This window comes from Promicromonospora sukumoe (assembly GCF_014137995.1).
In the GTDB taxonomy this organism is placed as follows: Bacteria; Actinomycetota; Actinomycetes; order Actinomycetales; family Cellulomonadaceae; genus Promicromonospora; species Promicromonospora sukumoe.
In genome coordinates this window covers 737,372-965,283 of the sequence record NZ_JACGWV010000001.1, presented here as the reverse complement: position 1 = coordinate 965,283, position 227,912 = coordinate 737,372, and the positions used below count along the sequence as shown (strand labels likewise).

Genomic DNA, 227,912 nt, shown 5'->3' with positions numbered 1-227,912 from the left:
ACGAGGTGCTCGACGCCATGGTCGCGCTCGCCCAGGAGGGCATGACGATGATCGTCGTGACCCACGAGATGGGCTTCGCCCGGAAGGCCGCCGACCGCGTGGTCTTCATGGCGGACGGCCAGATCGTCGAGGAGGCTGCCCCCGAGGAGTTCTTCACGGCTCCCAAGAGCGAGCGGGCGCGCGACTTCCTGTCCAAGATCCTGACCCACTGAGCTTCACCGACTGACCCCACCACCTCGGGACCCCGACCGGGTCCCGCACTACCGAAGGGCAAACATGCGCAAGCACACCATGGGCCTCCTGGCGATGGCGGCTGCCTCGACACTCGCGCTTTCCGCGTGTGGCGGCGGCGAGGTCGGCGCGCCGACCGGTGAGGACACCGCTGCCGGCGGCGGCGACACCATCCGCATCGGCATCAAGTACGACCAGCCCGGCCTGGGCCTGCAGGACGGTGACTCGTTCACCGGCTTCGACACCGACGTCGCCCGCTACGTGGCCGGCAAGCTGGGCTACTCGGAGGACCAGATCCAGTTCGTCGAGACCATCTCGGCCAACCGCGAGACGGCGCTGCAGAACGGCGACGTCGACATGATCTTCGCGACCTACTCGATCACGGACGAGCGCAAGGAGCTCATCTCCTTCGCAGGCCCGTACTTCGTGGCCGGCCAGGACCTCCTGGTCGCCTCGGACAACACCGACATCACCGGCCCGGAGGACCTGGAGGGCAAGAACCTCTGCTCGGTCACCGGTTCGACCTCCGCGGAGAACATCAAGACGGAGTACGCCGAGGGCGTGCAGCTCGTCGAGCGCGGCGGCTACGCCGAGTGCGCCACCGCTCTCGGCTCCGGTGCTGTCGACGCCGTGACCACGGACGACATCATCCTCGCCGGCCTGGCCGCGACCGAGGAGAACGCCGGCAAGTTCAAGGTCGTCGGCGCGCCCTTCTCCGAGGAGCGCTACGGCGTCGGCCTCCCGAAGGACTCGGACCAGTGCGAGGACGTCAACGCCGCGATCACCGAGATGATCGAGGACGGCACGTGGGAGCAGCTCGTCGCCGAGAACACCGAGGGCGCCGACTACACCCCGAACGCGGACCTGAACCCGCCGACGCCGGACGCCTGCGCGTGACCCTGCAGTACCTCGCCTGACCACAGTGCCTGACGCCGGACCGACTGCCTCCCCCGGGGCGCGGTCGGCCCGGCGTCAGCCACGTCCGGCGTCGCCGACCGGTGTCGTACGACGCCCCTGACCTATCCCTGAAAGGTGACCGTGGACGACTTCTTCTCCGGGTTCGCCGAGCTCTTCACTCAGTACGACGTCCTGGGCGCGTTCTGGGTCAACATCCAGCTCACGTTCTGGGCGGCGCTGCTGTCCCTGTTCCTCGGTACCGTGCTCGCGCTGATGCGGATCTCACCGATCGCCTCGCTGCAGTGGGCAGGCACCGCCTACGTGACGATCTTCCGGAACACGCCGCTGACGATCATCCTCACGTTCACCTACCTCGTGCTGTTCTCGCAGCTCGGGCTCTCCCTCTCGGAGAACCTCAACACCACGTTCTACTGGTACGCGGTGCTCGGGCTGGCCGTCTACCACGCGGCGTTCGTCTGCGAGGCGATCCGGTCCGGCGTCAACACCGTGCCGGTAGGACAGGCCGAGGCGGCGCGCGCGATCGGGCTCTCGTTCCTGCCGGCGGCACGCATGGTGATCCTCCCGCAGGCCTTCCGCGGCGCCATCGCCCCGCTGGGCAACACGCTCATCGCGCTGCTGAAGAACTCGACCGTCGCCGTGGCGGCCTCGGTCGCGACCGAGACGTCGTCACTGATGAGGACCATGATCGAATTCCGGCCCGACCTCATGGTCGCGATCTTCCTGCTGTTCGCCGTCGGCTTCGTGATCCTGGTGATCCCGATCGGCCTGGGCACCACCTGGCTGTCGCAGCGACTGGCGGTGAAGCGATGAGCTCCTCCGTCCTGTTCGACGCCCAGGGGCCCCGCGCCCGGACCGCCTCCGCCATCGGCAACGTGATCGCGGCCGTCGCGGTGCTCGCCGGTCTCGCCTGGATCACGTCGGTCCTGTACGAGAAGGGCCAGTTCGCGCCCACGCTCTGGCAGAACGCGGTCTCCGCCGAGGCATGGCAGTTCTACTACCTGCCGGGCCTGCAGAACACGCTGCGCTCGGCGCTGTTCGCCACGGTGGGCGCCATCGCGTTCGGTGTCATCTTCGGTATCGGCCGGCTCTCGCACAACCGCGCGGTGCGCTCGGTCTCCGGCGTCGTCGTGGAGTTCTTCCGCGCCGTCCCGGTGCTGCTGATGATGATCTTCTTCTACATGTTCTTCTCGGCGCAGGCGCAGTGGATCAGCGACCGGCCGTTCGCCGCGGTGGTCGTCGCGCTGATCCTGTACAACGGCTCCGTCATCGCGGAGCTCGTCCGGGCAGGCGTGGGCAACCTCCCGAAGGGCCAGGGCGAGGCAGGCCTGGCGATCGGCCTGACCCGGTCGCAGACCCTCCGGTCGATCCAGCTCCCGCAGGCGCTCGTCGCCATGCTGCCGGCGATCGTGTCGCAGCTGGTGGTCGTGCTCAAGGACTCCGCCCTGGGGCAGATCATCCTGTACCCCGAGCTGCTCCGGTCCGCGCAGATCCTGTCCTCCAAGGAACAGAACCCGCTGCAGGCGCTGGTGGTGGTGGCCATCGTGTTCATCATCATCAACTGGCTGCTCACCTTCGCCGCGCACCGCCTGGCGAAGCTGCTGTCCAGCCGCACGGCGGGTGCGACCGTCGAGGGCACCGGCATCGGCAACCCGACCGCGGCCGGCGGGTTCGTCGGCGGTGGCCCGGGTCCGACAGCCACCTAGCCACCACCCTCGTCGACGGACGCTCGACGAACGCCAGAGGGGCGCCCCCAGCACGTGCTGGGGGCGCCCCTTCGTGTGCGACCGGCGTCAGTCCTCGGCGTAGCCGAGGTCGTCCGTCTCCTCGCCCTCCGCGGCCAGTGCGTCCTTGACCAGCTCGAACGCCAGGCCGGGCGCGTAGCCCTTCCGCGCGAGCGAGCCGACGGCGCGGCGCACCCGCACCTGACGCTCCAGGCTGCGCGTGCGGGTGATGAGCTTGGTGGCGAGCCTCGCGCCCGCCGCCCGCTCGTCGTCGGGGTCGAGCTGCTCCAGGGCCTCAACCGCGGTGTCCTCGTCGATGCCCCGGCGGCGCAGCTCCGCCGCGATGCCGCGGCGGGCCAGGCCTCGCTCCGAGTGCCGGGTCCGGACGATCGTCTCCGCGTAGGTCGCGTCGTCCACCAGGCCCACCTCGCCGAACCGGTCGAGCACCTGGACGACGACGTCCTCCGGGTAGCCCTTGCGGGCCAGCGACTGCTCCAGCTCGCGGCGGGACTTCTGCGCCGCCGTCAGCATGCGGAGAATGACCTCGCGGGTCTTCTCGACGGCGTCGTCCCGGCTGATCTCGCCGGCCTCCAGGCGCTCCGCGACGGTGCGCCGGGGCGCCCGCTCGCGGCTGTCGCGGCCACCGCCGCGGCCGTTGCGACGCCCGCGTCCGCCCGTCCGGCGGCCCTCCTCGGACCCGTCCGCGAAAGCCGCCTCGGACCCCTCCGCAAAGGCCGGATGGCCCCGACGCTTCCCCACGCCGGGACCATCCGCTGGATCACCGTACTGCACGTCAGAACGGAGCCTTCTCGGCGGCCGCCTCCGCCTTGGCCGCGGTCTTCGCCGCCGCGGGCTTGGTGGCGGTCTTGGCACGCGTCGTGGTCGACTTCGTGGCCTTGGCCGTGGTGGTCGTCCGCGAGGACGAGCTGGCCGCGGCGACGGTGCCCGTGGGTGCCGCGCCGTCGGTACCGGCGGGGGCCGGAGCGCCCGCGGCCGGGTCCGCCGGGGCGTCGACCTTCGGTCCGACGCCCAGCTTCTCCTTGACGCGCTTCTCGATGTCGTTGGCGAGGTCGGGGTTGTCGCGCAGGAAGGACCGCGCGTTCTCCTTGCCCTGGCCGAGCTGGTCGCCCTCGTAGGTGAACCACGAGCCGGACTTGCGCACGAAGCCGTGCTCCACGCCCATGTCGATGAGCCCACCCTCGCGGGAGATGCCGTGGCCGTACAGGATGTCGAACTCCGCCTGCTTGAACGGCGGCGCCATCTTGTTCTTGACGACCTTCACGCGGGTGCGGTTACCGACGGCGTCCGTACCCTCCTTGAGGGTCTCGATGCGACGGATGTCGAGCCGGACCGACGCGTAGAACTTCAGCGCCTTTCCACCGGTGGTGGTCTCGGGCGAGCCGAAGAACACGCCGATCTTCTCGCGCAGCTGGTTGATGAAGATCGCGGTGGTGCCGGACGCGCTGAGCGCACCCGTGATCTTGCGCAGGGCCTGCGACATGAGGCGGGCCTGCAGACCCACGTGGCTGTCGCCCATCTCGCCCTCGATCTCGGCCTTCGGCGTCAGGGCCGCGACGGAGTCGATGACGATGATGTCGAGGGCGCCGGAACGGATCAGCATGTCCGTGATCTCCAGCGCCTGCTCGCCGGTGTCCGGCTGCGAGACCAGGAGGGCGTCGGTGTCGACACCGAGCTTCTTGGCGTACTCCGGGTCGAGCGCGTGCTCGGCGTCGATGAACGCGGCGATGCCGCCCAGCCGCTGGGCGTTGGCCACGGCGTGCAGCGCGATGGTCGTCTTACCCGAGGACTCGGGGCCGTAGACCTCGACGATGCGGCCGCGCGGGAGGCCACCGATGCCGAGGGCCACGTCGAGGGCGATGGAACCGGTGGGAACCACCTCGATGGGCGCGCGGGTCTCTTCGCCGAGGCGCATGACCGAGCCCTTGCCGAAGTTACGGTCGATCTGTGCGAGGGCGGCCTCGAGGGCCTTTTCGCGGTCTGCTGGTGCGGGCATGTGCAACACCTTCGGTCTCTGGGCGCTGTGTGCGCCGACATGGATGGCTCTGTACGTCGTTGCCGACCGTACGCGGAGCCACTGACACGGACGCCTGCTCCGGCCGCCGCCTGTGGACGACGTTCCGGAATCCGTGCCTGTGGTCAAAGTCTAGCCGAACGCGTGTTCGAGGCAAGGCAGGACACACCGGTGTGTCGCAGGACATCTCGGGGACCGCTCAGCGGCCCGAGCCGGCGGTCAGCGGCGCGGCGGCGGCGTCTGCCGGTACTTGTCGGAGCCCCACCGCTCGGCGTCGGGCACGTCCAGCGCGTCGCAGAGGGCGTGCCACACGTCGCGCGGCTCGTCGCCGTCCTCCAGGGCGTCCGCCGGGGTGCGCCCGTCCAGCGTGGGGAGCACCTGCTCACGCGCGAGCGCCCGCCCGTAGGCGGGACCGAAGACCTCGTCGATCAGCTGCCAGAAATCCCGTTCGCGCACCCGTCAACCCTACGACGCCCGGAGACCTCCCCCGGCCCCGTGTCAGTGGTCGGGGACACAATGGGGACCATGCCCACGCCCGACGACCCGCTCTCCCGGTTCGGACCAGCGACCCGCACCTGGTTCACGGGAGCGTTCGCGCAGCCCACCACCGCCCAGGCCGGCGCGTGGGATGCCGTGGCGCGCGACCAGCACGCGCTCGTCGTCGCGCCGACCGGGTCGGGCAAGACGCTCGCGGCGTTCCTCTGGTCGATCGACCGGATCATGTCGGCACCGCCGCCGGAGGACCGGGCGAGCCGGTGCCGCGTGCTGTACGTGTCGCCCCTGAAGGCGCTGGCCGCCGACGTGCAGCGCAACCTGCGCTCCCCGCTGACGGGCATCCGGCAGGCCGCCGCGCGGGACGGCATCGAGGTGCCCGACGTCACCGTCGGCATGCGCACCGGGGACACGCCCCCGAACGAGCGGCGCGCGTTCGCCACCCGCCCGCCGGACATCCTGGTCACGACGCCGGAGTCCCTGTTCCTCATCCTCACGTCGTCGGCCCGCGCCGGGCTCGCGGGCGTGGAGACCGTGGTGCTCGACGAGATCCACGCCGTCGCGGGCACCAAGCGCGGCGCCCACCTCGCCCTGAGCCTGGAGCGCCTGGACGCGCTGCTCGACAAGCCCGCGCAGCGCATCGGCCTGTCCGCCACGGTGCGGCCGGTCGAGGCCGTCGCCGGGTTCCTCGGCGGGGGCCGCACCGGCACGGGAGCACGTGAGGTCGTCGTCGTGCAGCCGCCGTCGCACAAGGAGTGGGCCATCGACGTCGTCGTGCCCGTGCCGGACCTCGCGGACCTCGGCAGCGCGCCGAGCCGGGGAGTGCCGGACCCCGGCGACTCCCGCGAGACGGGGCCGGGCAGCGGCGACGACGAGATCGACCTCTCGGGCGAGGCGACGCAGCCCCTGCGCAAGGCCTCGGTCTGGCCGCACGTCGAGGAGCGCGTGGTCGACCTCGTGGCCGACCACACCTCCACCATCGTCTTCACCAACAACCGGCGCGGCGCCGAGCGGCTGACCGCCCGCATGAACGAGGTCTGGGCCCAGCGGCAGGGGCTGGAGGTCGCCGACCCGGCCAGCACCTGGGCCTCGCTGGTGCCGGGCCAGTCCGGCACGAGCGCCGGGTTCCCCCGGCCCGTCCCCGGGGAGCGTGGCCTGCCCGAGGCGGTACCGGGCCGGCCCACGGCGCCGGGAGCGGACGGGGACCAGGAGGGACAGACCGAGACCGTGCTCGCGCGCGCCCACCACGGGTCGATGAGCCGCGCGGAGCGCACCCGCACCGAGACGGAGCTCAAGGAGGGCCGGCTGCCCGCCGTGGTCGCGACGTCGTCCCTGGAGCTCGGCATCGACATGGGCGCCGTCGACCTCGTGGTCCAGGTCGGCGCGCCGCCGTCGGTCGCGAGCGGGCTGCAGCGCATCGGCCGCGCGGGGCACCAGGTGGGCGCGGTGTCCAAGGGCGTGGTGTTCCCGATGTTCCGCGGCGACCTGGTGCCGGCGACCGTCATCGCGCAGCGGATGCGCGCGGGCGCCATCGAGCACATGCACGTCCCGGCCAACCCGCTCGACGTGCTCGCGCAGCAGGTCGTCGCGTCGCTCGCCGTGGACGACTGGGACGAGGCCGAGCTGCTCGCGCTGGTCCGCAGGGCCGCCCCGTTCGCGCACCTGGGCGACGCCACCTGGCGGGCCGTGCTCGACATGCTCGCGGGCCGCTACCCGAGCGAGGACTTCGCCGAGCTGCGCGCGCGCATCACCTGGGACCGCGCCACGGGCATGCTCCGCGGCCGCCCGGGCGCGCTGCGCCTGGCCGCGACGAGCGGCGGCACCATCCCCGACAAGGGCGCGTACGGCGTCTTCCTCGCCACGGAGGCGGCCGACGGCGGCACGCTCGCCGACAGCGTCGGCGGTTCGTCCGGCGGCGGCCGGGCCCGCGGCGGCAAGCGCGTGGGCGAGCTCGACGAGGAGATGGTCTACGAGTCCCGCGTGGGTGACACCTTCACGCTGGGGTCGAGCACCTGGCGCATCGAGGAGATCACGACCGACCGCGTGCTGGTCACCCCGGCACCCGGCCTGCCCGGCCGCCTGCCCTTCTGGAAGGGCGACGCCCCCGGCCGTCCGGCCGAGCTCGGGCGCGCCGTGGGCGCGTTCGTCCGCGAGGCCGACGCCGCTCTGGCCGCCGACGTCGACGCCGGCCGCAAGCACCTGCGCGAGGCCGGGCTCGACGACTGGGCGGCGGACAACCTCGCCGCCTACCTCACCGAGCAGCGGCTGGGCACGGGACGCGTGCCCGACGACCGGACCGTGGTGGTCGAGCGGTTCCGCGACGAGCTCGGCGACTGGCGCGTGGTGATCCACTCGCCGCTCGGCGCGCGCGTGCACGCACCGTGGGCGCTCGTGATCAGCGCCCGGCTGCGGGCGCGGTTCGGCCTGGACGTGGCCGCGATGCACTCGGACGACGGGATCGTGCTGCGGCTGCCCGACTCGGGCGGCGGCTGGGACGGCGACCCGTGGGGCGCGGGTGCAGACCTTGCCGGGTCCGGGGGCGACGGCGGCACGGGTTCCACGTACCTGGGCGACGGCGACGGGACCACCTTCCTGGGCGAGGGCGACGGTTTCGGCGCGGGCGCCGGCGACGGGCAGCCCCAGCACGTCCCGGGCCGCGTCACGCTGGAGGACCTGCTGCTGGACCCCGACGAGGTGCTGGGCGCCGTCCGCGACGAGCTGGGCTCCTCCGTCATGTTCGCCGCGCGGTTCCGCGAGGCCGCGGCCCGCGCCCTGCTGCTCCCCCGGCGCCGGCCGGACCGGCGCCAGCCGCTGTGGCAGCAGCGCCAGCGCTCGGCCCAGCTGCTGGAGGTGGCCAGCCAGTTCCCGGACTTCCCGATCGCGCTGGAGGCGGCCCGCGAGTGCCTCCAGGACGACTTCGACGTGGCGGCTCTGGCCGACCTCATGCGCGAGATCGGCTCCGGCGGGGTCCGGGTCGTCGAGGTCACCACCCCGACGCCGTCGCCGTTCGCGCAGTCGCTCCTGTTCGGCTACACCGCCCAGTTCCTGTACGACGGCGACGCGCCGCTGGCCGAGCGCCGTGCGGCGGCCCTCTCCCTCGACCCGGAGCTGCTCGCCGAGCTGCTCGGGGAGCAGGGTTCGGCCGACCTGGCGGACCTGCTCGACCCGGGTGCGGTGGAACGCACCGAGGCCGAGCTCGCCGGGCTCGCCCCCGACCGCCAGGCACGCGACGCCGAGGGGCTGTGGGACGTGCTGCGGCGCACGGGGCCGCACCCGCTGGACGCCCTGGAGGCCCGCACCCGTGAGGACGCGCGGCACGCCGTCGCCCACTGGCTCGAGGAGCTGGAGACCACGCGCCGCGTGATCCGGGTCCGGTTCGCCGGCCTGGAGCAGTGGGCGGTCGCGGAGGACGCCGGGCGGCTGCGCGACGCGCTCGGCGTGGCGCTCCCGGTGGGCATCCCCGAGACGTTCACGGAGCTGGTCCCCGACCCCCTCGGCGACCTGCTGCGCCGGCACGCCCGCACGCACGGACCGTTCGGCGCGCAGGCCCCGGCCCAGCGGTTCGGCCTCGGTGTCGCGGTCGTCGCCCAGGGCCTGGCCCGGCTGGAGGCCGACGGCGCGCTGGCCCGCGGGCGGCTGCGGCCCGGCGCGCTCGGCGGCACCGGCGACGAGTGGTGCGACCCCGGCGTGCTGCGCCTGCTGCGGCGACGGTCGCTCGCGGTGCTGCGGGCCGAGGTGGAGCCCGTGGAGCAGGAGGCCCTGGGCGCCTTCCTGCCCCGGTGGCAGAACGTCTCCACGGGGTTGCTGCGTGGGGCCGACGGGCTGGTCCAGGCGATCGAGCAGCTCGCCGGGGCGGCGGTCCCGGCGTCGGCCCTGGAGACCCTGGTGCTGCCCGCCCGGGTGACCGACTACTCCCCCGCCCTGCTCGACGAGCTGACCGTGGCGGGCGAGGTGCTGTGGGCCGGGCACTCCCGCCTGCCCGGGTCGGGCGGCGGGGACGGCCTGGTCTCGCTGCACCTGGCCGACGGCGCCGGGCTGACGCTGCCACCGCTGGAACCGATCGAGGAGGAGAGCCCGCTCGACTCCGACCTGCACCGCGCGGTGCTGGACCTGCTGACCGGGTCCGGCGGGTTCTTCCTGCCCCGCATCACCGAGCTCACCGCCGCCGAGCCGGACGCCGTGCTCGAGGCGCTCTGGGACCTCGTCTGGGCCGGTCAGGTGACCAACGACGGGCTGGGCGCGCTCCGGGAGCGGGTCAGCGGCGGCGGCGCCCACCGCGCGCCCCGCACCGCCGCCCGGGCGCGGCCGGTGCGCCGGTCCCGGTTCGCGGTGTCCCCCGGTCGTCCCGCCTCCGCGCTGCGGTCCGGCGCCTCGACCGTGGGCGGCAGCGGGCGCTGGGCGGCCCTGCCCCTGCGCGAGGCCGACCCCACGGTGCGCGCCCACGCCCTGACCCAGGTGCTGCTCGAACGGCACGGAGTGCTCACCCGGTCGGCCGCGGCCGCCGAGGGTGTCGGGGCCGGCTACCACGACGTGTACCGCGTGCTGTCCGGCCTGGAGGAGCGCGGCGCGGTGCGCCGCGGGTACTTCGTGGAGCACCTCGGCGGGTCGCAGTTCGCCCTCCCCGGCGCCGTCGACCGGCTGCGCGTGGACGCGACCGACCGCACGCGGGTCGTCGAGGCGGAGCTGGAGGACGCCGAGCGGACGACGGCGACCCCCACGGGCGCGGGCAGCGCGGGCGCCGGCGGCACGCGCGCTGGCACCACGGCCGGCGCCGTCGTGCTCGCCGCAATGGACCCCGCCAACCCCTACGGCGCGGCGCTCGCCTGGCCTTCCGGCCCGGCAGGCCCGGCAGGCCCCGCCGCCCTGACGGGCCCGGCGGTCCAGGCGATCCCAACGGGCCAGGAACCCGAGGCGGACTCCACCCCGTCCGCCGACGGCACACCGGACGACACGCCCACCCGGGCGACGGCGGCCCACCGGCCTGGCCGCAAGGCCGGCGCCGTCGTGGTGCTCACCCACGGCGACCTGACCCTGTTCGTCGAACGGGGCGGCCGCACGGTGCTCTCGTTCACCGAGCACCCCGCCCGGCTCGCGACGGCGGCGGCGGCGCTGGCCAGGACGGTGCGCGAGGGCAGGCTCGGTCGGCTGGTGGTCCAGCGCGTCGACGGCGTGCCCGCCCTGGAGGCCGCGCGGCACCATCCGGCGGCGCGGGCGCTGGTCGAGGCGGGCTTCGCGATCACTCCACGAGGTCTGCGGATCTCGGTCCGCTGAACGCCAGGGCCGGGGTCGCGTCGTCGAGCGGCCCGATCCCGTCGAGCGGCCCGGTCTCGCCCAGCAACGGTTCCGGGCTCTCACGGTCGAGGGTCACGGCCAGCAGGAACAGGTACGCGATCATGATCACGAACCCGACCCGCTCGATGAGGCCGAAGGCCGCGATGCCCGAGTCCGCGAAGAAGACCAGCGACAGGTGGATCACCAGGAACAGCCCGACCGCCACGCCGAGCGCGGCGGCCGCCGACCGCAGGGCGCGCGGGAAGACCGAACGCGGCCGGACGATGGTCCGCTCCAGGCTCAGGCCGACGAGCGGCAGCACGCAGAACGCCGTGGCGGCGCTGACCCGGTGGATGATCGCGGAGAGCGAGGCGTCCGTCCCCGGCGGGTCGGTGGGGAACGCGCCGACCAGCACCATCGAGACGGCGTAGACGATCATGGCGCCCGCGGGCACCAGGCCGGCGGCGAGCCCGGTGCGGTACATCCGTACCGTGAGGATCAGGCCGAGGACGGCCAGGATCACCCCGCCGGCGAGGATCATCTCGCCGCCGCCGGGCACGAAGGCGTACCAGCTGATGGGGTCGAGCACCGGGTCGACGACGGACGCGCCGAGCACGTGCGCGCCGATCATCGGCAGCAGGGCGGTCGCACCGAACCAGCTCACGGTCCGGGTGTTGCGGGGGTCAGGGGAGGCAATCGACTGGTCTGGGTGTCGCCCCAGGTCAGCGGTTACTACGGTCATGGCACAAGGGTGCTGGAGCGGGAGCCGGAAAGCCATCGGGTTTACCCCCGGTCACGCCCTGACCCGCACTGGGGGCCATCCCTGACCGGCCGTGGGCGGCCTGGGGCCTGGGTTCCGGCCCAGACCAGATCACATGGGTGATATGCCGGTTGTGCCGCCTTCCCGGGCCGGGCGCGCACTACGCTGAAGCCCCACGACGAGGGGAGCGCCCGTGCCCGAGGGGGATGTCCTGCGCCTCACCGCCGAGCGCCTCACCGCGGCGCTACGTGGTCTGCCGCTGGTCCGGGCCGAGCTGCGCTGGCCCAGCGCCGGCGCCGCGAACCTGACCGGGGCCACCGCGCTGGAGACCAGCGCGTACGGCAAGCACCTGCTCACCCGGCTCGACGACGGCCGCACCCTGCACACCCACCTGCGGATGGACGGCTACTGGCGGGTGCACCGCACGGGCTCGCGGGAGGCCACGGCCCGGCACCCGGCCGTCCGCGCGGTCCTCGCGACGGACGCCTGGACCGCCATCGGCTGGCACCTCGGGATGCTCGACCTGGTGCGCACGCACGACGAGGGGCGCGTGCTGAACGGCCTGGGCCCCGACGTGCTCGGCGACGACTTCCCCACCACCGGGCTGGCCGACGGCGTCGTCCGGCTCGCCCGCGAGGCCGACCGCCCCCTGTGCGCCGCGCTGCTGGACCAGCGCACCGTCGCGGGCCTCGGCACCATCTGGATGGCCGAGTCGCTGTTCGCGCGGCGGCTCTGGCCGTGGCAGGCGGCCGGCACCCTGCCCGACGGCGAGCGCGCCGTCCTGCTGCGGACGGCCCGCCGGCTCATGGAGCGCAGCGTCGCCGTCGGGCGCGCCCGCGGCCTGGGCGCCGTCGAGCTGCACGTGCACGGCCGCGCGGGCCGGCCGTGCCACAGGTGCGGCACCCCGATCAGCGTGGGCACGGCGAACGAGAAGCCCTACGAGCGCCCCGTCTACTGGTGCCCGACCTGTCAGGCCGGCCCCGCGCAGGGCCGCACGCAGGACCAGGCGCAGCGCTCCGTGTAGGTTCGCGCCCGCCCGGCCCGCTTCGAGAACGGCCGGGCGTGGCAGCACCCGGGCGCGGCGAGGCCCGCCCGGGAACGCACCAGGGCGGGGCACCGAGTGGTGCCCCGCCCTGGTCTGCCTCGCCGCGGCTCTCGCCCCGGCCGGCGTGTCAGCCGACCGGTGCCAGGTCCGAGGGGTCGACCTCGCGCCGCGCTGCGGTCCGGTCGCCTCCCCTGGCCAGCAGCCCGGCGACGAAGTCCGCCGGGATCGTGTCGGGAATCTGGAATCCTTCGGCCACCGCCACGCGGTCGCTCACCTCACGCAGCACCAAGGACAGCGGCACGTCGAGCGCCTCGCAGATGGAACCGAGAAGTTCGGACGACGCCTCCTTCTGACCACGCTCCACCTCACTGAGGTAACCCAGCGACACCCGCGCCGCCGACGACACCTCACGGAGGGTGCGCCCCTGACGCTGCCGCGTGTCTCGCAGCACGTCTCCGATTTCTCGCCGTAGTACGACCATCTCGCGCCCCCTTTCAGTGCCTGTCCCTGAACTCACGCCCTGCCCTGCCTGGACCGGACGCGCCTTGCGTGTGGTGCGGCCCCCGAGTCCGGAGGTCGTTCTACCGTACCCCGCACCCGCGGGGTTCTTGCGCCGGCCCCGAGTGGTCGGCCTGTTCGTGATCACACCGGGACCAACGCTGTTGGTATGAGCCTTGTTCCCGAAGTGTGCCCGCGTCAAGCCCTGTGCAAGATTAGGCCAAGAAGTTTCACTTGTCTGTAACTTCAGGCTGGGGATTCGGGTCAGACTCGCTTTTTTCACCCGGCGCCTCGCTGACGAGCACGGACGCGAGCTCGATCACGCCGCGCGCGGCGTCGCCGATGATCTGCGGCCGCTCGCCGGCGAGGTCCAGGCGGTGCACCTCGGAGACCACAGGAGTACTTACTGCGACGAAGACCACACCCGGCGCATTGCCGTCCTGCGGGTCCGGGCCCGCGACCCCGGTGGTGGCGAGGCCGACGTCGGCACCCGTCGCCCGGCGGACGCCGTCCGCCATCTGGGCCGCGACCGCCTCGTCCACGGCGCCCCGCTCGGCGAGCAGGTCGGCGTCCACGCCGAGCAGCGCGGCCTTCAGGTCGGTGGCGTAAGCGACGACGCCGCCCCGCAGCACCTTGGACGCGCCGGGCACCGACACGAGCGTCGCCGTGACGAGCCCGCCCGTGAGCGACTCGGCGACGCCGATGGTCCAGCCGCGCGCGGCGGCGGCGTCCAGCAGCTCGGCCGCGGTCACGAGCGCGACGCCTGCGCCCGGGCGTCGCGCCGGATCTTCCAGCCCTGGTACACGTACTCGACGCCGGTCACGACCGTCACGACGAACGCCGCCATCAGCACGACCCAGGCGATCACGGTGAGCCAGTCGAGGCCCTCGCGCGGCAGCAGGAACAGCGAGATCGCCACGGTCTGCAGCACGGTCTTGAGCTTGCCGCCACGCGACGCGGGCATCACCTCGTACTTGACCATGCCCAGGCGCATGAACGTGATGCCGAGCTCGCGCACCAGGATCACGACCGGGATCCACCACGGCAGCTCGCCGAGCGGGATCCAGAGCAGGATGAGGGCGGCACCCACGAGCAGCTTGTCCGCGATCGGGTCGAGCAGCTTGCCGAGGTCGGTGATGAGGCCCCTCGACCGGGCGAGATAGCCGTCGACCTTGTCGGACACCGCCGCGACCACGAAGATCGCCGTGGCCACGAGCCGCCACGTCGTGTCGTCCCCGCCTTCGACGAGAAGTGCCCAGGCGAAGAACGGGACCATGGCGATGCGAATCATCGTGACGATGTTCGCAATGTTCCAGGGCGACGGAGCGTCGTTGACCATTGCTCAAGCCTAGCCGCGGTTCACCCGCGTCCCGGACGGGCCGGCGCCACGGCACGTCGGCTGGCTCCCGCACGCGGCCTGCCATAACATCCGGGGGTGGCCACCGTCGGCGTCCTGCGGCACCTCACGTCCGCAGCAGTCACCTGCGCACTCGTCGTCACGGTCGTGGGCTGCACGCCCCTTCCGGGCGCACCCGCCTCCACCGGCTCGGGCGACCCCGGGACGACGTCGTCCCCGCCCGCGCCGTCGCCGTCCCCCGAGCCCGAGCCCCCGCCGAAGGACGTCGAGCTGACGCTGCTCGCCGCGGGCGACGTGCTGACCCACGCGCCGCTGAACGAGTCGGCGACCACGGCGGACGGCATCGACTACTCCCCGCTGCTGGCGGGCGTGGACACCTGGGTGGAGCGCGCCGACCTGGCCCTGTGCCACCTGGAGGTGCCCGTGGCGCCGCCGGGCACGCAGCCCGCGGGCTACCCCGTCTTCCGCGCGCCCAAGGAGATCGTCCGCGACCTGGGCGAGCAGGGCTGGGACGGCTGCTCGACGGCGTCCAACCACGCGGCCGACTCAGGGTACGACGGCGTCGTCGCGACCCTGAAGGCGCTCGACCGCGCCGGGATGGGCCACGTCGGGACGGCGCGCGACAAGCGCGAGTCCCTCGCCCCGCAGGTCTACGAGCTGCGCCGCGAGGGCCGGACGGTCACGGTCGCGCACCTGTCGGCGGCGTACGGGCTCAACGGGCTGGAGCCGCCCCGCGGCGCCTGGTCGGTGGAGCTCATCGACGCCGAGCGGATCGTGCAGCAGGCCCGGGCGGCGCGGAAGGCGGGCGCGGACGTGGTGCTGGTCAGCCTGCACGACGGCACCGAGTACGTGACCGCGCCCACCGACCACCAGAAGGAGACGGTCAAGGCGCTGGCCCGCTCCCGGCAGGTGGACCTCGTGATCGGGCACCACGCACACGTGCCGCAGCCCGTGTCGCACCTGCGCGGCGGGCCGGGCGGCGACGGGATGTGGGTGGCCTACGGCCTCGGCAACATGATCTCCAACCAGGGGTCGGAGTGCTGCGTGGCGGCGTCCGCCGTCGGCCTGCTGCTGGTCGCGGACATCGTGCAGCCGCCCGGCGCGCCCGCCCGGGTCACGGACGCGCGCTGGGCGGCCACCACCGTGGACATCCCCGCCGGGCACCGGCTGCGGGTCACGCGCGAGGCGCTGGCGCACCCGGAGCGCGGGCAGCTCGGCGTCGGCGAGCTGAAGGACCGGCTCCGCCTCGCCCAGGCCGCGGCGGGAGACACCGCGCGCGAGCAGCGGATGCCGCCCAAGCGGCCGGCGGGCGAGCCGCCCGTCGTCGTCCAGCGCTAGCCCGCCCCGCACGTGTCAGACGCTGCTGGACGTGTCAGACGCTCAGGTCCCCCGAGGGACCTGAGCGTCTGACACGTGCGGGGTGGTCTGACGGGTCAGCGCACCGGCTCGGCGTCGTCGTGGTAGTCGCGCGCCACGGGCGGCATGTGCCCGTCCGTGCCGTCGGCGTACTGGTCGCCGCCGGACGACGACGGCCCGGCGGACGCGCCGTCGTCGGACCCGCCGTCGGACTGGTCGAAGACCCCGGCCGGCTCCTCGCCCCGGATGAGGGCGAGCGCGGACGGCAGGTCGTCGGCGGCCACGAGCACGTCGCGCGCCTTGGAGCCCTCGGAGGGCCCCACGATCTCCCGCGACTCCAGGAGGTCCATGAGCCGCCCCGCCTTGGCGAAGCCCACGCGGAGCTTGCGCTGCAGCATCGACGTGGAGCCGAACTGGGTGGTGACCACGAGCTCGGTCGCCTGCAGCAGCAGGTCGAGGTCGTCGCCGATGTCCTCGTCGACCTGCTTCTTGGCCGCGGCGGGCGCGGCGACGTCCTCGCGGTAGATCGGCTTGAGCTGGCTCTTGACGTGCTCGACGACCTGGTGCACCTCGGACTCGGTGACCCACGCGCCCTGGACGCGCATCGGCTTGGCCGCGCCCATGGGCAGGAACAGGGCGTCGCCCTGGCCGATGAGCTTCTCGGCGCCGGGCTGGTCCAGGACCACGCGCGAGTCGGCGAGCGAGGAGGTCGCGAAGGCGAGCCGTGAGGGCACGTTCGCCTTGATGAGGCCGGTCACGACGTCGACGGACGGGCGCTGCGTGGCCAGCACGAGGTGGATGCCCGCGGCGCGCGCGAGCTGCGTGATGCGCTGGATCGAGGCCTCGACGTCGCGCGGGGCGACCATCATGAGGTCCGCGAGCTCGTCGACCACCACGAGCAGGTACGGGTACGGCGCGATCTTGCGCTCCGAGCCCGGGAGCGGCTTGACCTTGCCCGCGCGGACAGCGACGTTGAAGTCGTCGACGTGCTTGTAGCCGAAGGTCGCCAGGTCGTCGTACCGGGCGTCCATCTCGCGCACCACCCAGTCGAGGGCCTCGGCGGCCTTCTTGGGGCTGGTGATGATCGGCGTGATCAGGTGCGGGATGCCCTCGTAGATCGTCAGCTCGACGCGCTTGGGGTCCACGAGGATCAGACGCACCTGCTCGGGGGTGGACCGCATGAGGATCGAGGTGATCATCGAGTTGATGAAGCTCGACTTACCGGCGCCCGTGGCACCGGCCACGAGGATGTGCGGCATCTTCGCGAGGTTCGCAACGACGTAGCCGCCCTCGACGTCCTTGCCCACGCCCATCACCATCGGGTGCTCGGTGCGGCGCGCGGCGCCGGAACGCAGCACGTCACCCAGCACGACCGTCTCGCGGTCGGAGTTCGGGATCTCGATGCCGATCGCGGACTTGCCCGGGATGGGCGACAGGATGCGCACGTCCGCGCTCGCCACGGCGTACGCGATGTTGTTGGACAGCGAGGTGATGCGCTCGACCTTGGTCTTCGGCCCCACCTCGACCTCGTACCGCGTGACCGTCGGTCCGCGGCTGAAGCCGGTGACCTTCGCGTCCACGCCGAACTGCTCGAACACGCCGGTCAGCGACTCGACCACGCGGTCGTTCGCGGCCGAGCGCGCCTTGTGCGGCGGCCCCTGGACCAGCACGTCCTCGTCCGGGAGCAGGTAGACCGTGTCGCCCTCCAGCATGGGCTGCACGCCCCGCGGCATCGGTTCGCCCGCCTCAGGCGGCCGGGGCCCGTCCTTCTTCGCCGACGCCGACGACGTCGGCTCGCCGTCCGGACCGAGCACGCCCGGGCCGATGGCGGGGGCGCCGGTGACCTTGCCGGCGGACTGGCTGGTGGGGATGCGCTGGGTCATGAGCTTGCCGGCCTTCGCGGCCCGCTCCTCGACCTCGGCGGCCTTCTCGAACGCCTCGTCGCCGACGAACCCGGCCAGGCGCTCCTTCTCGGCCGCGATCTCCTGCTTGGTGCGGCGCTTGCGGCGCTTCGCCTCGGGCTTGCCGTCGTGCGCCGAGACGCCGTCGGCCAGGGAGAGCCCGTCGGGGTCCTCGGCGTGCTCCTCGCGGTGGTTGCCGGTGAGCCGGTCGTACATGCCGCGCAGGCGCGCGGGGATGCGGTGCACCGGGGTGGCCGTGACGATCAGGATGCCGAAGAACCCGGCGAGCACGTACAGCGGGATGGCGAACCACTGCGTCAGCCCGGTGACCACCGGCGTGGCGAAGAGGAACCCGATCACGCCGCCGGCGTCCTGCACGGGGACGAAGCCGTCCGCGGGCGAGGGCAGGCCCGCGCTGATGTGCACCAGGGAGCAGGTGGCGACGACCAGGAAGCCGAGCCCGATCGCCACGCGGCCGTTCTGCTGGGTGCGCTCCGGGTGGCGCATCACGCGGAAGGCGAGCCACATGAGCAGCACGGGCAGGGCCACGCCCGCGACGCCGAGCGTGCCCGCGACCACCGCGTGCACGCCGTCGCCGAAGGGGCCGTCGATCCCCCACCACTCCCGGGCCGCGACGATGACCGCCACGGCGAGCAGCGCGAAGCCGACGCCGTCGCGCCGGTGGTCCGGCAGGTCCGGTTCCGTCTGCTGTCCTGTGCTCTTGCTCGTGCTGTTCCTCGCCACGCCGCTCTTTCCCGCGTTCTGTGCGTCCTCGTCCGCTGCGTCCGGCGCCCGTCGCGGCCCCGCGGCGCGGGTGGCGCCGCCGACCGCGTGCGCCATGCCCATCCAGAGGCCGCGGACCGCCCGCACCGGCCACGGCGGGCGGGACGGTGCGGAGGCAGCCTTGGCTGCCGGGCGGGTAGCCCCCCGGCGCTGGGTCGATCGCTTCGACGCTGCGGCGCGGGGCCTGGCGCTCTTCGCGCCCTGCCCGGAACTCTTCCCGGAACCTCGCCGGGCCGACGTGCGGGTCGCCATGATGTCGCCACCGTAACCGGCGACGACGGCCCGGCCCAGGACCCCTCGCGGTGTGTCCCGGACCGGGCCGTCGACCGGTTTGCCCCGCTACGCGCCCGGCCGGCCGCGCGATCCGGGCGGGCCCGGGGCAGGATAAGCGCGGGCCGCTCAGCCCAGCAGCAGGCCGCCCGCGAGCGTCACGACGCCCGCGCCCAGGACCACCGCACCGGCCGGCAGCAGCACGACGGCGCGGTTGGGCGCGGTGCGCCCCGTCCCGATCGCGGAGAGGAAGAAGCCCGCCGGCATGAGGATCGCGGCGACCAGCACCCCGGTGGCGGCGAGCCAGCGCAGGAACCCGGTCAGGCCCGTCGCCTCGGTGAGCAGCAGGCAGAGCAGGCCGAGGATCACCAGCACGCCCGCGTGCGCGTGGCCGGCCCGGAAGAAGCTCTTCTGCAGGTCGGTCGTGGCGAGGCGCCCGCCGAAGACCTTGAGCAGGAAGAAGCCGCCGGACTCGATCCCGACGACGGTCAGCAGCACGATGCCCGCGGTGATGCGGGCGGGGTCCGAGAGCTCGAGCACGACGTCCTCCTGGGGGTTCCGTTGTTTTGTAACAGTGTTATCAAACAACGTTCGCAAACTCGCGTCAAGACTTCTAGACTCTCGGCATGGCCCGACCGCGACTGCACGACGACGCCCTGCGCACCCGGCTCCTGGAGGTCACCTCCCGGATCGTCTCGGCCGACGGCGAGACCGCCGTCACCGTGCGGAAGGTCGCCGCCGACGCCGGGACCAGCGCGTCGGCGGTCTACGCGCTGCTCGGCTCGCGCGAGGCGCTGGTCGAGGCCGTGAGCGAGGAGGGTTTCCGGCGGTTCGCCGAGCACCTGGCCGCCGTCGGGCAGGGCGAGGACCCGGGGGCGGACCTGCGCGACCTCGGCCGCGCCTACCGCAGGTTCGCCCTGGCCGACCCGCACTTCTACCGCGTCATGTTCTACCGCGGCGTGACCCCGGCCGACCGCGACCCGGCGGGCGCCGTCGACAGCCCGACCTTCACCGTGCTGCACGACGCCGTCGCCCGGGCCCTGCCGGGCGCGCCGGCCGGGCACGTGCTGAGCGCGGCCGTCGGGCTGTGGGGGCTGGTGCACGGGCTCGTGTCGCTGGAGCTGGCCGGGCTGCTGCCCGGGGACGAGGCCGCGCGGACGGCCGCGTTCGACGAGGCGGCCGGGACGGTCGGGTCGGCGCTGCTGCGGGGCTGACGACGTCGTCCGCCCGCGGCGGGCGTGGCCGCCGGCGAGGGCTCAGGCGCCGGCGACACGCCAGGCCTCGACGTCCGCCAGGTGTGCCACCACCCGGTCGCGGGGCAGGAACGAACCCTGGAAGGACGCCGCCGCGAGCGCCGCGCGCTGGTCGCGGGTCAGGCCGAGGGCGGCGGTGACGGCGTCGTCGACGTCGTCCACGTAGGCGCCGAAGTAGGGCGGGTCGTCGGAGTTGATGCTGACCAGCAGGCCCGCCTCGATCATGGCGGGCAGGGGGTGCTCGGTCAGGGACGGGACGGCGCGCAGCCGCACGTTGGAGACCGGGCAGACCGTGAACGGGACCTGCTCGGCGGCGACGCGGGTGAGCAGGTCGGGGTCCTGGACGACGGCGATGCCGTGGTCGATCCGCTCGGCGTGCAGCAGGTCGAGGGCGTCGCGGACGTTCGCGGCGGGGCCCTCCTCTCCCGCGTGCGCGGTGCGGCGCAGCCCGGCCTCGCGGGCGCGTGCGTAGAGGTCGGTGAACAGGCCGGGCGGGTAGCCGATCTCGGCGTTGTCCAGGCCGATGCCGACGATCGGCGCGCGCGTCGCGAGGAGCCGGTCGAGCACGTCGAGCGCGTCGACGACGGGCTTGTCGCGGTGGAACGAGGCGATGAGCAGGGTCGAGACGCCGTGGTCGGCGGCGCTGGTCGCCAGGACGGACGCGATGCCGCCGACGACGTCCTCCAGCGGGACGCCGCGCGCCAGGTGGGCCTGCGGGTCGAAGCTGATCTCGGCGTGCCGGACCCCCGCGCGGGCCGCGCGCGTCAGGTAGGCGCGGGTCAGGTCGGCGAAGTCGGCCGCGGTGCGCAGCACGGCCATGTTCGCGGTGTACAGCTCCAGGAAGGAGCCGAGGTCGGCGAAGTCGTAGGCGGCGCGCAGGCTCGCCGGGTCCGGATAGGGCAGGGCGACGCCGTTGCGGGCCGCCAGCTCGAAGGCCAGGCCGGGCTCCAGGGTGCCCTCGACGTGCACGTGCAGCTCTGCCCGCGGCGGGCGGGACGACGGTGCGCTCGTGGTCATGCAGGCAGGTTACGTGGCGGACATTCGTGAGGGGGTGTCAGTGGGCCCCACTAGCATCGCGCCCACCATGACGACGCACGAGACCCCGACGGAATCACCGCACACGTTCCAGGTCGACCTTCGCGGGTTGGTGGACCTGTTGTCCCAGCACCTGTACGCCAGCCCCCGCGTGTACGTCCGCGAGCTGCTGCAGAACGGCGTCGACGCGATCACCGCGCGACGCGCCCTGGACCCCGGCGCCCCCGGCACGGTCCGCATCCACGCCACCGGCACCGCGCTGCGGGTCACGGACTCCGGAATCGGGCTCACCGAGCCGGAGGTGCACCAGCTCCTGGCCACGATCGGGCGCAGCTCCAAGCGGGACGGCCTGCAGGAGGCCCGCAAGGAGTTCCTGGGCCAGTTCGGCATCGGCCTGCTGGCGTGCTTCGTCGTGGCCGAGACCATCCGGGTGGTGAGCCGCTCGGCCCGGACGCCGGACGCGCTGCCCGTGGAGTGGGTCGCGCGCGGGGACGGCTCGTACACGGTCCGCACCCTGGCGGACGACGAGCACCCGGAGCCGGGCACGACCGTGCACCTCACGGCACGCCACGGCAGCGAGCAGTGGTTCGACGCCGGCACGGTGGCCGGGCTGGCCGCCGACTTCGGGGCGCTGCTGCCCTACGACGTGCGCGTGGGCGACGAGCCGGTCACCGGGCAGCGGCCCCCGTGGGAGGTCGAGCACACCAGCCCGACCGCGCGGACGACGGCGCTGTCGGCGTACTGCCAGGACACGTTCGGCTTCGCGCCGCTCGACTCGATCGAGCTCGACCTTCCGCTGGTCGGCATCCGCGGCGTGGCCTACGTGCTGCCCGGCCTCGTCAGCCCCGCGCAGCGCGGCGGGCACCGGGTGCACCTCAAGGGCATGCTGCTCACGGACCGCGCCGAGACGCTGCTGCCGGACTGGGCGTTCTTCGTGCGGTGCGTGCTGGACACGGACGCCCTGCGGCCCACGGCCAGCCGCGAGCAGCTCTACGAGGACGAGACGCTGGCCGCCGTCCGCGAGGCGCTGGGCGACCGGGTCCGCGACTGGCTCGCGCAGCTCGCGGCCACCTCCCCGGAGCGCCTGCGGCGCTTCCTCGCCGTGCACCACCTGGGCGTCAAGGCGCTCGCCCTGCACGACGACGACGTGCTGCGGACCATGCTCCCGTGGCTGCCGTTCGAGACGTCGGAGGGCGAGCTCACGCTCGACGACCTGGCCCGGCGGCACCGGACGGTGCACTTCACGCGCACGGTCGACGAGTTCCGGCAGGTCTCCGCCATCGCCGCGGCGCAGGGCATGGCCGTCGTCAACGGCGGGTACACCTACGACGCCGCCCTGGTCGAGGCCCTGCCCCTGGCCCGGCCCGAGGTCGCCGTCGAGGAGCTGGACGCGTCGGTGGTGACGGCGCACCTCGACCACCTGGACCCGTCGGCCGAGCTAGCACTGGCACCGCTGCTGGCTACGGCCCGGACCCGGCTCGACCCGCTGGACTGCGACGTCGTCGCGCGGGCGTTCCACCCGGCGTCGCTGGCGGCGATCCACCTGGACGACCGCTCCGCCCGGCACGAGCGCGCCCGCGCCGAGGCCGAGAGCCAGGCCGACGACCTGTGGGCCGGCATCCTCGGCTCCCTGCGCGAGGAGGCGCCGCGCGCCAGGCTCGTGCTGAACCACCTCAACCCGCTGGTGCGCCGCATCGCGGGGCTGCCCGACCCCGACCTGGCCGGCGTGGCGGTCGAGGCCCTGTACGGGCAGTCGCTGCTCCAGGCCCGGCGGCCCCTGCGTCCCGTGGACCAGGCGCTCGTGAACCGCGCGTTCGGCGAGCTCCTGGAGTGGGCGGCGCCGGCCCGCCCGCCGGCTCGCGACGACCAGCCCCGTGACCGGGCCGACGACACCCAGGAGAAGGACCGATGACCCAGATCACCGACCTCGCGATGCTCCAGGAGGCGATCTGGGAGAACAACCAGCGTCCCCACGGCACCGGGCAGGCCGCGGCCGCCGAGAACATCGTCGGCCAGGCCGAGGCGCTCGGCCCCGAGGCCGAGATCAAGGCACTGTTCCACCTGATCAGCGCCTACGAGTTCAGCGCGGACCGGCACAAGATGCTGGTCCCGTTCGCGCGCGTCCTGCGGCTGTGGGACCAGGACCCGACCGTCTTCGACCACTCCACCACCCACTCCCTGTTCTGGGACTTCAAGTGGGTCACGACGGGCATGCTCGACCTGCCCCGCGTGCCGCTGGCCGCCATCGAGAACTGGCTGACGGAGATGGACCGCCGCTACCGCCTGGCCGGGCACACCGAGCGGGCCGTGCGGATGTCCGAGTTCTACATCGCCGACCACGTCGGCGACACGGGGCGCGCGCAGCGGGCGTTCGACGGCTGGCTGGCCGCCGAGCGCGGCGAGATGGCGGACTGCCACGCCTGCGAGACCGCCCGGCAGGGCGAGTTCTACGCCGACGGCGGCGACGACGCGAAGGCGGTCCGGCACTGGCAGCCCGTGCTCGACGGGCAGCAGACCTGCGCCGAGGAGCCGCACCGCGCGCTGGCGCGGTCGCTGCTGCCCCTGGTCCGGCTGGGTCGGCTGACGGAGGCCCGGACCAACCACCTGCGCGGCTACCCCATGGTCAAGGGCTCGGAAAGCCTGATGCACTCCGTGGCCAAGCACATCGAGTTCTGCGCGCTCACCGGCAACGAGGCGCGCGGGCTCGAGCTGCTCGCCGACACCCCGGCCTACTTCCAGGCCGACGGCGAGCCCGAGCCCCGCATGGGCTTCTACGCCGTGACCGCGCTGCTCATGGACCGCCTGGTCGCCCTGGGCCGCGGCGACCTGCGGGTGCCCGGCCCGGCCGGGCGCTCCTGGACCGCGGCCGACCTCGCCGAGCACGCCCGGACCGAGGCGCTGACGCTGGCCGGCCGGTTCGACGCCCGCAACGGCACGACGGCGGTGAGCGAGCGGGTGCGGGCCGGCCTGGGAGCCGAGCCGCTGCTGGACCGGCTGCCGCTGGGCCTACGCGCGGTGCTGCCGGTGGTCTCCGGTGGTGCCGTGGCTGCCGGTGGCGCGGGGCCGGCCGGGGACGCCGGCGGTTCCGACGGCGCCACGGGCACCGGCCGGGACGACGACGCCGGCGCGGGTGTCGCCTCCGACGTCGGGCCCGGGGCTGACGACGGGGCCGACGGCGACATGCCCGTCGCCGTCCGCGCGGCGCTCGACCGGTACGAACAGGCCAAGGCGAACGACGACCTGGCGGGCATGGCGGCGGGGATGTCGGAGGCGATCGACCAGGCCGGAGACGCCGCGGCCCCCGGTTGGCGCGCGGGCGCGCACCTGCAGCTCTCCGAGGTGCTGGCTGCCCAGGAGGACCTGCCGGGCGCCGTGCACCACGCGTACGAGGCGGTGGCGTGGGCCGATCTCACCGACCCGCGGTTCGCGGTCGCGGCCCGGACCCGGCTCGGCGGCCTCCTCATGGCGGGCCGTCGGCACGACGAGGCGGCGCCGGTGCTGGAGCAGGCCCTGACCGACCTGGACCCCTCCCCCGAGGTGCACGGGGAGGGCAACCTCGTGCAGGTCCGCTGGTGGCTCGGGGAGTGCGCCGCCCACCGCCACGAGCCCGCGGAGGCGGCCCGGCACTGGCTCGCCGCGGCGCAGGTGGCGCAGCACTGGCCGGAGCAGGACGACCACGCGATGCTCGCCACCCTGGCCGCGGAGGCCCTGGAGCGGGCCGGGGAGGGCCTGTCGGCCGAGCTGGCCTACGAGCGGGCCGCCGACCTGTGGGCCGAGGTGGGCGACGCGCTGCACCAGGTCCGCACCACCCGCGCCTGGGCGTGGGCGGTCCGCAACCGCGACGTCGCCGAGGCGAGCCGGATCATGACCGGCGCGACGCGGGCGTGCGAGGCGGCCCTGGCCGACTCGACCGACCCCGACGAGCTCGCGGAGCTGCGTGTCCAGCTCCCCGAGACCCTGGAGCAGCACGCCCGGGTGATCGCCGACGAGGACCTGGACACGGGCCGCTTCCGCGGCCTGCACGACGGCGCCCTGGAGGAGGCCTACGCGCTGGCGGGCCGTGCCGAGTCCCTCCTGCGGGAGTCGGACGACGTCGCCCGCTGGTGCCGCGCGGCCCTGCTGGCCGCCGAGCTGGGGGTCGAGTCGGGCAGCGTCGCGGCAGGCCTGGAGCTGGTCGCGGCCGTGGAGGCGCGGATCGAGGGCGACGAGGAGCTCGGCGCCTTCGGCGGCCACGCGGGCTGGATCCGGGACCAGGTCACCACCTGACCGGCGGTCCCTGCGGCAGGCGGCTGCCGCAGGGACCGTCGTCAGCGGCGCGCCACCTCCGGGTGCGGCACCGTCCGGTACAGCCGCAGCGAGGCGAGCAGGAGCCAGGCGAACCCGACGACGACGGCGAGCCACAGGCCGGCCATCCCCGAGGGTCCCAGCGCGACGCCCCCGACGAACCCCACGAGGACGACGACGCCCGCCACCCGGGACCACACGGCTGCCCGGCCCTCGCCGCGCCGGGCGAACCAGCCGCCGAGGAGCAGAGCGGCCACGGCCAGGGACACGAACCCGACGCCGCCGAACGCGAGGTGCAGGATGCCGGACGTCCCCGGCGTCGTGGCGCCGTCCTGGCCGGGCGGGAACCCGGGCATGGGGTCGGGCGGGAAGACCGCGCTCGCCATCATGGCGACGCCGTAGATCCCCACGGCGATCCCCGTGCCCCGCGCGTGCGCCCGGGCCATGCCCACCCCCGCGACCAGCACCATCAGCCCGCTCAGCGCCAGGTTGGCGGTCTGCATCCAGCCGAGATCGCCCAGCATGAGCACGCTGAGCGGGTGCCGCGAGAAGTCGAAGCCGTCCCGGGTCAGCGCCAGGACCAGCCCCACCACCAGGTAGAACGGCCCCGCAACCACTCCCCAGCCGAGCATCGACCGCGTCACCGCGGCGGCCGTGTCGAACTCCGTCTCCTGATCCATCTCGTCCCTCCGGACCCGTCGCACCGGCCGGCTGCCGGTGCACTACCAGAGGGACGGCGCCCGCCCGCCGGACTCATCGGTCCCGAGGAGTCGGGTTCAGGCGGACGGGCGGGTGCGAGGGCTCAGCCCAGTGCGGCGATGCGCGCACGCTGCGCGTGCGTGATGTCCCGGACGATCCCGACCCACAGCACGAGCGCGACGATCATCGACACCGTGGCGATGCCCTCCATCCCCACGAGCACATCGGCCGCGTTGGCCGCCGAGCCCTCCGTGGGACTGGATGTCAGGCGCCCCGCGAGGTTGGAGGTCCCGAGGTAGACGAGCCATGCGGCCCACCAACCACCGATCGCCGGCACGGAAGCGCGCGACGTCGACCGCCCCACGTCGCGGACCACCTGGAACGGGAACCACAGCGAGACCACGGGTACCACCCAGCCGAGCCAGACCCAGACGGGCCCGCGCTTGTGGGCGAAGGTCGGGTTGACCGCCGTCGCGATGTTCCGGCTCGCGGTGAGCCAGAAGCAGGTGACCAGGAACGCCGCGACCTGGACCAGCACCGAGAGCAGGCCGGCGGCGTCGTAGGTCGTGAAGTTGCTGTCGCGCGCGCCGAGGCCCGCGAGGTCCGCCCGCCGGAGGGCCTTGACGGCCTCGGGCGCCAGCAGGGACACCAGGACCTGGACAGCGGTCCACACCGAGGCGAGCACGATCACGGCGACGCCCAGCCCCGCCGCGCTGCGTACCGGAGGCCGCGCGGACTGCGGCGTCCAGTACGGCGCCGTCACCGGGCCCGCCGTCGGGCCGGCCGTCGACGAGTCGCCGGGCGCCACCGGACCGGTAGGCACCGGCGGTGCGGCCGGGAACGTCGGGCCCGCGGGCGGGACGAACGGGTCTTGCGTCATGAAGGTGCCTTTCCGCGCTTTCTGGAGAACACCCGAACGCTAGCCGCGCACCACCAGGACGAAGAGCGAAATACCGGGTGAACTCCGCAACCCCGGCGCAGCAGCCGCCCGCGGCGGGCCCGGAGACAAGAAACCGGGCGGGGTGACGCTGAGGTAGCAGTGCTACCTCAGCGTCACCCCGCCCGGGGAGTGCTGCCTACCCGGCCGGCCAGAGGGCCGGCCGGGCCGCGATCACGCCTCGACGACGACCGGGACGATCATCGGCTTGCGGCGCAACCGCGTCGCGACGTAACGCCCGATCGTGCGACGCATGATCTGCTGCAGCTGGTGAGTGTCCGTGGCCCCGCCCGCGATCGCGTTCTCCAGCGCCGCGGTGACCTCCGGCATCACCTTGTCGAACACCGAGGCATCCTCGGCCATACCCCGCGCCAGCACCTGCGGGGGTGCGAGCACCTTACCCGTCGCGGTGTCGATCACGGCGAAGACGGACACGAAGCCCTCCTCGCCGAGGATGACGCGGTCCTTCAGCTCGGCCTCGGTGATCTCACCGACGGACGAGCCGTCGACGTACACGTACCCGCAGGGCACGGCGCCGACGACGGAAGCCTTGCCGTCCACCAGGTCGACGACGACGCCGTCCTCGGCGAGCACGACGCGGTCGGCCGGCACGCCGGTCCGGACCGCGAGCGCCCCGTTGGCGACGAGGTGCCGGACCTCGCCGTGCACCGGCATGACGTTCTTGGGCTTGAGGATGTTGTAGCAGTACATGAGCTCGCCGGCCGAGGCGTGCCCGGAGACGTGCACCTTGGCGTTGCCGCCGTGCACGACGCGCGCGCCGAGGCGGGTGAGCCCGTTGATGATGCGGAAGACGGCGTTCTCGTTGCCCGGGATGAGCGACGACGCGAGGATCACGGTGTCGCCGTACTCGACCTGCACCTTGTGGTCGCCGTTGGCCATGCGCGACAGGGCCGCCATCGGCTCGCCCTGGGAGCCGGTGGACATGTAGACGATCTGGTCGTCCGGCAGCGAGTCGGCCTTCTTCAGGTCGATGAGCACGCCCGGGGGCACGTCGAGGTAGCCGAGGTCGGCGGCGATGCCCATGTTGCGCACCATGGAGCGCCCCACGAGGGCGACGCGGCGGCCGTGGGCGTGCGCGGCGCGCAGCACCTGCTGCACGCGGTGCACGTGGGAGGAGAACGACGCGACGATGATGCGCTTATCCGCGTGGGCGAACACGTTGTCCAGCACGGGGCCGATCTCGGCCTCGGGCGTCACGAAGCCCGGCACCTCGGCGTTGGTGGAGTCGACCATGAACAGGTCGACACCCTTCTCGCCGAGTCGGGCGAAGGCGCGCAGGTCGGTGATGCGGCCGTCGAGCGGCAGCTGGTCCATCTTGAAGTCACCGGTGTGCAGCACGGTGCCGGCGGCGGTGGTGACCGCCACGGCGAGCGCGTCCGGGATGGAGTGGTTGACCGCGACGAACTCGCAGTCGAAGACGCCGAGCTTCTCCTGCTGCCCTTCCTTCACCTCGAGGGTGTAGGGCTTGATGCGGTGCTCCTTGAGCTTCGCCTCGATGAAGGCGAGCGTCAGGCGCGATCCCACCAGCGGGATGTCCTTGCGCAGGCGCAGCAGGTACGGGACGGCACCGATGTGGTCCTCGTGCCCGTGCGTCAGCACGATCGCCTCGATGTCGTCGAGACGGTCCTTGATGTAGTCGAAGTCCGGCAGGATCAGGTCCACGCCGGGCTGGTTGTCCTCGGGGAACAACACGCCGCAGTCGATGATCAGCAGCCGTCCGGCATGCTCCAGGACCGCCATGTTGCGTCCCACCTCGCCCAGGCCGCCGAGGGCGACCACACGCAGTCCGCCGTCGGGCAGTGCGGGGGGCAGGGACAGTTCGGGGTGAGGATGACTCACGTGGCCTCCAAGGCCTCGTTCCAACAGAAAGTATTAGTGCCCGGCGGAGCTCGCCTGAGCGAGCTCGTTCACCTCGGGCTGGTGTGCGTCGCCGTCGCGCAGCAGGCCGGCCTGGGCCAGCACCGCGCGCAGGGCGGCGACCTCGTCGTCCGTCGCGGCGACGTTGGGCAGACGCAGGAAGCGGTTGTCCGTGACGCCGAGCAGCTCGACCGCGGCCTTGGCCATCACGGCCTGCGCGCCCGCGCCGTTCAGCGCGTCGATGACGCCGGTCGTCGTGCGGAAGACCTCGATCGCACCGGCGAGGTCGCCGGCGTCGAACCGGCGGACCGTCTCCGCGAAGTGTGCGCCGACCACGTGGGCCGACACGGACACGATACCCGCACCGCCGACGCTGAGGAACGGGAGCAGCAGCCCGTCGTCGCCGGAGTACCAGGCCAGGCCGGTCTCGCCGATCAGCTTGCTCGCCGCGTAGACGTCGCCGGTGGCGTCCTTGTTCGCGACGATGCGGGGGTGCTGGGCCAGACGCCGGAAGGTGTCCGGGGCGATGCGCACCACGGTGCGGCCGGGCACGTCGTACAGCATCACGGGCAGGTCGGTCGCGTCGGCGACGGCCACGAAGTGCTGGAACAGCCCTTCCTGGCTGGGCCGGGAGTAGTACGGGGAGACGACGAGCAGGCCGTCCGCGCCGGACTCCGCGGCCTGCTCGGCCATGCGGATCGCGTGCACGGTGTCGTTCGAGCCGGCGCCCGCCACGACGGCGGCGCGGTCGCCCACGGCCTCCACGACGGCGGCGACGAGCTCTTCCTTCTCGGGGGTGTGCGTGACCGGCGACTCGCCGGTCGTGCCGGACAGGACGATGCCGTCGTTGCCGTCGTCCACGAGCTTCTTCGCCAGCTTTACCGCTGCCTTCAGGTCCACGGCGCCGTCGGGCGTCATCGGGGTGACCATGGCAGTCAGGACCGCGCCGAACGGGCGCGCGGGATCAGTGGGAAGAACCATGGCCCTACCGTACCGTTTTCCGCCCCGTGACCGGGCTCCCGCCCCGCCGGTTCACCGCTCGACCAGCACGCCGTCCTCGTCCGCGTAGACCGTGGCGCCCGGTCGGAAGATGACGCCACCGATCTCGACCGGTTCGTCCACCACACCGGCGCCCGTCTTGGACGACTTGCGCGGGTTGGTGCCCAGTGCCTTGACCCCGAGCGCCAGCCCGCCGACCGCCACCGAGTCCCGGATCGCGCCGTGGATGATCGCGCCCGCCCAGCCGTTCTCGACCGCCGCGGCCGCGATGAGGTCGCCCATCAGGGCGCTGCGGAGCGAGCCGCCGCCGTCGACCACCAGGACCGCGCCCTCGCCCGGGGTCTGCGTCACGGCCTTGACCAGCCCGTTGTCCTCGTGGCACCGGATGGTGCGCACGGGGCCGGAGAAGGCCCGGACGCCGCCGAAGTCGCGCAGCTGCAGGGGCAGGGAGGCCAGCGCCTCGCCGTGCTCGTCGTACAGGTCGGCCGTCGCGGTCATCGGTGATCCCCCGTCTCGTTGGCGTGCGCCAGACCCTACCCGGTCCGAGACCCGGTCCCATGGCGGGCTTCCGACGCGCTTGCGCCGACGTGGATACTCGGAATATGACGGCGACGACGCTCTCCCCCACCCTCGTGGCGCACCTGCCCACCGGCCTGCTCATCGACGGCCACTGGGGCCCCGCGTCCGGCCGCGCGACGTTCGAGGTCACCGACCCGGCCACCGCCGAGCCCATCTTCGACGTCTCCGACGCCACGCCCGCCGACGCCGTCCGGGCCCTCGACGCCGCCCACGCGGCGGCCCCCGCCTGGCGCGCCGTGCCGCCCCGCGAACGCTCGGAGCTGCTGCGCGCCGTGTTCGTCCGCCTCATCTCCCGCGCCGACGACATCGCCGCCCTCATCACCGCCGAGGCCGGCAAGCCCCTGGCCGAGGCGCGCGCCGAGGTGGTCTACGGCGCCGAGTTCCTGCGCTGGTTCGCCGAGCAGGCCGTGCGCGCCGACGGCCTGGTGCGCACGGCGCCGTCGGGCGGGAACAAGCAGTACGTGAGCCGCCGCCCCGTGGGGCCCTCCCTGCTGATCACGCCCTGGAACTTCCCCATCGCCATGGCGACCCGCAAGATCGCCCCCGCGCTCGCGGCCGGCTGCACCGTGGTGGTCAAGCCCTCCGAGCTCACCCCGATGACCACGCTCCTGGTCGCGGAGATCATCCGCTCCGAGGCCGCGGGCCGGGGCCTGCCCACGGGCATCGTCAACGTGGTCCCGAGCACGCAGGCGGGCCCGGTCACCGAGCCGCTGTTCGACGACCCGCGGCTGCGCAAGGTCTCGTTCACCGGGTCGACCCGCGTGGGCCAGATCCTGCTGACGCAGGCCTCGAAGAACGTGCTGCGCAGCTCGATGGAGCTGGGCGGCAACGCGCCGTTCATCGTGTTCGAGGACGCCGACCTGGACGCCGCCGTGCAGGGCGCCCTGGTCGCGAAGCTGCGCAACTCCGGCCAGTCCTGCGTCGCGGCCAACCGCTTCCTGGTGCACGACGCCGTCGCGCGCCCCTTCGCCGAGAAGTTCTCCGCCGCGGTGGGCGCCATGGTCACCGCCCCGGGCACGCAGCCCGGCGCCCAGGTGGGCCCGCTCATCAACGAGGCCGCCGTCGAGAAGGTCACGGACCTGGTGGACGACGCCGCCGCGCACGGCGCCCAGGTGCTCACCGGCGGCTCGCGCCTCGACGGCCCGGGACACTTCTTCGAGCCGACGGTGCTCACCGGCGTGAGCGCCGACGCGCGCGTCGTCACCGAGGAGATCTTCGGCCCGGTCGCCCCGATCGTGGCCTTCGGGTCCGACGACGAGGCGATCGAGCTCGCCAACGGCACCCCCTTCGGCCTGGCCTCGTACGCGTACACGACGTCGCTCGCGCGGGCCCAGCGCGCGATGGACGAGATCGAGGCCGGGATGATCGGCATCAACCGCGGCCTGGTGTCCGACGCGAGCGCGCCCTTCGGCGGTGTCAAGGCCTCCGGCCTGGGCCGCGAGGGCGCCGAGGCGGGCATGGAGGAGTACCAGGAGACGGTGTACGTGGCGATGTAGCCGGCGTCCGGCCCGCGGGCGCCGGACCGGACAGGTCGGGCGACCACGTAGCCTCACAGCGTGAAGGTCCTCCCCACCGAACCGGCGGCCCGGGCCGCCGTCCGCCAGGGCGTGAGCGTCTCCGTGGCGACCGGTCTGTACGGCATCTCGTTCGGCGCCCTGTCGGTCGCGGCCGGCGTCGGCCTCGGCCCGACCATGGCCCTGAGCCTGCTCATGTTCTCCGGCGGCTCGCAGTTCGCGCTCATCGGCGTCATCGGCGCCGCGGGCACGCCCGTCGCCGCGGTCGCCACCGCCACCCTGCTCGGCCTGCGCAACACCCTGTACGGCGCGGTGGTCTCGCCGCTGCTCCAGGTGCGCGGCTGGCGCCGGGTCGCGGCGGCGCAGGTCACCATCGACGAGTCGACGGCGGTCGCCGTCGCCCAGCCCGACCACGCCACGTCCCGGATCGGGTTCTGGGTCACGGGCATCGGCGTGTACGTGCTCTGGAACGCGTTCGTGCTGCTCGGGGCGCTCGCCGGCGACGCGCTCGGCGACCCGCGCGCCTGGGGCCTCGACGCCGCGGCCGCCGCCGCGTTCCTCGCCCTGGTCTGGCCCCGGCTCGCGCCGCGCCGCGCGCAGGTCGTGGCGGCGCTCGCCGTCGTCGCCACCGCGGTGCTGATCCCGTTCGTGCCGCCGGGCATCCCGGTGCTCGCGGCGGCGGCCGTCGCGATCGTCGTCGGGCTGGTCGCGCCGACGACTCCCGGCGACCCCTTCGCCGAGGACGTGCCGATCGACGAGGCGTCCGCCGACAGTCCTGAGAACGAGTCCGACCGGGAGCCCGCCCGATGACCACCGCCGCCCTCTGGACCACCGTGCTGGTCGCCTCGCTGGCCTGCTTCGCGCTCAAGCTCGGCGGGCACCTCGTCCCGCGCTCGTGGCTCGCGTCCGAGCGCGTCTCCCGCGTCACGACGCTCGTCACGGTGGCGCTGCTCGTCTCGCTCGTCGTGGTCCAGGGCTTCGCCGACGGCCGCGCGCTCGTCGTCGACGCCCGGGTTCCGGCCCTGGCGGTCGCGGCCCTGGCGCTGGCCCTGCGCGCCCCGTTCATCCTGGTCGTCGTCCTGGCGGCGGCCACGGCCGCGGGCCTCCGCGCCCTGGGCTGGGGCTGACGCCCCGGCTCGACCTGGGGATCACGGGCGGACGACGGCGGGACGCCGCGTGGCGCTAGGGTGCTGTGATGGCCCTGTTTCGCGAGACCGCCGACGTGTCCGTCCGCCCCGCCGTCGCCGGCGACGAGGCGGCGGTGACCGACGTGCAGGTCGCGTCCTGGCAGGCGACCGGGGTGCTGGGCGAGGGGGTCATCGAGGCGCTCGACGTGCCCGCGATGCGCGAGCGCTGGGCCTCGGCGATCACGTCTCCGCCCGGTCCCGGATTCGGCGTGCTGGTGGCCCTCGACGGGCCGAAGGTCGTCGGCTTCGCCGCCGTCTCGCCCGGCCAGGTGTTGTCGCTCGAGGTGCTGCCCGGGTCCCAGCGCGGCGGTCACGGCTCGCGCCTGCTCGCCGCCGCCGTCGACCGCCTGCGCTCCGACGGCGCGGAGACCGTGACGACCTGGGCCCTGGTGGACGACACGGCGCGCGCGCAGTTCCTCGCCGCCAGCGGCCTCGGCGAGGACGGCCGCAGCCGCACCCTCGCGACAGGCGTGCGCGAGGTCGTCGAGCACCGCTGGTCCGCGCAGATCTGACGTCGGCCCGGCGCCTCGGCGCCGTCTCGGCAGCCCCGGTGTTCGGCAGGCGAACCCCAGGTTTCACGCCCGTGTGACAGTCCCGTGACACGACCTTGCGACCATCGGCGGCATGGGCATTCGCACGGAGTACTTCGTAGCCGCCACCGACGAGGTGGCCGCTACGGCGCTCCACGCGCCCGGCGGGCCGTCCGAGCCCGACCTGCGCACCGACCAGCCACGGTTCGACTCGGTCGCGGTACCGGCCGTGGACCCGTTCGTGATGCTCGGCGGGCTGGCCGGTGTGCTCTCCGGCCGCCCGTACGCCGAGGTGACGGCGCACCCGCGGCACGGTGCGCTCGTCGGGAGCGGCGGCGACGAGGGGCCCTGGATCGTGACGGTCGCCCAGACCCTCGTGGACGAGCTCGCCTCCGCCGGCCCCACCCGCCTGGCCCAGGCCGCCCGCGAGTGGTCGGGCACGACGACGCCCGCCGTCCCCCCGCAGGCCCTCGTCACGGCGCTGCTGTCGCTCGGTGCGCTCGCCGTCCGGGCGGCGGACGAGCGACACGGGATGTACTGCTGGACGAGTCTCACTGATTGAACGCCGTCGCCGTCCATCGGTTCGAGCCAGACTCCCCCGGCGCCGGCCTGGTCGCCCTGCTGACCGCGTACCACCTGCGGACGGAGGCGGAGAAGGGCGTACCCGTCAGCGACCCGGCGGCCCTGCCCGCCCGCTACAGGGCGGAGATCGAGGACCCCCGAGCCGCGTTCGCCGACGACGTCGTGCTGGTCGCCCGGCATGGTGACGCCGCCGTCGGCTGCCTCGTGGTGACCGCCCCGGCCGACGGGCGCGCCGAGCTCAAGCGGCTCTGGACCGTCCCCGAGCTGCGCGGCCACGGCGTGGCCTCGCGCCTGGTCGGCGCGGCCCTGGAGCACGCGGTCGAAGCCGGTGCCCGCACCGTCGCGCTCTCCGTCTGGGAGTGGCGCACCGGGGCGCTGGCGCTGTACGGGCGGCTGGGCTTCGCCGTCGTCGACCCGTGGGACGAACGCGACGGACTGGTCTGCATGGAACGCGCCGTCTAGCACGAGACCGTGGCACGACCAGGGTCGCGGAGGTGCTTCACTAGCGCCGTGACCCGCACCACCAACCCGCTCTGGCGGACCTTCGTCGAGCTCCGCGGCAACCCTCGCGCATGCGTGTGGACCGAGCCCCTGTGGGGGCTGTCCATGGCCCTCGTGCTGCCCTACGCGTCGGTGTTCATGCTGGCCCTGGGCCTGCACGACGAGCAGATCGGGCTGCTGGCGACGATCGCCATGATCTCCCAGGTCGGCTTCGGGCTGGCCGGCGGCATCATCACCGACCGGCTCGGCCGGCGGGCCACGACGGCGTGGTTCGACGTGATCGCCTGGGTGATCCCGTGCCTGCTGTGGGCGTTCGCGGAGAACTTCTGGTTCTTCCTCGCGGCGTCGCTGGTCAACGGCGCCATGCAGGTGACGCAGAACTCGTGGGACTGCCTCATGGTCGAGGACGCCGAGCGCGGCCAGATCACGCGGATCTACTCCCTGGTCAAGGTCGCGGCCGACTGCTCGGCGCTGTTCGCGCCGCTTGCCGCCCTGCTGGTCGCGCAGCTCGGGCTGGAGCCCGCGGTCCGCATCCTCTACATCAACGCCGCCGTCGTGATGGTCGCGAAGATCATCTGGCTCTACCTGTGGTCGCGGGAGACGCGCCAGGGCCACGTCCGGATGGCCGCCACCCGCGGGCAGAGCGTGTGGCGGCTCCTGGCCGGGTACCGCGGGGTGCTCGGGCTGCTGCTGCGCTCGCGCGGGTCGCTCCTGGCGCTTGCGGTGGCCGCGCTGACGGCGGCGGTCACACTCGTCAACGGCACGTTCTGGCAGGTTGTCATCAGCCAGCACCTGAACGTGCCGGACGCGCTGCTGCCCTTCTTCCCGATGATCCGGTCGGTGCTCTCGGCGATCTTCTTCTTCACGCTGATCCCGCTGCTGACCACCGCCGTCGACCTGCGGCGACCCACCCTGTGGGGCTTCGGGGTCTACCTCGCCGGGCAGGTCACCCTGGTCGCGATCCCCGCGCCCGACGGCGCCGCGACGTGGTCGACGTACGCGTTCCTCGGCGTGTGCCTGCTGCTGGACAGCTTCGGCGCCGGGATGCTGTTCATGCTGGCGGAATCCCTGGTGGCGCTGCACGTGGACCAGGCGGAGCGCTCGCGCGTGATGGCGATCCAGCGCACCTGCATCATGCTCGCTGCGGCGCCGTTCGGCTGGATCTCCGGCTGGCTGTCCGGGATGGACCGCACCTACCCGTTCATGCTCACGTCGGTGCTGCTCGTGATCGGGTTCGTGCTGGTCACGGTGCGGTGGGTGCCGACGCACCCGGACGCGGAGACCGTCGGGGCGGCCGAGCCGGCCTGAGGTCGGGCGCGCCCGTTCCTGAGGCCGGGCGCGCCCCTCAGCAGGGGCGCGTGCTCAGGAGGACCGGGTGAGCCGCGCCGGGCGGAAGAACTTGGCAGCGCGTCGCAGCGCCTCCCGGGCGCGGCGCCGGTCGCCCGACGCGTCGTAGGCGAAGGCTAGGTGGTACCAGGCCCGCCAGTCCTCGGGCGCGGCCTCGACGGCGGCCCGGTGCGGCTCGAACGCCTCGTCGGCGGCCGCGCGGTCGATGCGCCCGCCGGGCGAGCGCGGCAGGTCGTCCACGGGGAGGTTGCCCTCGGCGAACAGCGTGTCCGCCATGCGCTGCACGGTGGCCGCCAGCCAGTACTCGCGGGCGATCAGGCCGATGACCAGCAGCGGGATGATCAGCACGCCCAGGCCGATGGCGATCAGGACCGGCTCGCCGGTGCCGATCATCGAGGCACCGCGTCCCGCGATCTGCACCACGTACAGCACCAGCAGCACGGTCACCGCGACGGCCCCGGCCAGTCCCCGGGGGAACTTACGACGCGGCGGCGCCGGGGTGGACGACGGGCTCGGCGTCGGCTCGCCCGAGCGCTCCGGCCCGGACTCCTGCTCCGTACCGGACCCGCTCACGACAGGTCCAGCACGTTCTCGAGGCCCACGGTCAGCCCGGGGCGCGAGACCACGGAGCGGATCGCGAGCAGCACGCCCGGCATGAACGAGGCCCGGTCGAACGAGTCCTGCCGGATGACGAGCTGCTCCCCCTCGTTGCCGAAGAGGATCTCCTCGTGCGCCACGAGCCCCCGCAGCCGCACGGCGTGCACTCGCACGCCGTCGACGTCGGCGCCGCGGGCCTCCCAGCCCGTCTCGGTGGCGTCGGGCGACGGCCCGCGGCCGGCCTCGGCGCGCGCCCGCGCGATGGCGGCGGCGGTGTGCCGGGCGGTGCCCGACGGCGCGTCCACCTTGTTCGGGTGGTGCAGCTCGACGACCTCGGCGGACTCGAAGTAGCGCGCCGCCTTCGCGGCGAACGTCATGGCGAGCACGGCCGAGAGGCCGAAGTTCGGCGCGATGAGCACGCCGAGCGCGCTCGTGCTCAGGCCCCCGGGCGACAGCTCGGCGAGGTGCGCCGAGACCCGCGCGCGGGAGGCGTCGTCCCAGCCGGTGGTGCCGACCACGGCGTGGGCCCCGGCGTCGAGCACCGCGTGCACGTTGGCCTCGGTGACGGCCGGGACGGTGAAGTCCACGACGACGTCGGCCCCCGCGAGGGTGTCGGCGGAGACGGTGTCGCCGCGCCCGAGACGGGCGACCAGTGTCAGGCCCTCGGCCGCCTCGACCGCCGCGCAGGCCTGTGTGCCCATGCGCCCGGTCGCCCCGAGCACGGCCACCTTGATGTCACTCACGATCTACACCCTAGTTCCTCGTTGAGTGCGGGATATTCGCCCTTCCGGGGCCTCCGGAAGGACGAATATCCCGCACTCAGCGCTGCGGTTCAGTTGTCGAACGGGCCCACGCGGACCACCGAGCGCGGACGCGCCGCCAGGTCCTGCGCCAGCTCCTGCACGTCGGCGGCCGTGACCGCCTGGATACGCTCCAGCGACTCGGCCAGCGACAGCAGGTCGCCGTACACGAGCTCGGCCCTGCCGAGGCGGCTCATTCGCGAGCCGGAGTCCTCCAGCCCGAGCACGGTGCCGCCGGAGAGCTGCCCCACGGACCGCTTCAGCTCGGCCTCCGTGATGCCGTCGTGCGCGAGCTTCTCGAGCTCCTCGACGAGCAGCTCGGTCACCTGGTCCGCCTTGGCGGAGGCACAGCCCGCGTACAGCCCGAACGTGCCGAGGCCGCCGTGGGCGGACGCGAACGAGTACGTCGAGTACGCCAGGCCCCGCTTCTCGCGGATCTCCTGGAACAGGCGCGACGACATGCCGCCGCCGAGCACGGCGTTCAGCACGGACAGCGCGAAGCGCCGGTCGTCCGTGGCCGAGATGCCCGTGGAGCCCACGATGATGTTGGCCTGCTCGACGGGCCGCTTCACGGTCAGTTCGGCCCCGGCCTCCGGCACGCCGGCCCGGTCCTCGGTGGAGGGCCGGCGGTCCCGCGGCGCGGTCGCGGCGTCGAGGTCCCAGCCGCCGTCGGTCAGCGCCTGGGTCACCTGCTGCACGAGCTTGTCGTGGTCGATGCCGCCGGCCGCGGTCACGACCAGAGTCTCCGGCCGGTAGTTCCAGCGGTAGTGGTCCCAGACGGCGTCGCGCGGGACGGCGTTGATGGTCTCCGGCGTGCCGCCGATGGGGCGGCCCAGCGCGTGGTCGCCCAGGACGACGGCGGAGAACTGCTCGTGCACGACGTCGGTCGGGTCGTCGTCGTTCATCGCGAGCTCTTCGAGGATGACGCCGCGCTCGGTCTCGAGCTCGTCGGCGTCCAGCCGCGCGGACGTGACCATGTCGGCGATGACGTCGACCGCCATGGGCAGGTCGGTGTCGAGCACGCGCGCGTAGTAGCAGGTGTGCTCCTTGCCGGTGGCCGCGTTGGCCTCACCGCCGACGGCGTCGAACGCCTCGGCGATGTCCATCGCGGAGCGCCGTGCGGTGCCCTTGAAGAGCAGGTGCTCCAGGAAGTGCGTCGAGCCGAAGTGGCCGTCGGTCTCGTCCCGCGAGCCGACGCCGATCCATGCGCCCACCGTGGCCGAGAGCTGGCCCGGCATGTTCTCGGTGAGCACACGGACACCGCCGGGCAGGACGGAGCGACGGATCGTCGCACCGTCCTGCCCGGCGGTCAGCTCGGCACCGGGCTCGCCCGAGGGGACGAGCGGCAGGTGCCACGTCATGTCAGGCGTCCGCGGATGCGGGGGCCTCGGCGGCCGGCTCGGCGGCGTCGGACGTGGCCGACTCCTCCTCGTCGGTGACGGCGACCAGCGAGAGCTTGCCGCGCGGGTCGATCTCGCCGATCTCGACCTGGACCTTCTGGCCGATCGACAGCACGTCGTCGACGTTCTCGACGCGCTTGCCGCCCACGAGCTTGCGGATCTGGCTGATGTGCAGCAGACCGTCCTTGCCCGGGGAGAGCGAGATGAAGGCGCCGAACGACGTCGTCTTGACGACGGTTCCGACGAACCGCTCGCCCACCTCGGGGACGTGCGGGTTGGCGATCGCGTTGATCGCCGCGCGGGCGGCCTCGGCCGAGGGGCCGTCGGTGGCACCGATGTAGACGGTGCCGTCGTCCTCGATGGAGATGTCCGCGCCCGTCTCCTCCTGGATCTGGTTGATCATCTTGCCCTTCGGGCCGATGACCTCGCCGATCTTGTCGACGGGGACCTTCACCGTGATGACGCGCGGGGCGTTCGGGGACATCTCGTCGGGCGTGTCGATCGCCTCGTCGAGCACCTCGAGGATGGTCAGGCGGGCGTCGCGGGCCTGGCCCAGCGCCGCACCGAGCACCGAGGCGGGGATGCCGTCGAGCTTGGTGTCGAGCTGGATGGCCGTGACGAACTCCTTGGTACCGGCGACCTTGAAGTCCATGTCGCCGAACGCGTCCTCGGCGCCCAGGATGTCCGTCATCGCGGCGTAGCGGGTCTCGCCGTCCACGGTGTCGGACACGAGGCCCATCGCGATGCCGGCGACCGGCGCGCGCAGCGGCACACCGGCGTTCAGCAGGGACAGCGTGCTCGCGCACACGGAGCCCATGGAGGTCGAGCCGTTGGAGCCGAGAGCCTCGGACACCTGGCGGATCGCGTAGGGGAACTCCTCGCGGCTCGGCAGGACCGGGACCAGGGCACGCTCGGCGAGCGCACCGTGACCGATCTCGCGGCGCTTCGGGCTGCCCACGCGGCCCGTCTCACCGGTCGAGTACGGCGGGAAGTTGTAGTTGTGCATGTAGCGCTTGCGCGTCTCCGGACCGAGCGAGTCGATCTGCTGCTCCATGCGGAGCATGTTCAGTGTGGTGACACCCAGGATCTGGGTCTCGCCGCGCTCGAAGATCGCGGAACCGTGCACGCGGGGCAGCACCTCGACCTCGGCCGAGAGGGTGCGGATGTCCGCGAGGCCACGGCCGTCGATGCGGACGCCCTCGGTGAGCACGCGCTGGCGCACGAGGTGCTTCTGCAGCGAGCGGAACGCCGCCGACAGCTCCTTCTCGCGACCCTCGAACTGGGCGTCGAGCTGCTCGTGCACGCCGGCCTTGATGTCGTCCAGCGTGTTCTCGCGCTGCTGCTTGTCGGCGATGGTCAGCGCGTCGCGGGTCGAGCCCGAGACGGCGGCCTCGACGGCGGCGTAGGCGTCGTCCTGGTAGTCCGGGAAGAGCTTGAACTCCTGCGTCTCCTTGGCGGACTGCGCGGCGAGCTGGGCCTGCGCGTCGCACAGGGCCTTGATGAACGGCTTGGCCGCCTCGATGCCCTCGGCGACGACCGTCTCGTTCGGAGCGGCGACGCCCTCGTTCTTGATGAGGGTCCACGCGTTGTCGGTGGCCTCGGCCTCGATCATGGCGATCGCGACGTCGTCACCCACGACACGGCCGGCGACGACCATGTCGAAGACGGCGCGCTCCTTGTCGGAGTACTTGGGGAACGCGACCCACTGGCCGTCGACCAGCGCGATGCGGACGGCGCCGACCGGGCCGTCGAACGGCAGGCCGGAGATCTGCGTCGACGCCGAGGCGGCGTTGATCGCCAGCGTGTCGTACGCGTCGTCGGGGTGCAGCGCCATGACCGTCAGGACGATCTGGACCTCGTTGCGCAGGCCCTTGACGAACAGGGGGCGCAGCGGGCGGTCCGTCAGGCGGCAGGTCAGGATCGCGTCGGTCGACGGGCGACCCTCGCGACGGAAGAACGAGCCGGGGATGCGCCCTGCGGCGTACATCCGCTCCTCGACGTCCACCGTCAGCGGGAAGAAGTCGAACTGGTCCTTGGGGTGCTTGCCGGCCGCGGTGGTCGACAGCAGCATGGTCTCGCCGTCGAGGTACGCGGCGACTGCGCCGGCGGCCTGCTTGGCGAGGCGTCCGGTCTCGAACCGGACGGTACGGGTGCCGAAGCGACCGTTGTCGATCACGGCCTCGGCGAACTGGATCTCGGGACCCTCCACGGGTGCCCTCCTTCTCTTCGGTGTTCTCTCTGGAACGCCCCCGTGCCCGACGGTCATCGATCGAGGCCCACCGAGCCGCCGCTCGCGTGGAGCGGAAGAGACTCGGGAAGCCACTACCGAGGACCGGACGAGGTCACGGGCGGCGCTGTTCACTTGTCGTACTACAGCATCTCACCAGACCAGCCCGGCCCCCGCGACGGGGGCCGGGCTGGTGGGAAGCATGATCAGCGACGCAGGCCGAGCTTGTCGACCAGGGCGCGGTAGCGCTCGATGTCGATCCCCTTGAGGTAACCCTGGAGACGACGGCGCTGACCCACGAGGAGCAGCAGACCACGACGGCTGTGGTGGTCGTGCTTGTGCTCCTTCAGGTGCTCGGTGAGGTCCTTGATGCGCTGCGTGAGGAGCGCGATCTGCACCTCCGGCGAACCCGAGTCGCCCGGCTTGGTTCCGTACTCGGAAATGATCTGCTGCTTGGTGGCAGTGTCGAGCGGCATGGCTCTCCTTCGGTGTTGTTGCGCGGTGCTCCGGGACTCATTCACCGGGGCGCTCTGGATCCGCGGCCGTTCTGACGGCGGTACCACATTACCAGTGCTTGACGCCCCTGCCCGACTGGGACCCGGAGACCTCCACCACGTGTCAGACGTACAGGTCACCGGGGTGACCTGTACGTCTGACACGTGCGGTGTCACGCGCCGTCGTGGCCCGCGGCTTCGCGGATCGCCCGGATGCGGGCCTCGTACTCCGGCTCTGTGAGCCACGGCTCCGTGGCGAGGCGGACGATCCGGCCCGACTCACCGTCGACGTGGTCGATCTCTGGCGGTCTGATCATGAAGTTGGGTGCGTAGAGGGATGTCGTGTAACCGGCAGCGCGTTCGGCCTCGCGTCGTTCTCCCATGGAGCCGACGACCAGGCGCCCTCCGACGATCCAGACCCCTGCCGCGAGCCACGCCGGGAACCCGACGATCCCAGCGACCCACCAGACCCACGGGCCGTACGTGACGCCGTCGAGCTGCGAGAGAGCCATACCGCCGCAGCACAGGCCGATGCACACCAGCAGCCCGGGGACTCCGATGCGATCCAGCTTCCGGAGAGTGCCGTACCGGTCGTGGACGGAACGGCCGGGCAAGAGCTCGCGGGTCATCTTCGGATGCCACTCGGTCATGTCCCGCCGTCGTCTCCCTGGCTGCCTGGAAATGTGAGTGGTCGGTAGTTTGTCAGGTGGTCGGCACCCCGGGGTGCCGACCACCTGACAAACTACCGACCACTCAAACGGAGCCGTCAGCGCGGCAGCACGGTCACGCGCCGTCGTGGCCCGCGTAGGCGTCGCCGTTGCGGCGGAAGAGCGGCTGGCCCGCCTCGTCCTGGCCGATCGGGAACACTCCCCCGAACGCCAGCAGGTCCGAGATCGTGGTGATCAGCCGGCCGTCGTCGAACCGGACCCCGTACGCCGGCGTCCAGTCGCCGCCGGGCCGCCGCATGAAGGACTCGGGGTCGAGCCGCAGCAGGTAGACGAACGTCTCCGCGAGGATGCGGCTGCCCACCTCGCCCAGGAAGTTGCCGTTGCCCTGGACCTCGGCCTCCTTGAGCACGTAGTACCAGAGCGGCGTGCCGTCGAGGGCGTCGAGCGCCGCCACGACCTCGGGCGACGCGTTCTGCCGGAGCTGGGCGGGCGTGAGCGGGTGGGCCCGCAGGTCGGCGGCCACCGCCTCGCCCGTGGGAAGCGCCAGCATGTACCCGCGCAGCAGGTTGCGCTGCGCGAGCTGCTTGAGCAGCGCCCTGATCGGGTCGGTGGCCGAGTTGCCCTCGTTCAGCAGGTGCCCCAGGCCGTCGGCCAGGAACGGGTCGATCTTGCGGGCCATGCGGAACGCCAGCGGGTCGCCCTTGTCGGTCAGCCGGGGCCACTCGACCGGCCAGTTCGACGGGAGCACCGGCGAGGGGTTCGCCGGGTTGGGCGACAGCCCGCCATTGCCCGTGAACCGGAACAGCAGGTCGAGCGACGCGACGCCGCCCGGGCCGTTCCCGGTGAAGTTGACGTTGAAGTCGTAGGCGCCGCGCACCATCGAGTGCCCGAACCGGAACGCCGCCACCGCGAACTCCAGCGGCATCGACACCCGGCGCGCGGGCCGGAACAGCGTGGGTCCGGTGGCCAGCACCGAGTCCAGCACCCCGGCCTTGGTCAGGGTGCGCAGGTAGTCGTTGACGACCAGCCACTGGTAGTGGAACCGCACCAGCTCCTGCGCCCGGTCGAACAGCTCGCGCTGCGTCACCGCGAACCACGGCTCGTGCCGCGCCACCCAGTCCACGACGGCGTTGTGGAACCTGATCATCGCCACGTGGAACTGGGCGACGATCAGGTTCTCGTCGTTGCGGCTGTCCGGGATGAGTGGCATGCGCTCGCTGCCCGGCTCGGTGCTGCGCGGCAGGTCGCGCTGCGGGTCGTCGCCGGGCGCCACGAGCGAGAACGGCCCGAACGGCTCGGTGCTGATCCGGCCGAGCCGCAGCTTGGCCGAGTCCGGCACGTACGCCGCCTCGCTGCGGGTGGTCCCGCGGTCCTTCTCGCCCGGGAACCGCGGCCCCGACCCGTACAGGCTGTCCAGGTCGAGCAGCGGGTTGCGCCCGTTGTGCAGGCCGCGCCGCACCACGTCCGGCTCGAACGCCCGGAACGGGTCGTTCACGATGTCGCCGAGCGCCTGGTCGCCGCGGGGCCCGCTGTCGTCGTCCGGGCCGTTGGTGTTGAGCGTGATGTCGTGGTCGATGAACTGGCCCCAGTAGGTGTAGATGCTGGGGATCGTCGAGTCGCGCGGCGGTTCGGGCGGCGTCGCGGGCGCACCGGCGGGCGCCTCGATCATGCCGGCGCCCAGCCGCAGGAGGGCGTCCTTGATCGCCTCCACCTGGTCGCCCACGGGCAGGTGGGCGTCCGGGAACTCGCGGGCAAGGTCGCGCATCAGGTAGTCGAACGACGTCGTCGCGTCGAACCGGTGCTCGCGCAGGTCGCGCCGGACCGCCGCCTCCGTGCGGGGCATGAGCGTGGCCGTGCTGTCCTGCGGGGCCTGCGGCGCGTCCGGGTCGGCGGGGACGAACACGCCCCCGTGCCCGATCCGCCGGACCGTGCGGCCGGCCGGCGTCTGCGCCAGGTCGACGGCCTCGTGCGGGGAGTGGTTCGGGTCGCCCTGCAGGGGCGCCTGGGTGGTCTGGACCATCGGTCTCTCCTTCGCTGGGGGGAAGGTCCTCCACCAGAGACGGAGTGACGCGGTTCACAACCACGTACACGCCACGGGGTGAACCGTCAGCGCGCGGCCCGGTACACCGCCACGACCGCGGCCACCACCTGCGCGACGACGAGCGCCGGCGTCACGCCCGCGACCACCGCCCACGCGAGCGGGACGGTGCCGAGCAGCGCCAGGTCCGGCCCCTTGAGGTGGTGCAGTACGAGCCCCGTGGGAAACGCTCCCGCCGGGGTGGCGATCATGGGCACGTCCCAGCGCACCGGGCCGCGGTAGGCGGCGCGGACGGCGGCGGCCCCGAGCACGACGGCGGCGGGCGCGCCCACCGCGAGCCACGCCCCGCCCCCGCTCACCATGGCGACGAGCAGCAGCACGACGCCCGCGGAGAGCACCGGCCAGGCCGCACGGACGCCGCGGGTGGTCCGCGCGCCCAGCGGCAGCAGGGAGTCCAGGCGCGGGTTCTCCCCCGCCGCCCGCGCCCCGCCCGCCCCGGCGAGCGCGGCCGCGTACCCCACGACGGCGAGGACAGCCCAGAGCCCGATCCCGTCGGCGAGCGCGGGCACCTGCACGGCCACGGCCCCCGCGGACGCCAGCGCGAGCAGGGCCGCCAGCGCGGTCGGCGAGCGCAGCAGCAGGACGGCGTCCGCCGCGAGCAGCGCGCCCACCGGCCCGCGCGCGGCCCGTGGCACCCACTTGAAGGCGCGCGACGCCGTCGGGCCGGTGCCCAGGGCACGGCTCACGCCGCCGCCGTCGAGCGACAGGAGCGCGGCGGAGGCCTGCAGGGCCGCCGACGCGCGGGCGCGCAGGTCGCCGGCCCGGAGCCGGTCCAGGCCGCGTACCCAGGCCACGAGCGCGACGGCGCCGACGATGGCCAGCACGCCGGACACGGCCCACGGCGCCGCCCACGCGCCCCACGCCGGACCCCACAGCGCCAGGCCGAGCCCGGTCACCGGCACGGCAGCGAGGAGTCCGTCGAGCACCCGCCCCGGAGCGCGGCCCGACGCCGCGCCGGAGACCTGCAGCGCACCCGAGACCGCGACGACGGCGAGGCCCAGCGCGCCGCCGAGCGCCGCGTCCGCGGCGATCCCCGCGAGGCCGACGCCGGTCAGGGCAGCGGGCGCCCCGCCGACGACCAGGCCCGCGCCGACCCCGGCGAGCAGCGCACGGACCACCGACGGCGAGGCGAGCCCCGCCCGGTCGGCCGGGGTGGGGACCCACCAGCGCACGCCCGCCGCGGGCAGGCCGGCGGGCCCGAGCCGCAGGGCGACCGACGCGCCCGCGACGACCCCGAGCGCGAGCACCAGGGCCTGGATCAGGCCGGGGCCGAGTCCCGCCGCGGTCGCGTCGGACCCGAGCAGCTCCCGGACGGGCCCGCCGAAGCCCCACAGGTACAGCACGACCAGGGCGAGCGAGATCACGACCTCGGCGACGTCCAGCGCCACCCGGCCGGGCTGGGGCGGCAGGTTGTGCGCCCGCACCCGGGCGGTCAGCCGGCGCAGCTCGGCGCCGGTGAGCCGCTCCTCGTCGACGCCGGCCAGGCGTGGGAGCGGCGCCGTCGTGGGCACCTCGCCCGTCACCGGAAGCCCGCCAGGACGCCCGGTGCCTCGGCCGGCTCCAGCAGGACGGCGTCCTCGTCGGACAGGAGCACCGCGCTCGCGCCGCTCGCGGCCAGGAGCCGGTCGTCGTGCGTGGCGAACAGGACGGCCGTGCCGACGTCCGCCTCGGCGCGCAGCGTCTCCCCGAGGCGGGCGCGCATCGCGGTGTCGAGGCGCTGCTCCGGCTCGTCGAGCACGAGCAGGTCGCGCGGCCGCACCAGGGCGCTCGCCAGCAGGAACCGGCGGCGCTGCCCCGACGACAGGGTGTGCGGCATGGCGCCGCCGTGCCCCGTGATGCCGACGTGGTCGAGCACCCGGTCGGTGACGGCGCCGGCGTCCGGCACGCCGTGGCCGCGCGCGGTGAGCACCAGGTGCTCGCGAACGGTCACGCCGGGGAAGAACGCGTCGTCGTCCAGCACGCCCGCGACGCGGGCGCGGAAGCGCCGCTCCCGCTCGTCCACGGGCCAGCCGAAGGCGCTCGCCCTGCCGGACAGCGGCTCCTGCAGCCCGAGCACGGTGCGCAGCAAGGTGGACTTGCCGGTGCCGTTGGCGCCGATCACGGCGACGATGTCGCCGGCCCCCAGCGTGAGGTTCACGGGTGCGCAGACGGCGTTGCCGCCGTACCCGACCACCAGGTCGGACAGCTCGAGGTGCGTCATGCCCGTCTCAACGCGCGAGTCCCGGAAAGATCTCCCTCCGCCGGACATCATCGCCAGGCCGCGACGATCTCTTCCGGCCCCCAGTGCTCCGCCAGCGGAAGACCGGCGTCGAAACCGCTCCGGGCCACGGCCACCAGGGGCGTGTCCTCGTCGGTACCGGGCACGACACCACGTGCGCGAGCGAGGTCGTCGAGCTCGTGCCGCCCGAACGTGTCGGCCTCGTACCACTTCACGGAGCCGATGAACGCGACGCGTCGGGCTGTCGGGGCACGGTCGGCCCCGACCAGGTCCACCTCTGGGTTGTTCTGCCGGTTCCACCACCCGCCGACCGCCTCGACGTCCGACCACCGGGAACCGAGCAGGACCCGCATCAGCGACTCCCGGACGAGCGGCTCCACCGCCCTGCCACGCCAGGTGCTCCACGACCGCTCGATGCGGTCGAGCGCCACGTCCCCGCGGCCGCGCTCGACGAACGGGATGGCGCGGCGCAAGAAGGCGAGCCAGAACCGCAGGTAGGGGTCCCCGAGGCGGTACCGCTTGTTCTTCGTGTCCGACGACGTCGAGAGCGGGAGGTCCGTCTCGACGATCCGCTTGGCCTCCAACGTCTTGAGGAGGGGGTTCAACGTGCCCGCCGGCAGAGAGCCCGAGTTTCCGGCTGCCGCGGCGATGGCCGAGAACGTCCGCTCGCCGTCGCCCACGGCCTCCAGGATCGCCCTGCTGCGCGAGGACTCCGGGAACTCGCCGAGCAGCGAGAGCTCACCGGCGACGAGAAGCGGCGAGAGCGGGTCGCCCAGCGCACCGCGGAGGAACTCGACCCGCGACTGGCCCGGTGCCCAGGTCTGGACGATCTCGGGGAACCCGCCGGTGATCAGGTGCGCGTCGATCGCGTCTGCGGCGCTCAGACCGGCCATGGCCTGGACGTCCGCCACGTTCAGCGGCGCGATGTCGATCTTGGTCGCGCGCCCGAAGAACGGCCTCCCGTAGGTCTGCAAGGCCTCCATGACCGACAGGTCACTCCCGATGAGGAGCAGCAGCACGGGCTTCTGCGACAGGTACTGGTCCCAGACCGTCTGGAGCGCCCCTTCGAACTCCGGGTCCTGCTCGACCAGCCAGGAAACCTCATCGAGGACGACGACGGTCGGCCGGTCGACCGGCAGGAACTCGGCGAGCGCACGGAGCGTACCCTTCCAGTCCGGCGGGCTCAGGTGCGCGAAGATCTCCGGCGCACGCAGGCTCGACTGGGTGAGCGTGGCGAGAAAATCTCGCCGCTCGGCCATCGCGTTGCGTCCGCGCGTGGCCTGGAACACGAGGTAGTCACGCCCGCTGCGATCGCAGAACTCCTGCGCCAGACGCGACTTACCGACACGCCGTCGGCCGGTCATGATCAGCGCCTTGCCTCGGGTGGTTCCCGTTCCTGCCTCGACACCGTCCAGCAGGCCGGCGAGCCGGCGCAGGTCCGAGTCGCGTCCGCGAAACTCCATGACCGCCTCCGTAAACTAAGATCCAATCTTACTAAGATTGAATCTTAGTTTACGAGCCGTGCGCCCGCCCTACGGCCGCAGGATCTTGCGGGCCCGCGCCACGTCGTCGTTCATCTGGGCGATGAGCGGCTCCATGCCGTCGAAGCGGAGCGTCGGGCGCAGGTGCGCGACGAACTCCAGCGCGACCGTCTGGTCGTACAGGTCCAGGTCGGTGCGGTCGAGCACGTAGGCCTCGACGCGGCGCTCGACGCCGTCGAACGTCGGGTTGGTGCCCACCGAGATCGCGGCGGGCAGGATCTCCTCCTGGCCCAGGCCGGCGCCGGAGGCGGCCAGCCGGTCGCGCTCGGGCCCGGCGAGGTTCGCGCAGGTCGCGGCGGTGCCGCGGCGCAGCCAGCCCGCGTAGACGCCGTCGGCCGGGACCAGGCCGGTGATGTCGCCGAGGTTGGCGGTCGGGAAGCCCATCTCGCGGCCCCGGGCGTCGCCGTGCACCACGGTGCCGCGCACGAGGTGCGGGCGGCCGAGCACGTCGGCGGCCTGGTCGACGTCGCCCTCCGCGAGCAGCGCTCGCACCGCCGTGGAGGACCAGCGCTGGTGCCCGTCGCCCTCGCCCGCCGAGTCGCCGACGTCCTCGATCGCGACGACCTCGAAGCCGTGCTGCCCGCCGAGCTCGACCATCGTGGCGAGCGTGCCGGCGTTCTGCTTGCCGAAGCGCACGTCGTGCCCCACGACCACGGTGCGCGCACGCAGGCCGTCGACGAGGTAGCGCGACACGAACTCCTCGGGCGTCTGCGCCGCGAAGTCGAGCGTGTAGTTGACCAGCAGGGTCGCGTCGAGGCCGGTGCGCTCCATGAGCGCGAGGCGGTCTTCCAGGCCCGTGATCAGCTCGGGCGCCAGCTCAGGCCGGTGCACCGCCGCGGGATGCGGGTGGAACGTCACGGCGACGGCGCTGGCCGAATCGCCCCGGGCAAGCCGGAGGATGCGGTCGAGCACCGCCTGGTGGCCGCGGTGGACGCCGTCGAAGTTGCCGATCGTCACCACTGATGGCCCGAATCCCGGGGGAACCTGTTCCAGGTCCGTCCACAGCTGCACGCGGGTTGCTCCTCATGAATCGGGTGGCGCGGGTGCGGGAGCCGCTCGTGCCGCGCCCCGCACCGGTCGCCAAAAGCCTACGGCGTGTTTCGGCGGTCGTGCGCCCGGCCCGCGACGGCGGCGGCGATCCGCGTTCAGCGCGGGAGGATCCGGCGCGCCGCGTCCAGGTAGGCCCGGGAGTCGAACTCGTCGAACATGGCCGACTGGAAGATGTAGCCCTGACCGATCCCCATGAGGACCGGGAGCAGGCCCTCCGCGGCCGCCTCGGCGCCGTCGGGTGCATGCTCCGGACGGGCCTCGAACCAGCGGGTCAGAGCCGCGCGGAAGGCGTTCCTGAGCTCCTTGAAACCCATGTTCACCACGCCGCGCATCTCGGGGTCCACGGTCGCCTCGCCCCAGAGCTGGAGCAGGAGCGGGAGCTCGAAGCCCTCGGACAGCACACCCCGGAGCACGATCTCCAGCACTTCGGCAGGGGCCGGCGGGTCGCCGTCCGCCGCGGCCTCCTCGAGATCCGCGCTCCGGCGGCTCAGGGTGGTCCTCGCCACAGCCGCGAACAGCTCGCGCTTGCCCTCGAAGTATCCGTAGACGGCCCCCGTCGACAGCCCGGCCTCCGCGATCACCTCGGCCATCGACGTGTGCTGGTAGCCCTTGGCGGCGAACGCGCGCCGGGCCGCCTCCAGGATCTCGGCACGGCGAGCGTCCCGACGCGCGTCACTGATCTTCGGCACCGGCACCTCCGTCGTCGGGACCTGGGGGACGCCCAGGAGATTGACAAGCATACGGTCGCGGAGCATCGTGAGCCATAAAGAACGAGCGTTCGTTTTTTTAGATTCGGAGCATCCCTTGTCCTACGACGCACCAGCGCCCCACACCCCGGCAGGCCGGGTCATCGGCGTCGCGCTGGCACTCACCCTCGTACTCACCGTGTTCGTGCTCGCGTTCTCGTGGCCCTCGGTCACGGCCGAGCCACGCGACCTGCCCGTCGCCGTCGTCGGGTCCGACGACGCCGTCCGCACCGTCCGCGAGAACCTCGACGAGGCCCAGCCCGGAGCGGTCGAGCTGATCGTGGCCGACGACCGGGCCGCCGCCGTCGAGGCCGTCGAGCACCGCGAGGTCTACGGCGGCCTCGTGCTGGGTGACCCGGCGGCGGGCGAAGCACCCGAGGTGCTCACCGCGTCCGCGGCGAGCTCGGCCACGCACCAGCTCATGACGCAGATCGCCGCGCAGCTGCAGCGAGGCATCCAGGAGCAGGCCGATGCCGCGACGGCGGCGGCCCTGGCCTCGGCCCAGGAGCAGGCGGCGCAGGCCGCGGAGGCCGCCGTCCGGCAGGCACTCGAGGCCGCCGCACGCGGCGAGCAGCCGCAGGCGCCGGAGCAGGGCCTGGCAGAGGCCCCCGCACTGCCCGAGGTCCCCCAGGTGACCGTCACGGACGTGGTCCCGCTGTCCGACGACGACCCGCGCGGCTCGGGCCTGACCGCCGCGATGTTCCCGATCCTCCTGGGCGGCATGATCGGCGGCATCGGCATCTCGCTCGCCGTCACCGGGGCCCTGCGGCGGGTGCTCGCCGTGACCGTGTACTCGGTGGTCGGCGGCGCGATCCTCGTGGGCATCCTGCAGTTCTGGTTCGGCACCGTCCAGGGCGGCTGGCTGCTCGACGGCGCCACGCTCGCCCTCTCGATCGCCGCGATCGCCGCGCCCATCACCGGCTTCGTCGCGGTGCTCGGCAGGCCGGGCATCGCGCTCGGCCCGGTGCTCATGATGCTGGTCGGCAACCCGATCTCGGGCGCGGCGATGCCGGCCGAGTTCCTGCCCTGGCACTGGGGCGAGATCGGTCAGTGGCTGCCGCCGGGCGCCAGCGCGACCCTGCTGCGCGACGTCTCGTACTTCCCCGACGCCGACGCGTCGGCGGCCTGGCTGGCGCTCGGGCTCTGGGCGGGGGCCGGGGTGCTGCTGTCCGTCGTGGGCCACGCCCGCACCACCGGCCGCGCCCGGCGCGCACCGGTGCTCACCGCGCCGGCCTGACCCGCGCCCTGACCGGGCCCGCCCGCGCACCTGGCGCAGGCCCGCCCGGTCAGGGCGCGGGCGCGAGCACCAGGACGGGCTTGGCGAGGGCCTCACCGCGGCGCTTCGTGTCCTCCAGCAGCGCCACGAGCGTGCCCGACGGCGAGAGCGCCGCCACGACGTCGGCGCGGCCCGTCGGCTCGACCCACTGGCCGTAGCCGAGCGCGCGCACCTCGGCCTCGTCGAGCTCGCGCACCGGGAACGTGCCGCGGGCCGCGTCGGCCAGCGGGAGCGTGGCGAGGGTGCCGTCGGCGTCCGCCTGCGCCTCCAGCTCCTCCAGCGTGCGGGCGCCGGCCAGCGCGTAGCCGCCCACCCGGGTGCGCCGCAGCGCGGTCAGGTGCCCGCCGGTGCCCAGCGCGGTGCCAAGGTCGCGCGCCAGGGCGCGCACGTAGGTGCCCGACGACACGGTGACGCGCACGTCGACGTCGACGACGGGCACCTCGCGGGTGGGACCGTCGCCCGGGTCCGCGGCGGTCGGGGCGACGCCCGGCCGGGCACGGTCGCCGTCGTGCGGGGCCGCGGCGTCCGCGGCGTCCGCGGCGTCCGCGGCGTCCGCGGCGTCCAGAGCATCGTCCGGGGCCTCGACGTAGGTGTCGCCCAGGTCGCCGTCGGGCACGACCGCCGTCGTCGCCCGGACGTCCAGGACCTCGAACCGGGAGACGGTGACGGGCCGCGCCTTGAGCGCGACCTCCTCGCCCGCCCGGACGCGCGCGTAGGCGCGCTTGCCGTCCACCTTGATCGCGGACACGGACGTGGGGACCTGCAGGATGTCGCCGGTCAGGTCGGCGACCGCGGCGTCCAGCGCCGCCCGCTCCACGTGCCCGACGGCGTCCGGGCCGGCCACGGCCGCGACCGTGCCCTCGGCGTCGTCCGTGGTCGTGGCGACGCCGAGCCGGATCGTGGCGTCGTAGTCCTTGTCGGCGCCCACCACGTAGGTCAGCAGCTTGGTCGCCCGGCCGATGCCGAGCACGAGCACGCCGGTCGCCATCGGGTCGAGTGTGCCGGCGTGACCGACCTTGCGGGTCCCGGCGAGGCGCCGCATCCGGCCGACGACGTCGTGGCTGGTCCAGCCCTGCGGCTTGTCGACCACGACGAACCCGTCGGCGGCCGTGGGACGGCGCGCGGGAGCCTGCGAGGTGGGGGAAGTCATGGGTCCCAGTATCGCCCGGCTCAGGTGTGCCGCGCGGCGTCGGGCATCCGCCGGGACACGCCCCGGACACGACGACGCCGCCCGCAGCCCGGCCGGAAGGTACCGGTCGGGCCGCGGGCGGGCGGCGCTGTCAGGCGTGCGCGCGGGACGCGGAGGTCACTCGGCCTCGGCGTCGTCCTCGCGCGGCTTCTTGTACGGGTCCTCGTCGCCCGCGTACCGGGCCCCGGCGCGCAGCGCCTCGAGCTCGGCGTCCCGCTTGCGCGCCTCGATCAGCGCGGCGTCGAGGTGCGCGGCCGTCTCGGGGACGGAGTCGAGGTGGAACTCGATGGTCGGCGTCAGCCGCACACCGGTCTGCTTGCCCACCTCGGAGCGGATCAGGCCCGTGGCGCTCTTCAGCGCCGCGGCCGTGCCCTCCCGGTCCTCGTCCGAGCCGTAGACCGTGTAGAACACCGAGGCGTTCTGCAGGTCGCCGGTCACGCGGACGTCGGTGACGGTCACGAAACCGAGCCGCGGGTCCTTGATCCGCGAGTCGATCATCTGCGCGACGATCACCTTGATGCGGTCGGCGAGCTTACGAGCCCGCGGGTTGTCGACCATGATCTAGTCCTTTCAGCGTGAGTGCGGGGTATTCGCCCGTCCGGACAAGCCGTCCGGGCGAATACCCCGCACTCAATGAATCACAGGCGTCAGTCGCGCGGCTTCTCGCGCATCTCGAAGGTCTCGATGGTGTCGCCCTCGGTGACGTCGTTGAACGACCCGAGACCGATACCGCACTCGAAGCCCTCGCGGACCTCGGTGACGTCGTCCTTCTCGCGGCGCAGCGACTCGATCGTGAGGTTGTCGCCCACGACGGTGCCGTTGCGGAGCACCCGCGCCTTGGAGTTGCGTCGGATGGTGCCCGAGCGGATGACCGAACCGGCGATGTTGCCGAACTTCGAGGAACGGAAGACCTGACGGATCTCCGCGGTCCCGAGCTGGACCTCCTCGTACTCCGGCTTGAGCATGCCCTTGAGGGCCGCCTCGACGTCCTCGATCGCCTGGTAGATGACCGAGTAGAACTTGACGTCGACGCCCTCGCGCTCCGCCAGCTCCTCGACGCGCTCGCCGTACTTCACGTTGAAGCCGATGATCACGGCGCTGTCGACCGTGGCCAGGTTGACGTCGTTCTGCGTGATCGCACCCACACCACGGTGGATGACGCGCAGCTCGACCTCCTCGCCCACGTCGATCTTGAGCAGCGCGTCCTCCAGTGCCTCGACGGCACCGGACACGTCGCCCTTGAGGATGAGGTTGAGGCTCTCGACCTTGCCCTTCTTGAGCTCGGTGTCGAAGTCCTCGAGGCTGATCCGCTTGCGGCGCTTGGCCAGCGTCGCGGCACGCTCGGCGGCCTCACGCTTCTCGGCGATCTGACGGGCGGTCCGGTCGTCCGGCGCCACGAGGAACGTGTCGCCGGCGCTCGGGACGCTGGTCAGACCCAGCACCTGCACCGGACGGGCCGGCGTCGCGGCGTCGACCGCGTTGCCGTGCTCGTCGAACATCGCACGCACACGGCCGTGGGCCGTACCGGCGACGATCGAGTCACCGACGTGCAGCGTGCCCGACTGGACCAGCACCGTGGCGACCGGGCCGCGGCCCTTGTCGAGGTTGGCCTCGATCGCGACACCGCGCGCGTCCTTGGACGGGTTGGCGCGCAGGTCGAGAGCGGCGTCGGCGGTCAGCAGGACGGCCTCGACGAGGTCGTCGATGCCGATCCCCGGCTTGGCCGCGACGTCGACGAACATCGTGTCGCCGCCGTACTCCTCGGCCACCAGGTTGTACTCGGTGAGCTGCTGACGCACCTTCGCCGGGTTGGCACCCTCGACGTCGATCTTGTTGACCGCGACGACGATCGGCACGCCGGCCGCCTGCGCGTGGTTCACGGCCTCGACCGTCTGCGGCATCACGCCGTCGTCGGCCGCGACCACGAGGATCGCGATGTCCGTGACCTGGGCACCACGGGCACGCATGGCGGTGAACGCCTCGTGACCCGGGGTGTCGATGAACGTGATGGCGCGCTCGACGCCCTCGTGCTCGTGCGTGATCTGGTAGGCACCGATGTGCTGGGTGATGCCACCGTGCTCGCCCGCCACCACGTCCGACTTGCGGATGGCGTCGAGGAGCTTGGTCTTACCGTGGTCGACGTGACCCATGACGGTCACGACCGGCGGACGGGCGACCAGGTCGTCGTCCGACTCGCCCGCCTCCTCGGCCTGCAGGTCGATGTCGAAGGCCCCGAGCAGCTCGCGGTCCTCCTCCTCGGCCGAGACCATCTCGATCTGGTAGCCGAGCTCGGTCGCCAGCGTGCCGAACGTGTCCTCGTCGAGCGACTGCGTGGCCGTGGCCATCTCGCCCAGGTGGAACAGGACGGTCACGAGCGCCGCGGGGTTCGCGTCGATCTTGTCGGCGAAGTCGTTCAGCGACGCACCGTGGCGCAGCCGGACGACCGTGCTGCCGTTGCCGCGGGGGACCTGCACGCCACCGAGCGACGGGGCCTGCATGGCCTCGAACTCCTGGCGCTTCGCCCGACGCGACTTACGACCGCGGACCGGCTTGCCACCGGCGCGACCGAAGGCACCCTGGGTCGCACCGCGACCACCGGCACCACGACGCGGGCCGCCGAAGCCGCCGCCACCACCGGGACGACCCGGAGCACCGGCACCGCCGGCGCCACCCGGACCACCCGGACGGCCACCGCCGCCGCCACCGGGGCGACCACGGCCGCCACCCGGCGCCGGGCGGTCACCCGGACGCGGCATGTTGGTCTTGCCCGGCATCATGCCGGGGTTCGGGCGCGGGCCGCCGCCACCGGTGCCACCGGGACGGGGCGCCGAGGGGCGCGGGCCACCGGGACGGGGACCGCCCGGGCGCTCGCCGGCCGACTCGCTGCGCTCGGGGCGCTGCCCCGGACGCGGCATGCCCTGGCTGGTCGCGAACGGGTTGTTGCCCGGACGCGGGTTACCGCCGCCGGGACGCTCGCCGCCACCGGCCGCGGGACGGCCACCACGGCCGCCACCGGGACGGGGCATGCCCTGGCTGGTGGCAAAGGGGTTGTTGCCCGGACGCGGGTTGCCGCCGCCCGGACGGCCGCCACGGCCGCCGTCGCGACCGCCGTCACGCCCACCCGGACGCGCGCCCGAGGGGGCGGCGGCGGGCTTGGGGGCACCGGGCTTGGGAGCCGCGGCAGCGGGCTTGGGCGCACCCGGCTTGGGCGCGGTGCCGGCCGGCTTGGCGGACGCCGCGGGCGCCGCCTGGGTCTCGGCCGCAGGAGCCGGGGCGGGAGCCGCCGGCGCAGGGGCAGGTGCCGCGGCGGGCGCAGGTGCGGGTGCCGCCTCGGACTTGGGTGCCGGGGCCGGTGCGGGAGCCGGCGCCGGGGCGGGTGCCGCCTCGGCAGGCTTCCGGGCCGCGGGCTTCGCGGCCGGCTTCGGCGCGCTCTTCGCGGCAGGCTTCGCCGCGGCGCCCTTGTCGGACGCGCCAGGGGCGCCACCGACCGGGAACTTGTCGCGCATCGCTCGCTCGACCGGGGCCTCGAGGGTCGAGGAGGCCGAGCGGACGAACTCGCCCGCGGCCTTCAGCTCGCCCATCAGGGTCTTGCTCTCCACTCCGAGCTGCTTCGCAAGCTCGTGAACGCGGATCTTCGCCACATCTCTCCTGTCTCGGTCCGTCCCGGGACAGGGAGGACCACCGTTAGTACTGCGTACTCATCGCTGGGGACTCATCGGGTGCCCATCGGCTTCAAACCCGCTTCCTTGTCGACGAACTTCATGATTCGGCCGGGCGCTCTGTCGCGCTCGGTCGGAACGGTCTTGCGGTCGGCACCCTCACCGGCCGAGGTGTGCTCGTACCTCGCCGAGGTCGAGGGGCCCGTCGGCGCGCAGTGCGCGTGGGACGGCCCTGCGGCGCTCGGCGAGCTCCAGGCACTGCGGCACCGGGTGGACCCAGGCGCCGCGACCCGGCAGACAGGCACGGACGTCGACGACGATGCGCCGTGGCTCTGCCACGTCGACATCATGCATCGGGGTGTCCAGCACCAGACGCAGGAGTGCAGACCGCTGGTCGCGCCCCCGGCATCCGACACACGTACGCACCGGGCCCATGACAGGCGGAGCGGGGTATGTCGAAGGACGAGCACGCGGCCCAGACTCGGACAGTCTACCGCGCCGACCCACCGGGCGTTACCGACCGCTCTGTGCGTCGGCGGCGGCGCCACCAGCGTCGGCGTCCGCGGCCTCGTCCGAGCGGATGTCGATGCGCCACCCCGTCAGCTTCGCGGCGAGCCGGGCGTTCTGGCCTTCCTTGCCGATCGCGAGGGACAGCTGGTAGTCGGGGACGATCGCCCGTGCGGCACGCGCGTCGGCGTCGACCACTGTGACAGACGACACACGGGCCGGGGACAGCGCGCTGGCCACGAAGGACGCGGGGTCGTCGCTGTGATCGACGATGTCGATCTTCTCGCCGTGCAGCTCGGCCATCACGGCGCGCACACGAGCGCCCATCGGGCCGATGCACGCACCCTTGGCGTTGAGCCCGGACACCCGGGACCGCACGGCCATCTTGGTGCGGTGCCCCGCCTCACGGGCGATGGCGGTGATCTCCACCGAGCCGTCCGCGATCTCCGGGACCTCCAGCTCGAAGAGCTTGCGCACCAGGTTCGGGTGCGTACGGCTCAACGTGATCTGGGGGCCCTTCATTCCGCGGCTGACCTCGACCACGTAGGCGCGCAGCCGCTCGCCGTGCACGTACTCCTCGGTGGGCACCTGCTCGTGCGGCGGCAGCACCGCCTCGGTGCCGCCCACGTCCACGAGCACCATGCGCGGGTCGCGGCCCTGCTGGATGACGCCGGCCAGGACCTCGCCCTCCTTGCCGCGGAAGGTGCCGAGCACCTGGTCGTCCTCGGCGTCGCGCAGCCGCTGCACGATGACCTGACGGGCCGTCGCGGTGGCGATGCGGCCGAAGTCCTGGGGCGTGTCGTCGAACTCGGGCCCGAGCTCCACGGCGGGACGCGCGTCCGGGTCCTCCGGGTCCTCGTCCACGGGCAGCTCCTCGCGCGCCCACACCGTCACGTGGCCGGACGCACGGTCCACCTCGACCCGGGCCCGGTTGTAGGCGTCGGGGGTGCGGTGGTAGGCCGAGAGGAGCGCCTGCTCGATAGCCGCCACGAGGACGTCCAGGCTGAGGTCCCTCTCGCGCTCCAGCATCCGGAGCGTGGTCATGTCGATGTCCATGTCAGCCTTCCTCGTTGCGGCCGGGGTGACCCTCGGTCGTGTTGTCCGTAGCGGCACCGTCCGAGTCCTCGTCGGTGTCTTCACCTGCACTCTCGCCCAGTTCCGAATCCTCGGCATCCTGGGCGTCCTCGAGCCGTCGCAGCTCGACCTCGACCTTGCCCCGGGCGACGTCGCCGGCGGGGATCCGCCGGTCGTCGTCGAGCACCAGGACGTCGCCGTCGGTGTCCGTCAGCACGTCGGTGAGCCGGCCCTCGGCCCGGCTGCCGTCCGTGAGCTTGAGCGTGACCATCCGGGACCGGGCACGCTTGAAGTGGCGCAGCTCGGTCAGCGGCCGGGACGTGCCCGGCGTGGAGATCTCGAGCGTGTAGGCACCGGCCACGACGTCGTCCGTGTCCAGCGCCGCGGAGATCGCGCGCGACACGTCGCCCAGGACGTCCGAGTCCAGGCTGCCGACGGCGTCGTCCGGCAGGTCGACCGTGACGCGGACCACGGACTTGCTGCCCGCCCGCGTGGCGCTGACCTCCTCGAGGTAGAGCCCGGCGGCCTCGACCACCGGCCCCACCACCCCGCGGACCGCATCCGCCTGCTGTGTCATCGACTGCCTCCCGTCGGCTCCCCCATGCGCGGGGGCACGGTTCGAGCCGGAACGGTTCGACCGATGTGCTGTTGTTGTCTGCGTCAAGCCTAACGAAGCCTCCGACCTCGGCACTTCGCGAAGAACGTGATGTCCGTGACCCGACCGCAATCGGCCGGGCAACGAACAGGGTTCCGGAACGTGACATCATCGGCCACGATGAACGCCTCGAACCGCACGGCACGTACCCGACGCCGGTCAGGTCTGACCGCGCTGGCCCTGACCTGCGCGATCATTCTCTCAGGTTGCGGGCTGCGGCTCGAGACGCCGCCGCCGACCGAGCCGGTGCCGGACGCCGCGGAGGTCCTGCGGCGCACCGCGGTGGCCGACGCGCTGCTCGTGGCCGACCAGGCCGCGACCGCCGCGACGAGCGACCGGATCAATGCCGACGTCGAGGCCGAGCTCACCACGATCGCCGAGTCCGCGACCGCGCAGGCGGACCAGCTCGGCGGCGAGTACGACTCGGGCCTCGGCGACATCGTGTCCGAGGGCACCGGCGGCGCGTCGCCGTCCGCGACCGTCCAGGAGCACACGCCCCGCGCCGTCGTCGCGTCCCTGCGCGACGCCGCCACGCGCACGCGCGCCGCCTCCGACCAGGTGCAGTCCGGGCCTCTGGGCCGGCTGCTCGCCTCGATCTCGACGTCGCAGACGCAGCACGCCAGGGAGCTCGCCCTGCTCACCGGCGTCAAGGGTCCGGCCCTGCCCTCGACCCAGATCGCCGAGCCCGCCGACCCCGCGCCCGAGCCGAGCGAGGGCGACGAGGGGTCGGCGGCTCCGGCGTCCGCCACGAGCGAGGAGGCGCCGGTGGCCCCCGGCGGGCTGTCGGCCGAGGACCTGAGCGCCCTGATCCTGGCCGAGGACACCGCGGGCTACGCGTACGAGGTCCGGGCGGCGCAGTCCGACGGCGACGTCCGTACCCGGGCGCACGAGCGCGCCGTCGCGCACCGCGCACGCGCCCAGGCCTGGGCGCTGCTGGCCGGCGTCGACGGGACGGACCAGGACCCGCGCCGCGTGGCCTACACGGTGCCCGGTTCGGACACGCCGACCTCACAGCTCGCGATCGACCTCGAGGCCGGGCTGGCGCAGGACTACGCCTCGCTCACCGGGGTCGCCGAGTCCGGCACGCGCGCCGTGCTCGTCGCGCTGCTGACCGACTCCACGCTGGCCGGCGCCCGGTGGGGCGCCCCGGTCGTGGCTTTCCCGGGTCTGCCCGAGCGGGCCTGACGGCCCTCTCCCGGCCCCTCCCCGTGCGGCTCACGCGCCGTCGGACCAGGCTTCCAGCCCGGCCCGACGGCGGTGACCCGCGCGACCCTCAGGCGAGCAGGGCCTCGACCCGCTCGGCCACGGCGTCCACGATGCCGTCGACGGGGAAGTGCTCCGCCTCGCCGGCGCGCGGCCGGACCTCGACGACGCCGTCGGCCAGGCTCTTGCCCACGGTGACCACGAGCGGGGCGCCGAGCAGCTCGGCGTCCTTGAACTTCACGCCAGGTGACGTCTTGCCGGCCCGGTCGTCGTAGAGCACCTCGACGCCACGGGCGGCGAGCTCCTCGGCGATCTTCTCGGCGGCCTCGAAGATCGCGGCGTCCGTGCCTGCCGCGACCAGGTGCACGTGCACGGGGGCGACGTGCGCCGGCCACGCCAGGCCGCGCTCGTCGTGGTTGGCCTCGGCCAGCGCGGCCAGGGCGCGCGTGACGCCGACGCCGTACGAGCCCATGGTCACCACGGCCTGCTTGCCGTTCTCGTCGAGCACGACCAGGCCCAGGGCCTCGGCGTACTTGCGGCCGAGCTGGAAGATGTGGCCCATCTCGATGCCGCGCGCGAGCTCCAGCGGGCCGGAGCCGTCGGGCGCCAGGTCGCCGGCGCGCACCTCGGCGGCCTCGACCGTGCCGTCGGCCGTGAAGTCACGGCCGGCCACCAGGTCGAACACGTGCTTGCCGGGCTCGTTGGCGCCCGTGATCCAACGGGTGCCGGGCACGACGCGGGGGTCGAGCAGGTAGCGGATAGCGGGGACCTTCTCGCCGTCCTCGCCCTCGACCTGCTCGCCCTGGGGGCCGAGCGCCTGCGGCCCGATGTAGCCCTTGACCAGCTGCGGGAACTTCTTGAAGTCCTCCTCGGTGGCGGCCTCGGGCTCGGCGGGCGTCAGCGCGGCCTCGATGCGCTTGAGGTCTACCTCGCGGTCGCCGGGCAGGCCGACGACGACGAGCTCGCGGGTCCCGTCGGGCTGCACCAGCGCGAGCACCACGTTCTTCAGGGTGTCGGCGGCGGTCCAGGCCCGGTCGGGGCGGGGGAACTTCGCGTTGGCGACGTCGACCAGCGTGGCGATCGTCGGGGTGTCGGGGGTGTCCTCGACGTGGGCCGCGGGGGCGTCGTCGTACGGGACCGCCGCGGGGACCGGGGTGACCACGGCCTCCACGTTGGCCGCGTAGCCGCCGGCCGAGCGCACGAACGTGTCCTCGCCGATGGGCGAGGGCGACAGGAACTCCTCGGAGCGCGAGCCACCCATGGCGCCCGACATCGCCGAGACGATCACGTACTCCAGGCCGAGGCGCGTGAAGATCTTCTCGTAGGCCTCGCGGTGCTTCTGGTAGCTGACGTCCAGGCCCTCGTCCTTGACGTCGAAGGAGTACGAGTCCTTCATGATGAACTCGCGCCCGCGGATCAGGCCCGCGCGGGGGCGCGCCTCGTCGCGGTACTTGGTCTGGATCTGGAAGAGCGTGACCGGCAGGTCCTTGTACGACGAGTACAGGTCCTTGACCAGGAGCGCGAACATCTCCTCGTGCGTGGGCGCGAGCAGGTAGTCGGCGTCCTTGCGGTCCTTGAGCCGGAACAGGCCGGCGCCGTACTCCTCCCAGCGACCCGTCGCCTCGTAGGGCTCCCGCGGCAGCAGCGCCGGGAAGTGCACCTCCTGGCCGCCGATCGCGACCATCTCCTCGCGGACGATCGCCTCGATCTTGGCCAGCACCCGCAGGCCGAGCGGCAGCCACGAGTAGATGCCCGGGGCGGCCCGGCGGATGTACCCGGCCCGCACGAGGAGCTTGTGGCTGGCGACCTCGGCCTCGGCCGGGTCCTCGCGCAGGGTACGGACGAAGAGGGACGACATGCGCAGCACGTCGCCCTGAGTGAGGCGTGCGGAAGACATGGGGCACAGCCTATCCGCGCGGGGCCCCGCGGCTCGCCCGGAATTAGTGGTGGGGCCCGGGGCAGGTCTTGCCGTGCTGCGGGAAGTTGCGGAGGATGAGGCCATGCCGGAGCTGCCCGAGGTCGCCGCGCTCGCCGACTTCCTGCGCGCGCGGACCGCGGGACGCACGGTCAGCGCGGTGGAGGTGGGCTCGATCGCCGCGCTCAAGACGTTCGACCCGCCGCCCGCCGCGCTCGCCGGGGGCCAGGTCGTGGACGTGGCCCGGCACGGCAAGTGGCTGGACCTGGCGGTCTCCCCCGCCGGCTCCGGGGCCGGGCCCGACGGCGCCCCGCTGCACCTGGTCTTCCATCTCTCGCGGGGCGGCTGGGTGCGCTGGTCGGACGCGCTGTCCACCAAGCCGGTGCGCCCCTCGCTCGGCGGCTCCAGCCGGGGTGCCGTCCTCGCGCTGCGCGTGCGGCTCGACGACGGCTCCGGCTTCGACCTGACCGAGGCGGGCACCCGCAAGCGGCTGGCGGTGCACGTGGTCCGCGACCCGGCCGACGTCGAGATGATCGCCTCCCTGGGCGTGGAGCCGCTCGCCCCGGAGTTCACGACCGAGGTGCTCGCCGACCTGCTCAAGGCGAAGAACCAGCAGGTCAAGGGCCTGCTGCGCGACCAGCGGGCCATCGCGGGGATCGGTAACGCCTACAGCGACGAGATCCTGCTCGTGAGCCGGTTCAGCCCGTACAAGCTGACCGGGACGTTCACGCCCGAGGAGACCGCCCGGCTGCACCAGGCGATCGGCGACGTGCTCACGGAGGCCATCGAGGCGGCGTCGGGCAAGCCGGCCAAGGAGCTCAAGGACGCCAAGCGCGCCGGCATGAGGGTGCACGGGCGCACCGGCGAGCCGTGCCCGGGCTGGAACGGGGTGCCGTGCGGCGACCTCGTGCACGAGGTGTCGTTCGCCGACCGCTCGATGCAGTACTGCCCGACGTGTCAGACGGGCGGCAAGCCGCTGGCGGACCGCCGCATGTCCAAGCTCCTGCGCTGAACCCGCCGGACGGGGCGCACTGAGCCCTTGAACCGGCTCGGCCCCCTCTCCTTCGAGACCTAAGTTTCTTCGCTTTGGGGCGGCCGAAAGCGAAGAAACTTAGGTCTCGAAGGAGAGAGCGACAGCGCGGAGCGGCGTCAGAGGCGTCAGAGGCGTCAGAAGAGGACCGTCGCGAACGTGCCGACCTGCTCGAAGCCGACCCGCCGGTACGCGGCCATGGCCCGCTCGTTGTAGGCGTTGACGTAGAGCGACACGACCGGCGCGATCGTGGCGCGGGTCGCGGCGACCACCGCCGCCATCCCGGACTCCGACCATCCGCGTCCACGGAACGCGGGCTCCACCCAGACGCCCTGCACCTGGGCGACCCCGCCGGCCACCGCGCCGAGCTCGGCCTTGAAGCCGACGGCGGGCCGGCCGTCGCCGTCGGGCACGAGGCGCACGAACGAGCGCCCCTCCGTGATGAGCGAGCGCACGCGCTCGGCGTAGGCGGACCCGCCGGCGGCGATCGGCGAGTAGCCGACCTCCTCGGTGAACATGCGCACGCAGGCGGGCAGCACGAGCTCCAGCTCGGAGGGCACGGAGCGCCGGACGGTGGGGTCGGGCGCGACCAGGGGGTCGTTGCCGATGGCCATCGACGGCTGGTCGGCGCGCACGTCCCGGGCCGCGGGCCAGTGGGGGGACAGACGCTCCCAGAGCGCGAGGGCGGCCCGCTGCTCCCCCACGATCGACGACGACCGCCGCCCGTAGATCCGGGCGACGGTCGTGAACGCGGCGATCGCCTCGGCCCGGCGGGCCGGGTCGGTGATCGGGACCACGGGCACCAGGTTGGCGCCGGACCAGCACACCGCCTCCAGCGGCCCGACGGCGGGAAAACCCCACGCCTGACCTGCGGCGGCGCCGAACCCGGAGCGCGCCGCGATCTCCAGGCGGGCCGTGGCGAGCACGGAGGCGACCGGGTCGACGGCGCACACGGCCAGCGCCGCCGCGAGGTCGGCGCGGGTGAGCGACCGCGCGAGCATGTCGCCGCGGCCGAGCTGCGAGCCCATGTCCTGTTCGCCCGGTTCCAACGGCCCGTCGGGGCGCGCCCCGGCCGGAACCGGGGTGCGCCAACGAGCCATGCCTTGCTCCGTTCGAGTCCGAACCTTCAGTATCGCCCGAGCCCGCGATCCTGCTGCGGCTCAGCCGACGGAGACGACCGGCGAGCCGGCCTGTGCCTCATTCTCCGGCGTGGGCATCTCATCCGCGAGACGCATCGCCTCTTCGATGAGGGTCTCGACGATCATCGCCTCGGGGACGGTCTTGATGACCTCGCCCTTGACGAAGATCTGGCCCTTGCCGTTGCCCGACGCGACGCCGAGGTCGGCCTCGCGGGCCTCGCCCGGGCCGTTGACGACGCAGCCCATGACGGCGACGCGCAGCGGGACGGTCATGCCCTCCAGGCCCGCGGTGACCTTCTCGGCGAGCGTGTACACGTCCACCTGGGCGCGGCCGCACGACGGGCAGGACACGATCTCGAGCTTGCGAGGCCGCAGGTTGAGGGCCTGCAGGATCTGGTTGCCGACCTTGACCTCCTCGACCGGCGGGGCCGAGAGGGAGACGCGGATCGTGTCGCCGATGCCCTTGCTGAGCAGGGCGCCGAACGCGGTGGCCGACTTGATGGTGCCCTGGAACGCCGGGCCGGCCTCGGTGACACCGAGGTGCAGCGGCCAGTCGCCCCGCTCGGAGAGCAGCTCGTAGGCGCGAACCATGACGACAGGGTCGTTGTGCTTGACCGAGATCTTGAAGTCGTGGAAGTCGTGCTCCTCGAAGAGGCTGGCCTCCCACACCGCGGACTCCACGAGGGCCTCCGGGGTGGCCTTGCCGTACTTCTCGAGGATGCGCTTGTCGAGCGAGCCCGCGTTGACGCCGATGCGGATCGAGATGCCGGCGTCCTTCGCGGCCTGCGCGATCTGCTTGACCTGGTCGTCGAACTTGCGGATGTTGCCCGGGTTGACGCGGACGGCGGCACAGCCGGCGTCGATCGCCTGGAAGACGTACTTGGGCTGGAAGTGGATGTCCGCGATCACGGGGATCTGGGACTTCTTCGCGATGATCGGCAGCGCCTCGGCGTCGTCGGAGGTCGGGACGGCGACGCGCACGATGTCGCACCCTGCCGTCGTCAGCTCCGCGATCTGCTGGAGGGTCGCGTTGATGTCGGTCGTCGGCGTGGTGGTCATGGACTGCACGCTGATGGGAGCGTCACCGCCTACCTCCACCTTGCCGACCTTGATCTTGCGGGTCTTCCGGCGAGGGGCGAGGACCGGCGGGGGTGCTGCTGGCATGCCGAGGCTGATTGCGGTCACAGGATCAGTATCCACGTTTCAGAAGGTGCGAAACGCACATGGTGTCTGGCGTCACGTGATCCGCACGGGATCCACCAGGTCCGCCACGATGAGCACGCCGCCCACGCCGAGCAGGATCAGGAAGACCACGTAGGCCACGGGGGTCATGCGCGCGACGTCGGCGGGACCGGGCAGGACGGCGGCGCCGCGTACCCGCGCGACGGTCCGCTTGCCGCCCTCGTACAGGGCGTTGACCAGGTGCCCGCCGTCGAGCGGCAGGAGCGGGATGAGGTTGAACACGAACAGCGCGATGTTCAGGCTCGCGAGCAGGCTGAGGTAGATCATCACGCGGTCGAGGATGGCCTCGTCCAGCGCCATGATCTCGCCGCTGATCCGCGCGACGCCCACCATCGACTGCACGGAGTCCTGCGAGCGCTCCTCGGCCGTGAAGGCCTGGGTGGCGGCCTCGGCCACGCGGACCGGCAGTGTCGCGACCATGGTCGCCGTCTGCCAGGTCATGTTGCCGACCTCGGGCAGCACACGCGACAGCGGCTGCGGCTCGCGGACCTGGAGCGGGGAGAAGCCCACGAACCCGCCCGGCTCGGTGACCGGCGTGCCGTCGGCGGCCAGGACGGCTGCGCCCTGCTCGTCCACGACGGGGCGCTCGGTCTCGGCGGGGGTCACCTCGAGCGTGACGCGCTCGCCGTCGCGCAGCACGACGACGTCGGACTCGCGGCCTGCGGAGGCGTTGATCAGGCCGACGAGCTGCTGCCAGCCGGTGACCTCGGTACCGCCGAAGGAGACGACCTCGTCGCCCGGCTGGAGGCCCGCGGCCGCGGCGGGCGCGGCCGGCTGCCCCTCGCAGTCGTCGCCGGTGGCGCTGGACGTCGCGGACGCCGGGACGCAGTCGGAGAGCTGGGCCACGGTCGTGGAGACGGCGGGCAGGCCGTAGCCGATCAGGATGATGGCCATCAGGAACGTGGCGATCACGAGGTTCATGAACGGCCCGCCGAACATGACCACGAGCTTCTTGGGCGTCGAGAGGTTGTAGAACGCGCGGTGCTCCTCGCCGGGCCGCACCTCGGCGACCGACGCGTCGCGCGCGTCCGCGACGAGCTCGTTCCAGAAGCCCTTCTTGCGCTTCGTGCCCTCGGGGGCAGGCGGCATCATGCCGACCAGGCGCACGAAACCGCCGAGCGGGATGGCCTTGATCCCGTACTCGGTCTCGCCCTTGGTCCGCGACCAGAGGGTGGGGCCGAAGCCCACCATGTACTGGCTGACGCGCACGCCGAACTTCTTGGCCGGGATCATGTGCCCCAGCTCGTGCAGACCGACCGAGACCAGGACGCCCACCAGCAGGACGAGCACACCAACGATGTGCGGAACGATGCTCACGGGACCGAGACTACGACACCTGTCTGACAGCCAGGGAAGCCGCGCGCGGCTCCCCCCGGGACGGCCACCCGACGTTCACCCCATGCCGCCTACATGGTGATTCGTTGAAACATCGGTTACTCATCATTAACCTGGTGGCATGTCGGTTTCGTCCGTCCCTGGGTTCCGGGAGCTGCACGCGCACGGCCCGTCCTCCCTCGCGGAGAGCCTGACCTCGATGTTCCAGACCGAGGCCTGGTCCGCCGCGGACGGCGACTCGCGGGTCGCCCGGCAGCTGCGCGAGATCGGCGTGGACGTCAGCGCCATCTGGGCGGCGTCGCGCTGGAACATGGGCGACGACGGCGACGCACCCAACCGCCGTCATCCCGTGACCGGCGACCCGCGTGGCCCGGAGACCGCCGCGGCGCTGACCGCCGTCGTCGACCGGCCGCGGGCCGCCGCGCTGCTCGGGGTGTACCTGTGGTCGCAGGCGAGCGACGCGCTGCAGTACACGTTCCGGCACGGCCGCATCATCGTGCCGCTGCGGGCCTTCGTCGAGACCTGGGAGACCTGCCGGGACCGCGCGCCCGACGACGTCTGCCGGGCCGAGGGCGACGCCGTCGCCGTGCTGCTGCGCACGCTGATCACCCAGATGCACACGGCCGCCGCCCGCAGCGCGGGCGACCTGCTCCGCGTGGCCGACGCCGCCGGGCGAGCCGGAGACCGGTGCGGCGAGCTGCTGCAGGCCGCCCGGGCGATCCCCGACCCCACGTCGCCGTTCCGCCGCGCCCTGGTGCCCCAGGCCGTCACGCGCGTCCGGTACTTCCGCGCGCTGGCCGAGGCCGCGGGGGCGGCGTCGGACGCGATGGCGGGCGAGCCCGCCCGGCTGGGCCCCGCGCTGGACGGGCTGCGCGCCGCCGAGACCGACCGGCACCTCAACTACATCCTCGCCAGCGAGCTGCGCTCCTACCGGATGCACCTGACGGAGCTGTACCGCAACCTCGACGCGACCTGGCTCACGCTCGACCGGCTGCGGACGGTCTACATCTACCCGTTCGGGCTGCGCGACGTGCGGCCCGCCGCCGCGGTGACCGCCATCCGGCGGCTCGCGCACCGGGACGAGCGCCCGGAGCTGCTGGGCGTCCAGGCCTTCGCCGTGCGCGGCCGCCTCAAGATGGACGACGTCTGGGCGAGCGTCGACCGGGCGGCCCGCCCGTACGGCGGCGCGTCGCTGTCGATGCCGAACGTGCGCCTGGAGCAGCCCGACGGGACGTTCATCGCGGAGCTGTCCTGCGACGTGCGGTTCACCGAGTTCGGCAACCACTACGTGCGGTTCCGGTACTCGTCGCGCGACCAGTCGCCGCAGCAGGTCCGCGACGCCCGGTTCCGGCTGTCCAACCTGCACGCCGACATCCGGGTGCGGTGGATCGCGCTGGACGGCTCGCCCGTCGACGTCGACCCGGGCGGCGCGCTCCCGCCCGAACGCCTCTTCGACCTGGCCGACCTGCTCCAGCGGGCGACGGCGGACCTGGTCCGCCGGGGCACCGAGATCGCCCAGGGGCGCGCCCACGTGGTCACCACCGTCTACGAGGCGAGCCGGGGGCAGGGCCCTGCCGCTCCCCCGGAACGCCGGACGCCGGTCAACATGGGCGACGAGATGCTGGCCGCGTTCGGCTCGCAGGTGCTGCTGCAGCCCGTGTCCTACGGCACCGCCACGCTGTGCGACTGGACCCTGCGGCAGCGCAACCCCGTGCTGCTGGAGGGCGTGCGGCACCTGGGCGACGTCGTCGCGGTGGCCACGAACTCCACCACCGTGGCTCTGGTCGGGACGGCGCACTTCAAGATCTCCCAGTACGGCTCGCTCGCCGAGTTCGTGGCCAGCCTCAACGGGCTGTTCAGCGCCTGGAACGCCACCCTGGCCGACCACCTGCGGATCGTCGCGACCATGCTCGCCGACCACGACGTGAACAACGGCGCCGACCTCGCCGACCGCAAGGAGCGGCTCACGCGCGAGCAGCTACGGCTGCACGAGTTCGCCTCGGAGGTGCGCACCACCCTGACGACGATCACCTCGCCGACGTTCCTCGCCTCCGCGCTGGAGTCGCGGATGCTCAACCAGCTCCTGCACGCGTCGCGGTTCGAGCAGCAGGCCGCCGGCGTCACCGAACGGCTGCGCGAGCTGCTCCAGGAGCCGATCGCGGCCCGGCTCGCGGCGCTCGAACGGCTGCACGGCGACCGCGAGCGCGCGGCGGAGGTCCGGCGGGAGCGGTCCCGGCGTCGGCTGATGGACGGCACGCTGTCCGCGATCACGGTCTTCGCCGGGGTGTACGCCCTGATCGGTACCGTCCAGGTGGCGCTGGACGCGTCGCTCATCGGCCCGATCCAGGCCGTCACGGCCACGGCGCTGGTCACCGTGGGCGCGCTGGTGACGGGGTGGGCGGTCTTCAACTGGACGAGCCGGCGGTGAGTGTTGCCGCGGCGGCGCTCGCCGTGTCAGACATACAGGTCCCTCGGGTGACCTGTGCGTCTGACACGCCATAGCCTGGTCGGGTCAGCCGCGACGCCGCTCCACGACGGGGGATCACGATGACCGGAAGCTCTGTGTCCGTGCCTGGTGGGGCGCCCGGGGGCGCGCCTGGTGAGGCGCCCGGGGCGGTGCCCGGCGGGGCGAACGTCACGCCGCGCGGCACCGCGCGGGACGACGCCGCCCGGCGGCATCTCTGGGGGCACTTCACGCGGCAGTCCGCCTGGGACGCGGGGGTGCCGACGCTGGTCCGCGGCGAGGGCCACCACGTGTGGGACGCCGCCGGACGCCGGTACATCGACGGGCTCTCCGGGCTGTTCGTGGTCCAGGCGGGGCACGGCCGCAGGGTGCTCGCGGAGGCCGCGGCGCGGCAGGCGGGCGAGCTCGCCTACTTCCCGCTATGGTCGTTCGCGCACCCGCCCGCGATCGACCTGGCCGAACGCCTGGCCGACCTCGCGCCGGGCGACTTGAACCGCGTGTTCTTCACGACCGGCGGCTCCGAGGCCGTGGAGACGGCGTTCAAGCTGGCCAAGCAGTACTGGAAGCTGCAGGGCCGGCCGGGCAAGTACAAGGTGATCTCCCGGAACATCGCGTACCACGGCACCACGCACGGAGCGCTGTCCGTGACGGGCGTGCCGGGCTTCAAGGCGCCGTTCGAGCCGCTGGTCCCGGGCGCGTTCAAGGTGCCGAACACCGACATCTACCGGGCGTCCGAGGACCTGCGCGACGACCCGAAGGCGTTCGGCCGGTGGGCGGCCGACCAGATCGAGGTGCTCATCGAGACGGAGGGGCCGGACTCGGTCGCGGCCGTGTTCCTCGAGCCCGTGCAGAACGCCGGCGGCTGCTTCCCACCTCCGCCCGGCTACTTCGAGCGGGTGCGCGAGATCTGCGACCGGCACGACGTGCTGCTGGTCTCCGACGAGGTGATCTGCGCGTTCGGCCGGATCGGGTCGATCTTCGCGTGCGACGACTTCGGCTACGTGCCCGACATGATCACGTGCGCCAAGGGCATGGCGTCGGGCTACTCCCCGATCGGCGCCTGCCTGGTCTCCGACCGGGTGTACGAGCCGTTCGCCCACGGGTCGACGACGTTCGCGCACGGGTACACGTTCGGCGGGCACCCGGTGTCCGCGGCGGTCGCCATGGCGAACCTCGACCTCTTCGAGGAGGAGGACCTGACCGGGCGGGTCAAGGAGAACGCGCCCGCGTTCCGGTCCACCCTGGAGCGGCTGCACGACCTGCCGATCGTGGGCGACGTGCGCGGCGCCGGGTACTTCTACGCGATCGAGCTCGTCCGGGACAAGGTCACCCGGGAGACGTTCTCGGGCGACGACGCCGAGCGGCTGCTGCGCGGGTTCCTCACCCCGGCGCTCTTCGAGGCCGGCCTGTACTGCCGCGCCGACGACCGAGGCGACCCGGTGGTGCAGCTCGCCCCGCCGCTGACGGTCGGGCAGCCGGAGTTCGACGAGATCGAACAGATCCTCCGGGGTGTGCTGAGCGAGGCGTGGACGCGGCTCTGAGCGTGCGGTGGTCGAGCGGTCGGCGATGGTGCGCTTCTACCCAGTCATTGCGCCCGGAACTGGCCTGTTTCCGGGCGTAATCGCTGGGTAGAAGCGCACCATCGTTGCTGTTTCGTGGTGGAGGGCCGCCGGAGCCCAACTAGCACCCCACCCCCCGGAGACGGTTTCGGACGAACGCCGTCCGCGACTAGGGTGGGCCCACTTGGCGCGGGGCGCCGGGCATCCGCCCGGCTGAGATGCACCCGTGGAACCTGATCTAGGTAGTGCTAGCGAAGGGAACGCCTCATGGGCTCCGTCCTGCCCGACGCCGTCGCGTCGGTCGTCACCGCGGTGCACGACACCGCCCCACTGGTGCACTGCGTGACCAACGTCGTGGTCACCAACTTCACCGCGAACGTCCTGCTCGCCGCGGGCGCCGCGCCCGCCATGGTCGCCGACCCCGAGGAGGCGCCCGTCATGGCCGGCGCCGCCGGCGGCCTGCTGATCAACCTCGGCACCGTCGAGGGCGGCCAGGCCGACGGCATGCGGGCCGCCGTCAACGGCGCCACCGCCGCCGGCGTGCCCTGGGTGCTCGACCCCGTCGCCATCGGCGCCCTGCCGCTGCGCACCCGGCTCGCCGCCGAGCTGTTCGCCCGCGGCCCCGCCGTCGTCCGCGGCAACGCGTCCGAGATCCAGGCGCTCGCGGGCGGCTCCGGCGGCCGCGGCGTCGACTCCCTGGACACGCCCGACGGCGTGCGGGACGTCGCGCTCGGCCTGGCCCGGTCCTCCGGCGCCGTGATCGCCGTCAGCGGCGCGTCCGACCTGCTCACCGACGGCGACCGCGTGGTGCGCATCCAGGCGGGCACGCCCCTGATGACGCGCGTCACCGGCGTCGGCTGCTCGCTCGGCGCCCTGGTCGCGGCGTGCGCCGCCGTCACCGAGGACCGTCTGCTCGCCGCGACGGCAGCGACCGCCTGGCTCTGCGTGGCCGCCGACCGGACCACGTCGACGACGCCCGGCAGCTTCGCCGTCGAGCTGGTCGACCGGATGTTCGACGTCGATCCCGAGGCCGTCGGGTTCGGCGCCGGGCTGGTGAACGAGCCGGCTGCCTCCAACGGGTCCGCGTCGGCAGGGGCCGCGTCGACCGCCGAGGCCGGGGCCGAGCCCGCGCGGGCCAAGGCGTGAGCGCCCGGCTCCTCGACCCGACCGTCTACCTCGTCACCGACACCACGCAGTGCGGCGGCCCCGCCGGGGTCGTCACCACCGTGGGCGCGGCGGTCGGCGGCGGAGTGACCGCCGTCCAGCTCCGCGACCCGGGCGCGACGACCCGCGAGCTCGTCGACCTCGGCCGCGCCCTGGTCGCCCTGCTCCGGCCGCGCGGCGTGCCGCTGGTGGTCGACGACCGGGTGGACGTCGCGCTCGCGATCGACGCCGACGGCGCCCACGTGGGCCAGAGCGACCTCGACCCCGTCTCGGCGCGGCGGCTGCTCGGCCCGGACCGGCACCTGGGGCTGAGCGTCAGCACGCCGGAGGAGGCGCAGGACGCGGCCGGCCTGCCCCCGGGCACCGTCGACCTGCTCGGAGTCGGGCCGGTGCGGCCCACCGCGACGAAGTCCGACGCCCGCCCAGCGATCGGCTTCGCGCGGCTCGGCGACGTCACGGCCGCCACGGGCCTGCCCTGCGTGGCGATCGGCGGACTGCGGGCCGACGACGTCGGCGCGCTGCACGAGGCGGGGGCGGCCGGGAGCGCCGTCGTCTCCGCCGTCTGCGGACGGCCCGACCCGGCGGCCGCGGCGCGGGAGCTGGCGCGGGCGTGGGCGGAGGCGCGGGCTGGGCGTGGTTCCGAGGCCCGGTCGCGGGCGGCGACGGGGGCGGCGTCGTGAGCGGGTTCGGACGGGACGGGAGCGCCTCGTGAACGGGTTCGGGCGGGACGGCGGCCGCGTCGTGAGCGGGTCCGGGCGGGATGCGGTGGGGCTCGCGGATGTCGAGCAGACGCCCCGCCTCCGCAGTCCCGACGTCGGCCGTTCCGCCGTCGCGACTCGCGCCGAAGCCGCGCCCCTCGCCGACGTCGCCCCGCGCGTCCGCCCGCCCGGCCACCCCGTGGTGGCGCTGACGATCGCAGGCTCGGACCCGTCCGGCGGGGCCGGCATCCAGGCCGACCTGAAGACCTTCGCGGCGCTCGGCGGCTACGGCTGCGCGGTGCTCACGGGGCTGACGGCGCAGTCCACGACGGGCGTGACGCGGGTGCACCCGGTGCCCGCCGACATGGTGAGCGCGCAGCTCGACACGCTGTTCGCCGACGTCGCCGTGGACACGATCAAGATCGGCATGACGACGGACGCCGCCATCGCGCGGACGGTCGCCGCCGCGCTGCGCGACCTGCGGGCCGCCGGACGTACGCCGTTCGTGGTGCTCGACCCGGTGATGGTCGCGACGTCGGGCGACCGGCTGCTGGCGCCCGACGCCGAGGCGGTGCTCCGCGACGAGCTGCTCCCCCTGGCCGACCTCGTCACGCCGAACCTGCCCGAGGCCGCCGTGCTGCTCGGCGTCGAGCCGGCCCGCGACGGTCGTGAGGCGGCGGACCAGGCCCGGGCCCTGCGGGCGCTCGGGGTCGGGTATGCGCTGGTCAAGGGCGGGCACCTCGACTCGGCGGAGTCGGTCGACCACCTCGCGGGGCCCGGCGTCGGCGGGGTATGCGGCGGCGGGAACGGCGGTACAGGCGCCGGCCGGGACAACGGAGACAGCGGCGGCGGGAATCGCGTGGGCGGGGTCGGCACCACCGGGAACGGCGCCGTCGGGGACGACCTCGGCGAGGTCAGCCCGGGCGGGGACGGCGTCGTCGCGCTGGCCGCACCCCGGGTGCCGACCCGGAACACGCACGGCACGGGCTGCACGCTGAGCTCGGCGTGCGCCGTCCTGCGCCCCGCGCACGACGGCTGGGAGCCCGCAGTCCGGGCCGCCAAGGACTACCTGACCGGGGCGCTACAGGCCGCGGACTCCCTGGTGATCGGCGGCACGGGGACGACGTCGGGCCGGTGGCAGGGCCACGGCCCGGTCGACCACGCCCACGCAACCCGCCGAACCTGACCGCCCCAAACCCAACCAAACCAACTCTGCCAGTCTCCTTTGAGACCTAAGTTTCTTCGCTTTGAGCCGTCCGAAAGCGAAGAAACTTAGGTCTCAAAGGAGAACGGGATCAGCCAGATCCGACCGAACAAGCTACGCCGTCTTCAGGATCTCCGCCGCGCGCGCCCGGGCCCACGCGTCCGCCTCCAGGACGCCCTCGACCGACGACGCGTCGCCCGCCCCGGCCGACGCGTGCGCCTCGACGACGGCGGCCACGGTGTCGACGATGTCGAGGAACCCGATCGTCCCGTCGTGAAACGCGTCGACACACACCTCGTTGGCGGCGTTGTAGACCGCGGGGTGGGTCCCGCCGGCCTCGCCGACCTGGCGGGCCAGGCGGACGGCAGGGAAGGCGTCGTCGTCCAGGGGCAGGAACTCCCAGCTCGCGGCCTGCGTCCAGTCGATGCCGACGTCGACGTCGGGCAGCCGGTCCGGCCAGGACAGGCCGAACGCGATCGGCACCAGCATGCGCGGCGGCCCGGCCTGCGCGATCGTGGAGCCGTCGACGAACTCGACCATGGAGTGGATCATCTGCTGCGGGTGCACCACCACGTCGATGGCGCTGAACGGCAGGTCGAACAGCAGGTGCGCCTCGATGACCTCCAGGCCCTTGTTGACCAGGGTCGCCGAGTTGGTGGTGACCACGCGGCCCATCGCGAAGTTGGGGTGCCGCAGGGCCTGGGCGGGCGTGACGTCGCGCAGCTCGTCCCGTGAGCGCCCGCGGAACGGCCCGCCGCTGGCGGTCACCACGAGCTTGCGCACCTCGGACGACGCGCCCGAGCGCAGCGACTGCGCGATGGCCGAGTGCTCGGAGTCCACGGGCACGATCTGGCCCTCGTGCCGGACGGCGGCCTTGACCAGGGCGCCGCCCACGACGAGCGACTCCTTGTTCGCGAGCGCCAGCGTCGAGCCGGCGTCGAGCGCGGCGAGGGTGGGGCGCAGGCCGACGGAGCCGGTGATGCCGTTGAGCACCACGTTGCTCCCCCGGCCGGCCAGGTCGGTGGCGGCGTCGGGCCCGGCGAGCACCTCGACGCCGTCGGCGCCGGCCTCGCTGAGCAGGGCGGTCAGGGCGGGGCGCGCGGCGGCGTCGGCGACCGCGACGGCGCGGACGCCGAGCGTGGCGGCCTGCCGGGCGAGGAGCGGGAGGTCGGAGCCGCCCGCGGACAGGGCGTCCACGCGGAACCGGTCGGGGTTGCGCCCGATGACGTCGACGGCCTGCGTGCCGATGGAACCGGTGGAGCCGAGAAGGGTGACGCTTCGCATGGGCCCATCCTGTCAGCCCGGCAGGCCCGGACCGACGTCAGCCCTCGCCCGGCTGCTCCGCACGGCCGCGGCCGAACATCCGCCAGCCGCGGACCACGCCGCGCGGGTCGGGCGCGGGCTGGTCGGCGGCCTCCCAGCCGGCGTCGTCGTCGAGCGGGACGACGTGCAGGCCGAAGTCGGCCAGGATCACGGGGATGGCGCGGATGACGGCGCGGTCCTTCTCCCGGTCGGGCTCCGAGAGGTCGGCCCAGGGGCGAAGGTCGGGGTGCAGGCGGCGGGCGTCGTCGCGCTCGGGCCCGTAGGACCAGCCCGCGGCGACCTTCTCGGCCATCCAGCGGTCGTGCTCGTCGACGGCGCGCGCGTCGACCACCGGTTCGGGGATGCGGCCGTGCTCGGCCCCGCGCGCGGGGACGACGGTGCAGCCCATCTGCCGCAGCCGGTCCGGGATGGCCCGGACCTGCGCGCGGTTGGCGGCCCGCAGGTCGTCGGACAGCTCGGCCCACGAGACCATCGCGGGCGTGCTCTGCCAGGCGACGCCCCGTTCGCGCTGGTTGCGCAGGTAGGTCAGGTGGGCGGAGACGGCCATCAGGTCGTAGACGTCGTCGTGCACCAGCGCGCCGGGGGCGGTCGCGCGGCGCAGCAGAGTGCCGGGCTCGACGACGTCGAGGCGTCCGTCGAGGTCGTCGAGGATGGCGCCCTCGCGGGCGCCGAAGAGCCCGCCGAGGCCCGCGAGGCGGTTGAGGCGCAGCACGACGGCGCCCTCGCTGGCCCGCCAGAGGTCGCTGTCCCGCAGCGCCTCGCGCAGGGCGTCGCCGTCGTCGTCGTGGCAGACGTAGACCCGCTGGGGGCTGCCGACCTCCCTGACCTGGGCGAACGTGTCGACGGGGACGAGCCGGCACGCCGCGCGGACGCTGGGCCAGCGGGCGCGCAGCGACTCGGCGGCCTCCCACGCGCCGGGGCCGACCAGGGTCACGGTCAGCGGCTCGCCGCCGGACGCGATCTCTACGCTGCGCAGCCGCGCGAACGCCACGACCAGCGCCCGGCCGAACGTCCCGTGCCCGACGACGGAGATGTGCGGCGCGGTGCCGCGCGCGGCGACCCGGTCGCGCCGCACCAGGGACCGGGCGACGAGCTCGCCCAGCGTGAAGAAGTCGACCCCCGACTGCGGGTGGCTCAGGTGCCGGGCCTGGAGGGCGAGGGCGAGCTCCGGGTCGCTGACGTGGGCGTTCAGGCGCAGGCCGGGCAGGTCGGCGACCCGGTCCGTGCGGTTGGCCACGGCCACGGTGAGCACGTTGACGCCGGGTTCGTCGTCCTCGGCCTCGCAGGCGTAGAGGACGGCGGCGCCCGCGACCCCGGCGTTGCGCAGCGAGGCGGCGTCACCGGTCGCGGTGCGGGCGACGACGCCGCCCCGGCCCGCGAGCGCCTCGGCGATGAGGTCGGCCGCGGGGGTGCGGCCGACGACGACGGCGTGCCCGCGCATCCGGCGGGTGCGCATGAGCACGAACTGGTCGGCGAACAGGGAGCGCACGGCCTCGAAGACGGCGTAGCCGGTGGCGACGGGGGCGAGGAAGCGCGCCGTCTGGAGCTGCCAGGGCAGGTCGCCGCCCTGGTTGGTGGCCTCGGCGCCGAGCACGAAGAGCTGTACGGAGTAGTAGACGAGGTCCCACCCGCTGGTGCCCCACTCGAACTCGGGCGAGGTGCGGTAGATCGAGAAGCCCCACAGCCCCAGGCCGAACGCCGCGCCGAACAGGGCCGTGAAGCCGGCTCGCACCCAGGAGCGGCGGACGCGCAGCCGGCGGGGTCCGTCGTGCGGTACGACCAGCTCTGGTGCCATCTTGTGCCTTCCTCGAAGGATCGGACGCCGCGTCTAACCGTGCATTTCACCACGAAGGTGACTAGCGTCATGACCTGCGGCGACAGTACACACCCGGGATATGTTTCTCCCGGTCCGCACACATTCGCCGACGAAAGGCCGCGGGAGCAGGATGACCGACCGCACTGTCCGCTCCCTGCTCCCGACGAACCGTGCGTCCGCGCCGCCGCGTACCGACGGGTACGACGCGTTCCTGTCCTACAGCCGCGACTCGGACGGCGAGTTCGCGCCCGCGTTCCACGCGCAGCTCCTCGACTTCGACAAGCGCGAGGACGTCCCGGACCTGAACGTCTTCCTGGACCGGACCGGCCTGGCGAACAACCCGAGCCTCTGGGACGCCATCGAGCGCAAGCTCGAACGGTCCGACTACCTGATCCTGTTCGCCTCCGAGGGCGCCGCGAGCTCGAAGTACGTGGCCAAGGAGGTCGCCTGGTGGCTCGACCACCGCGGGACCGAGACCCTGCTCGTGGCGCTGACCAGCGGCAAGATCGTCTGGGACCAGACCTCGAACGAGATCGACGCGATCAGCACCACCGCGCTGCCGGCCCCGCTGGTCGAGCGGATCGACCACGAGCCCAAGTGGACCGACCTGACGCCGCTGCGCCAGCGCCGGTTCTGGCGGCACCACCCGTACCGGCCGGGCGTGCTCGCCGAGCTGGTCGCCCCGCTGCGCGGCCCGGACATCAGCACCGAGGAGATCCTCAGCGCCCACATCGCCCGGCAGAGCTCGGCGGGGCTGCGCAACCGCCTGGTGAACATGGCGCTGGGCGTCATGCTGGCGCTGTCGATCGGCGCGTTCGCGTTCGCGGAGCGCGAGGCGGACCGGGCCAACGAGGCCGTGAACGCGAACGCCGCGCACCTCCTGGGCGCGACGTCGCACGTGGTGCAGCAGGACGATCCGGCCACGGCGCAGCTCCTGGCGGTCGAGGCCGTCGAGCGGCTGCGGGACGGGCAGACCCGGACCGCGCTGTTCAACGCGGTGACGGCCAACGAGCCCGCGGACCCGTACCTGCTGCGCACCGTCGACGTCCCCGAGGAGACGGGGCTGGCCGACGTCGCGCCGACCGCCACCGGCGTCGTCGGCCGCACGGAGACCGGCGACCTGGTGCGCTGGAACCCCGACGACGGCGCCCCGACCGTGCTGCGCGGCGACCGCACCCCGTTCGGCTCGGTGGGCGGGCCCGGGAGCGGGGCGGGGCGCACGGGTCCCGTGGTGTCCGGCAGCGCCGACGGCGCGGTGGTCGCCGCCGTGGACGACCTCGGCGTGACCGTGGGCCGGTTCGGGCCGCTGCCCGAGGGCGGCACCAGCCGCCAGACGCACCTCGACCTGCCGGGCACGACGGCGGTCGCGGTCACGCCCGACGGCGACACCCTGCTCATCGCCTGGCGGGACCCCGAGAGCGGGCGGAACCGGATCGGCAGCATCAACCTCGCCGGCCGCGACCTGGCCGTCCTGGAGTCCGACGACGGCGCGCAGCGCGCCCCGGAGCAGCGGCTGGCGTTCCGCAGCAAGGCGGAGACCGACCTGGAGGTCACGTCGCTCGCCGTCGGCTCCAGCCGCACCGTCGCGGTGGCCGACACCGCGGCCGGGACCCTGGAGATCCGCAGCCTCGACTCGCTGGAGCCGACCGGGACCGGCCCCGTGGACCTGCCCGAGGGCGCGATACCGTCGCCGTCCCTGCGCGACTGGGCGACGCTGGCCTCCGACGGCGACACCACCACGGTGACGCTGCACCACTGGGCCGACGGCTCGGTGCGCACGGCGGAATGCCCGGTCCCGCGCGCCTGGGCGGAACCCGAGGTGGTGGCGGTCGACGACGCGACCACCCGGGCCCTGGTCGCCACCGACAACGGGCTGGTCGCGTGCGAGATCGGCGCGGACACCGACGTGCACCGCACCTGGCACCTGTCCGGCATCCGGCGGCCGGGGTCGCCCGTGCTGGTCGGGGTCGACCGGGTCGCGGCGGCGTCGGACGGGCGCATCGCGCTGTGGAGCACCGCCGACACGCACGGGGACGTGCCGCTGCCGGGCGCGGCGGGGGCGGCGGCGACCGGCCGAGGCGCGGGCTCGGGCTCGGGCGCCGGTTCGCCCGGCGGGCCGACGGCGGTCCTGGCGACGTTCCGCGCCGAGCCCACGCTGCCGGCCGGAACGGCCGTGTCGTGGTCCGACGGGACCGTCATGATCCACGGCCTCGGCACGGTGGAGCTGCCCGCGGGCAGCCCGGACGCCGGGCGGCCGCTGCTGCCGGTCTGGCTCGACGCCGACCGGCTGCTGCTCGTCACGCCCGACGGCGACGCCTACCGGACCCAGGGCGGCACGGCCGCGGGTTACGAGGCCGGGTTCCGCGACCTCGTCGCGCGCGGCCTGGACCAGGGCGATCCGGGCTGCGCGACGATCGTGAGCGCCCAGCGCACCCGGGACGACGTCCTGCTCGTGGACGCCTGCTCCGGCCTGCACGTGCTCGACGCCGGGCTCCAGGAGCAGGCGCTGTACGTGCCCGGGCCGCTCGGCACCACGCCGCGGCTCGCGCCGGAGTGGGCGGAACCGGGCCGGGTGGCGGTGGCCGATGACGGGAGCGAGGTCGCCGTCGCGCCCCGGGACTTCTCCCTGCGGGTCGCCGACCTGGACGCCGCCGCCCGCGGCGAGACGGACGTGTGGACGGTACGCGGCAGCAGCGTCGACCAGGTGCGGTTGATCGGCGCCCGCAGCAGCGCCGAGGAGACGGCGCAGCCCGAGCGGCTCGTCACGCTGGGCCTGGACTCGAAGGTGCGGCTGCGCGCCGTGACCGGACCGGGCGACCCCGAGGGCCTCGACCTGACCGGCACCTACGGCGACGTCATGGCGGTGCTGCCCGGGCCGGACCTCGTGGCGCGGAACCAGGGCGAGGCTCTGGCGTTCTTCGACATCGAGACCGGCCAGAAGGTCGGCGCGCTCGCGACCCGGCTCTACGCGCCCGACGGCCGGGTCCGGGCGAACGACGTGTATGCCGGAGACGGGCAGCTCCTGGTGGTCCAGGACCACGGCGTCACGACGGGCTGGACCTTCTCGGACGACCAGATGATCGCCCGGGCGTGCGCCATGGCGGGCCGCACCCCGACCGCGCAGGACATGCCGGACGGCGTCACCCTCTCGGACACCCCGGCCTGCACGGACTGACACTTCCCGCCCAGCCGAACTCGTTGAGTGCTGGATATTCGCCCTTCTCGCGCACGAGAAAGGGCGAATATCCAGCACTCAACGAGGCTGGGTCAGGACTCCAGGCGCTTGGCCTCGGTCTCGGCCTCGTCGGCCTCCTCGTCGCGGCCCTCCTTGCGCAGCACGCTGGTCAGCGAGCGCATCGAGGTCGCGGCGTCGGACTTGGCCAGGTCGGACGACGTGCCCCGCAGCTTCGACCACAGGCCCATCGCCTCCTCGGCGACCTCGAGCACCTGCGAGCGCTCCTTGCCGCCGAGCGTCGACGTCGTGAACGTCTCCAGCGCGTGCTCCAGGGCGTTGCGCTGCTTGCTCGGGTCGTCGTCGTCCAGGCTCTTGAAGAGCCCCACGGCCTCGCCGACGAGCGCCGACGTGGACTTGTCCTGGTCCTTCGCCGCCGCCTGGCTGCCGAACGACAGCAGCGCCACGGCGAGCCGCGACACCGTGCTGCCGGTCTCGCCGGGCAGCTTCTCCGCGCCGGAGGCCACCAGCTCGTGCAGCCGGGCGGCGGTGCGCGTCTCGATGTTCTCCACGCGCTCCGGGGCCTCGTCGGCCTCCGGCGCGGCGGCGGGCGCCGGCGTCTCGCTCGCGACCGGCGCGGCGGGTGCGTCGCCCGTCGACGGCGCGGCGGCGGGTGCTGGCGTGACCGGGGCCGACGTCGGCGCGGCGGCCGCCGGGGTCGCCTCCGGCGCGGCGGCCACGGCCGGGTTCTCGGCCGGCGCGACGACCGGCTCCGGCGCTACGGCGGGCGTCGATGCGGCGACCGGTGCCGGCGCTACGACCGGCGTCGTCTCGACGGCCGGCGCCGGCGTCGAGGCGACCGGGTCCGGGCTCGTCGCGACCTCGGTGACCTCCGGCGCCGCCTGCGGCGTCGTCCCCTGTGCCGGCTCCCCTGCAGAGGTGGCCTGCGCCGCCTGTGCCTGCTCCGGCAGTGCGTCCGTGCTCACTGTTCCTCCTGTTTTTGGTGCAACGAAAGTACCAGAATGGAACTTCAGTCCGGTATGTAAGAAACGTCGGTCCACGACGCGCGTCGAGGCCCTCCGGACGGCCCGCACGCAGTACCGTCGTCGGCCATGAAGACCTGGTCCCGCGGCGAGGCCCGCGACCTGCTCCAGCACGCCGGAACCCGGCACGACCTGGGCTCACGTACCCTCACCCAGCGCCGCGGCGCCCCCGCACGCGTCCGCGCGGCCTACCGGGCGGCGCGCGACGCGCGCGTGCTGGACGAGCTGTCCGAGGTACCCCTCGACCGGGTCCGCGAGGTGGGCACCGGCCGCCTGCGGCTCGGCCCGCTGGAGCAGGCGGGATACCGCACCGTCGGCCAGGTGCGGGCGGCCGCCCCGGAGGAGCTCACGGCCATCGCGGGCGTCGGCGCCCGCACCGCGGAGGCGCTGCGCGAGGCGGCGCAGCAGATCTTCAGCGCCGTGGACGCCGGGCTCGCCTTCCGGCTGGACCACTCCCCCGCCGACCCGCTCGCCACGCGGCTGGTCCGCGCGCTGCACGACCACCTGCACGTCAAGCGCTTCTTCGAGACCTGGAACGACCGGCTCGACGTCGACGTCCGCGAGCTCGCGCGCCTGGCCGAGACCGGCGCGGTGCGCGCCACGTTCGTGCGACGGTTCTTCGCCGGCCGCTCGCGCACCGAGCGCGCCGACACCGCGCTGACCGACCTGAGGACGCTGTCCGACGACCTCGACGCCGTCGGGATCACGGACGACCTGCGGCGGCTCGACGAGGTGCTGACCGGCGCGTCCGACGCCGACGTCTGGAGCGACTACGAGGCGCGGGCCGCCGCCTACATCACCGCGCTGGGCGACCTGGTCGACCTCGGCATCGACGTCGCGGCCGCCGAGGGCTTCCTGCCCGAGGACGTCGTCGGCGAGGTCGCCGCACAGGACCTGGATACCTCCCTGCTGAAGGTCTCGCTGCGCAGCTACCAGGCGTTCGGCGCCCGCTACGCGCTCGCGCAGCGGCGCACGATCCTCGGCGACGAGATGGGCCTGGGCAAGACCGTCCAGGCCATCGCGGTGATGGCCCACCTCGCCGCCAAGGGCGGCACGCACTTCCTCGTGGTGTGCCCCGCGAGCGTCGCGGCCAACTGGGCCCGCGAGGTCGCCGCGCACTCCGAGCTCACGGTCCGCGTGCTGCACGGCGACGACCGCGAGAGCGGCATCCGGGACTGGGTGGCCGACGGCGGCGTCGGCGTCGCCACGTTCCCCCAGCTCGGGCACCTGCGGGCCGGCGACATGCCGCGCCCCGGCCTGCTGGTCGTGGACGAGGCGCACTACGTGAAGAACCCGGAGGCGCAGCGCTCCGAGCGGACGGCAGACTGGGCCCGCTCCGCCGAGCGCGTGCTGTTCATGTCGGGCACGCCGATGGAGAACACCGTGGACGAGTTCCGCAGCCTGGTGGGCTATCTCAAGCCCGACGTCGCCGAGGGCATCGACCCAGCCGCGGGCCTCGCGGGCGCCGCGGCCTTCCGCCAGTCGGTCTCGACCGTCTACCTGCGGCGCAACCAGGAGGACGTGCTCACCGAGCTGCCCGAGCTGGTCCAGGTGGACGACTGGGAGCAGTTCGGCAAGCACGACGGCGCCGCCTACCGCCACGCGGTGCTCAAGCGCTCGTTCGCGGACATGCGCCGGGCCGCGTTCGTCGAGGCCCCCGAGCCGACGGCGAAGCTGGTGCGGCTGCGCGAGATCGTCGACGAGGCGGTGGAGAACAAGCGCAAGGTCGTGGTCTTCTCCTACTTCCGCGACGTGATCGAGCGGGTGCTCGCCGAGCTCGGCGACCTCGCCGTCGGGCCCATCACCGGCTCCGTGCCGTCGGCCCGCCGCCAGGAGCTGGTCGACGAGTTCACGCAGGCGGCCGAGCCCAAGGTGCTGGTGAGCCAGATCGAGGCCGGCGGCGTGGGGCTCAACATCCAGGCCGCCTCCGTGGTGATCCTGTGCGAGCCGCAGGTCAAGCCGACGGTCGAGGCGCAGGCCATCGCCCGCGCGCACCGGATGGGCCAGGTCCGCACCGTGCAGGTGCACCGCCTGCTCATCGAGGACAGCGTGGACGAGCGGCTCCTGGAGATCCTCGGCACCAAGGCCGAGCTGTTCGCGGAGTACGCCGGCCGGGCGAGCGTCGCCGGGACGCCGTCGGCCACCGACGTCACCGACGTCTCCGAGAAGGAGCTGTCGCGGCGGATCGTCGACGAGGAGCGGGAGCGGCTGGGCGAGACCGCGGCCTGACGCTTTCCTCGCGGACGGCTTTCCTCGCGGACCAGCCCGTGGCCTGCTGAGATGTACCCATGACGACCACCGCCCTCACCCGAGGACCCGTCCAGGCCGCCGAACGTTCACCCGCACCCGATCTGGCACGCGGGTTCATGCTCCTGCTGATCGCGGTAGCGAATACGCCCTACTACCTGTGGGCCAGCGAGATGAGCGGCGGTGCGTCGCACCCGGTCGACGGCTCCGCGCTGGACAAGGTGGTCGACTTCCTCATCATCACCACCGTGGACCTGCGGACGTACCCGATGTTCGCGTTCCTGTTCGGCTACGGGATGATGCAGCTCTACAACCGGCAGGTGTCCTCGGGCACCCCGGAGAAGGCGGCCCGACGACTGCTGCAGAAGCGCAACTGGCTGCTGCTGGCGTTCGGGTTCGTGCACGCCGCGCTGCTCTGGATGGGCGACGTGCTGGGCGCGTACGGCCTCGCCGGACTGCTCATGGTGTGGCTGTTCTTCCAGGTCAAGGACCGCACCCTGATCGTCTGGACGTCGGTGTTCGGCGGGCTGCTGACCATCGGCACGGTCTTCTCCGTGATCGGCGCCTGGTTCGTGGCACAGCTCCCCGCGGACGACCCCACGGCGCGCAGCATCGCCTCCGACCTGGCTCCGTCGAGCGACTCGATGGCCACGACGTCGTACCTCGTCTCGATCGCCGAGCGCCTGGGCTACTGGACGCTCGGCACGTTCCTGCAGGGCCTGCTCGTCCTGGTGGTCCCGATGATGCTCCTGCTCGCCTTCTGGGCCGGCCGCCGCCGCATCCTGGAGCACCCGGGCGAGCACCTGACCCTGCTGCGGCGGGTCGCGGTCGTGGGCATCACGATCGGCTGGCTGGGCCCGCTGCCCTCCGCGCTCGACCACGTGGGCGTCATCGACGTGCCCGACCACGCCGCCTTCGTCTTCTACCCCGTGCAGTTCCTCACCGGGTTCTTCGGCGGCCTGGGGTACGTGGCGCTGTTCGGCCTGATCGGTCACCGCGTCGCCCAGCGGCGCAGCGGGCCGCCGTCGGGCAACCTGTTCCTCACGGACGGGCCGTTCACGGGTGCCGTCCAGGCGGTCGGCAAGCGGTCGCTGACGTCCTACCTGCTGCAGTCCGTGCTGTGCGCGCCGGTCCTCGCCGCGTGGGGGCTCGGGCTCGGCCAGTACCTCAGCTCGTGGAGCATGCTGCTCTACGCCGCGCTGGTCTGGGGGCTCACCGTCGCGTTCGCCGTCTGGCAGGAACGCACCGGCCGCCGCGGCCCCGCCGAGGTGGCGCTGCGCCGGCTGGTCTACGGCCGCCCGGCCCGGAAGCCCGCGACCCCCTGACGGCGGGGGCGCCGGCGGGGGTGCGGCGAAAGTGCGCTTCTACCCAGCTATTACGCCCGGAATCAGCTCGGTTCCGGGCGCAATGACGGGGTAGAAGCGCACCTCTGACATCGGCGCAGCGCGCCGCGCGCCGACGGCGGCGGAGGTCAGGCCGGGAACGAGTCCACTGGCTCGTCCACGCCGTCGCCGTCGGTGTCCACGGAGATCGTCGACGTGCCGGCGACGGTCTCCACGACGACGTCGGGCACGCCGTCACCGTCGGTGTCGTACAGCTCGACGTCGGGCACGCCGTCGCCGTCGTAGTCCTCGAACTGGGCGTCCACCACGCCGTCGCCGTCGGTGTCGGCGACCTCGACGTCCGGGATGCCGTCACCGTCGAGGTCGTACTTGCCGGGCTTGTCGGCCAGGAACTCGGACACGTCGTTCTCCTTGCTGGTCTGGGGCCACCGCCGTTCCGGTGTCGCCACTGGGTACTCCTCCGATCATGCCCCACCCGAGGCGCCTCCTGGGTCCCGGGGCGAGCCGCCCGAAATTTCACCCGCTTCCCCTCGCGGGTGAAATAGTCCGTCGCCTACATTCAGCACATGCTGATCCAGGTACGCAGTTCCCGACCCCGTGCCGCGCTCCTGGCGGCGACCACCTGCACCCTCCTGATCGTCTCGGCCACGGCCGCCTCGGGCACAGCCCTCTCCGGCACGGTCTCGGGCGCGGCCGCAGCGGCCGTGGTCCCGGCCACCGGGTCGGGGCCCGGCGACGCCGCGCAGACCTGGTCGGTCGGCATCGACTCGCCCGGGTCCGACGACGCCGGGGTCCGCGCCTCGGACGAGGGGCTGCGCCTCGACGTGGCGGACGCCGACGACCCGGCCGGACCCGCGCAGGAAGCCGGAGACGCGGCCGACGCGTCTCCCGGCTCGACCGCCGACCGCGAGGCCTCCGGCCAGCTCGTCGACGAGCCCGTGGACCTCGTCTCCCCCGTGCGCACCGTCGCCGCCGTCGTCGACGCGGCGACGCCGGAGGGCACCTCCGTCCTGGTCGACGTGCGGGGCCGGCTCGCCGAGGAGGGCCCCGACACGTGGACCGAGTGGGTCCCGGCCGGCTCGCCGCTGCCGGTGGCGTCCGCGACCGTCCAGGCGCGCGTCACGCTCGTCGGCACGGACGACGTCACCCCGACCGTGCGAGAGGTGACGCTCACGCCCGAGGCCGCGCGGTCGCGGTCGCTGCAGGAGGTCGAGACCCGGGCGAAGTCCGACGGGCAGTCGTACCGTCTCTTCGCGACCCGCGAGGGGCTGGTGGGCGGTACCACCGCGAACGGGCACGTCATCACGGAGCGCGACCACTTCGTCGCCCTGCCGTCGCGGCGCGGACTGTCGTCGAAGGGCTCGGGCAGCTACTCGGTGCGGGTCTGCGCCGCGAGCACCGACCGCTGCGCGTACGCCCCGGTGTGGGACGTGGGCCCGTGGAACACCACGGACGACCACTGGAGCCCGTCCGGCACCCGGCAGTCGTGGGCCGACCTGCCGCAGGGCAAGCCCCAGGCCCAGGCCGCCTACCAGGACGGTTACAACGGCGGGCGGGACGGCTTCGGGCGCAAGGTCGCCAACCCGGCGGGGATCGACCTGGGCGACGGCACGTTCTGGGACGCCCTCGGGCTGAGGGACAACGCCTGGACCACCGTGACCTACCTGTGGACCGGGTCCGGCCCGAAGGGCGTCGTGCGCACCAGCGGAGGGCCGCTGACGGTCCGGTCGGGGCCGAGCACCAGCAGCGCCGCCGTCGGGCAGGCCGGGCGGTACGCGAACGTCCTGATCGAGTGCACCACGACCGGCACCACCGTGGACGGGTACTACGGCACCACGAACGTGTGGAACCGGATCGGGCCGGGCAACTGGATCTCGGACGCCTACGTGAACACCGGGTCGAGCGGCCCGGTCGCCCCCACCTGCTGACCCGCCCGCACGTGTCAGACGTACAGGTCACCCGAGGGACCTGTAGGTCTGACACGGCGGTAGCTCAGGCTCGGCGGACCGCCACGGCCAGGCCCACCGCGGCGACGCCGACCACCGGCCCGGCCAGCAGGGGCAGGGCCGCCACACCCGGCCCCGCGACCACGAGCGACGCGAGCGCGGCCCCGACGGCGATCCCGCCGTTGAACAGCACCGGGATCAGCGCGCCGGCGAACGAGCGGCGCTCGGGCCCGGCCAGGCGCAGGATCAGTGTCTGCGCGAAGGGCGGCATGCCGCCCGACACGATGCCCCACACCACGACGACGGCGAGACCGACCACCGGGCCGGCGTCGACCACGGTGAGCCCGAGCACGGCGAGCGCGGTCGCGGCCACGCTCACCACGAGCGCCGGGCCGCTGCGGTCGCCGAGCCGGCCCGCCAGCACGACGCCGACCGCCGACGCGAGCCCGAACGCGAGGAGCAGGCTGCTCATCCCGCCCGGCAGCGCCTCGGCGGGCGCCTCCGCGAGCCGGGTGATGTACGTGTAGGCGCCGTAGTGACCCACCAGCACCAGCGCGACCAGGCCCGTCACGGTCAGGAGGCGACCGGTCCCCCGCCGCGCCGCGACCTCGCCGGCGTTCCCAGCCCCGACGGAAGCGTCGCCGTCAGCCACCGCCGCCCGGGCCACGACCAGCCGGACCGCGCCGGCGGCCAGCAGGCTGAGGGCCGCGAGGGCCCAGAACGCGGCCCGCCAGCCGGCGGCGTCGGCCACGAGGCGGGCCAGGGGCGTGCCCACCACCATGCCGAGGGTCGCCCCGCCGAGCACGACGGCGATCGCGCGGCCCAGCAGCCGGTCGGGCACCAGGTCGGCGACGTGCGCGTTGGTCGTGGCCCACAGCAGGCCGACGGCGGCCGCCCCGAGCACCCGGGCGCCGACCGCCACCTGGAACGTCGGGGCGACGGCCGTGAGCGCGGACGACAGCGCGAGGACGGCGAGGCCCCCGGCGATCACCGCGCGACGGTCCCACCGGCGCGTCAGCCGCACCAGCGGGAAGCTCAGCACCACGACGACGGCGGCCCATGCCGAGACCAGCAGGCCGGTGCTCGACTCCGCGACGCCGAGGCCGGTGCTCATCTGCTGGAGCACCGCCGTGGGCAGCATCTCGGCGGTGACCATGAAGAGCGTCCCGGCGCCCAGCACCAGGAGGGAGGGCCACGGCAGGACGCCGTCGGGCCGTGCCGCGGGGTGTGGCCCGGACCCTGCTGCGGGGCGGACGGGACCCTCCGGAGAGGTGTCCGTGCTGGTCGGGGCGGCCGAGGAAGCGCCTGTCGTGTCCATGCCGACCACGCTAAAGTTTGACACTGGTGTCAATGTCAAGGCCCTGCCCGGAGGTGGATCGTGCGCATCGGTGAGCTGGCGACGCGGACGGGTGTGACGACCCGTCTGATCAGGTACTACGAGCAGCAGGACCTGCTCACGGCGGACCGGGCCGACAACGGCTACCGCACCTACACGGAGGCCGACGTCGAGCGGGTCGAGCGGGTGGCCGGCCTGGTCCAGGCCGGCATCCCGACCCGGCTGGTCAAGGTCCTCCTCGACGCCGAGGACGCCGCGGACCGCGAGGACCCGACCTGCCCGCGCGAGGTCGCCGAGCAGCTCGCCACGGAGCTCGTCGGCGTCCAGGCACGCATCGACTGCCTCACCCGGAGCCGCGACTCGATCCGCAGGTTCCTGACGGCGACCCAGCACGAGGTACTGCTCCGGGAAGCGCAGGAGCCCGCGGCCGTCGCCGTCTGACCTGCGAACAGGTCGGAGGACGAGGGACGCGGGCTCTGTGCCGCAGCTCGGGGCGAAGAGTCACTCGACCCCGAGCAGTACCTCCACCGCACGGCTCAGGAACGCGTCGACCGAGGCCTCGTCGTAGGCCTCCGGCCCACGGGCCCGGCCGAACGTCGCCGACCGGATGTCTCCGGCCGTCAGCGGCTCCTGCCGGTCGAAGTAGCCGATCAGGCGGTCGCACAGGTCGTCGACGTCGTCCTTGTCGTACCCCTGCGAGCCCCGGTCGGCGGGCGCGAACTTCTCGCCGTCCGGCCGGCCCAGCCGCCCGTACAGCGAACGCGCACGCTCGGCGAGCGCGTTCATCCAGGCCTGCTGACCGTGCGCCGCCGCGTACTCCGCACGCTGCCGCGCGATGAACGCCGCCTCGAGACGGTCGAGCGCCGCGTCGACCTCGTGGGTGTTGTACCCACCGCGGGTCAGGTCGAAGGTCGAGGCCTGGATGTCGGCACTCGTCAGCCGGTCCGCCGTGCGTCCCTCGTACGCCTGCCGGGCATGCTCGAAGAACTCGTCGACCTCGTCCTTGTCGTACCCGGTGCGCATCGCGGGCACGCTGTTGAACATCCCACTCACTCGTCGTCCTCCTCAGCCGCCAGCTGCCCGCAGGCACCGTCGATGTCGCTGCCGCGGGTGTCACGGATAGTGGTCGGGATCCCGTGACCGCGCAATCGTGCCACAAACTCGTCCTCGACATCCCGGTCGCTCGCGGTCCAGATGGAGCCCGGCGTCGGGTTGAGCGGGATGGGGTTCACGTGCACCCAGCCCTTGCCCCGCGAGTTGAGCTTCTCGCCCAGCAGGTCGGCCCGCCAGCCGTGGTCGTTCATGTCCTTGATGAGGGCGTACTCGATGGACACGCGGCGCCCGGTCACCTCGAAGTAGTTCCGCGCGGCGTCCAGCGTCTCGTCGACGTTCCAGCGCGTGTTGATCGGCACGAGCTCGGAGCGCAGGTCGTCGTCGGGCGCGTGCAGCGACAGCGCGAGCGTCACCGGGATGCCCTCCTTGGTGAGCTTCTGCATGGCCGGGACCAGGCCCACCGTGGACACCGTGATGTTGCGGGCCGACATGCCGAGGCCGTCGGGCTGCGGCGCCACGAGCGTGCGCACCGTCTCGATGACCGCCTTGTAGTTGGCCAGCGGCTCGCCCATGCCCATGAACACCAGGTTGTTCAGCCGGGTCACGCCGCCGGGGATCTCGCCGTCGGCCAGCGAGCGGAACGCGGCGCGGACCTGCTCCAGGATCTCCGCCGTCGACAGGTTGCGGGTCAGGCCGAGCTGGCCCGTCGCGCAGAACGGGCAGGCCATGCCGCAGCCGGCCTGGCTGGACACGCAGAGCGTGGTGCGGTTCGGGTAGCGCATGAGCACCGACTCGACCTTGGCGTCGTCGAACAGGTGCCACAGCGTCTTGACCGTGGTGCCGCCGTCGGCCTCGAGCTTGCGCGTGGGGCGGATGAGCTGCGGGAACATCGTCTCAGCGAGGGAGTCCCGGGTCTTCGCCGGGAGGTCCGTCATCTGCGCGGCGTCGCTCGTGTAGTGCGTGAAGTAGTGCGTGGCGAGCTGCTTGGCCCGGAAGGCCGGCTCCCCTGCCTCGACCACCGACGCCACGCGCTCCTCGGGCGTGAGGTCGGCGAAGTGCCTCGGCGGCTTGCCGCGGCGCTTCGGCGCCATCTGGAGCGGGATCGCCGGGGTCTCGTCCGAAGGACGCACGACAGGCTGGGCAAGGGGAGTTTTCATCAGGCAACCACCGAGAGCACGAGATAGACGAAGGGCGCTGTGATGACCAGCGAGTCGAGGCGGTCCAGCACGCCCCCGTGCCCCGGGAGCAATGAGCCCATGTCCTTCAATTCTAGGTCACGCTTGAGGAGCGACTCGGCGAGATCGCCGACCGTGGCAGTGACGGCGGTCATGACGCCGAGCGCGACGCCGAGGATCGGGCTCTCGCCCAGCCCGTAGACCGCGCCGAGCACGCCCACCACCGTGGCCAGCACGATCGAGCCGGCCAGGCCCTCCCAGGACTTCTTGGGGCTGACGGTCGGCGCCAGCGGGTGCCGGCCGAGCAGCACGCCGGCGATGTAGCCGCCGGTGTCGTTGGCGACCGCCAGGAGGATGAACAGCGCCACGCGGATCTCGCCGTCGGGCTGGGCGAGCATGAGCACCACGAAGCCGGCCAGGAACGGCAGGTACGACGCCGCGAAGACCGCCGCCGCCGAGTCCCGCACCGCGCTGAGGCCGGAGCCGTCGAGCGCCCGCCACACCACGGCCGCGGCCACGGTGAGCACGAAGGCGACGAACAGCGCCTCCGGACCGCCCCGGTACGCGGACACGATCATGCCGGCGGCACCCACGAACAGCGGGACCATGGGCAGCCGCAGGTCACGGCGCGCGAACGCCTGCCGCAGCTCCCAGAGCCCCGCGCACAGCAGCACGATCACGAGCAGCACGAACGGCTCGGGTCGCCAGTACAGCGACGCGCCGACGACGCCGAGCAGGCCGACGCCCACCAGGATCGCGGCGGGCAGGTTACGGCCCGCGCGCGACGTCTTCGCGGCAGGTACGGGGTCGAGGCTCACGGCGGGGTGCGCATTGTCTCGCTCTGTTCTGTCTCGAGGCGGTGCGGGCATCAGACCTCGAGCAGCTCGCTCTCCTTGCCGGCGAGCAGCTGGTCGATCATCTCGACGTGGCTCTTGGTGATCTTGTCCAGCTCCTTCTCCGCGCGCACGACCTCGTCCTCGCCGGCCTCGCCGTCCTTGACGATGCGGTCCAGCGTCTCCTTGGCCTTGCGGCGGATGTTGCGCACCGAGACGCGCGAGTCCTCGGCCTTCGACTTGGCGAGCTTCACGTAGTCGCGGCGACGCTCCTCCGTCAGGGAGGGCAGCACGATGCGGATGGCGTTGCCGTCCGTCGCCGGGTTCACACCCAGGTCCGAGTCGCGCAGCGCCTTCTCGACGGCGGGGACCGAGCTCTTGTCGAACGGCGCGACCAGCACGGTCCGCGCGTCCGGGATGTTGAAGGACGCGAGCTGCTGCAGCGGCGTGGGCGCGCCGTAGTAGTCGACGGTGATCTTGCTGAACATGCCGGCGTTGGCGCGGCCGGTGCGGATGCCCGCGAAGTCCTCCTTGGCGACCTCGATCGCCTTCTCCATCTTTTCCTCGGCTTCGAGGAGGGTCTCGTCGATCACCACTGCTCCTGTCGTTGGTCTACGGGTGGTGCCGGGGCCACTCTACGGACACTTTGCCCGGCTACCGAAAGGTTCGCGCGTTACCCGGCCCGGCCGGGCCGCACGGGTCAGCGCGTCGTGATCAGCGTGCCGATCGGCTCGCCGGCGAGCGCACGGGTCACGTTGCCCTCACCCTCCATGCCGAAGACACGCATCTGGACGTCGTTGTCGCGGCACATGGCCAGCGCGGTGTCGTCCATGACGCCGAGGCGGTTCACGAGGGCGTCGGTGTAGGTCAGGTGGTCCAGCTTCTTCGCGTCCGGGTTGCGGCGCGGGTCGGAGTCGTACACGCCGTCGACCCCGTTCTTGCCCATGACGACCTGCTCGCAGCCCGTCTCCAGGGCGCGCTGCACCGCCACGGTGTCGGTGGAGAAGTAGGGCATGCCGGCGCCCGCGCCGAAGATGACCACGCGGCCCTTCTCCAGGTGCCGGATGGCGCGCAGCGGGATGTACGGCTCGGCGACCTGGCCCATCGTGATGGCGGTCTGGACGCGCGTCTTGACGCCGGCCTGCTCCAGGAAGTCCTGCAGGGCGAGGCAGTTCATGACCGTGCCGAGCATGCCCATGTAGTCGGCGCGGGCGCGGTCCATGCCGGCCACGCTCAGCTCGGCGCCGCGGAAGAAGTTCCCGCCGCCGACGACGATGGCGACCTGCACGCCGTCGCGCACCGCCACGCCGATCTCCTTGGCGATCCGTCGGACCACGTCGGCGTCCAGCCCCACGCTCCCACCGCCGAACGCCTCGCCCGACAGCTTCAGGAGCACTCGCCGGGCCGGCTTGCCCTCCTCGTCCACCGCGAAGTTCTGGGTCGCCTCGTCACTCACTGGTCCGTCACCCTTCGATCGTCACTGCCGGGACACCGGCCCTCCCGGAATACTGCGCCCGACTCGCGGGCGACGCACCTCTGCGTCAGGCAGAGGCCTCCGGGCCGACCTCGAGACCCCTGGTGCGACGAGGAGCCCGCCCCGCTCTACGCCACACCGAAAGTATCGAAGCCGTGCCACGCCCCGACGGAGCGTGGCGTGCGGTCCGACCCCATTGCATGGAGCCGGCCGCGTATGCGTCGGCCCGGCCCGCGCCGAGGCGCGGACCGGGCCGAACGAGCTGCGTCAGGAACCGACGCGGAAACGCACGAACGCGGTGAGGGAACCGTTCACGGAGGCGACGTGCTTGCCCACCGTGGTCTTCGGGTCCTTCGCCAGCGGCTGGTCGATCAGGACGACCTCCTTGAAGAAGCCGTTCAGGCGACCCTCGACGATCTTGGGCAGCGCCGCCTCCGGCTTGCCCTCGTTCTTCGAGGTCTCCAGAGCGATCTCGCGCTCCTTCTCGACGACGTCCGCCGGGACGTCCTCACGCGTGAGGTACTTCGGGGCCATCGCGGCGACGTGCTGCGCGATGTCCTTGGCGACGGCCTCGCCGGCCTCGTCGGTGACGACGAGGACGCCGATCGACGGCGGCAGGTCCTTGGCCGTCTTGTGCAGGTAGGTCGTGACCTTCGGGCCCTCGACGCGCGCGACGCGGCGCAGGACGAGCTTCTCGCCCAGCGTGGCGCCCTGTGCGGCGATGAGCTCGGCGACGGTGCCCTCACCGGCGGGAGCGGCGGCGGCCGCGACCTCGTCGGCGGCACCCGCGGCGGCGGTGGCCTCCAGGACGGCGTCGGCCAGCGAGATGAACTTCTCGTTCTTGACGACGAAGTCGGTCTCGGCGTTCAGCTCGATCATGGTGGCGACCTGGCCGGCCGCGGTGTCCTCGACCTTGACGGCGACGAGACCCTCGGACGTGGCGTTGCCCTCGCGCTTGGCGGCGCGGGCCAGGCCCTTGGTCCGGATGATCTCGATGGCCTTCTCGGCGTCACCGTCGGCCGCGTCCAGGGCCTTCTTGACGTCGAGCATGCCGGCGCCGGTCCGCTCACGCAGCGCCTTGATGTCAGCGGCGGTGTAGTTCGCCATTGTTCTGGTCCTCCGTGCAGTCGTGTTGTTCGTGGGAGGTCGTACGACCCGAGGAACGGTGCGCCGACCGGGCCGACCCGAGGTCGGCCCGGTCAGCGCAGCACGTCACTTCTCGGTGTCGGCCTCGGGGGCAGCCTCGACGGCGGCCTCCTCGGGGGCGGCGGCCGGAGCGGCCTCGGCGGCCTCGACGGCCTCCACGACCTCGGCCGGAGCGGCCGGGGTGGCGGCGGCAGCGGCCTCGGCGGCCGCCTCGTCGACGGTGCCCTCGGCGGTCGCGGCCGGGGTCTCGACCGTGCCCTCGGTGGTGTCACCGGCCAGGAGCTCGCGCTCCCACTCGGCCAGCGGCTCGGCGGCGGCCTCGGCCTCGGCACCGGTCTTGCTGCCACCCGAGTGGCGCTGCATGAGGCCCTCGGCGGCGGCGTCCGCGATCACGCGGGTGAGCAGCGTGACGGAACGGATCGCGTCGTCGTTGCCCGGGATCGCGTAGTCGACCATGTCGGGGTCGCAGTTGGTGTCGAGGATCGCCACGACGGGGATGCCCAGCTTGCGGGCCTCGTCCACCGCGAGGTGCTCCTTGTTGGTGTCGACGATCCAGACGGCCGAGGGAACCTTGGCCATGTCACGGATACCGCCGAGGGTGCGCGCGAGCTTGTCCTTCTCGCGGCGCAGCACCAGGAGCTCCTTCTTCGTGAGGCCCGAGGCGGCCACGTCGTCGAAGTCGATCTCCTCGAGCTCCTTGAGGCGCTGGAGACGCTTGTGCACCGTGGTGAAGTTGGTGAGCATGCCACCGAGCCAGCGGTGGTTCACGTAGGGCATGCCGACGCGCGCGGCCTGCTCGGCCACCGGCTCCTGGGCCTGCTTCTTGGTGCCGACGAACAGGATCGAGCCGCCGTGGGCGACCGTCTCCTTGACGAAGTCGTAGGCGCTGTCGATGAAGTGCAGCGACTGCTGCAGGTCGACGATGTAGATGCCGTTGCGCTCCGTGAAGATGAAGCGCTTCATCTTCGGGTTCCAACGGCGGGTCTGGTGTCCGAAGTGGACACCGCTCTCGAGGAGCTGGCGCATGGACACGACGGCCATGACACGTCCTTTCGGTGCGGTCCGGGATCGACCCGGGGCTCCGCACGCATTTCAGGCGGCACAGGACGTAAGGCCTGGGCCACGGTTCGGTTGGCGGCGCCTTCTCGTGAAGGTGCCCCTGGCGCCACGTCGTGCCCGACGCCGACCCTGGGGGCCGGACCACTGCCGGACGCGACTCGGTGTGACGCGCGATGTCGACCAGGTGTTCTTCCTGTCAGGCAGGCAGTCAGCGGAGCTGGACGCCTGCCGGACGGGCAGCACATGCCGGTCGCGGGTTGAAGTCTACCCGACCGGGTCCCGCGGCGAGGACCCGCGCGGCAGGTCTCCGCTGTGACGTCGCCCGCGCCGTCCGGGCCGCCGCGCCGGGGGTTGTCGCGGTAGGTCGGGGCGACCTCCGGGAGACCCTCCCGACGGCGCCGGCTGGGAACGAGCGCGACCACAGGGGCGCTCCGGGGCCTGTTGTGCACAGGCGGGCTTTTCCCTCCGGACGACGGCGGTCACGCCGGGTGATGCTCACGGCATGACGACTCCTCCTCGCCGCACCTTCCTGGGCCGCACCTTCCTTCGCCACCGTGCTCGCCGCCGCCCGGGGCTCGACGGACCGGGCGCTCGTGCCCGCTCCGCGGTCCACCGGGTCCCGGCCCTCGTCCTGACGGCGCTGCTCGCGGCCGCCCTGGTGCTGCTCGGGACCGCGCCGCCCGCGGGCGCGCTGCGCACCGGGCCCGACGTCGGGGTCCGGGCCGATGTGGACGCCCCGCCCGGGACCGGCTACGTGCCGCCGGTCGCGGGTGTGGACCCGCCGGCCGGCGTGGAGCACGTGTTCGACCCGCCCGAGGAGCTGTGGGGCGCGGGGCACCGGGGCGTCGACCTGGCTGCCGCCGCGGGGGCCTCCGTGGTGTCCCCCGGTCCCGGCGTGGTGACCTTCGCCGGGCAGGTCGCGCGGCGCGGCGTCCTGGTGGTCACCCACCCGGGCGGTCTGCGCTCCAGCCTGGAGCCGGTCGCCGCGTCCGTGCCGGTCGGGGCCGCCGTCGCCGCGGGAACCCCGGTCGGCGTCGTGGAAAGCCCTCCGGGCGACGGCGCGGCGCCGGGCCACTGCGCGCCACGGTCCTGCGTGCACTGGGGCGTGCGGCGCGGCGAGCGCTACATCGACCCGCTGTCGCTGCTCGACCGGCCGCCGATCGTCCTGCTGCCGGACCGGTGACGGCTCCACTCAGTGTGCCGCCGGCCGCCCGCGGTCAGGCGCGCGGGAAGGCCTGGGCGTAGACGCTGCGCAGCCGCTCGGCGTCCACGTGGGTGTAGCGCTGGGTGGTCGCGAGGTTGGCGTGGCCGAGCACCTCCTGCACGGCGCGCAGGTCGGAGCCGCCCTGGAGCAGGTGCGTCGCGGCCGAGTGGCGCAGCGCGTGGGGTGCGACGTCGTCGACGCCGGCCTGGGCGGCGAGCCGGTGCACGGCCTCGCGCACCTGGCGCTGGCCCCAGCGGCCGCCGCGCTCCCCCACGAGGAAGGCGTCGCCGGTGGCGGCGGTCATGAACGCGGGGCGGCCGTCGGCCAGCCAGGCGTCGACCGCCCGTGCGGCCGGGATGCCGAACGGGACGACCCGCTCCTTGCCGCCCTTGCCGAGCACCCGGACGAGCCGGTCCCGCGCGTCCACGTGCCCCACGTCGACCGACACCAGCTCGCCCACGCGGATGCCCGCGCCGTACAGCAGCTCCGCGGCGACCCAGGACCGCAGGGCCGCCGGACGGGCGGCCTCGTCCACCTCGTCCGCGGCGGCCCGGGCGCCGTCGAGCAGCCGGCTGGCGGCGTCGACGTCGAGCACCGTGGGCAGGGTGCGCGGCACCTTCGGGCTCGCGAGGCGTGCCGAGGGGTCCACGGGGACCAGACCGGTGCGGTGCGCCCAGCGCAGGAAGGCCCGGGCCGAGGCGCCGCGGCGGGCGAGCGTGGAGCGCGCGAGCCCGCGGTCGGACTGGGACGCGAGCCACCCGCGCAGCAGCGTCAGGTCGATCTCGTCGAGGCTCGTGCTCCCGTGCCGCATCGCGTACCGCAGCAGGTCGGTCACGTCCGCCACGTAGGCACGCCGCGTGTGGGCGGAGTGCCCGCGCTGCGCGTGGAGATAGCTGGCGAAGCGGGACACGGCGTCGGACAACTGCTCGGGCAGCCGAGGCAAGCCGGACAGGTCGGTAAGGTCCACGTTTGCCAGTGTGCCGTCGGACCGGCACGGGGTGAAGAAGGCGCGCCGCCGTTGCGCGGCTCGCTGCCCTCCCTCCGGCGCCCGGTGCCCCGCCGCCCCGTGGCCGGCTCTGCCAGACTGGCCGGTCGGACAGTGCAGTCGGACGAGTGCAGGAGGACCGCGATGATGCGTGCCGTACAGGTGACCGAGTTCGGTGGACCGGAGATGCTCAGGCCCGTCGAGGTGCCGGAGCCGACGCCGGGACCGGGGCAGGTGCTGATCGATGTGTCGCGCATCGGCGTGAACTACGCCGACACGCACCAGATCGAGAACTCCTACCAGACGCCGACCACGCTGCCGTTCGTCCCGGGCAGCGAGGTGGTCGGGCGCACGCCGGACGGACGCCGGGTCGCCGCGCTGACCGGCGGGGGCGGGTACGCCGAGCGCGCGGTCGCAGACGCCGCGATGACCTTCCCCGTCCCCGACGACATCGACGACCTCACCGCGCTGTCGATGCTGGTGCAGGGCACGACGGCGTGGGTGCTGCTGCGCAAGAACGCGCACCTCGAACCGGGTGAGTCCGTGGTCGTGCACGCGGCCGCGGGCGGCGTCGGCACCATCGCGGTGCAGCTCGCCAAGGCCTGGGGCGCCGGCCGGGTCGTCGCGACGGCGAGCACCCCCGAGAAGCGCGAGCTGGCCCTCGACCTCGGCGCGGACGTCGCCGTGGACTCTCGCGCGGACGACATGACGGCGACCCTGATCGAGGCCAACGGCGGCCGCGTCGACATCGTGCTCGACATGGTCGGCGGCACCACGACCGACCAGAGCGTCGCCGCGCTCGCGCCCTTCGGCCGGCTCGTCTTCTACGGCATGGCGGGGCGGGAACAGCCCAAGCCGGTCGAGCTGCGCAACCTGCTCGGCCACAGCAGCACGGTCGCCGGCATGTGGCTGCCGCACGTGTTCCGGCTGCCCGGCAACCTCTACGCCAGGGCGCTGACCGACCTGTTCGACCTCGCCCGGAGCGGCGCGATCCGCGTCGTCGCCGGTGGCGAGTACCCGCTGTCCGATGCTCGCGGGGCGCACGAGGCCCTGCGCTCGCGCGGCACGGTCGGCAAGCTCCTGCTCGACCCGACCGCCTGACGGGCGACCGGGAGCCGGGCCGGGCGCGACGGTGCCCAGGCCCGGCCCCGGCCCCGGCCCCGGCGGCTACCGGACCGGACCGGGCCGACAGTCCCGCTCCAGCCCGGTGGTCCGGACGACCGAGCAGGGCCCGGCAGTCGGCCCCGATCTCCCCTCACCGCCTCCGCCAGCCCCCGTCCTTCTGCTCGGCCAGCCCCATGAGCTCCAGCAGCCCGAGCGCACCCGTCGTGTCGGCGAGCGCCAGCCCGGCGGTGCGCGCGACCGAGCGTTCGTGTGCCGGCTTGCGCACGGGCAGGGCGTCGAGCACCGCCTTCCCGGTCGGGTCGAGGTCGTCGCCGGGCCGCGTCTCGCCCTGCCGCGCGGGCGCTGTCTCGCCGAGGTCGCCGACCAGCTCGGCGGCCTCGGCGGCGTCCGTGACGCAGACCGCGGCGCCTCGCCGCAGGAGCTCGTGGCAGCCGCTGGACGCCATCGACGTGACCGGACCCGGCACCGCCCCCAGCGGACGCAGCAGAGAGGTCGCGTGGTTGGCCGTGGACAGCGCCCCGGAGCGGAGCGCCGCCTCGACCACCACGGTGCCCGCCGTGAACGCGGCGATCAGCCGGTTGCGCTTGAGGAACCGCTGCTTGCCGGGCACCGAACCCGGTGGTACCTCGCTGACCACGGCGCCCTGCGAGACAGTGCGCAGCAGCAGCTCGGTGCTGCTCGCGGGATAGAGCCGGTCGACGCCACCGGCCAGGAAGGCCACGGTCGACACCCCGGAGACGAGTGCTCCCCGGTGCGCCTCCGCGTCGATCCCGGCCGCGCCGCCGGAGACCACCGTGAACCCCCGGTCGGCCAGGCCGCACGCCAGGTCCCGCGTCACGCGGACGCCGTAGCCGGTGCAGGCGCGCGAGCCCACCAGCGAGACGGAGCGGGCCGCCAGCCGGGCCAGGTCCGGGTCGCCCCGCACCCACAGCGACAGGGGTGCGGTGGCGCCGAGCCCGGCGAACGTCGTCGGCCAGCCGGGGTGGTCGGGGGTCAGGAAGGTGCCGCCGTACCGGCCGAGCACGGCGAGCTCGCCCTCGGGGTCCAGCCTTTCGAGCCGGGGCGCCCAGCGCCCCACCGCGGCGACGACCAGCTCCGCGGCCCGCGAACCGGACGCCGACGGCCCCTCGGCGGCCGCCCCGCGCACACGCCCCGGGGCCTCGGCGTGACCGGCCGCACTCTGGACGAGCGCCGGCAGCCCGCCGATGCGCTGCAGCACGGCACCGGCCCGGTCGGGCGCGCGGGCGGCGTCGAGCAGCCAGTCGAGCGCGTCGACAGGACCGAGGTGCTCGACCAGCGCTCCGGCCACCGGGTCCCCGGGCTCGGCGATCCGGCTCCACGCGGCCCGTGCCAGCACGGGGTCTTCCCGGTCGAACCGGAGCCGCGCACGGGGCAGCTCGAAGAGCGGCTCAGCCATGGTCGCCTCCCGTGCGCAGCAGCAGCGCGTTCCCGACGTCGGTCACCGTGGGCGCGGCGCGTCCGGCGAGGTCCGCGATGGTCCAGGCGATCCGCAGCACCCGGTCCACGCCTCGCAGGCTGAGCTTCCCGTCGGTCATCGCCCGCTCGATCGGCGCGAGCAGGCCAGGATGCGGCCGCAGCAGGTCCCGCAGGAACCGCCCCGGCATCTCCGCGTTGGTGGACCAGGGCGTGTCCACGAGCCGCGCGCGAGCGGCCTGCCGGGCGGCGAGGACGCGCGCCGCCACGGCCGACGTCGGCTCCGACGTGCCCTCCATGCGCTCGACCCGGCCGACCGGCTGGACCTCCACCTGCACGTCCACCCGGTCCAGCAGAGGCCCGGAGAGCCGCGCGAAGTACCGGCGCCGCAGCGTGGGCGAGCACGAGCACTCCAGCCCCTTGCCGATCGCGAGCCCGCAGGGGCACGGGTTGGCCGCCATGACGAGCTGGAACCTGGCCGGGTAGCGCGCCGCGCCGCCCGACCGGTGGATCACCAGCTCGCCCTGCTCCAGCGGCTGCCGCAGCGTCTCCAGCACCCGGGCGCCGAACTCCGGGGCCTCGTCCAGGAAGAGAATACCGCGGTGCGCCCGCGACACCGCGCCCGGGCGCGGGATGCCGGAGCCGCCGCCCACCACGGCGGCCTGGGTCGCCGTGTGGTGCGGGTCCTCGTACGGCGGACGGCGGATCAGTCCCCCGCCCGGGTCGAACGTGCCGGCCACGGAGTGCACGGCCGTGACCTCGACGGCCTCGCGGTCGGTGAGGTCGGGCAGGATGCCGGGCAGCCGGGAGGCCAGCATCGTCTTGCCCGCACCCGGCGGCCCGACGAGCAGCAGGTGGTGTCCCCCGGCGGCCGCGACCTCCAGGGCCGCGCGCGGCCGCTCCTGCCCGACGACGTCGGCCAGGTCGCCCGGCAGCCGCGCGGCCAGGGCGGAGCGGGCGGGCCGCACCGCCACCACCTCCCGGACCAGGTCGGGCGGGCCGCCGTGCAGCGCGACCACCTCGGCCAGGCTCGCGGCGCCCACGACCCGGGCGCCCGGCACCAGACGTGCCTCGTCGGCGTCGCCCGCCGCCACCACGACGTCCGGGAACCCCGCGTCCACGGCCGCCGCGACGATGGGCAGCACGCCACGGACCGGCTGGATGCGCCCGTCGAGACCGAGCTCGCCCAGGTGCACCACCTGGTCCAGGCCCGTGGTGCGCATCCCCGGGGACGTCGGCCCGTCGGTGCCGGCGAGGATCGCCACCGCGATCGCCAGGTCGTAGGCGCTGCCCTGCTTGCGCAAGGAGGCAGGCGACAGGTTCACGGTGATCTTCTTGACCGGCCACGGCAGGCCCGTCGAGGAGACCGCGGCGCGCACCCGGTCACGGGACTCGCTCAGCGCCGCGTCGGGCAGCCCCACGAGCGTGAACCCCGGGACCGACGCCGCGAGGTGCGCCTGGACCTCCACCACGTGCCCCTGCATGCCGACGAGCGACATCGCCCGGGTCGTCGCGATCCCCATCAGGACACCGACTCGAGGTGCTCGACGACGGCGGGCCCCTGCCGCTGCAGGGTCACCGCCACCACGTCGACGCGGATGGCGCCGAACCAGGTGCGCACGTCCGGCAGCACCGGCACCGCGCTCGCCGGCCCTGCCTCCCCCGGCAGCCGGGCCGCCTCCGGCAACCACCCGGCCTCAGGCAGCCCGGCCGCCGCGAGGCGGTCGGCGGCAAGCCGTTCCCGGAAGACCGTGAGCCACTGCCCCGTCAGCCGTTTGATCCGCGTCAGCTTGCGCGGCGTCACCGCCTCCGCCGGATGCCCGTACCCCAGGCCCGACCGGGTCTTGACCTCGACCACCACGAGCACGTCGCCGTCGAGCGCGACGATGTCGAGCTCGCCCTCCGTGCCACGCCAGTTGGTGTCGAGCACCTGCCAGCCACGTGCCTCCACGTGCCGCAGGGCGACCCGCTCGCCGTACCGGCCCACACCGTCCTTCTTCGCCATCGCGTCCACCTCCGTGACCAGCCTTGGTCACGAAGGGGTCGTCCGACGGCGCCGGCGGGGTCACCTGTGCACGGATCGATGATCCACAGGGTCGGCGTCGCGCTCGAACCCTGGGGTCTCGTCAGGAGGGTCTGTCCGGGAGTACGGGCAATCTCAGCGAGAGGAGCGAACAGAGCAGCGAACGCTCAGAGAGCGAGCTCGGCCTTGGCCAGCTCCTCGACGTTCACGTCCTTGAACGTCACCACGCGCACCGACTTCACGAACCGCGCGGAGCGGTAGACGTCCCACACCCAGGCATCGGCGAGCCGCAGCTCGAAGTACACCTCACCCGCCGCGGACCGGACCTGCAGGTCGACCTGGTTGGCCAGGTAGAACCGGCGTTCGGTCTCGACCACATAGGCGAACAGGCCCACGACGTCGCGGTACTCGCGATAGAGCGCTAGCTCCATCTCCGTCTCGTAGTTCTCGAGGTCTTCAGCGCTCACAGCGACATCATCCCACCGACGCCGCAGTTCCGGGCAGGTTCCAGGACCGGCGGTGCTGTGGTGTCGGCCCGTGCAGGCCGAGGGCGTCCATGTGCGCCTTCGCGCTGTAGCCCTTGTTCTGGTCCCAGGCGTACTGGGGGTGCCGCTGCGCGAGCTCGACGAGGATCGCGTCCCGCTCCACCTTGGCCAGCACGCTGGCGGCCGCCACGGACGTGCAGGTCATGTCGGCCTTGATCAGCGTCCGCACGGCGGGCTCCGGCACGTCGTCCTCAGGAGCGTCCGCCGCGGCGAACAGGTCCAGCGCGGGCGTGGAGAGCCAGTTGTGCTTGCCGTCCAGCACGACGACGTCGACGTCGCCGCACACCTGCCGCACCTGGGCGAGCGCCCGGCGCCCGGCCGTCCGGAGCGCGGCGATGATGCCGAGCTCGTCGATCTCGGCGGGACCCGCGTGCCCCACTCCCCACGCGACCGCCCAGCGCCGCACGGCGGGCGCGATCGCCTCGCGCGCGCCGGGCGTGAGCAGCTTCGAGTCGGCGACGCCCTTGGGCCCGGTGCGCGTCGTGGCGTCGACCACCACGACGCCTACGCTGACGGGCCCGGCCAGGGCACCGCGCCCCACCTCGTCCATGCCCGCCACGAGGCGGGCGCCCGAGGCGAGGAGCGCCCTCTCCTGCCGCAGCGTGGGCACCTTGCGCACCGCCTACTTCTCCGCGGGAGGCGCGTCCGGGACGCCGCTGAAGACGTCGCCCGGGTTGCTGTGCCAGTTCAGCCGGTCCAGCGGCCACACGGTCGCGAACGCCGTACCGACGACGTTGTCGACCGGCACGAACCCGCCGCCCGGCTTGCCGCGGTTGTACCGCGAGTCCTGGGAGTTCTGGCGGTTGTCGCCCATCACCCAGAGCATGTCGGCGGGCACCGTGACCTCGAACGGGTCCTGGCTGGGGACCGATCCGGGCTTGATGTACGTCTCGTCGATCGGCGTGCCGTTCACGGAGACCCGGCCCTCGGCGTCGCAGCAGACGACCGTGTCGCCGGGCAGGCCGATCAGGCGCTTGATGAGGTGGTCGCCGGTGTCCTGCGGCAGCAGGCCCACGGTCGTCAGGAACGAGACGGCGGCGTTGCCCACCACCCCCCGGTCCGGGACGGGGTACGGGGGCAGCCAGTCGCCCGGGTCCACGAAGACGACGATGTCCCCGCGCTCCAGGTCGAACGGCCCGGGCGTCAGCCGCGACGCCATGACGCGGTCGCCCTCGGTCAGCGTGTCCTCCATGGACGCGCTCGGGATGTAGAACGGCTGCACCAGCAGCGTCTTGATCAGCCACGACAGCACGAGCGCGCTGACGACGATGATCCCGACCTCTCGGAGCATCGCGAGCACGCCGGACTGCTGTCGGCGCGGCTCACGACCGTGGGCCGCGCCACCCTGACGATGCGCCCCGCTGTTTCCCCACGGATCCTCTGCGCTCAACGGCGTCCCATCGATAGGGGTGGGCGGTGCCACCCGGTCGAAACTCGTCACGTGCCTAACTCTGTCACCTCGGACCGCCCCCGGCGAAATGGTCGGCGGGACGAACATCGAGCCTGCCGGACATCCTCACGAACCGGGCCGGGTACGACACCGGCCGCCGTCCTCCACGACGAAGGACGACGGCCGGTATCAGAGGCGCACCGGGGCGCTGAGAGCTCAGTTCTCGCGCTTCTCGCGGATCTTCGCCTTCTTGCCGCGCAGCTCGCGCAGGTAGTACAGCTTCGCGCGGCGGACGTCACCGCGGGTGACGACCTCGACCGACTCGATGGTCGGCGCGTGCAGCGGGAACTTGCGCTCCACGCCCACACCGAAGCTGACCTTGCGGACCGCGAAGGTCTCGCCGATGCCGCCGCCGTGGCGGGAGATGACGACGCCCTGGAACGCCTGGACGCGGGAGCGGTTGCCCTCGACGACCTTGACGTTGACCTTGACGGTGTCACCGGCACGGAAGTCCGGGATGTCGGACCGCAGCTGCGCTGCGTCGATGATGTCGAGCTTCTGCATCGTTCTCTCCGGGCCTGCCACAGGTCAGGCGCGAATCTCGTGGGCCCTGCCCCGGCCGTGCGGCCGTCAGGGTCCCGAAAGGGTGTGGATGGCGGTGCGGCTTGACCCGGTCGGGGGCGGTTGCCCGCCCCGGTCGTCCCCTGTGGCAGAGACCTGACCGGCGACGCACCAACGGCTCATTCTGCCACACGAACGCGCGGAACCGCGGCCCGAGCAGGTGTGACCCGTGGCGGCGGGACGATCAGGCCCGCGTCAGCCCGGCGCCGTCCGGCCCCGGCACCCAGCCCAGCTCCGCGAGCAGCGCCAGGTCGTGCTTGTCCAGGCCGGCCACGTCCAGGGCCGCGATCATGTCCGGGCGCCGCGCCGCCGTCCGCTCCAGCGCCCGGTCCCGGCGCCAGCGCTCGATCTTGGCGTGGTGCCCCGAGAGCAGCACCTCGGGGATCTCGAGGTCCGCCCACGACGGCGGCTTCGTGTACACGGGGTACTCCAGCAGACCGGCCGCGCCGTGCGACTCCTCGACCAGGGACTCCGGGTTGCCGACCATGCCGGGGATCAGCCGGGCGACGGCCTCGATCATGACGAGCGAGGCGACCTCGCCGCCGTTCAGGACGTAGTCGCCGATCGAAAGCTCGTGCACGGTGACGCCGGCGTCGCGGTAGTGCTCGGCGACCCGCGCGTCGATGCCCTCGTAGCGTCCGCAGGCGAACACGAGCTGCTCCGCCGAGGCCAGGGCCTCGGCGTGCCGCTGGGTGAACACCTCGCCCGACGGAGTGGGCACGATCAGGTGCGCGCCCTCCGCACCGCCGCCCAGCACCTCGTCGATCGCCACGCCCCACACGTCGGGGCGCATGACCATGCCCGCTCCCCCGCCGAACGGGGTGTCGTCCACGGTGCGGTGCCGGTCGGTGGTCCAGTCGCGCAGGTCGTGCACGCGCAGGTCGAGCAGGCCGCGCTGCCGCGCCTTGCCCACGAGCGACAGGTCGAGCACGGACAGGTAGTCCGGGAAGATCGAGACGACGTCGACGCGCACGTCAGCCGTCCTCACGGTCGACGTCGGCACCGTCGACGGCGTCGGCGTCGGCGTCGGCGTCGTCCGCACGGGCGACGATCGCGGCGTCCGCGTCGCGGGCCAGCAGCCCGCCGGGCGGGGTGAGCACCACGCGGCCGCCCGGGACGTCGACCACGGGCACGATGGCCATGACGAACGGCACCAGCGTGCGGGCCTTCCCGCCGTCGGGCAGGGTCTCCTCGATGAGCAGCGCCTCATGGGCGGGCTGGTACTCCAGCGTGATCACGGTGCCCACCACGGTGCCGTCGGCGAGCTCGGCCCGCAGCCCCGCGAGCTCGTGCGGGTACCACGCGTCCTCCTCGTCGGAGACGTCCGCCTCGACGACGAGCTCGGTGCCGCGCAGCTCCTCGGCCGTGTTCCGGTCGGCGACCTCGGCGAACGTCACGAGCCACCGCCCCTGGTGCTCGCGCGCCCGCGTGACCGTCAGGGGCCCGGCGGCGGCGGGCACGGTCTCGAGCCGCTCGCCGATCGCGAGCCGGGTCTCCGGGTCGTCCGTGCGCAGGTCGAGGGCGACCTCGCCCTTGAGCCCGTGCGCCTTGCCGACGCGAGCCACGGTCAGCTGCATGTCACTCCTCGAAGATGAAGATGGGGGTCCCGACAAGCTCGACCAGCGGAGGGAGCTCGACCAGCGGGTGCGGAACGACCAAGGCCCGGTCCGCGTTCGGACCGGGCCTCGTCGTCGTGCTGGGTGCTGAAGGTTCAGCGCCGGTCGACGTCCACGACGTCGACCCGCACCGGGCCCTCGGTGGCGAGCGCACCGATCACGGTGCGCAGAGCGCGCGCCGTGCGACCGCCGCGACCGATGACTCGGCCGAGGTCGTCAGGGTGCACACGCACCTCGAGCAGGTCACCACGGCGGAGCGTCTTCGCGGACACGCGGACGTCGTCCGGGTTGTCCACGATGCCGCGCACGAGGTGCTCGAGGGCCTCCGAGAGCATCAGGCCTCGTCGCCCTCGGCCGGCGCAGCCGGAGCCTCGGCGGCGGCAGCAGCAGCCTTCTCGGCGGCCTTGGCCTTGGCCTTCTCGGCGTCCGCGTTCACGGCCTCGATGGCAGACGTGGCGTCGGCCTTCTCGCCCTTGACACGCAGGGTGCCCTCGGCGCCCGGCAGACCCTTGAACTTCTGCCAGTCACCGGTCACCTTGAGCAGAGCGGCGACCTGCTCGGTCGGCTGCGCGCCGACGCCGAGCCAGTACTGCGCGCGCTCCGACTTGATGTCGATGAGCGACGGCTCCTCGGTCGGGTGGTACTTGCCGATCTCCTCGATCACACGACCGTCGCGCTTGGTGCGCGAGTCGGCGACGACGACACGGTAGTACGGGGCCCGGATCTTGCCGAGGCGCTTGAGACGAATCTTGACAGCCACGAAGTGGTCTCTCCTGGTTCTGATGGGATGGTCCGAGCACCGCGACGTGGGGTGAAGCAGTGTGTGGGACCGGGACACGACCTGACCGGGTGAGAGGGGTCCGGGCATGCCGAGTACCTGGATATTGTGCCAGACGGCGCGGGGCCCCACCAACCGCGTCTGCGTCACACGGACGCGGTCAGCGGGGCGTCGGGTAGACCGTCCCCCGCAGCACGACGGCGGTGGGGTGGCGCAGCACCTCGATGTCCTCGCGCGGGTCCGCCGGGTAGACCACGAGGTCCGCGCTGGAACCCTCCACCACGGCCCCGAAGCCCAGGTAGTCACGGGCGCGCCAGGACGCCATCGCCACCACCTCGGCCGGCGGGATGCCGGCCGCGACCAGCTCGGCGCACTCGTCGGCGATGCGGCCGTGCGAGATGGTGCCGCCGGCGTCGGTGCCGACCAGGAGCCGGACCCCGGCCTCGTACAGGTCCCGGACCTGCTCGTACCGGCGCTCGTACATGGCGCGCATCCGCGCCGCGTACACCGGATACTTGCCGTCGGCCTGCGCGGCGATGGCCTCGAACTGCCCCACCTGCAGCAGGGTGGGCGTGACGGCGACGCCGCGCCGGGCGGCCTCCGCCATGTGCTCCGCCGTCATGCCGGTGCCGTGCTCGATGCAGTCGACGTCGGCCGCGAACAGCCCGTCGATCGTCTCCTCGCCGAAGGCGTGCACGGTCACCCGGGCCGCCTCGGCGTGGGCGACGGCGACGGCCTGGCGCAGCACGTCGTCGGACCACAGGGGTCGCAGGTCGCCGTCGGCGCCGAGCGTGCGGTCGATCCAGTCGCCCACGAGCTTGACCCAGCCGTCGCCGCGCCGGGCCTGCGCGCGCACGACGTCGGGGAGCTGCTCCGGGGACTCGAGCTCCAGCCCGTAGTCGCGCAGGTAGCGCTTGGGCCGCGCCAGGTGCATGCCCGCGCGCAGCAGGTGGGGCAGGTCGTGGCGCTGGTGCACCCACGCGGTGTCCAGGGGCGAGCCGGCGTCGCGGATCAGCAGCACGCCGGAGTCGCGGTCCGCGACCGCCTGCTTCTCGGCCTCCTCCGGGGAGACCGCGCCCTCGGCCGCGAGCCCCACGTGGCAGTGCACGTCGACCAGGCCGGGCAGCGCCCAGCCCTCCAGCACCCGCATGTTGGTGCCCTGCGCCGACGGGCGGGTCAGGCTGACGCGGCCGCCGCGGACCCAGAGCTCCTCGGCCTCACGGTCGTCACCGAGCAGGATGCGCCCGCGGATCGCCGCGGTCGGACCTTCCAGCGCAGACATGCGGCTCCTTCGCTCCCCGTCACCCTGTGGACCTGTCCCCTGCCGTGCCTCAGACCCTGCCCGCCACGCACCCACGCACCCACGCACCCGCGCGCCCCCGGCGTCGTCGCCGGCCTGCCCCCTGCCACCACCGGTGGCCCCGCACGGCGGGCACGGCCACCGGCCGGACCCACCCACCTCATCGACCCAGGAACTTCTCCAGGCCCGGCGGCAGCTCGATGCTGTTCAGGTCGGGCGCCTCGTCGTTCTGCTTCGGGCCCACCCCGAACGCGGAGCCGGCGGGCGCGGCCGGCGCGGCGGCGGGGCCGCCGCCCAGGGCGCGCTGCATGGCTTCCTTCTCCTGCTGGGCGCGCTTGGCCGGGTTCCCGGACTTGCCCTTCTTGCCCTTCTTGGGCGGCGGCGTCTTGCCGCGCGACTTCTTGCCCATGCCCATGCCGGGGCCACCGGGCATGGCGGGCATGCCGCCCGGGCCCATGCCGCCGCCCTTGGCCATCTGCTTCATCATCTTCTGGGCGTTGTCGAACCGCTCCAGGAGCTGGTTGATGGCCGTGGTCGTGGTGCCGGCACCCTTGGCGATACGGGCGCGGCGCGAGCCGTTGATGATCTTCGGGTTGTCGCGCTCGGCAGGCGTCATCGAGTGGATGATCGCCTCGATGCGGCCCACCTCGCGCTCGTCGAACTGGTCGAGCTGGTCGCGCATCTGGGCCATGCCCGGCAGCATGCCGAGCATCTTCTTCATCGAGCCCATGTTCTTCAGCTGCTGCATCTGCACCAGGAAGTCCGCGAGCGTGAAGTCCTGGCCGCTGGCGAGCTTGCCCGCCATCTTCTCGGCCTCGCCGGCGTCGAACGCCTTCTCGGCCTGCTCGATCAGGGTGAGCACGTCACCCATGTCGAGGATGCGGCTGGCCATGCGGTCGGGGTGGAAGACCTCGAAGTCCGTGAGCTTCTCGCCCGTGGACGCGAACATGATGGGCCGGCCGGTCACCTTGGCGACCGAGAGGGCGGCGCCACCGCGCGCGTCGCCGTCGAGCTTGGAGAGCACCACGCCGGTGAAGTCGACGCCGTCGGCGAAGGCCTTGGCGGTGTTGACGGCGTCCTGGCCGATCATCGCGTCGATGACGAACAGGACCTCGTCGGGGTTGACCGCGGCGCGGATGTCCGCGGCCTGCTGCATCAGCACCTCGTCGATGCCGAGGCGGCCGGCGGTGTCCACGATCACGACGTCGTGCTGTCGCTCCTTGGCGAACGCGACACCGTCGCGCGCGACGCCGACCGGGTCGCCGATCAGCGGCGCGTCGGCCGCGGGGTCGTCGGCCGCGGAGGTGTTGCCCGGGTGCGGCGCGAACACCGGCACGCCGGCGCGCTCGGCCACCACGGAGAGCTGGGTCACGGCGTTGGGGCGCTGCAGGTCGGCGGCGACCAGCAGGGGCGTGTGGCCCTGGCCCTTCAGCGCGTGCGCCAGCTTGCCGGCCAGAGTCGTCTTACCGGCACCCTGCAGACCCGCGAGCATAATGACCGTCGGCGGGGTCTTGGCCAGGGTCAGCGGGCGCGTGGCCCCGCCGAGGATGGCGACGAGCTCCTCGTTGACGATCTTGACGACCTGCTGGGCAGGGTTCAGCGCGCCGGAGACCTCGGACGACAGCGCGCGCTCGCGCACCGCGCCGGTGAACTCGCGCACCACGGGGACCGCGACGTCGGCGTCGAGAAGGGCGCGGCGGATCTCCCGCACGGTCGCGTCGATGTCCGCCTCGGAGAGACGGCCCCGCGTGCGCAGGTTCTTGAACGTCGAGGTAAGCCGGTCGGACAGGGAGTTGAACACGGACACAGCCTAATAGAGTCGGGCCGTCACGGGTTCATCCGGGGAGCCCTGAGCGGTTCGTCCCCGCTTCCCTGACGGTTCGTCCGGGGTTCACCCCGGCAGCAGGGCCCGCGCCCGCTCCGTCAGCCCGTCCACGAGCTGGGAACGCCAGCCCGTCCACGCCTTCGGCCCCAGGGACGTGGTGTCCGCCTCGGTCAGGGAGCGCAGCACGTCGAGCAGGTCGCGGCGGTGGTCCACGGCCTCCAGCAGGGTGGTCAGGGTGGCCGGGTCGTCGGGGTCGGCGCGGGTGGCCAGGTCGGCGAGCGTGAGGTGGTGGCGCACCAGGCGCGTGACGTCGTCGACCACGTCGGGCGCGAAGCCCGCGCGGGTCAGGATGCCCGGGACGAGCCGGGCGCCCTCGACGGAGTGGTCGGCCGCGCCGCGCACCTTGCCGATGTCGTGCAGGAGCGCGGCGAGCAGCAGCAGGTCGCCGGAGCGCTGCCCGGCGCCGTTCGGGGTGTCGGGCAGCTTCCGGCGCAGCCGGGACGCGACGGCGGCCGTCTCGACGAGGTGCCGGTCCACGGTGTGCCGGTGGATGGCGGCGCGCTGGGGCCGGTTGCGCACGTCGGACCACTCGGGGATCCAGGACGTGACGACGCCGGCCAGGTCGAGCGCCTCCCAGACCGGCACCTGGGCCTGCCCGGCGCCCAGCAGCGCGAGCAGGCTCTCGCGCGCGGCCGGGGGCCAGGGCTCGGGCAGCGGCGGCGACTTCTCCAGGCTCCGGATGGTCACGGGCGACAGGACGAGCCCGGTCCGCGCGGCCGTCGCGGCGGCGCGCAGCGGCAGCAGGGGGTCCGACGCCGGACGGGTGCCGACGCCGAGCACGAGCTCGCCGTCGTGCTCGACCAGCCCGTCGCCGACGGAACGCAGGCGCGGCGGTGTGCGCCGTCCGCGGACCATGATCGGCTTGCCCACGCCCACCGGGCGCGACAGGGCCTGCCGGGCGTGCCGGACGGTGGTGTCCAGCGCGTAGGAGATCACGCGGCCCGACTCGGCGAGGCTGGCCAGCAGCTCGTCGCCGTCGTCGTACCCGGTGCGCTCGGCCACGTCCTCCAGGTCGGCGAGCAACAGGCGGCTGCTGCGCCGCTTGGTGACCACCTGGAGCGTGTCGCGCACGTCGAGCAGGTGCGTGTAGGCGGTGTCGACCGCGCCGTGCGGGCGGTCGGTGAGCCAGGTGGCGGCCAGCGCGGAGAGCAGGACCGCGTCCCGCATGCCGCCGCGGGCCTCCTTGAGGTCCGGCTCGATGAGGTAGGCGAGCTCTCCCGCGCGCTGCGCGCGGTCGCGGGTGGAGGTGATCAGCTCGGGCAGCCGACGGCGGGCCGCGGCGCGCCAGTCGGTCAGCACGGCGGAGGCCGCCCGGTGCACGACGACGGCGTCGCCGGCGACCGCGCGCACGCTCAGCCAGCCGATCACCGCCGGGAGGTCGCTCGCCGCGACCTGCCGGGACTGGCTCAGGGAGCGCACCGCGTGGTCGATGTCCACGCCCGAGTCCCACAGCGGGTACCAGAGCCTCTCGGCCACCCGCTGGAGCTCGTCGGCGTGGTGGGTGCGGCCGTCGTGCACGAGCACGAGGTCGAGGTCGCTCAGCGGGCCGAGCTCGCCCCGGCCCAGGCTGCCGACGGCCGCCAGGGCGATGCCCGACGGGTCGACGTCCTGGGTCGCCTCGGCGAACAGCGCGCCGAGGCGTTCGGTGACCCGCTGCCCGACGGCGGACCGCCGGGCCAGGCCCGAGCGGCCCGGACCCGTGAGGTCCGCGGCGATGGAGAGGAGCTCGTCACGGAGGCCCCGCACCCCGACCGGGGGGTGCGGGGCCTCCGCGTGCTCCCGGGCGCCCTCGGGCACCGGGTCACTTGTCATGCGTCGTCGTGTGCTCCCGGATCAGAGCGCGGCGTCGCCGTGCTCGCCGGTCCGCACGCGGGCCACGTCCTCGACCGGGACGACCCACACCTTGCCGTCGCCGATCTTGCCCGTCTGGGCCGCGCCCACGATCGCGTCGGTCACCGCGGTGACGTCCTCGTCCGTGACGAGCACCTCGATGCGGACCTTCGGCACCAGGTCGACGGTGTACTCCGCACCGCGGTAGACCTCGGTGTGGCCCTTCTGTCGGCCGTAACCACTGGCCTCGCTCACGGTCATACCGCGCACCCCCGCACCCTCCAACGCCGTCTTCACGTCGTCGAGGCGGTGGGGCTGGATGACACCCGTGACAAGCTTCATGCGCTGCCTCCTAAGCAGTCGGGTAGCTGGACCGTAGTACGGTCAGCGCACCTCGGTGATGGTGGAGCCGGAGTTCTCGTACGCCGTCTCGCCGTGGACGGCCAGGTCGATACCGCTGACCTCGGCCTCCTCGGAGACGCGCCAGCCCATGGTCGCCTTGAGCGCCAGCCCGATGATGTAGGTGAGCACGAAGCTGTAGACGACGGCCACCAGCGCGGCGACGATCTGCGTGAGCAGCTGCGTGACGCCGCCACCGTAGAAGAGGCCGTTCAGCGAGCCCTCGAAGTAGAACGAGTCGTAGCGACCGTTCGTGGCGAAGAACCCGATCAGGATGGTGCCGACGAGGCCACCGACGAGGTGCACGCCGACCACGTCGAGCGAGTCGTCGTAGCCGAACTTGTACTTGAGGCCCACGGCCAGCGAGCACAGGACACCGGCGACGAGGCCGATGACGATGGCGCCCCACGTGTCCACCGTGCCGGCGGCCGGGGTGATCGCGACCAGACCGGCGACGACACCGGAGGCGGCACCCAGCGAGGTGGCGGCGCCGTCACGGAACTTCTCGGTGACCATCCAGGCGAGCATCGCGACACCGGTGGTGACCAGGGTGTTGACCCAGGCGCGGCCGGCGGTGCCGTCGGCGGCGAGCTCGGAGCCCGCGTTGAAGCCGAACCAGCCGAACCACAGGAGGGCGGCGCCCAGCATGACGAACGGCAGGTTGTGCGGACGCATGGCCTCGGTGCCGAAGCCCTTGCGCTTGCCGATCACGAGGGCCAGGGCCAGGGCCGCGGCACCCGCGTTGATGTGGACGACGGTGCCACCGGCGAAGTCGATCGGCAGCGAGAGGGCCGAGGCGAGCCAGCCGTCGGCGCCGAACATGCCGCCACCCCAGACCCAGTGGGCCAGCGGCGCGTAGACGACGGTGACCCAGATGGCGCTGAAGACGATCCAGGTGCCGAACTTGACGCGGTCGGCGATCGCGCCGGAGATGAGGGCCACCGTGATGATGGCGAACGTGGCCTGGAACCCGGCGAACACGAGGCCGGGGATGCCGACGCCGGTCACGGGGCTCGCGGCGTTGTCGATCGTGAGGCCGATCAGCGAGACCGGGTTGCCGATGAAGCCGCCCAGGTCGGGGCCGAAGGCCAGACCGTAGCCGTAGACGACCCAGATGAGCCCGGCGACGCCGATCGAGGCGAAGCTCATCATCATCATGTTGAGGACACTCTTGCCCCGCACCATGCCGCCGTAGAAGAACGCCAGACCAGGCGTCATCAGCAGCACGAGCGAGGAGGCGGTGATCAGCCAGGCGGTGTTGCCCGTATCGAGCTCGAATTCCATCGCGGAAAATGCCTCTCTCCCCGGACCGGTCCTGGTGACTCGGCCCACCGCGACTACCGTCGCGGGGCGCCGTTACGCGCGGCCCGCATCGAGGTTACGGATGCGTGACGCAGGCGGGGAGCATGTAAACGTCTTATTTCAGATCCCAATTGGGCGAAATATCCTGTCCAACCGTGATCCGATCGTGATTTCACCGGCACCATTCCGTGACTCAGTGCGTTCCGGCGCTTTCTCACATCGTGGACGAATGGCAACTCGGTGACCATTACATGTCCGCCCTTTGAGCGGTATTCGGCCCGGCGTCGGCCCCGCGGAAGGGGTCACCTCAGCCGAGGATGCCGTCCACGAACTCCTCGACGTCGAACGGCGCCAGGTCGTCCGGGCCCTCGCCCAGGCCGATGAGCTTGACCGGCACGCCGAGCTCCCGCTGCACCTGCACCACGATGCCGCCCTTGGCGGTCCCGTCGAGCTTGGTCAGGACGATGCCGGTCACGCCGGCGACCTCCGCGAAGACGCGGGCCTGCGAGAGCCCGTTCTGCCCGGTGGTCGCGTCCAGCACCAGCAGCACCTCGCTCGGTGCGGCGACCTTGCTGGACACCCGCACGATCTTGCCGAGCTCGTCCATCAGGCCGGCCTTGTTCTGCAGGCGCCCGGCGGTGTCGACGAGCACGACGTCCGTCTTCTCGTCGCGCCCGCGCGCGACCGCCTCGAACGCGACCGACGCCGGGTCGGCGCCCTCGCGGTCCGAGCGCACCGTCTCGACGCCCACGCGGTTGCCCCAGGTGGTGAGCTGGTCCGCCGCCGCGGCGCGGAACGTGTCCGCGGCGCCCAGCACGACGCTGCGACCGTCCGCCACCAGCACGCGGGCCAGCTTGCCGACCGTCGTCGTCTTGCCCGTGCCGTTCACGCCGACCACGAGGGTCACGGCGGGCAGGTGCGTTCCGTCCTCGGCGGTGCGCGGCTCGGTGCGAAGGGTGCGGTCCAGCTCGGGCTGGAGCAGCGTCACGAGCTCGGCGCGCAGCAGGTCGCGTACCGCGGCGGGCTCGCGGACGCCGAGCACGCGGACCTTGGTGCGCAGGGCGTCGAGCAGCTCGGTGGTGGGGCCGGCGCCGACGTCGGCGAGGAGCAGCTCCTCCTCGATCTCGTCCCAGTCGTCCTCCGTGAGGGAGTCGCGCGACAGGACGGACAGCAGGCGGGCGCCCAGCGGCGAGCCCGAGCGGGCGAGGCGGTCGCGCAGCCGGACCAGGCGGCCGGCCGTGGGGGCGGGCCGCTCCAGCACGGGCGCGGCGGGCGCCGCCGGCTCGGCCGTGGCGGGCTCGACGGTGGCCGGCTCGGCCGTGTCCGGTTCTGCCGTGGCGGACGACGCCGTCGTCGTCCCGGCCGCCGACGAAGCGTCGCCCTGGTCCTCGGTGCGCCTCCGCCGGCGGGCCACGAGGACGCCGGCGAGGCCGCCACCACCCGCGAGGACGACGACGGCGGAGATGATCTCGATCCAGGGAAGCTCGTTCACGCCCCAGATTCTTTCATCTCACGGAGGCCCCTGCGGGAGCCCGGGCGGCCGGCCTTGCCAGCAGACGGAGTTAGGGTCCCCTTATCTCCGCGTGTAGTGTGACCTCGCCGAGAGCCCGAGCGCGACGACCGCGCCGCCTGCGACCCGCGGCCGTGCAGCATCCTTCGTCCGAGAACCCTGAGGAACACCCATGCCCCGCGCAGTCTCCGCCTCCCTCGCCGCCCTCGTGGTGGGCGCCGCCCTGCTCACCGGCTGCGGCGGCACCGCCGACGCCGGCACCGGCGACAACAAGTCCAACGTCGCCACCGGCCAGGAGGGGTTCGACGACGTCCGCGAGCTCGCGGCCCAGCTCGGCACCGACGCGGCGCCGGGCGAGTTCCCGCGCACCGTGCGCAACCTCGTGGCCAACGAGGAGGTGGGCGAGACCGAGATCCCGGCCAAGCCGGAGCGCGTGATCGTGCTCGACACCGGCGAGCTCGACAACATGGTCTCCCTGGGCATCGAGCCGGTCGGCATCGCCCACCCCGCGGACGCCGAGATGGCGCCCGACTACCTGGACGTCGGGGACGCCGTCGACCTCGGTGCCTACGACGCCCTGGACCTGGAGCAGATCAAGAACCTCGAGCCCGACCTGATCCTCGGCACGTCGCTGCGGATCGACGACGACGGCCTCAAGGCCAAGCTCCAGGACATCGCGCCGACCGTGCTGTCGCCGCGCCCCGGCGTGCTGTGGAAGGAGAACTTCCTGCTCAACGCCGCGGCGGTGGGCGAGGAGGACCGCGCCCAGGAGCTGCTGGACGCCTACGAGGAGCGGGCCGGCGAGGTCGGCGCCGAGGTGGTGGAGGCGAACGGCGGCGCGGCCCCGACCGTCTCCATGCTGCGGTTCATGGCCGGGCAGATCCGCCTGTACGCCAACGACTCGTTCGTCGGCATCATCCTGGCCGACGCCGGTCTGCCCCGGCCCGAGACCGAGGACATCGCCGACCTCGCCGTCGAGATCTCCGCGGAGGAGATCACGCTGGCCGAGGGCGACTGGCTGCTCTGGGGCACCTACGGTCAGCCCGACGCCACGGAGCAGGCGGCCGTCGTCGACGGCCCGCTGTGGGACCAGGTGCCCGCGGTCGCGGACGGCGGCGTCGTCCGCGAGGTGCCGGACGACACGTGGTACCTGGGTCTGGGCGTGACGGGGGCCGAGCTCGTGCTCGACGACCTGGAGACCATCGCCGCCGACCAGCGGTGATCACGTCCCGGACCACGGCGCGCAGCAGGACCGCGGTCACCGCGGTCCTGCTGACCGCGCTCGTGCTGCTCGTCGTAGCGGCGCTGGCCGGTATCACGGTCGGTGCCCGGGTCCTGTCGCCCGCCGAGACCGTCGCGGGGCTGCTGGGCCACGACGGCGTCGCCGCGACCGTCATCTGGGAGCTGCGGCTGCCCCGGACCCTGCTCGGCCTGCTCGTGGGCGTGGCCCTCGGCGTGGCAGGGGTGCTCGCGCAGGCGGTCACCCGCAACCCGCTGGCCGACCCCGGGCTGCTCGGGATCTCCGCCGGCGGCGCCGTCGCGGTGGTCGCCGGCAGCGTGTTCCTCGGCCTCGGCGCGGGCACGCCCCGCGTGCTGCTCGCCCTGGCGGGCGCGGCGCTGGCGACCGCCGCCGTGTACCTGTTCGCGAGCCGGTCGCCCGAGGGGCTCACGCCCGTGAACATGACCCTGGCCGGGATGGCCATGACGGCCTTCCTCGGCGCAGGAGTCTCGGCGACGGTGCTGCTCAGCGCCTCGACGATGGACCAGTACCGGTTCTGGGTCGTGGGCGCGCTGAACTTGCCGGACACCGCCGTCCTGCTGCCGGCCCTCGTGCCGGCCGTGGTCGGCGGTGTCCTGGCGGTGGTCGTCTCCGGGTCGCTCAACGCGCTCGCCCTCGGCGACGACACCGCCGCGGCGCTCGGCGTCCCCGTCGTCCGTACCCGCCTGCTGGCGGGGGTGGCCGTGGTGCTGCTGTCGGGCACCGCGGTGGCGCTGGCCGGGCCGATCGCCTTCGTCGGCCTCGTCATCCCGCACGTCGCGCGGGCCCTGGTCGGCACCGACGTGCGCCGCGTGCTCGCGCTCTCGGCGGTGCTGGGGCCGCTGCTGCTCGTCACCGCCGACGTCGTCGGCCGGCTCGTCGCCCGCCCGGCCGAGGTCCAGGTGGGCGTGGTCACGGCGCTGCTCGGCACGCCCTTCTTCATCTGGCTGACGCGACGCGCGAAGGAGCGGGGCCGATGACCGCCGCCCGGCTGCTCCCCCGCCCCCGGCCCCGCGGCCGGGTGGTCGCCGCCGTGCTCGGGGCCCTCGTGCTCGTGGCCCTCGTGTCCGCGCTCGCCCTGAGCCTGGGCGACCAGGCCACGGCGCCCGCCGCCCTGTGGCAGGCGCTCCTGGGCCTCGGGCCGGAGAACACGGTCTACGCCGTGCACGAGGTCCGGCTGCCCCGCGTGGTCCTCGCCTTGGCCGTCGGCACCGCGTTCGGCGTGGCCGGCGGGCTGAGCCAGAGCGTGCTGCGCAACCCGCTGGCCAGCCCCGACGTCCTGGGCATCAGCGCGGGGGCCTCGGTCGCGGTGGTGGCCGTCATCGCCGTCGGCTCCCTGGGCGGCCCGGTGGGCATCGTGCCGATCCCGGTCGCCGCCCTCGCGGGCGGCCTCGCCGCGGCGGGACTGATCGCCCTGCTCGGCCGCGACGGCGCCCTGCGGGGCCGCCGCATCCTCCTGGTCGGCATCGCTCTGTCCGCGGCGCTCACGGCCCTGACGCAGTTCCTGCTGACGCGCATCGACGTCTACGACGCGCAGCGTTCGGCGGCCTGGCTCACGGGCAGCCTCAACGCGCGCGGCTGGGGCGAGGCGACGCCCGTCCTGGTCGGCCTGGCCGTGCTCCTGCCCGCCGCGCTCGTGCTGGCCCGGACCAACCGCGCCCTGCTGTTCGAGGACGAGGTGGTGGCCGGCTGGGGCGTGCGCCCGGGTCGCGCCCGCGGCGCCCTGCTGGTGATCGCGGTGTGCCTCGCGGCGCTCGCCACGTCGGCCGCCGGCCCCGTCGCGTTCGTCGCCCTGGTGGCCGGGCAGGCGGCCCGCCGGGTCGCAGGCGTCCCCGACATCCCGCCCGTCCTGGCGGGGGCCGCCGGCGCGCTGCTCGTGCTGGTCGCGGACACCGTGGCGCGCACGGCGCTGCCCGCCCAGCTCCCTGTCGGCGTCCTGACCGGTCTGGTCGGCGCGCCCTACCTGCTCTACCTGCTCCAGCGCCGCCGCTCGACGAGAGGGACCCCCTGATGTCCACCACCGCCACGTCCGCGGCCCGCCTCCGGGCGGACGCCGTCACGCTGGGCTACGGCGACCGGACCGTCGTGCGCGAGCTGTCGCTCGACGTCCCGGACCAGCAGGTCACCGTCATCGTGGGGCCCAACGCGTGCGGCAAGTCCACGCTGCTGCGCGGCCTCGCCCGCCTGATGGCGCCCGCGGGCGGCACCGTGCTGCTGGACGGCAGGGCGATCGCGGAGCAGCCCACCCGCGAGGTGGCGCGCGTCCTGGGCATGCTGCCCCAGTCCCCCGTGCCACCCGAGGGCATCACCGTGCGCGACCTCGTCTCCCGCGGGCGCCACCCGCACCAGAGCTGGTGGCACCAGTGGGGCGAGGGCGACACCGAGGCCGTCGAGGGCGCGCTGCGCGCCACCCGCACCGCGGAGCTCGCGGCGCGCGACGTCGACGAGCTGTCCGGCGGGCAGCGGCAGCGCGCGTGGATCGCGATGGCCGTGGCCCAGGAGACCAACCTGCTCCTGCTGGACGAGCCCACCACGTACCTCGACATGGCCCACCAGCTCGACGTCCTGGAGCTGGTCGCCACGCTCAACCGGGACCACGGCCGGACCGTGGTCATGGTGCTGCACGACCTCAACCTCGCCTGCCGGTACGCGCACCACATCGTGGCGATGCGCGACGGCGAGATCGTCGCGGAGGGGGCGCCCGGCGAGGTGGTGACGCCTGAGCTGCTGCGCGAGGTGTTCTCGGTCGAGGCGTCGGTCCTGACGGACCCGCGCACGGGTACGCCCGTGATCGTCCCGCACCACACCGTGCAGGACTGAGGGCCGGGGCGAGCGCCTAGCTCGCGGCCTGGGCCGGGCCCTCGTCGGCGGCGGGCGGCTCCTGCGTGACCTTCTGCTGTGCGACCTTCTGCTGCGTGACCTTCTGCGCGGACCGCACCGGCCGCACCGCACGGAGCTGGCCCGGCACGAGGTTGGCGGGCTTGAGCGGCACCGTGCCCAGCGGCACGTGCAGCGTCTTCTGGGCCTGGTCCCGCGCGCGGCCCAGCACGTCGGTCAGCTCCTCGGCGTCGACGTAGCCCGGCTTGGACTCGACCGTCGCCGCGAAGAACTCCGACATGCCCATGTCGACGGGAGAGGTGTCCGGCCGGACCACGCGCGGCTTGCCCACCCACACGGACGGCGCGCCCACGGCATGGGTCGCGACGGCGGACGCGCCACGGCGGCGGCCCTCGCGGGTCCGCTCGGCGTCACCGCGCAGACGAGCGAGCCCCGACCTGAACCACTGCAGGAACGAGAACTGCTCGGTGTTGCTGCTCGCGGGAGCGTCCATCTGACTGGCGACGACGAAGACTCCCACGGCCAACACCAAGCACACCACGAGCAGAATGACCGACCACCACATGGCTCTATTGTGTCGTGTCTTGTCCGTTCGCGCCCCGCAGAAGGGCGCGACACGCCGTGTGACACACGCCGTTTCGTCAGGAGAAATCCCTCACACCTGGAGGTTTCCGACGACGAGGTGCGAAAAATCACCCTCTATGAGGGCGGTGACCGCTATGAAGCGGTCACGGCCTCGCGGTCGCCCATCCGCTGGCTGATCAGCGTCGTCACGCCGTCGCCGCGCATGGTGACGCCGTAGAGGGCGTCGGCCACCTCCATCGTGCGCTTCTGGTGCGTGATCACGATGAGCTGGCTGTCCTTCTGCAGCTCCTTGAAGATCTCGATCAGGCGGCCGAGGTTCACGTCGTCGAGCGCCGCCTCGACCTCGTCCATGATGTAGAACGGGCTGGGCCGCGCCTTGAAGATCGACACGAGGAACGCCACGGCCGCCAGCGACCGCTCGCCGCCGGAGAGCAGCGAGAGCCGCTTGACCTTCTTGCCCGCCGGGCGGGCCTCGACCTCGATGCCGGTCGCGAGCAGGTTGTCCGGCTCGGTGAGCGTGAGCTTGCCCTCGCCGCCGGGGAACAGCCGCGGGAAGATCTCGAGGAACTTCGCCGCCGTGTCCTGGAACGCCTCGGCGAACACCTGCTGCACGCGCTCGTCGATGTCGTCGACGATCTGGAGCAGGTCCTCACGGGACTTCTTCAGGTCCGCGAGCTGGTCAACGAGGAACTGGTGCCGCTCCTCCAGGGCCGCGAACTCCTCCAGCGCCAGGGGGTTCACCGCGCCGATCCGCGACAGGGCGCGCTCGGCCTTCGCCAGCCGGGCCTCCTGCTCCTCGCGCACGTACGGGACCATCCGGTCCGGCTTCGGCGCCCCGGAGACGTCCTCGGCCGGGACCTCCTCCGCGGGCTCGTCCTCGGCCGGGGCCTCCTCGGGCTCGGCGCCGGCGGCCGCGACGACCACCGCGGTGGCCGCGGGGTCGTCGGGCCGGATGCCGGCCTCGTGCAGGGCCCGCGTCCGGGCGATCAGGGCGTCCTCGCGCGCGGCGGCGCCCCGGGGCAGGTTGGGATCGCCCTCGTACCGGATCGGGTTGCCCTCCTCGTCGCGCTCGACGACGGCCCGGCGCTTGCGCCCGCGCACCGTCACGTCGCCGTCGTAGACCGGGACGGGCTGGTGCGGGCCGAACTCCTCGACGAGCACCTCGGGGTCCGTGCCCAGCTCCTCGGTGGCGCGCGTCTGGAGCTGCTCCAGGCGCAGCAGCTGCTGGGCGCGGGCGACCTCGTCGCGGTGCGCGACGTCGGTCAGCTCCCGCAGCTCGGCCGTCAGCGACTCCACGCTCCCGCGCACGGCGACGAGCTGCTCCGACCCGGCCGCGCGGGCCTCCTCGGCGGCGGCCTTGTCGGCGGCGGCCCGGTCCAGCGAGCGGGCGATGGACTCCAGCGCGACCGCGACGGCCTGCTGCACCAGCACGGCGCGCGCCGCGTCCTGGCGGCGCAGCTCCTCGCGCTCGGCGGCGCGGGCCCGGGCCTCGCGCTCCTGCTCGGCGGCGGCGGCCAGCGCCTGCGCACGGCCCGACACGGCGCGGGCGCGCTCCTCGGCGGTGCGCAGTGCCAGCCGGGCCTCGGTCTCCCGGGCCCGGGCAGCCGACGCGGCCGCTGCGGCCTCGTCCCGCGCGGCCTGCACGTCGTCGACGGAGCCCTCGTCGTCCGCGGGCTCCTCCTCGGCGATGGTCATGCGCTCGACGAGCGCCTCGAGCTCCATCTCGTCCTCGGCCCGGCGCGACTGCGCCTGGTCCAGCGCGGCGCGGTGCCGGTCGGCCTCGGCCCGGGCGGCACGCGCGGCGGCGCCGAGCGACCCGAGCTGCTCGGCCGCGGCGGCACGCGCGGCGTCGGCCTCGCCGAGGCGGGCGAGCGTCTCGTCGTAGCGCTCCTGGGCGGTCGCCCGTTCGGTGCGGGCCCGCTCCAGGTGCGCGGACCCGTCCGTCTCGCGCGCGGCGGCGTCGTCGCGGGCGGCCTTCGCCTCGTCCAGCGCGGACTGGAGGTGCAGCACGCTGGGCGCGGCCGCCGACCCGCCCCAGGCGCGCGTGGCCCCCAGCAGGTCACCGGCGCGCGTCACGGCCACCACGGGCTGGTCACGGACCAGCGCGCGGGCGCGGGCCAGGTCGTCCACGACGACGACGTCGCGCAGGATCGTCAGCAGCGCCGCCGAGGCGGGGCCCACCACCTGGACCACGTCGGTGGCCCAGCGGGCGCCCGCGGGCAGGTTCACGTCCGGGCGTGCGGCGCCGGCGTCGGCCGGGCGCTCCGAGCCCACGACCAGGCTGGCGCGTCCGGCGTCCTCGTCGCGCAGCAGGCGCAGCGCGTCCACGGCCTCGTCGACGCCGGCCACGGCCACGGCGTCGGCCACGGGACCGAGCGCGGCGGCGACGGCGTCCTCGAAGCCGGCCTCGATGCCCAGCAGCGCCGCCACCGAGCCCAGCACGCCCGGCTGGTGGGCGGCGAGCAGCGTGCCCGCGCCGTCCTTGCGGTCCAGGCTCAGCTCCAGCGCCTCGACCTTCGCGGCCGCGGCGCTGCGCTCGCGCTGCGCGGTGGTGACCTGCTCCTGGAGGTGCCGCACCTCGGCCTTGGCCAGCTCGAGCACCTCGGCGGCCGCCTCGTGGGCGACGTCGAGCCCCTCCTCGCCGCCCTCGACCCCGCCGACCTCGGTCTCCAGCGCCGACAGGTCGCGCGAGGACTCCTCGACGCGCTGCTCGGCCTCCAGCAGGGCGTCGCGCAGACGGTCCAGCTCGGACTGCGCGGCCTCGACGCGGCTGCGGCGGGCGGCGACCTGGCCGGCCAGGCGCGCCAGGCCCTCACGGCGGTCGGCGGCGGCGCGCAGCAGCGCGGCGTGCGTCCGCTCGGCGGCCTGGGCGGCCGCCTCGGCCTCGGCCCGGACGTCGACGGCGGACTCGACCGTCTCGCGCGCGATGGCGACCTCGGTGGCCAGCTCCTCCTCGCTCGCGCGGGAGCGGGCGGCCTGCGCCTCGAGGTCGTCGGGGTCCTGGCCCTGGTGGGCGGGCTCCGACGTGCCGAGCAGGCGGGCGCGCTCCCCCGCCAGGGACTGGAGGCTGCGCAGCCGCTCCCGGGTCTGGGACAGCGCGAAGACGGTGTCGCCCGCCTGGCTGACCTGCTGCGACTCGGCCGACGTCGCGGCCTCGAGCCGGGCCAGCATGCCGCGCGCCTCGGTCAGCGCCGCCTCGGTCTCGGCCTGCCGCTGCTTGAGCGACCGCTCGTCCGCGCTCTCCTGCTCGAGCTGCGCGGTGAGCTGGGCCAGGTCGTCGGCGAGCAGGCGGGACTTCGCGTCCCGCAGGTCGCGCTGCACGGTCTGCGCCTTGCGGGCCGCCTCGGCCTGCCGGCCGAGCGGCCCGAGCTGGCGCCGCAGCTCGGCGGTCAGGTCGCCCAGGCGCGCCAGGTTGCCCTGCATCGCGTCGAGCTTGCGGAGCGCCTTCTCCTTGCGCTTGCGGTGCTTGAGGACGCCCGCGGCCTCCTCGATGAAGCCGCGCCGCTCCTCCGGCGTCGCGCGCAGGACGGCGTCGAGCTGGCCCTGCCCCACCACGACGTGCATCTCGCGGCCGATGCCGGAGTCGCTCAGGAGCTCCTGGATGTCCAGCAGGCGGCAGCTGTTGCCGTTGATCGCGTACTCGGAACCACCGCTGCGGAACAGCGTGCGGGAGATCGTGACCTCGGTGTAGTCGATCGGCAGTGCGCCGTCGGTGTTGTCGATCGTCAGCGCGACCTCGGCGCGGCCCAGGGGCGCGCGGCCGGACGTGCCGGCGAAGATGACGTCGTCCATCTTGCCGCCGCGGAGCGACTTGGCACCCTGTTCGCCCATGACCCAGGAGAGCGCGTCGACCACGTTGGACTTGCCGGAGCCGTTCGGGCCCACCACGCAGGTGATGCCCGGCTCGAGCTCGAGGGTGGTCGCCGACGCGAAGGACTTGAAGCCCCGGAGCGTGAGCGTCTTGAGGTGCACGCGGAGAGCCTAACGGTGAAGAGGTGCTGAACGTCGGACGTACACAGGGATACGGCGAAGCGGCACCCGGACTCAGCAGGGTGCCGCTTCGGCGGGAAGTGCGGGGCGGGTCAGCCCAGCTCGGGGAACCAGAGCGAGATCTCGCGCGCCGCGGACTCCGGGGAGTCCGAGCCGTGCACGAGGTTCTGCTGCACCTTGGTGCCCCAGTCACGGCCCAGGTCGCCACGGATGGTGCCGGGGGCGGCGTCGGTCGGGTTGGTCGCGCCGGCCAGGGAGCGGAAGCCGGGGATGACGCCCTCGCCCTCGGCCACGACGGCCAGGACCGGGCCCGACATCATGAACTCGACCAGGGAGGCGTAGAACGGCTTGCCCTCGTGCTCGGCGTAGTGCGCGGCCAGCAGCTCGGTCGTGGCGTGCTTGAGCTCCACGGCACGGAGCGTGTAGCCCTTGGTCTCGATGCGGCGCAGGACCTCGCCCGACAGGCCGCGGCGGACGCCGTCCGGCTTGACGAGGACGAGGGTGCGCTCGGCCACGGGCTGCGTCGAGGCCTCCGTGGGCAGGGTCTTCTCTGCGACGTCGGTCATGGGGCAACCATATCGGGGCCGCGGGCCCTCCCCGAACGCGTCAGACGCTCAGGTCACCGGGGTGACCTGAGCGTCTGACAGGTTGATTCAAGAGACGTTGGGCGCCGTCTCCGGGTGGGCGGCGTCGTACTCCGCCCGTTCGCGGTCCACGCGCGAGCCGAGCCGCAGCGCGTAGAACCACAGGACCACGAAGATCCCGCCGACGAAGTACATCATCGGCAGCAGCAGGCCCATCGCGAGCACCGGCACCTGGGCGACGGTCCCCGCCGCCCGCCCCGCCGTCGTGCCCTGGGCCCGCGACAGGATCACGAGCACCAGGCACAGCACCCCGCCGAGCGCCCAGACCGCGGCGCCCGAGTCGATGCGCAGCGGGCCGCGCCCGAACTCGGAGTCGCGCAGGGCCCACACCACCATCGTCGCGAAGATCACGAGGAACACCTCGAGCAGCAGCGTGGTGGAGGTGAACTGCACCAGCGCGGACTTCTTGGCCTTGATGCGGTCGCCGGGGGCGGGTTGGTCCTTGCTCACCGGTTCAGGATATCCGTCTCCCTGCGGTCCTCGTCCCGGCCGCCGTCGTAACCGCCGTCGGACGAGGCGTCGCGATCCAGGACGGCGACGCCGGAAGCCTGGGCGACCGGCTCCGGCGCGCCCTCCATGACCGCCTCACCGCGGGCGACCATGCCGGCCTGGTTGGACAGCTTGACCTCCTTGAGGAAGAACGCGAGCACGAGGCCGACGGCGACCAGCGGCACGAGGTACCAGAAGGCCGGGGCGAGCGAGTCGGCGAAGGCGTCCACGACGCCGCTGCGCAGCGGCTCGGGAAGCTGCTCGACGAGCGCCGGCGTCAGGCTGGAGCCGCCGCTCCCAGGGGCCGCACCCTCCGGCAGGCCCTCGAAGACGCCCTGCAGGTTGTCCGTCAGGCGCGACGTGAACACCGTGGTGAACGCGGCGGTGCCGACGGCCGCGCCGATCTCCCGGAAGAAGTTGTTCGACGACGTCGCGGTGCCGAGCTCCTTCGGGTCCACCGAGTTCTGCACGGCGAGCACGATGGTCTGCATGATCAGGCCCATGCCGGCGCCGAGCACGAAGATCATGGCGCCGAACAGCCACAGCGACATGCCGCCCTCGAGGCGGGTCAGCCAGATCATGCCGAGGATCGTGACCGCGAGGCCGACCACCGGGTACATCTTGTAGCGGCCCGTCTTCGAGATCGCGAAGCCGGAGACGATCGACGTCAGCATGACGCCGGCCATCATCGGGAGCATCAGCAGGCCCGACTCCGTGACGCCCGCGCCGGCGGACATCTGGAGGAAGGTCGGCAGCATCGCCATGGCGGAGAACATGCCCATGCCGAGCACCAGGCCGATGAGCGTGGTGATGGTGAACGTGCGGTTCTTGAACAGGCGCAGCGGGATGAGCGGCTCCGCCACGCGGTTCTCGATGAAGACGAACAGGCCGACCATGACGGCGGTGCCGAGCAGCAGGCCGAGCAGCGTCGGGTCCGACCAGTCGTAGCCGTCGTTGCCGAGCGACTCCCAGCTCGTCAGCAGCACGATGCCGGTGGTGCCGAGCGCCATGGTCAGGATGCCGCCCCAGTCGGTGGGCCGGCCCGAGCGGTGCGAGGGCAGCTTGAGCGCGAAGTACGCGATGAACCAGGCGGCGATGCCGATCGGGACGTTGATCCAGAAGGTCCAGCGCCAGCCGGGGCCGTCGGTGAGCCAGCCGCCGAGCAGCGGGCCGGCGACGGCGGAGATGCCGAACAGGGCGCCCATCGGGCCCATGTACTTGCCGCGGTCTGACGCCGGGATGATGTCGGCGATGATCGCCTGCGACAGGATCATCAGGCCACCGCCGCCGAGGCCCTGCACGGCGCGCCAGGCCACGAGGGCCTCGAAGGACTGCGCCATGCCGCCGCCGAGCGAGGCCACGACGAACAGGGCGACGGCCACCAGGAACGGCCAGCGCCGCCCGTAGAGGTCACCGAACTTGCCGTACAGCGGCATCGCGATGGCGATCGCCAGGATGTAGGCCGTGATGACCCAGCCCTGGTGCTCGACGCCGTTCAGCTCGCCCACGATGGTGGGCATCGCGGTGCCGACGATGGTCTGGTCCAGGGAGGACAGGAACATGGAGGCCATCAGGGCCCCGAAGATCAGCCAGATCGTGCGCTGGTTGAGGACTACCAGCGGCTTGTCCGGCGCCGTGGTGACGGCGTGGCTCATGGAGGGATGCCTTTCTGGGGATCAGGTCGTGGGGAGAATCAGGAGTCGAGGTCGGCCGCGACGAGGTCGACGAGCTGCGCGACGGCGGCGGGCAGGTGGTCGGCCGGGTTGCCGGTGTAGCCGGCGTGCTCCCAGGCGACGAGCGCGGTGCGCAGCATGAGCAGGACGAGCATCGTGAGCAGCTCGGAGTCCGTGGTGAACGGGACGGTGGCGCGGCGGGCCTCGAAGAGCTCGCCGAGCCTGCTCTTGTGCCGGTCCATCCAGACCACGTGGCGGCGCAGCAGGGCGGGCTCCTGCTGCATGAGGTCCATGGCCCGCATGACCCGGTCGTGGGCCTCGCCGGCCGGCGCGAGCAGGGCGGCGACCACGACCTGGAGGTCGGACAGCAGCCGGCCCGTCGGGCCGCCCTCGACGAAGGTGCGGATGACGTCCTCGGGCAGGCCCGTGTCCTCCGCGCCGAGCACGGCGTCGTCCTTGGACTCGAAGTAGTTGAAGAACGTGCGGGGCGAGACGTTCGCCTCGGCGCTGATCATCTCGACGGTCACGGCGTCCAGGCCGTGCTCGGCGACCAGGTTCTGCGCCGCGTCGATCAGGGCCGCGCGGCGGGCTGCCTTCTTGCGCTCCCGCAGGCCCTGCTCCGCGGGCGAGCCCTCCAGCGCGGAGACGAGCTCGCGCAGGTCCGGGCCGGGTGCGGGCTCAGTGTGTGCGGCGGGCGCGGCGCTCTCGCGCGACGAGGTAGGGGCCATGGCCCCAATTCTTGCACCCCGCGCAAAAATTCATCAACTGCAAAAAGCTGAGACCGCGATCACACCTCGCCGAAGCCCGCCTCGATCATCTCCACGACGGTCGTCACGGCCTCCGCCGCGCCGTCACCGGTGGCCTCCACCCGCAGCTCACGCCCCTGCGTGGCGCCCAGCGCCATGAGCTGGAGCACGCTGGAGGCGTCCACGCCGTCGATCGTCACGGACGCGCCGAGCTCGGCGACCTTGCGCGAGACCAGCGCCGCCGGGCGGGCGTGCAGGCCCAGCGGGTTGCGGACGGTCACGGTGCGCGAGCCCTCGGCCGCCTCGGCCGGAGCCGTCTCGCCCGCCCCGGACGCCTGCGCGGCCTCGATCGCGGCGAACATCCCCGCCGACGCCGTCGCCGACGCCAGCACCGCGTCCCGGTCGGCCCCGCCGTGCGCCGTCACGGCCGCGGCGACCGCGCCCTCGACGAACGGCGCGCGGGCCAGGACCACGTGCTCGGCCAGGGCGTCGTCCAGCTCCAGCGCCGCCTCGACGGTCAGCACCGAGGAACCCAGGTCCCCGAGCACGACGACGCCGCCTCCGGCGGCACCGGCGTCGGACAGGACCGCGAGGACCTCCTCCAGGGTCTTCTGGATCGCGTCGAGCGAGGTGCCGAGCCCGCCGTCGGGCCCGCCTCCCACGCCGCGCACCAGCACGTCGGGCGCCATCTGTCCGGCGAGCTCCGCCGCCCCGCGGGCCAGGTCCGCGGAGTGCGAGACCAGGACCAGCGCGACCCGCGCCGTCATGCCGCGCCGTGGGGGTCGGCGGACGTCGGTCCGGCCAGGGCGGCGGCCAGCGCCGCGCCCAGGACGAGTGCGGTGGAGCGCGCGCCCGGGTCCTCGTGACCCGCGCTGCGCTCACCGAGGTAGGAGGCCCGGCCCTTGGTCGCGACCATCGGGATGGTGGCCGTCGACGCCTTGTCGGCCGCCTCGGCCGCCACGCGCAGCACGTCCACCTCGGAGCCGCCGTCGCGCGCCGCGGCCTCGGCCGCGTCGACCGCCGCCTGCCACGCGTCGACCATCGTCTTCTCCCCCACGGTCGCCTTGCCGCGCGAGGACACGCCCTCGAGGGCGGCCTCCAGCACGGCGACGACGGCGGGCGGGTCGATCTGCGGGCGGCCCGACACCTTGGCCGCGCGCAGGTACGCCGTGCCGTACAGCGGGCCGGACGCGCCGCCCACCGTGGACATCAGGGTCGTCGCCACGAGCTTGAGCACGTCGCCGACGGTCCGCTCGTCCCCGGCGCCGGGCTGCGCCGCCGGGTCGTCGAGCCGCGCCACCACGGCGCGGAAGCCGCGGTCCATGTTCTCGCCGTGGTCACCGTCGCCGATCTGCCGGTCGAGCTCGGTGAGCTCGCCCTTCGCGTCCGCGATCGCGTCCGCCGTGCGGCGCACCCATCGCTCAGCCCAGTCCGCGTCCAGCGCCATGTCTCGGAACCCTTCCTGTCTCACCACCGGAGTGCTGCAGTGTCCACCGGCGCGTCCCAGAGGGCCTCCAGCTCGTCGTCCAGACGGAGGACGGTGACCGATGCCCCCTGCATCTCGAGGGACGTCACGTAGTTGCCCACCAGCGAGCGGGAGACCGTGACACCGCGCTCCTCGAGAAGGCGCCGCGCTCGACCATAGACCACGTAGAGCTCGGAGAGCGGGGTCCCGCCCATACCGTTGACGAACAGCAACACTCGGTCGCCGCCGTCCAGCGCGAGGTCGTCGGCCACGGGGGTCAGGAGCATCTCCGTGACCTGGTCGGCGCCGACGGCCTGGACCCGGTGGCGACCGGGCTCGCCGTGGATGCCGATGCCCACCTCGATCTCGTCCTCGCCCAGGTCGAAGCTGGGCCGGCCCACGTGCGGGACGGTCGGCGCGGCCAGCGCCACGCCCATGGTCCGGACGTTCGCGATGACCCGCTCGGCCACGGCCTTGACCGTCGCGAGGTCGGCACCCCGCGCCGCTGCGGCGCCCGCGATCTTCTCGACGGCCACCGTGCCCGCCACACCCCGCCGGCCGGCGGTGTAGAGCGAGTCCTCGACGGCGACGTCGTCGTTCACGAGGACCGAGGCGACCTCGACGCCCTCGGCCTCGGCGAGCTCCACGGCGGTCTCGAAGTTGAGCACGTCGCCGGTGTAGTTCTTGACGATCGTGAGCACCCCGGCTCCGCCGTCGGCCGCCTGGATCGCGGGCTGGATCTGGTCCGGCGTCGGCGAGGTGAACACGGCACCCGGGACGGCGGCGTCGAGCATGCCGTCCCCGACGAAGCCCGCGTGCAGCGGCTCGTGGCCCGAGCCGCCACCGCTGACCAGGCCTACCTTTCCGGTGACCCCGCCCCCGGCGCGGCTGACGAAGACGGGCGACGTACTGACCTGGACCAGCTCGGCGTGCGCGAGCGCGAAGCCGGCCAGGGAGTCGGCGACGGCGTCTGCGGGATCGTTCAGCAGCTTCTTCACGGCGACCTCCTCGCGGGACTGTGCGGCCCGGCGCCGGCGCCGGGCCCGCGAACACGTCCCCTGGGGTTCATGTAACACCACGTCGGCCCGGGTCGTACAGAAACCCCGGGGCCGGGGGCACACGTCACCCGGGTGACGTGTGCCCCCGGCGCGCGGGGTCCCGCGGGCCTCGGGCGCGGCCGGGTCTCGTGCTCGGGCGCGGCCTCAGGCGCGGCCGACCAGGGCGCGCGCGTCCGCCACGGTCACCACCGAGCCCGTGACCAGCACGCCCGTCCCGGCGGCGGCTCCCGCCAGCTCGTCGGCCTCGGCCAGGTCCGCCGCGATCTGCAGCGCCTCGTCGAGACGGCCGGCCACGTGCACGCGGTCCTCCCCGAAGACCTCGCGCGCCACCTCGGCGAGGTCCTCCGGGTCCGCGGACCGGTCGGAGGAGTTACGGGTGACCACGATCTCCGCGATCACGGGCTCCAGGACGGAGAGGAAGCCCTCGGAGTCCTTGTCCGCCATCACGGCGACGACGGCCACGACCCGCTCCAGGTTGAACGACTCCCCGAGCGCGTCCACCATCGCCTCGGCGCCGGCCGGGTTGTGCGCGACGTCGACCAGCACCGTGGGGCTGGAGCGCACCACCTCGAGGCGGCCCGGCGCGTCGACGTCGGCGAAGGCCGCCTCCACGATCTCCGCACCGAGCGCGCGGCCGCCGCTGAGCAGGGCCTCCGTGGCCGCGAGCGCCAGGAGCGCGTTGTGCGCCTGGTGCGCCCCGTGCAGGGGCAGGAAGATCTCGGTGTAGACGCCCGCGGGGGTGCGCAGGTCGAGGAGCTGGCCGCCGACGGCGATGCGCCGGTCGGCGACGTCCAGGTCGATGCCCTCGCGGATCAGGTGGGCGTTGACGGACTGTGCGCGGGCGAGGATCGGTTCGAGCGCGGCGTCGGCCTGCTCGGCGATGACGGCGACGGCGCCCTTCTTGATGATGCCGGACTTCTCGGTGGCGATCTCCTCGATCGTTGAGCCGAGCCAGCGCTCGTGGTCCATGGCGACGGGCGTGATGACGGCGACCTCGCCGTCGACCACGTTCGTGGAGTCCCAGGTGCCGCCCATGCCGACCTCGATGATCGCGACGTCGACGGGGGCGTCGGCGAACGCGGCGAAGGCCATGACGGTGAGCACCTCGAAGAAGCTGAGGCGGGGGCCGCCCTGCTCCTCGGACTCGCGGTCGGCGACGCCGATGTAGGGCGCGACGTCCTCGAACACCTCGACGAAGCGCTCAGGGGTCAGGGGCTCGCCGTCGATCGCGATGCGCTCGGTGACGCTGGTCAGGTGCGGGGAGGTGAACCGGCCGGTGCGCAGGCCGTGCTCGCGCACGAGGCGCTCGGTCATGCGGGCCGTCGAGGACTTGCCGTTGGTCCCGGTGATGTGGACGGTCCGGTAGGCGCGGTGCGGGTCGCCGAGGAGCTCGAGGACACGCTCGACGCGGGCCATGGTGGGGTCGATGTCGTGCTCGGGGGCGCGGGACAGGATCTCCTTGTAGACCGCGTCCAGTGCCTGCTGGATCGCGGGGTCCACGTTCTCGGCGCCGCGGCTGGTGCCACGCCTGTACTTGCGCATGTTCTTCTGGGAGTCGTCCACCCTCAGAGGATAGGTTCCGCCGAGGGGCAGGGCCGAAACGGTGCCCGGTCCAGATCCCCTACTGAGCAGGACTCACCAGGCTCCTGACGACCACATCGCTGCCCCAGACGGTCGTATGCCGCCTGCTGAATCCCAGTCAGTTCCCCGACCTGCAGCGGCGCACCACAAGCCTGTGTTGCGGCTTTTCACCCCGTCGAGAACGATGTCATGGCGGCGTCGGACGGAGGCGCAGGGGGCTCGTCGAGGGGGAACCGACAGCATGGGACGAAAGAGCACGGTGCAGCGCGCGGTCGTCGTGGGGGTCGCCGTCGCGGCGCTCGCCGTATCCGCGGCGGCGTTGGTACCGCCAGCGGCCGGCGGGCAGGTCCAGGCCGAACACGCCACGCAGGCCGAACAGACCGACCAGGCCGCGACCAGAGCGGCCGTCGAGGCCGCCGTCGACCACACCGCACACGCCGCCACCGCGCTCTCCGGCGCACCGGGCTATGCCGGGGTCGCCGTCGACTACGACGCCGCGCGCGTAACCGTGTCCTGGAAGGGCAAGGCCCCGGCCGCGGTGAACGAGCTGGCCGCGACGGCCGAGGGCGTGACCGTCGACGTCGAGCGGGCCGCCCTGAGCGAGGCCGACCTGCGTGCAGCGAGCACGCGGCTGCTGGACAGCCAGCGTGCGGCGCACGGCCCGGGCGCCGTGGTCGCCGCCTACGCGACCGACGGCCACACCGGCCTGGTCGCCGAGGTCGGCCGGGACTCCGCCGCCGCCCGCTCGGCCGGGCTGGACCAGGCCCTCGCGGAGGCCGCGGGAGTGCCGGTCACGGTCGAGCTCGTCGACGACGGCGTCATGTCCACCTCCGTCAGCCGCCGCAACGACGGCTCGCCGTGGCACGCCGGCGGCGCCATCGCCTCGAAGGACGGCACCGACTACTGCACGACCGGCTTCTCGATCATCACCGCCGGGGGCGACCGGCGGATCGTCACCGCCGCGCACTGCAACGAGGGGTTCGGCTCCGTGGTGCGCGACGGCGCGGGCCAGCGCATGGGCGTCGTCTCCAGCCGCGCGGTCGGGCTCGACGCCGAGCTCATCAAGCCGGACGGCACCACGGCGCGCAGCGTGTACGGCGGCCCGTGGAACGCCTCCCGGTCCGACGCCCGCTACCGGTTCCCGATCGGCGGGGTGCAGCAGCCCGCCGTCGGGCAGAACATCTGCTCCTCCGGGGCGGTCACGGGCGAGCACTGCGGTGCCAAGGTCCGTGCGATCGACGTCGCGTGGACGTGCGGCAAGAGGACCTGCCACGGCTTCCGGGCGAGCCGGGAGGACGGCGGTGTCGTCGTGGGCGGCGGCGACAGCGGCGGGCCGATGTACGTGGTCATCGACGGCAAGGCGTACGCCCGCGGCATGATCGACGGCGGCTCCAACCGGCGCAGCTGCGGCAGCACCTCGGTGTCCACGCAGTGCTTCTCGTACGTCTACGGCATCCCGATGGTCGACATCCTGAGCCACTGGGACGCTCGCATCGACAGCTGAGCACCACCGCGACCAGAAAGGGGGCCGGAGCATCACGCTCCGGCCCCCTTCGCCGTCACCGGCCCGTCAGGTCACGCCTTCGCGACCGCCACCGAACGCTCGGCACCGGCGCCGCCGGCGGTCACCGTGAACGACGTCGCCAGCGTCTCGCGGGTGACCAGCTCGCGGTACCCCTCGACGGCGGCGACCCACTCGGCCGGGACCGTCAGGTCCAGCGCGATCCGGTCGGCGACCTGCAGGCCCGCGGCCTTGCGCGCGTCCTGCACGTCGCGCACCACGTCGCGGGCGTAGCCCTCGGCGCGCAGCGCGTCGTCGAGCTCGAGGTCGAGCACCACGAAGCCGCCGCCGGTCAGCACGCTCGCCGCCGTCGTGGGCTCCGCGTCGGCGGGGGTGTCGCCACCGGCCACGACCGTCGTCAGCTCGTACTCGGCCTCCAGCAGCTCGACGTCGCCGTCGGCCGTCGCGACGACGACCGCACCGGCGGGGCTCTTGGACCAGGCGCCGGACTTGGCCGCCTTGATCACGGCCTGGACGCCACGGCCCAGGCGCGGGCCGGCGGCACGGGCGTTGACCGCGAGCCGCTCCGTGACGCCGAACGAGGCGGCGACCTCGGGCGAGAAGGCGACCAGGCGCACCTCCTTGACGTTCAGCTCCGTCTCCAGCAGGCCCGTGAACGGCGCGACGCCGTCCGGGTCCGCGACGGCCACGACGAGCGAGCGCAGCGGCTGCCGCACGCGCAGCTTGTTGGCCTTGCGCAGCGCCAGCGTCTGCGACACGACGGCCCGCGCGGACTCGACGGCGGCCACGAGCGCGTCGTCGGCCACCAGGACCTCGCCCTCGCGCGAGCCGGGCGCGAGCGACGGCCAGTCCGTCAGGTGCACGGAGCGCTCGCCGGTCAGGCCGCGCCAGACCTCCTCCGTGAGCAGCGGCGCAAGCGGCGCCATGACGCGGCACAGCACCTCGAGCGCCGTCGACAGGGTGTCGAACGCGTCCGCGTCCTCGGCCCAGAACCGGTCGCGCTGGGTGCGCACGTACCAGTTGGTCAGGGCGTCCAGGTACTGGCGCACCGAGTCGCAGGCACCCGCGATGTCGTACGTGTCGAGCTGCTCGGTCACGTCGGCGAGCAGGCCGCGCGTGCGCGCCAGCAGGTACCGGTCCATGACGGGCAGCCCGGCCACGCGCTCCGGCGTCAGCGGCTGGGCCGCGTACCCCGCGCCGTCGTTCCCGGCGTTCGCGTACAGGGTGAAGAAGTAGTACGTGCTCCACAGCGGCAGCAGCACCTGGCGGACGGCGTCGCGGATGCCCTCCTCGGTGACCACGAGGTTGCCGCCCCGGAGGATGGGCGAGGCCATGAGGAACCAGCGCATCGCGTCGGAGCCGTCGCGGTCGAAGACCTCGTTGACGTCCGGGTAGTTCTTCAGCGACTTGCTCATCTTGCGGCCGTCGGAGCCCAGCACGATGCCGTGCGAGACCGCCGTCTTGAACGCGGGCCGGTCGAACAGCGCCGTGGACAGCACATGCATCATGTAGAACCAGCCGCGCGTCTGGCCGATGTACTCCACGATGAAGTCGCCCGGGAAGTGGTGCTCGAACCAGTCCGAGTTCTCGAACGGGTAGTGCACCTGGCCGTACGGCATCGAGCCGGAGTCGAACCAGACGTCCAGCACGTCCTCGACGCGGCGCATCGTGGACTGCCCCGTCGGGTCGTCCGGGTTCGGCCGGGTCAGGTCGTCCACGAACGGGCGGTGCAGGTTCGGCTTGCCGTCCTGGTCCAGGGGCAGGCGACCGAAGTCGCGCTCCAGCTCCGCGAACGAGCCGTAGACGTCGATCCGCGGGTAGGCCGGGTTGTCGCTCTTCCAGACCGGCACGGGCGAGCCCCAGAACCGGTTGCGCGTGATCGACCAGTCGCGCGCGTTCTCCAGCCACTTGCCGAACTGGCCGTCCTTGATGTGCTCGGGCACCCAGGTGATCTCCTGGTTGAGCTCGCCCATGCGGTCCTTGAACTTCGTCACCTCGACGAACCACGAGGACACGCCCATGTAGATCAGCGGGTTGCGGCAGCGCCAGCAGTGCGGGTAGGAGTGCGCGTACTGCTCGCGGCGCAGCAGCACGGTCCCCGGCGTCGTCCGCCCGGCCTCGTCGTCGCCGGCGCCGCGCGTGCGGGCCTTGAGGTGGTCGATGATCGGGGCGTTCGCCGCGAAGACCTGCAGGCCCGCGTACTCCTCGACCGGGAAGGTGAACGCGCCGTCGGCGCCCACGGGGATGACGGGGTCCACGCCCTCGCGGTCGCTGACCTGCTTGTCCTCCTCGCCGAAGGCGCCGGCGTTGTGCACCAGGCCGGTGCCGTCCGTCGTGGTGACGAAGTCGGCCTCGACCACGCGGTGCGCGCCCGGGTGGCCCTCGTAGTAGGCGAACGGCGGCTCGTAGGCCGCGCCCAGCAGGTCGCGCCCCTTCAGGTGCCCGACGACGGTGGGCTCGTCGTTGCCCTCGTCCGTGAGCTCGCGGGCGTACGCCGCGACGCGGGCCTCGGCCAGCACGTACCGCTGCGGGGTGCCGGTGAAGGACGACTCGACGATCGCGTAGTCGACGTCCGGACCCACCATGACCAGCAGGTTGGACGGCAGGGTCCAGGGCGTCGTGGTCCAGATGAGCAGGTGGTCGTCGGCGCGCAGCGTGTCCGCGCCGTCGGGCACCTCGGTCACGCGGAAGCCGACCGTGACGGCCGGGTCCTGCCGCTGCTGGTAGACGTCGTCGTCCATGCGCAGCTCGTGGTTGCTCAGCGGCGTCTGGTCGTTCCAGCAGTAGGGCAGCACGCGGAAGCCCTCGTAGATGAGGCCCTTGTCGAACAGCGACTTGAAGGCCCAGACGACGCTCTCCATGAACGTCGGGTCGAGGGTCTTGTAGTCGCCCTCGAAGTCCACCCAGCGGGCCTGGCGCGTCACGTACGTGCGCCACTCGTCGGTGTACTTGAGCACGCTGGAGCGGCAGGCCTCGTTGAACTTGTCGATGCCCAGCTCGACGATCTCGTCCTTGGTCTTGATGCCGAGCTGGCTCATGGCCTCCAGCTCCGCCGGCAGGCCGTGCGTGTCCCAGCCGAAGCGGCGCTCGACGCGCTGCCCCTTCATGGTCCGGTAGCGCGGCACGACGTCCTTGGCGTACCCGGTCAGCAGGTGGCCGTAGTGCGGCAGGCCGTTGGCGAAGGGCGGGCCGTCGTAGAAGACGAACTCGTTGCTGCCGTTCTCGCCGGCCGGACGGGCGTCGACCGACGCGCGGAACGTGTCGTCCTTCTCCCAGTAGGCGAGGACGTCGCGCTCGAGGTCGGGCAGGCTGGGTGACGCGGGGACGGCGCCCTCGGCGTCGCTGGGACGGTGCAGCGGATAGGCCATGGTTCTTCTGGCTCCTGGCGGGTTCAGCGGTTCGGCAGCAGGTGGACTTCGGTCGTGCTCTGCTGCGAGGACGCCGCACCTGGGTGCGCCGCGGTACCACCCCGCTTGCCGTTCGCTCCCGCGCGCGGCCGCTCGTTGACGGCTGTGACGGGCCTACCCGTCCGGTTCTACTGGGGCTCCCCCGCTGCCCGACGGCGGTGGGGTGACCTGTTCTTCCGGAGGCTCGCCGGTGATGGCCGGGTCGATGCCTGTGGGGCAATCGTACCGAACCTCGGCAACCGGAAAGATCCCGCGTGCAACCTGTTCGCCTCCGGCGTGCGTCCAGGGGGCATGAACGCAATCAGCCAGGCGATCGGCCCGCCCGCCTCCGCGGGTGCCGTCGCCCGAACAGCGCCGGAGCCCGAGTTCTCGGTGGTCCGCACCGGGACGTCCGCGGAGGAGCAGTTCCGGCAGTTCGCCGTCGACTCCGCCGCGGCGCTGCACCGCATCGCGTACCTGCTCTGCGGCGACGACCACCGCGCCCACGACCTGACGCAGGTCGCGCTGGAGCGCGCCTACCGGCACTGGTCACGGGTCAAGGACGGCAACCCGTTCGCGTACGCCCGCCGGGTGCTCGCGACCGCCCGCATCGACGGGTGGCGGCGCACCCGCCGCGAGGTGCTGCAGGCCCCGGAGACCGTGGCCGTCCGGCAGGAGGCGGCGCTCGGTTCCGCCGCCTTCGCTGCCCCCGACGACGGCGCCGGCCGGGTCGCGGAGCGCGAGCGACTCGTGCGCGCGCTGCGGCAGCTCGGGCCGAGCCAGCGTCGCGTGGTGGTGCTGCGGCACCTGCTCGACCGCTCGGAGGCCGACGTCGCCGAGGAGCTCGGCGTCAGCGTCGGCACCGTGAAGTCCCAAGGCGCACGCGGCCTCGCCCGCCTGCGCACTCTGCTCTCGGAAGGACAGGACGCATGACCAGGTACGACCACACCCCGGAGCCCGCCGACGACGGCTGGCTGACCCACCTGCGGGAGGTCGGCGGCGGCGTCGTACCGCCTACCCCCGCCGACCCGCACGACCTGGCCCGCGTCGCCGTCCGCCGCACGCGGACGCGTCGCGCGTTCCTCGCGTCCGGGGCCGGGCTGACGGCGGTGGCGGCCTTCGCCGGTGCTGCCTTCGCGCTGGGCGGCCCGACGACGGCGGGGGTGCTGCTGCCGGGTGGGTCGGCGTCGGTCTCGGCGTCGGCTTCGCCGGACCCGTCGGCGACTGCTTCTTCTGCTGCGGACCCGGACCCGGCCACCGAACTGGCCGCCGGGGAGGTGCCCGACGGCTGGCACACGCACGAGCTGGCCGGCCTGACCTACTCCCTGCCGCCCGAGATCGTGACCAGCGGCCCGGTCCAGGACGAGCCCGGCGTGATCTCCGACATGTGGCACAGCAGCGTGGACCCCGACTCCCCGCCGTTCCTCCGGATGGCCTACCACGAGGAAGGCCCCGAGGACTTGCCGGGCATCGTCTACCAGGTCGACGGCGAGCCGTTCGACCTGCCCGGGGCCGAGCGCGCCGAGGTGTTCGACGTGGCCGCCGAGGTCTACGGGCTGCCCCCCGGTACCGAGGTCCCCGACGACCAGAAGGGCCCGACGATGCTGGTCCTCGAGCCGGCCAGCGGCGAGGGCGCCTACATGATCAACCTGAACCTCCCCCACGAGTCGGCCGCGGACTTCGTGGCGACCTTCAAGGCAACCCTCTCCCTCGACTGACCGCAGGTGCCAAATTAACGACCATGCACTTGCTGCCAAACCCGGCCCCAGCCTGGCAGCAAGTGCATGGTCGTTATCGCGCCTGTGGACAACAACATTGGTCAATCAGCGCCATCAGATGTAATTGACCCGTGCCACAGAAGCCGCCCGTGCCCAGGTCGCTGCTGGACCTGGCGCGCCGGCAGGCCGGGCTGGTGTCCGCGGGGCAGTGCGACGCCGCCGGCGTCGGGCCGTCGAGGCGGCGCAACCTCGTCTTGCGCGGTGGGTGGCGGCGCGTCACGAGAGGCGTCTACGACACCGGCGAGACACCGAGTGGCCTGCACCCCTACGACGTCGACCGGCTGCGCTCGGCGTGGACGGCGCTGCTGGCCAACCCGCTGGCCGTCGCCGTCGGCGCCTGCGCACTGGTGCTGCACGGCGTCCAGGGACTGCCCCGCAGGATCGTGCCGGAAGCAACCTTCGCCGGAGGAGCCGCGCGCAAGTCGCGGGACGGGATCGTGTTCCGCCAGTACGTGACCGGCATGGGGACGGTCGAGATCGGCGGGCGGGACGTGGTCGCCGTCGGGCAGGCGCTGGTCCAGACCCTGCCGACCCTGACACGCGACCAGGCCGTCGCCTGCCTGGACAGCGCCCTGCACCAGGGCCTGATCCGAACGGATCACGTGGCCGAGATCCGGCGCAGACTGCAGAGCCGCAAAGGGGGGCCGCCACGCGATCCCCTGGCTATCGCTGGCCGACGGGCGAGCCGAGTCCCCGCCCGAGAGCCACGCACGGCTCCGCTGCCACGACGCCGGGATCGCACCGGACGACCTGCAGCGGGACTTCTTCGACGAGCGGGGCCGCTTCCTGGGTCGCGCCGATCTCGCCTGGCACCTGGGTGGCGGGCGCTGGCTGATCGTCGAGGTCGACTCGCAGGAGTTCCACGGCGCCGAGCGCCAGGTACGGCAGGACGCGAACCGGCAGAACGGGCTCGTCGGGGAGGGTCAGAACATCGTCATGCGGTTCTTTCCCGGCCAGGTCACCGGCGGCCACCTCGTCGGTGAGGTCGCCCAGATCCTCCGGCGGGAGGGCTGGATGCCCGGCCGCGAGCTGCCACCCAGCCACCCGTAGACCGCCACAGAACGTGAGCGGTGACCATGCATCTGCTGCCAGAACTCGCGCCGATCTGGCAGCAGATGCATGGTCACCGGAGGTCGGCCGCCTCGGCGGCATTCGACGGCGGGGCGGCGTCGGCGGCCGCAGGGTCCGGGGCCTCGCGGTAGCGGCGGCTCAGGAGGCGGTAGTACCTGCTCGACAGCGCGTAGGCCGTCAGCGCCAGGCCCAGCACCGCGACCAGCACGAACACCAGCGCGATCCCCCGGGCGTCGCCCGTGCCGAACCAGCCGCCGATCCAGCGGGCGCCGGTGCCGCCGTCGCGCATGAACGGGATGAAGAAGAACTGGGTGAGCGGGCTGATCAGGAACGCCGTGAGCGGCGAGGCGGCCTGCTCCACCGACTGCGCGAACCCGAACACCCGGCCCTGCCGCTCGTAGGGCACCACCTTCTGCAGGACCGTCTGCTCGGAGGCCTCGACGTACGGCATGGCCAGCATGTAGACGGCGAGGCCGGCCACGAGCCAGACCACCGAGGCCTGCATCGGGAAGACGATGGTGACGGCCCACAGGCCCAGGTTGACCAGCAGGATGGTGCGCACCGGGTTGGACCCCAGGCCGGTGCGGGCGATGAGCAGCCCGGCCACGATCATCAGGGCACTGAGCCCGCCCCAGACCAGGCCCCACGCCTGCACGGACATCATCGACAGCCCGTACGGGTCCATCAGCGCCATGAACGCGCCGCCCAGCAGGTTGTTCATCGCGGTGAACGCGATGAGCGCCCACATCCCGGGAATGCGGCCGACGACGCGCATGGTGCCGCGCAGGTCGACCCGGCGCGGCTCGCCCTCGGCCGCGGCGTGCGACAGCGACTCGGGGACCTTGACGAAGTGCAGGTGCACCAGCGCGGCGGCGAGCACGCCGAGGGCCAGGACCAGGCACGTCCGCATCCCGTCGAAGGCCACCAGCAGGCCGCTGATCACCGACGTCACGAGGAACGAGATGCCCAGCACGGTGCCGACCAGGCCGTTCGCGCGGTCCCGCAGGGTGTCGTCGAAGAGCGCCGTGACGACCGTCGGGAGCGCGATGGAGCGCAGGTTGCCCGCGATCACGCCGCACATCAGCAGCACGATCAGCACCCAGAGCCGCACGCTGCCCGCGTCCGTCCACTCCTGCGCCGGGGTGAGCAGGTACAGGGCCAGGCAGACGCCGTAGAACGCGAGCGACACCAGCGCGGACACCTGCATCACGGTCTTCTTGCGGTGGTGGTCCACCAGGCTGCCGAACCACACGCCCGTGCCGACCATCGCGACCAGGAACAGCCCGGCGATGACGCCCGTCGCGAAGACCGAGCGGGTCTGCAGGAACACGAAGAACGTCACGGCGAACCAGACCGTGTAGTTGATGACGCCCACGAACAGCACGTTCGTGAGCAGCTGGACGAAGGTCCGCACGGTCGGGTCGGACAGGTGCAGCCGCGGGGCGGCGGCAGGCCCCGGGGCGGCGTCGGGCCCTTGGGCGGCGTCGGCGGGCTGCGGATCGTGGCTCATGGGGGCAACTCCATTACCTCAACGTTGGTTGAGGTCAAGGCCTTCGCTCGTACCTCATCGTTCCCCTGTTCGACGACGGCGCCCACCGGAACTCATCGGCCGCCGGCTCGCACCTGCGGTGTGTGGTGATCCAGATCACACACCCTTCGGAAATACTATGTGGATCACAAACGATTGACGATGGAGGCCGCACCGGCCGGACACGACACCTCCAGGAGGACCCGACCATGGCAACACTGCTGCACATCGACGCGAGCATCCAGGGCGACAGCTCGGTCAGCAGGCAGCTCACCGCGCGGGCCGCGAGCGCCTGGCACGCCGCGCACCCGGGCGGCACGGTGACCTACCGCGACCTCGGCGCCGAGCCGGTGCCACACTTCGACACCGCCGCGAACCTGAGCCGCGGTCTGCCGGCCGACCAGCACACGCCGGCCCAGGCCGAGTCGTGGGCCCGGATCTCGGAGCTGGTCGGCGAGGTCGCCGCGGCCGACACGGTGCTGCTCGGCCTGCCGATCTACAACTACGGGGCGCCGAGCACCGTGAAGTCCTGGGTGGACCACCTGATGGCGCCCGGCCTGTCCATCGACCCGGAGACCGGCAAGGGCCTGCTGGGCGGCCGCGACTTCGTCGTGGTGGTCTCGCGCGGCGGCGGGTACGGCGAGGGCGCGCCGCGGCAGGGCTGGGACCACGCGACGGCGTGGCTGCCGCACGGTGTGGCGATGGTGGGGCTGGAGCCGCGCTTCATCACGACCGAGCTGACGCTCGCGGGGACCAACCCCGCGATGGCCGGGCTGGTGCCGCTGGCCGAGGAGAGCCGCCGTCAGGCCGAGGCCGAGATCGACGGCCTGTGGGCGCCCGTGGTCGCGAGCGCCTGACCTGCTGCCGGAGGCGTAATTCCCCACGTCGCGGCCCCGCGCTCCCGTAGGGTTGCAGCGGGGTCGCGACGACGAAGGAGATGCCGTGGAGGAGCCGCCGGTCCTGGACCAGTCGGTACGGAGGTCGGGTGCGCTCGTCGATTACCTGGCCCGGCACCTGCGCCGGCGCGGTGAGTCGGCGCTCGCCCCGCTCGGGCTGCGCAGCCGGCACCTCGTGGCCCTGACGGTGCTCCGTGACCGGGGCGAGGTCACGCAGCGGGACCTGGCGAGCGCGCTCGTGCTGGACAGCACCAACATCGTGGGGCTGCTCAACGAGCTGGAGGGCAAGCACCTGGTGGAGCGACGCCGTTCGCCCCAGGACCGACGCCGGCACGTGGTCTCGCTGACCGGCGACGGCGTCGCGCTGCTCTGCCAGGCGGAGACGGCGCTCACCGCCGTCGAGGACGAGGTCTTCGAGACCCTGACGCCGGAGCAGCGCGACCAGTTCCACGAGCTGCTCGTGGCGGCCACGGCGTCGGCGTCCACCCCCTTCTGCTGAGGGGGCCGGCGCGCCCGGCCCGCGAACCGGGCTCCGGGCTCCGGGCTCCGGGCTCCGGGCTCAGCTCACCGAGACGTTCACCGTGTGCCAGCCCGTCGCGCCGTCGGGGGCGGGCGGCGCCTCGTCCTCGGTCTGGACAAGGCCGTCGGCGTCGGTGGCGCGCACCGCGAGGGTGTGGTCGCCCGCCGTCAGGTCGATCGACGTGTGCCACTGGCGCCAGGTGTCCGGCCCCACCGTCTCGGCGAGCTCGGCGGTGACCCAGTCGCCGTCGTCGGCCCGGACCTGCACCTCGCCGATGCCGGTGTGCTGCGCCCAGGCGACGCCCGCCACGGTCACCGCGCCGGCGCTCACGGAGCCACGTGGCACGTCGATGCGGGACTCGACCTTGATGGGTCCGAGCGCGGACCAGCCGCGCGGCGTCCAGTAGCCCTGGTCGGCGTCGAAGGTGGTGACCTTCAGCGAGGTGACCCACTTGGTGGCCGAGACGTATCCGTACAGGCCGGGCACCACGAGACGCGCGGGAAAACCGTGCTCGACGGGCAGCGGCTGGCCGTTCATGCCGATGGCGAGCAGGCTGTCGCGGTCCGGGTCCTGCAGCACCTCCAGGGGCGTGCCCGCGGTGAAGCCGTCGTCGCTCGTGGAGAGCACCATGTCGGCGCCGGCGCGCGGCTTGGCGCGCTCCAGCAGCGCGCGGATCGGGTAGCCGAGCCACAGCGCATTGCCGATGAGGTCGCCGCCCACGGTGTTGCTCACGCAGGCCAGCGTCACGTAGTGCTCCTCGAGCGGCAGCGCCAGGAGCTCGTCCCAGGTGATCTCGAAGGGCTCGTCCACCAGGCCCTCGACCCGCAGCGACCAGTCCTGTGGGTTCACCTGGGGCACGATCAGCGCGGTGTCGATGCGGTAGAAGTCGGGGTTCGGGGTGACGTACGGCGTGATGCCGTCGACCTTCAGCTCGGCCCCGGCGGGCACCGGGGGCGCCGTCGTGCGCGCGGTGGGCAGGCGGAGCTTCTCCCGCACGGCGCTCACCGCCGTCGAACCCGCGGACAGCACGCGCGAGCCCGCCAGCGCCAGGACGGCCGCGCCCGCGGCGAGGCCGGAGACGGCGAGGAAGCCGCGGCGGTCCACGCCGCCGCCCGACGTCGCGCCCCCGCCCGACGCCGCGCGCCCGGGCGCAGGCCGGAGCCGCGCCACGGCCGCCCGCAGGAGGAGCACACCCACGCCGAGGCCGACGATGCTGGGCAGCGCCCAGAGCGGCGTCGCGTCCGGGCGGAGCACCGCGACCATGGCGCCGACCACGCCGACCGCGGACATCAGCAGCACGCCGTAGGGCGGCCGCCGGAGCTGGAGCCAGCCCGCGAACGCCGCGCCCACGGCGAGCACGACGCCCATCGACCCGAGCAGGACGGCCTTGTCGTTGGTGCCGAACCACTGCACGGCGAAGTCCTTGAGCCCCGGCGGCACGGCGTCGATCACGGCGGCGCCGCCCGCGAACAGGGTGCTCGAACCGGGTGCGACGACGGCGGCGACGAGCTCCGCGACGGCGAGTCCCGCGCCGCCCGCGAGGACGCCCGCCAGGGCGGCCCAGCCGGCGTCGGCGCGAGACCGCTCGGCCTGCGGGGCCTCCGGGCCCCCGGTTGCCTCAGTCATGTGCCCAGCCTGGCACGGGTTCCTGTGGTGACCGAGCCGTGGCGCGAAACATGACGATCTCGTAAGAACTGACCGCCCGCGACGGGTGCTGCGCCGCGCGCGGCGCGGCGCTCAGATCCCGGTGTTGCGCACGATCTTCGAGTTGTGCGCCTGCGCCCGCGGCCGCACGGTCACGAGGTCGATGTTGACGTGGTCGGGGCGGGACAGGGTCCAGGCGATGGTCTCCGCGATGTCGTCGGCGACCAGGGGTGTGTAGCCCTCGTAGACCGCGGCGGCCTTCGCGGCGTCGCCGCCGAACCGGACCAGCGAGAACTCCTCGGTCGCGACGGCGCCGGGGGCCACCTCGATGACGCGCACCGGCTCGCCCGCGATCTCCCAGCGCAGCGTCTGCGACAGCATGTGCTCGGCGTGCTTGGCGCCGGTGTACCCGGCGCCGCCCTCGTACGCGCCCTGGGCGGCGGTCGAGGTCACGTTCACGACGTCGGCCACGCCCTTGGCGGCGCCCGCCGCGCGCAGCAGCGGCAGCACGGCCTTGGTCACGCGCAGGGTGCCGAGCACGTTGATCTCGTACATCTGGCGCCAGCCGTCGATGTCGGCGGACTCCACGCGGTCCAGCCCGAGCGCGCCGCCCGCGTTGTTCACCACGGCGTCGAGCCCACCGGTCGCGGCGAGGTGCTCCGCGAGGCCCGCGACGGCGGCGTCGTCGGTCAGGTCGACGGCGTAGACCTCGCAGCCGGTCTCCGCCGCGAGCGCCTCCAGGCGGTCGGCGCGGCGCGCGGCGGCGACGACGTCCCAGCCGTCGGCGCGCAGCCGGCGCGCGGTCGCGGCGCCGATGCCCGACGACGCACCGGTCACCAGGGCGCGTCGGGTCGTGGTGGTCTCGGGGCCGGCCTGCGGGGCGGTGCTGTCGCTCATGTCGGCACCCTAACCTCGGCGGCGGCCCGGCCGCGGGGTGGTCCGGGTCCGTCCGCGGTACGGACGCGGTGAGGACGCCGTCGGGCCGGGTGAGGGGCCGGGTGGGGCGGCCGACGGCGGTTCGACGCCGAGAGCGAAAGCGCCCGGAACGCGCAGATCGGCCGGTGTAATGTGGCGGCCGGGTCGCGGGCCACGCTTTGGCCCGCCGATGCGGCTCTCATCGTGAGCCGCTTCCCGCCCGGACGCGAGATGGCGCGTCGCTGTTCACCCATGGCACTCATGTCGTGGGCTGTTCGTCGACCCTTGGAGCCTCCGCGTGATTCCCCGCGTCCGTCCTGCCAGCACGCCCCGCGTGTCCCGTCCGTCCCGCATGTCCGCACGGGCCGTCGTCCTGCCCACCGTCGCCGCCGCGGCGGTCCTCGCCCTCGCCGCCTGCTCGGCCGGGGCGTCCGACGCCGACGCCGCGGCCCCTGCGTCGGCGGGCGCACCCGTCACCCTCGACAACTGCGGCTTCGAGACCACGGTCGCGGCGCCGCCCGAGCGGGTGGTGACCATCAAGTCGTCGACGACGGAGATGCTGCTGGCGCTCGGCCTGGGCGACAGGATCGTCGGCTCGGCGTTCCTCGACGGCCCCGTGCCGGACGCGCTGGAGTCCGTGCCCGCCGTCGACGAGCCGTTCGCCGACGAGGCGCCCGGCTCCGAGGCGACGCTGGAGCTCGAGCCCGACCTGGTCTACGCGGGCTGGGAGTCCAACCTGACGGCGGAGACCGCGGGCGACCGCGAGACGCTCGCCACGCTCGGCGTCGCGACGTACGTCTCCCCCGCCGCCTGCAAGGAGGACGGCTACATGCCGGACCCCCTGACGTTCGACACGGTGTTCGGCGAGATCGAGGAGGTCGGCTCGCTGTTCGGCGCCGAGGACGCCGCGGCCACGCTGGTCGAGGAGCAGCAGGCGGCGCTGGCCGCGATCGAGCCGGACGACCGCGGCCTGACGGCGCTGTGGTGGTCCTCGGGCGACGACACCCCGTACGTCGGCGCGGGCATCGGCGCGCCCCAGATGATCATGGACGCGGCCGGACTGACCAACGTCGCGGCCGACGTGCACGACACGTGGACGTCGCTCGGCTGGGAGAACGTGGTCGAGGCCGACCCCGACGTGATCGTGCTGGTCGACGCCGCGTGGAACCCCGCCGACGCGAAGATCGAGGCCCTGGCCGCCAACCCCGCCACCCGTGAGATGTCCGCCGTCAAGGACGAGCGCTACGTCGTCGTGCCCTTCCCGGCGACCGAGGCCGGCGTGCGGAACGTCGACGCCGTGGCCTCGGTGGTGGACCAGCTGGCCGACCTCGGGCTGTGAGCACGGCCCGGAGCACCGCCGTCCGCGGGTCGAGCCGGACACCGCGCGGGTCGAGCCGCACACCCCGCGGGTCGAGCCTGTCGAGACCGGCCCTCGCCCTGCCCGCCGCGGCGCTGGTCCTCGTGCTGAGCGTCGGCGTCGCGGTGACGATCGGGCCGGCGGACCTGGCCCTGTCCGAGGTCGGTCGCTCGCTGGCGAACCACCTCGGTCTCGGGGGGCTGCTCGGCCTGGAGCCGCTGTCCGCGCTGCGCGACGGCATGGTGTGGCAGCTCCGGATGCCCCGCATCCTGACGGCGGCGGCCGTCGGCGCGGGCCTGGCGGTCTGCGGGGCGGTGATGCAGTCGCTCACGCGCAACCCGCTCGCCGACCCGTACCTGCTCGGGCTGTCGTCGGGCGCGTCGCTGGGCGCCGTCCTGGTGCTGCTCGCGGGCGTGCCGCTGCTGCTGCCGGTCGCCGCGTTCGCCGGTGCGGTCGGGGCGCTCGCCCTGGCGCTCACCCTGGCCGGGGCGCTCGGCACCATCACGCCCACCCGCACGGTCCTGGCCGGGCTCGCGATCAGCCAGCTCTGCGCGGCGGCGGTCTCGTTCGTCATCTTCTGGTCGGCGAAGGGCGACGCGTTCCGCGAGGTGCTGTCGTGGCTGATGGGCTCGGTCGCGTCGGCGACGTGGACCTCCGTGGCGATCACGGGCGGCGCCGTCCTCGTGCTGGGCACGCTGCTGGCGCTGACCGGGTCCGTGCTGGACGCGTTCACGTTCGGCGACACCGCGGCCGCCGCCCTGGGCGTTCCCGTCAACCGGGCCCGGTGGGTCCTGCTGATCGGCGTCGCCCTGCTGACCGGGGCACTCGTGTCGCAGAGCGGGTCCATCGGCTTCGTCGGGCTGATCCTGCCGCACGCGGTGCGGCTGTTCACGGGTGCGCGGCACCGGCTGCTGCTGCCGCTGTCCGCGCTGGCCGGCGCGTCGTTCCTGGTCTGGGCCGACACCCTGGCCCGCACCGTGTTCGAGCCGCGCGAGCTGCCGGTCGGCATCGTGACGGCGGCGATCGGCGCGCCGGTGTTCGCGTTCCTCCTCTGGAAGGGAAACCACCGGTGAGTGCTGGACATCTGCCCCGAAAGACCGCCCCGGACGGGCGAATACCCAGCACTCAGCGAGAGGGGTTGGGCGCCCGGGGCGTGTTCTGGGAGATCGGCTCGCGGGCGATCCTCGACGACGTCGGGGTGCTCGCCCCGGCCGGCGCCGTCACCGGGCTGCTCGGGCCGAACGGGTCCGGCAAGTCGACCCTGCTGCGGGTGCTGGCCGGTGTGCAGCAGGCAGGACGGGCGTCGTCGTCGGGCACGCCGACGACGACGTTCGACGGCGCCGACCTTGCCGCGCTCCCCCGCCGCGAGCGCGCCCGCGTGCTCGCGCTCGTGGAGCAGGACGCCACGACCGACCTGCCCCTGTCCGTGCTGGACGCCGTGCTGCTCGGCCGCATCCCGCACCGGTCGCTGCTGGCCGGCGACTCCGACGCCGACCGCGCGGCAGCGCACGCGGCCCTCGACGCGGCGGGCGCCAAGGAGCTCGCGGACCGCGAGGTCGGCACCCTGTCGGGCGGCGAGCGGCAGCGCGTGCACATGGCCCGGGCCCTGGCGCAGCAGCCCCGCCTGCTGCTTCTCGACGAGCCGACGAACCACCTGGACATCGCCGCCCAGCTGCACGCCATGCGGGTGCTGCGGGACCTCGCGGCGGACGGCGTGACCGTCGTCGCCGCCCTGCACGACCTGAACCTGGCCGCCTCGACCTGCGACCACCTGGTGCTGCTCGACCACGGCCGGGTGGTCGCGGCGGGCACCGTCGGCGAGGTGCTCGTCCCCGACGTGCTGGAGCCGGTCTACGGCGTCCGCGTCGACGTGCTGCGCCATCCCCGCACGGGGCGGCCGGTGCTCTCCTTCGAGCGCGGCTGAGCTCCTGGGGCCGGCTCGAAAAAGATGCCCGCCCTGGGCTGACGGATGGGCCGACCTGTTCCATGATGGGAGCCATGGCCGCACCAGAGTTCGTCGTCCAGGCAGCGAAGGTCCTCAACCCGTGGGTCGTCCGGGTCGCCGGGTACGTGCCGCCGTGGGTGGTGCTGCACCACGTGGGGCGCCGGTCCGGCGTCGAGTACCGCACCCCGCTGGTCGCGTTCGCGGCCCGGCCCGAGCAGGACATCCTGGCGGTGCTGCCGCTGCCGTGGGGCTCGGGCACCGACTGGGCCCGCAACACGATGAGCGCCGGGACCGTTCGCCTGACGCGCGGCGGCGCCGAGTTCGTGGTCAAGGACGTGCGGCTCGTGCCCGCGTACGAAGCCGTCGGCTGGCTCGGGACGGTGCCATCGCGGCTGCTGTCGGCCGCCGGCGTCGAGGAGTGCCTGGTCGGGACGCTGCACCAGGGCTGATCGCTCTCCGACCAGGGCCGATGCCCCGGACGGGGGCGTGTATCCGGACACCCCGGCGCCGGAGTATGTTTCGCGTCGTGATCTTGCGCACAGCCACGCTGTCCGACGCCGCCGCGGTCGCCCAGGTGCACCACACAACCTGGGTCTCGACCTACGGGGCCATCCTCCCGCCGGAGTTCTGGGCCACGGCCACGCTCGAGCGCCGCACCGCGACGTGGGAGCGGTGGCTGTCGAACGGCGCGGCGCCCGTCGTCGCCGACGCCGACGGCGAGGTGGTCGGCATCGCGATGGCCGGCGAGGCCGTCGAGCAGGAGGACGTGCTGCCCGTCCGCGACCGGCAGCTCTACCTGCTGTACGTCCTGGCGGCGTACCACGGGGCCGGCGTCGGCCAGGCGCTCCTGGACGCCGTGGTGCCGCCCGGGACCCCGGCCCAGCTCTGGGTCGCGGAGGACAACCCGCGGGCGCGCCGCTTCTACGAGCGCAACGGCTTCGTCATGGAGGGCGCGCGCGTGGTCGACACGAGTACCGCCGACCTGGCAGAGGTCAGGATGGTCAGGTAGTCGGGTTACCGTTCCCCTCATGTCTGACTTCCACGTCCGCGCCTCGACCCCCGACGACGCCGTCGGCATCGCCGCCGTGCACTGGACCACCCGGCGCGCCATGTTCGAGGACCTGCTGCCGCCCGAGCACTGGAAGACCGAGACCCTCGGTACCCGTACCGAGGGCTGGATGCGCATCCTCGCCGCCGGCAACAAGGCGCTCGTCGCCGAGGTGGGCGACAAGATCGTCGGCTTCGCGATGAAGAACCCGTCCGGTCCGCACCTCGGTCAACCGCCCGCGAAGCCGATCGAGCTGCACGAGCTGTACGTCGACCCGGAGTTCCACGGCACCAACGTGGGGCACGCGCTGCTCGAGAACATCCTGCCGCCCGGCACGTCGGCCCAGGTGTGGACGTTCGCGTCCAACCCGCGGGCGCGCAAGTTCCTGCAGCGCGCCGGCTTCCTGCCCGACGGCGTCACGGCGACCGACCCGGACACGGACCTGCTGGAGGTCCGGCTGGTGCGGTGAGTGCTGGCTGGCTGCGCGGGGCGGCGCGGTCGGCAGTTCGGGTGGTCGGCAGAATGTCAGGTGGTCGGCACCTCGGACTACCGACCACCTGACCTTCTGCCGACCACTCTGATCGGCTCCGCACCCGCCCAGCCGTTATGTGCTCGATCCGGGGCGGGGTGCGTGCCAGGATCTCCTGGTGACCAGCGACTACAGCGTCGAGCTGTTCGATGACCCGGCGGCCGTCCTGGACGTCGCGGGCGACCTGCTGGCCGCCGAGCCGGTGGTCTGGAGCGTCGTCGCGTCGGTGACGCACCACACCGCGAAGTCGTTCTCCCCGGGCGGTCCGCGCCCCGAGCACCCGCTGTGGTGGGCGGTCGTGCGGGACCCGGTCGGCGTCGTCGTCGCCGTCGCGATGCGGACGATGCCGCACCCGCCGCACACCGTGTGGGTGCCCGACCTGCCCGAGGACGCCGCGCGGCTGCTCGCCCGCGCCGCCCTGGACCGCACCGCACGGTCGGGCGACACCCCGCTGACCTCGGCGAACGGTCCCCTTGGCGCCGTCCGGGCGTTCACCGACGAGGTGCTGCGCGCGACCGGCGGGACCGTCCGCGAGGACCGCCCCGAGTGCCTCTGGGAGGCGACGCGGATCGTGCGGCCCGACCCGCCGCCGTCGGGCAGGGCCCGGCAGGCCACGCTCGCCGACCTCCGGGTCGTGAGCGCTTGGTTCGACGTGTTCCACACGGAGGCCGACGCCCAGTCCGGCCGCACGCCCGAGGAGGGCGTGGAGCCGCTGCGGATCGCGGGCGCGCAGCGCTGGATCGAGGAGGGCGGCGTGTGGCTCTGGGAGGACGGCGGCGAGGTGGTGCAGCTGACCGGCGCGCGCCCGCCGTCGTTCGGGGTGGTGCGGATCGGGCCCGTCTACACGCCGCCGCAGCACCGCGGGCGCGGCTACGCCCGGGCGCTGGTGGCCGACGTCGCGCAGCGCGTGCTCGACGCCGGGCACCGCGTCTGCCTCTACACGGACCAGGACAACCCGGTGTCGAACCGGGTGTACGCGGCGATCGGCTTCGAGCCGGTGCTGGACCAGGTCAACCTCGCGATCGACCGGACGACGTCGCCCGAACGGACACCCCCGTCCGTTCCGGCAACGTAACGTTCGCGCGACGGACGTTCCCGCGACGAAGGAGCACTGATGGGGCGCAGGGCGATCATCTTCCACGGGACCAACGCCGAGCCGGCGTGGATCTGGTACCCGTGGCTAGCGGGCCGGCTTCGGGAGCGCGGGTACGACGTCGAGACGCCGCACCACCCCGGCACCAACGTCGAGCCGGTCGCGACGTTCCTGCCCACGGTGCTCGCCGCGCACACGTTCGACGAGGACACCGTGCTCGTGGGGCACTCCGGCGGGGCGGCCCTGCTGCTCGCGCTCCTGGAGCACCTCGACGTCACCGTGGCGCAGGCCGTGCTGGTGGGCGGCTACTCGACCAACCCGAACCCCGGCCCGGAGCCGGTGCTGCAGGACTCCTACGACTGGGACGCGATCCGCGCGCACGCCCGGGACCTGGTGTTCGTCAACTCGGTGACGGACGAGTTCGGCTGCGACGCGGAGCAGGGCCGCGCGATGTTCGACCGGCTCGGCGGCACGCTCGTGGTGCGCGACGACGGGCACTTCATGGAGGACACCCTGGAGATCGCGGACCGGCTGATCCCCTGACCGGGCTGTTCCGGTGGCCGGCGCCTACCCCGCCAGGAACTCCAGCAACCCCCTGTTGAAGGCCGCGGGCTGCTCGATGTTGGCGGCATGTCCGTCCTTCGCGATGACCGCCGCCGTGCCGCGGGGCGCGAGCCGGGCCGCCGCGGCCGCGTGGCCGGAGGGCCAGAGCTCGCTCTCGGCGCCCGCCACGAACAGGGCGGGCACGTCGCACCGGGCGATCACCGGCCGCCAGTCGGCCTGGGCGTGGTCCGCCAGGATCTCCAGCTCGGGGTCGGTGATGGTGCGCGAACCGCCGCTCATCGCCCGCAGCAGGCGGACGGTGCGCATCCCGCGGAGCCACACCGAGCGACCGTGCCCGGTGGGCGGCGGACCCTCGGCGAAGTAGGTGTCGTGGTTGGACTCGTCGTAGCCGTAGTACCCGTACGGCCAGTCGGCGGTGTTGAGCATCTTCGGCGTCTGGTCCACGATCACGACGCTGCGCAGGCGGTCCGTGCCGTGCTCGTCCACGTACGCCCACACCGTGTTGCCGCCCATCGACCCGCCCACCAGGGTCGCGTCGCGCAGGTCGAGCTGCTCCAGCACAGAGCCGACGTCGCGGGCCCGCCGCCGCATCGTGGCGCCGGGCGCCATCGGCTCGGTGGCGCCGTGTCCCGGCAGGTCGACGGCGAGCACGCGGTAGCCGGCTCCCGCGAGCGCGGGGACCTGGAAGCGCCAGGACGTGGCCGCCGCCTTGAACCCCGCGAGCAGCACGACCGGTCTGCCGTCGGCGGGGCCCTGCTCGGTGAGGTCGAGCCGGACGCCGTCAGCGGTGTGCAGGTGCATGCCGCCACAGTAGCCAGGGCCGACGTCGGCCCGCCCGGCGAGACGCTCGGCCTCGGGTGGGCCGCCACGCCATACTGGCGGCGATGCGACCCGAACGGCTCACTCCCCACGCCCGTGACCTGACGACACGCTCCCTGGACTGGATGGACCAGCAGTGGGACCCCGAGGTGGGCCTGCTGCGAGCGCCCGAGGAGCCCGGCGGCGGCAACGCCCCGACGGGGCACCTGGTCCGCGAGACCGGCTGGTACGCCGTCGGCCTGCTCGCGCGGAACCTGCCCGCGCGGGACGACGCGGAGGCCGATCTGGAGCGCGCCCGGCGAGCCTTGACCCGCGTGCTGGACCACCAGCTCGACGCCCCGGGCGAGCGGTTCCACGGCACGTGGCTGCGCAGCCCGCACGAGCCGCGCCCGACGGCGGAGTCGGTCGAGTGGCGCGACTACGACCCGAACTGGCGCGAGTTCATCGGCACGACCCTGGTGGTCGTCGCGAACGAGTTCCCCGAGGCCCTGGCGGGTGACCTGGGCCCGCGCGTGGAGGCCGCGCTGCGGCTGGCCGTCGAGGGGTCGCTCGCGCGCGGCGTCGGCGCGCACTACACGAACATCGCGCTGATGGCGGCGTTCCTGCTGGAGGACGCCGCCGTCCGGCTGGGCGAGCCGTCCTGGGAGGCCCCGGCGCTGCGGCTCGCCGAGCAGGTGCTGGCCCGGTTCCGGGTGGACGGGACGTTCGACGAGTACAACTCGCCGACCTACTACGGCATCGACCTGTACGCGCTGGCGCTGTGGCGCCGGTACGCGCGCCGGCCCCTGCTGCGCGACGGCGGCGCCGAGATGGAATCGGTCCTCTGGCGGGACACCGCGCGGCGGTACCACGCGGGGCTGCGCAACCTCGCGGGCCCGTACGACCGCAGCTACGGCATGGACCTGCGGCACTACGCGTCGGGGATCGGGCTGTGGGTCTGGGCGGCCGTCGGGCGTGACCTGGCGCCGTTCCCCGAGACCGATCGGCCGTTCCGGCACGCCTGGGACCTGGCGCTCGGCCCCGTGGTCGCGGTCCTGGGTGCCGAGGTGCCCGACGACGCCCTGGCGCACCTGCGCGGGTTCCGCGGCGAGCGGCAGGTGGACCAGGTGATCGTGCGCGAACCGCGCCGGGTCGCCTCGTCGTGGGTCGGCGAGCGCCTGCTGGTCGGCGCGGAGGACGTCGCGGGCGAGCGCGGGAACCTGGCCGACCAGTTCCACCCGGCGACGGTGCACTGGCTGGTGGACGGGGTTTCCGGGGCCTCTGGCAGTGGTGCGGGCGGCCTCGGAGGCGACGGTGCCGACGTCGGCTGGATCCGCCTGGTCAGCGACCTGACCGTCGACGCGCGGGCCGAGGGCCCGTCCCTGACCCTGACCTGCTCCCGGCACGACGGCGGGGACCTGGCGTTCGCGTTCCACGTCCGGGTCCCGGAGGCCGGCCTGGACGGCGGGCGGACGGCGCGCGACGTCGTCGTCGACCTCCCGTTCGCCGACCTCACGACCGAGCGCTGGGCGCTGCCCGGCCTGGAGGTCACGCTGGACACCGACGCCGAGCTGGTCGCCGTCGAGCCCGACCCGGCGGACGACACCTGGTGGCTGCGCTACGTGGCCCGCGACGTCCCCGCCGACAGCCCGGTCCGGTTCGGGATCGCCCTGCGCGCCGAGTAGTTCCTGCTGCTCAGCGTTCTCGCTGCTCAGAGCAGTGCTGCTCACGGCAGATCAGCCTCCCCGGGGCCGGCCCGGGGAGGCACGGTGAGGTCATGACCGAATCACCGCAGCCCCCGCAGTTCGGCGAGCGCTCCCGGCGCGACCTGTTCGAGCGGCGTGTCCTGGTCCTGGACGGACCCCTCGACGACGACAACGGCACGCTCCTGATGACGCAGCTCATCACGCTGGCGACGGAGGACCCGTCGTCGGACATCGACCTGTGGATCCACTCCCCAGGCGGTTCCGTGCCGGCGATGCTCGCCATCCGCGACATCATGCGCACCATCCCGAACGACGTCTCCACGCTCGTGCTGGGCATCGCCTACAGCGCGGGGCAGTTCCTGCTCTCGGCGGGTGCTCCCGGCAAGCGGCGCGCGCTGCCGAACGCGCGGGTCCTGATGCACCAGGGGTCCGCGGGGATCGCGGGCACCGCCGTCGACATCGAGCTGCAGGCCGACGACCTGCGCCACACCCGCGACACGGTTCTGCGGCTGATCTCGGAGGACACCGGGCAGCCGGTCGAACGGATCTTCGACGACTCGCTGCACGACCACTGGTACACGGCCGAGGAGGCGCGCGAGTTCGGGTTCATCGACACGATCGTGGGCGGCTTCGACGGCATCCGGCCGCGGGAACGAGCGCGGACCGGGTTCGCCGCGACGGCCGGTACTGCAACCGAGGGGGAATCCCGATGAGCAGCTACACCATCCCGAACGTCATCGCGGCGCACCCGCGCGGCGAGCGCATCATGGACGTCTACTCGCAGCTGCTGAGCGAGCGGATCATCTACCTCGGCACGGCGATCGACGCCGGGGTCGCCAACGCGCTGATCGCCCAGCTCATCCACCTGGAGTCGAGCAGCCCGGACAGCGACATCCAGCTCTACATCAACTGCGAGGGCGGCGACCCGAGCGCGGGCATGGCCATCTACGACACCATGCGGTACATCCGGCCCCAGGTGTCGACGACGGTCGTGGGGCAGGCCGTCGCCGTCGGCGCCGTGCTGCTCGCGGCAGGGGCCGAGGGCAAGCGGGCCGCGCTGCCGCACGCGCGCGTCATCCTGCACCAGCCCGCGGCGCAGGGTCGCGGGGCCATCCCGGACCTGATCCTGCAGGCCGACGAGGTGGTGCGGATCCGCGCGGACATGGAGGCGGCGCTGTCCCGGCACACCGGGCAGAGCGTCGGCACGCTGCGTACCGACACCGACCGGGACCGCATCTTCACGGCCACGTCCGCGCGGGAGTACGGGTTGCTGGACCACGTGATCGAGCAGCGCTGACGGCAGGCCGGCCTGTCGGACGACCTACGCCGCCAGCGCGAAGGCCGCCCGGCAGGTCGGTCCGCCCAGGGTGGCCCGCACGGTGACCAGGCGATCGGCGACGGCGCTGACCAGGTCGACCAGCGTGATGTCCAGCGCGCCGGTGATCGCCGCGATCATCTCGCTGGAGGGCTCCTTCACGCCACGCTCGATCTCGGAGAGGTACTGCGGCGAGATCCCAGCCCGGCGCGCGGTCTGGTCGAGGGTCTCGCCGCGCAGGTGCCGGAGCTGCCTGAGGCGTTCGCCGACGAGGTGGCGCCACAAAGGCTCCCGTCTGGTCCAGGTCGTCTTGTCCGGCAGGCTGGCCCGGGCCGACGACGGCGGGGCGTCGGCGGCCGGAGGCACGTCGTCGTGCACGGGCTGCGGAGGCGGGGCGGTTTCGGCCATGGCTTCGAGCGTCGGGCGGCCCGGCCGACGGGGCCGGGTGTTCTGCTGAGAGCAGCGGGCGCCCGGGACGACGGAGGACGGATCGGGCACTATGGAGGCATGGCTACCGAGCTCTGGATCACCGGCGACCCCGACACCGACCGGCTGCTGAGCGACGACCCGTTCGCCCTCCTTGTCGGCATGTTGTTGGATCAACAATTTCCGATGGAGCATGCCTTCGCCGGCCCCGGCAAGATCCGCGACCGCATGGGCTCGTTCGACGTCCGCGCCATCGCCGATGCCGACCCGGACGAGTTCGTGACGATGGCGACCACTCCCCCGGCGATCCACCGCTACGGCCGGTCGATGGCGGGCCGCGTGCTGGAGCTCGCCCACACCGTCGTCGACGAGTACGACGGCGACGCCGCCCGCATCTGGACCGCGCCCGGGGCCGACGGCGGCGACCCGACCGGCCGCGAGGTGCTCAAGCGGCTCAATGCCCTGCCGGGCTACGGGGAGCGCAAGGCCAAGATCTTCCTCGCTCTGCTCGGCAAGCAGCGCGGCGTCCAGCCCGAGGGCTGGCGCGAGGCGGCGGGCGAGTTCGGCGAGGACGGCTCCCGCCGCTCCATCGCGGACGTGACCAGCGCGGAGACGCTGCAGGAGGTCCGCGCGTTCAAGAAGGCCCAGAAGGCGGAGGCCAAGGCCAAGGCGGCGGGCTGAGCTACCTCCGACCCGCGCGCCCCTGCCCGGGCACGAGCGCACTCACCGCCGTCGATACGCCGTGGCCAGCACCGCGACCGTGACCTCCGCCGGCAGGGTGTCCTCGTCGTCAAGGTCCGCCTCGGTGACGTGGCGCGCGCTCGGCGTCATCAGCACCAGGTCGACCGCCTCCTGACGGGTCAGCGGCGCCGTGTACTCGACCCGCTCCGTGCGCGTCTCCTCGAAGAACGGGTCCAGCGCCTGGTGCAGGCGCTCCTCCTTGTCCGGGTCGACGGTCACCATCCCGGCGACCTGACGGCGCAGCTCGACCAGGTGCCCGCCGAACGGCCGCACCACGACCAGCGTCCCGCCCGGCCGCAGCACCCGGTGGAACTCGGCCGGGTTGCGCGGCGCGAACACGTCCAGCACCACGTCGACCTGCTCCGACGCGATCGGGAACGGGCGGAACACGTCCCAGGTCGCGGCCGCGGCCCGCTCGTGCGCCTTGGCCGCCGTGCGCAGGGCGTGCGCGGAGGTGTCCAGCCCCAGGCCGACGGCGCCCGGCATCGCGTCCAGCACGCCCGCGAGGTAGTAGCCGGTGCCGCAGCCGACGTCGACGACGGTCGCCGGACCCGCTCCTCCGCCCGGCCCGGCGCCGGACTCACCCGCCAGGTCGGCGACCGTGTCCCTGATCGCCGCGTACCGGTCCGCGGCCAGGAAGTCGCGGCGGGCCCGCGCCATCGGCCCGTCGTCCCCGCTGGTGGCGCGCGTGCCGGTCAGCAGGCTGACGTACCCGTGGCGCGCGACGTCGAAGCTGTGCCGGTTCGGGCAGCGCAGGGCGCCCGGCGCCGTCGCGAGCTCCGCGCCGCACGACGGGCAGCGCAGCAGCGGGAGGATCGGGTCGAGGGCGGGCGGGACGGCAACGGGCACGGGCTGGCTCCTGGCGGTGGTGTGTCGAGTAGGCGGGTCAGACGCGGTCCTGCGGGACCGGGTTCGCAGCCCGGCCCTCGGTCGACAGGAGCAGCACGACGGCGTCCGGCCGCAGCCCGATCGCCTCCCGCCAGCCGGGCTGCCCCAGCACCAGGCGGGCGGCGGCGAGGGTGGCGGCGCCGCACGGCCCCGCGTCCACACCGTGCCGGGCCAGGTCGTCGACGGCGGCGGCGGCTTGGTCGTCGGAGACGGTGACCGCGCCGTCCAGCCCGTCGCGCAGCACGGGCCAGGCCAGGGCGGACACGGTGCCGCAGCGGAGCCCGGTCATGATCGTCTCGCCGGTCGGCACGGTGACGGGCCGGCCGGCGCGCAGGGACGCGACGAGTCCCGCGGCGCGGTCGGGCTCGACGGCGAGCAGAGTTCCGCCGTCAGCCCTCTCGCCGTCGGCGCCCAGGGCGCGGTAGTGGCTCACCACGGCCTGGGCGAACGAGCCGACGCCGACCGGGACCACGACCAGGTCGGGCGCGCCGAGGCCCAGCGCGCCGAGCTGCTGGTCGGCCTCGACGCACAGGGTCGCGTAGCCGTCGACGATCCACTGCGGGATGTCCGTGTAGCCGGGCCAAGAGGTGTCCTGCACGAGAACCGCGGACGGGTCTGCGGCGGCGTCGGCGGCGGCGCGGGCCACGACGTCGTCGTACTCGCCGTCGACCTCGACCGGCTCGGCGCCCTCGGCGGCGATGGCCTTCTTCGCTGCTTCGGTGATGTCCGGCGGGTAGTAGACGGTCGCGACGGCGCCGATCAGCGCGGCGACGTGGGCGACGGCGCGGCCGTGGTTGCCGTCGGTCGCGGCGTACAGACGCACGGCGCTGCCGCGCACGGCGTCGCGCAGGGTGTCCAGGGTGGGCGCCGTCAGGCCGAAGCGCTCCCCCAGGGCGCGCGCGATCGCGTAGGACGCGCCGAGCACCTTGAAGGCCGGCAGCCCGAGCCGGCTCGCCTCCTCCTTGACCAGCACGCGCCCGACGCGCAGCTCCGCCGCGAGGCTCGGCACGTCGCGCAGCGGCGTGGGCGCGTATCCGGGCAGGGTGCGGTGGAAGTCGATGGCGGGCACGTCGTCGATTCTCCCTGACACCCGCCCGGCGGGCCGACCAGTCAGAGCAGACCGACCGCCGCGAGCGCCGCCGCCGCGACGGCGGCGAGCGTGCGCACGTGGTTCCAGGTGGTCCAGGGCCGGCGGTAGTCGCGCCAGCCGTCGGCCTTGTCGTGGGCCGCGAGGAGCCGGTTGTTCAGGGGCACGTTGAGCGCCATCGTCACGCCGAAGGTGCCGACCAGGTAGACGGCGGCGCCGCAGAGGATCCAGGCGCCGCCGTCGCGCCCGTCGACGAGGCCCCAGATGCCGGTGCCCGCCGGGACGAGGAGCGCGCCGAAGAAGACGCTCATGAACGCGGGCAGCACCGCGGTCTCGTTGACGCCGGTCATCGCCTGGCCGGCGGCGTCGTCGGACGCGCGGGCGAGGCCGCTCATGACGAACGAGGAGAACGCGAAGAAGACGCCGGCCGACAGGCCCAGCAGCACCACCGATACGACGGCGAAGATCGTCCAGGCCATCCGAGCCTCCAGGTCAGCGCAGCGTTGCGGTGGGTACCGGCAACTCTTCCACGAACGGGTCCGCCGGTTCCAGACCTTCGCCCACAGGAGAAACGGCGCCTGTGACAGACCGATAACAGATCGGGCACACCGGACACGTTTCGCCCACGGAGTGTCGGTGTGCCGTGGAACACTTCGAGTCATGCTCGAAATTGCCACCGGTAGCGGACTCGCCTTGTCAGCGGGCCTCAACGCATGGATCCCGCTCATCTTCCTCGGCGTGCTCTCGCGCTTCACGGACCTCGTGGAGCTGCCGGGCACGTGGGCGTGGCTGGAGAACGGCTGGGTGATGGCGATCCTGGTCGTGCTCCTGGTGCTGGAGTTCGCCGCGGACAAGATCCCGGTGCTGGACTCGATCAACGACGTGGTGCAGACCGTCATCCGCCCCACGGCAGGCGGTATCGCCTTCGGCGCGGGCTCGATGTCGGAGACGGCGACGGTCACGGACCCGGCGGCGTTCGTGCAGTCGGGCCAGTGGATCCCGATCGTCGCGGGCGTGGTGCTCGCACTGGGCACGCACGCGGCCAAGGCGGGCGGACGGGTGGTCGCCAACACGATCTCGGGCGGCACCGCGGCGCCCGTGGTCAGCGCCGCGGAGGACGCCACGAGCATCGGTGTCTCGTTCCTGGCCGTCCTGGCCCCGCTCGCGATCATCCCCGTGCTGATCCTGTTCGTGGTCGGGGTGATCCTGCTGATCCGAAGCCTGGCCAAGCACCGGCGCGCCCGGGCGGCGGGCCATGGCGGCGAAGATGCCTACTACGTCTGACGTCGTCGCGATCCAGCGGGCCCGGCTCACCTCGGTGGGCCTGGGCACGCTGCGCGCGCCGGGGGACGACGACGGCGACACGGTGGCCGGCGTCGTCGCCCGGCTCGGCGCCGTCCAGTCGCAGGAGCTGCACTCGTCCGCGTGGGGTGTGGCGCAGCGCCTGGCGACGCCGGCCACGCTCGAACAGGTGCAGGGCGCCCTGGCCGACGGTTCGATCCTGCGCACGCACGTCCTGCGCCCCACCTGGCACTACGTGGTCCCCGACGACCTGGCGCCGCTGATGACGGCCACCGCGCCCCGGGTCCGCAAGGCGATGGCGTCGACGGAGCGGTCCTACGGCTTCGACCACTCGGTGCTCGCGCGCCGGCAGGGCGTCGTCGCGGACGCGCTGGCGGACGGCCCGCTGACGCGCAAGGAGATCGGCGTCGCCATCGCCGAGGCCGAGGGCGCGCCGCTGGACGCCTGGCACCTGGGTCAGCTCATGATGCACGCGGAGCTGGACCTGATCGTCGCGAGCGGCCCGATGCGGGGCAAGCAGGCCACCTACCGCCTGCTGCCGGAGCAGAAGGCCTGGGACGAGGACACCGCCCGCGTGCACCTGGCCCGCGCCTACGTACGGGGGCACGGACCCTGCCGTGCGGAGGACGTCGCCTGGTGGGGAACCCTGACCAAGACGGCGGCCCGCGCCGCCGTGGCCGACGCCGGGCTCACCCGCCACGAGGTGGCCGGGCTGGACCTCTGGGCCGACGGCGACCTGCCTGAGCCGGCGCCAGCGGGTACAGCGCGCCTGCTGTCGGTCTACGACGAGTTCTTCTGCCACGACTTCAAGAGCTGGCCCTCGCTGACCCGCGACGGCATGCCGAGCCGCTGGCTCTACACCGGTCTGGTCGCCGTCGACGGCCTCATCGCCGGCGGGTGGTCGCGGGTGCTCAAGGCGCAGACGGTGGAGATCACCGTCGAGCTCACGGACGAGCCCACCGCCGCGGTATGGGCGGCGCTGGAGGCAGAGGCCGCGCGCTACGGGGCGTTCTGCGGGCTCGAACCCACGCTGATGCGCGGCGCCGTCGGCAAGGGCACGATCGGCTGACCTGCCGCCGCATCACGCGTGGCCCGGCGCGGCAGGGTGGCGTGGCCCGCGGCATCGTGGGCAGACTCCGCACATGACTCGTATCGCCGTCGAAGGTCAGGCCAAGCGCACCAGCCCCGCCGAGCGCGGGACCGTCAACCTGCACGTCGCGTTCTCCGGCACCCTCCGCAACGACGTCGTGGAACGGGTGGCGCGCACCCACACGATCCTCGTGGACCAGGCCAAGGCGCACGTCGCGTCCGGCGCGGCGGAGAAGTGGGACTCCGCCTCGGTGCACTCCTACGTCTACGACGACCGGGTCAAGGACTCCGGGTCGGGCGGCAAGCAGCGGATCCGGCGCTTCCGGGCCTCGGCGCGACTGTCGGTCACGTTCAGCGACTTCGAGGTCCTGTCCACCTGGCTCGCCGACATCATGGACGTCGAGGGCGTCGAGATCGACTGGCTGAACTGGACCCTGACCGACGAGACGCGCAAGGCGCTCCAGGCGGAGGCCCGGGTCGAGGCCGCGGGCGAGACCGTGACCCGCGCGCAGTCGTACGCCGACGCCCTGGGCCTCGGCCCCGTGGCGCCCGTCGCGATCTACGAGGCGGGCCTGCGCGGCGGGAACGACGGCGGCAACACCCCGATGTACGCGATGCGGGCCGGCGCGATGGCCGCCCCGGGCGGCGGCGCGCAGGTCGAGCTGCAGCCCCGGGACATCGACGTCGAGATCACGCTGTCCGCCGACTACGAGGCCGGACCGGCCGCCCAGGGCTGAGGCAGCACCCCGGCCGCGCGCAGGCGGTCGAGCACCAGGTCGTGGGGCACGGCGGTCGCCGTGCCGCGGTGCCCCACGGTCGTGGTCGCCATGAACAGCGAGTTCAGCAGGGCCTCCTCCACGGCCTCCGTCGTCGCGACGAAGACCGGGTCCAGGTCGCCGTCGTCCACCCGGCCCGGAGCCTCGCGGTCCGACGACGGGGTGTCCGCCGTGCTGAACGCGAGGGCGTAGTCGCCGCTGCCACCGGCGAAGTCGGAGCCCACGCGGGCCATCGCGAACACCGCCCGGCGCGCGACACGGCCGAGCTGCCGAGCGTCCAGCGGTGCGTCGGTGGCGACGACGATCATGCAGGAGTTGCCCTCGGGCTGGCGCGGGTCGGCGGGTGCGTCGCCTGTTGCTCCTCGGCCCGCGGCGGCGCTGGCCGACGAGGTCGCGGCGACCGGCACCGCGCCGTCGTCGGGCATGATCGGAACCCCGCGCACCGTGAGCGTGCCGGAGAAGTTGGACTGGACCAGCGCGCCCACCGTCCAGTCCCCGACCCTGCGCGACGACGTGCCGATGCCGCCCTTGAACCCGGGCGCCATGGTGCCGGTCCCGGCGCCGACGCAGCCCTCGCCGGGCAGGCCGGACGTCGCGCCGCCGAGCGCGGCGAGCACGTGCGCCTCGGTGACGGGGCGTGCGCGGATGTCGCTGAGGCGGCCGTCGTTGGTCTCGCCCACCACGGGGTTGAGCGTGCGGGTCTCCTCGTGGCCCGGGGTGGCGAGCACGTGCGTGACCAGGGCGTCCGCGGCGCGGAAGGCGCTCAGGGTCGCGGTCAGGAGGATGGGCGTCTCGATCGCGCCCAGCTCGACCACCTGCGTGGCGCCGATCAGCTTGCCGAACCCGTTGCCGACGAACAGCCCGCACGGCAGGCTCCGCCGGGTCGCGCCCAGCGCATCGGGGACGATCGCGGTGACCCCCGTGTGCAGGCGCGGCGCGTCCACGATCGTGGTGTGCCCCACCCGCACGCCAGGCACGTCGGTGATCGCGTTGAGGACGCCGGGGGGCCGCGCGCCCACCACGATGCCGAGGTCCCGCACCCGCCGGGGCTGCTGCTGGTTGCTCATGCCCACAGCATCCCTGCGGCACGGTCCGCCACGCGACCGACGCGAGGCAGAATGGCGGAGTGCGCCTCGATGCCGATGTCTGCCGCTCCCGGTTCGCCGCGGCCCGGCACGCCTACCTCGCCACGGCCGACGGCGACGGCGTGCCGCAGCTCGTGCCGGTCACGTTCGCGCTGGTCAGCACCGCCGTCGGCGGACAGACCCCGGCAGGTGGCAGCCCGGCGTCCGACGGCCCCGGAGGCACCCAGGAGAGCACCTCGACGGGCGCACCGGCCGACGAGGTCGTCGTCGCCGTCGACCACAAGCCGAAGACCACCCTGAACCTCAAGCGGCTGCGCAACATCGCGGAGAACCCGCGCGTCGCGCTGCTCGCGGACCGGTACGACGACGACTGGACGCACCTGTGGTGGGTGCGGGCGGACGGCGTCGCCGTCGTCGAGCACGACGGCGCGCCTCGCGCGGCGGCGCTGGACGCGCTCGCCGATCGCTACCCGCAATACCGCGAGCGCCGCCCGGACGGTCCGGTGATCCGGGTCCGGGTGGCGCGCTGGTCGGGCTGGGCGCACGGCTGACCGTGGACCCGGCGCGACCACTCCCCTACGAGACCTAAGTTTCTTCGCTCTCCGGCGGCTCAAAGCGAAGAAACTTAGGTCTCGAAGGCGACTCCCGAGTCAGGAAACGGTCAGACCCACTGGACCAGCTGCCACACGATCCCGTTGGGGTCCGCGAACTGGCAGTAGCGCTCGCCCCAGGGCTCGGTCTCGGGCGGCGTGACGACCTCGGCCCCGGCGGCGGAGATGCGGGCGAACTCGGCGTCGAGGTCGTCGACGACGAACGCGATGAGCAGGCCCTGCCCCGCGGGTCCGGCGATCCGCTCGGGCTTGAACGTGCCGAGGCCGACCCGCAGGAACACGATGTTGACGCCGGCCGAGTCGTGCTGCAGGGACACGAAACCGTCGTCGGACATGGCCTCCGTGAAGCCGAGGTGGCGCGTGGCGAACTCGGCCGACGCGGCGACGTCGGGCACGTTGAGGGACAGGGCGGTACCGGTGATCTTCAAGCTGACTCCTCGGATCTGAAACTCTGTACGGCGTACAACGTAAGATGGTTGCAGAATGTTCCCGGACCGTCACCCCGATCCTGGAGACCCGATGCCCCGCGAGCTGATCGACCTGCTGTGGCGCGATCACCCGGCGGCCCCGCAGGGCGGCGCGCGCGGTCCGCGGACCCGCATCAGCACGGGCGCGGTGGTCGACGCCGCCGGAGAGATGGCCGACGCCGAGGGCCTCGCCGCCGTCACCGTCCGGCGCCTCGGCGACGTGCTGGGCGTGTCGGCCATGTCCGTCTACACGCACGTGAACAGCCGCGACGACCTGCTCGTCCTGATGGCCGACGCCGCCTGTGCGCGCATGCCGCGGCCCGCGTTCGGGGACGCCGGGTGGCGCACGCGGGTGCGCGACGTCGCCGAGTCGAACCTCGCGGTGCTCCGCGAGCACCCGTGGCTGCTGGAGATCGACGACGAGCGCACGGTGTTCGGCCCCGGCACCATCGCCAAGTACGACCACGAGCTGCACGCGCTGGACCCGCTGCCCCTGGACGACGTCGCCCGCGACGCCGCGCTGACCTTCGTGCTCGACTTCGTCCGCGCGGCGGCCCGGGCTCAGCGCCCGGACCCGCGGGCGGAGGAGATGCCGCAGCTCTGGGGGCGCTGGTCCGGACGGCTCGCGGAGTACCTCGGCGACGACCACGAGCTCGCGCAGCGGGTCGGGGCCGCCGCGGGCGAGGCGATGAACGCCCCGTCCAGCCCGGCCCACGCCTGGACCTACGGCCTGGCGAGGGTCCTGGACTCCCTCTCCCCCGAACCCGGTCGTTGAGTGCTGGGTATTTGCCCTTTCCCGGCCAGGGAAAGGGCAAATACCCAGCACTCAACGAGGGTTTGAGCGCGTGGGGAGGGTCAGGCGGGGGTCGGGTCCTCCGAGCGGAGGCGGGGCTCCGTGCGGTTGGCCGGCTTGACCCCCGACTTGTCCGCGTAGAAAGCGCGGATCACGTCCATGTCGGCGCCGACGTCGCCGGTCAGCTCGATGCTAGGCCCGAGGCCGGCGACCTTCGCGACGCCGTCGACGTACCCGAGGGTGACCGGGAAGCCGGCCTTGAGCGCGATGCGGTAGAACCCCGACTTCCAGTAGCCGGAGCCGGCGCCCCGCGTACCCTCCGGCGTCACGACGAGGTGGAACTCCTCGCCCCGCTCGACGGCGGCGAGGATCTCGTTCACGATGCTCGCCGGGTCCTTCCGGTCGACGGGGATGCCGCCCAGCGACCGCATGAGGCTGCCGATCGGCCCCTTGAACCACGAGTCCTTGATGAGGAACCGGATCTTGAGGTCCATGTCGAACGCGATGGCCAGCATCAGGAAGAAGTCGGTGTTCGACGTGTGCGGCGCGCCGATGAAGACGGACGGCCTGGTCGGAGCGGGTTCCGAGCGCATCCGGTAGCCGGTGCCGGCCCAGATCAGTCGTGCAACGGCCCGGCGGATGGTGCGTGACATCGTCGTCCTCGAGTCAGGGTGGGTCGGGTCAGGGCGAATCAGGGTCTGCAGTGTGACAGAACCACGATCGGTCAACGATTACCGTCCGCCACCCGTTCCGCCGTCTCCACCACGCCGCAGCAGCGGCCGCACGCTGTTGGCCGCCAGCCGCACCAGCCCCCGCGACCCCGCGGACTGCTCATCGAACAGCATGAGCGCCACGTGCGTCATCGCCTCGTCCGACGCCGCCACCGCGCGCGTCGCGATGCCCGCCCAGGTCCGCGAGCGCATGAGCCGCTGCGCCCGGTGGCACTCGCGGTAGTGCCGGGCGAACCGGCGGCGGTGTGCCCCCTCGAACGCCGCCAGGGCGCCGGGCAGCCCCGGCCCGCGCCAGTCGGTGCCGGAGCGCTCCAGCGCACCGAGCTGCTCGGCGAGCTGCACGCCCGCGGCCATGCCGTAGAAGATCCCCTCGCCGCTGAGCGGGTTGATCATCGCGGCGGCGTCCCCGACCAGCACCGCGGCCCGGCCCGGGGCGGTCAGCGGCGTGCGGGCGGCGGCGTGGGGAAGCTGGTGCGTGGCGACCCGCTCCACCCCGGACACCGAGAAGCCGCGCCGCTCCAGGTCCTCGACGTACAGGTCGAAGAGGTCGCGCAGGGTGCGTCCGTGTCGCGCCGTCTGCCGCTTGAGGTGGCTCACGGGGAGGCCGACGCCGATGTTGGCGCCGTCGTCGGGCAGGGGGAAGACCCAGCCGTAGACCGGCAGGAGCGCCTCCAGGAAGTCGAACCGGAGGGTGTCGCTGACGGGCTTGTCCGGGTGGGTCACCGTGCCGTAGGCGCGCATCGCGATGTGGGTGTGCCGCATGTCCGGGCGTTCGACGCCGATCGCGCGCCGCACCGCGGAGTAGGCACCGTCCGCGCCGACGACCAGGTCGAACGTCTCCTCGCCGCCGGCTCCGGAGCCCGAGCCCGAGCCGGAGCCCGAGCCGCCCGACAGGGCGACCCGTTCCCGCCCGTCGCCGGACGGCGTCGCCCCCTCGAACGAGACGCCCTCGCGGACCTCGGCGCCGGCGTCACGTGCCGCGGTCAGCAGCAGGTCGTCCAGGGCGAGCCGGGGCGTGACGTACCCGGCGAGGTCGTGGCCCTCCATGAGCGGGCCGCGGGCGAGGGCCTCGACCCCGCCGGGGCCGCTGATCGCCACCGACATCGGCATGTGGAACGGCTTCAGCAGCTCCGACAGGCCGAGCCCGTCCAGCACCCGGCGGGCACCCGGCCCCAGGCCGTCGCCGCAGGTCTTGTCGCGCGGGAACGTCGCCTTGTCGACGACGGTCACGTGCGCGCCGGGCACCTCCTGCCGCAGCGCGATCGCCGTGGCGGAGCCGGCGGGCCCGCCCCCGACGACAAGGACTCGGGGTGCGTTGCTGCTGGCCACGTCGTCGACCCTAGCCCCGCCCGGACCCGGTAGCCAGGGCAGGACGAGCGGGGCAGGTCAGGCGGGTCAGCGGTGCGGCTTGCGGTTCGGCGTGACGTCCTCGGCCGTACCCGGGACGGTCTTGCCGTGCGGTGCGGGACCCGGCGTGCCGTCGCCCGCCGTCGTGCCGCCCTGCGCGCCACCGCCCGGGGTCTTGTCGTCGGCCGTGCCGGGCACGGTGCGGTGCTCGCGGAAGCGGCGCACCGCCTTGTAAAGGGTGACGCCCGCGATGATGATCGCGATCGCGTCGTCGCCGAGGCCGAGCGGCCCCAGCACGCCTTCCGAAAGGAGGTCGATCGGGCTGGCCACGTACCCGGCGCCCGCGACGAACGTGAGGATCTCCTGCCAGGTGAACTTCCTGGGATCCTTGCCCCGCTTGTTTTCCTCGCGCATGCCCGGAACGTAACGAAAAACGGGGCGACTCGCCAGGGATGTCCCGGAAGCCCGTTTCGTGACGTGCGCCTCGACGCCGCCCCGGACCAGCCTCCGGGCCGCCCAGACGGCAGGATCAGACGTCGATCGGGCGCCGGTCCTCCACCAGCCGCGACGTGTACCCGGCGGCCACGAGCCGGTCGAAGGCGGCGACGACCTCGGCCGGCATGTCCTCCTCGTGGGAGATGAAGCCGAGCTCGGCGTAGAGCGTGAGGCGCTGCGTCTCGCCGACGAGCATGTCCACGACCCGGTCGGCGTCGCCGATGGTGCCCACGTAGGCGTCGAGCGCCATGGGCCGCGACACGCACAGCAGATCGATGTCGGGCCAGACCATCTGCGCCGTCGCGAACGCGCGACGCTGCTGGTAGGGGTGCGAGACGAGGAGCACGGAGGCCGGCTCGACCCGGTGCTCCGCGAGCACCTTGCGGCTGTACTCCAGGTTCTCGCTCGTGTTGGTGGCGGCGGGCTCGACGAGCACCGCCTCCGCGGGCACGCCGCGCGCGATCGCGTGGTCGCGGTAGCCGAGCGCCTCGCCCTGGGGAAAGGCGTCGATGGTCGTGGGCGCGTTCGCACCCGTGAAGACGATCCGGGGGAACAGCCCCTCGTGGTAGAGGTCGGCGGTGTAGTCGGCCACCCCGAGGTCGTGGCCGCCCAGGCCGATGCAGACGTCGACAGGCCGCGGCTCGTGCTGCAGGTCGTGGAAGACCCACAGCGTCTCTACGTCCTCCCGCACTGCGGCGGGGATCATGACGTTCGGCATATGACGACCATATTGCTCGGAGGAATGAGGGGCACAACCAGAGCGAGAGTGCGCGCCCGGATTCCACGGGAATTGCGTGCAATGTCACATTCATCAGGAACGCGCCGCGCCCCCGCGTGCCCCCGCCCCCCGCACCGACATCCCATAACCGGACAAGGTAGCGGACCGGATGAAACCGCCCTAGCCCGCGGGATCGTCGTCTTCCTCCTCGTCCGTCACCGCGTCCGCGCCGACCTTCGCGACGTCGTCCTCGAGCACGCCCGAGAAAAGGTCGAGGTACTGCACGTGGAGGTGGTAGCCGGCACCCAGCGCGATACGCCGGATCATGCCGAGCGTCGGCTCGATGTGTCCCGACTCGATTCGGCTGATCGTCGACGTGGGCACGCCCGCGAGCACCCCGAGGGAACTCATGCTGAGCCCTCGCTCGGCACGGATCCGGGCGATGATCTGGGCTGCGTTCGTGAGCAAGATGCCCTCCCGTCGATGCTCTGCCATCGAAACGTGCCATGACGCACGACAGGGCCTGCCGGAAAGTAGAGATCTGTTTTCCGGCAAGCCCTGTGAGACCAGACTCTATACGTCTATGGCCGTCGCGGCTCAGCGACGAACCATGTGTCGCCATGTTTCGCCCGGGGGTGCCGCACCGACACGTTGGCCTACTACTCTCAGCCCCCATGGGTACTGCGAGCTCACCGGGCGACGCCGCGCCCCGGCCGGCCGCCGGGCACGGGACAGGTCGCCGCGGCCAGGCGGCGCGCGCCGTGCGCGCCCTTCTCCAGGAGCATCCTGCCTGGGTGCTGCTGCGATCGAGGAACGCCGCGGCCGCCGTCGTGCTGCTCGACCGCAACCTCGGCGCGTCCCGCCGCCGGCTGCCCGTGGAGCAGCTCGCCGACCGCATCGACGACGACGTCCCCGAGCTGCGCCGGGCCGGCTTCGAGCTGCCCTACTCGGGCTACTTCTACGTCTCCGAGTGGATCGACGAGGGTGTCCTGGTGCGCCGCCGCGCCCCGCAGACCGGGGGCGAGCCCGGCGCGGAGACCGTTGAGCTGTCCGACGGCGCGCTGCTCGCCATCCGCTTCGTCTCGCGCCTGCGCCGGCCGCACCCCGCGGTGACGCCGTCGCGGCTCGGCGCCGTGCTCGACGGGCTGCACCGGCTCGCCGACGAGGCCGACCCCGACCCCGAGGCCCGCCTCGCCGCCCTCCTGGAGCAGCGCGCCGCCCTCGACGCGAAGATCGAGCGCGCCCGCCGGGGCGACTCCGAGGCCCTGCCGGCCGACGTCGCCGCGGAGCGGGCCCGCGAGATCCTGGCCCTGGCCGGCGACATCCCGGCCGACCTGGCCCGGGTGCGCACCGAGCTGGAGCGCACGGACCGGGAGCTGCGCCGCCGGCTCCTGGAGTCCGACGGCTCCCGCGACACCTTCCTCGACGACATCTACCGCGGCGTCGACCACCTCGCCGAGTCCGAGGCGGGCCGCGGCCTGGTCGCGTTCCGCGAGCTGCTGCGGCAGTCGGAGCACTCGGCGCAGGACGACCTCGGCCGCGTGCTCGACTCGGTCCACCTCGCGCCCGGCGAGGCCTCCGCGCTGCGCCGCCTCCTGCCCACGCTGCACGACGCCGCCGACGAGCTCACCGACACGATGGGCGTGCTGCGCCGCGCGCTGCAGCGCACGGTGCGCTCCGGCGCGCTCCCGGCCGAGCGTGCCCTGCGCCGGCTGATCGGCGAAGCGCAGGACGCCGCCCTCGCCGCTGCCCCCGACGTCGGGCCGGGCACCGAGCTGCGGCTGACCCTGCCCCTAGGCGCCGTGGCCCCCCGGTCCGTGGGCGGCCTCGCGCCGCACAACCCGGGCGGGGAGGACGCCGAGGCACCGGCCGCCGAGCCCGCCCTGCCGCCGCGGCCCGTCTCGCTCACGGCGCTGCGCGCCATGGCCCGCGACTCGGAGATCGACGTGGACGAGCTGCGCGGGCACGTGAACGACACCGTCGACCGGGCGGGCCGGGCCACGGTCGGCTCCGTGCTCGACGCGCACCCCGCGACCCAGGGCGCGGCGAGCGTCGTCGGCCTGCTGACGCTCGCCGAGCAGCACGGCACCCCCACCGGAGAGCGCGAGGACGTCGGCTGGCGGTCCTCGCGCGGCGTCCCCCGGCGGGCCGCACTTCCCCAGCACCAGTTCGAGGAGCATGTCCCGTGACAGAACCCGGCGTTCCCGGAACCGGTCCGGCGCGGCCCGACCCGGCAGACCTCCGCACCGCGCGCCCCGGCCGGCCGGCCGGCGGGAGCGCGCCGTCCGCCCGGTCCGCGTCGTCGGGCAGCGGGTCCGGCGGCGAGGCCGGCAGCCGGCTGTGGCCCGGCGACCACGGCACGCTGCCCGCCCCCGCCCGCCTCGCGCTGGCGCGGCTCGTGCGCGGCCCCTACCTGGCCGCCGAGCCCGAGCCCGACACCTGGCGCGCGCTCCTGGCGCACGAGGACGTGGTCCGCGAGCGCCTCGCCGACCAGTACCTGGACCTGGTGGTCGACGCCGACGCGCAGGTCGCGTTCGTGCGCGACGTGCCGGCGGCCGACGCCCCGCAGGTGGTGCGCGAGGTCGCGCTGACGTTCCTGGACACGGCGCTGCTGCTGCACCTGCGCGCGCTGCTCCTGGACTCCTCGGACGGGCGCGTGGCGATCAGCCGCGACGAGGCGGCCGACCACCTCGCCGTGTACCGGCGGCGCGGCGGCGGCTCGCCGATGGACTTCACGCGGCAGCTCGACGCGACGTGGGCGCGGCTGGTCGAGTCGGGCATGCTGGAGCCGCTCAGCGGGGACCGGTGCCTGGTCTCCCCCGTGCTGCGGACCGTGTTCGGGGCGGACCAGGTGGCGGCGTTGAGCGGCGAGTACGCCCGGCTGGCGAAGGAGAGCGCATGAGCACCCCCCGTACGTCCCACACCGGGCAGTCCCACACCGGGCAGTGGCGCCTGTCGCGCGTCGAGCTGGTCAACTGGGGCACGTTCTCGGGCCACCACGTGGTGCCCGTGCCCCGCGAGGGCTTCCTGCTCACGGGCCACTCGGGCTCGGGCAAGTCGTCGCTGGTCGACGCCGTCGCCGCGGTCCTGACCCCGCCCGAGCACCTGCGGTTCAACGTGGCGGCGGCCGGTACCGCGGCCACGGAGCGGGAGGCGGGCGACCGCGACGTCGTGTCGTACGTGCGCGGCGCGTGGCGGCACCGGACCGACGAGAGCACGGGCGAGGTGGTGGCCGACCACCTGCGTCAGGGCGCCACCTGGTCGGGCGTGCTGCTGCGGTACTCGAACGGCACCGACGCCGACGACGGCACCGTGACCCTGGTGCGGCTGTTCCACCTGACGCGCGGTTCCTCGGCGCCGTCGATGCTGCACGTCGTCGTGCGAGGCGAGGCGGGGCTGCTGGACTTCGAGCGGTTCGTGCGCTCCGGGCCCGACGTCGCCGGCGTGACCGCCGCCTGGCCGGACGCGACCGTGAGCGAGCGGCACGCGCCGTTCGCGGCGGCGTTCACCCAGGCGCTGGGCATCGGCTCGGAGCAGGCGCTGGTGCTGCTGCACCGCACGCAGTCGGCGAAGAACCTGGGCAGCCTGGACGACCTGTTCCGCGGGCACATGCTCGACGAGCCGGGCACGTTCGAGCTGGCGGCGCAGGCCGTGCACCAGTTCGCGGACGTGGCGCGCGCCTACGCCGACATCGAGACCTCCCGCCGGCAGATCGACCACCTGGGCCGGCTCGCGGCGCTGACCAAGACGTACGACGAGGGCTCGACGGCGGGCGTGCGCGCGGCGACGCTGCGTGGCTCGCTGGAGACCTTCAAGGACGCGTGGAAGCTCGACCTCGCGCACGGCGCCCTCGCGGGCGCACGCGCCGCGGAGGAGCGGGCGCAGCACCACCGCAAGGCCGCGGACACCGAGGTGGACGTCGCCGCGAACACGCACCAGCAGGCCGTCAACGTGCTGGGCGCACGCGGCGGGCAGGCGCTGGCCACGCAGGCGGACCGCCTCCAGCGGGCCGGCGAGATCGCCGCCCTGGTCCGCACGCGGCGCGGCGAGCTCGCGACGGACCTCGAGTCGGTCGGCATGAACATGCCCGAGACCTTCGCCGAGTTCGCGGCCCTGAAGGAGAAGGCCCGCTGGGAGCTGGGTGGCACGAAGCCGCCGGCCACCGGGGCGCTGCCGACCCTGACGGGCGCGATCCCGGCGGTCCCCGCCGCGGCTTCCGCGCCGACCGGGCAGGTGCCCGAGGTGTCGACCGGGGCGGTGCCCTCGGTCGAGACGGGGGCGCAGGCTGCGGTCGCGACGGGTGCCGTGGCGACCGTCGCCCCCGTGACGGGCGCGACCGCGACGGGGGCTACCGCGACCGGCACGGTCCCGACCGTCGCGGGGCGGTCACGCGCCCCCGAGGCGCTCGACGGCCGCATCCGGGAGGCCCTGGCGGCGCGCTCCGCCGTCGGGCTGCGGCACGAGGCCGTCGCGACGCGCATCCAGGCCGTGCGGCAGACCCAGACGAACGTGCCGGCCGCGCTCGCCGAGGCGCGCCGCGCCGTGGCCGAGGCCGCCGGGCTCGACATCTCCGTGCTGCCGTTCGCGGCCGAGCTGCTGCGCGTCCGCGAGGAGGAGGCCGCCTGGCGGCCCGTGATCGAGGAGATCCTGCGCCCCCTCGGCACGCTCGTGCTGGTCTCCCCCGCGCACCGCGCCGCCGTCGCCCGCGCCGTGGAGGCCGGGCCCGGTCTGCGCTACCGCGTCGTCGGCGTCCGCAATGACGCGCCGCGGTCCACGGACGACTCGTCGCTGGTGCACAAGGTCGAGGTCAAGGACGGCCCGATGTCGGGCTGGCTGCACCGCCGCCTGTCCGAGCAGTACGACTACCTGTGCGTCGAGGAGCCGTCCGGGCTCGACCTGCACGAACGGGCAGTCACCCGCGAGGGCCTCATCAAGCACGGGCCCGAGGAGATCGAGCAGCCGGTGCTGTCCGACGTCGAGGACTGGGCGCTCGGCTGGGACGCCGACGACCGGCTCGACCAGCTCCTGGAGCTCGCCCGCGAGACCCAGGCCCGCCTGGCCCGGGCCGACGAGGACGTGGCCGACGCCGTCGCCGAGCAGCGCGAGGCCGTGCGCCGTCAGCTCACGCTGCGGCACGTGGCGCGCCGCGAGTGGCGCGAGGTCGACATCGAGACCGCCGAGGCCGACCTGACCGACGCCCAGGCGTCGTTCGACCGGCTGCTCGACGGCACGATGGACCTGCTCCAGGCGTCGCAGGACGTCGCGGCGGCCGAGAACCGGCTCGACCTGGCCCGCGCCGCCGCCGCCGAGGCCGCCGACGCGCTCGCCGAGGCCCGCGCCCACCGCCGCTCCCTGGAGCACGTGGTCGCCGACCTCGGGGACGCGCCGACCACCGCGATCCCGCTCGCGCACCGCCAGGAGCTGGAGAAGCGGTACGCCGCCGTCCGCAAGACCGTCACGCACGAGGTGATCGACGACGTCTCGCTCACCGTGTCCCGCACGCTCGACGCGGAGCGCGAGGCCGGGCTGCGCACGTCCGGCGCGGCGGAGCGGGAGATCGTCGGGCTGCTGTCCGAGTTCCGCCGCCGCTGGCCCGCGATCACGCGCGACCTGACCGCCCAGGTGGGCGACCGGACGCGCTACCTCGAGGTGCTGGAGCGCATCCGCACGTCGCGGCTGCCGGAGCAGGAGGCCCGGTTCTCCGACCTGCTGACCGACCAGGCGCGCCGTGCCCTGCGCAAGCTCGCCGCCGAGATCCGGCAGGCGCCCGCGACCATCCGCGAGCGCATCGTCGGCGTGAACACGTCGCTGCGCCGGTCGCCGTTCGACACCGACCGGTACCTGGAGATCCGCGTCAAGGAGCGCCGTCCGGCCGCCGTCGAAGAGTTCCTGACCACGCTCGACACCCTCACCGGCGACACCGAGCCCGAGTACGAGGTGCTGGAGCGGCTGGTGCGCCGGCTCGGGTCCAGCGACCCCGCCGACCGCGCCTGGCGGTCCCTGTGCCTGGACACGCGCCGACACGTGCACTTCACCGGCGTCGAGGTCACGGCGGGCGGCATCGCCCTCGCGGTGCACGACTCCTCGGCCGGCCTCTCGGGCGGTCAGCGGCAGAAGCTCGTCGTGTTCTGCCTGGCCGCGGCGCTGCGCTACCAGCTCGCCGGGGCCTCCGAGTCGGCCACGCCCGCCTACGGCACGATCCTGCTGGACGAGGCGTTCGACAAGGCCGACACGGCGTTCACCCGCACCGCGATGGACACCTTCGCCGCGTTCGGGTTCCACATGATCCTGGCCACGCCGCTCAAGCTGCTCCAGACGCTGGAGGACTACGTGGGCGGCATCGGCCTGGCGACCTGCCGCGAGATGCGGGAGTCGCGCGTGGACGTGGTGCTGCTGGAGAAGCCCCTGCCCGACGTCGACCCGGTCGCCTCCACGAGGCGGGGCGGGGCCGGTGGGGGGTCGGGTTCTGGTGGTGGTTCCGGGTCTGGTACTGGTCCTGGCTCTGGCGGGGGTTCGGGGTCCGGTGGTTCCGGTGGCGGTCTCGGTGGTGGGCCGACGACGCCGCCGTCGCGCGGTGGCAGCGGCGGTGCTGTTGCCGGCGCTGGCGCCGGAGCGGCGGGGGCCGGGGCCTCGACGGGTGCTCCGGCGTCCGGCACCGCGACGGCGCAAAACCCCAGCGTGCCGGTGACCCCGTCGAACGGGCCGTCGTCGGCCCAGGGGCAGACGCCGACCGCGCAGCCGCCGTCGTCCACCGGACCGGCCCAGGCCGGCGGGGTGGCGCCTGCGACCGCCGCCCCGGCGGGCGACAACACGGCGACCCCGGCGCGCGGGCTGCCCGCGGTGCCGCCTCCCCCGCCCGGGCCTGCGCCGACGGGGCTCCAGCCGCTGACGGCGGACGCACCGCCGCCGCCCGGCCCGCCCCGGACCGGGCTCCAGCCGCTCACCGCGGACGCACCCCCGCCGCCCGCCCCGCCCCGGACCGGACTCCAGCCGCTGACCTCCGTCACGCCCCCGCCGCCGCCCGGCCCTGTCGCGTCGGAGACCCCGGCCGGGACGCCGTCGGACACGGTCGACGACGGCGAGCCGGAGCCGGACTGGTCCGTGACCGTGACGGCCGAGGAGGCCGACGCGGCCTCGCCGGTCGTCCGGATGACGTCGCGCCGCCCGTCCCTGTAGGTCCGCCAGGTCCGCGCAGGACCATCCCCTTCGAGACCTAAGTTTCTTCGCTCTCAGCTGGCCGAAAGCGAAGAAACTTAGGTCTCGAAGGGGAAATCCGACTCGCCCACAACCCGACTCGCCCTACCGCCCGGCTGTCCTCGCGACCGTCCGCCAGCCCGCGGGCATAGGCCTCGGCCGAGCCCTCGCGGAAGAGGTCGTCGGCGCTGCCCCGCACCAGGGCCCTGGCACCCGGCCCGTCGTCGTCGGTCACGTGCCGGCCCATCCCGCGCACGACGGCGACGGCCCGGCCCGCGGACTTGCCGCGCACCAGCTCGGACGCGGCGGCGATCTCGTCGACGACGGCGGTGACCGTCACGTTCAGCGGGCGCCCGTGCGTGTCGGTGCTGCCGCGCAGGTCGTCGGTCGGGCTGATCCCGGCGCAGCCGATCGCGATGTCGACCAGGGCGTCGCGCCAGGGCCGCCCCGCGGTGTCGGTGACGACGACGCCGATCCGGGCCGGCCCCAGCCGCTGGGTCAGCGCCGACCGGAGGGCGCGTGCCGAGGCGTCCGGGTCCACGGGCAGCAGCAGGACGGTGCCCTCGGGCGTGTTGCTCGCGTCGACGCCCGCCGCGGCCATCACCAGGCCGAGCTTGTTCTCGACGATCCGCAGCGGCGGCAGCCCTGGACGGGCGCGCTGGGCGACCACGCGGACGGTCTCGTCCGTGATCGCCTGCTCGCGGTCCGCGGCGGCCACGACCCGACCTTCGGCCTTGGACACGATCTTCGAGGTCACGACGACGACGTCGCCGTCCCGGGGCCGGTCCTGCTCCTCCAGACCCTCCAGGAGACCGGCGATCAGCTCGCCGAGGTCGTCGCCGGGCGTGATCTCGGGCAGCCCGTCGGGGGCCCAGACGCTGAGTCGTTCCACGGGACCATCCTCACATTTTCCGGCGGCGGACGTGCCCGGCGCGATATCCTCCGCGCAGTCACATATGTCCGTTTGATGCCGCGATCGATGGGGGAACCGTCCCGGTGCTGCACGACCTGCCCGTTCGAAGGACGGGGCCCGGACCGGAGCCGGCAGCCTTGCGGCCCGGCGAACCCCGCACCATCGGCCCGTTCCGGGTCCGGAGCCGGCTCGGCAGCGGCGGCATGGGGGACGTCTACCTCGGGGCCACGCGCCGGGGGCAGCAGGTCGCCATCAAGCTGATCCGCGGTGCACAGCTCGACGACGACGAGTTCCGCACCCGGTTCCGCCGCGAGGTGCGCGCCGCCGCCCAGGTGCGCAGCCGGTTCATCGCCAACCTGGTCGACGCCGACCCCGACGCCGACCTGCCCTGGCTCGCGACCGAGTACGTGGCCGGGCCGACCCTCTCGCAGGAGCTGGCGGCCAACGGGCCGCTGCCCCAGGCGGACGTGCTGAACCTGGTCGCGGGCGTCGCCGAGGCGCTGTACGGCATCCACCGGGCCGGGCTGGTGCACCGCGACGTCAAGCCGGCCAACGTGATCCTCGGGGCGGACGGGCCGCGCCTGATCGACCTGGGCGTGGTCGCCGCCGTCGACGCGACGCGGCTGACGCTGACCGGGCAGCCGGTCGGCACCCCGATGTACATGGCCCCGGAGCAGGCGACGGGCAGCCGCGCGACGTCCGCCGTCGACGTCTGGGCCCTGGGCGCGCTGGCCTACTACGCCGCCACGGGCAACCACCTCTTCGAGGGCGACCACCCGGCCGTGGTGCTGTACCGCGTGTCGTCGGAGGAGCCGTCCTACGCGGACAGCCCCGCCTACCTGCGCCCGTTCCTCGACGGCCTCCTGTCCAGGGACCCGGAGCAGCGGCCGTCGCTCGACGAGATCCTGCGCTCCCTCGGCGTCCCGGAGTCGACCTGGTCCCCGGTCCCGGCGGGCGGTCACGGGCGAGTTCGGGCCGCCCGGCGCGACGCGCCGGAGCGCGGCCGGCGTCGGGTACGGGTCGCGGTCGGCGGGGGCGTCGCGGCCGTGGTGCTGGCCGCGTCGGCATTCGGCCTCTGGCAGGCGCTCGACGGCCCGGGCGAACGGGAGGAAGCGGGCGGGACGACGACGTCGGACCGGCCGAGCGAGTCGGCCGGCGCTCCGGAGGACCTGGTCGACCCGACCGACGAGAGCACGGACACCGGCGACAGCGCGGGGCCAGCGGAGCCCGCGGGCGAGAGCCAGGACCAGCCCTGGGCGCTGGGCAGCACGCAGCGCCTCGGCGAGGGTTCGTGCTGGATCGTCAGCGTCGACGCGGTCGAGGGGCGGCAGGCCACGCTGACGATCTCGTGCGACCAGGCCGGGACCGCCCAGTACGGCACCCCGACGCCGAGCCAGTGGCTGACGGTCTCCGCCGTCGGCCAGGACGGGACCACCGCCCGCAGCACCGCCGTGGACGCGGGCCCGGACGACACGTTCTTCGAGCAGGGCAACCTCACCGACCCGGCGGACGTGACACTGACCGTCACGCTGCCCGACGTCGGGGAGCTGGCCCGGGTTTCCGTGCGGCACACCGAGAACGGCTACGGCGGGGACTGGGCCGCCGCAGGGTGACGACACGGGGTGCCTCTGCTCCTCACCGGACGAGCTTGGGCAGCACCTCGCGGCCGAACGTCTCGATCCACTCCCGCTGATTGCGGCCCGCGTTGTGCAGGTAGATGCGGTCGAACCCGAGGTCCACGTAGCGCTGGATCGACGCGCGGTGCTCGTCGGGGTCGGCGGAGACCAGCATCCGCCCCTCGAAGTCCTCTGGCCGGACCATCCGGGCGAGCTGCGCGAAGTCGTGCGGGGAGCGGATGTCGGACCGCGGGAAGCGCATGCCGCCCACCGGCCACTCGGTCAGGGCGTTCGCCACCGCCTCCTCGTGGGTCGGCGCCCAGGAGAGGTGGAGCTGGAGCGCGCGGGGCATCCGCTCGGGGTCGCGGCCGGACTCGCGGGCGCCGTCGGCGAACCGCGTCAGCAGGGACGCCATGCGGTCCAGGGGCGCGGCCTGCGTGATCAGCCCGTCCGCCGTCCGCCCGGCACGACGCGCGGTGACCGGGCCGGCCGTGGCGACCAGGATCTCGGGGGCGACGTCGGGCATGGTCCACAGCCGCGTCGACTCCAGCTTGAAGTACGTGCCCGCGTGCTTGACGTCGCGGCCCGCGAGGGACCCGGCGAAGAGCTTCCGGATGATCTCGACGGCCTCGAACATGCGGTTGATCCGCTCGGCGGCCTCGGGCCAGTACCCGCCCACGACGTGCTCGTTCAGCGCCTCGCCCGAGCCCACCCCGAGCCAGTGCCGGCCCGGGTTCATCGCCGCCAGGGTCGCGGACGCCTGGGCCACGACCGCTGGGTGCCACCGGAAGGTCGGCGCCGTCACGGGCCCCAGGTCGCCCGTCGTGTGCTCGGCGGCGGCGGCGAGCACGTTCCAGACGAAGCCGGCCTGCCCCTGCTGCGGGGTCCAGGGCTGGAAGTGGTCGGCGGCCATGACGCCCGAGAAGCCGTGCGCCTCGGCGAACGCCGCCAGCTCCACCGCCTCGCGGGGCGCGAACTGTTCGAGCATCGCGGCATAGCCGATCGTCACCACGCGGGACAGCCTACGACCCCCGCTCCCGGACGTGTCAGACGCTCAGGTCCCCCGGGGGACCTGAGCGTCTGACACGTCGGCAGGATCTAGACGCGGCCGTGCGTGCGGAGCGTCTGGAGCGCGCCGAGCGTGGCGAGGCCGCGGGCGTCCACGGTCTGGCCCGGCGACCAGTGCAGGTAGTCGAAGTCCCAGCCGCCGTCGTCGAGCTGCTCCCGCTCCAGCAGGTCCAGCTCGGCGGCGATCTGCTGCTCGGTGAACAGCGCCCGGCTGGGCGCGCCGGGCTTCGGGGACAGCAGCAGGGGCCGCAGCTTCTCGTCGTCCTCCCCGCCCGAGACGGAGATCGTCCCGTCCTCGCGCAGGGCGGGCCGCAGCCGCTCGACGGCGGCCGCCACGCGGTCCGGCTCCGGCACGGCGTCCAAGAAGTTGAGCGCGAACTTCACGGTGTACCCGTCCACGGGCAGCTCGCCGTCGAGCTGCTTCCAGCACCAGGCGGTCGCCGCGTCGAGCCAGGGGTGGTCCAGGCCGAGCTCCCAGAGATGGGCGGCGATGGCGTAGGTGAGGAACCCGCCGTCGTTCGGCACCATCCACGGCGCGGCCGGGTAGCCGGCGGCGCTGGGCAGCACGTGTGGCGCCCGGCCGTCGGGCAGCGTGACGCCGGTCAGCCAGTCGGCGGTCCCGCGGGCCAGTGACGCGACCTCGGGGTCGGCGGCGGTGCCCAGCTCGGCGAGCACCTCCAGCGCGGACAGGGCGCCCGAGACCTGGCTGTCGGGGCCGCGCAGGTCGGGTTCCAGGGCGTGCCCCCAGCCGCCGTCGTCGTTCCGGTAGGGGCGCAGGGCGTCCAGGACGCGCGCGGGCGGCGCGCCGTCGAAGAGCACCGCGAGGCGGTGCCGTTCCAGCAGGCGGGCGTCGTCGTAGACGAACCGCCGGGCGGCTTCGAGGTCGGTGCTCGTCGATGTGCTCATGGGCACGACGCTAGGCGGCGGTCAGCGTCGCGTCTTCCAGGAATCGGACGGGTGTGAGGCCCGTCAGCCGGCGGACCTCGTCCGACATGTGCGCCTGGCTCGCGTAGCCCGCCGCCGCGGCGCGGTCCGCGAGGGCTGCCGGGGCGCCGGACGAGTGCGACGTCGGGCGGCCGGAGGAGAGGCCGATCAGCCGGCGCAGCCGGGCCACGCGGCCCAGCATCTTGGGCCCGTAGCCGACGGCGTCCACCGTGCGCCGGTGCAGGTGGCGTTCGCTGACGCCGAGGTCCCCGGCGACGCCGGAGATGCGCGCCCCCGGCTCACCTAGCCGCCGCGCGGCGGCCGCGACGAGCCCGTCGCGCTGCGCCTTGCGCCTCAGCACGGTGCGGGCGAGGAGGTCCAGGCGCCCGGCGGGGTCCGCGGCGTCGAGCGCGTCGGCGAGCGCCGGGCCGACGTCGGGCCACACCTCGGTGAGCGGTACGCGCTGGTCCCGTACCTCGGACGCCGGGATGCCGAGCACGGCGCCCGCCGCGCCGGGGCGGAGCCGGATGCCGCTGGTGCGCGACGGCGCCGGCGCGACGCCCGCTGCGGAGACGACGGGCCCGGTGTCGGCGCCGACGACCACGAGCTCGCCGTCCAGCCTGATGAGGTCGACGCAGCCGTCCGGGATGATCCGCTGCTCGTGGCCCGGCGGGGCCTCGTGCTCCCACAGGCACGCCACCACCGGCAACAGGTCTGCCGGCGGCGCGAGCTCTCGGTACGGGGTCATGGCAGCCACGCTACGCGGCCCCTATGACACTCCCCCGTGTCAGACGTACAGGTCCCCCGGGGGACCTGTACGTCTGACATGTCCGGGGGGCGGTGGAGTGTCAGTGGCGGGTGACAGAGTCGTGCCATGCCCCTCGTACCGGCTCGGCCGAGCCGCAGGCTCCGCCTGCCCCGCGAACAGCGCCACGGCCCGTGGCACCGCCGCGCGCTGCGGGTCGGAGCCGTCGCGCTCCCGGCCGCGCTGCTTGCGGCGGGGGCGTCGTCGTACGCCGCGGTGGTCACGGGGCGGATGGCGGCGGACCCGGCGCGGGACACCATGATCCTGCTCGCGGTCGTGAGCATGGCGGTCGTCGTGTTCGACGCCGTGACGTGGCTGGTGGTGCAGCGCGGCGTGGCCCGCGCGGAGGCGCTGCTCCGGTCCGACCTGGCCGCGGCGGCGCTGGGCCAGCCGCTGCCCTCGCTGGAGGAGCAGGCCGTGGGCGAGCTCCTGGACCGGGTCAACGGCGACCCCGAGCGGCTGACCCGCGCGATCAGCGGGATCGGCATCACGCTGGGCCAGGCCGGGATCAGCCTCGTCGTGGGCTGGGTGGCCGCGGGCCTGGTCTGGTGGCCGGCGTGGTTCGCGTTTCCACTGGTCGCGGCGGCGGTGCTGCTGTTCGCGCGGCGGTCGGCGCGGCCCCTGCGCAAGCTGAGCAAGGAGAGCTCCGCGGCCGCCTCGGAGCACATGGCGCAGTTCGAGGAGGCCGTCGCGGCCCGGGACGACCTGCGCACCGCCCAGGGGCAGCGGTACGTGCTGCGCCGGTACGCCGAGCTCGCCGCGCGCCAGATCCGGCTCCGGGAGGACTGGTCCGTGGCGTTCTCCCGCGTGCGGCTGCGCACGGAGCTGCCGCTCGACGCGCTGGTGGGCGCGGTGCTCGTCGGCGGGGTGTGGGCCGTGACCGGCGGCGCGCTCGACGTCGCCCGGCTGGTCACGCTGTGGCTCCTGGTGACGGCGTTCGTCGGCCGGGTCGACGTGCTGGGCAGGCTGCTGCCCCGGGTCGAGGAGGCGATGGGCACGTTCCAGCGGGTGCGCGACCTGCTGGCCGCGCCCCAGGAGCCCGACGGCGGCGCGCCGTTCCCGGGTGTGGCCGGCGCCGGCGGACAGGCGGCCGGGGCGGGTGGCGTCGAGGTGGAGCTGCGCGACCTCACCTTCGCGTACGGCGAGGGCTTCACGCTGGGTCCGCTGTCCCGTCCCGGCGGGCACCACCTGCGCGCTCGTGGGGCGCACCGGGTCGGGCAAGACGACGCTGACCAAGGTGCTCTCCCGCGCGGTCGAGCCGCCCGCCGGGAGCGTCTTCCTGGGCGGCCGGGACGTCACCGGCCTGGACGTGCACGGCCTGCGCTCGCGCGTCGGCGTCGTGGGGCAGCGCACCGAGATCCTGGCCGCGACGCTCGCCGACAACATCACGCTCTGGGCGCCCGTGGCGGCCTCCCGGGTGGAGCAGGCGGTCGACGCGCTCGGCCTGACGGCCTGGGTGGCCTCGCTGCCTGATGGGCTCGACACCCGGCTGGGGCCCGACGGCGTAACGCTGTCCGCGGGCGAGGAGCAGCTCGTCGCCTTCGCGCGGCTCCTGGTGCGCGACGTCGAGGTGGTCGTGCTCGACGAGGCCACCGCCCGCATGGACCCCGCGACCGCGGAGCGGGTCACGCTCGCCGCACAGCGGCTCCTGGCCGGGCGGACGGCGATCGTGGTCGCGCACCGGCTGCCCACCGCCCGGCACGCCGACGCCGTCGCGGTGCTCGACGGCGGGCGCCTCGTCGAGCACGGACCCTGGGACCGGCTGGCGGCGGCGGACGGACACTTCGCCCGGCTGGTCGCGGCGGCGGGGCTGACGGGGGCGGGTCCTGTGGAAGCAGGGGTCACGGAGGCGGGGGGCACGGAGACGGGGCGGGACGACCCGAACGTCCCGGGGGCGGGGCCCGCCGACTCGGGAGCCGCGGACTCGGTGCCGGCACGTCTGGCGCCGACGAACCAGTCGCAGACGCTCCGGGCGCCGTCGGACCCGACGCCGTCGAACCCGGGGCAGGGCCCGTCACCGACGCCCGACAGTGCCCCGGACGGGACCCTCGATCCCGACGTGGACTCCGAACCGCATGTGTCCGAGACAGGCACGTTCGAGCCCCGCACGTCCAAAGCTCGCGAGAAACGGCCGCCCACGTCCCGGCGGCGCACCCCGATCGCGCGCGCCGTGTGGAGCACCCTGCGCGCCCGGCCGCTCGGGCTGCTGCTCCCGGCGGTCGTCTTCGAGGTGACGGACTACCTCAGCTCGACGGGCCTCGTGGTCGGCTGGCTGTGGGCATCGGCTGTCGTGGGCCTGGAGCAGGGTTCGGCGCCCTGGCTGCTGGTGGGCGGCATCGTCGTGGCGGTGCTGGCGAACACCCTGCTGCCGCTCACGGTCCGGCTGTCCAGCACCCGCTGGTGGGTCGACTCCCGGCTGCGGCTGCACCTCTCGCTGCTGCGCGGGCAGACAGCGCAGCGGCGCACCGTCCGCGACGCCCCGGGAGAGATCGCGGCCCGCGCGCAGGAGGACTACCGGCTCACGGGGCACACCAGCGCCTGGCGCGAGCTCCTGACGGCGCCCCTCACCCTCGCCCTGCTCGTCGTGCTGAGCGACAGCCTGCTGGCCGGCGCGATCGGGCTGGCGATGGCGGGCGTGATGTTCGCGGCGCAGGTGCTGGGTACCCGGTCGGTCGCCGCGGCGGCGCGGCAGGCGGGCGACGCCGCGGCGGAGCTGGGCCGCCTGCTCGGTTCGGCCCTGGACTCCGTGCGCACCGTCAAGCTCGCGTCGGCCACCGGGGGCGTCCTCGGGCAGGTCGCCCGCGTCGACGGGCGCCGCGTGCACGCGTCCCTGGTCGAGGAGCGCACCAGCTTCCTGGTCGGGCTCGCCCCGTCGGTGCTGAGCCGCGTCGCGACTGTGCTCGCCTGGACGCTGCACCTGGCCGGCACCTGGTCGCTGGGCACGACGCTGCTGGTCAGCACGTCGATCGGGACCTTCAGCTGGATCGGGTACAGTCTGGGCGCCCTCGTCACCAGTGCCGCGTCCGCCCGCCGCTGGGTGGAGGTCACATCCCGCTACGCGGGCACCCAGCGCCTCGCGGACGTGCCCGATGACGTCGACCTCTTCGCGGGCACCGCGCTCCCGGCCGGCCCCGCGACCGCCGGCCGCGCGACCCCCGAACCCACGACCGCCCAGACCCGTGTGCCGTCGGGAGCCGGCGCGGCGCCGTCGGCCGCCACGCCGGGCCGGCTGACCTCGACGTCGGCCGCCACGCCCAGCGACCTGCGCGAGCTCCGCCTGCGCGAGCTCCGCCTGCACGACCTCAGCGCACGGCACGACGACGGAACCGTGGGCGTCTCCGGCGTCGACCTCACCGTGCGGCGCGGCGACCTGGTGCTCGTGGTGGGGCGCGTCGGCTCCGGCAAGTCGTCGCTGCTCGGCGCCCTGTCGGGGCTGGTCGACGTCGGCGGACGGCTCTCGTGGAACGGCACCGCCGTCACCGACCCGGAGCTGTTCCTGCGCCCGCCGCGCGTCGCGCACGTCGCCCAGGTGCCGCACGTCGTCTCGGGGACCGTCGCGGACAACGTGCGGCTCGACCACGACCGCCCCGTCGACGGCCCGGTGCGGTCCGCGGGCCTCGACCGGGACGTCGCCGAGGCGGGCGGCACCGGCACGGTCGTCGGGCACCGTGGCCTGCGGCTCTCGGGCGGCCAGGTGCAGCGGCTCGGCCTGGCCCGCGCCCTGGCCACGGGCTCCGACCTGCTGCTCGTGGACGACGTCTCCTCCGCGCTCGACGCCGTCACCGAGGCCGAGGTGTGGACCGGCCTGCGGGCGGCGGGCAGCACGGTGCTCGGCACGACGTCGCGGGCAGCGACCCTCGCCGTCGCCGACCGGGTCGTGGTGCTCGACGGCGGGCGCATGGCCGCCGTCGGGCACTGGGCCGACCTGGAACCGCGCTGGTCCCACCTGGCCGGCTGAGGGGCGCCCGGGCCGCCCGGAACGGCCGCCGCGCACCCCGCGCGCACCCCCGTCGCAACCTGTGGAAAACGTGCGCTTCGGCTTGCTCGAATCTGGGACACTGGTGCGCATGAGCATTCCCGCCTCCACCGGGCCGACGGACCCGGCTGCGACCACACCCGCACCTGACACGACACCGACTCCCGCCGCCTCCGCGGTACAGGGTTCCGAGGTCGTACGCGCGGTGGTCAAGGAGGTACCGGACAAGGTCAGCACGGACGGCCTCGAGGTCAAGTTCGACGAGCGCTGGACCGCCGAGCAGACCTTCGCCTTCGACCGCACCAAGACCCGCGACGAGATCTACTCGATCGACACCCCGCCGCCCACGGCGTCGGGCTCCCTGCACGTGGGGCACGTGTTCAGCTACACCCACACCGACATCGTGGCGCGCTACAAGCGCATGCGCGGCCTCGAGGTCTTCTACCCCATGGGCTGGGACGACAACGGCCTGCCGACCGAGCGGCGCGTCCAGAACTACTACGGCGTGCGCGTCGACCTGTCCCTGCCGTACGACCCCGAGTTCACGCCGCCCTTCGAGGGCACGGGCAAGAGCGTCAAGGCCGCGGACCAGGTGCCGATCAGCCGGCGCAACTTCGTCGAGCTGTGCGAGCGCCTGACCGCCGAGGACGAGAAGCAGTTCGAGGAGCTGTGGCGCCGCCTCGGCATCTCCGTGGACTGGGCGCAGACGTACCAGACCATCGGCGACTCCTCGCGCGCCACGGCGCAGCGGGCGTTCGTGCGCAACTTCCAGCGCGGCGAGGCGTACCAGGCCGAGGCGCCGGGCCTCTGGGACGTCACGTTCCAGACCGCCGTCGCCCAGGCCGAGCTGGAGGCCCGCGACTACCCGGGCCACTTCCACAAGGTCGCCTTCCACCAGGCCGACGGCTCCCCCGTGTACATCGAGACCACCCGCCCCGAGCTGATCCCGGCGGCGGTGGCGCTGATCGCCCACCCGGACGACGAGCGCTACCAGCACCTCTTCGGCACCACGGTGACGTCGCCGCTGTTCGGCGTCGAGGTCCCGGTGCTGGCGCACCACCTGGCGGAGCCCGACAAGGGCGCCGGCATCGCGATGTGCTGCACCTTCGGTGACCTCACCGACGTGCAGTGGTGGCGCGAGCTGCAGCTGCCGACGCGGTCGATCATCAACCGCGACGGCCGCATCACGCGTGAGGTGCCCGAGTGGCTCTCCGCCGGCCCGGGCGCCGAGCTGTTCGAGGCCGAGGTCGCGGGCAAGACGACGTTCAGCGCCCGCAAGGCGATCGTCGACGCCCTCACCGCGTCGGGCGACATGCCCACCGAGCCGGTCGCCACGCAGCGCAAGGCCAACTTCTTCGAGAAGGGCGACAAGCCCCTCGAGATCGTGACCTCGCGCCAGTGGTACATCCGCAACGGCGGCCGCGACCAGGCGCTCCGCGAGGAGCTGCTGGGCCGCGGCAAGGAGCTCGACTTCCACCCCGACTTCATGCGGGTGCGCTACCAGAACTGGGTCAACGGCCTCAACGGCGACTGGCTGGTCAGCCGCCAGCGCTTCTTCGGCGTCGCGATCCCGCTCTGGTATCCGGTCGACGCGTCGGGCGAGGTCGACTACGACCACCCGATCGTCCCGGCCGAGGAGATCCTGCCCGTCGACCCGACGTCGCAGGCGCCCGCCGGCTACTCCGAGGAGCAGCGCGGCCAGGCCGGCGGCTTCGTGGGCGACGCGGACGTCATGGACACCTGGGCCACCTCGTCCCTGACCCCGCAGATCGTCGGCGGCTGGGAGCGGGACCAGGACCTGTTCGACCGCGTGTACCCGATGGACCTGCGCCCCCAGGGCCAGGACATCATCCGCACGTGGCTGTTCTCCACCGTGGTGCGCTCGCACCTGGAGAACAAGGTGCTGCCCTGGAAGAACGCGACGATCAGCGGCTGGATCCTCGACCCGGACCGCAAGAAGATGTCGAAGTCCAAGGGCAACGTCGTCACGCCGATGGACCTGCTCGTCGAGCACGGCTCGGACGCGGTGCGGTACTGGGCGGCCTCCGCCCGTCTGGGCACCGACGCGGCGTTCGAGGTGGGTCAGATGAAGATCGGTCGCCGCCTGGCGATCAAGGTCCTCAACGCCTCGAAGTTCGCGCTGTCGTTCGGCGGCGGCGCGGGCAGCGAGATCGCGCTGGACCCGGCGGCGGTCACCGTCTCCCTGGACCGGTCGATGCTCGCGGGCCTGGCCGGCGTCGTCGAGCAGGCCACGGCCGCGCTCGAGGCGTACGACCACACCCGCGCCCTCGAGCTGACCGAGACGTTCTTCTGGACGTTCTGCGACGACTACCTCGAGCTGGTCAAGGACCGCGCGTACGGCGCGGGCGCCGACTCGGCGGACATCACGGCCGAGACGGCGTCGGCGCGGACCGCGCTGGCCCTCGCGCTCGACACCATGCTCCGCCTGCTGGCGCCCTACCTCCCGTTCGCCACGGAAGAGGTCTGGTCCTGGTGGCGCGAGGGTTCGGTGCACCGCGCGCCGTGGCCCGTCGCGGGGCCGCTGCGCGCGGCCGGCGGCGACGCCGACCCGACCGACCTAGCGGCGGCGGGCCACGCGCTGGCCGCGCTGCGCAAGGTGAAGTCCGAGGCCAAGGCGTCGATGCGTACGCCGATCGTGGCGGCCTCGCTGGCCGTCCCGGCCGGGTCGCTGACAGCGGTCGAGACCGCGGTCGAGGACGTCAAGGCCGCCGGCCGCGTCACCGGCCCGCTCGACCTGGTCGCCGCCGCGGAGGGCCAGGGCGACCCGGCAGTCCAGGGCGGGATCGTCGTGACGTCCAGCGAGCTGGGCGAGGCCCCGCCGCGCAACAAGGGCTGAGCCCACCCCGCCGAGGTAGCTCTGCCGAAGTAGAACCGTGGCGAGGTAGAACCAGAGCGAGATAGAACTGGGGCGGGAGCGCTGATCAGCGCCTCCGCCCCAGTTCCATCTCGCCACGGTTCTATCTCGCCGTAGTTCTACCTCGGTCGGCTCAGTTGAGCATCAGCACCACCGCGTCGCCCGCCTCGGCCGCCGCACCGTAGAACGCGGCGAGCTCGCCGTACGCCTCCGCGAGCAGGGCGGCGTCGGTCTCCGCGGCGTGCTCGGCCGGGTCCGGGCAGACGTCCTCGTCGCAGACGTGGTCGGCGACGGCGAGCGGTGCCAGGATGTCGAACGACGTCCCCACCAGGAACGCCGCGGCTTTTTCCACGTCCTCCGGGCCCAGGTAGCGCGCCGGCGTGATCCCGCCGGTGGACGCCAGCGCGGCACCACCGTGCACCGGGTCGACGGGCATGCCGCCGTGCACCCGGAGCACCGTGTGGAGCGGACCCCACACGGTGCCGATGCTGAAGTACCTCGCCTCCTTTGCCGGAAGGTCGACCTGAGTCCACTCGCCGGCGAGCTCGTCGATGTGCTCGAGCGCCCAGGTCAGGTCGGTCCGTGCCTTGTCGAAGTCATCGGCGGCAAGCCGCGCGTACTCACAATGAATCATCCCCATGGCCCGAGACCGTACCGATAATGCGTTTCCGTGTGTATGGGCAAAACGGACACATTCCGGTGCAACAATTTCCCATACGCGGTAAATCGGAAATTCCATCCAGTCTGGCGTCCGTTCTGGGCGCCTTTTGTCCGATCGACCGCGCGAGAATTCACATCGAATTCACGTGGGCGCGTGAGCTGAGCGGGTCAGTGCAGCCGGCGGTCGTCCCCCGACATGCTCGCGAGCACCTCCGTGGGGGTGCCGTCGTCCCGCCAGCGCAGGGTCGCGCCGACGCCGTCCATCAGCTCCACCGAGCCCTCGGGTGCGAACGTCAGCCCGGCGTCCTGCCCCACCGCCGCCCGGACGAGCGCGACGGTCGCGGGGAGCTCCTCCAGCCGCTCCGTCACCCCCATCGACTCGAGGTCGGACCGGTCGGCCGCGATGTGCATCGGCTCGGGGCCGATCCACAGCTTGCGCCCGTTCATCCGCCCGGGCGTGGTGCCGTACTCCTCCGCCAGCACGAGCTCCTTGACCTGGCCGCGCGAGAGCACCGCCACGACGTCGTCCACCGAGGTCACGGCGTTCGACTCCCGGCCGAGCTCCTGCCGCAGCTCCGCCAGGACGCGTTCCCGGCGCCGCTCGCGGTAGGAGTCCAGGGCGTCCGAGACCCGTTCCGCGAAGGCGCTCTCGTTGACGCCGGGACCACGCCCGCCGCCGGCCACCTCGACCAGCTTCTCGGCCGTCGGCCCGGTCAGCGCGGACCGCGTGAGCGAGACCGCCCGCTTGTCTCCCGTGAGCAGCACCAGCTCGGGATCGGTGGCGGCCACGTGCCGCTCGATCTCGGCCGCCACGGCGGCGGCGTTGCGGTCCCACGAGTCCTCGGCACGGGACTCGATCCGCGCCCGCTTGATGCCCGAGGAGCTGGTCTTCTCGATCTCGTCGTGCGGCGCCTGGAACGTGCTGCGCACCTTGGCGTCCGGCCCCGCGCGGAGGAAGTCCGCGCCCGCCCGGTCGACGGTGACCTTGAGCAGCTCCACCGACTCGTCGGCCGCCAGGGCCGCCTGCAGGAGAGCCGGTACCGCCTCCCAGGAGCCGGAGCTCGCGGTCGGTGGGTTGTTGACCACGCGGTCCACCAGCACGCCCGTCTCGTCGGCGATGACGACCCGGCCGTGCGGTCCCGGGACCCTCGTGGGTCGCAGCACCACCTCTTCGATCGCGTCCAGCACGGCGTCCGGGGCCTTCTGCTGAGCCAGCTCCCTGCGCACGGCGTTCCAGCGCCCGCCGACGTCGCGGTCGGCGGCGTGCTCGGACGGCGTCGCGTCCAGGCACAGGGTGGCGAACGGTCCCGGGTGGCCGAGGAGGGGCTTGAGCCAATCGATCTTCATACACACCTCCGCATCACCCGCCGAGGTCGAGGTGGTGCCCTACCGCAGAACCCCGCCCCGGCGTTGACTCCAGGAAACGACGGATCTCGGGCACACGCCACCCCTGTGGTGGAAATATCTGTGACCCCTACAGGAGATATTTGGACCCGACGTCTGCCATTCCCCCGGAAAAGGCAAAGTCACCCCAGGCGCAGGTCACCTTCAAGCGTAGGTGTCGACCTCAGGCAGGTTGTCGCCCTTGTGCTGCGCGGCGATCAGCTCGTGGTGGCGGATCACCTCGCTCACGATGAACTGGCGGAACTGCTCGGCGAACTCCGGGTCCAGCCCGGACTCCTCGGCGATGCTCGTGAGCCGGGCGATCTGCTCCTGCTCGCGCGCCGGGTCGGCCGGCGGGAGGCCGCCCACGGCCTTGAGCTCCCCGACCCGTCGGGTCACGCGGAACCGCTCGGCCAGGAGGTAGACCAGCGCCGCGTCGATGTTGTCGATGCTCCCGCGGAGCCGGATGATCTCGGACGGCACCGGAGCGCTGGTCGGTTCGTTGTCAGACACAAGAAGAGGCTAACCGCCCGCGCCCGTCGCGGGCGAAGACTGTTCCGACCTGAGACAGGGATCGGCTACAGTCTGCCGAGCAGGCCACGCAACTTGGTGAAGACCCGATACCGGGCTTTCACCTGTTCAAGACTTCAACGGAGATCAGCACATGACACTTGCCACGTCGCCGGCCTTGGTGGAGGTGCCTGAAGGCACCAGCATCAACACGATCCTCGCGGACCGGGTGGCCCGCTCCGGGGACGAGGCGCTCATCGAGCGGCGTGACGCACCGGACGGCCCGTGGATCAAGGTGTCGGCGAGCCAGTTCGAGGACGAGGTGCTCGCCGTCGCCCGTGGCCTGGTGGCGCGTGGCATCAAGGCCGGCGACCGGGTCGCCATCATGTCGCGCACCCGGTACGAGTGGACGCTGCTCGACTTCGCGATCTGGGCCGCCGGCGCCGGCGCCGTGCCGGTCTACGAGACCTCGTCGGCCGAGCAGGTCCAGTGGATCCTGTCGGACTCCGACGTCCGCCTGATCGTGGTCGAGACGGCCGCGCACGCCGAGACGGTCAAGCAGGTGCGGTCCGCCCTGCCGAGCCTGGAGGACATCCTCGTGCTCGACGAGGACGCCGTACTCGACCTGCGCAAGGCCGGCACCAACCTCTCCGCCGGCATCGTGGCCGAGCGGCGCGACGCCGTCCGGCGCGACGACCTGGCGACCGTCATCTACACGTCCGGGTCGACCGGCCGCCCGAAGGGCGTCGAGCTGACGCACGGCAACTTCGCGCACCTGACCATGAACGCCGCCGTCGGCATCCCGGAGCTGCTCCGGGCCGAGAACGCGCGCACGCTGCTGTTCCTGCCGCTGGCGCACGTGTTCGCGCGCTTCGTCGAGGTGGCGACCATCGCCGGCCAGGCCGTGCTGGGCCACGCGCCCGACATCAAGAACCTGGTCGCCGACCTCGGCACCTTCCGCCCGACCTACCTGCTGGCCGTGCCGCGCGTGTTCGAGAAGGTCTACAACAGCGCGGAGCAGAAGGCGTCGTCGGGCCTGAAGGCCAAGATCTTCGCCTGGTCCGCCCGCGTCGCCGAGGACTACTCGCGTGCCCTGGACGTGCCCGCCGGCCCCGGCGGCGCGCTCAAGGTGCAGCACGCGATCGCCGACCGCCTCGTGTACAGCAAGCTCAAGGCCACCATGGGCGGCCAGCTCAGCTGGGCCGTCTCGGGCGGCGCGCCGCTGGGCGACCGCCTCGGCCACTTCTTCCGCGGCGCGTGCGTCACCATCCTGGAGGGCTACGGCCTCACCGAGACCACGGCCCCGACGTCGGTCAACCTGCCCGGCAAGATCGTCATGGGCTCCGTGGGCCCGGCGTTCTTCGGCACGGACGTCTCCATCGCCGACGACGGCGAGGTGCTGCTGCGCGGCCCGCACATCTTCCGCGGCTACCGCAACCAGCCGGAGCTGACCCGCGAGGCCTTCGTGGACGGCTGGTTCCGCACCGGCGACATCGGCCGCCTCGACGAGCACAACCACCTGCACATCACGGGCCGCAAGAAGGAGATCATCGTGACGGCCGGCGGCAAGAACGTCGCCCCGGCCGTCCTCGAGGACCGGATGCGGGCCCACCCGATCGTCAGCCAGGTCGTGGTGGTCGGCGACCAGCGCCCGTTCATCGGCGCCCTCGTCACGCTCGACGCCGAGATGCTGCCCGGCTGGTGCGCCGCGAACGGGCTGCCGAAGCTGTCGGTGAGCGAGGCCCGCGTGCACGAGCGTGTGCTGGCCGAGCTCGACAAGGTGGTCGCGCAGGCGAACGAGGCCGTCTCCAAGGCCGAGTCGATCCGCAAGATCATGGTGCTCGACCTCGACTTCACCGAGGCGAACGGGTACCTCACACCGTCCATCAAGGTGAAGCGGTCCAAGGTCATCGCCGACTTCGCGGGCACGATCGACGCCCTCTACGGTGCACCGGCCCCGGCGGCGAGCTCCCAGGCGGCCGCGACCCGCTGACCGGCGCCCCGACCCCGCAACACGCAGAACGGGAGCGCACCCCCTGAGGGTGCGCTCCCGTTCCGTCTGCGGCTGGGTCGAGCCCGGTGGGTCAGGCGCTCTTCTCGCGCGGCTGACGGCCCCGCACGGGGCTCTTGCGCGGCACCACGGTCGGGTTCACGTTGTCGAGCACCACGGAGCGGGTGATGACCACGCGCTCGACGTCGTCGCGGCTCGGCACGTCGAACATGACCTGCTGGAGCACCTCTTCGAGGATGGCCCGCAGGCCGCGCGCCCCGGTGCCCCGGAGCAGGGCCTGCTCGGCGATCGCCTCGACGGCGGCCTCGTCGAACTCGAGCTCCACGCCGTCGATCTCGAACATGCGCTTGTACTGCTTCACCAGCGCGTTCTTGGGCTCCGTGAGGATGCGCACCAGCGCGTCCCGGTCGAGCGAGGAGACGGAGGCGATGACGGGCAGGCGGCCGATGAACTCGGGGATCAGGCCGTACTTCTGCAGGTCCTCGGGTCGCACCTCGGCGAAGAGGTCCTCGTCCAGGGCGATGGACTCCATGGGGGCGCTGAACCCGATGCCGCGCTTGCGGGAGCGGGCGGCGACGATGTCGTCCAGGCCGGCGAAGGCGCCGGCCACGATGAACAGCACGTTCGTCGTGTCGATCTGGATGAACTCCTGGTGCGGGTGCTTGCGCCCGCCCTGCGGGGGCACGGAGGCCGTGGTGCCCTCGATGATCTTCAGGAGTGCTTGCTGGACGCCCTCGCCGGAGACGTCGCGCGTGATCGACGGGTTCTCGGCCTTGCGGGCCACCTTGTCGACCTCGTCGATGTAGATGATGCCGGTCTCGGCCTTCTTGACGTCGTAGTCCGCGGCCTGGATCAGCTTCAGCAGGATGTTCTCGACGTCCTCGCCCACGTAGCCGGCCTCGGTCAGCGCGGTCGCGTCCGCGATGGCGAACGGCACGTTGAGCATCTTGGCGAGCGTCTGCGCCAGATAGGTCTTGCCCGTGCCCGTGGGGCCGATGAGCAGGATGTTCGACTTGGCGATCTCGACCGGGTCCTGGTCGTCGGGGCCGATCGAGCGCCCCGCCTCGCCGGCCTGGATGCGCTTGTAGTGGTTGTAGACGGCAACGGCCAGGGCGCGCTTGGCGGGGTCCTGGCCGATGATGTACTGCTCGAGGAAGTCGAAGATCTCGCGAGGCTTGGGCAACTCTGTCAGGCCGAGCTCCGCAGCCTCACCGAGCTCTTCCTCGATGATCTCGTTGCACAGCTCGATGCACTCGTCGCAGATGTAGACGCCGGGTCCGGCGATCAGCTTCTTCACCTGCTTCTGCGACTTGCCACAGAAGTTGCACTTCAGCAGTTCCGCGCCGTCACCGATTCGCGCCACTACCTGTCTCCTCGCCTTGTGCACCCTCGCGGAGTCCTGCACGAGCCGGCTGGCCCAGCAGATCCGCGACGTCGAGCGGTCTCAGATCCATTTCACACCACTGCTGCCCTGTTGTCAGCCGGGCGACCCGGCGGGTCGCCTGACCGATTTTCACCAGATCATGACAATTTTGTCAGATTCTGCGCGGCGTGTCCCACAATGCCCGACGCCGGGGCGGATCGTCCACCGGTATTGGTGGCACGGCCCCGGCGTCGGACGCCTGCGGTCTCGACGGACCAGACCTCAGCGGTCAGTTCGTCACGACCACGACGGGCTTGCGCGACTCGAGCACCTCGTCGACCAGGCCGTACTCCTTGGCCTGCGCGGCGGTGAGGATCTTGTCGCGCTCGATGTCGTTGCGCACCTGCTCCTGCGTCTTGCCGCTGTGCGTCGCGAGCGTCAGCTCGAGCCACTCGCGCATGCGGATCAGCTCGTTCGCGTGGATCTCGATGTCCGAGGCCTGCGCGTAGCCGCCACCCTCCATCGCGGGCTGGTGGATCAGCACGCGGGAGTTCGGCAGGGCGAGGCGCTTGCCCGGCTGGCCGGCGGCCAGCAGGACGGCCGCGGCCGACGCCGCCTGGCCCAGGCACACGGTCTGGATCTGCGGCTTGATGAACTGCATGGTGTCGTACAGCGCCGTCATGGCCGTGAACGAGCCACCCGGCGAGTTGATGTACATCATCACGTCGCGGTCCGGGTCCTGGGTCTCGAGGACCAGGAGCTGGGCCATGACGTCGTCCGCGGACGCGTCGTCGACCTGGACGCCCAGGAAGATGATGCGGTCCTCGAACAGCTTGGTGTAAGGGTCCTGGCGCTTGAAGCCGTACGCGGTGCGCTCCTCGAACTGCGGGAGCACGTAGCGTGCGGACGGCATGGCGCCTGCGGTGGCGAAAGGCATCCCCGCACCCGAACGGGCGCCGGCAAGGCGCTCTGCGGCTGCGACGAACTGGGCTTCAGGACTCACGGTTGTCTCCTCTTGAGAAAGCTCTTGATGCGTTTCCGGGCGGTCAGCTGTTCATGCCGCCGCCGCCGGCCAGCGCAGCGGTCTCGACGACGTGGTCGACGAAGCCGTACTCCAGTGCCTCGGAGGCCGTGAACCAGTTGTCGCGGTCGTTGTCCTTGATGATGGTCTCGAGCGACTGACCCGTCTGCTCGGCGGTCAGCTCGGCGAGCACCTTCTTCATGTGCATGATGAGCTGCGCGCCGATCCGCACGTCGGTGGCCGTGCCGCCGATGCCGCCGGACGGCTGGTGCATCAGCACGCGGGCGTGCGGCGTGATGTAGCGCTTGCCCTTCGTGCCGGAGGACAGCAGGAACTGCCCCATGGAGGCCGCCATGCCCATCGCGACCGTCGCCACGTCCGGCTTGATGAACTGCATCGTGTCGTAGATCGCCATGCCGGCCGTGATGGAGCCGCCGGGCGAGTTGATGTACAGCCAGATGTCCTTGTCGGGGTCCTCGGCCGCGAGAAGCATCATCTGCGCGCTGATCGCGTTCGCGTTCTCGTCGCGCACCTCCGACCCCAGCCAGATGATGCGTTCCTTGAGCAGCCGGTTGTAGATGGAGTCGTTGAGCCCGAATCCAGCACCCTCCGCCCGTGCTACCGGCCCGGCATCCATCCGCAGCAGATCGTTCACGTCCATCTCCTCGGTTCTGACTCTCGTCTGTGGACCACGTCCTAAGACGTCGTGTCGCTCGACCCTAACGTGCCTCGTGCCGCCAGAACTTCCGATTCGGCGGCCGTTTCGCCTACAGCGCACCGGTGCTGCCCACGGCGAAGCCGAGGGGAACGCGGACGGCGGTCCGCACCCTCGCTCGAAGGGTGCGGACCGCCGTCGGACGTCCCGCGCGGGCCCCGGTGGGCCGGGCGTGCGTCAGGCCTTGGCGGGCTCCGACGTCTCGGGCTCGGCGCCCTCGGGTGCCTCGGCGTCGGCGGCCTCCTGGGCCTGCGCCACGGCCTCGCTCAGCGCGGACTGGGCCTCGTCGGCCTCGTCCGACCCGATGAACTCGCTCAGGTCCACGACGTTGCCGTCGGAGTCCTTGACCTCGATCTGGCGCAGCGCGACCGCGAGGGCCTTGGAGCGCGCGACCTCGCCGACCATGGCGGGGATCTGACCGCCCTGCTCGAGGGTCTTGATGAACTCGCTCGGCTCCATGCCGTACTGCTGCGACGCGCTCACCAGGTACTCGACGAGCTCGCCCTGGCTGACCTGCACCTTGAGCTTCTCGGCGAGGGTGTCGAGCAGGATCTGGTTCTTGATCGCCTTGGTCGCGTCCTCGGTGACCTCGGCGCGGTGCTCGTCGTCCTCCAGGCGGCTCTCGGACTCGAGGTGACGGTGCACCTCGGCCTCGACGACGCCGGTCGGCACGGGGACCTCGACGGTCTCCAGGAGCTTCTCCATGAGGGCGTCACGCGCGGTGACGGCCTGGTTGGAGGTCTTGATGCCGGCGACCTGGGTCTTCAGGTCGTCCGTCAGCTCCTCCAGCGTGTCGAACTCCGAGGCGAGCTGGGCGAAGTCGTCGTCCACCTCGGGCAGGTCGCGCTGCTTGACCGACGTCGCGGTGACGGTCACGTCGGCGTCCTGGCCCTCGTGGTCGCCGCCGGCCAGCGGCGCCTTGAACGTGGTGGTCTCGCCGCCGGACAGGCCGGTCAGGGCCTCGTCGAGCCCCTCGAGCATGTTGCCGGAGCCGATCTGGTACGAGACGCCCGACACGGAGTCGACCTCCTCGTCACCGATGACGGCCTTGAGGTCGATGACGACGTAGTCGCCCTCGACGGCCGGGCGGTCGACGCCCACGAGGGTGCCGAAGCGCTCGCGCAGGGCGTCCAGGCGCTCGGTGACGTCCTCGTCGGTCACGACGGTGGAGTCGACGGTCAGCTCGACGTCGGAGAGCTCGGGGAGCTCGATCTCGGGGCGCACCTCGACCTCGGCCGTGAACTTCAGCTGGCCCTCGCCGACCTTGGCCGGGACCTCGGTCACGTCGACCTCGGGCTGGGCGAGCGGACGCAGGTCGGTCTCGCCGAGCGCGTCACGGTAGAACCCGGAGAGTCCGTCGTTGACGGCGTGCTCGATCACGGCGCCCCAGCCGACCCGCTGCTCGATGATGCGCGGGGGAACCTTGCCCTTGCGGAACCCGGGGACGTTCACCTGCTCGGCGATGTGCTCGTAGGCGTGATCGATGCTCGGCTTGAGCTCGTCGTAGTCCACCTCGACGGTCAGCTTGACCTTGGTGGGCTCCAAGGTCTCGACGGCGCTCTTCACTTCGATGGTCTCCAGAATGTCGGGGGTGCGCGCACGCCGGCGTACTGCGTCCCGGGTGGCGCGGGGATGCTCTGCTTCAGTTGCGGCTGCTCGCTGGCAGCGACGTACGACAGGCGCACGGGCAACCCGTCAATAGTACGCCTCACGACCACAGGCGCCGAATGGGGGCCGGTGGCGTGCCGCACACCCTCCACCCTCCCACAGCCGCGCGCCGGAGCCACTGTTGTCAGCCCAGAGCGCAAGCCGCGAGCGGCGTCGGCGGGCGGCTTCAACAGCCGATGTCAGCGTCCCATCCCGGCCGTGAGCCCCGTGACGATCTGCCGGGTCGCGACGAGGAACAGCACCACCAGCGGGAGCGTCGCGATGACCAGGCCCGCGAACAGCGTGGACCAGGAGGTCTGGTACTCCCCGAAGAACGTGGTCAGGCCCACGGGCAGCGTGTACTGCGCGCGGTCCCGCACGAGGATCAGCGGGTAGAAGAAGTCGTTCCAGATGGGCACGAAGCGGAAGACGACGACGGTGGCGACCGCCGGCTTCACGAGCGGCAGCAGCACCGACCAGAAGGTGCGCAGGGGGCCGGCGCCGTCGATGCGGGCGGCGTCCTCCAGCTCGTCCGGGAGCTGGCGCAGGAACGTGGCAAGCACGAACACCGAGAACGGGATCGAGACGGCCGAGTAGACCAGGATCAGGCCGGTGCGGGTGGAGGCCAGCCCGATCGTGTCGAGCAGGTAGAAGATCGGCACGATCATCAGGAACACCGGCATCATCAGGCCCGAGACGAAGACCTGCTCGATCACGGTCATCAGCCGCGAGCGCGACCGCGCCAGCGCGTACGCGGCCAGCAGCGAGACCGCCGTCGACAGCAGCACCGACGCGGTGGTGACCAGCACGGAGTTGAGGAAGTAGGTCGAGAACGACGCCTCGACCCACGCCTCGCGGTAGGCGTCCAGCGACGGGCTGTGCGGCAGGCCGAGCGGTTCGACGACCAGCTCCTGGTCGGTCCGGAACGAGTTCCACACCATGATCAGCAGCGGGAGCAGTGCCACGGCGGCGTAGCCCCACAGCAGGGTGCTGACCGCGGCGCGCCTCACGTCAGCCGCCGTTCGACGCTCCGGAACCAGCGCGTGAACAGCACCGAGATGACGACGATCACGAGGAACAGCACGATCGCGACCGCCGAGGAGATGCCGATCGCGTTGGACGCCCCGGAGTGGAACGCCGTCCGGTAGAAGAGGAGCGACATGACGTCCGTGGCGCCGGCCGGGCTGCCGCTGGACCCGCCCAGGGCGTACGGGATCGGGAACGCCTCCATGGAGAAGATGAACGTCAGCACGCTCACCGTGCCGATCACCGGCGTCAGGAGGGGCAGCGTGACGTGCCAGAACCGCTGGCGCGAGCTCGCGCCGTCGAGCATCGCGGCCTCCTCCAGCGTCGGGTCGAGCGCGCCGAGGGCGGCCCCGTAGACGAGGAGCGGGAAGCCGACCCACTGCCAGGCGGTCACCAGGACGACCACCCACAGGGCGGTGTCGGGGTCGCCCAGCCAGGGCTGGGCCACGGCCTCCAGGCCGACGGCGCGCAGGGCGGCGTTGACCGGGCCGAACAGCGGCGACAGCAGCAGCGACCAGAGGTACCCGACGACCAGCGGCGAGACGAGGTACGGCATCGTGTACAGCACCTGGAAGAGGCGGCGCAGGCGGCCCCGCCGGTGCAGCACGTAGGCCAGCAGCAGGCCCACCGAGTTCTGCACCACCATCGCCCCGGCGAACAGCAGCGCGTTGTGCCCGAACGCGCGCGGGAGCTGGGTGGCGTACGGCTCGGTCGTGAACAGCGCGACGAAGTTGTCCAGCCCGACGAACGCGTCCTGCGCGGTGCCGCGCCACGAGAACAGCGAGTAGGTCAGCGCCGTCGCCATCGGGTAGAGCACGAACACCGCGAACAGCGCGGCGGCGGGCAGCAGGAAGAGGAGCGCGACCGGCTTGGGCAGTGCCGCGGTACGACGCCGGCTCACTCGCCCGGCGTCCACCAGGCCGACAGGCCGTCCTGGATCACGTCGGCGGCGCCGGAGGCGTCGGTGTCGCCGAGGAAGAGCTTCTGCCCGGCCTCACCCATCAGGTCCGTGCCGACGGGGTCGCCGTAGCGGTAGTCGACGAGCAGCAGGTACGGCGCGGGGTTCTCCTGGTACAGGTCCCACATCTCCTGCTGGAGCGGGTCGGAGAACTCGACGCCGGGGATCGGCGAGAACTGCTTGAGCTCGTCGGCCACGAGCTGCCCGAACTCGGGCGTGGCGAGCCAGTTCAGCAGCGTCCTCGCCTCGTCCGGGTGCTCCGTCGTGGCCGACAGGCCCCAGCTCCCGTCCGCGTACCCGGCGCTGACCGGGTGGTCCAGGGCCGAGCCGGGCGGCGGGGGCACCTGGAAGACGCCGAGGTCCAGGTCGGGGTTGGCGTCCTGGAAGAACGCGAGCTCGTACGAGCCACCGGCGAACATCGCGGCCTGCTCCGACGTGAACAGCACCTGCGCGTCCGTGTACGGCACGCCGGTCACGTCGTCGGGCATGTACTGCTGGAGGTCCTTGAGCGTCTGGATCGAGTCGACGTAGGCCGGGTCCGTGAAGTCCGTCGCGCCGTCGCGCAGGGCCTGCTGGAAGTCGGCGCCGCCGTACTGGGCCGCGGTCAGGGCGTCGTGCACCGTCGGCACGAACCAGCCGTCACGCGCGCCCACGGCGAGCGGTGTCACGTCGTCCGCCAGGAGCGTGTCGTTCAGCGCGATGAAGTCGTCCCAGGTCTCGGGCTCCTGGAGGCCGTGCTCCTCGAAGATCGCGGTGTTGTAGTAGACCTGGATGGTCTGGCTGGCCAGCGGCACGCCGTAGACCGCTCCGTCCTCCCGGCCGCGGGAGCCGTCGAGGATCGCGTCGTCGAAGTCCGCGAGCGCCGGGACGACGTCCTCCAGCGGCTCCAGGTTGCCGCCCTCGACCAGGGGCTGGAGCAGGCCGTAGGACCGCACCTGGGCGATGTCGGGCCCGTCGGAGCCGGTCAGGCCGGTGCGCAGGATCTGGTCGTACTCGGTGTTGAGGTGGGCCTGGAAGTTCACCGTGATGCAGGGGTTGGCCTCCTCGAAGACGTCGAAGATCCCCTCGTAGGTCTTGACGTCCTCGGTGCGCCAGGACCAGACGTCCAGGGCGACGGCCTCGCCGTCGCAGCCCTCCCCCGCGACCGCGCCGGGCTCGGGGCTGTCCGCCGACGGTGCGCAGGCACCGAGGGTCAGGACCGCGAGGGCTGCGACGGCTGGTGCGAGGGTCGTTCGGCGGTTCATGCGGCGGACGCTGCCGGTCAGCGGTCGAGGTGTCAAGCATTTCGACCGAATCGATACGTCGTGTCGGGATCCGACTATCTGCCGCGGGTCACGTTGCGCGCGATCCGGCGGGCGTCGGCCGCCATCTCCAGCAGCATGCCGCTGATCGGGTTGGTGAAGCCCGTGAAGTAGAGGCCGGGCGCGGCCGGGCGGCCGAGCGTCGCGAGCGGCTTGCCGTGGTCGCCGAGCACGCCCAGGTGGCCCACCACGGGTTCGAGCGCGCGCCGGTACCCCGTGGCGGCCAGCACGACGTCGGGGGTCAGCCGGGCGCCGTCGGCCAGGACCACCTCGGCGCCGTCGAACCGCTCGATCGCGGGGACGACGCGGACGGTGCCGGCCAGGACGGCGGCGACGATGCCGACGTCCTGCAGCGGCACGGAGCCCTGGGCGACCCGGGACGCGATGCCGACGTCGGGGATCGGCAGCCCGAGGTCGGACAGGTCCGGGACGCTCGCCTTGCGGACGGCGATGCCGACGGTGTCGACGAGGCGGGCGGGCAGGTGGCGCACCAGGACGCCCGTGTACTGCGCGGCCCACGGGCCCTGGTTGCGGGGCACGATGTGCGGCGGCGTGCGGACGGCGAGGTGGACGCTCGCGGCGCCGCCCTCGACGAGGTCGTGCGCGATCTCGGCACCCGTGTTGCCCACGCCCGCCACGAGCACGTGCCTGCCCGCGTACGGGGCGGGGTTGCGGTACGCGCTCGCGTGGACGATCTCGCCGGTGAAGCCGTCCCGGCCGGGCCAGTCCGGTACGTGCGGGCTGTGGTTGTAGCCGGTCGCGACGACGACGGCGTCGGCGGCGCGGGCGCCGTCGGTGGTGGTGATCTCCCAGATGCGGTCCGCGCTGCCACCCGCGCGCACGCCGGCGGGGCGGTCGAGGCGGGTGACCTCGACGCCGTGCTCGATCCGCAGGTCGTGGTGGACGGCGTACGCCTCCAGGTAGCGGACGACGTCGTCCCGGGCGACCCAGCGGCCGTACTCGCGCGGGATGGCGAGGCCGGGCAGCTTCGAGAGCCCGCGCGTGGTGTGCAGGTGGAGGCGGTCGTAGTGGTGGCGCCAGGCGTCGCCGACGTGCTCCGACTTCTCGAGCACGGTGACGTCGGCACCCCTGGCCTGGAGGGTGGCTGCGGCGGCGAGGCCTGCGGGTCCGGCGCCGATGACGGACACGGTGAGAACCATGGAGGGAGCGTAGTGCCGACCCTGCCCCTTGGGTCAGGGTCCGGGCGGGGTGAGAACAAGACTGCAGTTCTGACGGCGAAACCCGGACACTCGGAGGGCGGGCGGCGAGGGGCGTAGTCCGCACCGGAGGACAGCGATGTCAGAGATCTGGGACCCGCACGGCAGCCTGCGCCGCGCGCTGTGGGTCGGCGGAGCGCAGTGGGCCGGCAAGACGACCGTCAGCGACCTGGTCGCCGAGCGGCACGGGCTGACCGCCTACCACTACGACTTCCACGACTCCCGCGGCCACCAGGCCCGGCGGATCGCGGGGCGGGTCGCACGCGGCGAGCCCGTCACGGACCCGGACGTCGAGGACGTCTGGGTCAACGGCGGCCCGACGGCCTTGGCCGCCCAGGTCCTGGCCGACTTCCCGGAGCGGTTCGAGTGGGTGCTCGACGACCTGCGCGCGTGGTTCACCGCGCGACCCGCGATCGCCGAGGGCTGGGGCCTGCGGCCCGAGCTGGTCGCACCGCTGGTCGACTCGCCGCGGCGCATGGTCGTCCTCGTGCCCACGGAGGAGTTCCGGCAGCACCAGCTCCGCACCGTGCCGCGCGCCCTGGCGGTCGACGCCGCCGTCAGCGACCCCGGCCTCGCCCAGGCCAACCGCATCGCCCGGGACCGCCTGATCGCCGACGACGCGGTCCGCAACGCGCGGCGCCTCGGCGTGCCGGTCATCGAGGTGGACGGGACGCGCGACGCGGCGGCGGTCGCTGCCGAGGTGGCCGAGCAGTTCGCGCCCTGGCTGGAGGGCAGGGCGACGTAGGTCCCCGGCGGGGTGCGTTGCGTCCTTGCAGGGGTGGCCGGGTGGGCCTGATTCCGGTCGGCTGGGCCCCGGCCGATCTGGCTCAGCAGGATTGTCCTGCGCAGCCGAATCGGGCGGGGCCCGGGTGGTCGGAATTCAGCCCACCCGGCCACCCCTGGTCGAGTGCACCTTGCTGTCCGGGGGCAGCCGGGGGAACTGCCTAGAAGTCGTCCGGGGTGCGGATCTGGTCGCGGATCCAGGTGCCGGCCTCCTTGAGCCGGCCCGTCCCGTAGTTGCCGCTGCCGCAGGTGCCCTGCGTGAAGACGGCGCCCGAGCGGTGGTCGTCGGAGAAGTTCCAGTTGACCCAGCTGATCTTCTTGTCCACCGCCAGGTCGAGGTATCGCTGCGCCATGGCGAAGTCGTTGGCGCCCTCGCCGGCGTAGTCCTGGGTGCCGAACTCGGTGATGAACATCGGGATCCGGTCGGCGGCGCGGGACAGGGCGTCCAGGTACTCCTGGCCGTGCGACGCCGCGTAGAAGTGGAACGTGTACATCACGTTGGAGGCGTTGACGGGGTTGTTCACGACCTCGGACTCGCTGGCGCCGTCGGACACACCGAGGGACGACCAGGCGCGGGTGCCGAGCAGGATGACGGCGTCCGGGTCCTCGGCGCGGACCACCGGCACGATCTGCTCGTGGTAGCCCTTGATGGTCTGCCACGACACCCCGTTGGGCTCGTTCGCGACCTCGTAGATGATGTTGTCGTTGCCGTTGTTCCGCTCCGCGATGGCGGTGAAGAACGTCTTGGCGCGGTCCAGGTTGAAGTTCGGGTCGCCCGGGCTGAGCATGTGCCAGTCCACGATGACGTACAGGCCGCGCGCGGTGAGCATGTCGATGTACCGGTTGACCAGCGCGGTGAACCGCGCCGGGTCGGTCTCGTAACCGTCCTCCTGCACGTACGTCGAGACGCGCACGACGTCGGCGTTCCAGTCGTACGCGAGGGTGTCGAGCGAGGCGTCGTCGACGCACTGGGAGTACCACTGCGTGCCGTGCGTGCTCATGCCGCGCAGCTGGATCTCCTTGCCCTGCTCGTTGCACAGGCGTACGCCGCAGACGCTCAGCTGTCCGTTCGCCTCGACGGGCGTCGCCGCGGCGGGGGCGGCGACGGGCGCGACGTCGGACACGGGAGCGGCGTCGGGCGCGGCTGCCGCCGGGGGAGCCTCGTGGGTGGCGACGGCTGTCGCCGACAGGGCGGGCGCGGCGGCCGTCCCTGCCAGGAGCGCGGCCGTGGCGACGGCGACGAAGAGCGGGGCGCGACGGAGAACCATGGGGAACCACCTCGGTCGGTCGGGAGCCGGAACAGGCCGGCGACATCGCCCGCCCGCTGGTCGTCAGGACGCTAGCAAGATGACGGAGCGGGTGATATCCGGGATTACCACACCACGAGTACGGGTCGGTTGCTGCCGGATGACCCGTTTCATGTCCTACGGTGAGCGCCAACACGACTCGTCACACCCCAGGAGACCTGATGAGCACCACCGTGGAGCTGACCCGATTCCGGGTGCTTCCCGAGAGGATCGACGCGATGCTGGCGGCCCGGCCGGGCATGCTGGCCGACTTCGAGGCCGACCGCACCGGCTTCCTCGGAGCGCGCCTCGTGCAGCTTCCGGACGACGAGTGGCTCGACATCGTCGAGTGGCGCACGTCGGAGGACTTCGCGGCGTCGCGGGCGAAGGGAGCGAACCTGCCCGGGATCGCGCGGTTCTTCGCGACCATCGCCTCGCTGGTCACGTCCGAGGAAGGCACCCTCGCGGAGCTCGGGTGAATCGATGACATAGTGTCGGGCCGTCCCCTCCGGACCCTCACGATCCGGTTCCCGCACCCGAGGTGGGCCCATGACTGTTCCCCTGACACTGCGCACGCCCGCGCGACCCGCCGACCGGCCCCGGCCCCCGGACCCCGCCGTCCTGGGCGCGGCCCTCGACCGGCTGGAGGCGAACGGCGGCAGCCCGCCGGAGAAGCCGGACACCGAGACCCGGGCCGACGCCGAGACGCTGCTGCACGCGCGCGGCGCCGACCTGGACCGGCTCCTCGCCGTGGCCGGCGCGCTGCGCGACCAGGGCCTGGCGGAGGCCGGGCGGCCCGGCGTCATCACGTACTCGCGCAAGGTGTTCGTGCCGCTGACGCACCTGTGCCAGGACCGCTGCCACTACTGCATCTTCGTGCAGACGCCGGGCAAGCTCGCCAAGGCGGGCATCTCGCCGTACATGTCGGCCGAGGAGGTGCTGGAGGTCGCCCGGCAGGGTGCGGCGCTGGGCTGCAAGGAGGCCCTGCTCACCCTCGGTGACCGCCCGGAGAACCGCTGGCCCGTCGCCCGGCAGTGGCTCGACGACCACAGGTACGAGTCGACGCTCGACTACGTGGGCCACATGGCGCGCCTCATCCTCGACGAGACGGGGCTGCTCCCCCACCTCAACCCCGGCGTCATGTCGTGGGCGGAGCTGCAGCGGCTCAAGCCGGTCGGCCCGTCGATGGGCATGATGCTGGAGACCACCTCCGCGCGGCTGTGGACCGAGAAGGGTGAGGCGCACTTCGGCTCCCCCGACAAGGACCCCGCCCTGCGGCTGCGCGTGATCGACGACGCCGGCCGGTCCCGCATCCCGTTCACCACGGGCGTGCTGCTCGGCATCGGCGAGAACTACGCCGAGCGCGTCGACTCGATCCTCGCGCTGCGCGACGCCCACGCCCGGCACGGTCACGTGCAGGAGGTGATCGTGCAGAACTTCCGCGCCAAGTCGGCCACGGCCATGATGGGCGCCGCCGACCTGGAGACGCAGGAGTACGCGGCCGCCGTCGCCGTCACGCGGGTGCTGCTCGGCCCGGCCATGCGCGTTCAGGCCCCGCCGAACCTGACCGACGCCGCCGAGCTCCAGCTCCTGGTGCGCGCCGGCATCGACGACTGGGGCGGCGTCAGCCCGCTCACCCCGGACCACGTGAACCCCGAGCGGCCCTGGCCGCACATCGAGGACCTGGCCCGGCTCACCGCCGAGGGCGGGTACACGCTGCGCGAGCGGCTGACCGCGCACCCGCACTACCTGCGCGAGGCGCGCGCGGGCGCGGAGTGGCTCGACGACCGGCTCCGCGACCGGGCCCTGGCCCTCGCGGACGACTACGGCCTGGCCCGGCACGACGCCCTCCTGGGCGAGTTCCCCTCCTCCCCCGTCCCGCCCGCCCCACCCGCCTCGTTGAGTGCTGGGTATTTGTTGGATTCCGGGCCGGAATTCAACAAATACCCAGCACTCAACGGAGGGGGGCGGTTGGGTGGGTTGTTGGGCGACGTTCAGAGCGACCCGCGTGGGGTGGACGACGCCGGGTGGGTCGAGCTGCTCGGGGCCTACGGCGCCGACCTCGAGGACCTCGCCGCGCTCGCCGACCAGGTGCGCCGCGAGCGGGTCGGCGACGCCGTGACCTACGCCGTGAACCGCAACATCGACGCGTCGCTGGGTCTACCGCCCGAGCGGGTCGCCGAGCTCGCGGCCGAGGCCGTCGCGCTGGGCGCCACCGAGGTGTGCGCGCAGGGCGCGCCGCCCGCCGAGCAGGGCGCCGACGCCTACCTCGACCTCGCGCGGGCCGTGAAGCAGGGCGGGCCCGGCCTGCACCTGCACGCGTTCCGCCCCGCCGAGCTGGCCGACGGCGCCGCCCGCGCCGGGCTGCCCCTGGCCGACTGGCTGGCGCTCCTGCGCGAGGCCGGCGTCGACACCGTGCCGGGCACGGGCGCGCGCATCCTCGACGACCGAGTCCGCGGCCTGCTCACCGGCGGCAGCGACATCCCCGCCGAGCGCTGGATCGAGCTGGTCACCGCCGCCCACACGGCGGGCCTGCGGTCGACGGCGACGATCGTGTACGGGCACGTCGAGTCGGCCCGCGACCAGGTGCGGCACCTGCGGGTGCTGGCCCGCGTGCAGGACGCGACCGGCGGGTTCACGGAGCTGATCCCCATGCCGTGGCTGCCGTCGGAGTCGCCCGTCCCGGTGCCCGGCGCCCGCGTCGCGACCCTGCGCGAGAGCCGTGCCCTGCACGCCGTCGCGCGGCTGATGCTCGCCGGACGGATCGACCACGTGCAGGCCGCCTGGACCAAGCTCGGCATGCGCGGGGCCCAGCGCGTGCTCGCCGGCGGCGCCGACGACCTGGGCGGCGTGCTGCTCGACGGCGTCCTCGACCCCGACGCCGGACCCGAGCAGGGCCGCGAGCTCACGGTGTCGGACGTGACGCGGCTGGCCGCCGAGCTCGGCCGGCCGGTGCGGCAGCGCACGACCACGTACGAGCAGGTGGGGTGACGGCCGCGTACGCGGACAGGCACGACGGCGGCCCGGGCTCGGACGGCCCGGGCCGCTCGTCCGACGGCGGCCGGGGCTGGGACGCCTCGGGCTGGGACGGCGACGACGGCCCGGGCCCCGACCTCGACGTGGCGGTCGTGGGCGCGGGGCTGGCCGGCGTCGGGCTCGGTGCCCGCCTGCGGCGCGCCGGGCGCACCGGGTTCACGGTCCTGGAGCGGGCCGACGACGTGGGTGGCACCTGGCGCGACAACGTCTACCCGGGCGTCGCGTGCGACATCCCGAGCGCCCTGTACTCCTATTCCTTCCTGCCGCAGCCGTCCTGGTCGCGGGTGTTCGCGCCGGGTGCGGAGATCCACGGGTACGTCCGCGACGTCGTGCGCTCCGAGGGGCTGGCCCCGCACCTGCGCCTCGGCACCGACCTCACCGGCGCGCGCTGGGACGACGACGCCGCGACGTGGCGCCTGACGACGTCGCGCGGGCCGCTGACGGCGCGGGTGCTGGCCACCGCCGTCGGACGGCTGAGCGAGCCGCGCGTGCCCGAGATTCCGGGACTCGGCACGTTCCCGGGCCGGGTGTTCCACTCCGCGCGCTGGGACCGAGACCTGCCCGCCGGGCTGCGCGTCGCCGTGGTCGGCACCGGGGCGAGCGCCGTGCAGCTCGTGCCGGAGGTGGCGCGCCGGGCGGCGTCCGTCGTCGTGCTGCAGCGCACCCCGCCGTGGGTGCTGCCGCGCGGGGACCGGGCGTACGCGCCCGGGGAGGCGCAGCCGGACCGGGCGGCGCTCGCCGCGGAGGCGGAGCGGCTGTTCGACGCGCGGATCGCAGGGACGCGGGCCGAGGCCGAGCTGCGTGATCGCGCCCAGGACCACCTGCGCGCCCAGGTACCCGACCCCGCGCTGCGCGAACTGCTCACGCCGGACTACGCGGTGGGGTGCAAGCGCGCCCTGTTCAGCGACGACTGGTACCCGGCGCTCCAGGAGCCGCACGTGACGCTGGAGCCCAGCGCGCCGGTCGCGGTCGAGGGGTCGACGGTGGTCGCGGCGTCGGGCGCCCGGTACGAGGTGGACGTGCTCGTGCTGGCCACGGGTTTCGAGACGACGCGCCCGCCGTTCGCTCACCTCGTCACGGGCCGGGACGGGCGCACGCTCGCGGAGCACTGGTCGGGCGGCATGACGAGCCACGCCTCGACGGTGGTGCACGGGTTCCCGAACCTGTTCGTGCTGGACGGCCCGAACGCGGGCCTGGGGCACCACTCGGCGCTGGAGGTGATCGAGGCGCAGATCGGCTACGTGCTCGGAGCGCTCGACCACCTGGACGCGACGGGCGTGCCGCTGGAGGTGTCCGCCGACGCCGAGGCGGCCTACACCCAGGAGGTGGACCGCCGCGCCGCGGAGACTGTCTGGCTGCGTGGCGGCTGCCGGAGCTGGTACGTGGACGAGCGCTCGGGCCGCCTCACCCTCCTCTGGCCGGGCCGGGCGGCGGAGTTCCGCGCCCGCTTCGCCACCTTCGACCCGACCCCGTTCGAGGGTACGAGGATCCGGGCGGTCGGCAGAATGTCAGGTGATCGGTAGTCCGAGGTGCCGACCACCTGACATTCTGCCGACCACCTGACATTCTGCCGACCACCCGGGCGCGGCCCGGCACAGCCGGGTCAGCCCGGGACCAGGCCGTTCTGGTAGGCCCAGACGACCGTCTGGAGGCGGTCGCGGGTGCCGACCTTGGCCATGGCGCGGCCCAGGTGTGACTTCACGGTGCTCGTCTCGACCACGAGCTCCCGCGCGATCTCGGCGTTGGACAGCCCGCGGGCGAGCTGCCGCACGATCTCGGCCTCGCGGGCCGTGAGCTGCGCCGCCGCGGCCGCCTCCTCCGCGGCGGACCGCGGCGGGGCCGTGCGGCGCGCGAACTCGCTGATCACCCGGCGGGTCACCGCCTGGTCGATCAGGCCGTGGCCGTCGGCCAGGCGGCGGACGGCGTCGATCAGCTCCTCGGGCTCGCAGTCCTTGAGGATGAACCCGCTCGCGCCCGCCTCCAGCGCGCCGAACACGTACTCGTCGAGGTCGAACGTGGTCACGACGAGCACGGCCGGCGTCTTCGCGCCCGCGCCGTCGCCGTTCGCGCCCGGCCCGCGCGCGGTGATCTCGCGCGTCGCGGCGAGCCCGTCGCCGCCCGGCATCCGCACGTCCATGCAGACGACGTCGGGGTGGTGCCGGCGCGCGAGCTCGACCGCCGTCGGGCCGTTGGACGCCTCGGCGACCACCTCGATGTCCTCGGCCTGCTCCAGGAGGAACCGGAACCCCGCCCGGACCACCGCCTGGTCGTCGACGAGCATGACCCTGATCATCCCTGTCCCCCTTGAGTTTCCCGCTGCTGGTTGTCGTGCGGCCGGCTGTCGTGCGGCACCGGCAGCGTGAGCAGCACCCGCCACCCGCCCGACGGCGTCGTCCCCGTGGTGAGCGTGGCCCCCACGAGCTGCGCCCGCTCCCGCATGCCGATCAGGCCCATCCCGGCCCGCTCCGGGCCTCCGTTCGAAACCGACCCGCGCGCCCCGTTCGAGGCCCGAGCCACGTTCGAGGCCCGCGCCCCGTTCCGCGCACCCTGCCCGACGGCGGGCGCGTTGACCACCTCGAGCTCGACCTCCCGCTCCCCGAACCGCACCGCCGTCCGCACGGCGGCGCCCGGCGCGTGCTGGCGGGCGTTGGAGAGCGACTCCTGGGCCACGCGGTAGAACGCGGCGTCGGCGATGGGGGCGAGCGCACGCGGCCGTCCCGACCGTTCCAGGTCCACGGTGTCGCCCAGGGCGCGCGCCGTCCGGACCAGGTCGTCGAGGGCGCCGAGCCCGGGCGGCGGCGCGTCGTGCGCGTCCTCGCCGGGCCCGCCCGAGCCGGGGCGCTCGCGGAGCACCCCGACGATGAGCCGCAGGCTGTCGAGCGTCTCCTTGCCCTGCCCGCGGATCCAGGCGGTGCCCTTCTTCGCGGCCTCGGGGTCGGTGTCGATCTGCCGCTCGACGGCGGCCGCCTGCACGACCAGCCCCGAGAGGTGGTGCGCGGCGACGTCGTGCAGCTCGCGCGCCATGCGGGACCGCTCCGCGAAGATCGCGGCCTGCGTGGTGGCGTGCTGCGTGCGCACCACCTCGGCGGCCCGGAGCCGGACCAGCTCGGTGTAGTCGCGGCGGGTGGCGACCGTGGTGCCGACCAGGGCGCTGACCACGTAGCTGATCAGACCCGAGGCGAGGTGGTTGAGCACCGGCACCAGCAGGTCGTTCCCGGTGACGAGGGCAGTGGCCCCCGCGGCGAGCGCCGCGACCGGGGCGGCCGCCGCCGTCACCGCGAGCGCCCGCCGGGCCGGCAGCAGGGTGCCCACCGTGTAGCCCGCGATGATCTGTGGGATGCCGCCGACCGACAGGTCGTCGGGCGAGACCGCGGTGATGACCACCTGGCAGGCCACCACGAGGCCGAGGCACAGGACCGGGCGGACCCGGCGCAGGACGAGCGGCAGCGCCTGGACGCACGCGGCGACCGTCAGCAGCACCCCCTGCACCGGGCCGATCGTCAGGCCCTGCTCGTCGACCACGAACCCGAACAGCGCGACCAGCAGGGACGCCGTCAGGACGAGGACCACCGCGGCCAGGAGGGCGTCACGCGCCACCGTGCCGGTCAGGCCGAGCCGGTTCAGCAGCGCGTCGAGCCGGCGGGGACGCGCCGGGACGGTCCAGTCGTCGAGCACCGTGGGGCCGTCCGTGGCGGGCCCTCCGCCTGTCCTGGGCATGGATCAGTACGATACCGACGGCGCCAGCAGGCGGAGCTCGAAGGCGAGCCACGCCACGCCGGCCAGGGCGAGGACCACGAGCACGGTACCGGCGACGCGGCGCCAGCCGTGCCGGTGCCGGACGGCGCCGACGGCCTGCAGCAGGGCCGGGACGATGCCGAGCACGCCGATCGCCTGGACGGCCTGGAGCTGGCGCAGGGACGCCTCGGGGACCTCCTGGAGGCTCATCGCGGTCTGGAAGGTGACGACCCACCCGACGAGGGCGAGCACGGTGGCGGTCGCCGCGATCTTGGTCAGGATGCGGGTGACGCGGCCGGTGCCCTGCGGCAGGGTCTGCTTGCGGACCCGGCGCCGGATCGCGCCGACCGGCCAGGCGACGGCGGCGACGAGCAGGATCAGCGCGGACACGCCGACCACGGGGAGCACGACGCCGGGGGCGCGCTCCGGCTGGCCGGGCAGCATGGTGAAGGCGCCCTCGTAGACGATCGCCTGGACCTGGTCGTCCGCGACGCGCATCGCGAGGGTGCGCTGGCCGTCGACCTCGCGCCAGACCCAGGGCTCGACCTCCTCGTACAGGGCAGGCGTGGTCGAGCCGGGGCCGGGCGTGATGAGCAGCCGGCCGTCGTCGCGGGCCGTGACCTGGGTCGGGCTGAGGACGTCGAGGACCGCCAGGAAGTTGCTCTGGACGCCGCGGGAGGAGACGTAGCTGCCCTCGGCGAGGGCGGCGTGCTCACGGGCGGTGGCCTCGTCGACGGTCGTGCCCGGGGCGGGGGTGATCGCGGCGGCGGTCGTGCCGGCGGAGCCGGCGGCGTCGGCCGGGAAGTAGCGGTCGGTGAAGCCCTGGAGGACGGCCTCGCGCAGCGGCAGCGTGGCGTAGCCGTCGGTGCCGGAGCTGTTCAGCGAGATGAAGACGCCGGTGCCCTCGTCGGGGTAGATCTGCAGGTGGGAGTGGAAGTACTGGGTGTCGCCGCCGTGGCCGACGATCGTGTGGCCGTTGCGGCTCTCGTCGAAGAACCCGAGCCCCATCCGGGGCGCGGCGGCGAGGCCGCCGAGCGTGCTCTCGTCGAGGGCGGGGGCGTGCATCAGGTCGAGCGTCTCGGGCTCCAGGATCGTGCCCGCACCCGGGGCGCCGAGCTGGGCGAGCATGAAGCGGGCCATGTCAGGGGCGGACGACGTGAGTGACCCGGCGGGTGCGCCGCCGACGATCTCGAACTGTCCGGGCGCGTCGGCCGACGTGACGTATCCCTGCGACATCCGGTCCTGGAGGGCGGACGGCAGCGGCTGCGCGAAGGTCGACGACGTCATGCCGGCGGGCTCGAAGATGTTGCGCTCGACGTACTCCTCGAAGGGCACGCCGCTGACCCGCTCCACGATGTATCCGGCCAGGGCGTTGCCGTAGTTGGAGTAGGCCGGGACGGTGCCGGGCTCGTAGATCTGCTCGGGCGGGTCCTCGGCGAGGGAGTCGCGCAGGACGGGCGTCTCGTCGCCGAACCCGATCAGCCCGCCGACCCGCTCTTCGAAGCCGGCCGTGTGGGTCAGCAGGTTGCGCAGCGTGATCGGCTCGTCGAACCGGCGCGGGACGTCGAGGTCGAGGTACTCGGCGACGTCGGTGTCCAGGTCGAGGTCGCCGCTCTCGACGAGCTGCATGACGGCGGTCGCGGTGAAGAGCTTGGACACGGAGCCGGGGCGGAACAGGGTCTGCTCGGCGTCGACCGGCACGGCCTCGCCGCCCGTCGTGCCCGTGTCGGCGTGGCCGTAGCCGCGCGTGGTGAGGATCTCGCCGTCGTGCACCACGGAGACGACGCCGCCCGCGATGCCCGCGCTGTCCAGAGCGGCCGGCAGCAGGCCGTCGAGCCAGGCGTCGACGTCGGTCTTGGTCAGCGTGTGCTCGCCGGCCGGGGCCGTGACGGGCGGGGGCGGGGCGGGCTGGTCTGCTGCTGTGGTTGTGGGTGTTGCTGCGGGCGCTGTCGGGGCGGGCGTCGCCGCGGCGGCCGGCGCCCCGGCGATCGTGACGGCGACCGCCGCCAGCACGCCGAGTGCGGCCAGTGCGCGTGGGCGTCGTCGGACGGCGTCGGGCCGCCCGGTGGGTGTGTGGTCGTGGGACGAGAACATCGTCGCGCTCCTCGCGCTCGGCAGGTGTTCGATCAGGTCCGGGCCTGTTTCCCGGATGACCCAAGCCTGTCGACCGGCCGCCGCCGGCACATCGGCCGCGAGCACCCACCTCGTCTACGACCTTTGGCGGAGACCCCCTCCCCAAGGGGTCGGATTCACCCGCGCGTGGATAGGCTCTGCGGCGTGATCACCTCGGAGATGGTGTCGATCCTGTCGGTGGGGCTGCCCGCGCTCGGCGCCGTCGTCTCGGCGTTCGCGGCGTTCCTGGGCGTGGTGCCCGGCACCGACCGCAAGCTGCACCGGCTCGTGACCATCCACCGGGACATGCCGGAGGGCGAGGGCAAGGACGCCCTGGCGGACTCGATCAACGAGCTCGCGCTCCGCGCCGCGCACCGGGCGACGGGTACGCGCACCACCGCCAAGCAGCGCCCGCGCCGCAGGCTGGACGCCGGCAAGGTGATCGGCGCGATCATGATCGTGGTGATCGGCGGCGGCATCGCCTGGTTCCTCTGGTGGCTCGGGTCCTTGATCCCCGTGCCGTTCCTGCAGTGGGTGCTGTGGATCATCGCGATCCTGGTGACCCTGTTCACGACGTTCGTCGTGACGCTCGACAACGTGTTCAAGGACGAGGACGCCGAGGCGTCGAAGCGGACGAGCCGGCGGGCGGCGCGGAACGCCTCGGCGCCGGGCGAGGGCCCTGCCTCGGGCGCGGCGCCGGGCGAAGGCCCGACGCCGGTCGAGGCGCTGTCGCCAGGTGGGGGCCCGACGCCGGAGGACGCTCCGACGTCGGCGCCCGCCGACAAGGTCTGACGCCCGGCGCGATCAGTGCGCCGAGTAGCCGCCGTCGACCAGGTGGTAGCTGCCGGAGATGAAGGACGCCTCGTCGCTGAGCAGGAACAGCGTGAGCGCCGCGACCTCCTTGTCCGTGCCGAGCCGCTTGGTGGCGTGCTCGTTCTCGAGCGCCGTCAGGGCCTCGGGGCTGAGCGAGGCGCGCACGAGCGGCGTGTCGATGAAGCCCGGCCCGACGGCGTTGGTGCGCACGCCCTGCTCGGTGTACTCCAGCGCGGCGACCTTGGTCAGGCCGACGAGTGCGTGCTTGCTCGCCACGTACGCGGCGTTCTCCGCGATGCCGACCGAGCCGAGCACGGACGCCATGTTGACGATCGCGCCGCCGCCGGCCGCGACCATGGCGGGGAGCTGGAAGCGCAGGCCGTAGAAGACGCCGTCGAGGTCGACGGCGCGCACGCGGTCCCAGGCCTCGACGTCGTAGTCGCCGATCTTGGCGGGCGGCGCGCCGATGCCGGCGTTGTTCACCGCGAGGTGCAGCGCCCCGTACTGCTCGACGGCGAAGTCCACGGCGGCGCGCGAGTCGTCGGCCTTGGCCGTGTTCTGCACGAAGGCCGCGGCGGTGCCGCCGGCGGCGACGATCTGGTCGACGACCTGCTGGGCGGACTCGATCTTGATGTCGGTGACGACCACGGAGGCACCCTCGGCGGCGAGCTCGCGCGAGATCTCGGCGCCGATTCCGCTGCCGCCTCCCGTGACGATCGCTACCTTGCCCTGGAAACGGTCCCTGGTCATCGCACTCACTCCTTGCTTCGGTTCCGACGGCGCCTGCCGTCTCCTCCAGTCCTATCCCATCGTTGCTCGGGGCGCCTACATGCATCCGCATGATGTGAGGAGACAGACAGCCCACTCTCCGGCTACACTTCGAATGTTGCACTTGTTTCACTTGCTTCGAATGGAGGCTGCGATGTCCGTTGCGACGCCGTTCGTGCCCGACCCGTCGGACGCCGAGCTCGCCGGGTCAGCCCTTCGGGACCTTCAGCACGCGCTGGCGAGCGAGGGCCCGGTTCATCTGCGCTTCGCGGAGGGTGGCGACGTCGTCGTACCGCGCAGCGCGCTGACGGCGCTCGGCGAGATCCTGTCCACCTTCGCCCAGGGCGAGGGCGTGACCGTCCTCCCCACCCGGTCCGAGCTGACCACTCAGCAGGCGGCGGACGCGATGCGCGTGTCGCGCCCCTACCTCATCGGGCTGCTCGAGTCGGGGAAGATCGCGTTCCGCACCGTCGGCAGCCACCGCCGCGTGCAGGCCGCCTCGCTCGTGTCGTACATGCGCGCCGACGAGTCCGAACGCCGAGCCGCCGCTGACGCGCTGTCCGCGGAGGCCCGTGAGCTCGGCCTCGCCTGATGACGGGAGCCACGGTCGCGCCGACCGTCCTCTACGACGCGAACGTGCTGTAGACGCACCAAGCCCCGTGGACGCCCTCTTCCCCATGGCCGAGGATGGCGGCGTGATCACGCAGACCGTCGCCACCACCGACTACCACACCGCGGGCGAGCCGTTCCGGATTGTCGCGGAGCCGCCCGTGCCGCTGCCGGGCGACTCGGTGGCCGACCGCCGGGCCCGCGCCCTGACCAGCGCCGCGGCCCAGGAGCTGCGCCAGCTCCTGTGCTCGGAGCCGCGCGGGCACGCCGACATGTACGGCGGGTTCCTCGTCCCGCCGGACGACGACGGCGCCCACCTCGGCGTCCTCTTCTGGCACAAGGACGGATTCTCGACGGCCTGCGGTCACGGCACCATCGCGCTGGGCGCCTGGGCCGTCGACACCGGACTGGTGGCTGCGCCCGACGACGGTGCGGTCGACGTCGTCATGGACGTGCCCTCGGGGCGCGTCACGGCGCGCGTGCACCGGGCCGGCGGACGCACCGTCGGCGTCGACTTCGTCAACGTGCCGAGCTATGTGCTGGCCCGCGACCTGGCGGTACCGACCACGCGCGGCACGGCGTCCGCGACGCTGACCTACGGGGGCGCGATCTACGCGAGCGTCGACGCGACGAGCCTCGGTCTGTCGGTCGAGCCGGCCGCCTACGCCGACCTCATCACCGTGGGCCGCGAGATCAAGCACGCGATCGACGCCCAGGGCCTCGCCGTCCATCCCACCGACCCGCGCCTGAGCGGCGTCTACGGCACCATCCTCTTCGAGGAGCCCGACGCCGGGACCGGCGCAGGCCCCGGCACCGGCAACGGCCCCGGCTCCCCCGTGCGCCAGCGCAACGTGACCGTCTTCGCCGACGGCCAGGTGGACCGGTCGCCCTGCGGTTCCGGCACCTGCGCGCGGCTGGCCGTGCTGGCCGACGACGGCCGGGTCGGCGTCGGCGGACCCGTGCTGGAGCACACCTCGATCGTCGGGTCCGCGTTCACGGGCGCCGTCGTCGGGACGACGCGGGTCGGTGACCTGCCCGCCGTGATCCCCCAGGTCACGGGCATGGCGTACCGCACGGGCGAGCACCGGTTCGTCGTCGACGCCGCTGACACCCTCGTGCCCGGGTTCGTGCTGCGATGAGCGCGCCCCTGGTCCTGGACGCCGCGGCCGTGACCGCTGCCTGCTCGCCCGCCGACGCCGTCGCCGCGCTGCGGGCCGCCCTCGCCGGCGGTCTCGACCCGGCCGCCGACCTGCCCCGCCAGGGCGTGTCGCTGGGGGCCGGCGAGCTCCTGCTCATGCCGTCCGACGGCGGCGGCGACCTGCGGCACGTCGGGATCAAGCTGGCCACCGTCGCGCCCGGCAACGCCGCCCTCGGCCTGCCCCGCATCCAGGGGTCGTACGTGCTGTTCGACGCCGCGACCCTCGGCGTCGTCGCCGTCCTGGACGGCATAGCGCTGACCACGCTGCGCACGCCCGCCGTGTCGGTCGCGGCGGTGCTGGACCGGCTGCGGGAAGCCGCGGGCCCGGTCGGCACCGCAGGCCCAACCAGCACCGACGGCGCCGACGGCTCAGCCCCCGCAAACGACCCGCTCCGCGTCGCGGTCATCGGCGCCGGCCCGCAGGCCCACGGCCACGTCGCGACCCTCGCGGACGCCCTGACCGGCCGACCTCTCGACGTCGCCCAGCTCGTCCGCGACCCGGCCCGCACCGCCGCGACCGAGGGCGCGCGGATCGCCGGCGCCCGACTGGTCCGGCTCGGCGGCCCCGAGGCCGACGACGCGCTGCGCGCCGCCGACGTCGTCGTGTGCGCGACGTCGGCCCGCGAGCCGCTGTTCGACGCCGCGCTGGTCGCGGACCACGCCGTCGTGATCGCGGTGGGCTCCCACGAGCCGGACGCGCGGGAGCTGCCGGCCGGTCTGCTGGCGCGCGCGACCGTCGTCGTCGAGGACCCGGGCGCCGCGCTGCGGGAGGCGGGCGACGTCGTGCTCGCGATCGCCGACGGCGCCCTGACGGCGGGCGACCTGGTGCCGATGCGCGACGTCGTCACGGGCGCCGTCCGCCCCGATCCCAAGCGGCCGCTCGTGTTCAAGAGCACGGGCATGTCGTGGGAGGACCTCGTGGTCGCCGAGGCGGTGCTCGACGGTGCGTGACCTGGGTGAAGGCTCGAACCGCCCCCTATCGGACCCGGGTATCTCTCCATAGACTCCAGGCGTCCAGCACGGCGGCCGGCATCAAGAGGCGGACGGGTCCATGGAGGCGGTACCGCTACAGGTGGGACGCACGGTGCTCTACATGGAGCCGAACAGCACGGCGACCGTCGACGTGCCGCCCCCGGTCCCCGTCGACGAGGACTGGGACGGCATGGTCGAGAGCAGCTCCCTCGTGGAGCGCACCCAGGACGGTTACACGCAGCTCAAGGCGGTGCTCTCCGAGATCACCGAGGACATCTCCCGCACGCTCGTCACCGAGATCAAGAAGCAGGGCCCGGCCGCGCCGAAGTCGCTGGAGCTGACGCTGTCCCTGTCGTTCTCCGCCACCAGCAACGTGTGGATCGTGTCGGCCACGGGCGAGGGCGCCATCTCGGCGACCCTCGCCTGGGACTTCACGGCCTGACCCGGTGAACATCGAGAGCCTGCTGTCCCAGGCGACCTGCGAGGTCATCGACGTCGACGGCGTCACCGGCAGGCGCGACGCGTCGCTCGGCACGGCCTGGCTCGTGAGCGACCAGGGCCACCTGCTGACCGCGGCCCACGTCGTCGCTCCGTTGTGGCAGGCCGCCGGGGCCGAGGCGCGGGTCCACGTGCGCTTCCCGACGAGCGCCTCCGGCGAGGGCACGCCAGCCGAGCCCGCGGCGACGGAGACCCGGGCACCAGAGACCGCGACCTTCACCTTCGCCCCCGTCCACGACCGGGCCCGGAACCTCGATCTCGCCGTCCTGCAGCTCACCGCGAGCACCACCCGCTCGGCGCTCCCCGTGGTGCTCGCCGCGGAGGCCGAGGGCGAGGTGCTCGTCTGCGGCTACGGGCAGAACACGAGGGGCTGGCAGCGGACCGGGCGCGGCAGGCTGGTCGGCAAGGCCATCCGGGGCGGCGACTCCGACGGCTGGATGTTCCAGTACGAGTCCCCCATGCTCGTCCACCGCGGGTTCAGCGGCGGGGCGGTGTGGAGCGTCAGCCGCAACGGCGTCATCGGCCTGCAGACGCTCGCGGAGCTGCCGGAGAGCGTCGTCGTCGGCGCCGGTACCGCCGGGCCGAGCGCCTGGCTCGACCCCACGGCCGCGTTCGCCATGCCTCTGGTCCGGATGATCCAGGACTGGCCGGACCTGCGCGCCCTCGACGGGCTGTCCCGTCAGGGCACCTGCGTGCTCGTCCAGTCCGCCGACGGCGACGCGCGCCGCCGCGACGCGCTGCGCGACGACGTCGTCATGCCCGTGCTGCGGGAGCTCGGGCTGGAGCTGTACGAGTCGCAGCCTGGCGACACCGCGGAGGAGGACCTGCGCCAGCTCGAGGACGCCGCGGTCGTGCTGGCCGACATCAGCCACGAGGACCCGGGCGTCACGTACGAGCTGGGTGTCGCGCAGGCCCTGGGCGTGCCCGACGTCGTCATCGTCGACACCGCGCGCCGCCCGGGCGGCGCGAGCATGTTCCAGGTGCTGGAGCTGGACACCTCCGACCCGGCCGGGTCCCGTGAACGGCTGGCGGAACGGTTGGTCGACGTGCGGTCCGTCTTCGCGACGCTCGGCCGCGCCGACTCGGACAACCCGCTCACCTCCTACTTCCGGACGCCGCTCACCCAGATCTCGGCGGCGAACGCGCTCTCCCTGGGCTACCTCAAGAACTTCGTCCGGCCGGTCTCCCAGATCCTGCGGCGCCTGCGGCACGACCCGGGCAGCGCGCACCTCACGGTCGGCGGGCGTCGCCTGAAGGCCGCGCAGGTCGCGACGGTCACGCTGACCGTCGTCCTGCCGGAGCACCTGTCGTGGGCGCAGGACGACTTCATCGCGCGCGAGATCGCCGAGGCCGGGCAGATCGTCGACGCGGTGCTCGACGACAACCTGTCGCGGCCCCGCTCGATGAAGGCCCTGCCACCACGCCGCGGCGAGCCGCTGCGACTGCTGGACGTCTTCCCGACCACGATGTCGGCCATGAGCGACACGATCGAGCAGCGCGTGGCGCACCTCGGCGTCGGCGGCGAGGAGACGGCGCGCCTGCGCACGGCGCGCGACGAGCTGGAGGCCAAGGAGATCGACCGGTTCCACCTGCGGCTCCTGGACCGCGTACGGCAGGACACCGAGCGCGAGAGCGGGCGGCTCATGCGGGACGTCGTCCGGGTGGAGCGGGCGCGAGCCGTGTTCCCGGGGCTGGACCCCGGGCTGCGCTAGGGCTCCTGGACCCGTTCGATCGTCACGGCGTCGATCGTCGCCTCGTCGAGCACGTGGACCGCGGCGTACCCCTCCGAGCCGAGGACGCCGAGCGCCTCGTCCAGGTCGCGCCGCTGCCTCCGGACCACCTCGTCGTCCACGACCCGGCCGGCGCGGCCCGCGTTGTTCGCCAGCATCCGCTCGACGGGCAGGTCGAGGACGATCGCGACGGCGGGCACCCCGCAGGCCGCCGCGAGGTCGAGGTTGTGCCGCCGGGCGGCCGCGTGCACGTTCGTGGCGTCGACGACGGCGAGGCGCCCTGCCTCCAGGCGCCGCGCGGCGATGAACCGGACGAGCTCGAACGCCGCGGGCGTCACGCTCTGGTCGGCCTCGGAGTCGGCGATCATCGCGCGGCACCGGTCGCTCGAGACCACCTCGTAGGGCCCGAAGTGCCGCGCCGCCCACGTGGACTTGCCCGAGCCGGAGGGGCCGATCAGCAGCACGAGCGACGGCACCGGGACGACCAGGGGATCCATGGTCGGAAGGATGGCACAGGCCGCGTGAGCCAGGTCACGGCGCCGTCCGGTCACACCTGGCGGGTCTACCGAGTCTTCCTTCCGTTCGGCACACCAGCCCTGGAAGGAATTCTCGTGACCTCAGCACTCGACACCCTGCGCCGCGACTTCGGCGGCGACCTCATCGAACCGGGCGACGCCGGCTACGAGGCGGCCGCCCGGTCGCGGCTCGTCGCCGGCAGCCCGGCGTACGTCCTGCGGCCCAAGACCGTGGCCGACGTGCAGGCGGCCGTCCGGTTCGCCTCCGGCTCCGGGCTCGCCCTGTCCGTCCGCGGCGGCGGGCACGGCTTCGCCGGCTTCGGCACCAACGACGGCGGCATCGTCATCGACCTCGGCGCGCTCGCCGGCGTGGAGGTGGTCGAGGGCGCAGCGGGGGTCGACGGTGGAACGCCGGCCGGCGGCTCAGCTCCGGTCGACGGCGGAGCGCGCCTCGTGCGGATCGGCGGCGGCGCCACCTGGGGACCGGTCGCCGACGCGCTGGCCCCGCACGGCCTCGCGATCTCCTCGGGCGACACGAAGAGCGTCGGCGTCGGCGGGCTGACGCTGAGCGGCGGCATGGGCTGGAAGGTCCGCCGCTACGGCCTGGCCCTGGACAGCCTCGTCGCCGCGCAGCTCGTCACGGCCGACGGCGCCGTCGTCACCGCGAGCGCCGACGAGCACCCGGACCTGTTCTGGGCGATCCGCGGCGGTGGCGGCAACTTCGGCGTGGTGACCTCGTTCGAGTTCGTGGCGCACCCGACGACGCGGGTCTTCTTCGGCAAGGTCTCGTTCCCGGCGGCAGAGGCCGCCGTCGTGCTCCAGGGCTGGGCGGACTACCTGCGCACGGCGCCGGAGGAGCTGACCTCGATCGCGAACCTCGCCAACCCGTTCGCGGGCGGCCCGGAGGCCCCGGTGGAGATCCACGTGGCGTTCGACGGCGACGACGCGGACGCCGCGGACCGGGCGCTCGCCCCGATCCGCGCGCTCGGGACGGTCGTCGCGGACGACGTCGCGCTGACGGCGTACGCGGACGTCCTGGTGGAGGGCGCGACGCCGCCGCCCGGTGTCCACGTGCTCGCGCACGACGGCCTGGTGGACCGGGAGTCGGTCGCGGAGACCCTGGCGATCCTCGCGGAGGCCGGCACGACGCCGGGCTCGCCGTCGATCGCGGTCCGCAGCCTCGGCGGCGCCATGTCGCGGGTGCCGGGCGACGCCACGGCGTACGCGCACCGGCAGGCAGAGCTCATGGTCACGACCTTCACCGGGGGCCCGGCGCCCGCGATCGAGGCCGCCCGGCCGGCGCTGGACGCGCTGTGGGACAGGCTCGCTCCGCACCTCCACGGTGCGTACGCGAACTTCCTCTCGACGGCCGATGAGACCGACGTCACAACCGTGTACCCGGAGCCGACCTACGAGCGGCTCGCGGCGGTCAAGCGGCGGTACGACCCGAGCAACCTCTTCGCGCGGAACCACAATGTGCGACCTGGACGGATGTCCTAGTCGGGACCTTCGGCCCGGTGGGCGCCGTCCGCAGATCCGGGACGGCGCCCACCCTTTAGTGCAGGTCGGACATTCCGGTCAATAGGCCCGAGGCGGTCGGTTGCGCCCGTAACGCGATCGTGACTTTCGCGCCGAGGCGGGCTACGGTCGGTCCCGCTCCCGGGCATTCCGTGAGCACTCGTGGTGGACGCCGAGCCCTGTCACCGCCACGAGTTGTCTGAACAGATGACAGGGACGGGGGAACCAAGTACGTGGGCACCGACGGTGCCCTTGGGGTGAAGCCGCACCAGCACGACGCGGCCGGGTCATTCTCCGATCCGAATCCGACAGCTCACCTCGTAGGCGCCGGGAGAAATGCTGTGACTACACGCACGCCCGGGCGCCATCGTGCTGCCCACCCGCCCATCACCCCGCTGACGCCGTTCTCACGCGCCGCAGCCCGCGGCCTCTCCGCGACCGCCCGCCGTGGCGCGGTCGTCGCCGCAGGATCGGGACTGCTCGTCTCGCTGCTCGGGGTCCCGGCCAACGCCGCCCCCGCGAGCGACCCCGGCACGAACACCGCCGAGCTCGAGGCCGTGCGCGACGTCGTCCGCGACGCCGCCGCGAAGTCGACCACCGCCGACGTGAGCACCGCCGCGCTGGTCACCGCCAAGGTGAACACCGCCCCGGCCGTGAAGGTCGCCGCGGACAGCGAGTTCACGCTGGAGACCGGCACCATCAAGGTCACGCCGGCCCCCGAGCCGGAGCCCGAGCCCGAGCCGGAGCCCGTCGTCGAGGCCGAGCCCGTCCAGGCCGAGGTCACCGAGACCGCCGCCGTCGCCGAGGAGCCCGTGCAGAAGGCCGCCGCCGCTCCGGCGTCCTCCTCCGGGTCGCAGATCGTCGACATCGCGATGCAGTACCTGGGCGTCCCGTACGTCTGGGGCGGCTCGACCCCCGCCGGGTTCGACTGCTCGGGCTTCACGTCCTACGTCTACGCCCAGATCGGTATCACGCTGCCGCACTCCTCGGCGGCGCAGCGCAACTCCGGCACGCAGGTCTCCGCGGCCGAGGCGCTGCCGGGCGACATCATCTGGTCCCCGGGCCACGTCTCCATCTACACCGGCAACGGCATGCAGATCGAGGCCCCGGTCCCCGGCCAGACCGTCCGCGAGTCCAAGATCTGGCAGGACAGCCCGGTCTACCTCCGGATCAGCTGACCCCCGGGCGTTCCGGCTTCCCCGGAGCCGACGCCCGCCCCGCACGGCTCGAAGGGCCCGCACCAGCACGGTGCGGGCCCTTCGTGCGTCGTGGCAGGATCGCCACCATGAGCAGCGCGCCCACGAGCGTCGAGACCAATGCCCTGAACACCATCGACGAGGCCGAACGGCGCGGTTCGCCACGCAACCTGTTCTGGCCCTGGTTCGGGGCCAACGTGTCGGTGCTCGGCCTCGGGTACGGCTCGTACCTGCTCGGGTTCGCCGTCTCGTTCTGGCAGGCCGTCATCGTCGGCACCATCGGCATCGTGGTGTCGTTCCTGTTCTGCGGGTTCATCTCGCTGGCCGGCAAGCGCGGGTCGGCGCCCACCATGGTGCTCTCCCGGGCGGCGTTCGGCGTGCGGGGCAACAAGCTCCCGTCCCTGCTGTCCTGGGTGCTCACCGTCGGCTGGGAGACCGTGCTGGTCGCGCTCGCCACGCTCGCGACGTCGACCGTGCTCGGGACGCTCGGCTGGGGCGGCGGCACCGTCACCAAGGTCGTGGCCCTCGTGGTCGTGGCGGGCATCGTGGTCGTCGCCGGCATCTTCGGGTTCGACCTCGTGATGCGGCTGCAGGTGGTCATCACCGTGCTGACCGCCGTGCTCACCGTCGTCTACATCGTCCTGGTGCTCGACCACATCGACTGGGCCACGGTCGCCGCCATCCCCGCCGGCGGCAGCCCGCAGGTGATCGGCGGGCTCGTGTTCATGATGACCGGCTTCGGGCTCGGCTGGGTCAACATGGCCGCCGACTACTCCCGCTACCTGCCGCGCTCCGCCTCCGGGCGCGGCATCGTCGGGTGGACCACCCTGGGTGCCTCGCTGGCCCCCGTCGTGCTGCTCGTCTTCGGCCTCCTGCTCGCGGGCTCGGACCCGGTGCTCAACGAGGCGATCGGCGCCGACCCGATCGGCGCCCTGTCGACGATCCTGCCCACGTGGTTCCTCATCCCGTTCGTCGTCGTGGCGCTGGCCGGGCTGATCGGCGGAGCCGCCCTCGACATCTATTCCTCCGGGCTCGCACTGCTCTCCCTGGGCCTGCCCGCGCCGCGCTGGGTCGCCGCCGCCATCGACGGCGCGCTGATGGTCGTCGGCGCGGTCTACGTCGTGTTCTTCGCCGACTCCTTCATCGGCCCCTTCCAGGGCTTCCTCATCACGCTCGGCGTCCCTGTCGCCGCCTGGTGCGGCGTGCTGCTCGCCGACATCCTGCTGCGCCGCCGCGACTACGCCGACGCCGACCTGTACGACCCCGCCGGCCGGTACGGGTCCGTGAACTGGGCCGCCGTGCTGCTCGTGGTCGCCGGCACCGGCATCGGCTGGGGCCTGGTGACCAACACCTACGCGCCCTGGCTCCAGTGGCAGGGCTACCTGCTCGGCCCTCTCGGCGGGGTCGACGGGAACTGGGCGTTCGCGAACCTCGGTGTGCTGGTCGCCCTGGCCCTCGGCTTCGTCGGGACGCTCCTGCTGAGCGCCCGCGCGGTGCGGCGCCAGGAGGAGCGATGAGCGCGGGTGCGGACGGCGTCGGGGCTCCCGGTGCGGAGGGCGTCGGGCCGGATGCCGCGCTCGTCGTGATCGACATGCAGGACGTGTTCGCCGTCCCGCCCAGCCCCTGGGCCTCGCCCGACTACCCGCGCGCGCTCGCCGGGACGCGGCGCCTGCTCCCCGCCTTCGCGGACCGCACCGTCCTGACCAGGTACGTCGCCCCCACCGTGCCCGACGGCGCCTGGCGCGCCTACTTCGACCAGTGGCCGTTCGCGCTCGTCCCCGAGGACGACCCGCTGTACGAGATCACCGACCTCGCCGACGTCGCCGCCGACGGCGAGCCCGTCGTCACACGCACCACGTTCGGCAAGTGGGGCCCCGAGCTGGCGGCCGCCACCCGCGACGCCGGCACCCTGGTGCTCGCGGGCGTCGCCACCGACTGCTGCGTCATCTCGACGGCGCTCGCCGCAGCCGACGCCGGCCGCCGCGTCCTCGTCGTCGACGATGCCTGCGCGGGCTCGACGCCGGAGAACCACGAGCGCGCGCTGGACATCATGCGGCTGTACGCGCCGCTGATCGAGGTCACGACGGTGGACGGGGTGCTCGGGGCCGGCTGAGGTCCGGCGTCGGGCCGACGCGGCGTCGTGGCTGGACGACGTCGTGCGAGCCTCGCCGGGGCGGACACCACTGTTCGACGGGTGGCCGGGTGGGCCGAATTTCGATCGCCTGGCACCCGCAATCTCCACCTGTGCCGGACTGTCCGGCCAGGATGAAATCTTCGGGCCCAGCCCGATCGAAATGAAGCTGACCCGGCCACCCCCGGATCTCATGCACGTCACCGCCCGCCCGCCGCGGGTGAGCAACCGGACAAAGGAGTACACACGTGAGCCTGAACAGGATTCGCGCCCGGTGGGAACGCCACGACGAGCGGTTCGCGCCGGTGCGGGGTGACACGTTCGCCGAGGTGCTCTTCGACGAGGGGAGCTGGCTGGAGGGTCCGGCGTACTCGCCGGCCTGGCGCACCGTGCTGTTCAGCGACATCCCGAACGACCGGGTCCTCGCGTGGGACGAGGCCACGGGCGCCGTCGGCGTCTGGCGCAGCCCGGGCGGCTACGCCAACGGCCGGACCGTGGACCGCGCGGGCCGCATGCTCCAGTGCGAGCACGGCAGCCGCTCGGTGACGCGCACCGAGCCCGACGGCACCGTCACCACGCTGGCCGACCGCTGGCAGGGCAAGCGCCTGAACAGCCCGAACGACTTGGTGGAGCACAGCGGCGGCAGCGTGTGGTTCACCGACCCGACCTACGGCATCCAGAGCGACTACGAGGGCTTCGCGGCCACGCCGGAGATCGACGGCTGCCACGTCTACCGCCGCGACCCGGACGGCTCGGTCACCCGTGTCACCGACGACTTCGCCGGCCCCAACGGCCTCGCCTTCTCCGCCGACGAGCGCACCCTCTACGTCGCGGACAGCGAACGCAAGCACCTGCGGCGCTTCGACGTCGGCCCCGACCTGACCCTCTCCGGCGGCGAGGTGCTCGCGACCTGCGACACGGGCGCCTTCGACGGCGTCCGGGTCGACGACGGCGGGCGTATCTGGGCGGCAGCCCACGACGGCCTGCACTGCATCGACCCGGACGGCACCCTGCTCGGCAAGCTGCTGCTGCCCGAGGTCTGCTCGAACCTGACGTTCGGCGGCCCGAAGCGCAACAGGCTGTTCGTGACGGCGACCAACCTGCTGCTCTCCATCCGGGTCACGGTCAAGGGCCTGCGCTGACGCTGGGTGCTGGGGCTGGGCTGGGGCTGGGCTGACTGAGATTCAGCAGGCTCCCGACGACCGTCACTCGTGCTCCGACGGTCGCCTGGAGCCTGCTGAATCTCCGTCAGCCACTTGAGCACACAACAGGTGCCGACTTCAGTACGGTTTGCCCCGGAGGTGGTCCGAAGATGCTGAACGTCGAGTTCGCGCGTGACCTGGTGTTCACCGCTGTGCTGTTCGGCCTGGTCACCTTCATGTGGGCGGGCTGGGCGCAGGAGCGGCCGCCCGCCGGGGTCGTCTGGCGGGTCGTCCTCGGCGTGCTGAGCGCCGGCGGCCTCGCACTGCTGGGCCTCGGCCTCCCGCCCCTGATCCGCAACTGGGGCAGCCCGACGGCGATGGTCTCCGGAAGCCCCGCGCTGATCGCCTACATCGTGGTGTTCTGGCTCGAGGTCGCCGTGATCGCCGGACTGGCGATCTTCTACGCGCGCAGCGGCCGCCAGCACCTGCTGCCGCCGACCGTGCTGATCGTCGTCGGCACCCACTTCGCGCCGCTGGCCCTGGTGTTCCAGCAGCCGGTCATGATGCTCGCGGCCGTGCTCATCACCGCGGCGGGCGTCGTCAGCCTGTTCCTGCCTCGCCAGGTCGCGGCGCCGAGCTTCTGGTGCGGCATCCTCGCGGCCCCGGTCTTCCTGGTCCTGGGCGCGGTGTCGCTGGTCGCGGGCCAGGGCGCGCTCGCGGGCTGACCGGCGGCGCCGGACCCCGAAGTCAGCCCTCCGGGTTGACCGGCGTCGGGGTGCCGCCCGTGATGCGGACCAGCTCGTCGAACGTCGTCGGGAAGACGGTCTTGGCGTGGCCCGCGGCAGCCCAGACCTCGTCGTAGACGCCGAGCACCGTGTCGATGTAGGTCGGCACCGCGGCCGGGTGACCGACGGGTGCGACACCGCCGATGACCTGGCCCGTCGCCTCCCGGACCTGCTCCTTCGACGCCCGCGTGACGGTCGCGCCCACCTGCTCCCCCAGCCAGTCGGTGTCCACGCGGTGGGCGCCCGAGGTCAGCACGAGGGTCGGTGTCCCGTCGAACAGGAACACCAGGGAGTTGGCGATCTGGCCCACGCCGATCCCGAGGAACTCGGCGGCGAGAGCCGCGGTCGTCGCGGCGTCGTCCAGCCAGCGGACCTGGCCCGAGGCGCCGGCCTCCGCGAGAGCCGCGGTGACCTTCTCGACGGCGGGGTGGATCGGGGCGGGCACGGAGTTCGACATGCGCAGATCCTAGACACGGACCCCCACGCGGCCCACCCCTTTCCGCCCTGCTCCCCCGCCGCTCTCCCGCCGCCACCCCGGCTCCCGCCGAGGTGCGCTTCTACCCAGTCATTGGGCCCGGAACCGAGCTGTTTCCGGGCGCAATCGCTGGGTAGAAGCGCACCATCCGACGACACCGCGCTGACCTCCGGAGACCAGGCCCTCGCAGCGTCCGGGACTCAGCCCTGGAACTCGACCTCCGGGTACGCCGCCGACGGCGCGTCCAGGAGCGGCGCCGCCCGGCCGCGCAGGTGCCGGTCCAGGAACGCGCCGACGTAGGCGGTCGTGATCTCGACGCCGCGCTCGCCGCCGACGGTGCTCGGTCCGCCGGGCAGCGGCACCCCGAGCTGGTCGAGGAAGACGAGCTGGTCGGTGAACGAGCCGTGGTTCGCCGTCGGGACCTGGAGCCACCGGCTCGCCGCGCCCAGCCGTGCGAAGTTGTCCGGCCAGTCGGTCCCATCACTGGCCCCGGGCTGGTGCGAGGCGCTGCCCAGCATCAAGAACGGCCGGTCCACGCCGGCCTCGGGGAAGTCCACCTGGAACGTGCCGTCCATGTTGACGCCCGCGTCCACGCGGGGATCGTCCGTGATCGAGACGGCGGCGGCCGCACCACCGAGCGAGTGCCCGACGACGGCGATGTGCCGCGCGTCGATCGTCGGCGCGTGCCGCCAGAGCCGCCCGCGGGTGAGCTCGTCGAGCACGAAGCTGATGTCGGCACTACGCCCCCGCGCGACCTGGGCGCCGAGCTCCGCGGTGTTCTCCCGCTCGCAGAGCAGGCACCCGGCGACGCGGCCGTCCGGGAACTCGACGGCACGCGCCTCGTAGGTGTGGTCGATGCCGGCCACGACGTACCCGCGGGAGGCCAGGTCCTCGGCGAGGGCGGTGAGCGACTCCCGGCTCAGGCTCGCGCCCGGCGAGAGCACGACGAGCGGCCGACGGCCCGGAAGCGCGGGAGCCCGGTCGTGGGCGTGCGTCTCGACGGTCGTGAGGATGCCCGGCGAGAACGGGAGGCCCGCGCTCCCGATGATCGCCGCCGACACCGCCTCGTTCGTGTACGGCGCGATCTCCCCGCGCGGCACCGCCGGGTACCAGAGCGACACCATGAGCTCGCGACGCTCGGCGGGCACCCACGGGTCCGCGCGGTCCTCGTCCACGAGGTGGAGCGGTGTCACACCGACGGGGTAGCGGCCCGTCGGCTCGGGCAGGGCGAGGGTCGGTTCGTCGAGGCCCGACGTCGCCGTGCCCGACGTCGGCGCCAGGGCCGACGCCGCGATGCCCGACGTCGTCGTGCCCGACGTCGGTGCGGGAGCCGCCACCGCGCCGGGTGCGACCAGTGCCGCGCACGCCACCAGCGCCGTCGCGGTAAAAGCAGATCTGACCAGGTACTTCGTTGTTCTCATGTCAGAGTCTTTTCACAGCGCGCGGGGCCGGCCAAGGGTTCTGCGGCAGTTCCAGGGACGAGCCCGGGAGGTCCCTGAAATCACCTCACCGAGAAGTCGGGGTTGTCCATTACGGCGCATGCGGCCGGCGGATTTCATGCCGCCAGCAGCGCCGCGATCCGGCCTCGGCCGACACGCCCGGGACGGCGGCCCGGCGCGTCGTCGCACGTGGGAAGGAATTCATCCGCTGCAGCGGGCAGAACCGGTGTCGCGGTACGTATGCTGAGTGGACGGGATCGGGCGGAACATCGCCTTTCACGTGCCATTTCAGACATCAAACGCGTGTCAGCCAATCAACGCATCCAGCCCGTTTCCCGTGCGGTGCAGCGATCCCCGAGCTGCGCACCCAGGCACTGCCCGAGTGGGGACAGTTCTGCGCGGAGAGGGGGCGGTTCAGCATGAGCAGCGACGGCGTGCCGGTCGACGACTGGGTGGTGCACCGCCCCAACGTCGTGCGCTCCGTCGCGGCCCGCGTGCCCGGTGTCGACGCCGAGGAGGCCACCAGCCGGGCGCTGGAGAAGATGGTCCGCATCATCTCCGCCGGCGGGACGATCCGGGAGCCGGCAGCGTACTGGCGACGCGCAGCGGTCAACGAGGCCGTCTCCATGACGCGCGAGGCCGGCCGAGCCCGGCCCGTCGAGGACGACACCCTCGCGGCGCTGACACCCCTGGTCGCCGGCGCCGACCTGGGCGTCGACCGTGCGGCCGACGTCACCATGCTCCGCTCGGCGCTGTCAGACCTGGCCGACGACGACCGCAAGATCCTCCTGGACCGCCACGTCCACGACATGGCCGTCGCCGACATCGCGGGCAGACTTCGCGTACGCCCCCATGCGGTCACGATGCGGCTGCGCCGGGCCGAGGAACGCCTCGCCGGGGCGTTCGCCGCCGCCCACGCCCAGGTCGTCAACGAGCCCGAGTGCCGTGCGACCCGCGCCGCCATGCACGACTACCTCAAGGGCCGCCTCCTGCCGCGCAGGCAGCGGCGCCTGGAGGTCCACATGGACGGCTGCACCGAGTGCACCCGCGCGTTCATCGACGTCCGCGAGGTCTCCTGGATGCTCCGCGACCTGGGACAACACCTCGTCGCCGGCGCCGTGGCCACGGGCACGCTGGGCACTGTGGCGGCCGGGACGGCGGGTGCGGGAGGTGCCGCAGGTGCTGCAGGCGGCGCGTCGGTGGGCATGGGAACGCCGGGCGCGACAGGCGGCGGCACGACGGCGGGCACCCACGGGTCCGCGAGCGGCACCCGGACCCGGTCCTTCGGCACCAAGCACGTCGCCGTGGCGGCGGCCGTCGCGGCCGCGCTCGCTCTCGGCGCGGGCGCGATGGCGCTGGTCGCCTTCCAGCCCGTCAGCCCCTCCATCCGGGCCGACGGCGCACCGCCCCACGTCGGCAGCACAACGGAACCACCCCTCGAACCGGTCCCGACGTCCGACACAAC

199 protein-coding genes, 2 pseudogenes and 2 riboswitches (2 of these 203 running past the window's edge) are annotated in these 227,912 nt (G+C 73.4%); of the genes and pseudogenes, 84 read left to right on the top strand and 117 right to left on the bottom strand.

What is annotated here, in order from left to right:
- From FHX71_RS04290 to FHX71_RS04275, 4 genes are all read left to right on the top strand, one after another.
- Nucleotides 1-212, top strand: partial view of an amino acid ABC transporter ATP-binding protein gene (locus FHX71_RS04290; RefSeq protein WP_246402205.1) — the final stretch only. It extends 604 nt beyond the left edge of the window; the window shows 212 of its 816 coding nt (coding positions 605-816); its start codon lies beyond the left edge, outside the window; it ends in the stop codon at nt 210-212.
- 64 nt (nt 213-276) lie between these two features.
- Nucleotides 277-1,128 carry a glutamate ABC transporter substrate-binding protein gene (locus FHX71_RS04285; protein ID WP_182614576.1) on the top strand — a complete coding sequence of 284 codons (852 nt, stop codon included), beginning with the start codon at nt 277-279 and terminating at the stop codon, nt 1,126-1,128.
- Nucleotides 1,129-1,269: 141 nt separating this feature from the next.
- Nucleotides 1,270-1,959 (top strand): amino acid ABC transporter permease, encoded by a 690-nt coding sequence (locus FHX71_RS04280; RefSeq protein WP_182618462.1) that lies wholly within the window; start codon nt 1,270-1,272, stop codon nt 1,957-1,959.
- Entirely contained in the window at nt 1,956-2,852 is an 897-nt protein-coding gene (locus FHX71_RS04275; RefSeq protein WP_182614575.1) for an amino acid ABC transporter permease, read from the top strand. Before FHX71_RS04280 ends, FHX71_RS04275 begins: the two co-directional genes overlap by 4 nt.
- A gap of 87 nt (nt 2,853-2,939) precedes the next feature.
- On the opposite strand, the gene FHX71_RS04270 is transcribed toward FHX71_RS04275, so the two are convergent.
- The 3 genes from FHX71_RS04270 to FHX71_RS04260 form a co-directional block, all read right to left on the bottom strand.
- Entirely contained in the window at nt 2,940-3,629 is a 690-nt protein-coding gene (locus tag FHX71_RS04270) for a regulatory protein RecX (protein WP_182614574.1), read from the bottom strand.
- A gap of 34 nt (nt 3,630-3,663) precedes the next feature.
- Nucleotides 3,664-4,884 carry a recombinase RecA gene (gene recA, locus FHX71_RS04265; protein ID WP_182614573.1) on the bottom strand — a complete coding sequence of 407 codons (1,221 nt, stop codon included), beginning with the start codon at nt 4,882-4,884 and terminating at the stop codon, nt 3,664-3,666.
- Between the two features lie 237 nt (nt 4,885-5,121).
- Entirely contained in the window at nt 5,122-5,358 is a 237-nt protein-coding gene (locus tag FHX71_RS04260; protein ID WP_182614572.1) for a DUF3046 domain-containing protein, read from the bottom strand.
- 60 nt (nt 5,359-5,418) lie between these two features.
- On the opposite strand from FHX71_RS04260, the gene FHX71_RS04255 reads away from it, so the two are divergent.
- Nucleotides 5,419-10,665 (top strand): Lhr family helicase, encoded by a 5,247-nt coding sequence (locus FHX71_RS04255; RefSeq protein WP_182614571.1) that lies wholly within the window; start codon nt 5,419-5,421, stop codon nt 10,663-10,665.
- Here the strand turns inward: FHX71_RS04255 and FHX71_RS04250 are convergent.
- Nucleotides 10,631-11,329, bottom strand: coding sequence for a DUF998 domain-containing protein (locus tag FHX71_RS04250; protein WP_182614570.1), 699 nt, complete (start codon nt 11,327-11,329; stop codon nt 10,631-10,633). The genes FHX71_RS04255 and FHX71_RS04250 overlap by 35 nt on opposite strands.
- A 289-nt stretch (nt 11,330-11,618) precedes the next feature.
- Here FHX71_RS04250 and FHX71_RS04245 point away from each other — a divergent pair, with 289 nt between their 5' ends.
- Nucleotides 11,619-12,449 carry a DNA-formamidopyrimidine glycosylase family protein gene (locus tag FHX71_RS04245; protein ID WP_182614569.1) on the top strand — a complete coding sequence of 277 codons (831 nt, stop codon included), beginning with the start codon at nt 11,619-11,621 and terminating at the stop codon, nt 12,447-12,449.
- A gap of 148 nt (nt 12,450-12,597) precedes the next feature.
- On the opposite strand, the gene FHX71_RS04240 is transcribed toward FHX71_RS04245, so the two are convergent.
- The 3 genes from FHX71_RS04240 to pgsA all read right to left on the bottom strand — a co-directional run bounded on the left by FHX71_RS04240 (nt 12,598) and on the right by pgsA (nt 14,307).
- On the bottom strand, nt 12,598-12,951 hold the full coding sequence (locus FHX71_RS04240; protein ID WP_182614568.1) for a helix-turn-helix domain-containing protein: 354 nt from the start codon (nt 12,949-12,951) through the stop codon (nt 12,598-12,600).
- Nucleotides 12,952-13,198: 247 nt separating this feature from the next.
- Nucleotides 13,199-13,720, bottom strand: coding sequence for a CinA family protein (locus FHX71_RS04235; RefSeq protein ID WP_182614567.1), 522 nt, complete (start codon nt 13,718-13,720; stop codon nt 13,199-13,201).
- The gene (gene pgsA / locus FHX71_RS04230) at nt 13,717-14,307 is read right to left on the bottom strand and encodes a CDP-diacylglycerol--glycerol-3-phosphate 3-phosphatidyltransferase (RefSeq protein WP_182614566.1); all 591 of its coding nucleotides are present in this window, start codon (nt 14,305-14,307) and stop codon (nt 13,717-13,719) included. Before pgsA ends, FHX71_RS04235 begins: the two co-directional genes overlap by 4 nt.
- Before the next feature lie 96 nt (nt 14,308-14,403).
- Here pgsA and FHX71_RS04225 point away from each other — a divergent pair, with 96 nt between their 5' ends.
- On the top strand, nt 14,404-15,663 hold the full coding sequence (locus FHX71_RS04225) for a CapA family protein (protein WP_182614565.1): 1,260 nt from the start codon (nt 14,404-14,406) through the stop codon (nt 15,661-15,663).
- Nucleotides 15,664-15,758: 95 nt separating this feature from the next.
- Here FHX71_RS04225 and FHX71_RS04220 read toward each other — a convergent pair whose 3' ends face one another.
- Both FHX71_RS04220 and FHX71_RS04215 read right to left on the bottom strand, forming a co-directional pair.
- On the bottom strand, nt 15,759-18,422 hold the full coding sequence (locus tag FHX71_RS04220) for an FtsK/SpoIIIE family DNA translocase (protein ID WP_182614564.1): 2,664 nt from the start codon (nt 18,420-18,422) through the stop codon (nt 15,759-15,761).
- Between the two features lie 342 nt (nt 18,423-18,764).
- A complete protein-coding gene (locus FHX71_RS04215; RefSeq protein ID WP_182614563.1) occupies nt 18,765-19,175 on the bottom strand; it encodes a hypothetical protein in 411 nt (136 codons plus the stop codon).
- An 86-nt stretch (nt 19,176-19,261) separates the two neighbouring features.
- Here FHX71_RS04215 and FHX71_RS04210 point away from each other — a divergent pair, with 86 nt between their 5' ends.
- Nucleotides 19,262-19,849: a TetR/AcrR family transcriptional regulator gene (locus tag FHX71_RS04210; protein ID WP_182614562.1), complete on the top strand. Its 588-nt coding sequence runs from the start codon at nt 19,262-19,264 to the stop codon at nt 19,847-19,849.
- 42 nt (nt 19,850-19,891) lie between these two features.
- Here FHX71_RS04210 and add read toward each other — a convergent pair whose 3' ends face one another.
- Nucleotides 19,892-20,905 carry an adenosine deaminase gene (gene add, locus FHX71_RS04205; protein WP_182614561.1) on the bottom strand — a complete coding sequence of 338 codons (1,014 nt, stop codon included), beginning with the start codon at nt 20,903-20,905 and terminating at the stop codon, nt 19,892-19,894.
- Between the two features lie 67 nt (nt 20,906-20,972).
- Here add and FHX71_RS04200 point away from each other — a divergent pair, with 67 nt between their 5' ends.
- Nucleotides 20,973-22,835: an HSP90 family protein gene (locus FHX71_RS04200; protein ID WP_182614560.1), complete on the top strand. Its 1,863-nt coding sequence runs from the start codon at nt 20,973-20,975 to the stop codon at nt 22,833-22,835.
- Complete coding sequence (locus FHX71_RS04195; RefSeq protein ID WP_182614559.1) at nt 22,832-25,189, top strand: tetratricopeptide repeat protein; 2,358 nt, start codon at nt 22,832-22,834, stop codon at nt 25,187-25,189. Before FHX71_RS04200 ends, FHX71_RS04195 begins: the two co-directional genes overlap by 4 nt.
- A gap of 41 nt (nt 25,190-25,230) precedes the next feature.
- Here FHX71_RS04195 and FHX71_RS04190 read toward each other — a convergent pair whose 3' ends face one another.
- The 5 genes from FHX71_RS04190 to rraA all read right to left on the bottom strand — a co-directional run bounded on the left by FHX71_RS04190 (nt 25,231) and on the right by rraA (nt 30,218).
- Nucleotides 25,231-25,887, bottom strand: coding sequence for a DUF998 domain-containing protein (locus FHX71_RS04190; protein WP_182614558.1), 657 nt, complete (start codon nt 25,885-25,887; stop codon nt 25,231-25,233).
- 122 nt (nt 25,888-26,009) lie between these two features.
- On the bottom strand, nt 26,010-26,786 hold the full coding sequence (locus FHX71_RS04185; protein WP_182614557.1) for a DUF4328 domain-containing protein: 777 nt from the start codon (nt 26,784-26,786) through the stop codon (nt 26,010-26,012).
- A gap of 231 nt (nt 26,787-27,017) precedes the next feature.
- Nucleotides 27,018-28,703 (bottom strand): ribonuclease J, encoded by a 1,686-nt coding sequence (locus FHX71_RS04180; protein ID WP_182614556.1) that lies wholly within the window; start codon nt 28,701-28,703, stop codon nt 27,018-27,020.
- 33 nt (nt 28,704-28,736) lie between these two features.
- On the bottom strand, nt 28,737-29,702 hold the full coding sequence (gene dapA, locus FHX71_RS04175; RefSeq protein ID WP_182614555.1) for a 4-hydroxy-tetrahydrodipicolinate synthase: 966 nt from the start codon (nt 29,700-29,702) through the stop codon (nt 28,737-28,739).
- 51 nt (nt 29,703-29,753) lie between these two features.
- Complete coding sequence (gene rraA / locus FHX71_RS04170) at nt 29,754-30,218, bottom strand: ribonuclease E activity regulator RraA (protein ID WP_182614554.1); 465 nt, start codon at nt 30,216-30,218, stop codon at nt 29,754-29,756.
- Nucleotides 30,219-30,322: 104 nt separating this feature from the next.
- Between rraA and FHX71_RS04165 the strand changes: the two genes are divergently transcribed.
- The 7 genes from FHX71_RS04165 to FHX71_RS04135 all read left to right on the top strand — a co-directional run bounded on the left by FHX71_RS04165 (nt 30,323) and on the right by FHX71_RS04135 (nt 35,921).
- The gene (locus tag FHX71_RS04165) at nt 30,323-31,795 is read left to right on the top strand and encodes an NAD-dependent succinate-semialdehyde dehydrogenase (RefSeq protein WP_182614553.1); all 1,473 of its coding nucleotides are present in this window, start codon (nt 30,323-30,325) and stop codon (nt 31,793-31,795) included.
- 60 nt (nt 31,796-31,855) lie between these two features.
- On the top strand, nt 31,856-32,623 hold the full coding sequence (locus tag FHX71_RS04160; protein ID WP_182614552.1) for an AzlC family ABC transporter permease: 768 nt from the start codon (nt 31,856-31,858) through the stop codon (nt 32,621-32,623).
- Complete coding sequence (locus FHX71_RS04155) at nt 32,620-32,940, top strand: AzlD domain-containing protein (RefSeq protein ID WP_182614551.1); 321 nt, start codon at nt 32,620-32,622, stop codon at nt 32,938-32,940. The genes FHX71_RS04160 and FHX71_RS04155 overlap by 4 nt, the downstream gene beginning before the upstream one ends.
- A 68-nt stretch (nt 32,941-33,008) precedes the next feature.
- On the top strand, nt 33,009-33,512 hold the full coding sequence (locus tag FHX71_RS04150) for a GNAT family N-acetyltransferase (protein WP_182614550.1): 504 nt from the start codon (nt 33,009-33,011) through the stop codon (nt 33,510-33,512).
- 112 nt (nt 33,513-33,624) lie between these two features.
- A complete protein-coding gene (locus FHX71_RS04145) occupies nt 33,625-34,092 on the top strand; it encodes a hypothetical protein (RefSeq protein WP_182614549.1) in 468 nt (155 codons plus the stop codon).
- On the top strand, nt 34,089-34,574 hold the full coding sequence (locus FHX71_RS04140; protein ID WP_182614548.1) for a GNAT family N-acetyltransferase: 486 nt from the start codon (nt 34,089-34,091) through the stop codon (nt 34,572-34,574). The genes FHX71_RS04145 and FHX71_RS04140 overlap by 4 nt, the downstream gene beginning before the upstream one ends.
- Before the next feature lie 48 nt (nt 34,575-34,622).
- Entirely contained in the window at nt 34,623-35,921 is a 1,299-nt protein-coding gene (locus FHX71_RS04135) for an MFS transporter (RefSeq protein ID WP_182614547.1), read from the top strand.
- 54 nt (nt 35,922-35,975) lie between these two features.
- On the opposite strand, the gene FHX71_RS04130 is transcribed toward FHX71_RS04135, so the two are convergent.
- The 12 genes from FHX71_RS04130 to FHX71_RS04075 form a co-directional block, all read right to left on the bottom strand.
- Nucleotides 35,976-36,425, bottom strand: a complete 450-nt coding sequence (locus FHX71_RS04130; RefSeq protein WP_182618461.1) for a hypothetical protein — start codon at nt 36,423-36,425, stop codon at nt 35,976-35,978.
- Nucleotides 36,426-36,529: 104 nt separating this feature from the next.
- Nucleotides 36,530-37,300 (bottom strand): 4-hydroxy-tetrahydrodipicolinate reductase, encoded by a 771-nt coding sequence (dapB, locus tag FHX71_RS04125; protein WP_182614546.1) that lies wholly within the window; start codon nt 37,298-37,300, stop codon nt 36,530-36,532.
- An 89-nt stretch (nt 37,301-37,389) separates the two neighbouring features.
- Nucleotides 37,390-38,718: a M16 family metallopeptidase gene (locus tag FHX71_RS04120; RefSeq protein ID WP_182614545.1), complete on the bottom strand. Its 1,329-nt coding sequence runs from the start codon at nt 38,716-38,718 to the stop codon at nt 37,390-37,392.
- A 1-nt stretch (nt 38,719) separates the two neighbouring features.
- Nucleotides 38,720-40,966 (bottom strand): polyribonucleotide nucleotidyltransferase, encoded by a 2,247-nt coding sequence (locus tag FHX71_RS04115; RefSeq protein WP_182614544.1) that lies wholly within the window; start codon nt 40,964-40,966, stop codon nt 38,720-38,722.
- Between the two features lie 224 nt (nt 40,967-41,190).
- Nucleotides 41,191-41,460, bottom strand: coding sequence for a 30S ribosomal protein S15 (gene rpsO / locus FHX71_RS04110; RefSeq protein WP_020016810.1), 270 nt, complete (start codon nt 41,458-41,460; stop codon nt 41,191-41,193).
- 191 nt (nt 41,461-41,651) lie between these two features.
- Nucleotides 41,652-42,128 (bottom strand): hypothetical protein, encoded by a 477-nt coding sequence (locus FHX71_RS04105; protein ID WP_182614543.1) that lies wholly within the window; start codon nt 42,126-42,128, stop codon nt 41,652-41,654.
- Nucleotides 42,129-42,261: 133 nt separating this feature from the next.
- The gene (locus FHX71_RS04100) at nt 42,262-44,166 is read right to left on the bottom strand and encodes a peroxidase family protein (protein WP_182614542.1); all 1,905 of its coding nucleotides are present in this window, start codon (nt 44,164-44,166) and stop codon (nt 42,262-42,264) included.
- An 86-nt stretch (nt 44,167-44,252) separates the two neighbouring features.
- Nucleotides 44,253-45,767, bottom strand: coding sequence for a DUF6297 family protein (locus tag FHX71_RS04095; RefSeq protein WP_182614541.1), 1,515 nt, complete (start codon nt 45,765-45,767; stop codon nt 44,253-44,255).
- The gene (locus FHX71_RS04090) at nt 45,764-46,444 is read right to left on the bottom strand and encodes an ABC transporter ATP-binding protein (RefSeq protein ID WP_182614540.1); all 681 of its coding nucleotides are present in this window, start codon (nt 46,442-46,444) and stop codon (nt 45,764-45,766) included. The genes FHX71_RS04095 and FHX71_RS04090 overlap by 4 nt, the downstream gene beginning before the upstream one ends.
- Nucleotides 46,445-46,491: 47 nt before the next feature.
- Complete coding sequence (locus tag FHX71_RS04085) at nt 46,492-47,925, bottom strand: ATP-binding protein (protein ID WP_182614539.1); 1,434 nt, start codon at nt 47,923-47,925, stop codon at nt 46,492-46,494.
- A 69-nt stretch (nt 47,926-47,994) separates the two neighbouring features.
- Complete coding sequence (locus FHX71_RS04080; protein ID WP_182614538.1) at nt 47,995-49,014, bottom strand: bifunctional riboflavin kinase/FAD synthetase; 1,020 nt, start codon at nt 49,012-49,014, stop codon at nt 47,995-47,997.
- Between the two features lie 134 nt (nt 49,015-49,148).
- Nucleotides 49,149-49,793, bottom strand: coding sequence for a TetR/AcrR family transcriptional regulator (locus tag FHX71_RS04075; protein ID WP_182614537.1), 645 nt, complete (start codon nt 49,791-49,793; stop codon nt 49,149-49,151).
- A 64-nt stretch (nt 49,794-49,857) separates the two neighbouring features.
- On the opposite strand from FHX71_RS04075, the gene FHX71_RS04070 reads away from it, so the two are divergent.
- The gene (locus tag FHX71_RS04070) at nt 49,858-51,036 is read left to right on the top strand and encodes a hypothetical protein (protein ID WP_182614536.1); all 1,179 of its coding nucleotides are present in this window, start codon (nt 49,858-49,860) and stop codon (nt 51,034-51,036) included.
- Between the two features lie 49 nt (nt 51,037-51,085).
- On the opposite strand, the gene truB is transcribed toward FHX71_RS04070, so the two are convergent.
- From truB to rimP, 6 genes are all read right to left on the bottom strand, one after another.
- Complete coding sequence (gene truB / locus FHX71_RS04065) at nt 51,086-52,225, bottom strand: tRNA pseudouridine(55) synthase TruB (protein WP_182614535.1); 1,140 nt, start codon at nt 52,223-52,225, stop codon at nt 51,086-51,088.
- 156 nt (nt 52,226-52,381) lie between these two features.
- Nucleotides 52,382-52,822 (bottom strand): 30S ribosome-binding factor RbfA, encoded by a 441-nt coding sequence (gene rbfA, locus FHX71_RS04060; protein WP_182614534.1) that lies wholly within the window; start codon nt 52,820-52,822, stop codon nt 52,382-52,384.
- Between the two features lie 89 nt (nt 52,823-52,911).
- Nucleotides 52,912-55,905 carry a translation initiation factor IF-2 gene (gene infB, locus FHX71_RS04055; protein WP_182614533.1) on the bottom strand — a complete coding sequence of 998 codons (2,994 nt, stop codon included), beginning with the start codon at nt 55,903-55,905 and terminating at the stop codon, nt 52,912-52,914.
- Between the two features lie 177 nt (nt 55,906-56,082).
- Nucleotides 56,083-56,358 carry a YlxR family protein gene (locus FHX71_RS04050; protein WP_182614532.1) on the bottom strand — a complete coding sequence of 92 codons (276 nt, stop codon included), beginning with the start codon at nt 56,356-56,358 and terminating at the stop codon, nt 56,083-56,085.
- 78 nt (nt 56,359-56,436) lie between these two features.
- A complete protein-coding gene (gene nusA, locus FHX71_RS04045) occupies nt 56,437-57,486 on the bottom strand; it encodes a transcription termination factor NusA (protein WP_182614531.1) in 1,050 nt (349 codons plus the stop codon).
- Between the two features lies 1 nt (nt 57,487).
- Nucleotides 57,488-58,081, bottom strand: a complete 594-nt coding sequence (gene rimP / locus FHX71_RS04040; RefSeq protein ID WP_220489473.1) for a ribosome maturation factor RimP — start codon at nt 58,079-58,081, stop codon at nt 57,488-57,490.
- Between the two features lie 198 nt (nt 58,082-58,279).
- Here rimP and FHX71_RS04035 point away from each other — a divergent pair, with 198 nt between their 5' ends.
- The gene (locus FHX71_RS04035; protein ID WP_182614530.1) at nt 58,280-59,344 is read left to right on the top strand and encodes a DUF4439 domain-containing protein; all 1,065 of its coding nucleotides are present in this window, start codon (nt 58,280-58,282) and stop codon (nt 59,342-59,344) included.
- An 88-nt stretch (nt 59,345-59,432) separates the two neighbouring features.
- On the opposite strand, the gene FHX71_RS04030 is transcribed toward FHX71_RS04035, so the two are convergent.
- Nucleotides 59,433-61,259 (bottom strand): proline--tRNA ligase, encoded by a 1,827-nt coding sequence (locus FHX71_RS04030; RefSeq protein WP_246402199.1) that lies wholly within the window; start codon nt 61,257-61,259, stop codon nt 59,433-59,435.
- Nucleotides 61,260-61,362: 103 nt separating this feature from the next.
- On the opposite strand from FHX71_RS04030, the gene FHX71_RS04025 reads away from it, so the two are divergent.
- Nucleotides 61,363-62,289 (top strand): Fpg/Nei family DNA glycosylase, encoded by a 927-nt coding sequence (locus tag FHX71_RS04025; protein ID WP_182614529.1) that lies wholly within the window; start codon nt 61,363-61,365, stop codon nt 62,287-62,289.
- A gap of 155 nt (nt 62,290-62,444) precedes the next feature.
- On the opposite strand, the gene FHX71_RS04020 is transcribed toward FHX71_RS04025, so the two are convergent.
- The 3 genes from FHX71_RS04020 to FHX71_RS04010 all read right to left on the bottom strand — a co-directional run bounded on the left by FHX71_RS04020 (nt 62,445) and on the right by FHX71_RS04010 (nt 66,005).
- Nucleotides 62,445-63,407, bottom strand: a complete 963-nt coding sequence (locus FHX71_RS04020) for a GNAT family N-acetyltransferase (RefSeq protein ID WP_182614528.1) — start codon at nt 63,405-63,407, stop codon at nt 62,445-62,447.
- A gap of 60 nt (nt 63,408-63,467) precedes the next feature.
- Nucleotides 63,468-64,610, bottom strand: a complete 1,143-nt coding sequence (gene ispG, locus FHX71_RS04015; protein WP_182618458.1) for a flavodoxin-dependent (E)-4-hydroxy-3-methylbut-2-enyl-diphosphate synthase — start codon at nt 64,608-64,610, stop codon at nt 63,468-63,470.
- A 72-nt stretch (nt 64,611-64,682) separates the two neighbouring features.
- The gene (locus FHX71_RS04010; RefSeq protein ID WP_312876919.1) at nt 64,683-66,005 is read right to left on the bottom strand and encodes a M50 family metallopeptidase; all 1,323 of its coding nucleotides are present in this window, start codon (nt 66,003-66,005) and stop codon (nt 64,683-64,685) included.
- Nucleotides 66,006-66,144: 139 nt separating this feature from the next.
- On the opposite strand from FHX71_RS04010, the gene FHX71_RS04005 reads away from it, so the two are divergent.
- The 5 genes from FHX71_RS04005 to thiD all read left to right on the top strand — a co-directional run bounded on the left by FHX71_RS04005 (nt 66,145) and on the right by thiD (nt 73,094).
- A complete protein-coding gene (locus FHX71_RS04005) occupies nt 66,145-68,451 on the top strand; it encodes a hypothetical protein (protein WP_182614527.1) in 2,307 nt (768 codons plus the stop codon).
- 119 nt (nt 68,452-68,570) lie between these two features.
- A complete protein-coding gene (locus FHX71_RS04000; protein ID WP_246402196.1) occupies nt 68,571-70,028 on the top strand; it encodes an aspartate aminotransferase family protein in 1,458 nt (485 codons plus the stop codon).
- 198 nt (nt 70,029-70,226) lie between these two features.
- A riboswitch (TPP riboswitch) is annotated at nt 70,227-70,324 on the top strand.
- On the top strand, nt 70,314-71,192 hold the full coding sequence (thiM, locus tag FHX71_RS03995) for a hydroxyethylthiazole kinase (RefSeq protein ID WP_182614526.1): 879 nt from the start codon (nt 70,314-70,316) through the stop codon (nt 71,190-71,192). It overlaps the preceding riboswitch by 11 nt.
- A complete protein-coding gene (gene thiE / locus FHX71_RS03990; protein ID WP_182614525.1) occupies nt 71,189-71,890 on the top strand; it encodes a thiamine phosphate synthase in 702 nt (233 codons plus the stop codon). Before thiM ends, thiE begins: the two co-directional genes overlap by 4 nt.
- Nucleotides 71,891-72,110: 220 nt before the next feature.
- On the top strand, nt 72,111-73,094 hold the full coding sequence (gene thiD, locus FHX71_RS03985; protein WP_182618455.1) for a bifunctional hydroxymethylpyrimidine kinase/phosphomethylpyrimidine kinase: 984 nt from the start codon (nt 72,111-72,113) through the stop codon (nt 73,092-73,094).
- A gap of 132 nt (nt 73,095-73,226) precedes the next feature.
- Here thiD and dxr read toward each other — a convergent pair whose 3' ends face one another.
- Both dxr and FHX71_RS03975 read right to left on the bottom strand, forming a co-directional pair.
- Complete coding sequence (gene dxr, locus FHX71_RS03980) at nt 73,227-74,396, bottom strand: 1-deoxy-D-xylulose-5-phosphate reductoisomerase (RefSeq protein ID WP_182614524.1); 1,170 nt, start codon at nt 74,394-74,396, stop codon at nt 73,227-73,229.
- 37 nt (nt 74,397-74,433) lie between these two features.
- Entirely contained in the window at nt 74,434-76,230 is a 1,797-nt protein-coding gene (locus tag FHX71_RS03975) for a RyR domain-containing protein (RefSeq protein WP_182614523.1), read from the bottom strand.
- A 151-nt stretch (nt 76,231-76,381) separates the two neighbouring features.
- Here FHX71_RS03975 and FHX71_RS03970 point away from each other — a divergent pair, with 151 nt between their 5' ends.
- Nucleotides 76,382-79,426 (top strand): TIR domain-containing protein, encoded by a 3,045-nt coding sequence (locus tag FHX71_RS03970; protein ID WP_182614522.1) that lies wholly within the window; start codon nt 76,382-76,384, stop codon nt 79,424-79,426.
- A 92-nt stretch (nt 79,427-79,518) separates the two neighbouring features.
- On the opposite strand, the gene FHX71_RS03965 is transcribed toward FHX71_RS03970, so the two are convergent.
- A complete protein-coding gene (locus FHX71_RS03965; protein ID WP_182614521.1) occupies nt 79,519-80,409 on the bottom strand; it encodes a hypothetical protein in 891 nt (296 codons plus the stop codon).
- 126 nt (nt 80,410-80,535) lie between these two features.
- Here FHX71_RS03965 and FHX71_RS03960 point away from each other — a divergent pair, with 126 nt between their 5' ends.
- On the top strand, nt 80,536-82,695 hold the full coding sequence (locus FHX71_RS03960; RefSeq protein ID WP_182614520.1) for a DEAD/DEAH box helicase: 2,160 nt from the start codon (nt 80,536-80,538) through the stop codon (nt 82,693-82,695).
- A 59-nt stretch (nt 82,696-82,754) separates the two neighbouring features.
- Nucleotides 82,755-84,038: a DUF418 domain-containing protein gene (locus FHX71_RS03955; protein ID WP_182614519.1), complete on the top strand. Its 1,284-nt coding sequence runs from the start codon at nt 82,755-82,757 to the stop codon at nt 84,036-84,038.
- 146 nt (nt 84,039-84,184) lie between these two features.
- Here FHX71_RS03955 and FHX71_RS03950 read toward each other — a convergent pair whose 3' ends face one another.
- Nucleotides 84,185-84,505, bottom strand: coding sequence for a hypothetical protein (locus tag FHX71_RS03950; protein WP_182614518.1), 321 nt, complete (start codon nt 84,503-84,505; stop codon nt 84,185-84,187).
- 117 nt (nt 84,506-84,622) lie between these two features.
- On the opposite strand from FHX71_RS03950, the gene FHX71_RS03945 reads away from it, so the two are divergent.
- Nucleotides 84,623-85,984, top strand: coding sequence for a DUF8814 domain-containing protein (locus FHX71_RS03945; protein ID WP_220489471.1), 1,362 nt, complete (start codon nt 84,623-84,625; stop codon nt 85,982-85,984).
- Between the two features lie 64 nt (nt 85,985-86,048).
- Here FHX71_RS03945 and FHX71_RS03940 read toward each other — a convergent pair whose 3' ends face one another.
- Nucleotides 86,049-87,320, bottom strand: a complete 1,272-nt coding sequence (locus FHX71_RS03940; RefSeq protein ID WP_182614517.1) for an MFS transporter — start codon at nt 87,318-87,320, stop codon at nt 86,049-86,051.
- A 60-nt stretch (nt 87,321-87,380) separates the two neighbouring features.
- Between FHX71_RS03940 and FHX71_RS03935 the strand changes: the two genes are divergently transcribed.
- Nucleotides 87,381-87,779 (top strand): MerR family transcriptional regulator, encoded by a 399-nt coding sequence (locus FHX71_RS03935; RefSeq protein ID WP_182614516.1) that lies wholly within the window; start codon nt 87,381-87,383, stop codon nt 87,777-87,779.
- Nucleotides 87,780-87,839: 60 nt separating this feature from the next.
- Here the strand turns inward: FHX71_RS03935 and FHX71_RS03930 are convergent, their stop codons facing one another.
- The 7 genes from FHX71_RS03930 to rpsB all read right to left on the bottom strand — a co-directional run bounded on the left by FHX71_RS03930 (nt 87,840) and on the right by rpsB (nt 94,060).
- Entirely contained in the window at nt 87,840-88,382 is a 543-nt protein-coding gene (locus FHX71_RS03930) for a DivIVA domain-containing protein (protein WP_036969347.1), read from the bottom strand.
- A 5-nt stretch (nt 88,383-88,387) separates the two neighbouring features.
- Nucleotides 88,388-89,548 (bottom strand): dual-specificity RNA methyltransferase RlmN, encoded by a 1,161-nt coding sequence (gene rlmN, locus FHX71_RS03925; RefSeq protein WP_182614515.1) that lies wholly within the window; start codon nt 89,546-89,548, stop codon nt 88,388-88,390.
- On the bottom strand, nt 89,548-90,384 hold the full coding sequence (locus tag FHX71_RS03920) for a phosphatidate cytidylyltransferase (protein ID WP_182614514.1): 837 nt from the start codon (nt 90,382-90,384) through the stop codon (nt 89,548-89,550). The genes rlmN and FHX71_RS03920 overlap by 1 nt, the downstream gene beginning before the upstream one ends.
- A gap of 50 nt (nt 90,385-90,434) precedes the next feature.
- The gene (frr, locus tag FHX71_RS03915) at nt 90,435-90,992 is read right to left on the bottom strand and encodes a ribosome recycling factor (RefSeq protein WP_182614513.1); all 558 of its coding nucleotides are present in this window, start codon (nt 90,990-90,992) and stop codon (nt 90,435-90,437) included.
- Nucleotides 90,993-91,099: 107 nt separating this feature from the next.
- Nucleotides 91,100-91,855 (bottom strand): UMP kinase, encoded by a 756-nt coding sequence (gene pyrH, locus FHX71_RS03910; protein WP_182614512.1) that lies wholly within the window; start codon nt 91,853-91,855, stop codon nt 91,100-91,102.
- Nucleotides 91,856-92,140: 285 nt separating this feature from the next.
- Nucleotides 92,141-92,980: a translation elongation factor Ts gene (gene tsf, locus FHX71_RS03905; RefSeq protein ID WP_182614511.1), complete on the bottom strand. Its 840-nt coding sequence runs from the start codon at nt 92,978-92,980 to the stop codon at nt 92,141-92,143.
- A 105-nt stretch (nt 92,981-93,085) separates the two neighbouring features.
- On the bottom strand, nt 93,086-94,060 hold the full coding sequence (rpsB, locus tag FHX71_RS03900; RefSeq protein WP_182614510.1) for a 30S ribosomal protein S2: 975 nt from the start codon (nt 94,058-94,060) through the stop codon (nt 93,086-93,088).
- Between the two features lie 520 nt (nt 94,061-94,580).
- On the opposite strand from rpsB, the gene FHX71_RS03895 reads away from it, so the two are divergent.
- A complete protein-coding gene (locus FHX71_RS03895; protein WP_246402185.1) occupies nt 94,581-95,261 on the top strand; it encodes a M23 family metallopeptidase in 681 nt (226 codons plus the stop codon).
- 34 nt (nt 95,262-95,295) lie between these two features.
- Here the strand turns inward: FHX71_RS03895 and FHX71_RS03890 are convergent, their stop codons facing one another.
- On the bottom strand, nt 95,296-96,249 hold the full coding sequence (locus tag FHX71_RS03890) for a tyrosine recombinase XerC (protein WP_312876918.1): 954 nt from the start codon (nt 96,247-96,249) through the stop codon (nt 95,296-95,298).
- A 162-nt stretch (nt 96,250-96,411) separates the two neighbouring features.
- On the opposite strand from FHX71_RS03890, the gene FHX71_RS03885 reads away from it, so the two are divergent.
- Entirely contained in the window at nt 96,412-97,368 is a 957-nt protein-coding gene (locus FHX71_RS03885) for a quinone oxidoreductase family protein (RefSeq protein WP_220489468.1), read from the top strand.
- 154 nt (nt 97,369-97,522) lie between these two features.
- Here the strand turns inward: FHX71_RS03885 and dprA are convergent, their stop codons facing one another.
- The 17 genes from dprA to ftsY all read right to left on the bottom strand — a co-directional run bounded on the left by dprA (nt 97,523) and on the right by ftsY (nt 114,007).
- Nucleotides 97,523-98,809 carry a DNA-processing protein DprA gene (gene dprA, locus FHX71_RS03880; protein ID WP_182614509.1) on the bottom strand — a complete coding sequence of 429 codons (1,287 nt, stop codon included), beginning with the start codon at nt 98,807-98,809 and terminating at the stop codon, nt 97,523-97,525.
- Entirely contained in the window at nt 98,802-100,349 is a 1,548-nt protein-coding gene (locus FHX71_RS03875; protein WP_182614508.1) for a YifB family Mg chelatase-like AAA ATPase, read from the bottom strand. Before FHX71_RS03875 ends, dprA begins: the two co-directional genes overlap by 8 nt.
- Nucleotides 100,349-100,831, bottom strand: coding sequence for a YraN family protein (locus FHX71_RS03870; protein ID WP_182614507.1), 483 nt, complete (start codon nt 100,829-100,831; stop codon nt 100,349-100,351). Before FHX71_RS03870 ends, FHX71_RS03875 begins: the two co-directional genes overlap by 1 nt.
- 185 nt (nt 100,832-101,016) lie before the next feature.
- Nucleotides 101,017-101,316: a DUF2469 domain-containing protein gene (locus FHX71_RS03865; RefSeq protein WP_182614506.1), complete on the bottom strand. Its 300-nt coding sequence runs from the start codon at nt 101,314-101,316 to the stop codon at nt 101,017-101,019.
- Between the two features lie 7 nt (nt 101,317-101,323).
- Entirely contained in the window at nt 101,324-102,013 is a 690-nt protein-coding gene (rnhB, locus tag FHX71_RS03860) for a ribonuclease HII (protein WP_182614505.1), read from the bottom strand.
- 3 nt (nt 102,014-102,016) lie between these two features.
- Entirely contained in the window at nt 102,017-102,685 is a 669-nt protein-coding gene (lepB, locus tag FHX71_RS03855; protein WP_182618450.1) for a signal peptidase I, read from the bottom strand.
- Between the two features lie 315 nt (nt 102,686-103,000).
- Nucleotides 103,001-103,348 carry a 50S ribosomal protein L19 gene (gene rplS, locus FHX71_RS03850; RefSeq protein WP_182614504.1) on the bottom strand — a complete coding sequence of 116 codons (348 nt, stop codon included), beginning with the start codon at nt 103,346-103,348 and terminating at the stop codon, nt 103,001-103,003.
- Between the two features lie 241 nt (nt 103,349-103,589).
- A complete protein-coding gene (gene trmD, locus FHX71_RS03845) occupies nt 103,590-104,378 on the bottom strand; it encodes a tRNA (guanosine(37)-N1)-methyltransferase TrmD (protein WP_182614503.1) in 789 nt (262 codons plus the stop codon).
- A gap of 1 nt (nt 104,379) precedes the next feature.
- Nucleotides 104,380-104,982 carry a ribosome maturation factor RimM gene (gene rimM, locus FHX71_RS03840; protein WP_182614502.1) on the bottom strand — a complete coding sequence of 201 codons (603 nt, stop codon included), beginning with the start codon at nt 104,980-104,982 and terminating at the stop codon, nt 104,380-104,382.
- A 134-nt stretch (nt 104,983-105,116) separates the two neighbouring features.
- Complete coding sequence (locus FHX71_RS03835) at nt 105,117-105,356, bottom strand: RNA-binding protein (RefSeq protein WP_020016864.1); 240 nt, start codon at nt 105,354-105,356, stop codon at nt 105,117-105,119.
- The gene (gene rpsP / locus FHX71_RS03830; protein WP_182614501.1) at nt 105,356-105,781 is read right to left on the bottom strand and encodes a 30S ribosomal protein S16; all 426 of its coding nucleotides are present in this window, start codon (nt 105,779-105,781) and stop codon (nt 105,356-105,358) included. Before rpsP ends, FHX71_RS03835 begins: the two co-directional genes overlap by 1 nt.
- A 178-nt stretch (nt 105,782-105,959) precedes the next feature.
- Complete coding sequence (locus FHX71_RS03825; protein ID WP_182614500.1) at nt 105,960-107,081, bottom strand: amidohydrolase family protein; 1,122 nt, start codon at nt 107,079-107,081, stop codon at nt 105,960-105,962.
- A 178-nt stretch (nt 107,082-107,259) separates the two neighbouring features.
- Nucleotides 107,260-108,900, bottom strand: a complete 1,641-nt coding sequence (gene ffh, locus FHX71_RS03820; RefSeq protein WP_182614499.1) for a signal recognition particle protein — start codon at nt 108,898-108,900, stop codon at nt 107,260-107,262.
- A 90-nt stretch (nt 108,901-108,990) separates the two neighbouring features.
- The gene (locus FHX71_RS03815) at nt 108,991-110,796 is read right to left on the bottom strand and encodes a [protein-PII] uridylyltransferase family protein (protein WP_182614498.1); all 1,806 of its coding nucleotides are present in this window, start codon (nt 110,794-110,796) and stop codon (nt 108,991-108,993) included.
- A gap of 21 nt (nt 110,797-110,817) precedes the next feature.
- Entirely contained in the window at nt 110,818-111,156 is a 339-nt protein-coding gene (locus FHX71_RS03810) for a P-II family nitrogen regulator (RefSeq protein ID WP_182614497.1), read from the bottom strand.
- 42 nt (nt 111,157-111,198) lie between these two features.
- A complete protein-coding gene (locus FHX71_RS03805; protein ID WP_182614496.1) occupies nt 111,199-112,497 on the bottom strand; it encodes an ammonium transporter in 1,299 nt (432 codons plus the stop codon).
- A gap of 325 nt (nt 112,498-112,822) precedes the next feature.
- Nucleotides 112,823-114,007 (bottom strand): signal recognition particle-docking protein FtsY, encoded by a 1,185-nt coding sequence (gene ftsY, locus FHX71_RS03800; RefSeq protein ID WP_182614495.1) that lies wholly within the window; start codon nt 114,005-114,007, stop codon nt 112,823-112,825.
- 190 nt (nt 114,008-114,197) lie between these two features.
- Between ftsY and FHX71_RS03795 the strand changes: the two genes are divergently transcribed.
- The 4 genes from FHX71_RS03795 to FHX71_RS03780 are packed head-to-tail and all read left to right on the top strand — an operon-like array spanning nt 114,198 to nt 118,103.
- Nucleotides 114,198-115,247, top strand: a complete 1,050-nt coding sequence (locus FHX71_RS03795; protein ID WP_182614494.1) for an ABC transporter substrate-binding protein — start codon at nt 114,198-114,200, stop codon at nt 115,245-115,247.
- Nucleotides 115,244-116,263: a FecCD family ABC transporter permease gene (locus FHX71_RS03790; RefSeq protein ID WP_312876917.1), complete on the top strand. Its 1,020-nt coding sequence runs from the start codon at nt 115,244-115,246 to the stop codon at nt 116,261-116,263. The genes FHX71_RS03795 and FHX71_RS03790 overlap by 4 nt, the downstream gene beginning before the upstream one ends.
- Nucleotides 116,260-117,294, top strand: coding sequence for a FecCD family ABC transporter permease (locus FHX71_RS03785; protein WP_182614493.1), 1,035 nt, complete (start codon nt 116,260-116,262; stop codon nt 117,292-117,294). Before FHX71_RS03790 ends, FHX71_RS03785 begins: the two co-directional genes overlap by 4 nt.
- Entirely contained in the window at nt 117,294-118,103 is an 810-nt protein-coding gene (locus FHX71_RS03780) for an ABC transporter ATP-binding protein (RefSeq protein WP_182614492.1), read from the top strand. Before FHX71_RS03785 ends, FHX71_RS03780 begins: the two co-directional genes overlap by 1 nt.
- 16 nt (nt 118,104-118,119) lie before the next feature.
- Here FHX71_RS03780 and FHX71_RS03775 read toward each other — a convergent pair whose 3' ends face one another.
- From FHX71_RS03775 to FHX71_RS03730, 10 genes are all read right to left on the bottom strand, one after another.
- On the bottom strand, nt 118,120-118,641 hold the full coding sequence (locus FHX71_RS03775) for a hypothetical protein (protein ID WP_182614491.1): 522 nt from the start codon (nt 118,639-118,641) through the stop codon (nt 118,120-118,122).
- Between the two features lie 197 nt (nt 118,642-118,838).
- Nucleotides 118,839-122,678 carry a chromosome segregation protein SMC gene (gene smc / locus FHX71_RS03770; protein ID WP_182614490.1) on the bottom strand — a complete coding sequence of 1,280 codons (3,840 nt, stop codon included), beginning with the start codon at nt 122,676-122,678 and terminating at the stop codon, nt 118,839-118,841.
- A gap of 110 nt (nt 122,679-122,788) precedes the next feature.
- On the bottom strand, nt 122,789-123,262 hold the full coding sequence (gene ndk, locus FHX71_RS03765) for a nucleoside-diphosphate kinase (protein WP_182614489.1): 474 nt from the start codon (nt 123,260-123,262) through the stop codon (nt 122,789-122,791).
- Nucleotides 123,263-123,349: 87 nt separating this feature from the next.
- Nucleotides 123,350-123,790, bottom strand: coding sequence for a DUF4233 domain-containing protein (locus tag FHX71_RS03760; RefSeq protein ID WP_182614488.1), 441 nt, complete (start codon nt 123,788-123,790; stop codon nt 123,350-123,352).
- Nucleotides 123,787-125,484 carry an MDR family MFS transporter gene (locus tag FHX71_RS03755; protein ID WP_220489466.1) on the bottom strand — a complete coding sequence of 566 codons (1,698 nt, stop codon included), beginning with the start codon at nt 125,482-125,484 and terminating at the stop codon, nt 123,787-123,789. The genes FHX71_RS03760 and FHX71_RS03755 overlap by 4 nt, the downstream gene beginning before the upstream one ends.
- A gap of 38 nt (nt 125,485-125,522) precedes the next feature.
- Entirely contained in the window at nt 125,523-126,230 is a 708-nt protein-coding gene (locus tag FHX71_RS03750; protein ID WP_182614487.1) for a TetR/AcrR family transcriptional regulator, read from the bottom strand.
- Between the two features lie 59 nt (nt 126,231-126,289).
- Complete coding sequence (gene dhaM, locus FHX71_RS03745; RefSeq protein ID WP_182614486.1) at nt 126,290-127,015, bottom strand: dihydroxyacetone kinase phosphoryl donor subunit DhaM; 726 nt, start codon at nt 127,013-127,015, stop codon at nt 126,290-126,292.
- Nucleotides 127,012-127,695 carry a dihydroxyacetone kinase subunit DhaL gene (gene dhaL / locus FHX71_RS03740; RefSeq protein WP_182614485.1) on the bottom strand — a complete coding sequence of 228 codons (684 nt, stop codon included), beginning with the start codon at nt 127,693-127,695 and terminating at the stop codon, nt 127,012-127,014. The genes dhaM and dhaL overlap by 4 nt, the downstream gene beginning before the upstream one ends.
- Nucleotides 127,696-127,715: 20 nt before the next feature.
- Nucleotides 127,716-128,711, bottom strand: a complete 996-nt coding sequence (gene dhaK / locus FHX71_RS03735; protein WP_182614484.1) for a dihydroxyacetone kinase subunit DhaK — start codon at nt 128,709-128,711, stop codon at nt 127,716-127,718.
- Nucleotides 128,712-128,915: 204 nt separating this feature from the next.
- Nucleotides 128,916-130,313, bottom strand: coding sequence for a bifunctional folylpolyglutamate synthase/dihydrofolate synthase (locus FHX71_RS03730; protein WP_182618448.1), 1,398 nt, complete (start codon nt 130,311-130,313; stop codon nt 128,916-128,918).
- Nucleotides 130,314-130,593: 280 nt separating this feature from the next.
- On the opposite strand from FHX71_RS03730, the gene FHX71_RS03725 reads away from it, so the two are divergent.
- Complete coding sequence (locus FHX71_RS03725) at nt 130,594-131,856, top strand: chymotrypsin family serine protease (protein ID WP_182614483.1); 1,263 nt, start codon at nt 130,594-130,596, stop codon at nt 131,854-131,856.
- A gap of 71 nt (nt 131,857-131,927) precedes the next feature.
- Here the strand turns inward: FHX71_RS03725 and ileS are convergent, their stop codons facing one another.
- A complete protein-coding gene (gene ileS / locus FHX71_RS03720) occupies nt 131,928-135,242 on the bottom strand; it encodes an isoleucine--tRNA ligase (RefSeq protein WP_182614482.1) in 3,315 nt (1,104 codons plus the stop codon).
- A 330-nt stretch (nt 135,243-135,572) separates the two neighbouring features.
- Between ileS and FHX71_RS03715 the strand changes: the two genes are divergently transcribed.
- From FHX71_RS03715 to FHX71_RS30280, 3 genes and pseudogenes are all read left to right on the top strand, one after another.
- Nucleotides 135,573-136,193, top strand: a complete 621-nt coding sequence (locus tag FHX71_RS03715) for a SigE family RNA polymerase sigma factor (RefSeq protein WP_182614481.1) — start codon at nt 135,573-135,575, stop codon at nt 136,191-136,193.
- Nucleotides 136,190-136,978 carry a hypothetical protein gene (locus tag FHX71_RS03710; protein WP_182614480.1) on the top strand — a complete coding sequence of 263 codons (789 nt, stop codon included), beginning with the start codon at nt 136,190-136,192 and terminating at the stop codon, nt 136,976-136,978. The genes FHX71_RS03715 and FHX71_RS03710 overlap by 4 nt, the downstream gene beginning before the upstream one ends.
- Nucleotides 136,979-137,109: 131 nt before the next feature.
- A pseudogene (locus tag FHX71_RS30280) lies at nt 137,110-137,259 on the top strand (hypothetical protein); the annotation flags it as partial.
- A 442-nt stretch (nt 137,260-137,701) separates the two neighbouring features.
- On the opposite strand, the gene FHX71_RS03705 reads toward FHX71_RS30280, so the two are convergent.
- Together FHX71_RS03705 and FHX71_RS03700 are read right to left on the bottom strand one after the other, a co-directional pair.
- Nucleotides 137,702-138,082, bottom strand: a complete 381-nt coding sequence (locus FHX71_RS03705; RefSeq protein ID WP_182614479.1) for a hypothetical protein — start codon at nt 138,080-138,082, stop codon at nt 137,702-137,704.
- Between the two features lie 79 nt (nt 138,083-138,161).
- Nucleotides 138,162-139,619, bottom strand: a complete 1,458-nt coding sequence (locus tag FHX71_RS03700) for an MFS transporter (protein ID WP_182614478.1) — start codon at nt 139,617-139,619, stop codon at nt 138,162-138,164.
- A 227-nt stretch (nt 139,620-139,846) separates the two neighbouring features.
- On the opposite strand from FHX71_RS03700, the gene FHX71_RS03695 reads away from it, so the two are divergent.
- Nucleotides 139,847-140,494 (top strand): FMN-dependent NADH-azoreductase, encoded by a 648-nt coding sequence (locus FHX71_RS03695; RefSeq protein ID WP_182614477.1) that lies wholly within the window; start codon nt 139,847-139,849, stop codon nt 140,492-140,494.
- An 85-nt stretch (nt 140,495-140,579) separates the two neighbouring features.
- Nucleotides 140,580-141,032, top strand: a complete 453-nt coding sequence (locus tag FHX71_RS03690; RefSeq protein ID WP_182614476.1) for a MarR family winged helix-turn-helix transcriptional regulator — start codon at nt 140,580-140,582, stop codon at nt 141,030-141,032.
- A gap of 60 nt (nt 141,033-141,092) precedes the next feature.
- Here the strand turns inward: FHX71_RS03690 and FHX71_RS03685 are convergent, their stop codons facing one another.
- Both FHX71_RS03685 and FHX71_RS03680 read right to left on the bottom strand, forming a co-directional pair.
- Nucleotides 141,093-142,679 (bottom strand): molybdopterin-dependent oxidoreductase, encoded by a 1,587-nt coding sequence (locus FHX71_RS03685; RefSeq protein WP_182614475.1) that lies wholly within the window; start codon nt 142,677-142,679, stop codon nt 141,093-141,095.
- Between the two features lie 111 nt (nt 142,680-142,790).
- Nucleotides 142,791-143,594: an SDR family NAD(P)-dependent oxidoreductase gene (locus FHX71_RS03680; protein ID WP_182614474.1), complete on the bottom strand. Its 804-nt coding sequence runs from the start codon at nt 143,592-143,594 to the stop codon at nt 142,791-142,793.
- A gap of 370 nt (nt 143,595-143,964) precedes the next feature.
- Here FHX71_RS03680 and FHX71_RS03675 point away from each other — a divergent pair, with 370 nt between their 5' ends.
- The 8 genes from FHX71_RS03675 to FHX71_RS03640 all read left to right on the top strand — a co-directional run bounded on the left by FHX71_RS03675 (nt 143,965) and on the right by FHX71_RS03640 (nt 150,127).
- Nucleotides 143,965-144,951: a putative F420-0 ABC transporter substrate-binding protein gene (locus FHX71_RS03675; RefSeq protein WP_182614473.1), complete on the top strand. Its 987-nt coding sequence runs from the start codon at nt 143,965-143,967 to the stop codon at nt 144,949-144,951.
- Complete coding sequence (locus FHX71_RS03670) at nt 144,948-146,042, top strand: putative F420-0 ABC transporter permease subunit (protein WP_376770119.1); 1,095 nt, start codon at nt 144,948-144,950, stop codon at nt 146,040-146,042. The genes FHX71_RS03675 and FHX71_RS03670 overlap by 4 nt, the downstream gene beginning before the upstream one ends.
- An 80-nt stretch (nt 146,043-146,122) precedes the next feature.
- A complete protein-coding gene (locus FHX71_RS03665) occupies nt 146,123-146,893 on the top strand; it encodes an ATP-binding cassette domain-containing protein (protein ID WP_182614472.1) in 771 nt (256 codons plus the stop codon).
- Between the two features lie 74 nt (nt 146,894-146,967).
- Nucleotides 146,968-147,363, top strand: coding sequence for a PNPOx family protein (locus FHX71_RS03660; RefSeq protein ID WP_182614471.1), 396 nt, complete (start codon nt 146,968-146,970; stop codon nt 147,361-147,363).
- A 77-nt stretch (nt 147,364-147,440) separates the two neighbouring features.
- Nucleotides 147,441-147,923, top strand: a complete 483-nt coding sequence (locus FHX71_RS03655; RefSeq protein WP_312876916.1) for a GNAT family N-acetyltransferase — start codon at nt 147,441-147,443, stop codon at nt 147,921-147,923.
- Nucleotides 147,924-147,942: 19 nt separating this feature from the next.
- Entirely contained in the window at nt 147,943-148,431 is a 489-nt protein-coding gene (locus tag FHX71_RS03650; protein ID WP_182614469.1) for a GNAT family N-acetyltransferase, read from the top strand.
- Between the two features lie 178 nt (nt 148,432-148,609).
- Nucleotides 148,610-149,566, top strand: coding sequence for a GNAT family N-acetyltransferase (locus FHX71_RS03645; protein WP_182614468.1), 957 nt, complete (start codon nt 148,610-148,612; stop codon nt 149,564-149,566).
- A 39-nt stretch (nt 149,567-149,605) separates the two neighbouring features.
- Entirely contained in the window at nt 149,606-150,127 is a 522-nt protein-coding gene (locus tag FHX71_RS03640) for an alpha/beta fold hydrolase (protein ID WP_182614467.1), read from the top strand.
- A 24-nt stretch (nt 150,128-150,151) separates the two neighbouring features.
- Here the strand turns inward: FHX71_RS03640 and FHX71_RS03635 are convergent, their stop codons facing one another.
- A complete protein-coding gene (locus tag FHX71_RS03635) occupies nt 150,152-150,949 on the bottom strand; it encodes an alpha/beta fold hydrolase (protein WP_182614466.1) in 798 nt (265 codons plus the stop codon).
- Between the two features lie 83 nt (nt 150,950-151,032).
- Here FHX71_RS03635 and FHX71_RS03630 point away from each other — a divergent pair, with 83 nt between their 5' ends.
- From FHX71_RS03630 to FHX71_RS03620, 3 genes are all read left to right on the top strand, one after another.
- Entirely contained in the window at nt 151,033-152,631 is a 1,599-nt protein-coding gene (locus tag FHX71_RS03630; protein WP_182614465.1) for a DUF8769 domain-containing protein, read from the top strand.
- Between the two features lie 92 nt (nt 152,632-152,723).
- On the top strand, nt 152,724-153,365 hold the full coding sequence (locus tag FHX71_RS03625) for a ClpP family protease (RefSeq protein ID WP_182614464.1): 642 nt from the start codon (nt 152,724-152,726) through the stop codon (nt 153,363-153,365).
- On the top strand, nt 153,362-153,949 hold the full coding sequence (locus FHX71_RS03620) for a ClpP family protease (RefSeq protein WP_182614463.1): 588 nt from the start codon (nt 153,362-153,364) through the stop codon (nt 153,947-153,949). The genes FHX71_RS03625 and FHX71_RS03620 overlap by 4 nt, the downstream gene beginning before the upstream one ends.
- A 24-nt stretch (nt 153,950-153,973) precedes the next feature.
- Here FHX71_RS03620 and FHX71_RS03615 read toward each other — a convergent pair whose 3' ends face one another.
- Nucleotides 153,974-154,375, bottom strand: a complete 402-nt coding sequence (locus FHX71_RS03615; protein ID WP_182614462.1) for a helix-turn-helix domain-containing protein — start codon at nt 154,373-154,375, stop codon at nt 153,974-153,976.
- Nucleotides 154,376-154,474: 99 nt separating this feature from the next.
- Between FHX71_RS03615 and FHX71_RS03610 the strand changes: the two genes are divergently transcribed.
- On the top strand, nt 154,475-155,074 hold the full coding sequence (locus tag FHX71_RS03610) for an HhH-GPD-type base excision DNA repair protein (RefSeq protein ID WP_182614461.1): 600 nt from the start codon (nt 154,475-154,477) through the stop codon (nt 155,072-155,074).
- Nucleotides 155,075-155,116: 42 nt separating this feature from the next.
- Here FHX71_RS03610 and FHX71_RS03605 read toward each other — a convergent pair whose 3' ends face one another.
- From FHX71_RS03605 to FHX71_RS03595, 3 genes are read right to left on the bottom strand one after another with little or no spacing between them, the layout of a single operon-like run.
- Nucleotides 155,117-155,983: a putative RNA methyltransferase gene (locus FHX71_RS03605; RefSeq protein WP_182614460.1), complete on the bottom strand. Its 867-nt coding sequence runs from the start codon at nt 155,981-155,983 to the stop codon at nt 155,117-155,119.
- Between the two features lie 37 nt (nt 155,984-156,020).
- Nucleotides 156,021-157,091, bottom strand: a complete 1,071-nt coding sequence (locus tag FHX71_RS03600; protein WP_182614459.1) for a diaminopropionate ammonia-lyase — start codon at nt 157,089-157,091, stop codon at nt 156,021-156,023.
- Nucleotides 157,092-157,132: 41 nt separating this feature from the next.
- On the bottom strand, nt 157,133-157,588 hold the full coding sequence (locus FHX71_RS03595; protein WP_182614458.1) for an anthrone oxygenase family protein: 456 nt from the start codon (nt 157,586-157,588) through the stop codon (nt 157,133-157,135).
- Between the two features lie 181 nt (nt 157,589-157,769).
- On the opposite strand from FHX71_RS03595, the gene FHX71_RS03590 reads away from it, so the two are divergent.
- From FHX71_RS03590 to FHX71_RS03580, 3 genes are all read left to right on the top strand, one after another.
- Nucleotides 157,770-158,393, top strand: a complete 624-nt coding sequence (locus tag FHX71_RS03590; RefSeq protein ID WP_182614457.1) for a DUF4126 domain-containing protein — start codon at nt 157,770-157,772, stop codon at nt 158,391-158,393.
- Nucleotides 158,377-159,480 carry a winged helix DNA-binding domain-containing protein gene (locus tag FHX71_RS03585; protein WP_182614456.1) on the top strand — a complete coding sequence of 368 codons (1,104 nt, stop codon included), beginning with the start codon at nt 158,377-158,379 and terminating at the stop codon, nt 159,478-159,480. Before FHX71_RS03590 ends, FHX71_RS03585 begins: the two co-directional genes overlap by 17 nt.
- Nucleotides 159,481-159,553: 73 nt before the next feature.
- Entirely contained in the window at nt 159,554-160,237 is a 684-nt protein-coding gene (locus FHX71_RS03580; protein WP_182614455.1) for an SIMPL domain-containing protein, read from the top strand.
- On the opposite strand, the gene FHX71_RS03575 is transcribed toward FHX71_RS03580, so the two are convergent.
- Nucleotides 160,207-161,343, bottom strand: coding sequence for a P1 family peptidase (locus FHX71_RS03575; protein ID WP_182614454.1), 1,137 nt, complete (start codon nt 161,341-161,343; stop codon nt 160,207-160,209). The genes FHX71_RS03580 and FHX71_RS03575 overlap by 31 nt on opposite strands.
- A gap of 59 nt (nt 161,344-161,402) precedes the next feature.
- Between FHX71_RS03575 and FHX71_RS29660 the strand changes: the two genes are divergently transcribed.
- Nucleotides 161,403-161,912 (top strand): TIGR03668 family PPOX class F420-dependent oxidoreductase, encoded by a 510-nt coding sequence (locus tag FHX71_RS29660; RefSeq protein WP_182614453.1) that lies wholly within the window; start codon nt 161,403-161,405, stop codon nt 161,910-161,912.
- A gap of 110 nt (nt 161,913-162,022) precedes the next feature.
- Here FHX71_RS29660 and FHX71_RS03565 read toward each other — a convergent pair whose 3' ends face one another.
- Nucleotides 162,023-162,400, bottom strand: a complete 378-nt coding sequence (locus FHX71_RS03565; protein WP_182614452.1) for a VOC family protein — start codon at nt 162,398-162,400, stop codon at nt 162,023-162,025.
- A 91-nt stretch (nt 162,401-162,491) separates the two neighbouring features.
- Here FHX71_RS03565 and FHX71_RS03560 point away from each other — a divergent pair, with 91 nt between their 5' ends.
- The gene (locus FHX71_RS03560; protein ID WP_182614451.1) at nt 162,492-163,214 is read left to right on the top strand and encodes a TetR/AcrR family transcriptional regulator; all 723 of its coding nucleotides are present in this window, start codon (nt 162,492-162,494) and stop codon (nt 163,212-163,214) included.
- An 80-nt stretch (nt 163,215-163,294) separates the two neighbouring features.
- Here the strand turns inward: FHX71_RS03560 and FHX71_RS03555 are convergent, their stop codons facing one another.
- The 5 genes from FHX71_RS03555 to FHX71_RS03535 form a co-directional block, all read right to left on the bottom strand.
- Complete coding sequence (locus FHX71_RS03555; RefSeq protein ID WP_182614450.1) at nt 163,295-163,885, bottom strand: 1-acyl-sn-glycerol-3-phosphate acyltransferase; 591 nt, start codon at nt 163,883-163,885, stop codon at nt 163,295-163,297.
- 78 nt (nt 163,886-163,963) lie between these two features.
- Nucleotides 163,964-165,292, bottom strand: a complete 1,329-nt coding sequence (locus FHX71_RS03550; RefSeq protein WP_182614449.1) for an FAD-dependent monooxygenase — start codon at nt 165,290-165,292, stop codon at nt 163,964-163,966.
- 66 nt (nt 165,293-165,358) lie between these two features.
- On the bottom strand, nt 165,359-165,724 hold the full coding sequence (locus FHX71_RS03545; RefSeq protein ID WP_182614448.1) for a DUF1232 domain-containing protein: 366 nt from the start codon (nt 165,722-165,724) through the stop codon (nt 165,359-165,361).
- A gap of 115 nt (nt 165,725-165,839) precedes the next feature.
- Nucleotides 165,840-166,523 (bottom strand): YdcF family protein, encoded by a 684-nt coding sequence (locus FHX71_RS03540; protein WP_182614447.1) that lies wholly within the window; start codon nt 166,521-166,523, stop codon nt 165,840-165,842.
- Between the two features lie 180 nt (nt 166,524-166,703).
- Nucleotides 166,704-167,018 (bottom strand): helix-turn-helix domain-containing protein, encoded by a 315-nt coding sequence (locus FHX71_RS03535; protein WP_281383653.1) that lies wholly within the window; start codon nt 167,016-167,018, stop codon nt 166,704-166,706.
- Nucleotides 167,019-167,197: 179 nt separating this feature from the next.
- On the opposite strand from FHX71_RS03535, the gene FHX71_RS03530 reads away from it, so the two are divergent.
- The 3 genes from FHX71_RS03530 to FHX71_RS03520 are packed head-to-tail and all read left to right on the top strand — an operon-like array spanning nt 167,198 to nt 173,699.
- On the top strand, nt 167,198-168,712 hold the full coding sequence (locus FHX71_RS03530; RefSeq protein ID WP_182614445.1) for a DUF3375 domain-containing protein: 1,515 nt from the start codon (nt 167,198-167,200) through the stop codon (nt 168,710-168,712).
- Nucleotides 168,709-169,425: a DUF4194 domain-containing protein gene (locus FHX71_RS03525; protein WP_312876915.1), complete on the top strand. Its 717-nt coding sequence runs from the start codon at nt 168,709-168,711 to the stop codon at nt 169,423-169,425. Before FHX71_RS03530 ends, FHX71_RS03525 begins: the two co-directional genes overlap by 4 nt.
- Complete coding sequence (locus tag FHX71_RS03520; RefSeq protein WP_182614444.1) at nt 169,422-173,699, top strand: ATP-binding protein; 4,278 nt, start codon at nt 169,422-169,424, stop codon at nt 173,697-173,699. Before FHX71_RS03525 ends, FHX71_RS03520 begins: the two co-directional genes overlap by 4 nt.
- 37 nt (nt 173,700-173,736) lie before the next feature.
- On the opposite strand, the gene cofE is transcribed toward FHX71_RS03520, so the two are convergent.
- Nucleotides 173,737-174,609: a coenzyme F420-0:L-glutamate ligase gene (gene cofE / locus FHX71_RS03515; protein WP_312876914.1), complete on the bottom strand. Its 873-nt coding sequence runs from the start codon at nt 174,607-174,609 to the stop codon at nt 173,737-173,739.
- Nucleotides 174,610-174,767: 158 nt separating this feature from the next.
- Here cofE and FHX71_RS03510 point away from each other — a divergent pair, with 158 nt between their 5' ends.
- On the top strand, nt 174,768-176,243 hold the full coding sequence (locus tag FHX71_RS03510; protein ID WP_182614443.1) for a serine/threonine-protein kinase: 1,476 nt from the start codon (nt 174,768-174,770) through the stop codon (nt 176,241-176,243).
- 22 nt (nt 176,244-176,265) lie between these two features.
- Here the strand turns inward: FHX71_RS03510 and FHX71_RS03505 are convergent, their stop codons facing one another.
- The 3 genes from FHX71_RS03505 to FHX71_RS03495 all read right to left on the bottom strand — a co-directional run bounded on the left by FHX71_RS03505 (nt 176,266) and on the right by FHX71_RS03495 (nt 178,986).
- Nucleotides 176,266-177,258 carry a TIGR03557 family F420-dependent LLM class oxidoreductase gene (locus FHX71_RS03505; protein ID WP_312876913.1) on the bottom strand — a complete coding sequence of 331 codons (993 nt, stop codon included), beginning with the start codon at nt 177,256-177,258 and terminating at the stop codon, nt 176,266-176,268.
- An 86-nt stretch (nt 177,259-177,344) separates the two neighbouring features.
- Entirely contained in the window at nt 177,345-178,220 is an 876-nt protein-coding gene (locus FHX71_RS03500; protein ID WP_182614442.1) for a hypothetical protein, read from the bottom strand.
- Nucleotides 178,221-178,230: 10 nt separating this feature from the next.
- On the bottom strand, nt 178,231-178,986 hold the full coding sequence (locus FHX71_RS03495) for a DUF6597 domain-containing transcriptional factor (protein ID WP_182614441.1): 756 nt from the start codon (nt 178,984-178,986) through the stop codon (nt 178,231-178,233).
- A 126-nt stretch (nt 178,987-179,112) separates the two neighbouring features.
- Between FHX71_RS03495 and FHX71_RS29000 the strand changes: the two are divergent.
- The 3 genes and pseudogenes from FHX71_RS29000 to valS all read left to right on the top strand — a co-directional run.
- A pseudogene (locus FHX71_RS29000) lies at nt 179,113-179,979 on the top strand (ABC transporter transmembrane domain-containing protein); the annotation flags it as partial.
- A 262-nt stretch (nt 179,980-180,241) separates the two neighbouring features.
- The gene (locus tag FHX71_RS03490) at nt 180,242-183,001 is read left to right on the top strand and encodes an ATP-binding cassette domain-containing protein (protein ID WP_182614440.1); all 2,760 of its coding nucleotides are present in this window, start codon (nt 180,242-180,244) and stop codon (nt 182,999-183,001) included.
- Nucleotides 183,002-183,110: 109 nt separating this feature from the next.
- Complete coding sequence (valS, locus tag FHX71_RS03485) at nt 183,111-185,876, top strand: valine--tRNA ligase (RefSeq protein ID WP_182614439.1); 2,766 nt, start codon at nt 183,111-183,113, stop codon at nt 185,874-185,876.
- 151 nt (nt 185,877-186,027) lie between these two features.
- Here the strand turns inward: valS and FHX71_RS03480 are convergent, their stop codons facing one another.
- From FHX71_RS03480 to FHX71_RS03470, 3 genes are all read right to left on the bottom strand, one after another.
- Nucleotides 186,028-186,534, bottom strand: coding sequence for a DUF1877 family protein (locus FHX71_RS03480; RefSeq protein WP_182614438.1), 507 nt, complete (start codon nt 186,532-186,534; stop codon nt 186,028-186,030).
- 188 nt (nt 186,535-186,722) lie between these two features.
- Nucleotides 186,723-187,901 carry a baeRF2 domain-containing protein gene (locus FHX71_RS03475; protein ID WP_182614437.1) on the bottom strand — a complete coding sequence of 393 codons (1,179 nt, stop codon included), beginning with the start codon at nt 187,899-187,901 and terminating at the stop codon, nt 186,723-186,725.
- 201 nt (nt 187,902-188,102) lie between these two features.
- Entirely contained in the window at nt 188,103-188,450 is a 348-nt protein-coding gene (locus FHX71_RS03470; protein ID WP_285105256.1) for a chorismate mutase, read from the bottom strand.
- Nucleotides 188,451-188,601: 151 nt separating this feature from the next.
- Here FHX71_RS03470 and FHX71_RS03465 point away from each other — a divergent pair, with 151 nt between their 5' ends.
- Entirely contained in the window at nt 188,602-190,440 is a 1,839-nt protein-coding gene (locus tag FHX71_RS03465; protein ID WP_182614436.1) for an AMP-dependent synthetase/ligase, read from the top strand.
- Nucleotides 190,441-190,531: 91 nt separating this feature from the next.
- On the opposite strand, the gene clpX is transcribed toward FHX71_RS03465, so the two are convergent.
- The 8 genes from clpX to FHX71_RS03425 form a co-directional block, all read right to left on the bottom strand.
- Nucleotides 190,532-191,821, bottom strand: coding sequence for an ATP-dependent Clp protease ATP-binding subunit ClpX (gene clpX / locus FHX71_RS03460; protein ID WP_182614435.1), 1,290 nt, complete (start codon nt 191,819-191,821; stop codon nt 190,532-190,534).
- 289 nt (nt 191,822-192,110) lie between these two features.
- Nucleotides 192,111-192,824, bottom strand: a complete 714-nt coding sequence (locus FHX71_RS03455) for an ATP-dependent Clp protease proteolytic subunit (protein ID WP_312876912.1) — start codon at nt 192,822-192,824, stop codon at nt 192,111-192,113.
- A 43-nt stretch (nt 192,825-192,867) separates the two neighbouring features.
- A complete protein-coding gene (locus tag FHX71_RS03450; RefSeq protein ID WP_281383652.1) occupies nt 192,868-193,503 on the bottom strand; it encodes an ATP-dependent Clp protease proteolytic subunit in 636 nt (211 codons plus the stop codon).
- A gap of 231 nt (nt 193,504-193,734) precedes the next feature.
- Entirely contained in the window at nt 193,735-195,123 is a 1,389-nt protein-coding gene (tig, locus tag FHX71_RS03445) for a trigger factor (RefSeq protein WP_182614433.1), read from the bottom strand.
- A 281-nt stretch (nt 195,124-195,404) separates the two neighbouring features.
- Nucleotides 195,405-196,214 (bottom strand): carbohydrate ABC transporter permease, encoded by an 810-nt coding sequence (locus FHX71_RS03440; protein WP_182614432.1) that lies wholly within the window; start codon nt 196,212-196,214, stop codon nt 195,405-195,407.
- On the bottom strand, nt 196,211-197,131 hold the full coding sequence (locus tag FHX71_RS03435) for a carbohydrate ABC transporter permease (protein WP_312876911.1): 921 nt from the start codon (nt 197,129-197,131) through the stop codon (nt 196,211-196,213). Before FHX71_RS03435 ends, FHX71_RS03440 begins: the two co-directional genes overlap by 4 nt.
- Nucleotides 197,128-198,432 carry an ABC transporter substrate-binding protein gene (locus FHX71_RS03430; protein ID WP_182614430.1) on the bottom strand — a complete coding sequence of 435 codons (1,305 nt, stop codon included), beginning with the start codon at nt 198,430-198,432 and terminating at the stop codon, nt 197,128-197,130. The genes FHX71_RS03435 and FHX71_RS03430 overlap by 4 nt, the downstream gene beginning before the upstream one ends.
- Nucleotides 198,433-198,506: 74 nt before the next feature.
- Entirely contained in the window at nt 198,507-199,649 is a 1,143-nt protein-coding gene (locus FHX71_RS03425; RefSeq protein ID WP_182614429.1) for a flavin-containing monooxygenase, read from the bottom strand.
- 136 nt (nt 199,650-199,785) lie between these two features.
- Here FHX71_RS03425 and FHX71_RS03420 point away from each other — a divergent pair, with 136 nt between their 5' ends.
- Nucleotides 199,786-200,451, top strand: coding sequence for a hypothetical protein (locus FHX71_RS03420; protein ID WP_182614428.1), 666 nt, complete (start codon nt 199,786-199,788; stop codon nt 200,449-200,451).
- Between the two features lie 199 nt (nt 200,452-200,650).
- Here the strand turns inward: FHX71_RS03420 and FHX71_RS03415 are convergent, their stop codons facing one another.
- Nucleotides 200,651-201,757 (bottom strand): glycoside hydrolase family 5 protein, encoded by a 1,107-nt coding sequence (locus FHX71_RS03415; protein WP_182614427.1) that lies wholly within the window; start codon nt 201,755-201,757, stop codon nt 200,651-200,653.
- Nucleotides 201,758-201,957: 200 nt separating this feature from the next.
- Here FHX71_RS03415 and FHX71_RS03410 point away from each other — a divergent pair, with 200 nt between their 5' ends.
- From FHX71_RS03410 to FHX71_RS03400, 3 genes are all read left to right on the top strand, one after another.
- A complete protein-coding gene (locus FHX71_RS03410) occupies nt 201,958-202,254 on the top strand; it encodes an antibiotic biosynthesis monooxygenase family protein (RefSeq protein WP_182614426.1) in 297 nt (98 codons plus the stop codon).
- Between the two features lie 70 nt (nt 202,255-202,324).
- A complete protein-coding gene (gene cofG, locus FHX71_RS03405; RefSeq protein WP_182614425.1) occupies nt 202,325-204,766 on the top strand; it encodes a 7,8-didemethyl-8-hydroxy-5-deazariboflavin synthase CofG in 2,442 nt (813 codons plus the stop codon).
- A complete protein-coding gene (locus FHX71_RS03400; RefSeq protein WP_312876910.1) occupies nt 204,763-206,334 on the top strand; it encodes a flavin-containing monooxygenase in 1,572 nt (523 codons plus the stop codon). Before cofG ends, FHX71_RS03400 begins: the two co-directional genes overlap by 4 nt.
- Before the next feature lie 80 nt (nt 206,335-206,414).
- Here the strand turns inward: FHX71_RS03400 and FHX71_RS03395 are convergent, their stop codons facing one another.
- Genes FHX71_RS03395 through FHX71_RS03385 form a run of 3 tightly spaced genes read right to left on the bottom strand, consistent with a single transcriptional unit; the run spans nt 206,415 to nt 210,640 of the window.
- A complete protein-coding gene (locus FHX71_RS03395) occupies nt 206,415-207,104 on the bottom strand; it encodes a response regulator (protein ID WP_182614424.1) in 690 nt (229 codons plus the stop codon).
- On the bottom strand, nt 207,101-208,528 hold the full coding sequence (locus FHX71_RS03390) for a sensor histidine kinase (RefSeq protein ID WP_182614423.1): 1,428 nt from the start codon (nt 208,526-208,528) through the stop codon (nt 207,101-207,103). Before FHX71_RS03390 ends, FHX71_RS03395 begins: the two co-directional genes overlap by 4 nt.
- A gap of 3 nt (nt 208,529-208,531) precedes the next feature.
- The gene (locus FHX71_RS03385) at nt 208,532-210,640 is read right to left on the bottom strand and encodes a serine hydrolase domain-containing protein (protein WP_182614422.1); all 2,109 of its coding nucleotides are present in this window, start codon (nt 210,638-210,640) and stop codon (nt 208,532-208,534) included.
- A gap of 183 nt (nt 210,641-210,823) precedes the next feature.
- Between FHX71_RS03385 and FHX71_RS03380 the strand changes: the two genes are divergently transcribed.
- A complete protein-coding gene (locus FHX71_RS03380) occupies nt 210,824-211,450 on the top strand; it encodes a hypothetical protein (protein WP_182614421.1) in 627 nt (208 codons plus the stop codon).
- A 12-nt stretch (nt 211,451-211,462) separates the two neighbouring features.
- On the opposite strand, the gene FHX71_RS03375 is transcribed toward FHX71_RS03380, so the two are convergent.
- Nucleotides 211,463-212,221: an SDR family NAD(P)-dependent oxidoreductase gene (locus FHX71_RS03375; protein ID WP_182614420.1), complete on the bottom strand. Its 759-nt coding sequence runs from the start codon at nt 212,219-212,221 to the stop codon at nt 211,463-211,465.
- A 172-nt stretch (nt 212,222-212,393) separates the two neighbouring features.
- Between FHX71_RS03375 and FHX71_RS03370 the strand changes: the two genes are divergently transcribed.
- From FHX71_RS03370 to FHX71_RS03350, 5 genes are all read left to right on the top strand, one after another.
- Nucleotides 212,394-212,831: a helix-turn-helix domain-containing protein gene (locus FHX71_RS03370; protein ID WP_220489449.1), complete on the top strand. Its 438-nt coding sequence runs from the start codon at nt 212,394-212,396 to the stop codon at nt 212,829-212,831.
- Nucleotides 212,832-212,934: 103 nt separating this feature from the next.
- Entirely contained in the window at nt 212,935-213,987 is a 1,053-nt protein-coding gene (locus FHX71_RS03365) for a proline racemase family protein (protein WP_312876909.1), read from the top strand.
- Nucleotides 213,984-214,997 carry an ornithine cyclodeaminase family protein gene (locus FHX71_RS03360; protein ID WP_182614417.1) on the top strand — a complete coding sequence of 338 codons (1,014 nt, stop codon included), beginning with the start codon at nt 213,984-213,986 and terminating at the stop codon, nt 214,995-214,997. Before FHX71_RS03365 ends, FHX71_RS03360 begins: the two co-directional genes overlap by 4 nt.
- Nucleotides 214,998-215,139: 142 nt before the next feature.
- Nucleotides 215,140-215,460 (top strand): CU044_2847 family protein, encoded by a 321-nt coding sequence (locus tag FHX71_RS03355; RefSeq protein ID WP_182614416.1) that lies wholly within the window; start codon nt 215,140-215,142, stop codon nt 215,458-215,460.
- A gap of 4 nt (nt 215,461-215,464) precedes the next feature.
- On the top strand, nt 215,465-217,228 hold the full coding sequence (locus FHX71_RS03350) for an STING domain-containing protein (protein ID WP_182614415.1): 1,764 nt from the start codon (nt 215,465-215,467) through the stop codon (nt 217,226-217,228).
- On the opposite strand, the gene FHX71_RS03345 is transcribed toward FHX71_RS03350, so the two are convergent.
- The gene (locus FHX71_RS03345; RefSeq protein WP_182614414.1) at nt 217,225-217,743 is read right to left on the bottom strand and encodes an AAA family ATPase; all 519 of its coding nucleotides are present in this window, start codon (nt 217,741-217,743) and stop codon (nt 217,225-217,227) included. The two genes, FHX71_RS03350 and FHX71_RS03345, sit on opposite strands and share 4 nt — an antisense overlap.
- A 114-nt stretch (nt 217,744-217,857) precedes the next feature.
- Here FHX71_RS03345 and FHX71_RS03340 point away from each other — a divergent pair, with 114 nt between their 5' ends.
- The 6 genes from FHX71_RS03340 (at nt 217,858) to FHX71_RS03315 (ending at nt 224,473) form a co-directional block, all read left to right on the top strand.
- Entirely contained in the window at nt 217,858-219,261 is a 1,404-nt protein-coding gene (locus FHX71_RS03340) for an FAD-binding oxidoreductase (protein WP_182614413.1), read from the top strand.
- A 204-nt stretch (nt 219,262-219,465) separates the two neighbouring features.
- Nucleotides 219,466-219,620, top strand: a riboswitch (cyclic di-AMP (ydaO/yuaA leader).
- Nucleotides 219,621-220,457, top strand: coding sequence for a C40 family peptidase (locus tag FHX71_RS03335; protein ID WP_182614412.1), 837 nt, complete (start codon nt 219,621-219,623; stop codon nt 220,455-220,457).
- Nucleotides 220,458-220,564: 107 nt separating this feature from the next.
- On the top strand, nt 220,565-221,992 hold the full coding sequence (locus tag FHX71_RS03330; protein ID WP_182614411.1) for a purine-cytosine permease family protein: 1,428 nt from the start codon (nt 220,565-220,567) through the stop codon (nt 221,990-221,992).
- Nucleotides 221,989-222,588: a cysteine hydrolase family protein gene (locus FHX71_RS03325; RefSeq protein WP_182614410.1), complete on the top strand. Its 600-nt coding sequence runs from the start codon at nt 221,989-221,991 to the stop codon at nt 222,586-222,588. The genes FHX71_RS03330 and FHX71_RS03325 overlap by 4 nt, the downstream gene beginning before the upstream one ends.
- A gap of 266 nt (nt 222,589-222,854) precedes the next feature.
- Nucleotides 222,855-223,748, top strand: coding sequence for an SMP-30/gluconolactonase/LRE family protein (locus FHX71_RS03320; protein ID WP_312876908.1), 894 nt, complete (start codon nt 222,855-222,857; stop codon nt 223,746-223,748).
- Nucleotides 223,749-223,918: 170 nt separating this feature from the next.
- Nucleotides 223,919-224,473, top strand: coding sequence for a hypothetical protein (locus FHX71_RS03315; RefSeq protein ID WP_182614409.1), 555 nt, complete (start codon nt 223,919-223,921; stop codon nt 224,471-224,473).
- A gap of 22 nt (nt 224,474-224,495) precedes the next feature.
- Here the strand turns inward: FHX71_RS03315 and FHX71_RS03310 are convergent, their stop codons facing one another.
- Nucleotides 224,496-224,990 carry a YbaK/EbsC family protein gene (locus tag FHX71_RS03310; protein ID WP_182614408.1) on the bottom strand — a complete coding sequence of 165 codons (495 nt, stop codon included), beginning with the start codon at nt 224,988-224,990 and terminating at the stop codon, nt 224,496-224,498.
- A 218-nt stretch (nt 224,991-225,208) separates the two neighbouring features.
- The gene (locus FHX71_RS03305) at nt 225,209-226,429 is read right to left on the bottom strand and encodes an alpha/beta hydrolase family protein (RefSeq protein WP_182614407.1); all 1,221 of its coding nucleotides are present in this window, start codon (nt 226,427-226,429) and stop codon (nt 225,209-225,211) included.
- 437 nt (nt 226,430-226,866) lie between these two features.
- Between FHX71_RS03305 and FHX71_RS03300 the strand changes: the two genes are divergently transcribed.
- Nucleotides 226,867-227,912: the 5' portion of a zf-HC2 domain-containing protein gene (locus FHX71_RS03300; RefSeq protein ID WP_182614406.1), read on the top strand. It continues 769 nt past the right edge of the window; 1,046 of the gene's 1,815 nt are visible here — the first part of the coding sequence; it begins with the start codon at nt 226,867-226,869; its stop codon lies beyond the right edge, outside the window.

Excerpts from the sequence above, each read along its gene's own strand:
- FHX71_RS04285 (WP_182614576.1), top strand. The coding sequence starts at position 277 with ATGCGCAAGCACACCATGGGCCTCCTGGCGATGGCGGCTGCCTCGACA.
- FHX71_RS04275 (WP_182614575.1), top strand. The coding sequence starts at position 1,956 with ATGAGCTCCTCCGTCCTGTTCGACGCCCAGGGGCCCCGCGCCCGGACC.
- recA (WP_182614573.1), bottom strand. The coding sequence starts at position 4,884 with ATGCCCGCACCAGCAGACCGCGAAAAGGCCCTCGAGGCCGCCCTCGCA.
- FHX71_RS04255 (WP_182614571.1), top strand. The coding sequence starts at position 5,419 with ATGGGGACCATGCCCACGCCCGACGACCCGCTCTCCCGGTTCGGACCA.
- FHX71_RS04240 (WP_182614568.1), bottom strand. The coding sequence starts at position 12,951 with ATGGTCGTACTACGGCGAGAAATCGGAGACGTGCTGCGAGACACGCGG.
- pgsA (WP_182614566.1), bottom strand. The coding sequence starts at position 14,307 with ATGGTCAACGACGCTCCGTCGCCCTGGAACATTGCGAACATCGTCACG.
- FHX71_RS04220 (WP_182614564.1), bottom strand. The coding sequence starts at position 18,422 with ATGGCGCACGCGGTCGGCGGCGCCACCCGCGCCGCGGGGCCGCGACGG.
- FHX71_RS04210 (WP_182614562.1), top strand. The coding sequence starts at position 19,262 with ATGGCCCGACCGCGACTGCACGACGACGCCCTGCGCACCCGGCTCCTG.
- add (WP_182614561.1), bottom strand. The coding sequence starts at position 20,905 with ATGACCACGAGCGCACCGTCGTCCCGCCCGCCGCGGGCAGAGCTGCAC.
- FHX71_RS04200 (WP_182614560.1), top strand. The coding sequence starts at position 20,973 with ATGACGACGCACGAGACCCCGACGGAATCACCGCACACGTTCCAGGTC.
- FHX71_RS04195 (WP_182614559.1), top strand. The coding sequence starts at position 22,832 with ATGACCCAGATCACCGACCTCGCGATGCTCCAGGAGGCGATCTGGGAG.
- FHX71_RS04190 (WP_182614558.1), bottom strand. The coding sequence starts at position 25,887 with ATGGATCAGGAGACGGAGTTCGACACGGCCGCCGCGGTGACGCGGTCG.
- FHX71_RS04185 (WP_182614557.1), bottom strand. The coding sequence starts at position 26,786 with ATGACGCAAGACCCGTTCGTCCCGCCCGCGGGCCCGACGTTCCCGGCC.
- dapA (WP_182614555.1), bottom strand. The coding sequence starts at position 29,702 with ATGGTTCTTCCCACTGATCCCGCGCGCCCGTTCGGCGCGGTCCTGACT.
- rraA (WP_182614554.1), bottom strand. The coding sequence starts at position 30,218 with ATGACCGCGACGGCCGACCTGTACGACGAGCACGGCGAGGCGCTGGCC.
- FHX71_RS04165 (WP_182614553.1), top strand. The coding sequence starts at position 30,323 with ATGACGGCGACGACGCTCTCCCCCACCCTCGTGGCGCACCTGCCCACC.
- FHX71_RS04155 (WP_182614551.1), top strand. The coding sequence starts at position 32,620 with ATGACCACCGCCGCCCTCTGGACCACCGTGCTGGTCGCCTCGCTGGCC.
- FHX71_RS04150 (WP_182614550.1), top strand. The coding sequence starts at position 33,009 with ATGGCCCTGTTTCGCGAGACCGCCGACGTGTCCGTCCGCCCCGCCGTC.
- FHX71_RS04145 (WP_182614549.1), top strand. The coding sequence starts at position 33,625 with ATGGGCATTCGCACGGAGTACTTCGTAGCCGCCACCGACGAGGTGGCC.
- FHX71_RS04120 (WP_182614545.1), bottom strand. The coding sequence starts at position 38,718 with ATGACGTGGCACCTGCCGCTCGTCCCCTCGGGCGAGCCCGGTGCCGAG.
- rpsO (WP_020016810.1), bottom strand. The coding sequence starts at position 41,460 with ATGCCGCTCGACACTGCCACCAAGCAGCAGATCATTTCCGAGTACGGA.
- FHX71_RS04105 (WP_182614543.1), bottom strand. The coding sequence starts at position 42,128 with ATGACCGAGTGGCATCCGAAGATGACCCGCGAGCTCTTGCCCGGCCGT.
- FHX71_RS04100 (WP_182614542.1), bottom strand. The coding sequence starts at position 44,166 with ATGGTCCAGACCACCCAGGCGCCCCTGCAGGGCGACCCGAACCACTCC.
- FHX71_RS04090 (WP_182614540.1), bottom strand. The coding sequence starts at position 46,444 with ATGACGCACCTCGAGCTGTCCGACCTGGTGGTCGGGTACGGCGGCAAC.
- FHX71_RS04085 (WP_182614539.1), bottom strand. The coding sequence starts at position 47,925 with ATGGAGTTTCGCGGACGCGACTCGGACCTGCGCCGGCTCGCCGGCCTG.
- FHX71_RS04075 (WP_182614537.1), bottom strand. The coding sequence starts at position 49,793 with ATGCTTGTCAATCTCCTGGGCGTCCCCCAGGTCCCGACGACGGAGGTG.
- truB (WP_182614535.1), bottom strand. The coding sequence starts at position 52,225 with ATGACTTCCCCCACCTCGCAGGCTCCCGCGCGCCGTCCCACGGCCGCC.
- rbfA (WP_182614534.1), bottom strand. The coding sequence starts at position 52,822 with ATGGTCGACAACCCGCGGGCTCGTAAGCTCGCCGACCGCATCAAGGTG.
- FHX71_RS04050 (WP_182614532.1), bottom strand. The coding sequence starts at position 56,358 with ATGGGCCCGGTGCGTACGTGTGTCGGATGCCGGGGGCGCGACCAGCGG.
- nusA (WP_182614531.1), bottom strand. The coding sequence starts at position 57,486 with ATGGACATCGACATGACCACGCTCCGGATGCTGGAGCGCGAGAGGGAC.
- rimP (WP_220489473.1), bottom strand. The coding sequence starts at position 58,081 with ATGACACAGCAGGCGGATGCGGTCCGCGGGGTGGTGGGGCCGGTGGTC.
- FHX71_RS04035 (WP_182614530.1), top strand. The coding sequence starts at position 58,280 with ATGAACGCCTCGAACCGCACGGCACGTACCCGACGCCGGTCAGGTCTG.
- FHX71_RS04030 (WP_246402199.1), bottom strand. The coding sequence starts at position 61,259 with ATGTCTTCCGCACGCCTCACTCAGGGCGACGTGCTGCGCATGTCGTCC.
- FHX71_RS04025 (WP_182614529.1), top strand. The coding sequence starts at position 61,363 with ATGCCGGAGCTGCCCGAGGTCGCCGCGCTCGCCGACTTCCTGCGCGCG.
- FHX71_RS04020 (WP_182614528.1), bottom strand. The coding sequence starts at position 63,407 with ATGGCTCGTTGGCGCACCCCGGTTCCGGCCGGGGCGCGCCCCGACGGG.
- ispG (WP_182618458.1), bottom strand. The coding sequence starts at position 64,610 with ATGCCAGCAGCACCCCCGCCGGTCCTCGCCCCTCGCCGGAAGACCCGC.
- FHX71_RS04005 (WP_182614527.1), top strand. The coding sequence starts at position 66,145 with ATGTCGGTTTCGTCCGTCCCTGGGTTCCGGGAGCTGCACGCGCACGGC.
- FHX71_RS04000 (WP_246402196.1), top strand. The coding sequence starts at position 68,571 with ATGACCGGAAGCTCTGTGTCCGTGCCTGGTGGGGCGCCCGGGGGCGCG.
- thiM (WP_182614526.1), top strand. The coding sequence starts at position 70,314 with ATGGGCTCCGTCCTGCCCGACGCCGTCGCGTCGGTCGTCACCGCGGTG.
- dxr (WP_182614524.1), bottom strand. The coding sequence starts at position 74,396 with ATGCGAAGCGTCACCCTTCTCGGCTCCACCGGTTCCATCGGCACGCAG.
- FHX71_RS03975 (WP_182614523.1), bottom strand. The coding sequence starts at position 76,230 with ATGGCACCAGAGCTGGTCGTACCGCACGACGGACCCCGCCGGCTGCGC.
- FHX71_RS03970 (WP_182614522.1), top strand. The coding sequence starts at position 76,382 with ATGACCGACCGCACTGTCCGCTCCCTGCTCCCGACGAACCGTGCGTCC.
- FHX71_RS03960 (WP_182614520.1), top strand. The coding sequence starts at position 80,536 with ATGAAGACCTGGTCCCGCGGCGAGGCCCGCGACCTGCTCCAGCACGCC.
- FHX71_RS03955 (WP_182614519.1), top strand. The coding sequence starts at position 82,755 with ATGACGACCACCGCCCTCACCCGAGGACCCGTCCAGGCCGCCGAACGT.
- FHX71_RS03945 (WP_220489471.1), top strand. The coding sequence starts at position 84,623 with ATGCTGATCCAGGTACGCAGTTCCCGACCCCGTGCCGCGCTCCTGGCG.
- FHX71_RS03940 (WP_182614517.1), bottom strand. The coding sequence starts at position 87,320 with ATGGACACGACAGGCGCTTCCTCGGCCGCCCCGACCAGCACGGACACC.
- FHX71_RS03930 (WP_036969347.1), bottom strand. The coding sequence starts at position 88,382 with ATGTTCAACAGCGTGCCCGCGATGCGCACCGGGTACGACAAGGACGAG.
- rlmN (WP_182614515.1), bottom strand. The coding sequence starts at position 89,548 with ATGAAAACTCCCCTTGCCCAGCCTGTCGTGCGTCCTTCGGACGAGACC.
- tsf (WP_182614511.1), bottom strand. The coding sequence starts at position 92,980 with ATGGCGAACTACACCGCCGCTGACATCAAGGCGCTGCGTGAGCGGACC.
- rpsB (WP_182614510.1), bottom strand. The coding sequence starts at position 94,060 with ATGGCCGTCGTGTCCATGCGCCAGCTCCTCGAGAGCGGTGTCCACTTC.
- FHX71_RS03895 (WP_246402185.1), top strand. The coding sequence starts at position 94,581 with ATGACGACTCCTCCTCGCCGCACCTTCCTGGGCCGCACCTTCCTTCGC.
- FHX71_RS03885 (WP_220489468.1), top strand. The coding sequence starts at position 96,412 with ATGATGCGTGCCGTACAGGTGACCGAGTTCGGTGGACCGGAGATGCTC.
- dprA (WP_182614509.1), bottom strand. The coding sequence starts at position 98,809 with ATGGCTGAGCCGCTCTTCGAGCTGCCCCGTGCGCGGCTCCGGTTCGAC.
- FHX71_RS03875 (WP_182614508.1), bottom strand. The coding sequence starts at position 100,349 with ATGGGGATCGCGACGACCCGGGCGATGTCGCTCGTCGGCATGCAGGGG.
- FHX71_RS03870 (WP_182614507.1), bottom strand. The coding sequence starts at position 100,831 with ATGGCGAAGAAGGACGGTGTGGGCCGGTACGGCGAGCGGGTCGCCCTG.
- lepB (WP_182618450.1), bottom strand. The coding sequence starts at position 102,685 with ATGCTCCGAGAGGTCGGGATCATCGTCGTCAGCGCGCTCGTGCTGTCG.
- rplS (WP_182614504.1), bottom strand. The coding sequence starts at position 103,348 with ATGCAGAAGCTCGACATCATCGACGCAGCGCAGCTGCGGTCCGACATC.
- rimM (WP_182614502.1), bottom strand. The coding sequence starts at position 104,982 with ATGCAGCTGACCGTGGCTCGCGTCGGCAAGGCGCACGGGCTCAAGGGC.
- FHX71_RS03835 (WP_020016864.1), bottom strand. The coding sequence starts at position 105,356 with ATGCTCTCGGAGGCCCTCGAGCACCTCGTGCGCGGCATCGTGGACAAC.
- FHX71_RS03825 (WP_182614500.1), bottom strand. The coding sequence starts at position 107,081 with ATGTCTGCGCTGGAAGGTCCGACCGCGGCGATCCGCGGGCGCATCCTG.
- FHX71_RS03815 (WP_182614498.1), bottom strand. The coding sequence starts at position 110,796 with ATGACAAGTGACCCGGTGCCCGAGGGCGCCCGGGAGCACGCGGAGGCC.
- FHX71_RS03810 (WP_182614497.1), bottom strand. The coding sequence starts at position 111,156 with ATGAAGCTTGTCACGGGTGTCATCCAGCCCCACCGCCTCGACGACGTG.
- FHX71_RS03805 (WP_182614496.1), bottom strand. The coding sequence starts at position 112,497 with ATGGAATTCGAGCTCGATACGGGCAACACCGCCTGGCTGATCACCGCC.
- FHX71_RS03795 (WP_182614494.1), top strand. The coding sequence starts at position 114,198 with ATGCCCCGCGCAGTCTCCGCCTCCCTCGCCGCCCTCGTGGTGGGCGCC.
- FHX71_RS03785 (WP_182614493.1), top strand. The coding sequence starts at position 116,260 with ATGACCGCCGCCCGGCTGCTCCCCCGCCCCCGGCCCCGCGGCCGGGTG.
- FHX71_RS03780 (WP_182614492.1), top strand. The coding sequence starts at position 117,294 with ATGTCCACCACCGCCACGTCCGCGGCCCGCCTCCGGGCGGACGCCGTC.
- ndk (WP_182614489.1), bottom strand. The coding sequence starts at position 123,262 with ATGACCGACGTCGCAGAGAAGACCCTGCCCACGGAGGCCTCGACGCAG.
- FHX71_RS03755 (WP_220489466.1), bottom strand. The coding sequence starts at position 125,484 with ATGAGCCACGCCGTCACCACGGCGCCGGACAAGCCGCTGGTAGTCCTC.
- FHX71_RS03750 (WP_182614487.1), bottom strand. The coding sequence starts at position 126,230 with ATGGCCCCTACCTCGTCGCGCGAGAGCGCCGCGCCCGCCGCACACACT.
- dhaM (WP_182614486.1), bottom strand. The coding sequence starts at position 127,015 with ATGACGGCGCGGGTCGCGCTGGTCCTGGTCTCGCACTCCGCGGACCTG.
- dhaL (WP_182614485.1), bottom strand. The coding sequence starts at position 127,695 with ATGGCGCTGGACGCGGACTGGGCTGAGCGATGGGTGCGCCGCACGGCG.
- FHX71_RS03730 (WP_182618448.1), bottom strand. The coding sequence starts at position 130,313 with ATGCGCAAGTACAGGCGTGGCACCAGCCGCGGCGCCGAGAACGTGGAC.
- FHX71_RS03725 (WP_182614483.1), top strand. The coding sequence starts at position 130,594 with ATGGGACGAAAGAGCACGGTGCAGCGCGCGGTCGTCGTGGGGGTCGCC.
- ileS (WP_182614482.1), bottom strand. The coding sequence starts at position 135,242 with ATGGCCTATCCGCTGCACCGTCCCAGCGACGCCGAGGGCGCCGTCCCC.
- FHX71_RS03715 (WP_182614481.1), top strand. The coding sequence starts at position 135,573 with ATGAACGCAATCAGCCAGGCGATCGGCCCGCCCGCCTCCGCGGGTGCC.
- FHX71_RS03710 (WP_182614480.1), top strand. The coding sequence starts at position 136,190 with ATGACCAGGTACGACCACACCCCGGAGCCCGCCGACGACGGCTGGCTG.
- FHX71_RS03700 (WP_182614478.1), bottom strand. The coding sequence starts at position 139,619 with ATGAGCCACGATCCGCAGCCCGCCGACGCCGCCCAAGGGCCCGACGCC.
- FHX71_RS03695 (WP_182614477.1), top strand. The coding sequence starts at position 139,847 with ATGGCAACACTGCTGCACATCGACGCGAGCATCCAGGGCGACAGCTCG.
- FHX71_RS03685 (WP_182614475.1), bottom strand. The coding sequence starts at position 142,679 with ATGACTGAGGCAACCGGGGGCCCGGAGGCCCCGCAGGCCGAGCGGTCT.
- FHX71_RS03680 (WP_182614474.1), bottom strand. The coding sequence starts at position 143,594 with ATGAGCGACAGCACCGCCCCGCAGGCCGGCCCCGAGACCACCACGACC.
- FHX71_RS03675 (WP_182614473.1), top strand. The coding sequence starts at position 143,965 with ATGTCCGCACGGGCCGTCGTCCTGCCCACCGTCGCCGCCGCGGCGGTC.
- FHX71_RS03660 (WP_182614471.1), top strand. The coding sequence starts at position 146,968 with ATGGCCGCACCAGAGTTCGTCGTCCAGGCAGCGAAGGTCCTCAACCCG.
- FHX71_RS03650 (WP_182614469.1), top strand. The coding sequence starts at position 147,943 with ATGTCTGACTTCCACGTCCGCGCCTCGACCCCCGACGACGCCGTCGGC.
- FHX71_RS03640 (WP_182614467.1), top strand. The coding sequence starts at position 149,606 with ATGGGGCGCAGGGCGATCATCTTCCACGGGACCAACGCCGAGCCGGCG.
- FHX71_RS03635 (WP_182614466.1), bottom strand. The coding sequence starts at position 150,949 with ATGCACCTGCACACCGCTGACGGCGTCCGGCTCGACCTCACCGAGCAG.
- FHX71_RS03630 (WP_182614465.1), top strand. The coding sequence starts at position 151,033 with ATGCGACCCGAACGGCTCACTCCCCACGCCCGTGACCTGACGACACGC.
- FHX71_RS03625 (WP_182614464.1), top strand. The coding sequence starts at position 152,724 with ATGACCGAATCACCGCAGCCCCCGCAGTTCGGCGAGCGCTCCCGGCGC.
- FHX71_RS03620 (WP_182614463.1), top strand. The coding sequence starts at position 153,362 with ATGAGCAGCTACACCATCCCGAACGTCATCGCGGCGCACCCGCGCGGC.
- FHX71_RS03615 (WP_182614462.1), bottom strand. The coding sequence starts at position 154,375 with ATGGCCGAAACCGCCCCGCCTCCGCAGCCCGTGCACGACGACGTGCCT.
- FHX71_RS03610 (WP_182614461.1), top strand. The coding sequence starts at position 154,475 with ATGGCTACCGAGCTCTGGATCACCGGCGACCCCGACACCGACCGGCTG.
- FHX71_RS03595 (WP_182614458.1), bottom strand. The coding sequence starts at position 157,588 with ATGGCCTGGACGATCTTCGCCGTCGTATCGGTGGTGCTGCTGGGCCTG.
- FHX71_RS03590 (WP_182614457.1), top strand. The coding sequence starts at position 157,770 with ATGCTCGAAATTGCCACCGGTAGCGGACTCGCCTTGTCAGCGGGCCTC.
- FHX71_RS03585 (WP_182614456.1), top strand. The coding sequence starts at position 158,377 with ATGCCTACTACGTCTGACGTCGTCGCGATCCAGCGGGCCCGGCTCACC.
- FHX71_RS03580 (WP_182614455.1), top strand. The coding sequence starts at position 159,554 with ATGACTCGTATCGCCGTCGAAGGTCAGGCCAAGCGCACCAGCCCCGCC.
- FHX71_RS03575 (WP_182614454.1), bottom strand. The coding sequence starts at position 161,343 with ATGAGCAACCAGCAGCAGCCCCGGCGGGTGCGGGACCTCGGCATCGTG.
- FHX71_RS03560 (WP_182614451.1), top strand. The coding sequence starts at position 162,492 with ATGCCCCGCGAGCTGATCGACCTGCTGTGGCGCGATCACCCGGCGGCC.
- FHX71_RS03555 (WP_182614450.1), bottom strand. The coding sequence starts at position 163,885 with ATGTCACGCACCATCCGCCGGGCCGTTGCACGACTGATCTGGGCCGGC.
- FHX71_RS03545 (WP_182614448.1), bottom strand. The coding sequence starts at position 165,724 with ATGCGCGAGGAAAACAAGCGGGGCAAGGATCCCAGGAAGTTCACCTGG.
- FHX71_RS03540 (WP_182614447.1), bottom strand. The coding sequence starts at position 166,523 with ATGCCGAACGTCATGATCCCCGCCGCAGTGCGGGAGGACGTAGAGACG.
- FHX71_RS03535 (WP_281383653.1), bottom strand. The coding sequence starts at position 167,018 with ATGGCAGAGCATCGACGGGAGGGCATCTTGCTCACGAACGCAGCCCAG.
- FHX71_RS03530 (WP_182614445.1), top strand. The coding sequence starts at position 167,198 with ATGGGTACTGCGAGCTCACCGGGCGACGCCGCGCCCCGGCCGGCCGCC.
- FHX71_RS03520 (WP_182614444.1), top strand. The coding sequence starts at position 169,422 with ATGAGCACCCCCCGTACGTCCCACACCGGGCAGTCCCACACCGGGCAG.
- FHX71_RS03500 (WP_182614442.1), bottom strand. The coding sequence starts at position 178,220 with ATGAGCACATCGACGAGCACCGACCTCGAAGCCGCCCGGCGGTTCGTC.
- FHX71_RS03495 (WP_182614441.1), bottom strand. The coding sequence starts at position 178,986 with ATGACCCCGTACCGAGAGCTCGCGCCGCCGGCAGACCTGTTGCCGGTG.
- valS (WP_182614439.1), top strand. The coding sequence starts at position 183,111 with ATGAGCATTCCCGCCTCCACCGGGCCGACGGACCCGGCTGCGACCACA.
- FHX71_RS03480 (WP_182614438.1), bottom strand. The coding sequence starts at position 186,534 with ATGGGGATGATTCATTGTGAGTACGCGCGGCTTGCCGCCGATGACTTC.
- FHX71_RS03475 (WP_182614437.1), bottom strand. The coding sequence starts at position 187,901 with ATGAAGATCGATTGGCTCAAGCCCCTCCTCGGCCACCCGGGACCGTTC.
- FHX71_RS03465 (WP_182614436.1), top strand. The coding sequence starts at position 188,602 with ATGACACTTGCCACGTCGCCGGCCTTGGTGGAGGTGCCTGAAGGCACC.
- FHX71_RS03450 (WP_281383652.1), bottom strand. The coding sequence starts at position 193,503 with ATGGACGTGAACGATCTGCTGCGGATGGATGCCGGGCCGGTAGCACGG.
- FHX71_RS03430 (WP_182614430.1), bottom strand. The coding sequence starts at position 198,432 with ATGAACCGCCGAACGACCCTCGCACCAGCCGTCGCAGCCCTCGCGGTC.
- FHX71_RS03425 (WP_182614429.1), bottom strand. The coding sequence starts at position 199,649 with ATGGTTCTCACCGTGTCCGTCATCGGCGCCGGACCCGCAGGCCTCGCC.
- FHX71_RS03420 (WP_182614428.1), top strand. The coding sequence starts at position 199,786 with ATGTCAGAGATCTGGGACCCGCACGGCAGCCTGCGCCGCGCGCTGTGG.
- FHX71_RS03415 (WP_182614427.1), bottom strand. The coding sequence starts at position 201,757 with ATGGTTCTCCGTCGCGCCCCGCTCTTCGTCGCCGTCGCCACGGCCGCG.
- FHX71_RS03410 (WP_182614426.1), top strand. The coding sequence starts at position 201,958 with ATGAGCACCACCGTGGAGCTGACCCGATTCCGGGTGCTTCCCGAGAGG.
- cofG (WP_182614425.1), top strand. The coding sequence starts at position 202,325 with ATGACTGTTCCCCTGACACTGCGCACGCCCGCGCGACCCGCCGACCGG.
- FHX71_RS03395 (WP_182614424.1), bottom strand. The coding sequence starts at position 207,104 with ATGATCAGGGTCATGCTCGTCGACGACCAGGCGGTGGTCCGGGCGGGG.
- FHX71_RS03390 (WP_182614423.1), bottom strand. The coding sequence starts at position 208,528 with ATGCCCAGGACAGGCGGAGGGCCCGCCACGGACGGCCCCACGGTGCTC.
- FHX71_RS03385 (WP_182614422.1), bottom strand. The coding sequence starts at position 210,640 with ATGTTCTCGTCCCACGACCACACACCCACCGGGCGGCCCGACGCCGTC.
- FHX71_RS03375 (WP_182614420.1), bottom strand. The coding sequence starts at position 212,221 with ATGACCAGGGACCGTTTCCAGGGCAAGGTAGCGATCGTCACGGGAGGC.
- FHX71_RS03370 (WP_220489449.1), top strand. The coding sequence starts at position 212,394 with ATGTCCGTTGCGACGCCGTTCGTGCCCGACCCGTCGGACGCCGAGCTC.
- FHX71_RS03360 (WP_182614417.1), top strand. The coding sequence starts at position 213,984 with ATGAGCGCGCCCCTGGTCCTGGACGCCGCGGCCGTGACCGCTGCCTGC.
- FHX71_RS03355 (WP_182614416.1), top strand. The coding sequence starts at position 215,140 with ATGGAGCCGAACAGCACGGCGACCGTCGACGTGCCGCCCCCGGTCCCC.
- FHX71_RS03345 (WP_182614414.1), bottom strand. The coding sequence starts at position 217,743 with ATGGATCCCCTGGTCGTCCCGGTGCCGTCGCTCGTGCTGCTGATCGGC.
- FHX71_RS03330 (WP_182614411.1), top strand. The coding sequence starts at position 220,565 with ATGAGCAGCGCGCCCACGAGCGTCGAGACCAATGCCCTGAACACCATC.
- FHX71_RS03325 (WP_182614410.1), top strand. The coding sequence starts at position 221,989 with ATGAGCGCGGGTGCGGACGGCGTCGGGGCTCCCGGTGCGGAGGGCGTC.
- FHX71_RS03315 (WP_182614409.1), top strand. The coding sequence starts at position 223,919 with ATGCTGAACGTCGAGTTCGCGCGTGACCTGGTGTTCACCGCTGTGCTG.
- FHX71_RS03310 (WP_182614408.1), bottom strand. The coding sequence starts at position 224,990 with ATGTCGAACTCCGTGCCCGCCCCGATCCACCCCGCCGTCGAGAAGGTC.
- FHX71_RS03305 (WP_182614407.1), bottom strand. The coding sequence starts at position 226,429 with ATGAGAACAACGAAGTACCTGGTCAGATCTGCTTTTACCGCGACGGCG.